The 226,736-nt window shown below is 68.3% G+C and carries 203 protein-coding genes, 2 rRNA genes and 3 pseudogenes (1 of these 208 running past the window's edge); 99 read left to right on the top strand and 109 right to left on the bottom strand.

Annotation, left to right across the window (positions count from 1 at the left end; translation table 11 throughout):
• Window positions 1-88 precede the first annotated feature (88 nt).
• Both LDO27_RS07590 and rrf read left to right on the top strand, forming a co-directional pair.
• A 23S ribosomal RNA gene (locus tag LDO27_RS07590) occupies window positions 89-2,968 on the top strand.
• 126 nt (window positions 2,969-3,094) lie between these two features.
• Window positions 3,095-3,208 (top strand): 5S ribosomal RNA (gene rrf, locus LDO27_RS07595).
• 87 nt (window positions 3,209-3,295) lie between these two features.
• Here rrf and LDO27_RS07600 read toward each other — a convergent pair.
• From LDO27_RS07600 to LDO27_RS07620, 5 genes are all read right to left on the bottom strand, one after another.
• Window positions 3,296-3,784, bottom strand: coding sequence for a VOC family protein (locus LDO27_RS07600; protein WP_222200915.1), 489 nt, complete (start codon window positions 3,782-3,784; stop codon window positions 3,296-3,298).
• A 40-nt stretch (window positions 3,785-3,824) separates the two neighbouring features.
• Window positions 3,825-4,268 carry a YybH family protein gene (locus tag LDO27_RS07605; protein ID WP_224040884.1) on the bottom strand — a complete coding sequence of 148 codons (444 nt, stop codon included), beginning with the start codon at window positions 4,266-4,268 and terminating at the stop codon, window positions 3,825-3,827.
• 113 nt (window positions 4,269-4,381) lie between these two features.
• The gene (locus LDO27_RS07610; protein WP_224040886.1) at window positions 4,382-4,786 is read right to left on the bottom strand and encodes a YciI family protein; all 405 of its coding nucleotides are present in this window, start codon (window positions 4,784-4,786) and stop codon (window positions 4,382-4,384) included.
• 102 nt (window positions 4,787-4,888) lie between these two features.
• The gene (locus tag LDO27_RS07615) at window positions 4,889-5,254 is read right to left on the bottom strand and encodes a YciI family protein (protein ID WP_224040888.1); all 366 of its coding nucleotides are present in this window, start codon (window positions 5,252-5,254) and stop codon (window positions 4,889-4,891) included.
• 134 nt (window positions 5,255-5,388) lie between these two features.
• Window positions 5,389-6,699, bottom strand: a complete 1,311-nt coding sequence (locus LDO27_RS07620) for an RNA polymerase sigma factor (RefSeq protein WP_224040889.1) — start codon at window positions 6,697-6,699, stop codon at window positions 5,389-5,391.
• Window positions 6,700-6,910: 211 nt separating this feature from the next.
• On the opposite strand from LDO27_RS07620, the gene LDO27_RS07625 reads away from it, so the two are divergent.
• Window positions 6,911-8,149, top strand: coding sequence for a TetR/AcrR family transcriptional regulator (locus tag LDO27_RS07625; protein ID WP_224040891.1), 1,239 nt, complete (start codon window positions 6,911-6,913; stop codon window positions 8,147-8,149).
• An 18-nt stretch (window positions 8,150-8,167) separates the two neighbouring features.
• On the opposite strand, the gene LDO27_RS07630 is transcribed toward LDO27_RS07625, so the two are convergent.
• The 7 genes from LDO27_RS07630 to LDO27_RS07660 form a co-directional block, all read right to left on the bottom strand.
• Window positions 8,168-9,238: an ABC transporter ATP-binding protein gene (locus LDO27_RS07630; protein ID WP_224040893.1), complete on the bottom strand. Its 1,071-nt coding sequence runs from the start codon at window positions 9,236-9,238 to the stop codon at window positions 8,168-8,170.
• A complete protein-coding gene (locus LDO27_RS07635; RefSeq protein ID WP_224040895.1) occupies window positions 9,225-10,226 on the bottom strand; it encodes an ABC transporter ATP-binding protein in 1,002 nt (333 codons plus the stop codon). The genes LDO27_RS07630 and LDO27_RS07635 overlap by 14 nt, the downstream gene beginning before the upstream one ends.
• Before the next feature lie 32 nt (window positions 10,227-10,258).
• The gene (locus tag LDO27_RS07640; protein WP_224040897.1) at window positions 10,259-11,971 is read right to left on the bottom strand and encodes an ABC transporter substrate-binding protein; all 1,713 of its coding nucleotides are present in this window, start codon (window positions 11,969-11,971) and stop codon (window positions 10,259-10,261) included.
• Window positions 11,972-12,071: 100 nt separating this feature from the next.
• A complete protein-coding gene (locus LDO27_RS07645; protein ID WP_224040899.1) occupies window positions 12,072-12,995 on the bottom strand; it encodes an ABC transporter permease in 924 nt (307 codons plus the stop codon).
• Window positions 12,995-13,951: an ABC transporter permease gene (locus LDO27_RS07650; RefSeq protein ID WP_224040901.1), complete on the bottom strand. Its 957-nt coding sequence runs from the start codon at window positions 13,949-13,951 to the stop codon at window positions 12,995-12,997. Before LDO27_RS07650 ends, LDO27_RS07645 begins: the two co-directional genes overlap by 1 nt.
• A 331-nt stretch (window positions 13,952-14,282) precedes the next feature.
• Window positions 14,283-15,452: an acyl-CoA dehydrogenase family protein gene (locus LDO27_RS07655; RefSeq protein WP_224040902.1), complete on the bottom strand. Its 1,170-nt coding sequence runs from the start codon at window positions 15,450-15,452 to the stop codon at window positions 14,283-14,285.
• Window positions 15,453-15,510: 58 nt separating this feature from the next.
• Entirely contained in the window at window positions 15,511-16,629 is a 1,119-nt protein-coding gene (locus LDO27_RS07660; RefSeq protein WP_377747781.1) for an acyl-CoA dehydrogenase family protein, read from the bottom strand.
• Window positions 16,630-17,186: 557 nt separating this feature from the next.
• Between LDO27_RS07660 and LDO27_RS07665 the strand changes: the two genes are divergently transcribed.
• The 5 genes from LDO27_RS07665 to LDO27_RS07685 all read left to right on the top strand — a co-directional run bounded on the left by LDO27_RS07665 (window position 17,187) and on the right by LDO27_RS07685 (window position 24,094).
• The gene (locus tag LDO27_RS07665; protein WP_224040906.1) at window positions 17,187-18,119 is read left to right on the top strand and encodes an alpha/beta fold hydrolase; all 933 of its coding nucleotides are present in this window, start codon (window positions 17,187-17,189) and stop codon (window positions 18,117-18,119) included.
• Entirely contained in the window at window positions 18,116-18,814 is a 699-nt protein-coding gene (locus LDO27_RS07670) for an alpha/beta hydrolase (protein WP_224040908.1), read from the top strand. Before LDO27_RS07665 ends, LDO27_RS07670 begins: the two co-directional genes overlap by 4 nt.
• Complete coding sequence (locus LDO27_RS07675) at window positions 18,811-20,136, top strand: MFS transporter (protein WP_224040910.1); 1,326 nt, start codon at window positions 18,811-18,813, stop codon at window positions 20,134-20,136. The genes LDO27_RS07670 and LDO27_RS07675 overlap by 4 nt, the downstream gene beginning before the upstream one ends.
• Window positions 20,137-20,202: 66 nt before the next feature.
• Window positions 20,203-21,966, top strand: a complete 1,764-nt coding sequence (locus tag LDO27_RS07680) for a long-chain-fatty-acid--CoA ligase (protein WP_224040912.1) — start codon at window positions 20,203-20,205, stop codon at window positions 21,964-21,966.
• Between the two features lie 46 nt (window positions 21,967-22,012).
• Window positions 22,013-24,094: a 3-hydroxyacyl-CoA dehydrogenase NAD-binding domain-containing protein gene (locus LDO27_RS07685; protein ID WP_224040913.1), complete on the top strand. Its 2,082-nt coding sequence runs from the start codon at window positions 22,013-22,015 to the stop codon at window positions 24,092-24,094.
• Between the two features lie 21 nt (window positions 24,095-24,115).
• On the opposite strand, the gene ctaD is transcribed toward LDO27_RS07685, so the two are convergent.
• Window positions 24,116-25,741, bottom strand: a complete 1,626-nt coding sequence (gene ctaD / locus LDO27_RS07690) for a cytochrome c oxidase subunit I (RefSeq protein ID WP_224040915.1) — start codon at window positions 25,739-25,741, stop codon at window positions 24,116-24,118.
• Window positions 25,742-25,933: 192 nt separating this feature from the next.
• On the opposite strand from ctaD, the gene LDO27_RS07695 reads away from it, so the two are divergent.
• Window positions 25,934-26,395 carry a DUF2244 domain-containing protein gene (locus LDO27_RS07695; protein ID WP_224040917.1) on the top strand — a complete coding sequence of 154 codons (462 nt, stop codon included), beginning with the start codon at window positions 25,934-25,936 and terminating at the stop codon, window positions 26,393-26,395.
• 103 nt (window positions 26,396-26,498) lie between these two features.
• On the opposite strand, the gene LDO27_RS07700 is transcribed toward LDO27_RS07695, so the two are convergent.
• On the bottom strand, window positions 26,499-27,797 hold the full coding sequence (locus tag LDO27_RS07700; protein ID WP_222202220.1) for an MATE family efflux transporter: 1,299 nt from the start codon (window positions 27,795-27,797) through the stop codon (window positions 26,499-26,501).
• A 215-nt stretch (window positions 27,798-28,012) separates the two neighbouring features.
• Window positions 28,013-28,591, bottom strand: coding sequence for a DUF2239 family protein (locus tag LDO27_RS07705; RefSeq protein WP_224040920.1), 579 nt, complete (start codon window positions 28,589-28,591; stop codon window positions 28,013-28,015).
• 167 nt (window positions 28,592-28,758) lie between these two features.
• Between LDO27_RS07705 and LDO27_RS07710 the strand changes: the two genes are divergently transcribed.
• On the top strand, window positions 28,759-29,754 hold the full coding sequence (locus LDO27_RS07710; protein WP_377747779.1) for a Bug family tripartite tricarboxylate transporter substrate binding protein: 996 nt from the start codon (window positions 28,759-28,761) through the stop codon (window positions 29,752-29,754).
• Between the two features lie 68 nt (window positions 29,755-29,822).
• On the opposite strand, the gene LDO27_RS07715 is transcribed toward LDO27_RS07710, so the two are convergent.
• Window positions 29,823-31,172, bottom strand: coding sequence for a dicarboxylate/amino acid:cation symporter (locus tag LDO27_RS07715; protein ID WP_222200934.1), 1,350 nt, complete (start codon window positions 31,170-31,172; stop codon window positions 29,823-29,825).
• 276 nt (window positions 31,173-31,448) lie between these two features.
• Between LDO27_RS07715 and LDO27_RS07720 the strand changes: the two genes are divergently transcribed.
• The 3 genes from LDO27_RS07720 (at window position 31,449) to LDO27_RS07730 (ending at window position 35,792) form a co-directional block, all read left to right on the top strand.
• Complete coding sequence (locus LDO27_RS07720) at window positions 31,449-33,335, top strand: sensor histidine kinase (RefSeq protein WP_224040922.1); 1,887 nt, start codon at window positions 31,449-31,451, stop codon at window positions 33,333-33,335.
• Window positions 33,332-34,747 (top strand): sigma-54-dependent transcriptional regulator, encoded by a 1,416-nt coding sequence (locus LDO27_RS07725; RefSeq protein WP_224040924.1) that lies wholly within the window; start codon window positions 33,332-33,334, stop codon window positions 34,745-34,747. Before LDO27_RS07720 ends, LDO27_RS07725 begins: the two co-directional genes overlap by 4 nt.
• A gap of 163 nt (window positions 34,748-34,910) precedes the next feature.
• Window positions 34,911-35,792 (top strand): NlpC/P60 family protein, encoded by an 882-nt coding sequence (locus LDO27_RS07730; protein ID WP_224040926.1) that lies wholly within the window; start codon window positions 34,911-34,913, stop codon window positions 35,790-35,792.
• A gap of 15 nt (window positions 35,793-35,807) precedes the next feature.
• On the opposite strand, the gene LDO27_RS07735 is transcribed toward LDO27_RS07730, so the two are convergent.
• The 12 genes from LDO27_RS07735 to LDO27_RS07790 form a co-directional block, all read right to left on the bottom strand.
• A complete protein-coding gene (locus tag LDO27_RS07735; RefSeq protein ID WP_222200938.1) occupies window positions 35,808-36,632 on the bottom strand; it encodes a class I SAM-dependent methyltransferase in 825 nt (274 codons plus the stop codon).
• Complete coding sequence (locus LDO27_RS07740; protein WP_224040928.1) at window positions 36,616-38,028, bottom strand: APC family permease; 1,413 nt, start codon at window positions 38,026-38,028, stop codon at window positions 36,616-36,618. Before LDO27_RS07740 ends, LDO27_RS07735 begins: the two co-directional genes overlap by 17 nt.
• Before the next feature lie 315 nt (window positions 38,029-38,343).
• Complete coding sequence (locus tag LDO27_RS07745; protein ID WP_224040930.1) at window positions 38,344-39,831, bottom strand: PepSY domain-containing protein; 1,488 nt, start codon at window positions 39,829-39,831, stop codon at window positions 38,344-38,346.
• Window positions 39,832-39,844: 13 nt separating this feature from the next.
• Entirely contained in the window at window positions 39,845-42,004 is a 2,160-nt protein-coding gene (locus LDO27_RS07750; RefSeq protein ID WP_224040932.1) for a TonB-dependent receptor, read from the bottom strand.
• Window positions 42,005-42,221: 217 nt separating this feature from the next.
• Window positions 42,222-42,659, bottom strand: a complete 438-nt coding sequence (locus LDO27_RS07755) for a DUF2946 family protein (protein WP_224040934.1) — start codon at window positions 42,657-42,659, stop codon at window positions 42,222-42,224.
• A gap of 311 nt (window positions 42,660-42,970) precedes the next feature.
• The gene (locus tag LDO27_RS07760; RefSeq protein WP_224040936.1) at window positions 42,971-43,255 is read right to left on the bottom strand and encodes a DUF3325 domain-containing protein; all 285 of its coding nucleotides are present in this window, start codon (window positions 43,253-43,255) and stop codon (window positions 42,971-42,973) included.
• The gene (locus LDO27_RS07765) at window positions 43,252-44,883 is read right to left on the bottom strand and encodes a PepSY-associated TM helix domain-containing protein (protein ID WP_224040938.1); all 1,632 of its coding nucleotides are present in this window, start codon (window positions 44,881-44,883) and stop codon (window positions 43,252-43,254) included. The genes LDO27_RS07760 and LDO27_RS07765 overlap by 4 nt, the downstream gene beginning before the upstream one ends.
• Window positions 44,880-45,179: a DUF3649 domain-containing protein gene (locus tag LDO27_RS07770; protein WP_224040940.1), complete on the bottom strand. Its 300-nt coding sequence runs from the start codon at window positions 45,177-45,179 to the stop codon at window positions 44,880-44,882. The genes LDO27_RS07765 and LDO27_RS07770 overlap by 4 nt, the downstream gene beginning before the upstream one ends.
• Window positions 45,180-45,944 (bottom strand): DUF4198 domain-containing protein, encoded by a 765-nt coding sequence (locus tag LDO27_RS07775; RefSeq protein WP_224040942.1) that lies wholly within the window; start codon window positions 45,942-45,944, stop codon window positions 45,180-45,182.
• 11 nt (window positions 45,945-45,955) lie between these two features.
• Window positions 45,956-48,301, bottom strand: a complete 2,346-nt coding sequence (locus tag LDO27_RS07780; protein WP_224040944.1) for a TonB-dependent receptor — start codon at window positions 48,299-48,301, stop codon at window positions 45,956-45,958.
• 196 nt (window positions 48,302-48,497) lie between these two features.
• Window positions 48,498-49,511 carry a FecR domain-containing protein gene (locus LDO27_RS07785; RefSeq protein WP_224040946.1) on the bottom strand — a complete coding sequence of 338 codons (1,014 nt, stop codon included), beginning with the start codon at window positions 49,509-49,511 and terminating at the stop codon, window positions 48,498-48,500.
• Between the two features lie 7 nt (window positions 49,512-49,518).
• Window positions 49,519-50,040 (bottom strand): sigma-70 family RNA polymerase sigma factor, encoded by a 522-nt coding sequence (locus LDO27_RS07790; protein ID WP_222200948.1) that lies wholly within the window; start codon window positions 50,038-50,040, stop codon window positions 49,519-49,521.
• Between the two features lie 263 nt (window positions 50,041-50,303).
• Here LDO27_RS07790 and LDO27_RS07795 point away from each other — a divergent pair, with 263 nt between their 5' ends.
• Entirely contained in the window at window positions 50,304-51,668 is a 1,365-nt protein-coding gene (locus tag LDO27_RS07795; protein WP_224040948.1) for a sensor histidine kinase, read from the top strand.
• 105 nt (window positions 51,669-51,773) lie between these two features.
• A complete protein-coding gene (locus LDO27_RS07800) occupies window positions 51,774-52,184 on the top strand; it encodes a DUF1801 domain-containing protein (RefSeq protein ID WP_224040950.1) in 411 nt (136 codons plus the stop codon).
• A 22-nt stretch (window positions 52,185-52,206) separates the two neighbouring features.
• Here the strand turns inward: LDO27_RS07800 and LDO27_RS07805 are convergent, their stop codons facing one another.
• The 9 genes from LDO27_RS07805 to LDO27_RS07845 form a co-directional block, all read right to left on the bottom strand.
• Window positions 52,207-53,010 (bottom strand): alpha/beta hydrolase, encoded by an 804-nt coding sequence (locus LDO27_RS07805; protein ID WP_224040952.1) that lies wholly within the window; start codon window positions 53,008-53,010, stop codon window positions 52,207-52,209.
• A gap of 71 nt (window positions 53,011-53,081) precedes the next feature.
• On the bottom strand, window positions 53,082-53,525 hold the full coding sequence (locus LDO27_RS07810; RefSeq protein ID WP_224040954.1) for a nuclear transport factor 2 family protein: 444 nt from the start codon (window positions 53,523-53,525) through the stop codon (window positions 53,082-53,084).
• Window positions 53,526-53,530: 5 nt separating this feature from the next.
• Window positions 53,531-54,337 carry an SDR family NAD(P)-dependent oxidoreductase gene (locus tag LDO27_RS07815; RefSeq protein ID WP_224040956.1) on the bottom strand — a complete coding sequence of 269 codons (807 nt, stop codon included), beginning with the start codon at window positions 54,335-54,337 and terminating at the stop codon, window positions 53,531-53,533.
• A complete protein-coding gene (locus LDO27_RS07820) occupies window positions 54,334-54,870 on the bottom strand; it encodes a DUF3833 domain-containing protein (protein ID WP_224040958.1) in 537 nt (178 codons plus the stop codon). The genes LDO27_RS07815 and LDO27_RS07820 overlap by 4 nt, the downstream gene beginning before the upstream one ends.
• On the bottom strand, window positions 54,867-56,156 hold the full coding sequence (locus LDO27_RS07825) for an MFS transporter (RefSeq protein ID WP_224040960.1): 1,290 nt from the start codon (window positions 56,154-56,156) through the stop codon (window positions 54,867-54,869). The genes LDO27_RS07820 and LDO27_RS07825 overlap by 4 nt, the downstream gene beginning before the upstream one ends.
• Window positions 56,153-56,683: a chalcone isomerase family protein gene (locus tag LDO27_RS07830; RefSeq protein WP_224040962.1), complete on the bottom strand. Its 531-nt coding sequence runs from the start codon at window positions 56,681-56,683 to the stop codon at window positions 56,153-56,155. Before LDO27_RS07830 ends, LDO27_RS07825 begins: the two co-directional genes overlap by 4 nt.
• 1 nt (window position 56,684) lies before the next feature.
• The gene (locus tag LDO27_RS07835) at window positions 56,685-57,914 is read right to left on the bottom strand and encodes an SAM-dependent methyltransferase (RefSeq protein ID WP_224040964.1); all 1,230 of its coding nucleotides are present in this window, start codon (window positions 57,912-57,914) and stop codon (window positions 56,685-56,687) included.
• Window positions 57,911-58,729, bottom strand: a complete 819-nt coding sequence (locus LDO27_RS07840; protein WP_224040966.1) for a DUF1365 domain-containing protein — start codon at window positions 58,727-58,729, stop codon at window positions 57,911-57,913. Before LDO27_RS07840 ends, LDO27_RS07835 begins: the two co-directional genes overlap by 4 nt.
• Window positions 58,714-60,006, bottom strand: a complete 1,293-nt coding sequence (locus LDO27_RS07845) for an NAD(P)/FAD-dependent oxidoreductase (protein ID WP_224040968.1) — start codon at window positions 60,004-60,006, stop codon at window positions 58,714-58,716. The genes LDO27_RS07840 and LDO27_RS07845 overlap by 16 nt, the downstream gene beginning before the upstream one ends.
• A 112-nt stretch (window positions 60,007-60,118) precedes the next feature.
• Between LDO27_RS07845 and LDO27_RS07850 the strand changes: the two genes are divergently transcribed.
• The 11 genes from LDO27_RS07850 (at window position 60,119) to LDO27_RS07900 (ending at window position 71,793) form a co-directional block, all read left to right on the top strand.
• Window positions 60,119-60,730 (top strand): TetR/AcrR family transcriptional regulator, encoded by a 612-nt coding sequence (locus LDO27_RS07850; protein WP_224040970.1) that lies wholly within the window; start codon window positions 60,119-60,121, stop codon window positions 60,728-60,730.
• A gap of 53 nt (window positions 60,731-60,783) precedes the next feature.
• Entirely contained in the window at window positions 60,784-61,380 is a 597-nt protein-coding gene (locus LDO27_RS07855) for an alpha-ketoglutarate-dependent dioxygenase AlkB (protein ID WP_224040972.1), read from the top strand.
• A 280-nt stretch (window positions 61,381-61,660) separates the two neighbouring features.
• Window positions 61,661-63,136, top strand: coding sequence for an amidase (locus tag LDO27_RS07860; protein WP_224040974.1), 1,476 nt, complete (start codon window positions 61,661-61,663; stop codon window positions 63,134-63,136).
• A 53-nt stretch (window positions 63,137-63,189) separates the two neighbouring features.
• Entirely contained in the window at window positions 63,190-64,815 is a 1,626-nt protein-coding gene (locus tag LDO27_RS07865; RefSeq protein ID WP_224040976.1) for an ABC transporter substrate-binding protein, read from the top strand.
• Between the two features lie 15 nt (window positions 64,816-64,830).
• Window positions 64,831-65,772, top strand: coding sequence for an ABC transporter permease (locus tag LDO27_RS07870; RefSeq protein WP_224040978.1), 942 nt, complete (start codon window positions 64,831-64,833; stop codon window positions 65,770-65,772).
• Window positions 65,773-65,800: 28 nt separating this feature from the next.
• A complete protein-coding gene (locus tag LDO27_RS07875) occupies window positions 65,801-66,667 on the top strand; it encodes an ABC transporter permease (RefSeq protein ID WP_224040980.1) in 867 nt (288 codons plus the stop codon).
• A gap of 2 nt (window positions 66,668-66,669) precedes the next feature.
• Window positions 66,670-68,382 (top strand): ABC transporter ATP-binding protein, encoded by a 1,713-nt coding sequence (locus LDO27_RS07880; RefSeq protein ID WP_224040982.1) that lies wholly within the window; start codon window positions 66,670-66,672, stop codon window positions 68,380-68,382.
• Window positions 68,379-69,326, top strand: a complete 948-nt coding sequence (locus LDO27_RS07885) for a 2-hydroxyacid dehydrogenase (RefSeq protein ID WP_224040984.1) — start codon at window positions 68,379-68,381, stop codon at window positions 69,324-69,326. The genes LDO27_RS07880 and LDO27_RS07885 overlap by 4 nt, the downstream gene beginning before the upstream one ends.
• A 28-nt stretch (window positions 69,327-69,354) precedes the next feature.
• Window positions 69,355-70,341, top strand: a complete 987-nt coding sequence (locus tag LDO27_RS07890) for an alpha/beta hydrolase fold domain-containing protein (RefSeq protein WP_224040986.1) — start codon at window positions 69,355-69,357, stop codon at window positions 70,339-70,341.
• A 10-nt stretch (window positions 70,342-70,351) separates the two neighbouring features.
• Entirely contained in the window at window positions 70,352-71,020 is a 669-nt protein-coding gene (locus LDO27_RS07895; protein WP_224040988.1) for an FMN-binding negative transcriptional regulator, read from the top strand.
• Complete coding sequence (locus tag LDO27_RS07900; RefSeq protein WP_222200960.1) at window positions 71,017-71,793, top strand: class II aldolase/adducin family protein; 777 nt, start codon at window positions 71,017-71,019, stop codon at window positions 71,791-71,793. The genes LDO27_RS07895 and LDO27_RS07900 overlap by 4 nt, the downstream gene beginning before the upstream one ends.
• Before the next feature lie 21 nt (window positions 71,794-71,814).
• On the opposite strand, the gene LDO27_RS07905 is transcribed toward LDO27_RS07900, so the two are convergent.
• The 3 genes from LDO27_RS07905 to LDO27_RS07915 all read right to left on the bottom strand — a co-directional run bounded on the left by LDO27_RS07905 (window position 71,815) and on the right by LDO27_RS07915 (window position 74,874).
• Window positions 71,815-72,591: an IclR family transcriptional regulator gene (locus LDO27_RS07905; RefSeq protein ID WP_222200961.1), complete on the bottom strand. Its 777-nt coding sequence runs from the start codon at window positions 72,589-72,591 to the stop codon at window positions 71,815-71,817.
• 122 nt (window positions 72,592-72,713) lie between these two features.
• Window positions 72,714-74,126 (bottom strand): MFS transporter, encoded by a 1,413-nt coding sequence (locus LDO27_RS07910; RefSeq protein WP_224040991.1) that lies wholly within the window; start codon window positions 74,124-74,126, stop codon window positions 72,714-72,716.
• Between the two features lies 1 nt (window position 74,127).
• On the bottom strand, window positions 74,128-74,874 hold the full coding sequence (locus LDO27_RS07915; protein WP_224042474.1) for a glucose 1-dehydrogenase: 747 nt from the start codon (window positions 74,872-74,874) through the stop codon (window positions 74,128-74,130).
• 134 nt (window positions 74,875-75,008) lie between these two features.
• On the opposite strand from LDO27_RS07915, the gene LDO27_RS07920 reads away from it, so the two are divergent.
• The 5 genes and pseudogenes from LDO27_RS07920 (at window position 75,009) to LDO27_RS07935 (ending at window position 78,594) form a co-directional block, all read left to right on the top strand.
• Window positions 75,009-75,869, top strand: a complete 861-nt coding sequence (locus LDO27_RS07920) for a LysR family transcriptional regulator (protein WP_224040993.1) — start codon at window positions 75,009-75,011, stop codon at window positions 75,867-75,869.
• Between the two features lie 128 nt (window positions 75,870-75,997).
• The gene (locus LDO27_RS07925) at window positions 75,998-76,969 is read left to right on the top strand and encodes a hypothetical protein (RefSeq protein WP_224040995.1); all 972 of its coding nucleotides are present in this window, start codon (window positions 75,998-76,000) and stop codon (window positions 76,967-76,969) included.
• Between the two features lie 234 nt (window positions 76,970-77,203).
• Window positions 77,204-77,380 (top strand): RNA 2'-phosphotransferase, encoded by a 177-nt coding sequence (locus LDO27_RS25670; protein WP_224042476.1) that lies wholly within the window; start codon window positions 77,204-77,206, stop codon window positions 77,378-77,380.
• A 94-nt stretch (window positions 77,381-77,474) separates the two neighbouring features.
• Window positions 77,475-77,654: pseudogene (locus LDO27_RS25675) on the top strand (hypothetical protein); the annotation flags it as partial.
• A 559-nt stretch (window positions 77,655-78,213) separates the two neighbouring features.
• The gene (locus tag LDO27_RS07935) at window positions 78,214-78,594 is read left to right on the top strand and encodes an immunity 8 family protein (RefSeq protein WP_224040997.1); all 381 of its coding nucleotides are present in this window, start codon (window positions 78,214-78,216) and stop codon (window positions 78,592-78,594) included.
• Window positions 78,595-78,732: 138 nt separating this feature from the next.
• Here LDO27_RS07935 and LDO27_RS07940 read toward each other — a convergent pair.
• Together LDO27_RS07940 and LDO27_RS07945 are read right to left on the bottom strand one after the other, a co-directional pair.
• Window positions 78,733-80,198 (bottom strand): annotated as a pseudogene (locus LDO27_RS07940) (ISNCY family transposase).
• Between the two features lie 246 nt (window positions 80,199-80,444).
• Window positions 80,445-81,830, bottom strand: a complete 1,386-nt coding sequence (locus LDO27_RS07945) for an ISNCY family transposase (protein ID WP_224040999.1) — start codon at window positions 81,828-81,830, stop codon at window positions 80,445-80,447.
• A 643-nt stretch (window positions 81,831-82,473) separates the two neighbouring features.
• Between LDO27_RS07945 and aspT (LDO27_RS07950) the strand changes: the two genes are divergently transcribed.
• The 3 genes from aspT (LDO27_RS07950) (at window position 82,474) to aspT (LDO27_RS07960) (ending at window position 87,873) form a co-directional block, all read left to right on the top strand.
• Window positions 82,474-84,177 carry an aspartate-alanine antiporter gene (gene aspT, locus LDO27_RS07950; protein WP_224041001.1) on the top strand — a complete coding sequence of 568 codons (1,704 nt, stop codon included), beginning with the start codon at window positions 82,474-82,476 and terminating at the stop codon, window positions 84,175-84,177.
• 255 nt (window positions 84,178-84,432) lie between these two features.
• The gene (locus LDO27_RS07955) at window positions 84,433-86,055 is read left to right on the top strand and encodes a bifunctional aspartate transaminase/aspartate 4-decarboxylase (protein WP_224041003.1); all 1,623 of its coding nucleotides are present in this window, start codon (window positions 84,433-84,435) and stop codon (window positions 86,053-86,055) included.
• Window positions 86,056-86,181: 126 nt separating this feature from the next.
• Complete coding sequence (gene aspT, locus LDO27_RS07960) at window positions 86,182-87,873, top strand: aspartate-alanine antiporter (protein WP_224041005.1); 1,692 nt, start codon at window positions 86,182-86,184, stop codon at window positions 87,871-87,873.
• A 35-nt stretch (window positions 87,874-87,908) separates the two neighbouring features.
• On the opposite strand, the gene LDO27_RS07965 is transcribed toward aspT (LDO27_RS07960), so the two are convergent.
• Window positions 87,909-88,811: a LysR family transcriptional regulator gene (locus LDO27_RS07965; RefSeq protein ID WP_224041007.1), complete on the bottom strand. Its 903-nt coding sequence runs from the start codon at window positions 88,809-88,811 to the stop codon at window positions 87,909-87,911.
• Between the two features lie 131 nt (window positions 88,812-88,942).
• On the opposite strand from LDO27_RS07965, the gene LDO27_RS07970 reads away from it, so the two are divergent.
• Window positions 88,943-90,163, top strand: coding sequence for a CaiB/BaiF CoA transferase family protein (locus LDO27_RS07970; RefSeq protein WP_224041009.1), 1,221 nt, complete (start codon window positions 88,943-88,945; stop codon window positions 90,161-90,163).
• 64 nt (window positions 90,164-90,227) lie between these two features.
• A complete protein-coding gene (locus LDO27_RS07975; protein WP_222200997.1) occupies window positions 90,228-91,226 on the top strand; it encodes a Bug family tripartite tricarboxylate transporter substrate binding protein in 999 nt (332 codons plus the stop codon).
• Between the two features lie 53 nt (window positions 91,227-91,279).
• Here LDO27_RS07975 and LDO27_RS07980 read toward each other — a convergent pair whose 3' ends face one another.
• On the bottom strand, window positions 91,280-92,962 hold the full coding sequence (locus LDO27_RS07980) for a GMC family oxidoreductase (protein ID WP_224041011.1): 1,683 nt from the start codon (window positions 92,960-92,962) through the stop codon (window positions 91,280-91,282).
• A gap of 19 nt (window positions 92,963-92,981) precedes the next feature.
• A complete protein-coding gene (locus LDO27_RS07985) occupies window positions 92,982-94,994 on the bottom strand; it encodes an alkyl/aryl-sulfatase (protein WP_224041013.1) in 2,013 nt (670 codons plus the stop codon).
• Window positions 94,995-95,106: 112 nt separating this feature from the next.
• On the opposite strand from LDO27_RS07985, the gene LDO27_RS07990 reads away from it, so the two are divergent.
• Window positions 95,107-96,012, top strand: coding sequence for a LysR family transcriptional regulator (locus LDO27_RS07990; protein WP_224041015.1), 906 nt, complete (start codon window positions 95,107-95,109; stop codon window positions 96,010-96,012).
• On the opposite strand, the gene LDO27_RS07995 is transcribed toward LDO27_RS07990, so the two are convergent.
• The 3 genes from LDO27_RS07995 to LDO27_RS08005 form a co-directional block, all read right to left on the bottom strand.
• On the bottom strand, window positions 96,007-97,068 hold the full coding sequence (locus LDO27_RS07995) for a LacI family DNA-binding transcriptional regulator (RefSeq protein ID WP_224041017.1): 1,062 nt from the start codon (window positions 97,066-97,068) through the stop codon (window positions 96,007-96,009). The genes LDO27_RS07990 and LDO27_RS07995 overlap by 6 nt on opposite strands.
• Before the next feature lie 111 nt (window positions 97,069-97,179).
• The gene (locus LDO27_RS08000) at window positions 97,180-97,953 is read right to left on the bottom strand and encodes an SDR family NAD(P)-dependent oxidoreductase (RefSeq protein ID WP_222201002.1); all 774 of its coding nucleotides are present in this window, start codon (window positions 97,951-97,953) and stop codon (window positions 97,180-97,182) included.
• Window positions 97,950-98,489, bottom strand: coding sequence for a VOC family protein (locus LDO27_RS08005; protein ID WP_224041019.1), 540 nt, complete (start codon window positions 98,487-98,489; stop codon window positions 97,950-97,952). The genes LDO27_RS08000 and LDO27_RS08005 overlap by 4 nt, the downstream gene beginning before the upstream one ends.
• A gap of 206 nt (window positions 98,490-98,695) precedes the next feature.
• On the opposite strand from LDO27_RS08005, the gene LDO27_RS08010 reads away from it, so the two are divergent.
• The 10 genes from LDO27_RS08010 (at window position 98,696) to LDO27_RS08055 (ending at window position 106,930) form a co-directional block, all read left to right on the top strand.
• The gene (locus LDO27_RS08010) at window positions 98,696-99,658 is read left to right on the top strand and encodes a Bug family tripartite tricarboxylate transporter substrate binding protein (protein WP_224041021.1); all 963 of its coding nucleotides are present in this window, start codon (window positions 98,696-98,698) and stop codon (window positions 99,656-99,658) included.
• 63 nt (window positions 99,659-99,721) lie between these two features.
• Window positions 99,722-100,156 (top strand): nuclear transport factor 2 family protein, encoded by a 435-nt coding sequence (locus LDO27_RS08015; RefSeq protein WP_224041023.1) that lies wholly within the window; start codon window positions 99,722-99,724, stop codon window positions 100,154-100,156.
• A gap of 42 nt (window positions 100,157-100,198) precedes the next feature.
• Window positions 100,199-100,729: a 2,4'-dihydroxyacetophenone dioxygenase family protein gene (locus LDO27_RS08020; protein WP_224041026.1), complete on the top strand. Its 531-nt coding sequence runs from the start codon at window positions 100,199-100,201 to the stop codon at window positions 100,727-100,729.
• Between the two features lie 340 nt (window positions 100,730-101,069).
• Window positions 101,070-101,441 (top strand): Zn-ribbon domain-containing OB-fold protein, encoded by a 372-nt coding sequence (locus tag LDO27_RS08025; protein WP_224041027.1) that lies wholly within the window; start codon window positions 101,070-101,072, stop codon window positions 101,439-101,441.
• A gap of 13 nt (window positions 101,442-101,454) precedes the next feature.
• Complete coding sequence (locus LDO27_RS08030; RefSeq protein WP_224041029.1) at window positions 101,455-102,600, top strand: thiolase family protein; 1,146 nt, start codon at window positions 101,455-101,457, stop codon at window positions 102,598-102,600.
• Window position 102,601: 1 nt separating this feature from the next.
• Entirely contained in the window at window positions 102,602-103,426 is an 825-nt protein-coding gene (locus tag LDO27_RS08035) for an SDR family NAD(P)-dependent oxidoreductase (protein ID WP_224041031.1), read from the top strand.
• Between the two features lie 9 nt (window positions 103,427-103,435).
• Window positions 103,436-104,239 carry an enoyl-CoA hydratase/isomerase family protein gene (locus LDO27_RS08040; RefSeq protein WP_224041033.1) on the top strand — a complete coding sequence of 268 codons (804 nt, stop codon included), beginning with the start codon at window positions 103,436-103,438 and terminating at the stop codon, window positions 104,237-104,239.
• A 44-nt stretch (window positions 104,240-104,283) separates the two neighbouring features.
• Entirely contained in the window at window positions 104,284-105,279 is a 996-nt protein-coding gene (locus tag LDO27_RS08045) for a tripartite tricarboxylate transporter substrate binding protein (protein WP_224041035.1), read from the top strand.
• Window positions 105,276-105,719, top strand: coding sequence for a PaaI family thioesterase (locus tag LDO27_RS08050; protein ID WP_224041038.1), 444 nt, complete (start codon window positions 105,276-105,278; stop codon window positions 105,717-105,719). The genes LDO27_RS08045 and LDO27_RS08050 overlap by 4 nt, the downstream gene beginning before the upstream one ends.
• Window positions 105,720-105,721: 2 nt before the next feature.
• Window positions 105,722-106,930: a CaiB/BaiF CoA transferase family protein gene (locus tag LDO27_RS08055; protein WP_224042478.1), complete on the top strand. Its 1,209-nt coding sequence runs from the start codon at window positions 105,722-105,724 to the stop codon at window positions 106,928-106,930.
• Between the two features lie 4 nt (window positions 106,931-106,934).
• Here LDO27_RS08055 and gcvA read toward each other — a convergent pair whose 3' ends face one another.
• Complete coding sequence (gene gcvA / locus LDO27_RS08060; RefSeq protein WP_224041040.1) at window positions 106,935-107,828, bottom strand: transcriptional regulator GcvA; 894 nt, start codon at window positions 107,826-107,828, stop codon at window positions 106,935-106,937.
• 251 nt (window positions 107,829-108,079) lie between these two features.
• Between gcvA and LDO27_RS08065 the strand changes: the two genes are divergently transcribed.
• The 6 genes from LDO27_RS08065 (at window position 108,080) to LDO27_RS08090 (ending at window position 115,675) form a co-directional block, all read left to right on the top strand.
• The gene (locus LDO27_RS08065; RefSeq protein ID WP_224041042.1) at window positions 108,080-108,757 is read left to right on the top strand and encodes a (2Fe-2S)-binding protein; all 678 of its coding nucleotides are present in this window, start codon (window positions 108,080-108,082) and stop codon (window positions 108,755-108,757) included.
• Window positions 108,757-109,740, top strand: a complete 984-nt coding sequence (locus LDO27_RS08070) for an FAD binding domain-containing protein (RefSeq protein WP_224041044.1) — start codon at window positions 108,757-108,759, stop codon at window positions 109,738-109,740. Before LDO27_RS08065 ends, LDO27_RS08070 begins: the two co-directional genes overlap by 1 nt.
• Window positions 109,741-109,811: 71 nt before the next feature.
• The gene (locus LDO27_RS08075) at window positions 109,812-112,043 is read left to right on the top strand and encodes a xanthine dehydrogenase family protein molybdopterin-binding subunit (RefSeq protein ID WP_224041046.1); all 2,232 of its coding nucleotides are present in this window, start codon (window positions 109,812-109,814) and stop codon (window positions 112,041-112,043) included.
• Between the two features lie 37 nt (window positions 112,044-112,080).
• On the top strand, window positions 112,081-113,787 hold the full coding sequence (locus tag LDO27_RS08080; protein WP_224041048.1) for an FAD-dependent oxidoreductase: 1,707 nt from the start codon (window positions 112,081-112,083) through the stop codon (window positions 113,785-113,787).
• An 86-nt stretch (window positions 113,788-113,873) separates the two neighbouring features.
• Complete coding sequence (locus LDO27_RS08085; RefSeq protein WP_322790811.1) at window positions 113,874-114,248, top strand: hypothetical protein; 375 nt, start codon at window positions 113,874-113,876, stop codon at window positions 114,246-114,248.
• Window positions 114,249-114,601: 353 nt separating this feature from the next.
• Window positions 114,602-115,675, top strand: coding sequence for an NAD(P)-dependent alcohol dehydrogenase (locus tag LDO27_RS08090; protein ID WP_222201017.1), 1,074 nt, complete (start codon window positions 114,602-114,604; stop codon window positions 115,673-115,675).
• A 183-nt stretch (window positions 115,676-115,858) separates the two neighbouring features.
• On the opposite strand, the gene LDO27_RS08095 is transcribed toward LDO27_RS08090, so the two are convergent.
• The 14 genes from LDO27_RS08095 to LDO27_RS08160 form a co-directional block, all read right to left on the bottom strand.
• Complete coding sequence (locus tag LDO27_RS08095; protein ID WP_224041049.1) at window positions 115,859-116,716, bottom strand: DUF2950 family protein; 858 nt, start codon at window positions 116,714-116,716, stop codon at window positions 115,859-115,861.
• Window positions 116,717-116,718: 2 nt separating this feature from the next.
• Entirely contained in the window at window positions 116,719-118,038 is a 1,320-nt protein-coding gene (locus tag LDO27_RS08100; RefSeq protein WP_377747204.1) for a DUF3300 domain-containing protein, read from the bottom strand.
• 256 nt (window positions 118,039-118,294) lie between these two features.
• Window positions 118,295-118,900 (bottom strand): hypothetical protein, encoded by a 606-nt coding sequence (locus LDO27_RS08105; protein ID WP_222201018.1) that lies wholly within the window; start codon window positions 118,898-118,900, stop codon window positions 118,295-118,297.
• A 149-nt stretch (window positions 118,901-119,049) separates the two neighbouring features.
• Window positions 119,050-119,199 carry a hypothetical protein gene (locus LDO27_RS08110; protein ID WP_224041050.1) on the bottom strand — a complete coding sequence of 50 codons (150 nt, stop codon included), beginning with the start codon at window positions 119,197-119,199 and terminating at the stop codon, window positions 119,050-119,052.
• Window positions 119,200-119,327: 128 nt separating this feature from the next.
• Window positions 119,328-120,806: an efflux transporter outer membrane subunit gene (locus LDO27_RS08115; protein WP_224041051.1), complete on the bottom strand. Its 1,479-nt coding sequence runs from the start codon at window positions 120,804-120,806 to the stop codon at window positions 119,328-119,330.
• 70 nt (window positions 120,807-120,876) lie between these two features.
• The gene (locus LDO27_RS08120; RefSeq protein ID WP_224041052.1) at window positions 120,877-122,535 is read right to left on the bottom strand and encodes a proton-conducting transporter transmembrane domain-containing protein; all 1,659 of its coding nucleotides are present in this window, start codon (window positions 122,533-122,535) and stop codon (window positions 120,877-120,879) included.
• On the bottom strand, window positions 122,532-124,079 hold the full coding sequence (locus LDO27_RS08125; protein WP_224041053.1) for a complex I subunit 5 family protein: 1,548 nt from the start codon (window positions 124,077-124,079) through the stop codon (window positions 122,532-122,534). Before LDO27_RS08125 ends, LDO27_RS08120 begins: the two co-directional genes overlap by 4 nt.
• Window positions 124,076-124,408, bottom strand: coding sequence for an NADH-quinone oxidoreductase subunit K (locus LDO27_RS08130; RefSeq protein WP_224041054.1), 333 nt, complete (start codon window positions 124,406-124,408; stop codon window positions 124,076-124,078). The genes LDO27_RS08125 and LDO27_RS08130 overlap by 4 nt, the downstream gene beginning before the upstream one ends.
• Complete coding sequence (locus LDO27_RS08135; protein ID WP_224041055.1) at window positions 124,405-125,346, bottom strand: hydrogenase subunit MbhD domain-containing protein; 942 nt, start codon at window positions 125,344-125,346, stop codon at window positions 124,405-124,407. Before LDO27_RS08135 ends, LDO27_RS08130 begins: the two co-directional genes overlap by 4 nt.
• Window positions 125,339-125,635 (bottom strand): monovalent cation/H(+) antiporter subunit G, encoded by a 297-nt coding sequence (locus tag LDO27_RS08140; RefSeq protein WP_224041056.1) that lies wholly within the window; start codon window positions 125,633-125,635, stop codon window positions 125,339-125,341. Before LDO27_RS08140 ends, LDO27_RS08135 begins: the two co-directional genes overlap by 8 nt.
• A complete protein-coding gene (locus LDO27_RS08145) occupies window positions 125,632-125,928 on the bottom strand; it encodes an MrpF/PhaF family protein (RefSeq protein ID WP_224041057.1) in 297 nt (98 codons plus the stop codon). The genes LDO27_RS08140 and LDO27_RS08145 overlap by 4 nt, the downstream gene beginning before the upstream one ends.
• A complete protein-coding gene (locus LDO27_RS08150; RefSeq protein WP_224041058.1) occupies window positions 125,925-128,867 on the bottom strand; it encodes an efflux RND transporter permease subunit in 2,943 nt (980 codons plus the stop codon). Before LDO27_RS08150 ends, LDO27_RS08145 begins: the two co-directional genes overlap by 4 nt.
• Window positions 128,864-129,937, bottom strand: a complete 1,074-nt coding sequence (locus LDO27_RS08155; protein ID WP_224041059.1) for an efflux RND transporter periplasmic adaptor subunit — start codon at window positions 129,935-129,937, stop codon at window positions 128,864-128,866. Before LDO27_RS08155 ends, LDO27_RS08150 begins: the two co-directional genes overlap by 4 nt.
• 337 nt (window positions 129,938-130,274) lie before the next feature.
• On the bottom strand, window positions 130,275-131,096 hold the full coding sequence (locus tag LDO27_RS08160; RefSeq protein ID WP_224041060.1) for a DUF2182 domain-containing protein: 822 nt from the start codon (window positions 131,094-131,096) through the stop codon (window positions 130,275-130,277).
• 227 nt (window positions 131,097-131,323) lie between these two features.
• Here LDO27_RS08160 and LDO27_RS08165 point away from each other — a divergent pair, with 227 nt between their 5' ends.
• The 7 genes from LDO27_RS08165 to LDO27_RS08195 all read left to right on the top strand — a co-directional run bounded on the left by LDO27_RS08165 (window position 131,324) and on the right by LDO27_RS08195 (window position 137,161).
• Entirely contained in the window at window positions 131,324-132,544 is a 1,221-nt protein-coding gene (locus LDO27_RS08165) for a helix-turn-helix domain-containing protein (protein WP_224042483.1), read from the top strand.
• Window positions 132,545-132,553: 9 nt separating this feature from the next.
• Window positions 132,554-133,201 carry a Vgb family protein gene (locus tag LDO27_RS08170; RefSeq protein ID WP_224041061.1) on the top strand — a complete coding sequence of 216 codons (648 nt, stop codon included), beginning with the start codon at window positions 132,554-132,556 and terminating at the stop codon, window positions 133,199-133,201.
• A 113-nt stretch (window positions 133,202-133,314) separates the two neighbouring features.
• Entirely contained in the window at window positions 133,315-134,172 is an 858-nt protein-coding gene (gene phnC, locus LDO27_RS08175; protein WP_222201030.1) for a phosphonate ABC transporter ATP-binding protein, read from the top strand.
• 95 nt (window positions 134,173-134,267) lie between these two features.
• Window positions 134,268-135,248: a phosphonate ABC transporter substrate-binding protein gene (gene phnD / locus LDO27_RS08180; RefSeq protein ID WP_224041062.1), complete on the top strand. Its 981-nt coding sequence runs from the start codon at window positions 134,268-134,270 to the stop codon at window positions 135,246-135,248.
• A gap of 89 nt (window positions 135,249-135,337) precedes the next feature.
• Complete coding sequence (gene phnE, locus LDO27_RS08185; protein ID WP_222201032.1) at window positions 135,338-136,147, top strand: phosphonate ABC transporter, permease protein PhnE; 810 nt, start codon at window positions 135,338-135,340, stop codon at window positions 136,145-136,147.
• Between the two features lie 25 nt (window positions 136,148-136,172).
• Window positions 136,173-136,709: a phosphonate degradation HD-domain oxygenase gene (locus LDO27_RS08190; protein WP_224041063.1), complete on the top strand. Its 537-nt coding sequence runs from the start codon at window positions 136,173-136,175 to the stop codon at window positions 136,707-136,709.
• Window positions 136,706-137,161, top strand: coding sequence for a GNAT family N-acetyltransferase (locus LDO27_RS08195; protein WP_222201034.1), 456 nt, complete (start codon window positions 136,706-136,708; stop codon window positions 137,159-137,161). Before LDO27_RS08190 ends, LDO27_RS08195 begins: the two co-directional genes overlap by 4 nt.
• A 157-nt stretch (window positions 137,162-137,318) precedes the next feature.
• Here the strand turns inward: LDO27_RS08195 and phnN are convergent, their stop codons facing one another.
• From phnN to phnF, 4 genes are all read right to left on the bottom strand, one after another.
• Window positions 137,319-137,888, bottom strand: coding sequence for a phosphonate metabolism protein/1,5-bisphosphokinase (PRPP-forming) PhnN (gene phnN, locus LDO27_RS08200; RefSeq protein ID WP_224041065.1), 570 nt, complete (start codon window positions 137,886-137,888; stop codon window positions 137,319-137,321).
• Complete coding sequence (locus LDO27_RS08205) at window positions 137,885-138,616, bottom strand: DUF1045 domain-containing protein (RefSeq protein WP_224041067.1); 732 nt, start codon at window positions 138,614-138,616, stop codon at window positions 137,885-137,887. The genes phnN and LDO27_RS08205 overlap by 4 nt, the downstream gene beginning before the upstream one ends.
• Window positions 138,613-139,830, bottom strand: coding sequence for an alpha-D-ribose 1-methylphosphonate 5-triphosphate diphosphatase (locus LDO27_RS08210; RefSeq protein ID WP_224041069.1), 1,218 nt, complete (start codon window positions 139,828-139,830; stop codon window positions 138,613-138,615). The genes LDO27_RS08205 and LDO27_RS08210 overlap by 4 nt, the downstream gene beginning before the upstream one ends.
• 64 nt (window positions 139,831-139,894) lie before the next feature.
• Window positions 139,895-140,629 carry a phosphonate metabolism transcriptional regulator PhnF gene (gene phnF / locus LDO27_RS08215; RefSeq protein ID WP_224041071.1) on the bottom strand — a complete coding sequence of 245 codons (735 nt, stop codon included), beginning with the start codon at window positions 140,627-140,629 and terminating at the stop codon, window positions 139,895-139,897.
• A gap of 181 nt (window positions 140,630-140,810) precedes the next feature.
• Here phnF and phnG point away from each other — a divergent pair, with 181 nt between their 5' ends.
• The 7 genes from phnG to LDO27_RS08250 are packed head-to-tail and all read left to right on the top strand — an operon-like array spanning window position 140,811 to window position 146,796.
• Entirely contained in the window at window positions 140,811-141,332 is a 522-nt protein-coding gene (gene phnG, locus LDO27_RS08220) for a phosphonate C-P lyase system protein PhnG (RefSeq protein WP_224041073.1), read from the top strand.
• Window position 141,333: 1 nt separating this feature from the next.
• Window positions 141,334-141,963 carry a phosphonate C-P lyase system protein PhnH gene (phnH, locus tag LDO27_RS08225; RefSeq protein WP_224041075.1) on the top strand — a complete coding sequence of 210 codons (630 nt, stop codon included), beginning with the start codon at window positions 141,334-141,336 and terminating at the stop codon, window positions 141,961-141,963.
• A gap of 1 nt (window position 141,964) precedes the next feature.
• The gene (locus LDO27_RS08230) at window positions 141,965-143,137 is read left to right on the top strand and encodes a carbon-phosphorus lyase complex subunit PhnI (RefSeq protein ID WP_224041076.1); all 1,173 of its coding nucleotides are present in this window, start codon (window positions 141,965-141,967) and stop codon (window positions 143,135-143,137) included.
• Entirely contained in the window at window positions 143,134-144,036 is a 903-nt protein-coding gene (locus LDO27_RS08235; protein WP_224041077.1) for an alpha-D-ribose 1-methylphosphonate 5-phosphate C-P-lyase PhnJ, read from the top strand. Before LDO27_RS08230 ends, LDO27_RS08235 begins: the two co-directional genes overlap by 4 nt.
• Window positions 144,033-144,809, top strand: a complete 777-nt coding sequence (gene phnK, locus LDO27_RS08240) for a phosphonate C-P lyase system protein PhnK (protein WP_224041078.1) — start codon at window positions 144,033-144,035, stop codon at window positions 144,807-144,809. Before LDO27_RS08235 ends, phnK begins: the two co-directional genes overlap by 4 nt.
• A 2-nt stretch (window positions 144,810-144,811) precedes the next feature.
• The gene (phnL, locus tag LDO27_RS08245) at window positions 144,812-145,540 is read left to right on the top strand and encodes a phosphonate C-P lyase system protein PhnL (protein WP_224041079.1); all 729 of its coding nucleotides are present in this window, start codon (window positions 144,812-144,814) and stop codon (window positions 145,538-145,540) included.
• Between the two features lie 41 nt (window positions 145,541-145,581).
• On the top strand, window positions 145,582-146,796 hold the full coding sequence (locus LDO27_RS08250; protein ID WP_224041080.1) for an alpha-D-ribose 1-methylphosphonate 5-triphosphate diphosphatase: 1,215 nt from the start codon (window positions 145,582-145,584) through the stop codon (window positions 146,794-146,796).
• Between the two features lie 17 nt (window positions 146,797-146,813).
• Here the strand turns inward: LDO27_RS08250 and LDO27_RS08255 are convergent, their stop codons facing one another.
• Complete coding sequence (locus tag LDO27_RS08255; protein WP_224041081.1) at window positions 146,814-147,728, bottom strand: LysR family transcriptional regulator; 915 nt, start codon at window positions 147,726-147,728, stop codon at window positions 146,814-146,816.
• Window positions 147,729-147,830: 102 nt separating this feature from the next.
• On the opposite strand from LDO27_RS08255, the gene LDO27_RS08260 reads away from it, so the two are divergent.
• The 3 genes from LDO27_RS08260 to LDO27_RS08270 all read left to right on the top strand — a co-directional run bounded on the left by LDO27_RS08260 (window position 147,831) and on the right by LDO27_RS08270 (window position 151,279).
• Entirely contained in the window at window positions 147,831-148,748 is a 918-nt protein-coding gene (locus LDO27_RS08260; protein WP_222201047.1) for a dihydrodipicolinate synthase family protein, read from the top strand.
• A 66-nt stretch (window positions 148,749-148,814) separates the two neighbouring features.
• Entirely contained in the window at window positions 148,815-149,774 is a 960-nt protein-coding gene (locus tag LDO27_RS08265; RefSeq protein ID WP_222201048.1) for a Bug family tripartite tricarboxylate transporter substrate binding protein, read from the top strand.
• 74 nt (window positions 149,775-149,848) lie between these two features.
• Window positions 149,849-151,279, top strand: coding sequence for an aldehyde dehydrogenase family protein (locus tag LDO27_RS08270; RefSeq protein ID WP_224041082.1), 1,431 nt, complete (start codon window positions 149,849-149,851; stop codon window positions 151,277-151,279).
• Between the two features lie 20 nt (window positions 151,280-151,299).
• Here the strand turns inward: LDO27_RS08270 and LDO27_RS08275 are convergent, their stop codons facing one another.
• Window positions 151,300-152,340: a DUF2235 domain-containing protein gene (locus LDO27_RS08275; RefSeq protein ID WP_224041084.1), complete on the bottom strand. Its 1,041-nt coding sequence runs from the start codon at window positions 152,338-152,340 to the stop codon at window positions 151,300-151,302.
• A gap of 222 nt (window positions 152,341-152,562) precedes the next feature.
• Between LDO27_RS08275 and LDO27_RS08280 the strand changes: the two genes are divergently transcribed.
• Both LDO27_RS08280 and LDO27_RS08285 read left to right on the top strand, forming a co-directional pair.
• Window positions 152,563-152,820 carry a hypothetical protein gene (locus LDO27_RS08280; RefSeq protein WP_224041086.1) on the top strand — a complete coding sequence of 86 codons (258 nt, stop codon included), beginning with the start codon at window positions 152,563-152,565 and terminating at the stop codon, window positions 152,818-152,820.
• The gene (locus LDO27_RS08285) at window positions 152,820-154,829 is read left to right on the top strand and encodes a tetratricopeptide repeat protein (RefSeq protein ID WP_224041088.1); all 2,010 of its coding nucleotides are present in this window, start codon (window positions 152,820-152,822) and stop codon (window positions 154,827-154,829) included. The genes LDO27_RS08280 and LDO27_RS08285 overlap by 1 nt, the downstream gene beginning before the upstream one ends.
• 21 nt (window positions 154,830-154,850) lie before the next feature.
• Here LDO27_RS08285 and LDO27_RS08290 read toward each other — a convergent pair whose 3' ends face one another.
• Window positions 154,851-155,729 carry a DMT family transporter gene (locus LDO27_RS08290; RefSeq protein ID WP_224041090.1) on the bottom strand — a complete coding sequence of 293 codons (879 nt, stop codon included), beginning with the start codon at window positions 155,727-155,729 and terminating at the stop codon, window positions 154,851-154,853.
• A gap of 411 nt (window positions 155,730-156,140) precedes the next feature.
• On the opposite strand from LDO27_RS08290, the gene LDO27_RS08295 reads away from it, so the two are divergent.
• The 4 genes from LDO27_RS08295 to LDO27_RS08310 all read left to right on the top strand — a co-directional run bounded on the left by LDO27_RS08295 (window position 156,141) and on the right by LDO27_RS08310 (window position 162,693).
• Complete coding sequence (locus LDO27_RS08295; protein ID WP_224042484.1) at window positions 156,141-156,416, top strand: YHYH domain-containing protein; 276 nt, start codon at window positions 156,141-156,143, stop codon at window positions 156,414-156,416.
• Between the two features lie 155 nt (window positions 156,417-156,571).
• Window positions 156,572-158,506, top strand: coding sequence for a hypothetical protein (locus LDO27_RS08300; RefSeq protein WP_224041091.1), 1,935 nt, complete (start codon window positions 156,572-156,574; stop codon window positions 158,504-158,506).
• A 235-nt stretch (window positions 158,507-158,741) separates the two neighbouring features.
• Window positions 158,742-160,943: a glycogen debranching protein GlgX gene (gene glgX, locus LDO27_RS08305; protein WP_224041092.1), complete on the top strand. Its 2,202-nt coding sequence runs from the start codon at window positions 158,742-158,744 to the stop codon at window positions 160,941-160,943.
• A 400-nt stretch (window positions 160,944-161,343) separates the two neighbouring features.
• Complete coding sequence (locus LDO27_RS08310; protein WP_222201062.1) at window positions 161,344-162,693, top strand: Nramp family divalent metal transporter; 1,350 nt, start codon at window positions 161,344-161,346, stop codon at window positions 162,691-162,693.
• Between the two features lie 213 nt (window positions 162,694-162,906).
• Here LDO27_RS08310 and LDO27_RS08315 read toward each other — a convergent pair whose 3' ends face one another.
• The 3 genes from LDO27_RS08315 to LDO27_RS08325 all read right to left on the bottom strand — a co-directional run bounded on the left by LDO27_RS08315 (window position 162,907) and on the right by LDO27_RS08325 (window position 166,138).
• Window positions 162,907-163,797, bottom strand: coding sequence for a manganese catalase family protein (locus LDO27_RS08315; protein ID WP_222201063.1), 891 nt, complete (start codon window positions 163,795-163,797; stop codon window positions 162,907-162,909).
• A gap of 237 nt (window positions 163,798-164,034) precedes the next feature.
• On the bottom strand, window positions 164,035-164,925 hold the full coding sequence (locus tag LDO27_RS08320) for an MBL fold metallo-hydrolase (RefSeq protein WP_224041093.1): 891 nt from the start codon (window positions 164,923-164,925) through the stop codon (window positions 164,035-164,037).
• A 43-nt stretch (window positions 164,926-164,968) separates the two neighbouring features.
• On the bottom strand, window positions 164,969-166,138 hold the full coding sequence (locus LDO27_RS08325; protein ID WP_222201065.1) for a zinc-dependent alcohol dehydrogenase: 1,170 nt from the start codon (window positions 166,136-166,138) through the stop codon (window positions 164,969-164,971).
• A 225-nt stretch (window positions 166,139-166,363) separates the two neighbouring features.
• Between LDO27_RS08325 and LDO27_RS08330 the strand changes: the two genes are divergently transcribed.
• Window positions 166,364-166,651 carry a hypothetical protein gene (locus LDO27_RS08330; protein WP_224041094.1) on the top strand — a complete coding sequence of 96 codons (288 nt, stop codon included), beginning with the start codon at window positions 166,364-166,366 and terminating at the stop codon, window positions 166,649-166,651.
• Window positions 166,652-166,714: 63 nt separating this feature from the next.
• Here the strand turns inward: LDO27_RS08330 and LDO27_RS08335 are convergent, their stop codons facing one another.
• The 3 genes from LDO27_RS08335 to LDO27_RS08345 form a co-directional block, all read right to left on the bottom strand.
• Window positions 166,715-168,559 (bottom strand): flavin monoamine oxidase family protein, encoded by a 1,845-nt coding sequence (locus tag LDO27_RS08335; protein WP_224041095.1) that lies wholly within the window; start codon window positions 168,557-168,559, stop codon window positions 166,715-166,717.
• 10 nt (window positions 168,560-168,569) lie between these two features.
• Window positions 168,570-169,877 carry a c-type cytochrome gene (locus tag LDO27_RS08340; protein ID WP_222202243.1) on the bottom strand — a complete coding sequence of 436 codons (1,308 nt, stop codon included), beginning with the start codon at window positions 169,875-169,877 and terminating at the stop codon, window positions 168,570-168,572.
• Between the two features lie 137 nt (window positions 169,878-170,014).
• A complete protein-coding gene (locus LDO27_RS08345) occupies window positions 170,015-170,200 on the bottom strand; it encodes a DUF2970 domain-containing protein (protein WP_222201068.1) in 186 nt (61 codons plus the stop codon).
• Between the two features lie 166 nt (window positions 170,201-170,366).
• Here LDO27_RS08345 and LDO27_RS08350 point away from each other — a divergent pair, with 166 nt between their 5' ends.
• Window positions 170,367-171,779: an aminotransferase-like domain-containing protein gene (locus LDO27_RS08350; protein WP_224041097.1), complete on the top strand. Its 1,413-nt coding sequence runs from the start codon at window positions 170,367-170,369 to the stop codon at window positions 171,777-171,779.
• Between the two features lie 135 nt (window positions 171,780-171,914).
• Here LDO27_RS08350 and LDO27_RS08355 read toward each other — a convergent pair whose 3' ends face one another.
• Window positions 171,915-173,456, bottom strand: a complete 1,542-nt coding sequence (locus tag LDO27_RS08355; protein WP_224042486.1) for an ABC transporter permease/substrate-binding protein — start codon at window positions 173,454-173,456, stop codon at window positions 171,915-171,917.
• Between the two features lie 246 nt (window positions 173,457-173,702).
• Between LDO27_RS08355 and LDO27_RS08360 the strand changes: the two genes are divergently transcribed.
• From LDO27_RS08360 to LDO27_RS08370, 3 genes are all read left to right on the top strand, one after another.
• Window positions 173,703-174,716, top strand: coding sequence for a LysR family transcriptional regulator (locus tag LDO27_RS08360; RefSeq protein ID WP_224042488.1), 1,014 nt, complete (start codon window positions 173,703-173,705; stop codon window positions 174,714-174,716).
• A complete protein-coding gene (locus LDO27_RS08365) occupies window positions 174,716-176,191 on the top strand; it encodes a SidA/IucD/PvdA family monooxygenase (RefSeq protein WP_224041098.1) in 1,476 nt (491 codons plus the stop codon). Before LDO27_RS08360 ends, LDO27_RS08365 begins: the two co-directional genes overlap by 1 nt.
• A 79-nt stretch (window positions 176,192-176,270) precedes the next feature.
• Window positions 176,271-177,437: a CMD domain protein gene (locus LDO27_RS08370; protein WP_224041099.1), complete on the top strand. Its 1,167-nt coding sequence runs from the start codon at window positions 176,271-176,273 to the stop codon at window positions 177,435-177,437.
• A gap of 197 nt (window positions 177,438-177,634) precedes the next feature.
• Here LDO27_RS08370 and LDO27_RS08375 read toward each other — a convergent pair whose 3' ends face one another.
• The 4 genes from LDO27_RS08375 to LDO27_RS08390 all read right to left on the bottom strand — a co-directional run bounded on the left by LDO27_RS08375 (window position 177,635) and on the right by LDO27_RS08390 (window position 182,921).
• Window positions 177,635-177,970, bottom strand: coding sequence for a cupin domain-containing protein (locus LDO27_RS08375; RefSeq protein WP_224041100.1), 336 nt, complete (start codon window positions 177,968-177,970; stop codon window positions 177,635-177,637).
• Window positions 177,971-177,980: 10 nt separating this feature from the next.
• Window positions 177,981-181,244 carry an FtsK/SpoIIIE family DNA translocase gene (locus LDO27_RS08380; RefSeq protein WP_224041101.1) on the bottom strand — a complete coding sequence of 1,088 codons (3,264 nt, stop codon included), beginning with the start codon at window positions 181,242-181,244 and terminating at the stop codon, window positions 177,981-177,983.
• Window positions 181,245-181,378: 134 nt separating this feature from the next.
• A complete protein-coding gene (locus LDO27_RS08385) occupies window positions 181,379-181,792 on the bottom strand; it encodes a DoxX family protein (RefSeq protein ID WP_224041102.1) in 414 nt (137 codons plus the stop codon).
• 178 nt (window positions 181,793-181,970) lie between these two features.
• A complete protein-coding gene (locus tag LDO27_RS08390) occupies window positions 181,971-182,921 on the bottom strand; it encodes a LysR substrate-binding domain-containing protein (RefSeq protein ID WP_224042489.1) in 951 nt (316 codons plus the stop codon).
• Between the two features lie 156 nt (window positions 182,922-183,077).
• Between LDO27_RS08390 and LDO27_RS08395 the strand changes: the two genes are divergently transcribed.
• Complete coding sequence (locus LDO27_RS08395; protein ID WP_222201076.1) at window positions 183,078-183,698, top strand: FMN-dependent NADH-azoreductase; 621 nt, start codon at window positions 183,078-183,080, stop codon at window positions 183,696-183,698.
• A 138-nt stretch (window positions 183,699-183,836) separates the two neighbouring features.
• Window positions 183,837-185,126 (top strand): ergothioneine biosynthesis protein EgtB, encoded by a 1,290-nt coding sequence (gene egtB / locus LDO27_RS08400; RefSeq protein ID WP_222201077.1) that lies wholly within the window; start codon window positions 183,837-183,839, stop codon window positions 185,124-185,126.
• A gap of 15 nt (window positions 185,127-185,141) precedes the next feature.
• On the opposite strand, the gene LDO27_RS08405 is transcribed toward egtB, so the two are convergent.
• The 7 genes from LDO27_RS08405 to mltG form a co-directional block, all read right to left on the bottom strand.
• Window positions 185,142-185,849, bottom strand: a complete 708-nt coding sequence (locus tag LDO27_RS08405) for an ankyrin repeat domain-containing protein (protein ID WP_224041103.1) — start codon at window positions 185,847-185,849, stop codon at window positions 185,142-185,144.
• A complete protein-coding gene (locus tag LDO27_RS08410; RefSeq protein WP_224041104.1) occupies window positions 185,842-186,636 on the bottom strand; it encodes a TatD family hydrolase in 795 nt (264 codons plus the stop codon). The genes LDO27_RS08405 and LDO27_RS08410 overlap by 8 nt, the downstream gene beginning before the upstream one ends.
• A 50-nt stretch (window positions 186,637-186,686) precedes the next feature.
• Window positions 186,687-187,196 (bottom strand): GNAT family N-acetyltransferase, encoded by a 510-nt coding sequence (locus tag LDO27_RS08415; RefSeq protein WP_224041105.1) that lies wholly within the window; start codon window positions 187,194-187,196, stop codon window positions 186,687-186,689.
• Between the two features lie 48 nt (window positions 187,197-187,244).
• The gene (locus LDO27_RS08420) at window positions 187,245-187,622 is read right to left on the bottom strand and encodes a PilZ domain-containing protein (RefSeq protein WP_224041106.1); all 378 of its coding nucleotides are present in this window, start codon (window positions 187,620-187,622) and stop codon (window positions 187,245-187,247) included.
• A 23-nt stretch (window positions 187,623-187,645) separates the two neighbouring features.
• Window positions 187,646-188,659 (bottom strand): DNA polymerase III subunit delta', encoded by a 1,014-nt coding sequence (locus tag LDO27_RS08425; protein ID WP_224041108.1) that lies wholly within the window; start codon window positions 188,657-188,659, stop codon window positions 187,646-187,648.
• Between the two features lie 118 nt (window positions 188,660-188,777).
• Entirely contained in the window at window positions 188,778-189,392 is a 615-nt protein-coding gene (tmk, locus tag LDO27_RS08430) for a dTMP kinase (RefSeq protein ID WP_224041109.1), read from the bottom strand.
• Window positions 189,393-189,396: 4 nt separating this feature from the next.
• On the bottom strand, window positions 189,397-190,392 hold the full coding sequence (gene mltG, locus LDO27_RS08435) for an endolytic transglycosylase MltG (RefSeq protein WP_222201084.1): 996 nt from the start codon (window positions 190,390-190,392) through the stop codon (window positions 189,397-189,399).
• Window positions 190,393-190,658: 266 nt separating this feature from the next.
• Here mltG and ygfZ point away from each other — a divergent pair, with 266 nt between their 5' ends.
• The 3 genes from ygfZ to LDO27_RS08450 all read left to right on the top strand — a co-directional run bounded on the left by ygfZ (window position 190,659) and on the right by LDO27_RS08450 (window position 192,855).
• A complete protein-coding gene (gene ygfZ / locus LDO27_RS08440; protein ID WP_224041111.1) occupies window positions 190,659-191,651 on the top strand; it encodes a CAF17-like 4Fe-4S cluster assembly/insertion protein YgfZ in 993 nt (330 codons plus the stop codon).
• 23 nt (window positions 191,652-191,674) lie between these two features.
• Window positions 191,675-191,965 (top strand): DUF4936 family protein, encoded by a 291-nt coding sequence (locus LDO27_RS08445; protein WP_224041113.1) that lies wholly within the window; start codon window positions 191,675-191,677, stop codon window positions 191,963-191,965.
• Window positions 191,966-192,027: 62 nt separating this feature from the next.
• On the top strand, window positions 192,028-192,855 hold the full coding sequence (locus tag LDO27_RS08450; protein WP_224041115.1) for an NRDE family protein: 828 nt from the start codon (window positions 192,028-192,030) through the stop codon (window positions 192,853-192,855).
• Window positions 192,856-192,877: 22 nt separating this feature from the next.
• On the opposite strand, the gene LDO27_RS08455 is transcribed toward LDO27_RS08450, so the two are convergent.
• A complete protein-coding gene (locus tag LDO27_RS08455; RefSeq protein ID WP_222201088.1) occupies window positions 192,878-193,306 on the bottom strand; it encodes a GNAT family N-acetyltransferase in 429 nt (142 codons plus the stop codon).
• Between the two features lie 137 nt (window positions 193,307-193,443).
• Between LDO27_RS08455 and otnI the strand changes: the two genes are divergently transcribed.
• Window positions 193,444-194,229 (top strand): 2-oxo-tetronate isomerase, encoded by a 786-nt coding sequence (otnI, locus tag LDO27_RS08460; RefSeq protein WP_224041117.1) that lies wholly within the window; start codon window positions 193,444-193,446, stop codon window positions 194,227-194,229.
• A gap of 6 nt (window positions 194,230-194,235) precedes the next feature.
• Here the strand turns inward: otnI and LDO27_RS08465 are convergent, their stop codons facing one another.
• The 3 genes from LDO27_RS08465 to LDO27_RS08475 form a co-directional block, all read right to left on the bottom strand.
• Window positions 194,236-194,673, bottom strand: a complete 438-nt coding sequence (locus LDO27_RS08465) for a YbgC/FadM family acyl-CoA thioesterase (RefSeq protein WP_222201090.1) — start codon at window positions 194,671-194,673, stop codon at window positions 194,236-194,238.
• Between the two features lie 101 nt (window positions 194,674-194,774).
• A complete protein-coding gene (locus LDO27_RS08470) occupies window positions 194,775-195,761 on the bottom strand; it encodes a tripartite tricarboxylate transporter substrate binding protein (RefSeq protein ID WP_222201091.1) in 987 nt (328 codons plus the stop codon).
• Window positions 195,762-195,850: 89 nt separating this feature from the next.
• On the bottom strand, window positions 195,851-196,873 hold the full coding sequence (locus tag LDO27_RS08475) for an alpha/beta hydrolase (RefSeq protein ID WP_224041119.1): 1,023 nt from the start codon (window positions 196,871-196,873) through the stop codon (window positions 195,851-195,853).
• 271 nt (window positions 196,874-197,144) lie between these two features.
• On the opposite strand from LDO27_RS08475, the gene LDO27_RS08480 reads away from it, so the two are divergent.
• Window positions 197,145-198,293, top strand: a complete 1,149-nt coding sequence (locus LDO27_RS08480) for an iron-containing alcohol dehydrogenase (RefSeq protein WP_224041121.1) — start codon at window positions 197,145-197,147, stop codon at window positions 198,291-198,293.
• Between the two features lie 92 nt (window positions 198,294-198,385).
• The gene (locus LDO27_RS08485) at window positions 198,386-198,913 is read left to right on the top strand and encodes an O-acetyl-ADP-ribose deacetylase (RefSeq protein ID WP_224041124.1); all 528 of its coding nucleotides are present in this window, start codon (window positions 198,386-198,388) and stop codon (window positions 198,911-198,913) included.
• 30 nt (window positions 198,914-198,943) lie between these two features.
• Here the strand turns inward: LDO27_RS08485 and LDO27_RS08490 are convergent, their stop codons facing one another.
• From LDO27_RS08490 to LDO27_RS08565, 16 genes are all read right to left on the bottom strand, one after another.
• Window positions 198,944-199,864, bottom strand: a complete 921-nt coding sequence (locus tag LDO27_RS08490; RefSeq protein WP_224042490.1) for an alpha/beta fold hydrolase — start codon at window positions 199,862-199,864, stop codon at window positions 198,944-198,946.
• A 150-nt stretch (window positions 199,865-200,014) separates the two neighbouring features.
• Complete coding sequence (locus tag LDO27_RS08495) at window positions 200,015-200,917, bottom strand: SDR family oxidoreductase (protein WP_224041126.1); 903 nt, start codon at window positions 200,915-200,917, stop codon at window positions 200,015-200,017.
• A 39-nt stretch (window positions 200,918-200,956) separates the two neighbouring features.
• Complete coding sequence (locus tag LDO27_RS08500; protein ID WP_224041128.1) at window positions 200,957-201,781, bottom strand: class II aldolase/adducin family protein; 825 nt, start codon at window positions 201,779-201,781, stop codon at window positions 200,957-200,959.
• A 23-nt stretch (window positions 201,782-201,804) separates the two neighbouring features.
• Window positions 201,805-202,815: an NADP-dependent oxidoreductase gene (locus LDO27_RS08505; protein ID WP_224041129.1), complete on the bottom strand. Its 1,011-nt coding sequence runs from the start codon at window positions 202,813-202,815 to the stop codon at window positions 201,805-201,807.
• A gap of 81 nt (window positions 202,816-202,896) precedes the next feature.
• Window positions 202,897-203,334: a PaaI family thioesterase gene (locus LDO27_RS08510; protein ID WP_222201098.1), complete on the bottom strand. Its 438-nt coding sequence runs from the start codon at window positions 203,332-203,334 to the stop codon at window positions 202,897-202,899.
• 79 nt (window positions 203,335-203,413) lie between these two features.
• Entirely contained in the window at window positions 203,414-204,196 is a 783-nt protein-coding gene (locus tag LDO27_RS08515) for an SDR family oxidoreductase (protein WP_224041131.1), read from the bottom strand.
• Between the two features lie 66 nt (window positions 204,197-204,262).
• Window positions 204,263-206,110: an acyl-CoA dehydrogenase gene (locus tag LDO27_RS08520; RefSeq protein ID WP_224041133.1), complete on the bottom strand. Its 1,848-nt coding sequence runs from the start codon at window positions 206,108-206,110 to the stop codon at window positions 204,263-204,265.
• A gap of 168 nt (window positions 206,111-206,278) precedes the next feature.
• Window positions 206,279-207,457 carry an acetyl-CoA C-acyltransferase gene (locus LDO27_RS08525; RefSeq protein ID WP_222201101.1) on the bottom strand — a complete coding sequence of 393 codons (1,179 nt, stop codon included), beginning with the start codon at window positions 207,455-207,457 and terminating at the stop codon, window positions 206,279-206,281.
• Window positions 207,458-207,530: 73 nt separating this feature from the next.
• On the bottom strand, window positions 207,531-208,199 hold the full coding sequence (gene pncA / locus LDO27_RS08530) for a bifunctional nicotinamidase/pyrazinamidase (protein ID WP_222201102.1): 669 nt from the start codon (window positions 208,197-208,199) through the stop codon (window positions 207,531-207,533).
• Between the two features lie 45 nt (window positions 208,200-208,244).
• Complete coding sequence (locus LDO27_RS08535; RefSeq protein ID WP_222201103.1) at window positions 208,245-210,326, bottom strand: 3-hydroxyacyl-CoA dehydrogenase NAD-binding domain-containing protein; 2,082 nt, start codon at window positions 210,324-210,326, stop codon at window positions 208,245-208,247.
• A gap of 351 nt (window positions 210,327-210,677) precedes the next feature.
• Entirely contained in the window at window positions 210,678-211,391 is a 714-nt protein-coding gene (locus LDO27_RS08540; RefSeq protein WP_224041135.1) for an ABC transporter ATP-binding protein, read from the bottom strand.
• Complete coding sequence (locus LDO27_RS08545; RefSeq protein ID WP_224041137.1) at window positions 211,391-212,176, bottom strand: ABC transporter ATP-binding protein; 786 nt, start codon at window positions 212,174-212,176, stop codon at window positions 211,391-211,393. Before LDO27_RS08545 ends, LDO27_RS08540 begins: the two co-directional genes overlap by 1 nt.
• Complete coding sequence (locus LDO27_RS08550; protein WP_224042492.1) at window positions 212,173-213,486, bottom strand: branched-chain amino acid ABC transporter permease; 1,314 nt, start codon at window positions 213,484-213,486, stop codon at window positions 212,173-212,175. The genes LDO27_RS08545 and LDO27_RS08550 overlap by 4 nt, the downstream gene beginning before the upstream one ends.
• Window positions 213,487-213,491: 5 nt before the next feature.
• Window positions 213,492-214,439, bottom strand: coding sequence for a branched-chain amino acid ABC transporter permease (locus LDO27_RS08555; protein ID WP_222201106.1), 948 nt, complete (start codon window positions 214,437-214,439; stop codon window positions 213,492-213,494).
• Between the two features lie 234 nt (window positions 214,440-214,673).
• The gene (locus LDO27_RS08560) at window positions 214,674-215,912 is read right to left on the bottom strand and encodes a branched-chain amino acid ABC transporter substrate-binding protein (protein WP_222201107.1); all 1,239 of its coding nucleotides are present in this window, start codon (window positions 215,910-215,912) and stop codon (window positions 214,674-214,676) included.
• Between the two features lie 149 nt (window positions 215,913-216,061).
• Complete coding sequence (locus tag LDO27_RS08565) at window positions 216,062-217,687, bottom strand: 3-(methylthio)propionyl-CoA ligase (RefSeq protein WP_224041138.1); 1,626 nt, start codon at window positions 217,685-217,687, stop codon at window positions 216,062-216,064.
• Between the two features lie 267 nt (window positions 217,688-217,954).
• Here LDO27_RS08565 and LDO27_RS08570 point away from each other — a divergent pair, with 267 nt between their 5' ends.
• From LDO27_RS08570 to LDO27_RS08590, 5 genes are all read left to right on the top strand, one after another.
• Entirely contained in the window at window positions 217,955-219,538 is a 1,584-nt protein-coding gene (locus LDO27_RS08570; RefSeq protein WP_224041139.1) for a protein adenylyltransferase SelO, read from the top strand.
• A 46-nt stretch (window positions 219,539-219,584) separates the two neighbouring features.
• The gene (gene msrB, locus LDO27_RS08575; protein ID WP_222201110.1) at window positions 219,585-219,998 is read left to right on the top strand and encodes a peptide-methionine (R)-S-oxide reductase MsrB; all 414 of its coding nucleotides are present in this window, start codon (window positions 219,585-219,587) and stop codon (window positions 219,996-219,998) included.
• A gap of 106 nt (window positions 219,999-220,104) precedes the next feature.
• Window positions 220,105-220,644, top strand: a complete 540-nt coding sequence (locus LDO27_RS08580; protein WP_224041140.1) for a septation protein A — start codon at window positions 220,105-220,107, stop codon at window positions 220,642-220,644.
• 57 nt (window positions 220,645-220,701) lie between these two features.
• A complete protein-coding gene (locus tag LDO27_RS08585; protein WP_224041142.1) occupies window positions 220,702-221,001 on the top strand; it encodes a BolA family protein in 300 nt (99 codons plus the stop codon).
• A gap of 4 nt (window positions 221,002-221,005) precedes the next feature.
• Window positions 221,006-221,800 carry a peptidylprolyl isomerase gene (locus tag LDO27_RS08590; RefSeq protein ID WP_222201113.1) on the top strand — a complete coding sequence of 265 codons (795 nt, stop codon included), beginning with the start codon at window positions 221,006-221,008 and terminating at the stop codon, window positions 221,798-221,800.
• Window positions 221,801-221,901: 101 nt separating this feature from the next.
• On the opposite strand, the gene LDO27_RS08595 is transcribed toward LDO27_RS08590, so the two are convergent.
• On the bottom strand, window positions 221,902-222,468 hold the full coding sequence (locus LDO27_RS08595; RefSeq protein ID WP_224041144.1) for a molybdopterin-dependent oxidoreductase: 567 nt from the start codon (window positions 222,466-222,468) through the stop codon (window positions 221,902-221,904).
• A 100-nt stretch (window positions 222,469-222,568) separates the two neighbouring features.
• Between LDO27_RS08595 and LDO27_RS08600 the strand changes: the two genes are divergently transcribed.
• The 5 genes and pseudogenes from LDO27_RS08600 to LDO27_RS08620 all read left to right on the top strand — a co-directional run.
• Window positions 222,569-222,775 carry a DUF6494 family protein gene (locus tag LDO27_RS08600; protein WP_224041146.1) on the top strand — a complete coding sequence of 69 codons (207 nt, stop codon included), beginning with the start codon at window positions 222,569-222,571 and terminating at the stop codon, window positions 222,773-222,775.
• Window positions 222,772-223,665, top strand: a complete 894-nt coding sequence (modA, locus tag LDO27_RS08605) for a molybdate ABC transporter substrate-binding protein (RefSeq protein WP_224041148.1) — start codon at window positions 222,772-222,774, stop codon at window positions 223,663-223,665. Before LDO27_RS08600 ends, modA begins: the two co-directional genes overlap by 4 nt.
• 24 nt (window positions 223,666-223,689) lie before the next feature.
• Window positions 223,690-223,998, top strand: a pseudogene (locus LDO27_RS08610) (peptidylprolyl isomerase); the annotation flags it as partial.
• A gap of 362 nt (window positions 223,999-224,360) precedes the next feature.
• Complete coding sequence (locus tag LDO27_RS08615; RefSeq protein ID WP_224041150.1) at window positions 224,361-225,779, top strand: protein kinase domain-containing protein; 1,419 nt, start codon at window positions 224,361-224,363, stop codon at window positions 225,777-225,779.
• Between the two features lie 18 nt (window positions 225,780-225,797).
• A protein-coding gene (locus tag LDO27_RS08620; protein WP_224041152.1) for a UvrD-helicase domain-containing protein crosses the window boundary here: on the top strand, window positions 225,798-226,736 show its 5' portion. It continues 222 nt past the right edge of the window; 939 of the gene's 1,161 nt are visible here — the first part of the coding sequence; the start codon lies at window positions 225,798-225,800; the stop codon falls past the right edge of the window.

Below are 226,736 nucleotides of genomic sequence, written 5' to 3' on the forward strand. Positions count from 1 at the left end.
AAGTGATCGAAAGATGACTTGGAATACGGCACAAATGCGAGAACTCACCTGTAGCGGGTGTCTCCGAGAGGAGACGCACTCGTTATAGGGTCAAGCGAACAAGTGCATGTGGTGGATGCCTTGGCGATCACAGGCGATGAAGGACGCGGTAGCCTGCGAAAAGCTTCGGGGAGCTGGCAAACAAGCTTTGATCCGAAGATGTCCGAATGGGGAAACCCGGCCCGTATGGGTCATCCCTGACTGAATACATAGGTCAGGGAAGCGAACGCGGCGAACTGAAACATCTAAGTAGCTGCAGGAACAGAAATCAACCGAGATTCCCAAAGTAGTGGCGAACGAAATGGGAAGAGCCTTGTACTTTTTAGCAGTGTGGTTAGCAGAACGGGATGGAAAGCCCGGCCGTAGCAGGTGATAGCCCTGTATGCGAAAACCGCGTTGTGGAACTAGGGGTACGACAAGTAGGGCGGGACACGTGAAATCCTGTCTGAAGATGGGGGGACCATCCTCCAAGGCTAAATACTCGTGATCGACCGATAGTGAACCAGTACCGTGAGGGAAAGGCGAAAAGAACCCCGGGAGGGGAGTGAAATAGATCCTGAAACCGCATGCATACAAACAGTCGGAGCCTGGAAACGGGTGACGGCGTACCTTTTGTATAATGGGTCAGCGACTTACATTCAGTGGCAAGCTTAACCGGTTAGGGAAGGCGTAGCGAAAGCGAGTCCGAATAGGGCGATTGAGTCGCTGGGTGTAGACCCGAAACCAGACGATCTATCCATGGCCAGGTTGAAGGTGCGGTAACACGTACTGGAGGACCGAACCCACTAACGTTGAAAAGTTAGGGGATGAGCTGTGGATAGGGGTGAAAGGCTAAACAAGTCTGGAAATAGCTGGTTCTCTCCGAAAACTATTTAGGTAGTGCCTCGTGTCTCACCTTCGGGGGTAGAGCACTGTCATGGTTGGGGGGTCTATTGCTGATTACCCCGCCATAGCAAACTCCGAATACCGAAGAGTGCAATCACGGGAGACAGACATCGGGTGCTAACGTCCGGTGTCAAGAGGGAAACAACCCAGACCGCCAGCTAAGGTCCCCAAGATTGGCTAAGTGGGAAACGAAGTGGGAAGGCTAAAACAGTCAGGAGGTTGGCTTAGAAGCAGCCACCCTTTAAAGAAAGCGTAATAGCTCACTGATCGAGTCGTCCTGCGCGGAAGATGTAACGGGGCTAAGCCAGTCACCGAAGCTGCGGACGCAAGTAATTGCGTGGTAGGAGAGCGTTCTGTAAGCCTGTGAAGGTGTCTTGTAAAGGATGCTGGAGGTATCAGAAGTGCGAATGCTGACATGAGTAGCGATAAAGGGGGTGAAAGGCCCCCTCGCCGTAAGCCCAAGGTTTCCTACGCAACGTTCATCGGCGTAGGGTGAGTCGGCCCCTAAGGCGAGGCAGAGATGCGTAGCTGATGGGAAGCAGGTTAATATTCCTGCACCGTCGTATGATGCGATGGGGGGACGGATCGCGGAAGGTTGTCCGGGTGTTGGAAGTCCCGGTCCCTGCATTGGAGAAGGCGCTTAGGCAAATCCGGGCGCGTAATTCAAGGATGTGGGGCGAGCGGCCTAGTGCTGCGAAGCAATTGGAAGTGGTTCCAAGAAAAGCCTCTAAGCTTCAGTCATACGAGACCGTACCGCAAACCGACACAGGTGGGCGAGATGAGTATTCTAAGGCGCTTGAGAGAACTCGGGAGAAGGAACTCGGCAAATTGGTACCGTAACTTCGGGATAAGGTACGCCCTGGTAGCTTGACTGGCCTGCGCCAGAAGGGTGAAGGGGTTGCAATAAAATGGTGGCTGCGACTGTTTAATAAAAACACAGCACTCTGCAAACACGAAAGTGGACGTATAGGGTGTGACGCCTGCCCGGTGCCGGAAGATTAAATGATGGGGTGCAAGCTCTTGATTGAAGTCCCGGTAAACGGCGGCCGTAACTATAACGGTCCTAAGGTAGCGAAATTCCTTGTCGGGTAAGTTCCGACCTGCACGAATGGCGTAACGATGGCCACACTGTCTCCTCCCGAGACTCAGCGAAGTTGAAGTGTTTGTGATGATGCAATCTCCCCGCGGCTAGACGGAAAGACCCCATGAACCTTTACTGCAGCTTTGCATTGGACTTTGAACCGATCTGTGTAGGATAGGTGGGAGGCTTTGAAGCGAGGACGCTAGTTCTCGTGGAGCCGTCCTTGAAATACCACCCTGGTTTGTTTGAGGTTCTAACCTTGGCCCGTGAATCCGGGTCGGGGACAGTGCATGGTAGGCAGTTTGACTGGGGCGGTCTCCTCCCAAAGTGTAACGGAGGAGTTCGAAGGTACGCTTGGTACGGTCGGACATCGTACCTAAAGTGCAATGGCAAAAGCGTGCTTAACTGCGAGACCGACAAGTCGAGCAGGTGCGAAAGCAGGACATAGTGATCCGGTGGTTCTGAATGGAAGGGCCATCGCTCAACGGATAAAAGGTACTCTGGGGATAACAGGCTGATACCGCCCAAGAGTTCATATCGACGGCGGTGTTTGGCACCTCGATGTCGGCTCATCTCATCCTGGGGCTGTAGCCGGTCCCAAGGGTATGGCTGTTCGCCATTTAAAGAGGTACGTGAGCTGGGTTTAAAACGTCGTGAGACAGTTTGGTCCCTATCTGCCGTGGGCGTTGGAATCTTGACGGGGGCTGCTCCTAGTACGAGAGGACCGGAGTGGACGTACCGCTGGTGTACCTGTTGTCTCGCCAGAGGCATCGCAGGGTAGCTATGTACGGAAGAGATAACCGCTGAAAGCATCTAAGCGGGAAACTCGCCTGAAGATGAGGATTCCCTGGAGGCTTGACCTCCTTGAAGGGTCGTTCGAGACCAGGACGTTGATAGGCTGGGTGTGGAAGCGCAGTAATGCGTTAAGCTAACCAGTACTAATTGCCCGTAAGGCTTGATCCTATAACCGGTGCGTCTTCACGCACGGTGTGAGAGCCCAGTTGTGCCACCGGCCAACACAATCACCCCCACACACTACATCCCTATCTGCCGCGACGGCTTAAACCCCGGCGCAGCAACCCCTCAATGCCTGGTGACCATAGCAAGTTGGAACCACCCCTTCCCATCCCGAACAGGACCGTGAAACGACTTCGCGCCGATGATAGTGCGGACTACCCGTGTGAAAGTAGGTCATCGCCAGGCTCTTATTCCCAGAACACCCCAGCTCCCAAAGCTGGGGTGTTTTGCTTTGGGCGGTCGGAATACCATGCCTTCCGACCGCTCTTCCCATCAGGCCTTCGATTCGCCGCAGCCGCCAGTAGCGCTTGCGGCCACCTTTTCCATTTCCTCCGGCGGTACATCGCGGATATGGGTGGCCAGCGACCACTGGTGGCCGAACGGATCCTCGACCTTGCCGTAGCGATCGCCCCAGAACATGTCGTCGACCGGCATCGTGATCCTGGCGCCGGCATCCACGGCGCGTTTGACCGCGGCGTCGACATCCTCGACGTACAGGTGCAGGGTCACTGGCGAGCCCTTCAGCGATTTGGGCCCGACAGCGCCCCAATCCGGAAATTCATCGACCAGCATCAGGTGCGAGTCGCCGATCTGCAGCATCGCGTGCAGCAGGGCGCCTTGCGGCGTGGTGAGCCGCCCGTGTTCCTGGGCGCCGAAGGCGGCCTTGTAGAACTCGATGGCTTCGGCGGCCTTGGCGCAGACCAGGTGCGGCGTCAGCGTGTGCATCCCTTCCGGAATCGGCTTGACTTGCGAATTGCTCATGGTTTTTCCTCCAGGCGTATTGAGTCGGTCGGACGCGCGATCACGGCTTGAGATCGAACAGCGCCTTGCCGCTTTCCATATCGAATGGCGCGGAAAAATGCTCGTGGGCGATGGCCCACTGCCCCCCGGTCCTGCGGAAGCCGACGCTGCACCGCATCCACGAGCTTTTCTCGGTGCCGTCGGCATCCTTGGCGCCGCAGCGCATCAGGTAGTGGCCGTAGCCGACGTCGCCGCTGGCGGCGATCGTCAGGTCGCGCGGTTCGAAGATCATTTCGCCACCGCACATTTCCATGCACATGGCCCAGTGCTTGCCGTAGGCGTCGGCGCCCTTGAACTGGAGCTGGATGATGGCGTCGAACGCGACGACGTCGTCCGTGTAGCACGACATGATGGCTTTCAGGTCGCGCGAGCGTGCGGCGACCATCCATTTCTCCATCAGGGCCTGTAGTTGCTGGGTGGTGGTATCTCCGACTTCTGCATTCATGGTGAGTCTCCTCGGGAGCAGGATGGCTTCAGGGATCGCCGCAAGAGCCGCCATCCGGGCCCTGTACGGCGTCGTTCGGCGTGCGCCTGGCTGGCGCCGCGCAGGCTTTCGTTCTAAGACGTGGCCCAGCGATGTTCCAGATCATCGCTACGGACGGTAGGGGAATGGGCGGCAAGATCGCACACGGGCCTGACCTCGATGCTGCCGACGCGGGCGGCCGGGATATTGGCCGCCAGATGCAGTGCTTCGTGCAGGCCATCGGCCTCGAGCAGTAAGAAGCCGATCAGTTGTTCGGCGGTTTCGGCGAACGGGCCGTCGCTGATTTCCAGCTTGCCGGCGCGCATCCGCAGGGTCGTCGCGGTCGCGGTGCATTGCAGGGCCTCGCTGGCCACGCAGAGGCCGCGCCTCGCCAGCACCTCGCCATACAGCCGGCTCTCGCTGGCAAGCCGCTGGCACGCCTTCTCGGGCAGCGATTCCAGTGTCTTCGGGTCGGCATACATCAGGCACACGAACTTCATGGCTAACGCTCCTCGTCCTGGGGCCGGTTTTTCGTCCCTCTGACCCTTGTCGATCGGCGACGCCGGGAATCGACATCGCCGTCGCCGCGATTCCAAAAAATCTCAGGAGGCGCCGGGACCGGTCAATTCGCGGATGGGGCGGACTTCGATGCTGCCGTGGCGCGCCGGCGGGATCTTGGCGGCGACCTGGATGGCCTCGTTCAGATCGGTGGCGTCGATCAGGTAGAAGCCCGCCAGCTGTTCCTTGGTTTCGGCGAACGGCCCGTCGGTCACCGAGACCTTGCCGTCGCGGACCCGGACCGTGGTCGCGGTGTCCACGGGCTGCAGTGCTTCGCCGGCGATGTGGCGGCCGCTGGCCTTGACCTTGTCGCCATAGGCGAGGCATTCACCGACGAGGGAATCCCATTCGTCGCGCGGCATGCTGTAGACCTGCTTTTCTTCGTAATAGACCAGGCAGAGGTATTTCATGATCGCCTCAAAGGTTGGGTGGAGCAGGGAAACGGGCGGCGCGGGAAGCCGCCTTCACTAGCTGGTCGTTCGGCCGCGGCCGGATTCGACATCGGCGGGCCATTCGATCGGAAAAATATTGCGGGACGCGCCCGTCACGCGGGCAGGCCGGCGAGCCGCTTCTCGATAAAGCGCCGTTCGGGTTCCTGCCGCGCCAGGCCGAGGACGGTGCGGTAGGCGGCGCGGGCTTCGTCGTGACGGCCAAGGCGCCGCAGCATGTCGGCGCGCGCGGCGTGGGCAAGGTGATAGTCGGCGAGCTGGCCGGCGTTCAGGATGCCATCGATCAGGGCCAGTCCGGCGGCCGGGCCGTCACGCATGGCGACGGCCACGGCGCGGTTCAGCGCAACCACGGGCGACGAGCCGAAACCCATCAGCACGTCGTACAGCGCCACGATCTGGGGCCAGTCCGTGGCTTCGGCGCTCGGCGCCTCGGCATGGACGGCGGAGATTGCCGCCTGCAGCGAGTAGGCGCCGAACCGCCGCGATCCAAGCGCGCGCTCGACCAGCGAGATGCCCTCGGCGATCAGCTCGCGGTTCCACAGCGAGCGGTCCTGCTCGTCGAGGACGATCAGGTCGCCCTCGGGCGTGGCGCGGGCCGCGCGGCGCGATTCGTGCAGCAGCATCAGGGCCAGCAGGCCCATGACTTCCGGCTCGGGCAGGAGTTCGAGCAGCAGCCGGGCCAGCCGGATGGCTTCCGCCGACAGGTCGTGCCGCGTGAGCTGGTCGCCGGAGCTGGCGGAATAGCCCTCGTTGAAGACGAGATACATCACGCGCAGCACGCTTTCCAGCCGCTGCGGCAGCTCGGCGTGGTCGGGCACCTGGTAGGGAATGCGGGCGTCGCGGATTTTCCCCTTGGCGCGGACGATGCGCTGCGCGAGCGTCGGCGCGCCGGTCAGGAAGGCGCGGGCGATGTCCTCGGTGGTCAGGCCGCATACCTCGCGCAGCGTCAGCGCGACCTGCGCGTCCGGCGCGAGGGCGGGGTGGCAGCACGTGAAGATCAGCCGGAGCCGGTCGTCCTCCAGGGTCTCGTCGTCCATGCCGAGCGCCGCGCTTTCGTCTTCGATGGCTTCGACCTGTTCGGCGACCTCGTCGAGCGCGCGGAAGCGCGCATGCCGGCGGATGCCGTCGATGGCCTTGAAACGCCCGGCCGAGACCAGCCACGCGCGCGGGTTCGCCGGAATGCCATCGCGCGGCCATTGCTCCAGCGCGGCCTTGAAAGCGTCGTGCAGCGCTTCCTCGGCGATATCGAAGTCGCCCAGCAGGCGGATCAGCGTGGCGAGCACGCGGCGAGACTCGGCCCGATAGACGGCCTCGACGGCCTGCCGCGCCTGCGCGGGCGAGGCCCCGGCGAGCGCTGCGCCGGGGGCGACCTGCAATGGCGACGACTCGGATTGCGGCTCTGGCATCGGCATTCCTTTCCATCAAAAGGCGCCGGCCAGGATCGCGCGAAACAGGGCGAGGCCGGCCGGGCTACAGATTCTGAGCGCGGATGCCGATGCATGCAAGACGGACGCGAGCGAAACGCGCCCGCTATAATTCGCGCAGGCCTTTCGGGGTTCTTCAACGCGCGCGATTCCCGCGCGATATCAAGCAACGCCTCGCCCCATATCTTCATCCATGCTCAAGGACCCGGCCGAAGCCCGCCTGACCCGTCGCTACGTCGAAAAGCGCGAGGCCATCCTGGACGCCGCGGCACGGCGCTTCAACCACAAGGGCGTGCGCGGCACCACGCTGTCCGACGTCGCGCAGGACGTGGGCCTGAGCACGAACAGCATCACCTACTACTACCGCAAGAAGGAAGACCTGGTCGTGGCGTGCCTGATGCGCACGATCGGGGAGATGGTGGATATCGCCAGCGCGGCATTGCAGCGCGAGACGCCGCAGGCGCGCGTCGAGGCCTTTATCACGCTGTTCTTCGAGCGGCTGGCGCGCACGGGCACCGGCGAGCGGGCCGAGCTGATGAGTTTTCGCGAGATCCGCGCGCTGCCGGACAGCCATGCCGACATCGCCTTCGATGCCTACACCGACATGTTCCGCCGCATCCGCCAGCTGCTGCGCGACGGCGTGCCCACCGATGCGGCGCAGCGCAACGCGCTGAGCGCGCGGGCGCATCTGCTGCTGTCGCTGGCGACCGGTGCGATGTCGTGGGTGGAGCGCTATGAGCCCGAGGATTATCCGAAGGTGGCGCAGACCGTGGTGGACGTGCTGCTGCACGGCATCGCCGCGCCGTCGTCGCGCTGGGCCGGGCAGTTGGACGTGGCCGCGCTGCTGCCGGCGCCCGACAAGCCCGAGACCACGCAGGACGCCTTCCTGCGCGCGGCCACCGAACTGCTCAACGAGCAGGGCTATCGCGGCGCCTCGGCGGACCGCATCTCGGCACGGCTGAACCTGACCAAGGGTTCGTTCTATCACCACAACGAGAACAAGGACGACCTGATCTCGGCCTGCATCGACCGCATGTTCACGGTGATCCGCGACACGCAGACGCGCGTGGAGAACGGTCCCGGCAGCGGCTGGGACAAGCTGTGCGCCGTCTCCCGCGCGCTGGTGCACTACCAGTTCTCGAGCCAGGGGCCGTTGCTGCGGCTGACCATCTACGGCGCGCTGCCCGAGGAGATGCGCAAGGAGAAGATGCTGACGATGAGCCGGCTGTCGGCCCGCATCGTGCGCTTCCTGGTGCAGGGCATGCAGGACGGCTCGATCCGCCCGCTGGATCAGGGCATCGCGGCGCTGCAGGTCAACAGCATGATCAATGCCGCGGTGGAACTGCACCGCTGGGTGCGCGATGCGCGCGCGGACAACGCCTCCGAACTGTTCGTCCGGCCGCTGCTGATGGGCATCCTGTCGCCGGCCTGAGCCGGCGGGCCGAGGCAGTCAGGGATACAGGTGGCAGGCCACCATCTGGCCATCCGGCTGCGCGCGCAGCGCGGGATCGTCGGTGCGGCAGCGGGCCATCGCCACCGGACAGCGGGTATGGAAGCGGCAGCCCGAAGGCGGGTTCATCGGGCTGGGCACTTCGCCCTTGAGCACGATGCGCTTGCGCGTGCGTTCCGCCTCGACGCTGGCAACGGGCACCGCCGACAGCAGCGCCTGGGTGTACGGGTGGCGCGGATTGGCATAGAGCGCGTCGCGGTCCGCGATCTCCACGATCCTGCCCAGATACATCACCGCGATGCGGTCGCTGATATGGCGCACCACGGCGAGGTCGTGCGCGATGAACAGATACGTCAGCCCGAGCCTGCGCTGCAGGTCCATGAAGACATTGACCACCTGCGCCTGGATCGAGACGTCCAGCGCCGACACCGGTTCGTCGCAGACGATCACGCTGGGTCCGAGGGCCAGCGCGCGCGCGATGCCGATGCGCTGGCGCTGGCCGCCGGAGAACTCGTGCGGGTAACGGTCCGCCATATAGGGCAGCAGGCCCACCATCTCCAGCAGCTCCGCCGCGCGCGCGCGCCGCGCGGCACGGCCGCCGGGGAAATCGTGGATCTCCAGCGGTTCGCCGACGATGTCGCTGACTTTCATGCGCGGATTCAGCGAGCCGAACGGGTCCTGGTAGACCATCTGCACGCTGCGGCGGAATTGGCGCTCCTGCGCGCGCGTGAAGCTGGCGAGGTCGTCGCCGCGAAAGGCGATGCGTCCGGCGGTGGCCGGCTGCATCTTCATCAGCGCCAGGCCCGTGGTGGACTTGCCGCATCCGCTTTCGCCGACCAGTCCCAGCGTTTCCCCGCGCCTCAGGGCGAACGAGACGCCATCGACGGCCTTGACCGAGCCGATCTGGTGCTTCAGCAGCACGCCCCTGGTCACAGGGAAATGCACCTTGAGGTCGTCCACGCGCAGGACCTCTTCGCCGGCCGGCGTCGTGGCCGGCGTCGTGGCCGGCGTAGTGGCCGGTGTAGTGGCCGGTCGCCGCGTGGGCGCGTCGATGGTGTCAGTGGAGTTCATGGAGGAAGCACGCCTTGAGATGGGGGTCGGGGACGGGAGCGGCGCCGGGCGCCATCACGTCGCGCAGCGCCGGGCGCGTGGCGCGGCACTGGTCCATGGCCTGTTTGCAGCGCGGCAGGAAGGCGCAGCCGGGACCGAGCGAGCTCAGGTCGGGCGGCTGGCCTTCGATGGGCACCAGCGGCTGGCGCGTGTCGCCGTCGAGACGCGGCACCGAGGCCATCAGGCCGCGCGTATAGGGATGGGCGGGGTGGCGGTACAGCGCCTCGGCGGTGGCGGTTTCCACCAGGCGGCCGCCATACATCACCGCGACGCGGTCGGCATAGCGCGCCACCACGCCGAGATCGTGCGTGATCAGGATCAGCGCGGTGCCCGTGCGCTGCGCCAGGTCCTTGAGCAAATCGAGGATCTGGGCCTGCACCGTGACGTCGAGCGCGGTGGTGGGCTCGTCGGCGATGATCAGCCGCGGCTCGCAGGCCAGCGCCATGGCGATCATCGCGCGCTGGCGCATGCCGCCGGAGAACTGGTGCGGATACGCGGACAGCCGGCTCTGGGGCTCGGGGATCTGCACCTTGCCGAGCAGTTCGCCGGCGATGCCGAGCGCGGTTTTCCACGGCAGCCCGCGATGCAGGCGGATGGGCTCGGCGATCTGCTTGCCCACCGTCAGCGCGGGATTCATCGACGACATCGGCTCCTGGAAGATCATCGCGATCCGGTTGCCGCGGATCGCGTGCATCCCCTTGGGCCCGAGCTTGAGCAGGTCCTGCCCCTCGAAGACGATCTCGCCGCCGTCGATGGAGCCGGGCGGCGACGGAATCAGTCCGAGGACGGACAGCGCCGTGACGCTCTTGCCCGAGCCGGATTCGCCGACGATGGCCAGCGTCTCGCCGGGCGCCACGTCGAACGACACCTGGTCCACCGCGGTGACGATGCCGCGGTCGGTGCGAAAGCGCGTGGTCAGGTTGCTGACCCGCAGGATGGGCTGCTTCATGCATGCCTCCATGTGCGATGGGGAGCGGGCGGTCAGAAGCCCATCTTCTTCTTCATCTCCTGGTCGATCCACATGCGCGCGTAGATGGGCCCCGGCCGCACCGCGCCGGCGCGCAGCTCGCCGCCGTAGTTCTTCACCCACGGCCACCATGCGGTGTAGACGTACTGCGTGGGCAGCCAGATATAGGGCGCCTCGGCCAGGATCTCGCGCGTGAGCGCGCGCAGCGCTTCCTGGCGCTTGCCGGTGTCGCGCAGCTCGAACGCGGCCTCGACACGCTTGGTGTATGCCTCGTTGCCCCATTGCGCGGCGTTCCACACCTGGCCCGGCACGAAGCTCTTGCGGATGGTGGTGGTCGGGTTGGTATGGCCGTTGCTCATCAGGTAGCCGGGCGCATTGGTCTTCGTGGTCATGGCCGACAGGAAGGCGCCGTACTCCATCGGCTGGATCTCGATGCGCACGTTGACCTGCTCGAGATAGGCGGCGATCAGCGGCAGCATCTCCATATGGTCCGGGCTGCAGGCGCATACCTGCACCTTGAACTTGAAGCCCTTGGGATAGCCGGCTTCCGCCAGCAGCTTCTTCGCCTTTTCGGGGTTGTACGTGAAGAGCTCCTTCACGTTGTCCGGCATCGCGCTGAGCGGCTCGTAGTAGCCCACGTAGTCGGGGTGCTGCGGATAGGCGAACAGCTCGGCGTTGCCGCCGTAGTACTGCTTGACGATCTCCTGCTTGTTGACCGCCATATTGAGCGCGCGCCGCACGCGGATATCGTTGAAGGGCTTGGTATCGACGCGCATCGCCAGATACTGGCCGTTGAACGAGAGCCAGCGCGACCACTGCAGCTGCGGCGCGCTCTTCTTCAGCTCCTCCACCGCGGTCCAGCGGATGCCCTCCATCACGTCGAGCTTGCCGGTGCGCAGCATGGTGTTGCGGGTGGCTTCGTCCTTGATCGTGCGCAGCACGACCTTGTCGACGAACGGCAGCTTGTAGTCCTTGCCGCCGAGCGTTTCGCTGTCCCAGTACAGCGGGTTCTTCGTGTACGTGGTGGCGTTGCCCTGCACGAAGTTCGTCAGCTGGAACGGGCCGCTGCCGTTGATGTTCTTCCAGTTGCCCGCGCCGGCGGTGGCGACCTCCTTCGGCATGATGCCGGAGTAGTAGCCCCAGCCGAAGCGGTAGTCCCATTCCGCGTTGAACTCCTTGAAGCGGAACATCACCGTGTGCTTGTCCTTGGCTTCGACCTTGGCGAGGTGGTCGAAGTACGTGGGAATCTTCTTGGGGCTCTCCGCCTGGCGCGTGTAGCTGAAGACCACGTCGTCGGCGACGAGCTCGCGCTCCTCCATCACTCCGGGCTTGGCGGGAAACTTCACGTTCTTGCGCAGCTTCACTTCGAGCGTCAGCGGGTCCAGCCATTTCCAGCTCTCGGCGAGCTCGCCGCGGATCGCGTCCTCGGGCAGCCAGGCATCGGCCTGGAAGCCGTACTTGCCGCCGTTGCGCTTCGCCTTCGACAGATCGGCGGCGAACAGATGCTCGTAGACCTGGCCCGTGTCGTAATTCTGCTTCCAGTTCCAGTCGGCCAGATCCCACGACAGGGCCGAGATGGTCGCGTAGACCGAGCCGACCTCCAGCGTGCCGCCGTACTTCGGCGCGGTATCCGGGCCGTTTGGCTGGGCGCCGCCTTGCGCGCCTGCCGTTGCCGCGCCCAGCGCGAGCGCCACGCCCACCAATATCGAGGATGCCTGTGTCGTCAAACCGCTGCCCTCCGTCGTCGACTACCGTTGGCCCGGATGCGTGCTCGCCGGGAAATTCGCGCGGCGCGCATCTCGCGCCGCCGTATGCAGGAACCTTGCGCTAGCGCGTGCCGCGCATGCGCGGGTCGAGCAGGTCGCGCAGCGCATCGCCATAGACATTGATTGCGTAGACCACGATGGTCAGGCAGATGCCGGGGGCGAGCGCGAGCCACGGTCCCTGGAACATGAAGGTGCGGCCGTCTCCGGACAGCATGCCGCCCCAGGTCGGCGCGGGAGGCGGCACGCCCAGCCCCAGAAACGACAGGCCGGATTCGGCGAGGATGGCGGTGCCGACGCGCGTGGTGAACAGCACGATCACCGGCGGCAGCACGTTGGGCAGGATATGGCGCCACAGGATGCGGCCGGTGGACGCCCCCATCGACTGAGCGGCGTGCACGTACATGTTCTCGCGCACCGAGACCACGGCGCTGCGCACGATGCGCGAGCCGCCAATGCCCAGCAGCAGCCCCAACGTGCCGACGATCTGCCAGCTGCCTGGGCCGAGCACCGATACCACCACGATCAGGATCACCAGATCGGGGAAGCTCATCCACGCATCGACCATGCGCTGCACGATCAGGTCGAACTTGCCGCCGAGATAGCCGGTCAGGATGCCGAGCACCACGGACACCACCGTTGCCAGCGTGGCCGCGCTCAGGCCGATCACGACCGACAGCTGCGCGCCGTACAGGCAGCGTGAGAGCATGTCCCGGCCGAGGTTGTCGGTACCGAACGGATGCGCCCACGAGGGCGGCTGCAGGCGGTGCAGCATGTTGATCTCGTTCATGCCGTACGGCGCCAGCACGTCGGCAAAGATGCCGCAGAACAGGAACAGCGCGCAGATGACCGCGCCGGCCGCGCCCAGCGGCTTGTCGCGGAACAGGCGCTTGAGAAAGCCGAAGCCCGGCAGGGGACGGCGGACCGGCTTGGCGCCCGCGCTGCGCGGCGCCGCGATGGTGGAGGGATGGACGACGGGATTGGCCATCAGCGGTGCCTCACTTTGGGATCGAACAGCCCGTAGCTCAGGTCGACGAGCAGGTTGATCAGCATCACCGCCACGCCGACCACCAGGAACACGCCGGTAACGACTGGATAGTCGCGCTGGTGCACGGCGTCGAGCAGCAGCAGCCCCATGCCCGGCAGCGCGAAGATCTGCTCGATGATGACCGCGCCGCCGATCAGCAGCGGCGCCTGCAGGCCGATCAGCGTTACCACCGGGATCAGCGCGTTGCGCAGCGCGTGGCGCATCACCACCAGCGGTTCGTTCAGGCCCTTGGCCCACGCCGTGCGGATGTAGTCCTGCCGCAGCACCTCCAGCATCATCGTGCGCGTCATGCGCATCGTGATGGCCGACAGGGCCATGCCGAGCACGATGGCGGGAATGAGCATGTTGCGCACGTGCTGGACCGGGTCTTCGAGGAACGGCACGTAGCGCGCTTCGGGCGACCAGCCCCACCACACGGAGGGAAACACCATCACCATGGTGCCGAGCCAGAAGCTGGGCACGGCCAGCATCAGGATGGAGAAGGAGCGCGCGACATAGTCGGCGGCGCTGTCCTGGCGGATGGCCGACAGCACGCCGATGGGAAGCGCGACCGTCAGCGCCACGATCAGCGCGAGCACGCCCAGCGAGACGGTGGCGGGAATGCGCGAGGCCACCATCGACAGCACCGGTTCGTTCTGCCACAGCGACTGGCCGAGGTCGCCCCGCAGCACGATGTCACCGACCCAGTGCAGGTACTGCTGCCACATCGGACGGTCCAGGCCGAGGGCGCGCACGAGGTCTTCGCGCGTCTTGGTGTCGGCGCTGATGTCGTTCTGGCTGAGCATCAGGTCGATCACGTCGCCGGGCACCATGCGCACGATGGTGAAGACGATCAGGCTGGCGAACAGCAGGGTGGGCACGAGCGCCAGCAGGCGGCGCAGGACGTAGGCGCTCATCGCGAGCCCGCCGTCAGCAAGGATACCGTCAACACGATTCTGCATGACCCGTGATACATGCTGTCTCCTGTCTCCGGCCCGTTGTGCGCCGCGATATTGGTCTTTTTATGCGGGGCGGGCCTGTCTTTTAACGCCTGCGGCTAACTGCGCCGCTTGTTGACGGCTGCCGCGCTCGGTGTCGATTCAGCATACTGGCGCTTCGAATCGATGACAACCCGATTGGCCCGCCATGGTCTAGTGGTTTTCCCATGGCCGGCGGCGAACGCCGCGCGCGAGTCGCCACGCGCATGCCGCGGACGGCTGCGCGTGCCGGCGGGCGCGGCGCCGCGGGCTAGTACCCGCCCAGCGTGGCCCAGCGGTGGGCGTGGGCGTTGGCGTCGCCGAGCAGTTCCTGCGCGGTGCGGGCGCGCTTCATGAAGAAGCCGATTTCGTACTCGTCGGTCATGCCGATGCCGCCGTGCATCTGCACGCCTTCCTGCACGGCAAGCGTCGCGGTGGTGCCGGCGCGGGCCTTGGCCACGCTCACCAGTCCCGCGCGCTCCGCATCGGCCTTCGCATCGGCCGGGGCGTCTGCCAACGGCTGGTCCAGCCGCTGCTGGCACAGCAGCACGGCGGCGCGCGTGATCTCGATCTCGGTGAACAGATGCGCGGCGCGATGCTGCAGCGCCTGGTACTCGCCGATGATGCGGCCGAACTGGCGCCGCTCCTTCAGATAAGCGAGCGTGCGGGCAAAGGCCTCGTCCGCGATGCCGAGCAACTCGGACGACAGCGCCGCGCGTCCGATGTCGAGCGCGCGCTCCAGCATGGCGGCGCCATCGCCGGGTGCGCCAAGCACCGCGTTCGCCGGCGCGTGGACGCCATCGAACGCGATGCGCGCGGCGTTGCTGGCATCGGCGAGCACCGTGCGCTCGATGCGGATGCCGGCGCTGTCGCGCGGCACCAGCAACAGCGTGACGCCGTCGCGGTCGTCCGGGCCGCCGCCAGTGCGTGCCGCGACGATCAGCGTATCGGCGACGTGGCCGTCGACCACGAAGACCTTGGCGCCATCGAGCCGGAAGCCGTCGCCCTGGGGCTCCGCCCGCAGCGTCTGGCGCTGCGGGCGGTGCTTGGCGACTTCGTCGACGGCCAGCGCGAGCAGATGCTCGCCCGCCGCCAGCGCGGGCAGCAGTGCCTGGCGCTGCGCCTCGCTGCCGTTGCGGGCGACGAGCGTCGCCCCCAGGACCGCGCTGGAAAGGAAGGGGGATGGCGCGAGCGTGCGGCCGATGGCTTCCATGATGACGCCGGCTTCCACCGCGCCCAGGCCGCTGCCGCCGTACTGCTCGGGCACCAGCACCCCGGCGAAGCCCAGCGCGGCGAACTCGCGCCACAGCGCACGCGAGAAGCCGGTTTCGTCATGGGTGTCGCGCAGCTTGCGCAGCGCGGCGATGGGCGCGCTCTCGCGCAGGAAGGACAGGGCGCTGTCGCGCAGCATGTCCTGCGTCTCGTTCAGTACGATGGGCATGGCGGCCTCGTGTCGGAGGGAAGTGGCCGGGACGCGGGCGCCCCGGACGGTGGGCGGCTCAGGCGCCGGGCAGGCCGAGCAGGCGCTTGGCGACGATATTGAGCTGGACCTCGCTGGTGCCGCCCTCGATCGAATTGGCCTTGCTGCGCAGCCATGCGCGGGCGATGGCGCCATCCTGGCTGCGCTCGCTTTCCCATTCGAGCGCGTCGCTGCCGCCGATGGCCATCAGCAGTTCGTAGCGGCGCTTGTTCAGTTCGGCGCCGTAGTACTTGAGCACCGACGAGAACGCGGCGATGCCTTCGCCCTGGCGCGCGAGGTCGCGCACGCGTTCGCCGGCGGCCGCGAAGGCCGCCTCGTCGATCTCGAACTGCGCGATCTGCGCGCGCAGCATGGGCTCGTCGAGCCGGCCCGCCGCATCCAGGCCGATGGCACGGGCGGCGTGCCTGCCCAGCGGCTGGCGAAAGCCGCGGCTGCCGATGGCGCTGATCATCTCGCGCTCATGCGTCAGCAGGTACTTGGCGATCTCCCAGCCGCCGTTGAGCTCGCCGACCAGCTGGTCGCGCGGCACGACGACGTCGTCGAAGAACGTCTCGCAGAATGGCGACTTGCCGGAGATCAGCAGGATGGGCCGCGTGGAGACGCCGGGCGTCTCCATGTCGAACAGCAGGAAGCTGATGCCCGTGTGCTTCTGCGCGGCGGTGTCGGTGCGCACCAGGCAGAAGATCCAGTCGGCCTTGTCGGCGTACGACGTCCATACCTTCTGGCCGTTGACGACGAAATGATCGCCGCGGTCCTCGGCGCGCGTCTGCAGCGCGGCGAGGTCGGAGCCGGCGTTCGGCTCCGAATAGCCCTGGCACCAGCGGATCTCGCCGCGCGCGATCCTGGGCAGGTGTTCGCGCTTCTGCGCCTCGGTGCCGTACTTGAGCAGGGCGGGGCCGAGCATGGAGATGCCGAAGCTTTGCAGCGGCACGCGGCAGCCGAGCCGCGTCATCTCCTCGCGCAGCACCTTGGCCTGCGCCCGCGTCAGGCCGCCGCCGCCGTATTCGGCGGGCCATTCGGGCACGGTCCAGCCCTTGTCGGCCATGCGCGGAAGCCATTGGCGCTGCGCCTCCGACTGGAAGCGGAACTTGCGGCCGCCCCAGCAGATATCGTCATCGCCGCGCACCGGCTCGCGCATCTCGGCGGGGCAGTTCTGTTCCAGCCAGGCACGGGTCTGCCGCCGGAACGATTCCAACTCGGTGTCCAACACGTCCACGCTTGTCTCCTATGTCGTGCCACGCCTTGCGCACGGTGCCTCCTTGTGTGGCGCAGGGCCCGGAGGTCGCCGGCACTTCGTCGCTGGTGCCCGAGGCAGGGCGCTGGCGGTCGAAGCGGCGTATCCCGTTATACAAGCGGCACCGGGCACCGTCAATACTCGATTACCTAAAACGGGTCCGAAGAGATGCGGGAGGAGGATCGTGAGCAGCGTGGTGCGAAGCCCGCCGGCCTCGGCCGGCCAGTCCGATTCCAAATGCCGCGGTGCGGAAAGGCGCACGGAATGCCGCCAATAGCCGGCGTCGCACGCATCCGTGAAACGGTACCCGCAATCAGGGCTGGTAGAAGCCCAAGCCTGTGGTAGCATCGCGCTGAAAACATACCGTACTTACTAAAACGCCAATTCGTCGCACCCGGCCGCGTGGCCCGCGCCGGATGCCGCGGCGGACAAGGTACGGAAACGCTCAGGGAGACACTGCCGTGCCCGTCGCCATGCCCGTTGCCGACGACCTGCCCGTTGCCTATCCCGGCGCCCGCGCGCCGGACCGGCAGCGGTGGGTCGAGTCGAGCGGAGTCCGGCTCGCCGTCCACGAATGGGGCGACGAGGACGCGCGCCCCGTGCTGCTGGTGCACGGCGCGCTGGACTTCGCCCGTACGTTCGACGTGTTCGCGCCGCTGATCGCCGATGCCGGCTTCCGCGTGGTCTCCTACGATCACCGTGGCCATGGCGACTCCGAGCACAGCGATCTCTACAGCTGGCTGGCGGACGCGCGCGACATGCTGGCGGTGGCGGACTCGGTCACGCGGCAGCCGTGCATCGCCATCGGCCACAGCAAGGGCGGTTCGCTGCTGGTGCATGCCATCCAGGCGCTGCCGCATCGCTTTACGCACTTCGTGGCCATCGACGGCCTGCCGTTCCGCAGCCCCCACGCCGACAGCGCCGTGCGCGAGCGCAAGTCGATGACCGCGCCGATCATCACGCAATGGCTGGACACGCGCCGGGAAGGGGCGCAGCGCGAGCGGCGACCCGGCACGCTCGACGAGATTGCGCAGCGCCGCGCCCGGATGAATCCCCGCTTGAGCCACGAATGGCTGCGCTACATCGCCAGCCACGGCGCGCGCCGCGATGCCGACGGCTGGCGCTGGAAGCTGGACCCGGTGATCGGCGTGTTCGGCTTCGGCCCCATGCGGGCCCGCGCGATGACGGACCGGCTGCCGGGCTTCCCGATCCCGATGCTCGCGCTGTTCGGCTCGGAGAAGGAACCGATGGGCTGGGACGCCACCGCCGAGGACCTGATGCCGTACTTCGCCGCCAGTACCGAGGTAACCGTGATGCAAGACGTCGGCCATTTCGTCCATATCGAGCGGCCGCACGACACCGCCGACCGCATCCTTCGCTTTCTGTGCCGATGACCGTCTATCTGCGCCACCACCGGCTGCGGCTCGCGCTGCATGCCCTGAGGACCGCCCCGGGCCCGACGTTGCTGTTGCTGCATGGCCTGGGCGAGCGGTCGCCGGCGACCCTGCCGCGCGAGTACGCGGCATGGCCGGGGTCCGTGCACGCGCTGGATTTCACCGGCCATGGCGGCTCGGACATTCCGCGCGGGGGCGGCTACAGCTGCGAGTTCCTGATGGCGGACGCCGATATCGCGCTGGCCCACCTCGGCCCCTGCACGGTGGCCGGCAGAGGGCTGGGCGGCTATGTCGCGCTGATGCTGGCCGGTGCCCGGCCCGCCGACGTGCGGGGCGCCATCGTCTGCGACGGTCCCGGGCTTGCCGGAGGCGGCACGGCCGTGCGCAGTCCCTACATTCCTTGCGTGGACACCACGCAGCCGGCGCCCCCCGATCCCTTCGCGATCGCCGAACTGGCCAACGACGTGCGGCCACCCAGCTACGCGGCAAACTTCGCCATGCTGGCGTCGCAGCATTCCGAGCTTGCCGCGCCGCTGTCGATCTGCGCGCGCGAGCGGCCGGAATGGCTGGCCGCCGTCATGGAGCTGCTGTCGCTGGCGCCGGTGGAACTGGGCCACGCATTGCGCGAGTACGCCGCGCCGGGCGCCGCGGCCGATCCGGCCGATGGCGACGCCGCAAGCGGACGGGCGGCATGACGACCGCCGAGCTGCCGGCCGACGAACAGGCGGAGCGGTGCTATCGCCGCCATGTCGACCTGCACCTGGCGCGGAATGCGAAGGCTTACCTGGTGCACGGCATGCTGGGCATGACGGGCTTCCGGCTGGTTACCGCGCCGACGTTCGTGCCGGCCTATCTGTACCTGCTGTCCGGCTCCAAGCTGATGGTGGGGCTGGTGCTCTCGGCACAGTACGCCGGCATGGCGGCGTCGTCGATCTGGGGCGCCACGCTGATCGAGCATCGTCCGCGCGTGATGCCGCTGATCTATGTGGTCGGCTGGCTGGTGCGCGCGCAGATCCTCGGGCTCGCGCTGTCGGCGCTGTGGCTCACCGGGCAGTCCGCGCTCGCCGCGGCGGCCGCCTTCCTGCTGCTGTTCGGCCTGCTCAACGGCGTGCAGAACGTCAGCTTCAACTACCTGACCTCCAAGATCATCCCGCTGTCGCGGCGCGGCCGGCTGGTGGCGCTGCGCAATTTCTGCGGCGGGCTGACCGCCGCGGGCGTGGCGTGGCTGGGCGGCCGCTACCTCGTCGGCCACGACGTGTTCGGCAACGGCTATGCCGCGACGTTCTTCGCGGCGTTCGTGCTGACCAGCATTGGCATCTCCGCGCTGAGCGCGATGCGCGAGCCGACGCTGCACGACGTGCGCACGCCCAGCGGCTTTCTGCGCCGGCTGTGCGAGGTGCCCGGGCTGCTGCGCGCCGATGCCGACTTCGTCCGCTTCTTCATCGCCCGCGCGCTGGTGGCGTTCGGCATGATGGCCATGCCCTTCTATGCCATCTACGCGGGCACGCATGTGCGCCTGTCCGGCGCGACGCTGGGCTACCTGAGCCTGGCCTATCTGCTGGCGCAGACCTCCAGCAGCCTCGCGTGGGGCCGCATCGCCGACCGCCACGGCTATCGGCGGGTGTTTCTCGCCAGCATCGCGCTGTGGATCGCGGCCACCGTGCTGCTGCTGGCGGGGACCGCGCTGCCGGGCTTCGTGCTGGCCTTCTGCGGGCTAGGCGCGGCCTTCGGCGGCTTCTTCGTGTCCGCGGACAACCTGGTGATGGAGTTCGGCACGCGCAGGGACAGGCCCATGCTGCTTGCTGTGTCCGACACCGCGACCTACACCATGATGGCCATCGGCCCCATCTGCGGCGGGCTGCTGGCGCAGGGCGTGCGCTTCTGGCTGGTGTTCGCGATCGCCATCGCGGTCAAGTGCGCGGCCTTCGCGCTGGCGCTGCGCATCGTCGATCCGCGCCAGCGCCGCGCGCAGCAGGAGCCTGTATTGCCTGCAATGCCGGGGGCGCCGGGCGACTGAAGCGCGGCGCCGCCAACGACAAGGATCACGCCGGAATCCACCGGCGGACCAGCATCAGGAGACAAGATGGAAGCGAGGACATACCCCGAGTTCAGCACCCACTATCCGCTGTTGCTGACCTCGATCATGAAGCGGCCCGTGCGGATGTATCCGGACCAGATCGGCGTGGTGTACCGCAACCACGTCAGCGGCGACTATTTCCGCTTCACCTGGATGCAGTGGTACCGGCGCGTATGCCAGCTCGCCGGCGCGCTGACCGGCAAGCTGGGCGTGGCGCCGGGCGCGCCGGGCGAGCCGGGCGACCGCATCGCCACGATGGCGCTGAACACGCACCGCCACCTGGAGCTGTATTACGGCGTGCCGGGCATCGGCGCGACGCTGCATCCGGTCAACGTGCGGCTCTCGCCCGAGCACATCGTCTACACGATCCGGCATGCCCGCGACCGCGTCCTGTTCTTCGACGACACGCTGCTGCCGCTGGTGGAAGGCATCTACGACCATATCAAGGACGTGGTCGAGGTCTTCGTTCATATGTCGGACAAGCCGGGTCTGCCTCACACCAAGATCGCCAACCTGGTCGACTACGAGAGCCTGATCGCGGGCCAGCCCGATCACTACGACTGGCCCGCGCTGCACGAGGACGTCAATGCGACCCTGTGCTACACCACCGGCACCACCGGGCAGCCCAAGGGCGCGACCTTCACGCATCGCCAGCTCTATCTGATGACCGTGCACATGATGGCCCAGCTGGCGATCGCCAATACGCCGACGGTGGACATTGCCGACGGCCTGGGCACGCGGCTGGGCGAAAACGCGGTGCCGCTGCTGAACACGCCGATGTTCCATATCCACGCCTGGGGCGCGCCCTTCGTCGCGGTGTACAGCGCGAACAAGATCGTGCTGCATGGCACGTTCACCGTGCAGGGCTTCTGCGAGCTGGTGGAGCGCGAGCGCGTGACGTCGGTGGGCATCGTCGCGACCATCGCGGCGATGCTGCTCGATTACCCCGACCTGTCGAAATACGACCTGAGCAGCCTGGTGCGCGTCAATGTGGGCGGCGGCGCGCTGCCGCTTGGGTTGAAGAAGAAGCTCGAGGCGCTGATTCCGTCGTTCCGCATGAGCTCGGGCTACGGCATGACCGAGACCGCGCCGACCATCGTCAGCTCGTTCATCAAGAAGGATCTGGTCGACCTGGACCGCGAGCAGACCGATGCCATCCTGGTGAAGTCGGGGCTGCCCATTCTCGGCGTGGAGGTCGAGGTGGTGGACGAGAGCGGCAAGCCCGTGCCGCACGACGACCACAGCGTTGGCGAGATCGTGGTGCGCGCGCCATGGACCACCGAGCGGTATTTCCGCGACCCGGACAAGAGCGCCGAATTGTGGCGCGACGGCTGGCTGCATACCGGCGATATCGCCAAGGTCGATGCGCACGGCTATATCACCATCGCCGACCGCATCAAGGACGTGATCCGCAGCGGCGCGGAGATGGTGCCGACGGTGCTGCTGGAGAACCTGATCGCGCTGGCCGACTTCGTCCACGAAGCCGTGGTGGTGGGCGTGCCCGACCCGGTATGGGGCGAGAAGCCCATGGCGCTGGTGACGATGCGGCCCGGCGCCGATGCCGACGAGCGGGCGGTGATCGAGTTCCTCAAGGCCAACGGCGTCGACAAGGGCCGCATCACGCGCTGGATGCTGCCCAAGCTGGTGGCGATCACCAGCGAGATTCCCAAGACCAGCGTCGGCAAGTACAACAAGAAGCAGATCCGGGACAACCTCGACCGCTTCCTCGCCATCGCCCGCGACGTCTCGCAGTGGCACGGCAACGCCTGATTTCCCCATCTTTCCATTTGATCGCCCGAACGAGGAGATACCCAGAATGACCACCATCAACGCCGTCACCGACCTCGCGGTCGATGCCGAGATCGCCGTCGTCACCATCGATTCGCCGCCGGTCAATGCGCTGTCCGCCGCCGTGCGCACGGGCATTCGCGATGGCGCGCAGCGCGCGCTGGACGATGACGCAGTCAAGGCCATCGTCCTGATCTGCGCCGGCAAGACGTTTGTCGCGGGCGCCGATATCACCGAGTTCGGCAAGCCGCCGAGCGGGCCGTCGCTGGCCGAGGTGCAGGCGCTGATCGAAAACGCCCCGAAGCCGGTGGTGGCGGCCATCCATGGCACGGCGCTCGGCGGCGGGCTGGAGCTGGCGCTGGTGTGCCATTACCGCGTAGCGTCGCGCTCGGCGAAGTGCGGCCTGCCGGAAGTCAATCTTGGCCTGCTGCCGGGCGCCGGCGGCACCCAGCGCCTGCCGCGCATCGTCGGGCCGCAGAAGGCGCTCGAGATGGTGACCTCGGGTGCGCATGTCCCCGCGCCCGAAGCGGCGGAGATGGGGCTCGTCGACCTGCTGACGGACGATGCCTCGCTGCGCGCCGATGCGGTGGCTTTCGCGCGCCAGGTGGTGGCGCAGAAGCGTCCGCTGCGCAAGGTGCGCGACCTGGACGACAAAGTCGCGGCGGCGCGCGGCAAGCCGGAACTGTTCGCCGACTTCCGCAAGGCCAACGCGCGCCGCTTCCGCGGCTTCGATGCGCCGGAGTACAACATCCGCTGCATCGAGGCGGCGGTGGAACTGCCGTTCGACGAAGGGCTCAAGCGCGAGCGCGAACTGTTCGTCGAACTGCTGGGCGGCACGCAGTCGGCGGCGCAGCGCCATTACTTCTTTGCCTCGCGGCAGGTGTGGAACGTGCCCGATGTTGGCGCCGATACGCCGACGATTCCGGTGCGGCGCGTGGGCATCGTCGGCGCGGGCACCATGGGCGGCGGCATCGCCATGAATTTCCTGAACGCCGGCTATCCGGTGACCATCGTGGAGACGACCCAGCAGGCGCTGGACCGCGGGCTGAAGACGATCCGCGCCAACTACGACAACACGGCGAAGAAGGGCCGCATCAGCGCCGCGGACGTCGAGGCGCGCATGGCGCTGCTGACGCCGACGCTGGAACTGGAGGCGCTGGCCGACGCGGACCTGATCATCGAGGCGGTGTTCGAGAACATGGAGGTCAAGCAGGAACTGTTCGGCCGGCTGGACCGGATCGCGAAGCCCGATGCCATCCTCGCCACCAATACCTCGGCGCTGGACGTCAACGCGATCGCCGCGTCCACCGCGCGGCCGGAATCGGTCATCGGCCTGCATTTCTTCTCGCCGGCCAACGTGATGAAGCTGCTCGAGGTCGTGCGCGGCGACAAGACCGCCAAACCCGTGATCCGCACGTCGATGGAACTGGCGCGCAGGATCGGCAAGATCGCGGCGCTGGTGGGCGTGTGCCCCGGCTTCGTCGGCAACCGCATGCTGGCGCAGCGGCAGCGCGAGGCGCAGAAGCTCGTGCTGGAAGGCGCCTTGCCGTGGGACGTGGACCGCGTGCTGTACGACTTCGGCTTTCCGATGGGGCCGTTCGCGATGAGCGACCTTGCCGGGCTGGACCTGGGCTGGAGCCGCGACAGGTCCAGCGGCTCGACGCTGCGCGAGATCCTGTGCGAAATGGACCGGCGCGGGCAGAAGACCGGCGCGGGTTACTACGACTACGACGAGCGGCGCAACGCGCGGCCGTCGCCCGTGGTGGAGCAGATCATCCGCGACTTTGCGGCGAAGCAGGGCCGGACCAGCCGCGTAGTCTCGGAGCAGGAAATCCTCGAGCGCTGCATCTATCCGATGATCAACGAGGGCGCGAAGATCCTGGAGGAGGGCAAGGCCATCCGCCCGTCCGATATCGACGTGATCTGGGTCAACGGCTACGGCTGGCCGGTGTACCGCGGCGGTCCGATGTTCCATGCCGATACCATCGGGCTCGACAAGGTGCTGGAGACGATGCGGCGCTACGAGCAGACCCACGGCGCCGACTTCAGGCCCGCCAGGCTGCTCGAGACGCTGGTGGCCGAAGGGCGCAAGTTCGCCGATCTCAAGTAGCGCGCCGTGCGCGGGGCCGCCTCAGCGGATGCTGGGCGGCGTCTCGAAGGTGTGGAACGGCGCCGGCGACGGCACCGTCCATTCCAGGCCCTGCGCCCCCTCCCACGGCGAGTTGGTGGCCGGCTCGCCGGTGCGGATGCACTTGATCACGACATACAGGAACAGCAGCTGGGCGATGCCGAACACGAAGGCGCCCACCGTCGACAGCGCGTGGAAGTCGGTGAACTGCGGCGCGTAGTCTGCGTAGCGCCGCGGCATGCCGGCCAGGCCCAGGAAGTGCATCGGGAAGAAGGCCACGTTGAAGGAGATCATCGAGAGCCAGAAGTGCCACTGGCCCAGCCGCTCGTCGTAGCGGTGGCCGGTCCACTTGGGCAGCCAGAAATACACCGCGGCGAACAGCGCGAACAGCGAGCCCGCCACCAGCACGTAATGGAAATGCGCCACCACATAGTAGGTGTCGTGGACCTGGATATCGATCGGCGTGACCGAGAGGATCAGGCCGGTGAAGCCGCCGATGGTGAAGACGAAGATGAAGCCGATGGCGAACAGCATCGGCGTCTCGAAGGTCAGCATGCCGCGCCACATGGTGGCGATCCAGTTGAAAATCTTCACCGCGGTGGGTACCGAGATGAGCATCGTCGCGTACATGAAAAACAGCTGGCCGACCACCGGCATGCCCGTGGTGAACATATGGTGGGCCCACACGATCGAGGACAGCGCCGCGATCGCCCCGGTGGCATAGACCATGGACGAGTAGCCGAACAGCGGCTTGCGCGAAAACGCCGGCACCACGTGCGAGATGATGCCGAACGCGGGCAGGATCATGATGTAGACCTCCGGGTGGCCGAAGAACCAGAAGATGTGCTGGAACATCACGGGGTCGCCGCCGCCGGCCGCGTTGAAGAACGTCGTGCCGAAATGCCGGTCGGTGAGCACCATGGTGACCGCGCCGGCGAGCACCGGCATCACCTCGATCAGCAGGAAGGCCGTGATCAGCCACGTCCAGCAGAACATCGGCATCTTCATGATGGTCATGCCGGGCGCGCGCATGTTGAGGATGGTCACGATGATGTTGATCGCACCCATGATCGACGAGGCGCCCATCAGGTGCAGCGCGAAGATGGCCATGTCCATCCCCGGCCCCATCTGCACCGACAGCGGCGCGTACAGCGTCCAGCCCGCCGCGGTGGCGCCGCCGCCGACGAAGAACGAACCCATCAGCAGCAGGCCGGCCGGCGGCAGCAGCCAGAAGCTGAAGTTGTTCATGCGGGCGAAGGCCATGTCCGAGGCGCCGATCATCATCGGGATCTGCCAGTTCGCCAGGCCGACGAAGGCCGGCATGATGGCGCCGAACACCATGATCAGGCCGTGCATGGTGACGAGCTGGTTGTACAGCTCGGGCCGCATGAACTGCAGGCCCGGCTCGAAGAGCTCCAGCCGCAGCAGCAGGGCGAGGATGCCGCCGGCGATCAGCATCGTGAAACTGAACCAGAGGTACAGCGTGCCGATGTCCTTGTGGTTCGTCGCGAGCAGCCAGCGGCGCCATCCGACCGGAACGTGATGGTCGTCATGTCGGTGATCCGCGACGTGCCCGTGCGGCGTTGGAACGGCATGGACGGGATGGGCGATGGCGTGGGGTTGGTCCATGGTGCGCTCCTTGGCGACGCAAACGGCGGGGGCGGGCCGGAAGGGCCGGCAGGCGGCACGCCGTTGGGAGGCTCAGGAAGCAAGCGATATGCCGGACCCCGCCACACCGTGCGCGTTCGCATGGCATGAGGCTTGCGCCGGCACGTCCGACCTTGTGCCGCGCATCGGGAGGCCGCCATGTCGGAGTGGATGATGAGGAAGAACTGTTCGCTCACGCCAATGCAGACGGTGCATGCCTATCTCGGCGCGTGTGTGCTGGTGCTGTCGATCGGCATTGCGTTCACGGTGATCGGCCACTGGCTGGTGCTGGCGTTCTCGCTGGCCGAACTGCTGGTGCTGGGCGCGCTGGTCCTGGCGTATTGCCGGCATGCGCGCGACTTCGAGCGCATCACGGTGGCCCACGACGTGCTGCATGTCGAGGTGCGCTGCGGCACGGATACGTGGGAGCGCGATCTGATGGCCTCGGTGGTCCGCTTCGAACCGCACGTTCCCTCCAGGCTGGTGGTGATCCGCTACGGCAACGAGAGGCTGATGCTGGGGCGGCATTTGCCATGGCCCGCGCGCCGCGCGTTCTCCGACCAGTTGCGCCGCTCGTGCGGTGGTGGCGAGGTCGGCGCGGGGCTCGCCGACCGTGTCGCTTTTGCACCGGAGTAGCGGTAAAGATTGCGCGGCGGCGGCGCGAACGTCCGGCGGCACGGCGATCCTCCACCCCGCCGCCCGGCTCCTCTCCCGCTGGCGGGAGAGGAGAGAGGGACGGTCATACGAGGCGTGCGAAGACCTTTCTGCGCCAGACGAACTGGTAGTACGCGGACTGCAGCGCGAGCATGGCGACGAAGGTGACGGGATAGGCAATCCAGATGCCGTTGATGCCGATGCGCTGGCTCAGGAACCACGCCACCGGCACTTCGACGAAGGCGATGCAGGCGATCGAGATGGCGGTGGGCACGAGCACCGAGCCGCTGGAGCGCATGATGCCGGACAGCACCGAGGCCATGCCGAACACCACGATGCCGCCCAGCACGATGTGCAGCAGCGTCAGCGCCAGTTCGATGACCGGTTCGCTCGTGATGAAGAAACCCGCGAGGTTGCGCGCGAACAGGAAGCCCAGCAGCACGAGCGCGCCGGTCAGCGCGAGGTTCATCAGCAGGCCGGTGCGGGCGATGCCGGCCAGCTTGTCGCTGCGGCCCGCGCCAATGGCCTGCGCGCCGAGCACCGAGGCGGTGATCGCGATCGAGATGGCGGGGAACTGCACATACGACACCACCTGGTTGACCGCGCCGTAGGCGGCGGTGGCGTCCGAGCCGTAGCTGTTGACCATCGCCAGCAGGGCCACCTCGGCGACCGAGATCACGATCATCTGGATGCCGGTGGGCACGCCGATCCGGAGCACCACCTTCAGGATCTTCGGGTCGATGCGCATGGCGCGCCCGAACGCGGCGTCCGGCGCCAGCGGGCTGCGGCGTACGTTCAGGCGCCAGCCTAGCCAGAGGGTTGCGATCACCAGCGAGACGACGGAGGCGATGGCGCCGCTGGCCACGCCCATCGCGGGCAGGCCGCCCCAGCCCAGGATCAGCGCGGGCGTGAGCAGCAGGCCGATCACCGTGGAGATCGCCAGCGTGTACAGCGGGGTCACCGTGTCGCTCACGCCGCGCAGCATGGCGGTGGACAGCAGGAACACGAACAGACCCGGCATCGCGATCAGCATGATGCGCGCATAGGTGATGGCGTCGTCGAGGATATCGGGCGGCGTGCCGAGCGCGCGCAGCAGCGGCGCGGTGAAGGTGCCGCCCAGCACGGCGACCACCAGGCCCAGCGCCAGGCCGACGCTCAGCGTGGTGCCCGCCACGGCCTTGACCTTGGCGGTATCGCGCGCGCCCCAGGCCTGGCCGATCAGCACCGATGCGCCGGCGCCCAGGCCGATGGTGAAGGCGATGAAGAAGAACATCACCGGGAAGAAGCTGGAGACAGCGGCGAGAGCGCCCACGCCGATCATCTGGCCGACGTAGACGTTGTTCAGCGTGCCGGACAGCGACTGCATGATGTTGCCCAGCAGCATGGGGCCGAGGAACAGCAGGAACGTTCTCCACAGCGCCGCCTCGCCGGTATCGGTACGGGCGGCCGCGGCACTGGCGGCCGCATGGGCCGGGAGCGGTGCCACCGCGGGTGGCGTGGGGTCTGCCGTAGCCACCGGTGGCGCCAGCAGTTCGGCCGGCAACTGCGGATCGGCTGGATCGAGCACGTCGGCTCGCAGGTCGATTTCCTTCCGGGTTTTCATGCGGTATTCCATGCAGAGGCCGCAAGCCGTGCCAGATAGCTGCGCACGTCTTGCGGCCAGGGTTCGGTGAGCGTGGCAAAGCGCTCGCGGTCGTCGGCGAACAGCGCGCGGCTCGCCTCCTCGAAGCCCGGCAGGTCCCCGGCCATCTCGCTCATGACGCGGTACGCGGCCTCGCGGGCGTGACGGCGGGCCTCGACGGCCTCGGTCGCGTGGCGCGCCTCGTCGACGAGACGGCGCAGCGCCACGGACGCGCCGCCGCGCTGCTGCGCCAGCCATTCCCAGTGGCGCGGCAGCAGGGTGACCTCGCGGGCCACCACGCCGAGCTTCGGGCGCCCGACGCCGCGGGGCGGGCAGGCTGGAGGCGGTTCGTCTGCGATGTCGGGGCCGGCGGCGGCAGCGTCGGGGGCTTCCGGGCGCAGGTCCAGGTCCACGCGTTGGCCGGTAGCGTCGTCGAAGACGCGCACGAGGACGTCGTCGGGCGGCGGGGTGCGACGCAGTTCGGCGATGACGTGGGCGCGGGGGCCGTGGGCGATGCGGTGGAAGTCCGCGAAGGCGGTGAGGGTGAGCGAAGGCATGGGCGGTATATTACCCGGGTAATATTGGTGGTGGCAAGCGTTGCGCACCGGCGCTTCGTTTTGGCCGTAAGGGCGTCCCCGACACCGTCCAAACCGCCACCAACCCCGTCCAACGCGCCTCACTAGGCTAAGATGGCGCCCGCAGCCCAAAAAAAGGAGAACCCGCAGTGCAAGCAGTACCCGCAATCAAGAAGGTCTTGCTGGCGGGGGCCGCGCTGGCGTTTGCCACGCTGACCGCCCCAGTTCACGCCGAGACGGCGAATGCCTGGCCCACGAAGCCGATCCGGCTGGTGGTGCCATTCCCGCCGGGCGGCGGCACCGACATCCTGTCGCGGCTGGTCGCGAACCAGCTGTCGCAGACGACCAAATGGACCCTGGTCCCGGACAACCGCCCCGGCGCCGGCGGCACCATCGGGATTGCGGAGATCGTCCGGGCCGCGCCCACCGGCTACGACCTGGTGATGGGGCAGAAGGACAACCTCGTGGTGGCCCCGTGGCTGTACAAGTCGGTCAGCTACGAGCCCTCGCGGGACCTCGTCGCCGTGGCCCACGTCGCCTTCACGCCCGTGGTGATCGTCACCCCGACGAATTCGCGCTTCCGCAATCTCGCCGACCTGATCGCCGCCGCGCGCAAGGCGCCCGACACGATCACCTACGGCTCGCCGGGCAACGGCACCACCATCCATCTCGCGGCGGAAATCCTGAGCAAGGCGGCCAATATCAAGCTGCGCCACGTGCCCTACAAGGGCTCGAACGCCGCGATGATGGATGCGCTTGCCGGCAACGTCGACCTGATGGTGGCGTCGGTGCCTTCGGCGCTGGCCCAGATCAAGGCCGGCAAGCTGCGCGCGCTGGCGGTGACCTCCGCCGCGCGCAGCAGCTCGCTGCCGGACGTGCCCACGGCCGCGGAGTCGGGCTACAAGGAAGTGGACGTGAGCACGTGGTATGGCCTGTTCGCGCCGGCGAAGACGCCCAAGGAGGTCGTCACGCGCGTTAACACGGAGGTCAACAAGCTGTTGGCGACCCCCAGCGTGGTGAGCGCCATCCACGAGCAGGGCGCCGAACCCAAGGCCATGTCGCCGGAGCAGTTCGGCGCGCAGGTGCAGGCCGAATACCGCAAGTGGAAGGACATCGTCCACCAGTCGGGCGCCAGCGTCGAATAAGCGAAGCGACCCGTGCGCGCCACGGCGCGTACAAAAGAATCGGGGGCCGTTCAGGCCCCCGATGTCGTTTACGCCGGCTCCGCCTCGCGTACCGCGGGCTGGACCGCTGGCACCGGCTCCGGCTCGCCGGGCGTGCCGGACAGCGCGCGCTTCAGCTGCGCCTTGTCCAGCTCGCCTTCCCAGCGCGCCACCACGATGGCGGCCGTGGCATTGCCGACCAGATTGGTCAGCGCGCGGCATTCGGACATGAAGCGGTCCACGCCGAGGATCAGCGCCATGCCGGCCACCGGCACCGACGGCACCACCGCCAGCGTGGCGGCCAGCGTGATGAAGCCCGCGCCGGTCACGCCGGCTGCGCCCTTGGAACTGAGCATCGCCACCAGCAGCAGCAGGATCTGGTCGCCGAAGGACAGCGGGATGTCGCACGCCTGCGCGATGAACAGCGCCGCCATCGTCATGTAGATATTGGTGCCGTCCAGGTTGAACGAATAGCCGGTGGGCACCACCAGCCCGACCACGGACTTGGCGCAGCCGGCGCGCTCCATCTTCTGCATCAGCGTCGGCAGCGCCGCCTCCGAGGAGCTGGTGCCGAGCACCAGCAGCAACTCTTCCTTGATGTAGCGGATCAGCCGGACGATGGAGAAGCCGTTGTAGCGGGCCACCGCGCCGAGCACGATCAGCACGAACAGCAGCGAGGTCAGGTAGAACGTGCCGACCAGCATGGCGAGGTTGGCCACCGACTGGATGCCGTACTTGCCGATGGTAAAGGCCATCGCGCCGAACGCGCCGACCGGCGCCGCCTTCATCAGGATCGACACCAGCTTGAACACCGGCACGGTCACCGATTGCAGGAACTCCGTCACCGGCCGGCCGCGTTCGCCGACCAGCGCCAGCGCGATGCCGAACAGCACCGCGACGAACAGCACCTGCAGGATGTCGCCGTTGACGAAGGGGCTGAAGATGGTCGTCGGGATGACGTTCATCAGGAAGCCCGTGATGGTCGAATCGTGCGCCTTGCTCACGTAGCCGGAGACGGACTTGGAGTCCAGCGTGGCGGGATCGATATGCAGGCCGTGGCCCGGCTGCACCACGTTGCCCACCACCATGCCGACGGCCAGGGCGAGCGTCGAGAACGTCAGGAAATAGATCATGGCCTTGCCGGCGACGCGGCCGACCTTCTTCAGGTCGGTCATGCCCGCGATGCCGGTGGCGACGGTCAGGAAGATCACCGGGGCGATGATCATCTTGACCAGCTTGATGAAACCGTCGCCCAGGGGCTTCATGCTGGCGCCGATGTCGGGCCAGTAGTGGCCCAGCGCGATGCCCACCACGATGGCGAACAGCACCTGCACATAGAGAACGCGATAGAACGGAAGGCGCGCGACGGACGGCGCCGCCACGTGAGTGGTGTCGAGCATGTGGGTGTCCCCTGCCGTGGCCCGGCAAGCTCCGGTGAAGCTTGCGGTGCCGGTTATATGAAAAGGCAGGCCATATGGGATGGCCGGTGGCGCGATATCGCAATGGCTGTGCCAGAGCCACAGAACGCCGTAACCCGTTGATTCCAAAGGGACATCGTTGCGCCCGCCCGGCTGGTTCCCTGGTGGGTGGGCGGAAAATCGCCTATCATTCCGGCCTCTGTGTGGATTTCCGCACAACCGATGCGGCACACCGGCTCGCCCGGCCACGCCTTCTCCATGGATTCCGACTCCCGCTCCGACCCGCGTTCCGACTTCGCCGTCCCGGCGGTCCCCCCGTTGCCCACCGGGCGGCGCCTGCTCGCCGTGCTCGTCGCGGCGGGCCTGCTGCTGGCCCTCACGCTGGCGATCCTGTCCGGCGTCGGCCATCTGGCGGCCCGGCAGGCGTTCGACGAGGTGGCCGAACGGGCGCGGGTCGCCGCACAGTTCAACGTGGCCATGCTGCGCCGCGACCTCGACAAGCACCGCGCGCTGCCTTTCGTGCTGTCCCGCGATCCGGACCTCGCACGGGCGCTGGACGGCCCGGGGACGGTAGCCGCCGCGGCGCTGGGCCCCAAGCTGGAGGCGCTGGCCAGCGGCACGGGCGCCTCCGTGCTGTACGTGCTCGACGCCCAGGGCAGAGCCGTTGCGTCAAGCAACTGGCGCGCCCCGGACAGCTTCGTCGGTCAGGACTACCGCTTCCGGCCCTATTACCGCCTTGCCATGGAGGGCGGCACGGCCGAGCACTTCGCGCTCGGCACCATGAGCCGCCGGCCGGGCCTGTACCTGTCGCACCGCATCGACGATGCGGGCGGCCGGGCGCTCGGGGTGGTGGTGGTCAAGGTCGAATTCGACGGACTGGAGCGCGACTGGTCGGGACTGCCCGACGCCGTCTTCGTCGCCGACCGGGACGGCGTGGTGCTGCTGACCAGCGTGCCGGCGTGGCGCTTCTCCGCCATCGCCCCGGTCGACGAACCGACCGCGAGGCGCCTGCGCGACGGCTTGCAGTTCGGCGAGGCGGCCTTCGCACCGCTGCCGGTGCGGCCGGCGCTGGCGGCCGCACCGGACCCGGCGGGCCCGGTCAGCGCCGACACGCGCGTGCATCCGCGCAGCGAGCGCTTCGTGCCGGTGGCGCTCGCGGTGCCATCGACCACGTGGACCTTCCACCTGCTGGCGCCGCTCGCGCAGCAGGCGCGCGATACCGCCACGCGCATGCAGTCGCAGGCGCTGGTCGCGCTGCTGCTGGCCTACGGCGCGCTGGCGCTGACGTGGTACCGCTGGCGCCGGCGGCGCCGGCAGCAGGCCGGGCAGGCCGCCATCCGCGCGGAACTGGAGGCGCGCGTGCGCACGCGTACCGCGCAATTGCAGCGCACCAACGACCAGTTGCGGGCCGAGATGGCGGAGCGCCAGCAGGCGGAGGCGCGGCTGCACGCGGCGCAGGAGGAACTGCTGCAGGCGAGCCGGCTCAGTTTTCTCGGTCAGATCTCGGCCGGTGTGGCGCACGAGATCAACCAGCCGGTGGCCGCCATCCGGGGCTACGCCGACAATGCCGGTACCTGGCTCGAACGGGGCGGGGCGGAGGGCGTGCGCGCCAACCTGTCGCGCATCTGCGCGCTGACCGAGCGCATCGGCGCGATCACCGCCGAGCTGCGCGCCTTTGCGCGCAAGGGCTCGGGCGCCGTACTGCCGACCGCGGTGGACGAGGCCATCGACGGTGCCTTGCTGCTGCTCGGGCCGCGGCTGCGCAAGCAGGCGGTCGAGCTGTCCCGCAACGGCCCCGCCGGCGTGCGTGCCATGGCGGACCGCCTGCGGCTGGAGCAGGTGCTGATCAATCTGCTGCAGAACGCGCTGGACGCCATCGAGACGCAGGCGGCGCAGCGCATCGCAATCGACGTGCGGGCCGAAGCGGACCAGGTGCACATCGACATTGCCGACAACGGCCCGGGCATCGCGCCGGCCGTGGCGCAGCGCCTGTTTACGCCGTTCATCACCTCCAAGCCGGAAGGACTGGGCCTGGGGCTGGTGATCTCGCGCGATATCGTCGCCGACTTCGGCGGCGCCCTCGATACCCGACCGGGCCCCGATGGCGGCACGGTCTTCACCATCACCCTGCAGCCCGCCCCATGAACTCCGCAACCGACGCCCGGCCGCGCCGCGTGGCCCTGGTCGACGACGACGACGATGTCCGCGCCGCCGCGACCGAAAGCCTGGTGCTCGCCGGCTATCTGGTCGACGCGTATCCGAACGCGCAAGCCTTTCTGCAGGGCCTGCCCGATGGCTATCCCGATGTGCTGGTGACCGACATGCGCATGCCCGGGCTGGACGGCATGCAGTTGTTCGACCGCGTCCGCGAGCGCGATGCCGGCCTGCCGGTGATCTTCATCACCGGGCACGGCGAGATCGCGCAGGCGGTCGAAGCGATGCGCCGCGGCGCGTACGACTTCCTGGAAAAGCCGTATGCCGCCCACCGCCTGCTGACGGCGGTCGGGCATGCGTGGGAGAAGCGCCAGCTGGTGATGGAGAACCGGCGCCTGCAACAGGCGGCGAACCAGGCCGGCAGCATGGCGCCGCTGATCGGCATGACGCCGGCGATGGAGCAGCTGCGCCAGACCATCCGCCATATCGCCGACGCCGATGTCGATGTGCTGCTGATCGGCGAGACCGGCAGCGGCAAGGAGATGGCGGCCACGGCGCTGCACCAGTGGAGCCGCCGCGCGGCGGGGCCGATGGTCGCGCTCAATTGCGCCGCCTTGCCCGAGAGCGTGATCGACAGCGAGCTGTTCGGCCACGAGGCGGGGGCTTTTACGGGAGCGCAGCGCCGGCGCGTCGGCCGTATCGAGCATGCCAGCGGCGGCACGCTGTTCCTGGACGAGATCGAAGGCATGCCGCCGGCGGTGCAGCTCAAGCTGCTGCGCGTGCTGGAGACGCGCTCGGTGGATCCGCTGGGCACCAACGACATGCGGCCGGTGGACCTGCGCGTGGTCGCGGCCAGCAAGGTCGATCTGGGCGATCCCGCGCAACGCGGCGCCTTCCGCGAGGACCTGTACTACCGCCTGAACGTGGTGACCCTGCATCTGCCGCCCCTGCGCGAGCGCCGCGACGATATCCCGCTGCTGTTCGAGGTATTCACCGCGCGCGCCGCAGAGCGGTTCCGGCGCGAGGTGCCGCCGGTGAGCGCGGACGTGCGCCGCCACCTGATGGGGCACGCCTGGCCCGGCAATGTCCGCGAGCTGCTGCATTTCGCGGAGCGCTTCGTGCTCGGCGTGCATGCGCTGCCGGCCGCTCAGGCGGTGGCGGCGCCGGAGCCGGCGCCGTCCGGCACGCTGGCCGAGCGCATGGACCGCTACGAGGAGAGCGTATTGCGCAAGACGCTGGCCGAGCATGGCGGCAGCGTGCGCGACACGCTGCAGGCGCTGGGGCTCGCGCGCAAGACGTTCTACGACAAGCTGCATCGCCACGGCATCGACCGGCGCGCCTATGTGCGCGACAACGGCGGGCAGGCCGGCGTCGATGGGCACGCGGCCAACGGCGAAGGGTAAGACGGCTGCGGCGCGAACGCGCCGACGCCCCGGTCCGATCGCAAGGTCCGCGGCACGGGATTTTTGCCGGGCGGCTCTGGTGTCCTATCGTAGAGGATGGTGCAAAGGGCCCGGCGCGCGGATGCCGGCGATGCGGCGGATCGAGTCAGAGGAGGGCGGCGCCATGCCCACCATTTCCCGTCTGGACAACCCGGACAGAAGCGAGCTGGCGGACGACGACGGCCACTGGCTCGCGACCTTCACCGACGGCGCCTACACGGTCACGCTGGCCGGCGCCGAACGGACCTTCGCCGACGCGGGCGACGACACGCTGTTTGCCTCCGTGACGCACGGCGTCTGGGTGAGAACGCTGCCGCAGCCGTTCGACGGCAACGTGGACGAAGCCTGGCTCACCGACGCGCTGGCGGCCAACCAGACCGGCACGCCGGACGTGCTGGCCATCGCCATGCAGTACGTCCGGCACGCGCCCCTGCTCGCGCAGGAGTCGCTGGTGATCGCCGGGGCCGCGCGCTACGGCCCGCCCGGGCGCGACGACGACGACCATGTCCGCCCGCAGGAGGGCGCGGATTTCAACGACTACCTGGGCATTCCGTGGACCTATCCGGACGAGGTCGACAAGCCGGAGGCGGCCCAATTCCGCTGCCTCGACTGCTCGGGCTATATGCGGATGGTATGGGGCTACCGGCAGGGGCTGCCGCTGTGCCTCGCGCCGTTGCCGGATGGCAGCGCCATCCCTCGCCGCGCCACGCAGATGTGCGCGTCGGCCCCCGGCGTGATGGTCATCGCGAACGAGGGCGCCCAGGCGACCGAACTCGCGGCGTTGCGCGTGGGCGATCTGGTGTTCTTCGACGGCGACCAGCGCGACGGTCCGGCCATCGACCATGTCGGCATGTACCTTGGCCTGGACGATGCGGGCCACCATCGCTTTATTTCGAGCCGCAAGACGGCCGACGGCCCGACACAGGGCGACCTGGGCGGCAAGTCGATTCTCGACGGCACGACGGCGCACTACGCGAAGCGGTTCCGCGCGGCGCGCCGGCTCTGACGCCCGGCCGCGCCGCTAGCGGCTGACCAGCGTGGCGCTCCAGCGCTTGCCGCCCTCGGTGGTGCCCTCCATGGCCTTGCCGTTGACCTCGCCGGTGTAGTTCTCGTTGCCGGCGCTCAGCACGATCCGGGTGCCGTCCAGGCGTCCCGTCACCGGCACGGTCCTGCCTTCCTCACGCATCGTGCCCTGCACCTTCTGGTAGGTCTGCGTCAGCGCGAATTCCCTGTCGGCCAGCTTCCAGGTGCCGGCGACCTTGGCCGGCACGATCCACTTGTAGGCGGTGCAGTGGCCCGCGCAGTTGTCCGCGCCCTGCAGCGATTCGTCGGGCTCCCAGTCGCCCATGTCGAAGGTGTTGGACACCACGCGCGTGCCGGGCTTCATGTCGAGCAGCTTGGGGCGCAGGCGCAGGTTCAGGTCGGGCAGCAGGAACAGCGTTACCACGGTGGCGTTGGAAAAGTCGGACTGGAAGATGTCGGCCTTCTCGAAGGTGGCGCGGTTGGCCACGCCCTCCGCCTGCGCGAAGCGCTTGGACAGCGCCACCATGTCGGGATTGAACTCGATGCCGCGCGCCGTGGCGCCGCGCTTGGCCGCGGTGATCACCAGCCGGCCGTCGCCCGAACCCAGGTCGACGAGGCGGTCCTGCGGCGTGAGCTTGACCATGTCCAGCATGCGGTCGACCAGCGACTGCGACGTCGGCACCCACACCACGTCCTTGCCGGACTGGCCGACCGACGGGGTGTAGGTCGAGGTGGCCGTCGCCCCGGGCTGCGCCCACGCGCCGGTGCTCAGGGCAGCGGCCGCGATCGCCGCGCCGAGAAAGGTTCTACGCATGATCGTCATCGAACTTCTCCTGTATGGGTAGCAGGGTTCCCGGCAGGGCATCCTGGAGCGGCGCGTCGTCGCTCCTGCGCTGAAACAGCAGCACCGGCGCGCCGGCCGCCAGCACCGCCACGCCGATCCATGCCGCCGAGCCGGTGTACATCAGGCTGGCGTACAGCATGTAGAGGCAGGTCAGGCAGAAGATGATCGGCGTCACCGGGTACAGCGGCACGCGGAAGGGAAGCTGGCGGTGCGGATGGCGCCGGCGCAGCACGAACACGGAGAGGCCGACCAGCAGCAGGAAGCCCCAGAACACCGGGGCCGTGTAGTCGACCATTGCCTTGAAGCCATCGCGCGTGACCGCGCCCAGCCCGATCAGCGCGAGCGCGACCAGGCCCTGCGCGATCTGGCCGTTGGCGGGCGCCTTGCCGCGTCCGTCCCATACGCCGATCCATTGCATCACGGTCATGTCGCGCGCCATGGCGTAGAAGCCGCGCGCGCCGGTAAACATGGTGGCATTGAGTGTCGAGACCGCGGCGACCACGATGGCCACCGTGACCACGATCTCGCCCGTGGGCCCGGCCACCACGCGCATCATGTCCGCCGCCACCGCGCTGGACTGGCGCAGGCCGTCCAGCCCCAGCACCGACAGCAGCGCGACATTGGCCAGCGTGTACAGCACGACGAGGATGGCGGTGCCGATGGCCAGCACCTTCGCGATATTGCGCGGCGCATCGCGCAGCTCGCCGGTCAGGTACGCGGCCTCGTTCCAGCCGCCATAGGTCAGCAGCACGAAGATCATCGCCATGCCGAGCGCGGCGGATTCGGGTGGCGGCGCCACGGCGGCGCGTTCGCCGGTGCCGCCCGCGTCGCCCGCGCCGAACAGGCCGAACAGGCCGAACAGGATGATGGCCACCACCGCGGCCACCTCGATGAAGGTCACCAGCAATTGCAGGTTCTTGCCCGCGATGGTCCCGGCGACATTGACCGCCGTGAGCACGATGACGGAGAGCGCGGCGTAGATCGCCGGACCGTACGGCCCGATGGGCGCGAGCTGCGCCACGTAGTCGCCCAGCATGAACGCCACCCCGGCGATGGCACCGGTCTGGATCACCGTGCATCTGGCCCAGCCGAACATCATCGCGGCCGGCTTGCCATAGGCGCGCGAAAGAAAGTGATATTCGCCGCCCGCGTTGGGGTGGGCCGCCGACAGCTCCGCGTAGCACAGCGCGCCGATCAGCGTGACCACGCCGCCGAGCACCCACACGAGAACGAACATCGTCTCGGACCCCACGTTCGCCGCGACGATGGACGGCGTGCGGAAGATGCCGACGCCGAGCACCAGCCCGACCATGATCGTGATGGCATCGAACACCGACAGGATGCCTTGCGGTTCCGGTTGCTTGCGATCGGTCATCCGTATCCCTCGGGTTGGGGCGCGCCGCCGTGGCGCCGGCAAAGGCGCTGGGGCGGAACGGCGATGCGGGCGCTTGCCGCGGGCAGCAGATGGATGGCCCCCATGAACCGCCGGAGTGAAGCGACTGGCAGCGCCGGAAGAGGGCGCCGGAAGTGCCGCCATGCAAGCTTCATTCCGGAGCGGGCAAATATGAAGCCGGCGTCATAGGCACCACGAAAGCGACGCTTTCTACAATAGGAAAGAGAAGCGCACGAGGCTAGAACGTAATGCGGCGGACCGGGCCGGCTGCCGCCGCGGCGTGCAATTCCAACACGCTCAGGACAAAGTGGCGCGCGCCCATTGCCGCAGGCGCGCGATGCCGATGACGATACCGGTCCCCGACAGCGCGAAGCCGCCGAGGCTCAGCAGGATCAGCACGATGTCGCGCCACGTGCCGCCGGCCAGCAGCCAGGGCGTATCCCAGCTGTGCAGGAAGGAAAAGAGCCAGCGCCCGGTGCGCTGCGCGCGGTCCATGGAGAGCACGACGTCGCCGGTGCGCAGGTCGATATAGACGCGGGTGCGCCCGGGATCGCCGAAGTCCACCCGCAGCGCGGGCAGGCCGCGCACGGCGGCGCCGTTCATCGCCTCGGGATGGCGGCCGTAGTAGTAGGCGTCATAGTGCGCAATGCGCTGGTGCTCCGCCACGCGCGCCGGCAACAGGCGCGCCGCCGCGGCCAGTGCGTCGGCCTCGCCCCAGTCCGTGCCGACGTGCGGCGTGCCGCCCGCGCCGGTGAGCAGCCGCGTGCGGCCGGCGCCGTCGTAGGCCAGCAGATAGCCCTGTCCGTTCAGCCGCTTCCAGCCGATTTCCACGGGCCGGAAGCCCGCCGCGTGCAAGGTCCGCAGCGCGGCCGACACATCGGGCGCCGCGGCGGACACCGTTCCGTCGCCGCCCCGATAGGCGGCCAGGTCCGGCTTCGCCCCGCGCGCGTCGAAGATGCCCAGCGGATTCATCGACATCAGGCCGCTGAAGATCCACGTGCACACGATGCCGGCGAACAGCAGGCCGACGATGTGGTGCCAGCGCATCCAGGGCTTGCGATAGGGCGAGCGCGAGCCCGACTTGTAGCCGCGGCCGAAACGCCAGCGCCAGACGCCCACCAGCGCGCCGGTCAGCGCGGTGACGGTGCAGGCGGCGGACAGCACGATGACGGTCCAGCTCCAGACCGGGTCCGCCGAGCGGTCGCGGAATACGTAGAGCCAGTGCAGCCAGGCGCCGACGTAGTTCCAGCGCTGCTGGGCCAGCGGCGCATCGAGCACGACCTGGCCGGTGGCCGAGGAAACGTACAGCGTGGCGGGGCGCTCGCCGAGCATCCTGACGGCATGCAGCGGACGGTGCGCGTCCAGCCCGCGCGAGTGGGTCCAGCGGTCTTCCACGATCTGGCCCGCGTAGCGCGCCGTGGCGCCGGGCAGGAAGGCGCGCGCGCTGGCGAGGGCGGCGTTGGCATCGACCGGGGGCGCGGGCTGTCCGGTCACGGCGTCGACCACGCGCAACCGATGGTCCGCGCCGTGCAGCACGTAGTGCGGGCGCGCGGCGATGGAGGTCAGCGTCGCCGCGGCGGCGTTGGCATCGGGCGGCACGCAGCACCCGGAGGCCGGCAGCGGCGGCAGGGCCGCCAGCCGCTCCGCCGGCGTCAGCTTGGGATAGCCGACGAACAGCATCACCACGCCGCTGAAGAACCACAGCGCCATCAGCGCGCAGCCGGCCACGCCGGTCCAGCGGTGGACCAGGTAGGTCAGGCGTTTGGCGGCGGATCGCAAGGGCATGGCCGACTCCCGCTCAGAACCGGTGGTTCAGCGTCAGCTCGAAGCGCCGCCCCGGCCCATAGAACCATTGCGTGGCGGTGTAGTACGCCGTCGTGAAATACGCCTTGTCGAACACGTTGAAGCAGCGCGCGGTCAGCGTGGTGGCCTTGTCGACCTGCCAGCGCAGCGCCACGTCGGTGGTGGTGTACGAGGGCAGCACCAGCGTGTTGGCATTGTCGGCATAGCGCTTGCCGACATAGCGCACGCCGCCCATGGCCGTCCAGCCGGGCGTGAAACTCCAGCTCAGCCAGGCGTTGGCGAGCCGCTGCGCGACATTGGGCGGCACGTTGCCGTTGCGGGAGACCGGCACCGCCGGCGTGCCGCTGCTCTCGGTGAAGTCGTCGAAGCGCGCGCGCAGCACCGTGGCATTGGCCTCGATGCGCCAGTCGCGGGCGAAGTCCATCGCCAGCGAGCCTTCGATGCCGCGCGAGGACTGCTCGCCCACCTGCACGCGCAGGGCGGGGTTGGCCGCGTCGCGCGTAAGCAGGTCGCTCTTGCGGATCTGGTAGGCGGCCAGCGTCCATTCGCCCTTGCCCTCCCAGAACGCCTGCTTCACGCCGAGTTCGATCTGCTTGCCGCGCGCCATGCCGAACGCGCTGTTGGCGGGGCTGAGCATCAGCAGCCCGCTGACGGGATCGGCCGCCTCGGCATACTGCCCGTAGAAGGCCAGGCCGGGATGCCACTGGTACACCGTGCCCAGGCGCCAGCCCACGTCGGAGAACGTCTTGTCGAACGCCGGCGTGCCGTTGACCAGGTCCTGGCGCTGCACGCGCGCGTGGTCGTAGCGCAGGCCGGCGATCACCGACCAGGCGGGCGTCAGTTCCAGCCGGTCCTCGACGAAGACGGCGTACTGGTCGGCCTCGTTGCGGTAGCGCGGAATGGTGGGAATCTCGCTCTGGAAGAGCCCCGGCACGGGGTCGAACGGATCGACCGGTCCCGACGAACCGGTATAGGTGTTGTTGCTGTGCCGGAACGAACTGGTGTTGACGTCGAAGCCAACCGAGACGCGGTTCTTCATGCCGAACAGGGTGCCGCCGAACGCCGCATCGCCCGTAAAGCCGGTCTGTTTCTGGTCGTGGTGGATCTCGGTGTTGTCGGCGCGGTCGATCAGGCCGCTGGCGCCGTTGTACTGGTAGCGCTCGGCGTTCTTCCAGTCCCGCTTGCTGCCGATGTGATAGAGCCGGCCGCGCACCGTGGTGTCGGCGTTGGGCGTCCACACGGCGTTCAGTTCGGTCCATTGGTCGCGATAGCGGATCACGCTGTCGGCCACGTTGTAGTTCTTCTCGCGCAGGGCCTCGAGCTGTTCGCCGTTGACGAGCGGCGTGCCGAAATAGCGCATGGGCTTCTGGTGGCCGTAGGCATGGGAGAGGCGAATGCTCAGGTCGGACGTCGCTTCCCACTGCAGCGCGCCGGAGAAGGTCCCGTCGCGGAACTCTCCCCGGTCCACCCAGCCGTCCGAGCGGTTGCCGCTCACGTCGAGCCGGTACGAGAGTCGCTCGCCGATGGCGCCGCCGCTGCCCAGGCCCAGCCGATAGGTGTCGTCCGTGCCGATGGTGGCCTGCACCTCGTTCTGGATCGGGCCGCGCGTGGGCTTTTTCGGGATGACGTTGACCACGCCGCCGATGGCGCCGTCGCCATGGATCACCGAGGCCGGGCCGCGCAGCACCTCGATGCGGTCCACCGACCAGGTATCGAACGGAAAGGTCACCCCCACGCCGCCGTACTGGCGCATGCCGTCGTAGAGCCGCATGACGGAGGTGCTGTCGGTAAAGCCGCGCGCGGAGAGCGAACTGCCCCCATTGCCGGGATGGCCCATGGCGCTGATGCCGCCGGCGCGCGTGATGGCGTCGATCACGCTGCTGTCGCCGCGCTCGTCCAGTTGCTCGCGGGTGATGACGTCGATGCTGGCGGGGGTCTCCAGCGGCGTGAGGCCGAGGTTGGAACCGGTGGCAGCCGGCGACTCCAGCGGCGAGGCGGCTTCGGCCTTGACCACCACCGTGGGCAGCGCGGTGGCTTCGGACTGCGCATGGGCGGGCACGGCCGGCAGGATCGAAAGGAGCAGGCTCAGCGAGCCGGTGGCGGTGCGTACGCCCGCAAGCGGGCGCACGGCGGAATCTGGGATATGGGCAGGCATGGCACGTTGTTCTTCTTCGTTGCCGGCGCGGCGTCGCGCGATGCCGGCGCACCGCCTCGAACAAGGCGGTGCGCGCTGGCACCGAACGACGGCATGGCCGCGGAGCACGCGCGCGGGCGCGGCGCTCGATGGCGGCGTTCTGCTACCGGTTGGAAATGCCGCGATCCGCCGGAACGGCCCCGGGGGCACGGTCGCGGCTGGCGGGCTCGAAGGCGACTCAGGCCGCCTGCGGAGGGGCGCGCGGCTGCGACGTGGCCCAGGTGAACAGGGTCCGCGGCGCGCGCAGGAAGAGGTAGGGAAGAGTGGTGGCCGTGGCCGGCGCGAGGCCGGCTTCGGTGGAGACGTCGCGCGGGGGCGCGCCGGTGAGGAAACACAGCAGGCAATGGCCGCCGTTGGCCTCGTGGCCTTCGTGGGCATCGCCGCCGGCCTGGCCGTCGTCACCGGCATGAGCTGCATGGTCGGCATGCTCGCCGTGCATCGCGTGGTCCGCGCCCGTCAGCTCGATCATGCGGGGACCGTCGGCGCTGCACAGATGCACCCAGATCGCGGGCAGGCGCCTGGCCTCGAACGCATGGGCGACCGACGGCGCGAGCGTCGCGAAGACGAACGCGGCCAGTGCGATCCAGGCTGTGAAACAGCGCGCTATGCGGTTCATGTCGACGGGGCTCGTCGCGGCTTCCGATTTTAGGTTTCTGTCCGATTCTATCATCGGCGAACGCAAGCGATGCCTGATCGAGGGCGGATTCAGGGTTGCGCATTGATTGGGCGTTCACCCTCACCCCCGGCCCCTCTCCCGCTGGCGGGAGAGGGGAGCAAACCGCGGGCCATTTGAAGTACCGCCGGTGTTCTCCCTCTCCCGCTCGCGGAAGAGGGCCGCGGTGAGGGTGACCGCCTGCAACAGCGCCGGCGTCGCAAGCCCAAGAAAGCCAACCCAACCTTCCACATGCCCCAGCGCCAAGCCGGGCGCTACCGCCGTTCCCCGCGCCGCTCGCGCACGATCAGCGCCGCATGGACGAGGCCCGCGGCGACGCTGGTCTGGCCGCTGTAGTGCACCAGCCCCAGCGCCCAGCCCTGGTGCGCGACGGCGATCCACAGGGCCAGCAGCAGGCCGGCCCAGCCTGCCGCGCGCAGCGCGCGGATCAGCGCCGGGGACACCGGGCCGGCGAAGAAGACCGTCCGGTGGCGCTCGGTGGCGGCGGCCAGCGCGCCGAAGGCGAAGACGCAGACCAGCAAAGCCGTAACGTTGTTCATGCCCGGTCCCCCCCAAGCCCGGGCGCCGTGGCCGTGCGCGCAGCCGGTGCCCTGCGTGCGGGCGCGACCTGCGGCCGGTGGCGCGCCACCCGTATCGCCAGCACGGCGTGCAGGGCGGCGAAGGCCCACATCATCAGGTCGAAGCCGACATAGACCCAGTCGCCTTCCGACAGGCTGCGCCACAGCGGGCGCTGCGTCGTGAAGGCGTTGAGCACCGGCAGCAGGGCCAGCAGGCCGGCGCCCAGCCACAGCAGCTCCATCCACGCCCGCTTCGCCGGCCGGGAAAGCGCGTACAGCAGGGTGGCGGCCCACACGATGAAGAAGAGGTGGATCTCCCAGTTGCCGCGCCCGGCGAGGCCCGCGGGCAGCAGCCGGTTGGCCCACAGCATCGCGGCCATGGCGACCGACAGGCCGGCGATGCTGGCGATGTTCAGCCGCTCGACGATACGAAAGCCCACGTGCGGCCGCTGCGGGTCCGGCAGCTTCGTGCGCCGCTTGACGGTCCACATCACCAGCCCGGTGCCGACCATCGCGGTGCCGGCAAGGCTGACGATGAAGTAGAGCCAGCGCAGTTGCAGATCGCTGAAGCGGCCCAGGTGCAGGGCATACATGACGCCGCGCACCTCGGCGGCGGCGCCGACCGAATCGCGCACCTCGAGCAGTTCGCCGGTGGTGCCGCTGAACAGCAGGTATTGCGGGCTCATCGACACGCGCGCCAGCTCGCCACGCAGCACCACCACGCGGGCCGCGGCGTCGCCCGGCTGGGTGATGGTCACGCGGGCGATATTGTCCTGGCCCCAGCGCGCCTGCGCCTGGCGCACCATCGCGTCGACCGGGGCCAGCGCCACCTTGTCGCCGGTGGGCTTGCCCGGCGGCAGGAAGGCATTGAGCTGCGCCGTCATCTGCTGGCGCTCGGCCGGCGTGCGGAAGGCCGCCTGTTCGCCCCAGGGCATGTACATGGCCATCAGCGTGACCAGCCCGGTGTAGGTGATCATCAGGTGAAAGGGCAGCCCGAACACGGAGAGCGCGTTATGCGCGTCGAGCCATGAGCGCTGCCCCTTGCCCCAGCGGAAGGTAAAGAAGTCCGTGAAGATCTTCTTGTGCGTGATGACGCCGCTGACGATGGCCACGAGCATGAACATGGCGCACAGGCCGGCCAGCCAGCGTCCCCACAGCGCGGGCAGGTAGTGGAACTGGAAATGGAAGCGGTAGAAGAAGTCGCCGCCCTGCGTCTCGCGCGCGGTGACCTCGCGGCCGGTGGCCGGATCGAAGGTGCCTTCCCTGAACGCGCGCGCGCCGGGCTTGGGCCCCGGGACGCGCCAGAAGGCGCTGACCACGTTGCTGCGCTCGGTGGGCAGCTGCATGCTCCACTGCGGGCTGCCGGCGGCCAGCGTGCCCAGCGTGGCGGTGACGCGCTGCGCCACCGCGGCGGGATCGGGCACCGCCTTCTGATGCGCCAGCTCCGGGCGCATCCACTGCGACATCTCGTCCTTGAAGTAGCTGACCGTGCCGGTCAGGAACATCGCATACAGCAGCCAGCCTGTCAGCAGGCCGGCCCACGTGTGCAGGTCCGACATGGTCTGGCGGATGCCGCGCGCCTTGTCGACGGTATCGGCGGCGGCCTTCATGCGGCCCTCCCGAGCGCCCCGGCGTACCACGCGGCCAGCACCAGCGGGGCGGCCGCGATCGCGAGACCCGCCCACGCACGCCGCGCACTGCGCACCGCAAAGACCCACACCACCGCGCCGGCATAGACCGCAAAGCTGGCCAGCATGCCGGTCAGCACGGCCTGCGGCCGGCTGATCGGCAGCGCGAGCGCCGCCAGGCTTGCCAGCGCGGCCAGCGCATAGCCGCCTAGGACGGCGGCCACGATGCGCGAGAGCAGGGCGCCGACCTTCGCGATCGGCGCCAGGGCCAGCGCCATTTACTTCTTCGCCATGTCGCCCGACTCGGGCGCCGCCGCCGGGATCGGCTCGACGCCGTCCGCCTTGACGTACGACAGCGTGGTCACGTAGGCCACGGCCTGGTAGCGTTCGGCGCCGTTGGCGCCCCGGCGCTCGCCCGGGGTGCTGTCGTTGTGGCTGGCTTCCGCCACGTAGGGGCCTTTCCACGGCATGTCGAACGACACCTTGCCTTCGGCGTCGGTCTGCTTTTCCTTGGCCCAGCCCGACTGCGTGACCAGCGCGACCTTGGTCTTGGGCAGCGGCTTGCCGCGGAAGAACAGCTGGAACTCGCCGGGCTTGCCGGCCGGCACCAGGTCCAGCGCGAGCTTGGGGGCCTGCGGCGCGAAGTCCGTGACCATGCGGGCGGTCGGGTAGTACCAGTGCATCTGCTCCTCGCCGGCCTTCTTGACCTTGTAGAGGGGGTACTTGCCGGCCTCGGCCACCACGGCCTCGCCCTGCGCGGGCTTGAACGGCAGCGTGAAACCGTTGGCGGTCTTGACACCGTCGGCCGCCTTCTCGCCCTTGGCCGAGATCAGCGTGGCGGTGGTCGCGCCGAGCTTGTCCAGCGTGCCGGGCGACGCCTCGCGCAGGTTCTCGCCGAACTCGCCGAAGCGGATCGTGGCGTTCTGGCCGGCCGGCTGTTCCAGCCAGATCTGATGCGCCTGCGCGGCGGACGCGAAGGCGAGCAGGGCGAAGGCGATGGGGGTGGACTTGGTCATGTTCTTCATGTTCTTCATGTTGTTCATTGGTTCGGGCCTCAGAAGTCGATTTGCGCCGACAGCAGCAGCGTGCGGGGGGCCGCGACGGTGACATAGGTTCCGCTGACCAGCCAGTAGTCCTTGTTGAACAGGTTCAGGACATTCGCTCGGAACACCACCGACTTGCCGCCGATCTCGGTGCGGTAACGGGCGCCGACATCATAGCGGGTGTAGCTCGGCACGCTCAGCGTGTTGGCGGCGTTGAAGGGCATCGACGATGTGTTCAGCACACGGCCGGACAGGCTCAGGCCGGGCACCCACGGCATGTCCCAGTCCACGCCGAGGTTGAAGGCGTGCCTTGGCACCCCGTTCGCGTCCTTGCCGTTGTTGACGCCGCCGGCGGTATTGGTGAGCGTGGCGTCGTAGAACGTCGCGCTGGCCATCAGGCGCAGGCCGCGCATGACTTCGCCATAGGCCGACAGTTCCAGCCCGCGGTTGCGCTGCTCGCCGTCGAAGCTGTAGATGTTGGAGATGGGGTCCGTCACCGCGCTCGGGCGCTCGATCTGGAACACCGAGATGCCGGTGGTGATGCGGCTCCAGTCCACCTTGACGCCTGCCTCGTACTGCTTGGACTTGTACGGCGCGAACACCGTGCCTGCGTTGGCGGTGCCGACCGGCGCGACGCCACCGCGGGTCAGGCCCGAGGTGAAATTGCCGTACACCGACACATTGGACACCGGCTTGATCACGATGCCAGCCAGCGGCGAGACCGCGCTCTCGTCATAGCTGTCCAGGCGCGCGCCCGTGGTGGTCGAGAAGTTCTCCAGCGCCACGCGCTGATGGCGCAGGCCGCCTGTGAGCAGGATGCGATCGTCGAGGAACGACAGCGTATCGGTGACCGCGAAGCTGGTCAGTTCCGTGTCGGACGCCTTCTTCGCGTCGGTGCGCGGCGCGGTGATCGGCGGCAGCGGCGCGGGGTTGTAGATGCTGGAGGGCACCGATCCGGCCCCCGGGATATAGGCGTTGCCCGCCTCCTGTTCCAGCCGGGTGGCGGTCATGGTCAGCGTGTGGCCGACCGGGCCGGTGGAGAAGCGCGCGCGTGCGCCGACTTCGGCGGTCTTGGTCTCGCTGTACGAGTCGTACCACGAGTTGGTCAGCGTGAAGTTGCCCAGTGCGTCCGCGCGGCCGCCGGGGAAGGTCTGGTAGGCCGAGCCGTCGCGATAGCCGGCGGCGCCCCAGACCGTCAGGTTGGGCGTGAAGTCGTACTCCAGTCGCGACATCACGGCCGTGTCGTGCAGGTTCAGCTCGGTGCCGGGGAAGAAATTGCGATGGCCGGACGGCGGCTCGGGCAGCGAGCGCACGTTGGCCAGGAAGCCGATCTGCGGGCGGAAGTTGTCGATATCCTCGTGCTGCGTATACGCATCGAGCGACCAGCGCAGCTTGCTGCCGCGATAGTCCAGGCCGAGGGCGCCCACGCCCTGCTGCACCTTGCCGTCGTCGATGGTGGTGTCGCCGCTCTTGTACGCGCCGTTGACGCGCACGCCCCATTCCTTGTTCTCGCCGAAGCGGCGGCCGACGTCGGCCTGCATGCCGAGGACCGACTTGCTCTCGTAGGTGCCGGTCAGGCGAGTCAGCGGCTCGTCGCCCGCGCGCTTGGTCACGACGTTGATGGCGCCGCCGATGCTGCCGTTGGGGCCGATGCCGTACATCAGCGTGCCCGGACCCTTCAGAACTTCGACGCGCTCCATCATGATCGCGGGCATCCGGCTGGACGAAGCCATGCCGTACAGGCCGTTCAGGCCGACGTCCCCGCTCGCCACGGTAAAGCCGCGAATCTGGAAGTCCTCGCCGAAGCCCCCGGTCGACGTCAGCGTGCGCACCGACGCTTCGTTGATCACCACGTCGGCCAGCGTGCGGGCCTGGGTGTCCTCCAGCATGGCCGCGGTGTAGTTGGTGGTGCTGAACGGCACGTCCATCACGTTCGCCGAACCCAGGATGCCCAGGCCGCCGCCGCGGGCCACCTGGCCGCCGGCGTAAGGCGCGGGCAGGCCGTCGCTGGCCGAGGCGGTGACCGTGGCGACGGGCAGCGTCGTCACGTCGCCGGCCACCGGCACCGGCGCGGCGTTGACCAGATAGGTACCGTTGGACTGCTGGACGGCCACCAGGCCGCTGTTGCCCAGCAGCGCATCGAGTCCGCCGCGGGGCGTGTAGTTGCCCTTCAGGCCGGCGCTGCTGCGGCCGGCGGTCACTTCCGGCTTGAACGACAGCATGATGCCGGCCTCGCGGCCGAACCGGCTCAGCGCGTCTTCGAGCGTGCCGGCGGGAATGTCGTAGGCGCGCACGGTCTGGGCCTGCGCATGCGCCGCGGCCGGCACGAGCACCGGGGCGAGGGCCACGGCCCCCATGGCGATATGCCGCGCCGCGCTGGCAAGCAGTTTCCGTCGAAAAATGGTGTTTGGCTGGCGCTGGCGCGCCGGGACGTGACCCATGATCTGCCTTTGATTGGAAATGAAATAGGAACGCTCACACTCCATGACCCGCGAGAATCGAAAACGGATCAGCGTTCGGCAGATTTTTTTGAAGGGGAAGTCATGCGGGGGCTCAGCGCGCGGCAGTGATGCGGATTTCCCGGGCTCCCCACAGCCGCGTCACCGTTTCGGTGCGCACGTCCAGCGTGGTGGAGAGCGCGTCCAGCACCTTGCCGATGTCGTCCAGCGGGAAGGAGCCCGACACGCGCAGGCCGGCCAGCGCCGGATCGCAGGACAGGGTGTCCCGGCTGTAGCGGCTCAGCTCGGCGATGAAGTCGTCCAGGCGCATGCTGCGTGCGACGATAAAGCCTTCGGCCCAACTGATGCCCGACGCGTGAGCCTCGGCGCGGTCGGTGATGGTCTCCGACGTATAGCTGGCGCGATGGCCGGCCGGCAGCACGAGCGGCGGGCCATCGCGGCCGCCGGGGCGGATTTCGACGGCGCCCTCGAACACGCTGACCTCGGTATCGCCGCCGCGCTGGCGCACCGCATAGCGGGTGCCCAGCGCCTGCACGGTGCCGTGCGCGGTCTCCACCAGGAACGGCCGGGCGGGCTCGCGTTCGTCGTGCCCGGTGGTGACCAGGATTTCCCCGGCCACCAGCACGAGCCGCCGTTCGCGCGCGCCGAAGCGGTCGTCGACCGCGGTGGCGGTGTTGAGCCAGAGGTGCGTGCCGTCTGCCAGCACCAGCGAGCGACGCTCACCCACCGCGGTGCGATAGTCGGCCGACAGCTCGCGCCACGGCGAGTAGTCCCGCGCGGACCAGGCCGCGCCCAGCGCGACGGCAGACACGGCCAGCGTCTTGATGACCCGGCGCCGGTACGGCGAGCCGGATGGCGCGAGGGCAGCGCGAGCGATGTCGGAGGTTAGCGGCGACGACAGCGGTTCGAGCCGGCCCTTGACCGACTCGATGCGCTGCCATGCCCGTTCGTGGTCCGGATGCTCGGCGCGCCAGCGCCGCCACGCCTCCAGGGTTTCGGGCGACACGGCGGCGTCCTGCAGCGCCATCAGCCATTCCACGGCGCGCTCGGCGACGTGGCCCGGAATGGTGGCCGCCTCGGCGGTGGATTGGTACCAGCTGGACGCCATGGCGCGGCTACCCCACGAAGGACAGGTCAGCGAAAAAGCACTGCTGCAGCGCCTTGGCGATATAGCGCTTGACGGTGGGGATGGAAATGCCCAGCGCGTCTGCCACCTGGGCATGGGTTCGCCCGTCGAGCTGCGACAGCAGGAAGGCCTGCCTGACCACGCCGGGCAGCCCGTCGAGCAGGCTGTCCAGTTCGATCAGCGTTTCGAGCACGATGGCGCGGTGCTCGGGCGACCATTCGACCTCGAAGGGCACCTGGGCGAGGGCGTCCAGATAGGCGCGCTCGAGCTTTTCGCGGCGCCAGTGGTTGGACACCAGCCGCTGCGCCACGGTGGTCAGGAAGGCCCGCGGCTCGTCGAGCACGATGGGCACGCGATCGCTGTTGAGCAGGCGGACGAAGGTGTCGTGGGCGAGGTCCCCCGCCTGGTCGGCGCTGCCGAGCCGCCGGTGGAGCCAGCCCTTGAGCCATGAATGATGGTCGCAGTAGAGCGACTCGATGGTCGAGGGGAGAAGACAACCCTGCGTACTCATGATCTACCTGTGGTTCCGTCCATGACCTGCGCCTAAGCGGGCTGCAAGCCCTCCCCGAGACGTGACAAATGATAATTATTATCGTTTATTAATATCAGTTGTCGAAGCAGACTGTCAAGCACACGGCGGGGTGGACTGTTGCATTTCAGGGCCTCGCCGGATGGACTTGCGGTGCCGAACACCGTAAAGGCGTGCCTGTCGTCAATTGGCATGGCCGCGACGATCGCCCACACTGCGGTGGTGAACCGGGAGGGGAGTCGGACATGGTCAAAACGCCTGCCATCGCTTCATTGCACCGCCGCCTGAGCCTGTCGTTGGGCGGCCTGGCGCTGCTCGTGGGATTTCTCGGCGCGCTCGGTGCCTGGATGGTGGTGCACCAGCTCGCCAGCGAATTCAACGAGGACTTGCGGCAGGCGGCAGCCGCCATCCGCACCGCGCCGCCCCTCATGCCGGTCCAGCCCGCGGGCCGGGCGCCGCCGCCGCCGCCGGTGCTGGTGCAGACCTGGGGACCGGAGGACGGCGTGCTGCCCGGCCATACCAGCGCGCCATGGGTATTGCTTCCCCGGGCGGAACCTGGGTTCTCCGACGTGGTGGTGGACGGCGAAGTCTGGGACGTGTTTGCGCTGCGGGCCGGCGACGCCTATATGCAGATCGCCCAGCAGAAGTCGGTGCGGCGGGACAACGCCTGGCGGGTCGCGACCTGGGCGGCGATTCCGGTGATCGTGCTGCTGCCGGTGCTGGTGTGGGCGATCCGCGCCAGCGTCCGGGTGTCGCTGCGGCCCCTGAACGAGATCGGCGAGCGCGTGGCGCAGGCCGACCTCAATCATCTGGAACCGGTGGACACCAGCACCGCGCCGGAGGAACTGCGCCCGTTCCTGGCGTCGGTCAACCGCATGATGGTCAGGCTGTCGGGGCTGATCGATGCCGAGCGCACCTTTATCGCCAATGCCGCGCACGAACTGCGCTCGCCCATCACCGCGCTGCAATTGCAGGTGGAGAACCTGGTTCACGCGCCCCGGGACAATCTGGAGGAACAGCTGGAGGAACTGCGGCGCGGCATCCGCCGCACCGGCACGCTGCTGACCCAGCTGCTGGGCCTGGCCCGCGCGGAAATCGGCGCCCCCGCCGGCGCGGTGCACGACGTGTCGGTGCCCGACGTGGTGGCCGACGTGGTCGCCGACCTGCTCCCCCTCGCGGTGGACCGGGGCGTGGACCTGGGCGTGGAGCGGCTCGACGACGTGCGCATCGCCGCGACCGAGACCGACCTGCGCATGCTGATCAAGAACCTCGCGGACAACGCCATCCGCTACGGGGGAGCGGGCGGGTGCGTGGACCTGAGCGCGCGGCGCGAAGGCGCCGACGTCGTGATCGAGGTGGCCGACACCGGCCCGGGCATTCCCGAGGCGGCCCGCAGGCGCGTGTTCGAGCGCTTCTACCGCGGCGCGGCCACGGACGAGGAGGGCAGCGGCCTGGGCCTGGCCATCGTGCAGACGATCGCCGCGAACCTGGGCGGCCGCGTGGTGCTGGCGGATCGCCCCGATGGACGCAGCGGGCTGGTGGCCAGCGTGATACTGCCCGCGCGGAACGTCGGCACGGCGGCGGACGAGGCGGCCGCGGCGCCGGCCTGACCCTGACGGGTCCACGGCGGGAGGGTTGGCTGCAGGCCGTTGCCTTCGGCACAATGCCAGCCTCGCGGCGCCGGCTTGAGCGCGCGAGTCAACGGAGACTGCGCGATGGACGAGAACGAAAGCGACGCGGGCAAGGCCGCATCCCAACGGATCGACGCCAGAATCGCCGAGCTGGGCGACTGGCGCGGCGAGATGCTGGCCCGGCTCCGTGCCCTGGTCAGGGAAGCGGAGCCGGAGATCGTGGAGGAATGGAAATGGAGGGGCGTCCCCGTCTGGTCGCACGGCGGCATCGTGTGCACGGGTGAGACCTACAGGCACGCGGTCAAGATGACCTTTGCCAAGGGCGCCATGCTGGAGGACCCGGCGCATCTGTTCAACGCCAGCCTGGATGGCAACACCAGGCGCGCCATCGACTTCCATCAGGGCGACGACATCGACGCGCCGGCGCTCAAGGCGCTGATTCGCGCCGCCGTGTCGCTCAACTTGTCGGCGAAGCCCCGCAGGAAGGCGAGTTAGGCCCCGCGCGTCGTGCGCCCGCTCATGACGCGCAGCCGGCCCGCGCGAGCACGAAGTCGGCAACGTCCTGGCTGACCGTCGACAGCCAGCGCAGCGGCGAGGCGAAGGCGCCGATCAGCAGGGTGTGGGACAGATTGCCGTATTCCCGGTACTGCACCGCTACCCCGGCGGTGCGCAAGCGGTTTCCCAGGCGGGCGGAGTTGCGCTGCGGGTCGACCAGCCGGTCGTCGCTGTCGACGCCCAGGAAGACCGGCGGCGCACCCGCGGAGACGTGGTCGATGGGCAGCGAGCCGGGCGGGTAGTGCGGATGGTGGAACACCGGCCGGGCCGCGGGATTCTCGATGGGAAAGAAGTCGTAGGGGCCGGCCAGGCCGATCCAGCCGCGCAATTGGGCGCGGCTTGCGCCCGCCTCGTCGAGCCAGCGCGGGTCCAGCGCGAGCATCGCGGCGTTGTAGCCGCCGGCGCTGTGGCCCATCACGAAGACCCGCGACGGGTCGCCCTGGTAGCCGGCGATATCGCGCAGCGTCCACGCCACGGCCAGCGCGCTGTCCCGCAGGAAAGCCGGGTAGGTGACCTCGGGATACAAGCGGTAGTCCGGAATGACTGTGAGGATGCCGCGGCGCGCCAGTGCGGCCGCCACGAAGGCATAGTCCGCCCGTTCGCCGCTGTGCCAGGTGCCGCCGTAGAAGAACACCACCACGGGCGCCTTGCCAGCGCAGGCCGGCTCGCGCGGCGCGTAGATGTCCAGCCGGGCGCGATGGCCCTGGCCATAGGGAACGTCCGCATGCCGCGTGTAGGCCGCGTCGGGCGTGAGCGCGTTCAGCATGTCGGTTGTGGAACAGGCGCCCACCGCAAGCAGCGGCAACAGCGCGAGCGCCCGCCCCAGCCGCGCCGCCATCATCGCGGCGCCGGCGCGGCGAAGCGCCGTTGCAGCCAGCCCACCGGGCCGCCGATCAGCGGCAGCTTTCGCCACAGCGCGGCCGCGTCCCAGAAATCCTGGTGATGGGTCACGCGGCCGTCGTCGCCGAAGCGCAGATGCGAGCTGCCTGGAACGGAGAAGGTGCGGCCGCGCACCGCGCCCATGAAGACCCAGGTGGCGAATCCCTCGTTGCCGCCCTGGACCTGCGAGCCGAAGATGAAGCCCGGCTGCTTGACCGTCTCGAACATGTGCTCGAAGACCGCGCGGATGCAAGCGTGGCCCCGCACATCGTTGAAGGGATCGCAGAAGCGGGCGTCGGGCGCGTAGTAGCGATGCAGGTCGGCCAGCGATTCGGGCGTCAGCGTGGCGTACCACAGCAGCAGGGACGGCAGCGCGTCGGAATCTTGGTGCATCTGGGTCATGGCGGTCAGCCCGGTTTCATCAGACGCTGCAGCAGGGCGAGCCGCAGCCGGTAGGGGAGCATGCTGGCCAGGCCGACCAGCCTCGTGAAGCGAGAGGGGAAGGCGATCTCGAACCGGCCCCGCGCCAGGCCGGTCAGGATGGATTCGGCGGCGGCCTCGGTGCTGAGCAGGCCCGGCATGAAGAAGTCGTTGCGGGCCGTCAGGCGCGTGCGGACGAAGCCGGGGTTGACCAGGTAGACGCCCAGCCCGCGGCCGTGAAGCTCGGCGTAGAGCAGTTCCGCGAGGTTGATCAGCGCGGCCTTCGTCGGTCCGTACACCGTCGCGTTTGGCAGCCCCATGTAGCCGGCCACGCTGGCCAGCAGGACCAGGCTGCCGGCCTTGCGGTCGAGCATCGCGGGCAGGGCCGCGGCGAGACCATAGTAGACGCTGCCCAGGTTCGTCTCGATGGTGCGGCGCGCCTCTTGCGCGCTGACTTCCCAGGGGCGCAGCGGCCGGTATTCGGCCGCGCAGAAGATCACCATGTCCACGCCTTGCCACGTATCGGTCAGCGTCCGGTGGGCATCGACCCACTCGTGCGGGCAGGTGGCGTCCATGGGCAGCGGCAGGCCCTGCGGATGGCCGGCCACCACCGATGCCAGCGCGGCGACACGCCTGCCCGATACCGCCACGCGAGCGCCGCGCGCCAGCAGCGCGCGGGCCAGCGCGGCCCCGATGCCGCTGGAGGCGCCGACGACCCAGACGCGCTTTCCGTGCCAGTCGGTCCAGCGGGGGTTAAGGGCCAGGCCCCGCGTGGCGGATTCCCGGCGGGTCATGGCGCGGGCCGGCGGAAGAACAGCGTCACCTGGCCCACCTCGACGCCGAACTTGGTGACGCTGGCGCGATTGATCATGGTGCGCTCGTCGATCAGCACCATCCAGTCGTCGAAGCGCACATCGTAGGTCCTGCCGTCCACCGGCAGCTGCAGCGTATAGCGCCAGCGCAGCACGTTGCCCGCTGTCTCGCCGGTGGCCTCGCCGACCACGTCGGGCGCCGTACCCCGCCAGCCGCCACCGGGCGCGCGCGTCAGCGTCCACGTGCGCCGCTGCGTGGTGCCGTCGCTGAAGCGGAAATCCTCCTCCAGCACGAAGGCGCCATCCTGTTCGCGTCCCAGCAGGTCCACGTGAAAGCGCTTGACGATCTCGCCGCCGCGCTTCTGGAACATGCCCCACGCTTCGGTCTTGCCACGGAAGAACGCGGGCACGTCCAGCGGCGGCTGCTGGTCCGCGTAGTGCGCCACGTCCGGCGCCGTGCAGGCGGTGCACAGTACGACCGCGCAGGCGGCGCTCCATCTGGCCAACGGGTTCATCGCAGTGGCTCCGGTGAGAGGTAGGGGTGGCTCCGCAGGGTCAGCATGGCCGCGAGTTTCAGGCCGCAGGGAACGCCGGCATACAGCCACGCGAGCGCCTGGGCCGGCATGCCGGTCGCCAGCGTTCCCGGCTGGTAGCCGAGCGCGGCCAGCAGTGGCAGCGCCAGGCCGGAAAGCGCGAGGCACAGCTTGCCGAGCAGCGTCCATACGCCGAAATACGCGGCCGGCCCGTCCGCTGCGGGAATGCGCGCGGCGAGCAGCACCGGCGGCAGCGCCAGGTCGGCGCCCAGCGCGAGGCCCGACAGCCCGCACACGACCAGGAAGGGCACGATGTCGCCAGGGCCGAGCGCGATGGTCCAGACGAACGCCAGCACCGCGACGCCCATCGCCACCCGCCAGGCCGGCACCGGACCGATGCGCGAGGACAGGCGAACCCACAGCGCAAGCCCGGCGGCGCCGGCGAGGAAGTACAGCGTCAGGCACGGCGCCACCCATTGCGGCGCGCCGAGCCGGTCCTCGATGAAGAAGATCGCCAGCGTGGCGGGGATGGCCACGGCGAGCCCGTTCAGGAAATAGGGCAGCAGCAGGGCGCGGAAGGCGTGGTTGCCCCGCAGCGTCCGCCATGGCGGCATGGCAACGGGGCGCGCAGCCGCCGCGGGCGGCGGCCCCATCGCGGGCCAGCGCGGGCCGCGGCGCAGCAGCAGCCACAGCGCGCCAAGCAGCAGCGGCGCGAAGAGGCCGGCGAAGATGCCCATCGCCGCGCGCGGCGGCAGCTCGGGCAACGACAGCAGCCAGGCCGGCAGCGCGCTCGCCAGCAGCACGCCCACCAGCCCCGCGCCCTCGCGCCACGCCGCCGCGCGGGTACGGATGGCCTCATCGTCGGACAGGCGCGCGCCCCAGGCCAGATACGCCACGTTGAGCAGGCTGTGGGCCGTGTAGACGGCGATCAGCATGACCGCCAGCCACGCCGCGAGCCATGGGCCGCCCGATACCGGCGGCAGCCACAGCCCGGCGAACGCGGCCGCCAGCAGCGCGGCGCCGGACCACAGCAGCCGATGCAGGCGCCGGCACGACGACAGCCGGTCGACCCACCAGCCCAGCAACGGGTCCTGCAGGGTATCCACCAGCCTCGCCGCGAACATGACGATGCCCGCGACCGACAGCGCCATGCCCAGCCGCGTCGTGTAGTACGCGGGCGCCTGTACGTAGACCGGCAGCGCGGCCATCGCCAGCGGCATGCCGAGCAAGCCGTAGGCAGCCAGGCGGGACGCGCGGATGGCGGTCATCGCGCCTGCCCCAGCAAACGTGCCCGCAGCCCCGGTGCGCGGGTGCCCGGGTCCAGCCAGATGGCGAAGAACGCGCGCGCCAGGATGGGGTCCGCGATCTGGCCGGTCGGCCTGTCGTTGGCGTAGAAGCGGGCGCCCTGCCCGGGGAGATACACGCCGCTGAGGCGGTCTCCCGCCCGCACGTCCACCAGCACCCGTTGCAGCTCGGCGCGCCAGGCCTCCAGCGTCGCGTCCGAGGACGCGGCGCCCATGCGGCGCATCTCGTCCACGCTGGTGTCCGCCAGTTGCCGCGCGCTGATCTCGCGGGCATAGGTCAGTTGCAGCGCGAACGGCGAGTCCATCGTCACCGGCTGCCGCTCCGACCACAACGACGCGTCGTAGATGCGCACCCCGAACAGACGGTATTCGCCGGCACCCGTCATCGTCGCCTGCGGCAGGTCGGCGCGCCATGGCTGCGCGGCGGCGCAGGCCAGCGAGGCGAAGGCGAGCGCGCACGCGGCCGATAGCTGAAGGGTGCGGTGTGGCATGTCACGGCTCGCGCGAAAGAAGGAACTGCATCACGTCGGTACGGCCCTCGTCGAAGCCGGCCTCGCAGTAGCACAGGTACAGGTGCCACAGGCGCACGAACGCCTCGTCGAATCCCAGCGCCAGCACGGCGTCGCGTTGTGCGGTGAAGGCGCTGCGCCACCGGCGCAGCGTCTCCGCGTAGTCGCGGCCGAAGGCCAGCACCGGCCGGGCATCGAAGCCGCCTTCGCGCGCCGCGCGCACGAAGCGATCGGGGCTGGGCAGCATGCCGCCCGGAAAAATGAACTCGCGGATAAAGTCGCTGCCGGCGCGGTAGGCGGCGAAGCGATCGTCGGCGATGGTGATCGTCTGCACCAACGCGCGGCCACCGGGGCGCAGCCGCTGGCGCAGCGTCTCGAAATACTTGTTCCAGTACGCCTGCCCGACGGCCTCGAACATCTCGATGGAAACGATCGCGTCGTAGCTGCCCTCCAGATGGCGGTAGTCGCGCAATTCGAGCGTGACCCGCCGCTGCATGCCGGCTTCGGCGACCAGTTCGCGGGCGCGCGCGAGCTGCGCCTCCGAGATCGTGACGCCACGCACCTCGATGCCGCGCCGGGCGGCGTGCAGCGCGAAGCCGCCCCAGCCGCAGCCGATTTCGAGCACCTTCATGCCGGGGCGCAGCTGCAGCGTGTCGACGATGCGGGCGTACTTGGCCTCCTGCGCCGCCTCTAGCGACCCTCCGGCCTCGCCGTCGAACAGCGCGGCGGAATAGCTCCACGTGGCGTCCAGCCACAGCCCGTAGAACGCGTTGCCCAGATCGTAGTGCGCGTGGATATTGCGGCGGCTGCCGGCGGGCGTGTTCTTGCGCAGCAGATGCCGCAGCCCGTACCAGCGCTGGGCGATCCACGTACCGGTGACCATGCGCGGAAAGGCGTGCTCGTTGCGCACGGCCAGCCGCAGCAGTGCCGTCATGTCGGGGCTGTCGATCCAGTGGTCCCGCCATGCTTCCGCCAGCCCGATATCGCCGGCGCGCAGGATGCGCGTGCAGGCCCGCCAGTCCCGCAGCGCGAGCCTGGCGCCGGGCGTCGCGTGAGGATCGCCGAAAATTGCCTCGGTGCCGTCGGGTAGCGTCAGCACCAGATGGCCGACGCAGATGCGCGCCAGCGCGGCGAGGAAGATCCGCCCCGCCAGCGGCATTTCGGCGGAGGCGGCACGGGACAGGGCGCGGGGGACCAGGGGCGATGGGATCATGAGCGAAGGTCGTCCAGGGGCGAGACAGCGGTAGGGGCGTGGGTGGATGCGGCAGGCATGCCCGACGGAGGGCGCCTGCCGTGGAACGGCAGGCCCTGCAGCCACAGCCGCAGGGCCTGCCAGTGGATGCGCAGCGTGACGGACAGCGTTACCCAGGGCTGGCGCAACAGCGCAGCCGCCGCCGCGGTCCCGCTGAGTGGCGCCTTGCGGCCGCCGATCGCCGTGTGCAGCAGCACACCGCTGTCGTCGAAATAGTCGATACCGACGAAGGCCGTCTCCGCGCTCTCGCGCACGCGGAATGCGTAATGTCCCTGCACGTCGTTGAACGGCGAGACATGCAGGCGCTTGCGCGTGGCCAGCACCGTGTCCGCATCGATGGCGCCGCGGTCCGGCGCCGACAGCAGATAGGCATGGCGGCCGCCGAAGGTATTGGTGACCTCGGCCAGCAACGCGCGCAGCCGTCCATCGCGATCGTGGCAGTACCAGAAGCTGACGGGATTGAACGCGTAGCCGAACACCCGCGGAAAAGTCTGGAGCCAGATCGGGCCATCGTCGGGGAGCCCGGCCGCGCGCAGCTCGGCGCGCATCCACGCGGCCAGGTCGCCGCCGTCGCGCGGGCCGTAGTCTCGCCGCCGCAGGCTCAGCACGCCGGCGCGGTCGATGCCGAACCACCAGCGGTCCAGCCGCGCCAGGTTGTCCAGGTCCACCCGCACGCAGAACACCGGATAGACGAAGCGGTTGCGCGTGGGGCGCACCCGTTCGTGCATCACCCGGCATCGCAGCAGCCAGGCGTCGGGGATCACAGCGCGGCCCATGCTGGCAGGTCTCCGAAATCGTTCGCCACGCGCAGCGCGGACTTCAGGCCGTCCTCGTGGAAGCCATAACCGGTCCACGCGCCCGCGTACCAGGTGCGGCGCTGGCCCTGCAGCCGGGGCAGCGCCTCCTGCGCGGCGAGGGCGCGCAGGTCGAACAGCGGATGGTCGTAGGTGAAGCGGCGCAGTTCGGTGCCGGGCGCGGGCGGCCGGAAGGCGTTCAGCGTGACCACGACCGGGGTGTGGAACGGCAGCGGCTGGAGCTGGTTGACCAGGTAGCTGACGCACACCGCGCGCGACGTGTCCGCACGCTCGCCGCCCAGGTAGTTCCACGCGGACCAGACGCGAGAGCGGCGGGGCAGCAGCGTGCGGTCGGTATGCAGGATTGCCACGTTGGGCCCATAGCGCACGGCGCCAAGGACATCGCGTTCCGCGTCGCTGGCGTCCGCGAGCATGCGCAGGGTGTCGGGCGCATGGGTGGCGAGCACGATGGCGTCGTAGCGGGACTGGCCCTCGTCCGTCGTCACCGTGACGCCCTGCGCATCCCGCCGCACGGCGCGCACCGGCGTGCGGGTGCGCACGTCGTCCAGCCGGGCCGCGATACGGCGCACGTATTCGCGCCCGCCGCCCGCCACGGTGCGCCACTGCGGGCGGTTGCGGATCTGCAGCAGGGCGTGGTTCAGGCAGAAGCGCAGGAAGGTGGCGGCGGGAAAGCGCAGCACGTCGCTGGTCGCGCAAGACCAGATCGCCGCCGCCATCGGCAGCAGATAGTGCTGGCGAAACGGCTGACCGTAGTTGCCGGCTGTCAGCAACTCGCCCAGCGAACAGCGGGACGCCTCCGCCCGCGCAAGGTTGTGGCGGGCTGCGCCGTTGAAACGCACGATGTCGCGCAGCATGCCGAGGAAGCTGGGCGAGAACGCATTGCGCCGCTGCGCGAATACCGTGTTCAGGCTGGTGCCCGCCCACTCCATGCGGCCCTGGTCCATCGAGACCGAGAACGACATGTCTGTCGGATGCGAAACCACGCCGAGCTCGCGGAACATGGCGACGAGGTTGGGGTAGGTGCGATCGTTGAAGACCAGGAAGCCGGTGTCCACCGGCGCCGTATGGCCGTCCAGCGTCACGTCCACGGTGTTGGTGTGGCCACCGAGGTAGTCGCCGGCCTCGAAGAGCGTGACGCGATGCCGTCGGCAAAGCAGCCATGCGCTGGCCAGGCCCGAGATGCCGGCGCCGACGACGGCGATCCGCAAGCCTGCGTTTGTGACTGACAATGCTCCCACGACGCGCTTCCTCTGTTGTTTTACCGGTGGTCAGGTTCGTTGTCCGGTGTCGGTGCTAAGATGAAGATACCGATTCGAAAAGAATCCTACTACATAGTAGCGAGATTTACTAATGAGTATTTTCGGCAGGCTGAGCTTCAAGGACCAGGCCTTCCAGCTCCGCGAGGACGCGATCCTCGACGCCGCCACGCGTACGCTGGCGACCAAGGGCTTCGACCTGATGACGATGGACGACGTGGCCGGCGAGGTGGGCATTTCCAAGCCCAGCCTGTACAAGCACTTCAAGTCCAAGGACGACCTGGTGGGTGCCGCGATGATCCGGCTGATCGACGGGGCGCTGTCCTATGTGGAGGCGCTGCCGGAGGGCATGGGCGCGCTGGAGCGGCTGCGCTCCTTGCTGGAATGGGCGCTGCGGGTACGGCTCGGCGGCGGGCTGCCGTTCCTGCCCTCGACCAGCGCGCACGTGCGAGACATGCTGATGCGCAACCTGCGCTATGTCACGCGCGTGCTCAAGCTGAACCGCATCCTGGAGGGGCTGGTGGCGCAGGCGAAGAAGGCCGGCGAGCTCGACGCGAGCCTTCCCGACGAAGTGATTCTCTTCAGCTACTACTCGCGTACGTGCGATCCGGCGGTCGAGTACCTGCGCATCTACGCCAAGCTCGACGACGACGCGATCGTCGAACACATGCTGGCGGTCTGCTTCCGCGGCATCGGCGGGAAATAGAAAGGCCGCCAGACACACGGAACGCCACCGGAGACGCCACGGCGAAGAACGCGATGGACCAATCCAGCCTGTTCGGCGACGGCCCGGTCGAAGCCTCGATCGCGGGCCTGATCTATCAGCCGGAATTCCTCTCGCCCGACGAGGAAGCGGCTCTGATCGACATCGTTCGCTCGCTGCCGCTGCAGGCCGCGCGGTACAAGGGCTATCTCGCGCTGCGCCGCGTGGTGAGCTTCGGCGGCAGCTACGACTTCGACACCAACGAACTGCTGCCTGCGCAGCCGCTGGATGCGCGGCTGTTTCCGCTACGCGAGCGCGTGGCGCAATGGGCCGGTATCGAGGCGGGGCGGCTGGTCCACGCGCTGGTGGCCGAGTACGCGCCCGGCACGCCGCTGGGCTGGCACCGCGACGTGCCGGACTTCGAGCGCATCGTCGGCGTTTCGCTGGGCGGGGCCGCGCGGCTGCGCTTCCGGCCCTATCCCTACAGCCCGTCGATGCGGCGCCAGGTCGTGGCGCTCGACGCGCAACCCAGATCGATCTACCGGATGGAAGGCGACGCGCGCTGGCAGTGGCAGCACAGCGTCGAGCCGACCCGCGAACTGCGCTGGTCCATCACGTTCCGCGAACGGCGGGAGCCGGGACGCGGACGCTGAACGGCTCACTCCCAGCCCTCCCCGTGTCGTAGTCACCGCCACGCAGGCCGGCCGCCGACGCCCATGCCTCGCGATCGTGCAAGGCGCGCGGCGCGGTGTCCCACATTCGCGCATTCGCGCACCAAAAGGCTCCCGCCACGCCGTTGCCCGCTTCGTTACGAGGGCAAACCCCAATGTTTCTGCTGGCACAGTGTGTGCAAGATGATTGCTAACCAATACGGGATGATTGCATTGCAATACCTCGATCACGGAACGGCAGCACCTCAACCACTGGGCACGCATGAACCTCGACGACTACTCCGGCCTCGACGGCCTCGCCATGGCCGCGTTGCTGGCGCACGGCGAAACCACCTCCAGCGAGCTGATGACCTGCGCGATTGCGCAGGCCGAAGCGTGGAATCCGCCGCTGAACGCGATCACCTATCCGCGCCACGAGGAATCGCTGGCCCTGGCCGCCGACTGGCAGCCGCGCGGCTCCTTCCGGGGTATTCCGTTCCTGCTGAAGGACTCGGGATTCGCCCACCGGCGCTTCCCGTCGAGCATCGGCTCGCGGCTGTTCGATGACACGACGTACCCTTTCGACGCCACGGTGGCCGGCCGCTTCGAAGGCGCGGGGCTGATCCCGTTCGCCCGCTCGACCGTTTCCGAGCTCTGCATGGGCCCGTCGACGGAGGCGCTGCGCAACGGCGGCCCGACGCGCAATCCCTGGGATCTCGGCCGCTCTGTCGGCGGCTCCAGCGGCGGGGCGGCGGCAGCCGTGGCCGCGCGCATCGTCCCCGTGGCGCACGGCAGCGACGGCGGCGGCTCCATCCGCATTCCGGCCGCCTGCTGCGGCATCTATGGCCTGAAGCCGTCGCGCGGCCGCGTGCCGATGGGGCCGGCGCGCGGGGAAGGGTGGGGCGGCATGGCATCCGACGGCGTGCTCAGCGTGACCGTGCGCGATACCGCCGCGGCAATGGACGCCATCAGCGGCTACGAGGCCGGCGCGCCCTACGCCGCGCCGCCGCAGTCGGCGCCCTATCTGGACGTGGTGAATCGCGCCGGCGACCTCGGGCCGCTGCGCATCGGCATCCTGCGCGAGGGCTGGAACGGCATCGGCATCGCGCCCGAGTGCGATGCCGCGGTAACGCACGCCGCCGAACTGCTGGCATCGCTGGGCCACGTGCTATCCGACGCGCGCCTGCCGGAGCTGGACTATGCCGGTTTCGTCGTCGCGCACGGGAACATACTTGCGACCAACGTCGCGCTGGCCGTCGACACGCGCCTGCGCGCCGAGAACCGCCTGCTGCGCGACGACGACATCGAACCGGTGCTGGCCGACGCGTATACGGTCGGCAAGAGCCTGGACGCCGCCAGCTATGTCGATTCGATCCAGCGCCTGCACGCGATCGGCCGCGCGTTCGCCGCCGCGATGCGCGACTACGACATCCTGCTCACTCCCACGCTGACGCAGTTGCCCGCCGAGCTCGGCTATCTCGCGCTGGACGTGGGCCTGCCGTTCCGCCAGTTCCGCGAGCGCGTGTCGCGCTACGCGACCTTTCTGGCCGTGATCAACGCGGCCGGGCTGCCCGCCGCCAGCCTGCCCCTCGCGTGGACCGACGCCGGCCTGCCGGTGGCCACGCAGCTGATCGGCCATTTCGGCCGCGAGGACACGGTGCTGGCGCTCTCGGCCCAGCTCGAGTCGCTGGCGCCGTGGGCGCACCGCAAGCCGGCGCTGCCGGCGCTGCCGGCGCGCGAGGCGCGGCCCTTGCTTTGATGTCGTCATCGCTTTCCCCGATTGCCCTCAACGCTGTCTCAAGGAATTCCGGCATGAACACGACCATCCCCGCCCTCCAGAGCCTCGCGTCCTTCGCCGCCGTTCGCGCGCTCGCGCGCACCGCCGCGGCCGCATGCGTCGCCGCCTCGGCCATCGTCACGGCGCCGGCCGCCCACGCGCAGCAGCCGAACACGGCCCGCATCGTTCTGCATGCGCCGCTGCGCGTGCTGGACCCGGTGCTGACCAACGCCTATATCACGCGCAACCACGGCTATCTCGTCTACGACACGCTGTTCGCGATGGACGCGGGGGGCAAGCCCCAGCCGCAGATGGTGGAAAGCTGGAAGGTGTCGCCGGACCAGCTGGCCTATACGCTGACGCTGCGCAGCGGCCTGCGTTTCCATGACGGCACGCCGGTCACGGCCGACGACGTCATCGCCTCGCTCAGGCGCTGGGGCGAGCGCGATCCGATGGGGCAGCGGCTGATGGCCTCCCTCGACAAGATGAGCGCACCCGACGCCGCCACCGTGCAGATCCAGCTGAAGCGGCCGTTTGGGCTGATGCTCGAGGCGCTGGCCAAGCCGGGCTCGCCGGTGCCGTTCATCATGCCGAAACGGATCGCGGCCACGCCGGCTTCGCAGGCGATCACCGAGGTGGTGGGCTCGGGGCCGTACAAGTTCGTCGCCGCGGACTTCAGGCCCGGGGTCAAGGCCACCTACGTGAAATACGCGGAATACGCGCCGCGCAAGGAGCCGGCGTCGGGATTCGCCGGCGGCAAGGTCGCGCTGGTGGACCGCATCGAGCTGGTCAACATCTCCGACGCGCAGACGGCCGTCAACGCGCTGCGCAGTGGCGAAGTCGACTTCGTCGAGGACGTGCCGCCGGACCTGATGCCGCAGCTCGACGGCGTGAAAACCGTGGCGCTGAAGCCCTACGGCAAGAACAGCAATGCCTTCACGCTGCGGATGAACTGGCACCAGCCGCCGTTCAACAACGTCAAGGTGCGCCGCGCCGCGCTGGCCGCGCTGTACGAGACCGACTACCTCGACGCCCAGATCGGCGACCCCAAGGTCTACCAGATCTGCGGCGCGGTGCTGACCTGTGTCTCGCCCTATGCCTCCGAAGAGGGCGCCACGCAGACGAAGAAGCCCGACCTCGCGCGCGCCAAGGCGCTGCTCAAGGAAAGCGGCTACGACGGCAGCAAGGTGGTGGTGCTGCATCCGACCGACCTGCCGATCCTGTCGAGCTTCGCCTCGGTCACGGCGCAGGCGCTCAAGGAGATCGGCATGAACGTGGAGATCCAGTCGATGGACTGGGCCACGCTGCTGGCACGCCGTACCAAGAAGGAGCCGGCGGCGCAGGGCGGCTGGGGCATCTTCCACTCCAGCTTCAGCAGCCTGGACCTGATGAGCCCGGTCATCAATCCCAACCTGGACGGGCGCGGCGAGGCCGGCTACGTGGGCTGGTCGCGCAACGACGACATGGAGAAGCTGCGCGACGAGTTCGCGCAGGAGAGCGATGCCGGCAAGCGCAAGCAGCTCGCCACGTCGATCCAGAAGCTGAGCTACGACCAGGTCTTCTTCGTGCCGCTGGGCGGCTATTCCAAGTACAAGGGCTACAGCAAGCGGATGGCCGGCATGGTGGACGCGCCGCTGCCGCTGTTCTGGTCCGCGAAGTAACGGCGGGAGACGGCCATGCTGGAAATCGTCATCAAGCGGCTGGTGGCCGCGATCCCGGTCATGCTGATCGTGGCCACCGTGGTGTTCCTGCTGCTGCGGCTCGCGCCAGGCGACCCCGCGCAGGTGATCGCCGGCGACATGGCGAGCGAGGAGGCCATCGCGGCAATCCGCACCGAGATGGGACTGGACCAGTCGGTCGCCACGCAGTACGTGCGCTGGATATTCGCGCTGGCGCAGGGCGACCTCGGGCATTCGGTGCTGTCCGGGCAGCCCGTCACGACGCTGATCGCCGCGCGGCTCGGTCCCACGTTCTCGCTGGCCGGCGGCGCCATCCTGCTGACCGTGGGACTGGCGATTCCGCTGGGCGTGCTCGCGGCCTGGCGCCACCGCCGCGCGGTGGACCGGGGGATCATGGCCGGCGCCGTGCTGGCCTTCTCGGTGCCGGCCTTCGTGGTGGGCTACCTGCTGATCCTCGTGTTCTCGGTCGAGCTGAACTGGCTGCCGGTGCAGGGCTACGTGCCGCCCGACGAGGGCGTGGGCGACTGGATCGCGCATCTCGTGCTGCCCACCGTCACGTTGGCCACCATCTTCGTGGCGCTGATCACGCGCATCACGCGCGCCAGCCTGCTCGATGTGCTGGGCGAGGATTTCGTGCGCACCGCGCGTGCCAAGGGCGCCACCGAGCGCGTGGTGCTGTTCCGGCATGCGTTGCGCAACGCCGCCATCCCGATCGTCACGGTAGTGGGCGTGGCGCTGACCACGCTGATCAGCGGCGTGGTGGTCACCGAGACCATCTTCAACATCTCGGGGGTGGGCCGGCTCATCGTCGACTCGGTGCTCGCGCGCGACTACCCGGTGGTGCAGGGAACGATCCTGTTCTTCTCGTTCCTCTACGTGTTCATCAACCTGCTGATCGACATGGCCTACGTCGTGCTCGATCCGCGCATCCGCTACTGATGCCGATGCCTGGCTACGGAGTCGCACCATGAATCTCACCGCAACCTTCGGCACCGCGCGCGGCGCCACGCGCACCGTGTTCAGGGACCGCGCGATGCTGCTGGCGCTGGCACTGCTGCTATTGCTCGTGCTGGCTTCGGTTTGCGCGCCGTACCTCGTGCAGCACGATCCCGCCGCGCTGTCGCCGCGCGCCCGCCTCAAGCCCGCGTCGGAGCTGTACTGGCTCGGCACCGACTCGCTCGGCCGCGACCTGCTGGCGCGCGTGCTCTACGGCGGGCGCCTGTCCATCACGCTGGCCGCGCTGGTCAGCGCGCTGTCGGTCGCCGCGGGCCTGGTGATCGGGCTGGCGGCCGGCTTCGTGCGCAGGCTCGACGCGCCCGTCATGCGGCTGATGGACGGGATCATGGCGATTCCCGGCCTGCTGCTGGCCGTGGCGATGGTCGCGCTCGGCGGCGCCAACCTCGTCACGATGGTGCTGGCGATCTCGATCCCGGAGATCCCGCGCATCGCGCGGCTGGTGCGAAGCGTGGTGCTGTCCGTGCGCGAGGAGCCTTACGTCGAGGCGTCGGTCGGCGCGGGCACGCCGCCATTGACGGTGCTGTGGCGCCACATCATGCCGAGCACGATCAATCCGCTGGTGGTGCAGGCCACCTTCGTCTGCGCGGCGGCGATCCTGACCGAGGCCGTGCTCGGCTTCCTGGGCCTTGGCTTTCCGCCCGAGATTCCCAGCCTGGGCACCATCATCGCCGAGGGCCGCCCGTACTTCCAGCGCGCGCCGTGGATCGTGCTCTATCCGGGCATCTTTCTCGCGCTGCTGATCCTGTCCGTGAACATGTTTGGCGACGCGCTGCGCGATCGCCTCGATGTGCGCCTGTCGCGCACCAGGAAGGGCTGACCATGGAACGCCTCGTGCCACATCCCGCCGCCGTCCAGGCCCCCGTGCTGGAAATCCGCAACCTCACCGTGAAACTGCCCGACGGCGGCGACCGCCGCCACGCGGTGGAGGACGTCTCGCTGGCCGTGCGTCCGCGCGAAACGGTCTGCATCGTCGGCGAATCGGGCTCCGGCAAGTCCGTCACGTCCAGCGCCGTGATGGGACTGCTGCCGCCGCGCGTGCTCACCGTCGAATGCGGTCAGATCCTGCTGGGCGGGCGCGACATCACCCGGGCCAGCCTGGCCGAGCTGCAGGCCCTGCGCGGCAACCGCATGGCGATGATCTTCCAGGAGCCGATGACGGCGCTGAACCCGCTGATGCGCATCGGCGACCAGATCGCCGAGGTCTTCGCCTTTCACGCGGCCGGCATCGACCGCGCCGAGACGCAGCGGCGCGTGCTCGCGCTGCTGACGGACGTGCGCCTGCCGCACCCGGAGACGATCCGCCACGCCTATCCGCACCAGCTCTCCGGTGGTCAGCGCCAGCGCGTGATGATCGCCATGGCGCTGGCGATGGAGCCAGCGCTGATCATTGCCGACGAGCCGACCACCGCGCTCGACGTCACCTCGCAGGCGCAGGTGCTGCGGCTGCTCAAGGAGCTCTCCGGCCGCCATGACAACGGCGTGCTGTTCATCTCGCACGATTTCGACGTGGTCGCCGAGATCGCCGACCGCGTCGTGGTGATGCAGGCCGGCCGCATCGTGGAGCAGGGCAGCGCCGCCGCCGTGCTGGAGGACCCGCAGCATCCGTACACGCGCAAGCTGCTGGCCGCGCGCCCGCGCGGGGACTTCCGCGCGCCGCCGCTGCCGCCCGCACCGGCGCCCGCGCTGGCGGTGCGCGACCTCACGATGCGCTTCGAGACCGGTTCGATGTTCCGCTCCCGCCGGCGCTGCGTGGTGGCGCTCGACAACGTGTCGCTGTCCGTGGCGCGCGGGGAGACGCTGGGCATCGTGGGCGAATCCGGCTCCGGCAAGACCACGCTGGGCCGTTGCCTCGCGCGCTTTGCCACGCCCACCTCGGGCGAAATCGAACTCGCGGGCCAATCGCTGTCGTCGATGGACCGTGCGGCGTCGCGTGCCTGGCGCAAGCGGGTGCAGATGGTGTTCCAGGACCCGTTCCGCTCGTTCAACCCGCGCCTGACCATCGGCCGCACGCTGGCCGAAGGCCCGATGAACTTCGGCGCCAGCCTGCCGCAGGTCCAGGCGCGCATGCGCGAGATGATGGCGCTGGTCAGCATGGACCCCGCCGCGCTGGAGCGCTATCCGCACGAGTTCTCGGGCGGGCAGCGCCAGCGACTGTCGATCGCCCGCGCGCTGATGATGGACCCCGAGATCCTGATCGCCGACGAGGCCGTGTCGGCGCTCGACGTCTCGGTGCAGGCGCAGATCCTGGACCTGCTCGAGTCGATCCGCGAGCGGCTGGGCTTGTCCATCGTCTTCATCACGCACGACCTGCGCGTGGCGGCGCGGCTGTGCCACCGCATCGTCGTGATGCAGCGCGGCCGGATCGTCGAGACCAACAGCGCGCGCGAGGTGTTTCTGCGCCCGGCGAGCGACTACACGCGCGAGCTGATCGCGGCCATCCCGGGGCAGGCGGTGGGCGAGGGCGCCGGTGCCGGCGATGCCGGCCACACTGCCACGCCGGCGGGCGCGATCGCGGAGGCCCGTTTCGCATGAGCCGCCAATCCCCAGGTGCACCGCATATCGCCTTCCTGAGCCGCAGCGCATCGCTCGCGTACTTCCGGCCGCTGATGGCCGAGGCGATGCCGCACGCCGAGATATCGGTCTGGCCAGAGCCCCGCTGCCTGGAAGCCGAAATCGCCGTCTGCTGGAACCCGCCGCCCGACGTCTATGCGCGCATGCCGCGGCTGCGCCTGATCCACAGCATCGCGGCCGGCGTGGACAATCTGCTGGAGGGCCGGCGCGATCCCGGCGTGCCGGTCTGCCGCGTCGTCGATCCCGGCCTGGCGCGGGGCATGATCGAGTACGTGCGCTGGTCGGTGCTGTATTTCCACCGGCATTTCGACCGCATGGCCGCGCAGCAGCGCGAACGCGCGTGGCAGCGGCTGCCGCTCGCCGCCGCTTCCGCCTGCCGTGTCGGCGTGATGGGGCTGGGCGAACTCGGCGGCGTCGTCGCGCGCGCGCTGCGCGACGACGGCTACGACGTGGGCGGCTGGTCGCGCTCGGCGCGGCAGATCGACGGCATCCGGACGTGGCACGGGGAGGGCGGACTCGCGCCGTTTCTCGCCCGCACCGACGTGCTGGTCTGCCTGCTGCCGCTGACCGACGCCACGCGCGGCATTCTCGGCGCCCGCACGCTGGCCGGGCTGCCGGAGGGCGCGGCGCTGGTGCACTGCGGCCGGGGCGAACATCTCGTTTCCGCGGACCTGATCGCCGCGCTCTCGGGCGGGCGCCTGCGCGGCGCCGTGCTCGACGTGTTCCCGACCGAGCCGCTGCCGGCGGACGATCCGCTGTGGACCTGCCCGGGCGTGGTCGTCACCCCCCACATGGCCTCGATGGCCGCCTCGGCGGAAGTCGTGCGCCAGGTGGCCGGCAACATCCAACGCCTGCGCGATGGCCTGCCACTGCGCAACACCGTCGATCTCGCGCGCGGCTATTGAGCCGGCGCCAAATCTCCCTGGAGCCTGCATGCATCCCGAAGATCCGGCCTTCACCTTGCCCACCGGCGCCCCGGCCCCGGTGGATCCCCAGATCCGCGAATTCCTCAGCCGCATGGCGGCGGACGCCGCCAAATATCCCCGCCGCGACACCGTGTCGATCGCCGAGGGCCGGCGCATCGCCGAAGCGGTGCGCGCCCCGTGGGCGCAGGGCGGTCCCGCGATGGCAAGCACAGACGAACGCTACGTGCCCACGCGCCACGGCCCGGTGCGCGTGCGCATCCATACGCCAGCAAAGCGCGTGATGCCGGGCGCCTTCGTCTACATCCACGGTGGCGGCTTCGTGCTGTTCAGCATCGACACGCATGACCGCGTGATGCGCGAATACGCCGAACGCGCCGGCATCGTCGTGATCGGTATCGACTACACGCGTGCCCCGGAGGCCAAGTTTCCGCAGCCGCTGCAGGAGTGCGTCGACGTGGTGCGCTGGGTGCATGCGCAGGCCGCGGAGCTCGGCATCGACCCGCGGCAACTGTTCGTCGGCGGCGACTCCGCCGGCGGCAATCTGTCGATCGGCACCTGCATGACGCTGCGAGACGAAGGCGAGCCGGACCTGCTGCGCGGCGCCGTGCTCAACTACGGCGCGTACAGCAACAACCTGTTCCGCAACTCGGTGGTGCGCTATGGCGCCGGCGACTACGGCCTGTCGCTGCACATGATGATCTGGTTCCGCGGCCTGCATATCGGGCGCGGGCAGGACTTCTACGACAGGCGCTACAACATCCTGGGCGACACGCTGGAAGGGCTGCCCCCCATGTTCCTGGTGATCACCGAGTGCGATCCGCTGTACGACGACAACCTCGAGCTGGAACGCCGGCTGCGCGCGGTCGGCGCCGACGTCGAGGCCAAGGTCTATCCGGGCACCGTGCACAGCTTTCTGGAGGCGGTGTCCATCGCCGACGTGGCCGGCGAGGCGTTCGACGACACCGCGCGCTGGCTCCAGCGCAAGGCCGGGTAAGGGGCAGGCCATGTACACGCCGCCCGCCTACGCGGAAACCGATCCCGCCGCGCTGCACGCCTTCATGCGCGCGCACAGCTTCGCCTCGCTGGTGACGTGCCGCGGCGCACGCTGCAACGTCACCCATCTGCCGTTCCTGCTCGATACGTCGGGCGAGCCAACGCTCTGCACCCATCTCGCGCGCGCCAATCCGCAGCTCGAAGACCTGCGCGCGGGGAGCGAGGCGCTCGTCGTGTTCCAGGGTCCGCATGCCTTCATCTCGCCGAGCTGGTACGAGAACCAGCGTACATTTCCGACGTGGAACTACACGGCCGTCCACGCGCGCGGCATGCCGTCGGTCTTCGACGATGCCGGCGAGGTGCTGGCGCTGCTGGAACGCACGGTCGGGCAGTTCGATACGCCGCTGGGCGGGGCCTGGACGCTGCCCGGCATGCCGGCGGACATCACGCGCGCCCGCATGGGCGCCATTGCCGGCGTGCGCATTCCCATCGCCTCGCTCGAAGGGAAGATGAAGCTGAACCAGGACAAGTCGGTGGCCGACCGCGTGGGCGTGATCGCCGCGCTGGAGCGGGGCGGCGATCCGCAAGGGCTTGCCGTGGCCGCGCTGATCCGCGCGCAGGCCGACGTGCGGGCCGCCGCCCAGGAAGCCGAACACGAACCGGATAGGAGCACGACATGAATCCCGATACGCTGCTGGCGGCCGCCACGCAGGCCCCGGCCACCGCCGATCCCAACCCGGAGCCGCAGACGGAGGCGACGGTGCGCCGCGATCTCGCGCTGCTGTACCGGCTGATCGCGCATTTCCGCATGACGGACATAATCGACACGCATATCAGCGCGCGCGTGCCGGGGCGCGACGATCATTTCCTGATCAACCGCTATGGGGTGCTGTTCCATGAGATGCGGCCGGACACGCTCGTGAAGATCGACACCGACGGCCGGCCGGTCGACGAGGGCGACGAGGACGCGCTGCGCGTCAACGCGGCGGGCTTCACGATCCATTCGGCCGTGCACATGGCCCGCCACGATCTGGCCTGCGTCATTCACACCCATACGGCGGACGGCATCGCGGTATCGGCGCAGCGCCAGGGCCTGCTGCCGATCTCGCAGCACGCGCTGCGCTTCCACGACCGGCTCGGATACCACGACTATGAAGGCATCGCGCTCGAACTGGCCGAACGGGAAAGGCTCGTGGCGGACCTGGGCCCGCACAAGGCGATGATCCTGCGCAACCACGGCCTGCTGGCGGCGGGCACCACCATCCAGGAGGCGTTCGTCAACATCTACTATCTCGAGCGCGCGTGCCAGGCGCAGACGCGCGCCATGTCGGGCGGCGCGGAGCTGGTGTTTCCGTCGCCGGAAGTGCGCGAGCGCACCGCGCGCCAGTACGAGCGGCCCACGGCCGCCGCGTACTGCCAGCGCGTGTGGAACGCGGCGATACGGCTGCTGTAGCGCTGCGCGGCGGGCGACGAGTCAGGACAGGCCGGGCTTGCCGCTGAGCGCCTTGGTGCCGCTCATCAGCAGCGGGGCGAAGCGCCGGGCGAATTCGTCGATGGTCCAGTCGGCCAGCGATCCCGAGATGTCGATCGCCGCGATGGGGCGGTTCTCGTGGTCGACGATCGCGGCCGCGAGATTGATCTCGCCCAGCATGCTTTCCTCGGCCGCCACCGCATAGCCGTCCTCGCGGCACTGCCGCACCAGCGCGCGGATGCGGTCCGGGTCGGTAACGGTCTTCTGGGTCAGCGGCTTCGAGTGCGAGCGGGCGATGATGTCGTCCACCTGCTCGTCGGTCATCTGCGCCATCACCGCGCGTCCGCTGGCGGTATGGATCGTCGCCAGCCGCCGGCCGATCAGCGTCGTGGTGTAGGTCTGGCGCTTGGTCTGGCGGCGCAGCGCGAAGATGATCGTCAGGTCGTCGAACAGGCTCAACTCCACGCGCTCGCCGGATTCCTGCTGCAGGTCCACGATCAGCGGGGTGGCGCGCTCCAGCAGCGGCACGCTGCGCATATAGTCGAAGGTGCGCTCCAGGATCTTCTTGCCGGGCAGGTATGCCTTGCCGTTGGCACCGCGTTCCAGGTAGCCCAGCGACACCAGGGTATGGGCCATCCGCTGGACCGCGCTGCGATCCATCTCGCAGATGGCGGCCAGCTCGTTCAGCGTCAGCGGCCCGGGGCGGTCCGCGAACGCCTCCATCAGGCTCAGGCCCTTGGCCAGCGACTGGACAAAGAGGGTGTTGGTCCGCTCGGTCATGCGTGGGTACCGACAGCGTCGGTATTGGATATCGAAGGTTCGGTATCTTATATCAATACCCGAAGACGTTACCGAGGCGGACGCTTCCGCGATGGCAAGTCGCGCCGACCGATTCGGCGCTTTCACTTTTCAATAGGGCTCCAGCTCAGTCCGGCCGCCAGCGCCAGTGCCGCGCCGATAGCCGATGAGGCCACGGCGAATGCCAGCCACACATCCCGCGCGGCTGCGCCGTCGGGCGCGATGGCGATGAATAGCCCGCCTATCAAGGCGACGGATACCGCGGCGCTGATCTGCAACGTGGCGTTGACCAGCCCGGAGGCCAGCCCCGCCCAGCGCGCGTCGACCTGGTCCACGTTCAATCGCACCAGCGCGGGCAGCGCGATGCCTTGTCCCAACCCAATCAGGAACAGCGGCGGCGGCAGCCACGCGGAAGCGCCCGACACGGCCAGCACCGCTGCGGCGGCCAGACCGGACGCTTCCAGGATCATGCCGAACGCGGCGGTTCGTGTGCCCAGATACCGCGCGACAGGCGGCCCGCATAGCGGCCCCAGGAAGAAGCCGATGCCTAGCGGCAGGACCGCCAGGCCAGCGCTCAGGGCGTCGTGCCCCAGGCCCGCCTGTTCGTACACCGCGAACACAAGGAAGAACGCCGCCAGTGCATAGAACAGGAATGTCGCCGCCAGGCTGCGCCGCAGTCCGGGGCTGCGCAGCAGCGAGGGCAGGACCAAGGGCGTCTGGCCGGCAAGCTCCCGTCTTGTTTCATAGCGCCAGAAGGCATACAGCAGCGGCAAACTCAGGGCAAGCAAGGCGATGCACCACCACGGCCAGTGGTGCTCCCGTCCTTCGATCAGCGGTACCACCAGGGCAAGCAAGCCTGACGCCAGCAGCAGCGCCCCGGGGACGTCCAGGCGAGCCGCACGTTCGGTGGCGTTTTCACGAAGCAGGGCCAATGCGGCCGGGACGGCGGCCATGATGACGGGAAGGTTGATCAGGAACACGGCGCGCCAGCCAAGTCCCCAAGGATTGGCCGATATCAGCAGACCCCCAAGCAATTGGCCGCCCACGGAGGCCAGGCCGATGGCCGCGCCATAGAGGCTGAGCGCGCGACCCTTCTCGCTGGGCGGGAAGAGGGCGTGTATGGACGCCAGGGTCTGTGGTGCCATGATGGCCGCCGATATGCCTTGCAGCAGCCGCCCCACGACAAGCACGCCGGGTGACGGCGCCAGGCCGCAGAGCGCGGAGGCGAGGCCAAAGCCCAGCATGCCGCCCACGAACACCCGCTTGCGTCCATAGAGATCGCCAAGGCGGCCGCCCAGGATCAGAGTCACGGCATAGGCCGCGGCATAGACCGAGATCACCAGTTGCGAGACGTCCGACGAGGCTTGCAGGTCGGCGCGGATGGAGGGCAGCGCCACGTTGACGATGAAGAAGTCCAGGGGCGGCAGAAAGGTGCCCGTCAACAGGACAGCCAGGGCCAGCCAGCGGCGCGGATCAGGAACCGCGGGCTCCAGTGGTTGTATCAGCATGGCCGGCATGTCAGCGCATGCCGCCCGACGCCAGGACGATTTCGCCCGTTACCCACGCCGCGTCATCGGACGCCAGGAACGCGACGATGGGCGCGATGTCCTGCACCTGCCCGATGCGGCCCAGCGGTGTCTGGCTCTCGTTCCAGGCCTGGAAGTCCGAGCCGATGGCGCCGGTGGCATGGGTGCCTTCGGTCTCGATCAGGCCGGGGTTGACAGCGTTGACGCGGATGCCGCGCGTCCCGAGTTCGCGCGACAGTACGCCGGTGATGGTGTCGATTGCACCTTTCGAGCCGCTGTAGATGGCGCTTTCGGCCGGCGGCACGCGGGTGACGACCGAACCGATGTTGATGATGCTGGCGCCGTTGCCCAGATGCGGTGCGGCGGCGCCGCTGACCAGCAAGGGGCCCAGCACATTCAGATCGAACTGCTTGCGGTAGAGCTCTTCGGTCGTATCTTCGATCTTGGCGAACTGGTAGACGCCAGCGTTGTTCACCACGATATCCAGGCGGCCGAAGGTGCCGATGGCCGCCTTGATCAGCGCGTCGACCTCCGCCTTCCTGGTAACGTCCGCGCCCACTGCCACGGCGCTTCCGCCGGCGGCTTCGATGTCGGCGACCACCTGGTCCGCGCCGCTCCTGCTCGAGGCGTAATTGACGACGACTTTGGCGCCGTCGGCCGCGAGTCGGCGAGCGATGCCCGCGCCGATGCCTTTCGAGGCGCCGGTAACGAGGGCGACCTTGTTCTGCAACTTGCTCATGTCGTGAAACTCCGGATCCCGCCGGCCCCGAATGGGCCGGTTCAGTGGTAGGCGCCATGGTGCTGCGTACACGATTGTTTGCGAACTGCCGTTCATGTACATTTGCCGTGCATTTTTGAAAGGGCATCCACGACATGGAATGGAGCGACGTCCGTATCTTTCTGGCGGTAGTGCGGGGCGGGTCTTTCGGCGCGGCAGCCCGCACGCTGGGGGTCAGCCATCCCACGGTCGGGCGCCGGGTGAAGGCGCTGGAAGACGAAGCAGGGCAGCCGCTATTCCGCAGGACCAGCGATGGGCTGGTGCTGACGGATGTCGGCGACACCGTGCTGGCGCTGGCGGAGTCCATGGAGAACTCCGCGCTCGCCATGGAAAGGCGCCTGGCCGGCAATCACGAACGGCTCGAGGGCATCTTGCGGATATCCGCGGCGGAATGGTTTGCAGGCTATGTCCTGGCGCCTGTACTGGCCGAATTGACGCGCCGCCATCCGGCCGTGGTGCCAGAGATAATCGCGAGCTATCGCCTGCTGAATCTCTCGCGCCGCGATGCCGACGTAGCGTTTCGCATCGTGCCTTTCACCGAACCGGATATCGTTCAACGGCGCCTGATGACGATGCCATATGGTCTCTATGGCTCGGCCGACACCGCGCGCGCCATGCGCAACGATGCGGGGTCGGTGGGCCTGATCCTGATGAATACGGCGCAATCCCATTTTCCCGACGTTGCGTGGCTGCTCGACAAGTTTCCCCTGTCACGTCGCGTCTTCACCAGCACGAGCCGCACCGTTCAGGCGCAGATGTGCCTGCGCGGCCTGGGCATTGCCGTGCTGCCTCGGCCCCTGGGCGATGCCGTGCCTGGATTGCAGCGCATCGAAACGCCCGACCAGCCTCCCACGAGGGATATATGGGTGGGCTACCACCACGACCTGCGGCATATGGATCGCTTGCGGGCGATGCTGGATATCGCGGATACGATGCTGACGGGTTCCGCGTCCTAGTCCGCCTGTTACTGCGAGGGCGCCAACCCTCGTCGGCCAGATCGATACCCTGCGCGATGTTCTCGGCTTGGTCGCCATCGGATATGTGCAGCTGCAGCGGGGCATGGCCGATCAAAGATATTGCAGGCGTGGCCGACTTCGGCCGATGTATCGTTCTCGCGACGATTCGAAACGTCGCATATCGCTCCGCCGGGCAATTGCTTGGTGCGAATGCCACGGCTGCGGTCTTGGCAGCGCAGAATGAGGCCCTGAACAACTCGATCTCCGACAAGGTTACAAAGTGGGTTAAGGAGACCTATCAGGATCCTCTCGGCGATTTGGCCCGTTGGGGAAAACAGTTCCTCGGCATGCTACCGGGGCAGACGCCGCTGGCTGAAGCGTATCCTCTGGTTGAGGCAACGAAAGGTGGCAATCCGCCTGCTACGGGCGGGGCGGTCGTAACGCCTCCGACAATGTCCTGTAGTCCGAATGGGCAGTGTGTGGTGGCGCCTCCGATTGCTTCACCGGGAACGCCTGGCAATGCGATCCTATCAAGTGACAACAGCAACAATGAATCGAACAGTGGTTCGATGGGATCTAGTGGGGACGCTGGAAACAAGATCGGTATCGACGAGTCTCGGGCACAGCATATCTTTCGCAATTCGGAGGGGCACATTAGGGATACGCCGGCGAATCGAAAAATTCTTGAAACTGTTGCAAATGATCCGTCGGCTATATTGGGCACTGATGAATATGGAACTACTTGGGCGGCAAGGTTGAACCCAGATGGAACGCAGACATGGGTGGCTCCGAGATGGCAAAGTGAGTTATGGGGGAATCAACGAGACGCCAAAGCCTTTCAATCCACAAACCGGGTTAGCTTCCTACAAGGCCAGGTAAATGAAATGAATGAGACGTTGACAGTAAATGAAGCCTATCGGGCGATGTTTATCTTCTTGGAGCAGTATTACGAGAGGGACGGTGGCCGAAGTGACGACATCGCAGCAATGTTGAGCGGGATGGCGCCAACGATTTGGGCTGACTGCAGTACAAACGATCCCGCTCAATTGGGGGATTGGCTAAAGGCTGTCCACGCGGCCAAAAATGAAGCCTCGACATAGATTTGCAGAACGCGGCTTTGGCCGGTTCGTTCGATGGTTTGACAAAGCAGCAGTTCGTAATAGTGGTCTGTCCTTACCGAGTCGGACAGATATTCCGACTGGAAGGAAGTAATGAAATCAGGTCGTTGGAGCGAAGTGCTGTGCCCATATGATTGGTTGCCACGTTACGGCGAAAACGCTGTATCGCTTTTCAATTGGGCGGCTCGATCTGGTCGATCGGCATCTCGCCGAATGATGCCGGATGTTGAGGGGCTTTTGCGGCAGATGAATGCTCGCGGGAAACGAATCGACCGTGCGACACTCGAGCGCATCGTAGCGACGTGCGAGAAAAGACGGTTCATACTCAGCGACGACGGGATATTGATCCGTGCAAACCAAGGACATTCAGTGCAGGTGAATCTTGGTCTCTAAGCCCTAAGGCCGCCTGCCCGTCTTTTTCACGGCACGACAGTCAGGTTCTCACAATTTATTTGGGCCCAAGGCTTGACGCCACAAAGCAGACAGGCAATACGTTCACCTATCTTCGGACATAGGTACAGCACTCGCTGTCGGGCACCGGCATGGCGCCCCTACTGTGTTGAAAGTCGACTCCGGGAAGATGTATGAGGCAGGTTGTGAATTCTCCAAGCACAAAACGGCGCTTGGCATACCACAACTGTACCGACTCGGTTCATTCAGCCGATGAAATTGGCCACTTGACGTTTCCGTGCTGCCGCTTTGGCGTGGCAATTAATGGTGGGCAGCAGGCGGACGGCGCTGAGGGCTCGATTCATTTCGAATAGCTTAAGTGGTAAAACACCATAGCAGCACGACTCCCGTACGCGTGCTCCGCCCCAATCCCGTCTATGGCCCGCCCGAGCTATGGTTCGCGCAGATGCCAATCGATTCGCGCTTGCCACTCCTTCGGAATGCGACGCACGCCGCGAGCGGCCACGCTGCCGCGACCTCGGCTCCGCGCGCTGCATGGCTTCACCTCGGGACTGACGAACGCGTTGACGACGTGGCATGGAACAGGAAATCCGAATTTCTCCACTGGTTTCGGTACTGCCGCTGACGCTGACCGACTTGGGACGACTTGGGTGGGAGACGGCTCAACTAGTACCAGCGATGGACTCGGTTGGATCAGTGCTGACGGCACAGGCCTCCAACGGCGAAGTCTTCGCCGTTCGCCTCCACGGGAGTTCAGGCGAATTTTGAAGCGTATAACGCTAATCCTATAACAGGCCAACGCACTAAAATAAGCAATGGCATTTGAACGTAACGAAATAGGAGCCCCCGTGTTTGCCGTTGTGAAGGGAATAACCTGCGATCAGTCTGATTTGGCGTCCTATTCTCCGCCTGATCCGACGTGCTTTACGTTGACACTACGGGTCCACATCGGGCTCGCCGACACCGCTGGTGCAGACGATTTCGAATGTCACGTTTGCACCCCAACGTGGCTGATACAGACCGTATCGGGGCCGACGTGGGTGCGTCACCTCATGATTGTTCCCGAGTACGACTTAGGGAAGATTGAGGGCGCCATACATGGTTATGTTGCATCGTGCGCGGGCGAAAACTGGCCGAACATTGCGTCGAAGCTGGCCAGGGTTTTTGCTTGGGAGTTTGAGGATTATGCCCCTTAAGCCACCTCGAAGCGCTAGTCTGAGCGCGTAGGGCGCTTCCGCACACACGCGACGGCATGCCTCGCTCGTCAACGTCGCCACATCGTTGTTCTGGCCAATTTCAAATGTCCGCCTGCTGGCTAGTTCAGAATGTCCGCTTCAGTGCAGCGTTGGTGTTCTGGTTTTTCGTCTTTTCCCGGGCTTCCGTGGGACAGTCGTGCTGGCCGTAGGCGATGCGGCATCAACGGGGTGGGGTGGTGGGGCCAACTCCTTGATCACGCGCCGCAGATCCTCTTCGTTGAGTTGGCGCTGTGATTTGGTGCCCGGTAAGGGTCTCCCCGGCCTATGCTTCGGCGGTTGGCCAAGCAGCGTGCGCGACGGTGTCGTTTCGATGCGGCGGTTGTCGCGCATCTCCTGCACGCGCTGCGCGATGCGAAGCGCATGACCGAGGCGTTTGTTTTCCACGATCGCGCCCTGATCGACGTCGGATAGCCGGCCGTAGAGGACGTAGGGCAGGGAAGCGCCATCAGCCCACAGCTGGATCCGGCCGTCCGGATATTCGGCGACCTCGATGTACTTGTCGATCAGCATGCGCCGGTCTCGATCGTCCGCAATGAGATAGAGCAGGCGGTCGTACTGCAGCGTTAGGTTCTGCGACACCTTGCGCCATTCGCGCCAGGTAAAGATCCGCGTCAGATCCTCATCGCCACGCACCGGCCGGTGCGCATCAAAGTCGCTGCGCGGCACCTTGGCAAAGCGCGCGTTAAAGTCGGCGATGAAGGCCGGCGCATAGGCATTGGCGGCCGCCGGCGAGTCGATCCCGCGCAGCCGCAGTTCCTTGACCAGCCGGTCCTGCAGCGTGCCATTCATTCGCTCCACGCGCCCCTTGGCCTGACTCGAATTGGCGCACAGGATGTCGATGTTCAACTCGAACAGCGCCCGCCCAAACTGCGTGTAACCGCGTCCATCCGGCCCATCCTTGGCATTGACCCGGAACACGCTCGCCTTGTCGCTGTAGAAGGCCACCGGCTTGCCGTGCCGCTCCAGATAGGCCCGCGTGGCCGCAAAGTACGAGAACGTCGATTCGGTCGGCACAAACAGCAGTTGCATCAGCTGCCCGGTCGCATCGTCGACGTAGACCAGCAGCGTGCAGGCCGGCCCCGGTCCTCGAACCAGCGGTGGTCGCTGCCATCGATCTGGATCAGCTCGCCCAGGCAGGCGCGCCGGTGCCGCGGCTGGTGGACCTTGGCCGGGCGCAGCTTCCTCGGGACCCAAAAGCCGGCGTCGATCATGATCCGGCGCACGCAGGCCTTGGATAGCTCGACGCCATGGCGCTCCCGTAGCTTCTCGCAAGCGAGCGTGGGACCAAAGTCGGCATAGGCGTCCCGAATCAGCCCGCGGACGCGGGCTTCCAGGCCTGGAGGCAACTGTCGGTTCCCGGCGCGCCCGCGCTTGCGCGAGATCAGCCCGCTAGCGCCGTGCTCCTGCCAACGCAACACCAGCCGTCGTATCTGTCGAGCCGTGATGCCCAGCCGCTCAGCAGCTCGCCATTGAGCCAAGTGACCATCTGCGACAGCCTGAATGACCTTCATCCGATCGAGTTCGCGCATGCTCATCGTCACCATCTGAGGCTCGTCCACGGCTGGCTCCCGGGCGGCCGGGCGAGAAGTTGAACGTGAGCGTCATTGGGCTACGACAGGACATTTCTAATCATCCAGAAGAGGACATTTCTATTAGTCCTCAACAAACTTTGTCTAGGCGGTTTTCAAAGGTCTGCGCCCTGGCTACATTCAAATGTCAGTCCGATCGTGCTTTTTTTGTCGTTGGGCGTGATACGTAAGGCAGTCCAACTGGCCGGTCTCGGTGCCGTCTCAACAGGGTGGGGCGGTTGAGTTCGCGATGGCTCTTTCCAGGTCCAGCCGATTGATCTGCCGCTTGCGCTTGGCGCCCGGGGTTGGCTTCATGGCCATCGCCGCGCCACCGCTGAGCGTGCGTGCCGGGCCCGCCGTTTGTCGGTCCTCGCGCAACGCCTGCACCCGCGCCGCGATCTCCAGCACGTGCCCCAGCCGCTTGTGCTCCACGATGTCCGCCTGCCGGATCGTCTCGCGCGGATCGAACACGCTGTAGGGCAGGGCAGCGCCATCGGCCCATAACTCGATCCGCCCATCCGGGTATTCGGCCACCTCGATGGTCCGGCGGATCAGCTTGCGGTGTGCCACGCAGTCCTGCAGCAGGTACACGACCTTGTCGTACTGCAAGGTCAGGTTCTGCGACACCTTGCGCCATTCGCGCCAGGTAAAAATCCGGCGCAGATCCTCGTCCGCACGCACCGGCCGGTGCGCATCGAAGTCGCTGCGCGGCACCTTGGCAAAGCGGGCGTTAAAGTCGGCGATAAAGGCCGGCGCATAGGCATTGGCGGCCGCCGGCGAGTCGATCCCGCGCAGCCGCAGTTCCTTGACCAGCCGGTCCTGCAGCGTGCCATTCATTCGCTCCACGCGCCCCTTGGCCTGACTCGAATTGGCGCACAGGATGTCGATGTTCAACTCGAACAGCGCCCGCCCAAACTGCGTGTAACCGCGCCCATCCGGCCCATCCTTGGCATTGACCCGGAACACGCCCGCCTTGTCGCTGTAGAAGGCCACCGGCTTGCCGTGCCGCTCCAGATAGGCCCGCGTGGCCGCAAAGTACGAGAACGTCGATTCGGTCGGCACAAACAGCAGTTGCATCAGCTGCCCGGTCGCATCGTCGACGTACACCAGCAGCGTGCTGGCCGGCCCTCGGTCCTCGAACCAGCGGTGGTCGCTGCCATCGATCTGGATCAGCTCGCCCAGGCAGGCGCGCCGGTGCCGCGGCTGGTGGACTTTGGGTGGGCGCAGCTTGCGTGGCACCCAGAAGCCGGCGTCGATCATGATCCGGCGGACACAGGCAGGCGAAATCTCGACACCATGACGCTCGCGCAGCTTCTCGCAAGCCAGCGTCGGGCCGAAGTCCGCATAGCTGTCGCGTATCAGCCCACGCACGCGCGACTCCAGACCCGGCGGCAACTGCCGATGGCCAGGCTGACCCCATTTGCGGGAGACCAGGCCTTGCGGGCCGTCCCGTCGATATCGCAGCACCAGTCGCTCGACGTGGCGCCTGGAGACGCCAAGCTTCTCCGCGGCACGCCAGACCATCAAGCCGTCGTCTACAACGGCCTGAATGACCTTGCACCGGTCCAGCTCACGCATGCTCATGGTGATGGTGTCGGCTCGTCCCATGATCGCGCTCCTGGCTTGGCGGCAAGGCGGCCAGCTTGGCATCATTCGGGTAGAGCACTACGACATTTGAATTGATCTCAAGTACGACATTAGAAAAAACGGCCGACATCGCTGCTGCCGATAATGGTTGTTATGTTAAATGGTAAACAACATAGCAACACGCCTCCCATAACGCAGTGCTCCGCCCCAATCCCATCTATGCCCGCCCGAACCATGGCTCCGAATGAATGCATTCGGCGCCATGGCTAACGAACTCCGGCATGATCCGGCTCGCGCAGAGGCCAATCGCTTCGCGCTTGCCACTCCTTCGGAATGCGACGCATGCCGAGAGCGGCCACGCTACCACGGCTTCGGCTCCGCGCTGCATGCCTTCCCCTCGGGGCCGACGAACGCGTTGACGATGCGGCAACCACCCGGCAGGGACATCACCCCATGGCCCGTGAGGCGCGACGCCTTCCGCGCTTGTAAAGCGCATCTTCCGATATAACATGCGGCGTGGCGCTGAGGCGCGATGCAGCGACGGGCGCCATGCATGGCGCTGCCGGGCAACGGGCATGCGTGTCCCGGCGGCCTGGCGTCGCACGATCGGTATGCCGCCGAATGCTGGATCGATGATTGGATCGATTGCCCGGGAGATATACCCATGCAATGCTCGGTCGGGATTTTCGATGACGTGCCCATCACGGTATTGTTCCTGACCGCCGGGCTTGGCTACGCGATTGGAAAGCTCAAGGCTGGCCCGATTGCGCTCGGCGGGGTATGCGGGACACTGATCGTCGCATTGCTGGTGGGTCAGACGGGCTGCCAGCTCCATGGCGATCTCAAGGAAGTCGCCTTCGCCCTCTTCATCTTCGCCATGGGCTATTCGGGCGGGCCTCAATTCTTCGCGAACCTGAACCGCTCCAGCCTCCGCTTTCTCGTTCTGCCTTTGATCGAAGCGGTGACGGTCACGTCAATCGTGCTGGTGGCGACCCGCTTGCTGGCGCTGGACGCTGGCACGGCGGCTGGACTTGCCGCCGGCGCCGCGACGGAGTCGGCCGTGGTGGGCACCGCGGCGGAAGCGCTTCATCGCCTTGGAGCCGATGCCGGCGAGGTGGCGCGGATGGAGTCGAATATCGCCACGGCCTATACGCTGACCTATCTCGTCGGTCTGGTCAGCATCGTGTTTTTTACCAGCCAGGTGGCACCTGCCCTCCTCCGCATCAACCTGCAAGCGTCGTCGCAGGAGCTGGCGAGGCGGCTGCAGGCGGCATCGGAGAGCGATGTCGCCACGCAGCCTGCGCTGCCTCGCGTCGTGGGGCGCTGCTATCGCGCCGAAGCCGCTGCCGGCATGACCGTCCACGCGCTGGAACGCGCGCTTGGCGGCCGCACGCTGGTCTTCAGTCTCGTTCGTGGCGACCTGTCGATCGAACCGGTGCCGGACCTTGTCATCGAGGCTGGCGACCGGCTCGCCCTGCTCGGCGTGCGCGAACGGCTCGTCGCGGCGAGCCGGCTGGTGGGTATCGAGGTGCCGCCCCCACCGGCGCAGCTCGACGTGCTGGACCTGGACCACCGCGAAGTCGTCCTCAGCAAGCGGCAGCTGAACGGCCGGACGCTGAAGGAGCTCGGCGGAACCGCAAGGCGGCGGCAACTGCGTTTCGTCTGGATACAGCGGATTTCGCGAGCGGGATTGAGCCTGCCCATCACGCCGGCCACGCGCCTGCAGCACGGCGACAGGCTGATGCTCGTAGGCACCGACGTCGCGTTGAACGCAGCGGCGCGGGAAATCGGGACCGTCGTCCGGCAGACCGAGGCCACCGATCTCGTCTTTCTGTGCGTGGGCATACTGCTGGGGCTGCTGATCGGCATGCTGTCCGTTACCGTCGCCGGCATTCCGATATCGCTCGGGAGCGGCGGCGGCGCGCTGCTGAGCGGGCTGATCTTCGGCTGGATCGCGATGAAACGCCCCGGCCTGGCCGACATGCCGCCGGCGGCTGTCCAACTGCTCAAGGATCTGGGCCTTGCTGTCTTCGTTGCCTGTGTGGGGCTGTCGGCCGGCCCCGATGCCATCGCACTGGTGCGCGAGCACGGCGCGGTGCTGCCCCTGGTCGGCCTGGCCGTGTCGCTGGTGCCCGCCTGCCTGTCGCTGTGGATCGGCCACGCGGTGCTCAGGATCGAAGGGCCCCTGCTCGTGGGCGCCATCGCGGGGCAGCACGTCAGTACGCCCGCCATCAGCGCCATCGTTGCGGCGAGCCGCAGTTCGGTGCCCCTCCTGGGCTATACGGTGACGTATGCCATCGCCAACGTCATGCTGCCGGTGCTCGGGCCGATCATCGTGGTGCTGGCGCACCGGATAGGCCAAGGCTGACGCGCCCTTCCGCCAAAGCGCGCGACTCGCCATCCGGGGTCTCGATCGGAATCATGCAGATCACCTCAAAAAAATCTAACTTGCTCTGCTGCCGGCTCATGTCTTGAATCTCCGGTACGGCACATCGTTCGGCCGGAAAGTGCCGACTTGCCTGCCCCGCGCCACGGGGCCAGTGGCGATTGACTCGCGGCATCGGGCAAGGACCCACGTCCTGCATCGACATCCGTGCCCTGTGCGCACCGTTGGAGATCCGGCATGAGCGGCATCGACTTCCACAACTACGAAGCACTGAGCCCCTTCGAAATCAAGGACGAACTGATCCGGCTCGCAAGGGCCAGCTCCGAGAAGACGGCCGCGGCCTTTCTCAACGCCGGTCGCGGCAATCCGAACTGGATCGCCACCACGCCACGCGAGGCGTTCTTCCTGCTGGGCCAGTTCGCGCTGACCGAATCCACGCGGGTGATGTCCGAACCCGGCCTGGGCGGCATGCCGGAGAAGCACGGCATCGCGGACCGATATCGCACGTGGATGACCGCACACGCCGCGATGCCTGGCGCGGCAACGCTGCAGCGCATCCTCGCATATGCCGTCGACACCCTGGAGTTCGATGCCGACGCCTTCGTCCACGAACTGGTGGACTCGATCATCGGCGACAACTACCCGGTGCCCGACCGGATGCTGCCCCATGCGGAGGTGGTCGTGCGCCGCTACCTCGACTGGGCGATGTGTTCGGACCAGCCGCCTGCCGGCAAATTCGAGCTCTATGCCGTCGAGGGCGGCACCGCGGCAATGTGCTACATCTTCAAGTCCCTTCAGGCGAACCGCCTGCTGAGCAAGGGCGACACCATCGCCATCGCCACGCCGATCTTCACGCCCTATATCGAGATCGCGCAGCTGGAGGACTACCAGCTCGACGCCGTCTACATCAATACCGAGCAGGAGGACCAGTACCAGTTCACCGACGCCGACATCGCCCAGCTCGAGGACCCCAAAATCAAGGCATTCTTCCTCGTCAATCCTGGCAATCCGACATCGATGGCGCTGTCCCCGGAGTCCAATGCCAAGCTGGTGCAGCTGGTCAAGACCAAGCGCCCGGACCTGATCGTCCTGACCGACGACGTCTACGGCACGTTCGTGAAGGGCTTCCGCTCCCTGATGGCGGACCTGCCGCAGAACACCATCGGCGTGTATTCCTTCTCCAAGTACTTTGGCTGCACTGGCTGGCGCCTTGGCGTCATCGCCATCCACGAGAACAACATTCTCGACGACATGCTGGCCAGGCTGCCGGCGGACAAGCTGGCCGCGCTGGATCGGCGCTACGGCACATTGACGCTGGAGCCGCGCAAGCTGCGGATGATCGACCGCATCGTGGCTGACAGCCGGGACGTGGCGTTGAACCACACCGCCGGCTTGTCGCTGCCGCAGCAGGTCATGATGACGCTGTTCTCGCTGGTGGAGCTGCTGGACACGGCCAAGGATTACCAGGCCCGCTGCATGAACATCGTGATGCGGCGCGCCCGGGCGTGCCGGGAAGGGCTCGGCATCGAGGTCCAAAGCACCCCGCTGTTCGCCCGCTACTACGGCGAGATCGACTTCGAATTCTGGCTGCGCAAATACATCGGCGAGGATGTGGTCACCTGGATGAAGGCAAATATCCACCCGCTGGACATCGTATTCCGGCTGGCCGAGGACCACGGAATCGTGCTGCTCAATGGCAGCGGCTTCAAGGGACCGGACTGGAGTTGCCGCGTGTCCTTCGCCAACCTGAACGACGACGCGTACGAGAACATCGGCCGCGCGGTCCGGTCGGTCGCACGCAGCTATGTGCAGACGTTCCGTGCCAGCCAGGGCCTTTCGCCGCAGCCAAAGCCGGACTGAGCCGGAATCCGGCGGCATGTCCGCCAGCGGCCGATGAGCAAAAAGGGCCGCGCCCGCGGCTGAACAGCAGCGGCCGGGACACCGGCGACGCGAGGTCGACGCAGCGAGAAAAACACGGAGAACGCCATGTGGGGCTGGTTCGAATCGACCTTGCGCACATATCCCGAGATCGCGATCTTTCTTTCCCTGGCGGTGGGCTATTACGTCGGCGGCAAGAGCTTCAAGGGGTTCAGCCTGGGCGCGGTCACCGCCACGCTGCTTACCGCGGTACTGATCGGCCAGCTCGGCATCACGGTCTCGGCCAACGTGAAGTCGGTCTTCTTCCTGATGTTCCTGTTTGCCGTCGGCTATGGTGTGGGACCGCAATTCGTGCGGGGCATCGCCAAGGACGGGATTCCCCAGGCGATCTTTGCCCTGATCGTCAGCGCGCTGTGTATCGTGGTGCCGGTGGTGTGCGCCAGGATCGCTGGCTACGACCTCGGCTATGCGGCGGGCCTGTATGCGGGCTCGCAGACGATCTCGGCTTCCATGGGGCTGGCTACGGATGCGATCAACCGGCTGGGGCTGCCGCCGGAGCAAGCCAAGGCGATGCTCGACGCCATGCCGGTCGCCTATGCCGTCACCTATATCTACGGCACCATCGGCTCGGCCATCGTACTCGCCACGATCGGACCGAAGCTGATGGGCATCGACCTGGCCGCGGCCTGCAAGGAGTACGAGGCAACCATGGGCGCGCACACGTCGCTGGGCGGGCCCGACAGCGCGTGGCATGGATTCGAACTGCGCGCCTACCGGATCCGGGAAGGTGCCAAGGTCAGCGGGATGACGGCGGCGCAGGCGGAGGCGCTGGTGTCCGATGCGCGCCTGTTCATCGAAAGGCTGCGGCGCGGCAGCGAGATCATGGATGTGACCGGCGACGCCGTGCTTCAGGCGGGCGACGTGGTGGCGATCGCGGGCCGGCGCGAGGTACTGGTGGACCTGCTCGGCCACCGCTCCGAGGAAGTCGACGATCCCGAACTGCTCAGCGTGAAGGCTGAAGGCGTCGACGTCTACGTGACAAACAAGGAAGCGAGCGGCAAGACCCTCGCAGAGCTGGCAAAACTGCCCGCCGCGCGCGGCGTGTTCGTGCGCAGGATCAAGCGGGGCGCAACCGGCACCGAGATTCCGGTGCTGGCGCAGACCACCCTTCATCGTGGAGACATCCTGACGCTGGTGGGGCGCGTGTCGGATACCACGGCGGCCGCCAAGGCGCTGGGCTACATCGACCGTCCCAGCAATGTCGCGGATGTCGCATTCATCGGCGGCGCGATCGCGCTGGGCGCGCTGGTCGGTGCGCTGGTCATCCAGGTCGGCGGCGCGCCCATCACCCTGTCCACCGCCGGGGGCACCTTGATTGCCGGCTTGCTGTTCGGCTGGCTGCGCTCGATCCATCCCACCTTCGGGCGCATCCCGGATTCGACCGTGTGGTTCATGAATTCGGTCGGGCTGAATGTCTTTATCGCGGTGGTCGGCATCAGCGCTGGCCCCGGCTTCGTCGCCGGCCTGCAGCAGCTCGGCCTGAGCCTGTTCCTGTGGGGCGTCGCGTCGACCACCATTCCGCTGTTCCTGGCCATGTACCTGGGCAAGTACGTCTTCAAGTTCCACCCCGCGCTGCTGTTCGGCTGTGTCGCGGGAGCGCGCACGACCACCGCCGCGCTGGGCATGATCTGCGATGCGGCCAAAAGCCAGACGCCGGGGCTGGGCTATACGGTGACCTATGCGGTCGGCAATACCGTGCTGACCATCGGCGGCATGATCGTCATCATGCTGCTGTCGTAGCCGCCCGGGCTGCTGGCGTCGATTCCGCCCTTGGGCTAAACCTCCATCGGCGCAGCCGCCTTGTCTCGCAGGAACGCAATCAATGTCGTGACGGCGCGGGTCTGATAGCGGGCCGGCATGTACAGCAGGTACATGGTGGTCCGCAGAAACGCCAGGTCGCGCGGCGGCAACGGCAGGCGGATCAACGTTCCGGCCGCGAGGTCCTCCGCAACCATGTATTGCGGCACCAGACCCACACCGAGCCCTTGCAGGATGGCGTCGCGCAGGAAGAAGAAATTGGCGGACATCAGCCGCGGACGGATCTGCCGCTGCCCGCTCGCGCCCCCTGCCCGGCCTGCCGATTTGAGCTTCTGACCGGTGAGGTCCGACGTGATCAGGGGCAGGTCCATCAAGTCTTCGAGCGTTTGCGGCCTGTCATGGTCCCGCATCAACTGTGGCGTGGCGCACGCGACGTACTCGACGTCTCCCAGGCTGCAGGCGACCGCATTGGCGGGGGTGTCGCCCATGACGCGGACCGAGAAGTCCACGGCGCCCTTGATCAGGTCCTCGATGTCGTTATCGAAGATGACATTGAGGGTAATGGCCGGATACAGGGTCATGAACTCGATGAACCAGGCCGACATGGTGTGCTGCCCGAACCCGCTCGGCACGCTCAGCCGCACCGTGCCGCTGAGCCGCTTGCCGAGGCTTTGCACCGATTCGTTTGCGGCCATCAGCTCCTGGCGGATCGCGCGCCCGTGCGCATAGAGCTGGCGTCCAAGCTCGGTCGGCTCGATCTGGCGCGTGCTGCGCTTCAGCAGCTCGGAGCCCAGCTGCCGCTCGAAATGGTTGAGCCGTTTGCTGACGTTGGCGCGGCTCATGCCCAGTTGCCGCGCCGCCCGGCTCAGGTTGCCAGCCTCGATGATATCTACCAGCAGGCCCAATGCATTGAGGTCCAATGTCAACTCCGAGTTGTCATATCTGTCGATTAAAGGTTGTAATTGTCAAACATTGGGAACATATAGACAATCTGCGCTGATCCAATTCACGCCGTCTGCCCGCCTGTTGGCCCGGGCCATGGCGCTTCAACATGCATCAGCAACAGACTGCCCTGCCGCCGCCATTGCCGCTGACCGGCGTACGGGTGCTCGATCTCTCCCGTGTGCTCGCCGGCCCCATGTGCGCCATGGCGCTGGCGGACCTGGGCGCCGACGTCATCAAGGTCGAGCATCCCGCCCGGGGCGACGACACGCGCGACTGGGGCGTGCGCATCGGCACGCGCAACACGTCCTACTTCAACAGCGCCAACCGCAACAAGCGCTCGATCTCGCTGGATCTGCAAAGCGAGGACGGCGCGAAGCTGGCCCGGGCGCTCGCGGCGCAGTCGGACGTGGTGATCCAGAACTTCAAGGTAGGTGGCGCGGAAAAGCTTGGCCTTGGCTACGAGCAGCTGCGCGCGGACAACCCGCGCCTGGTGTACTGCTCGATCTCGGGATACGCGCGGTTTTCGCCGGAAGCGGAACGCCCCGGCTATGACCTGGTCGTGCAGGGCGAATCCGGCGTGATGGCGACCAATGGGGAAGCCGGCCAGGGGCCGCTGAAATTCGGCGTGGCCGCGGTGGACATGTTCACCGGCATGTATTCCGCCCAGGCCATCCTCGCCGCGCTGTTCGCGCGCCAGTCCACGGGACAAGGGCGCCACGTGCAAATGGCGCTCTACGATTGCGGGCTGATGATTGCCTCGTACTACGGCATGGAAGCGCTGCTCAAGGGCGAGGATCCGCCGAAGTTCGGCAACGCGCATCCGTCCATCGTGCCCTATGGCGTGTTCGACGCCGCCGATGGCCCGCTGGTCATCACCGTGGGCAACAACGGACAGTTCCAGCGATTCTGTCGCGACGTGATCGACCGGCCCGAGTGGCCGGAAGATGAGCGGTTCGCCACCAACACGGCACGCTCGGCCAACCGCGACATCCTGCTGCCGGCGCTGCGCGAGGTGCTGCGCGGCTTCTCCCGCGCGGACCTGCTGCGGCGCCTGACCGCGGCGCAGATTCCCTGCGGCGAAGTGCTGGGCATGTTCGACGCCCTGCAATCCACGCGCACCGCGCAGGCGGGCCTGCTCCATCGCTACGAAGACAGCGAGGCGGGCGCGCAATCGGTGCTCGCGCCGCCCTACGCCATGGACGGACAGCGCATGCCGGTGCGCAGGCCGCCGCCCCATATGGGCGAGCACACGCGGGAAGTGCTGACGGAACTGCTTGCGCTGGATGACGGCCAGATCGCGGCGCTGCAATCGAGAGGCGTCATCTGACGAGCGATCGAAGAGATCGACGAGATCGGATATTGAGAAACTTTTTCCAGAGGGGAGACATGCAATGAGCGACATCAAATTCACGCGGCGCCAGGTTCTGAAGGCGGGTGCCGCCGCGTCTTTCGCGGCCATGATGCCGGCCGCGCTGGCCAGGAATGGATGGCCGGACAAGTACATCAAGATGGTGGTGGCGTTTCCCGCGGGCGGCCCGACCGACACCGCGGCTCGCATCGTGGCGCAGAAGCTGGCGGAGCGCCTGGGGCAGCAGGTGGTGATCGAGAACAAGCCCGGCGCGTCGGGTTCGATCGGCACCGCCGCCTTCATCAAGAGCGCGCCGGATGGCTACAACCTGTCGATGTTCGGCATGCCTGCACTGCTGGCGCCACTGATGTACAACAACAGTGCGTATGACGTGAAGAAGGACTTCGCGTCCGTCGCCACCGTCTACGTGCTGCCGATGGCCATCGTCGTCAACCCCACTGTGGTGCCGGGCGTCGAGACGCTGCCGGACCTGATCCGCTTTGCCAAGGCCAGCAAGACGCCGCTGAACTACACCAGTTCGGGCACCGGCAGCTTCGGCCATCTGGCGATGGAGCAGCTCAAGGACCTGGGCGGCTTCGACATGATGCATGTGCCTTACCGCGGCAGCGCGCCGGCCGTGGCAGATCTGCTGGGCGGACAGGTGGGCATCATGTTCGCCGATGTGGTGGCCGCGTTGCCGCATATCCGCGCCGGCAAGCTCAAGGCCATCGCGCTGAGCTCGCCCAATGCCAAGGTGCTGCTCCCCGGCGTGAAGACGGTCTCCGAACAGGGCTTCAAAGGCTTCGATTTCGACTCGTGGGGCGGCCTGATCGCGCCGCTGAACACGCCGCAATCGATCCTGGACCGGATCGCCACAGAAACCCGCGACATCGTCGGCAACGACAAGGATCTGCAGCAGAAGCTCGTCGCCGCCGGCGCCATCGCCTCGTTCCAGGATGGCAAGCAGATGCAGGCGCGCCTGAACAAGGACTACGACCGCTGGAGCGCCATCGTCAAGGCGAAGGGCATCAGCGCGACGTAAGGAGAGCGGCAAGGCGGATGCGCCATGCGCGGCCGCCTGCGACGCTCAGGCACTTAGTCGCGGCGACCGCTCCTGACGATTGCCTCCGCGCCTTTTTCCGCGATCATGAACGTCGGCGCATTGGTATTGCCCGCCACCAGCGTGGGCATCACCGAGGCGTCGATCACACGCAGTCCCTCAATGCCGCGCACGCGCAGTTGCGGATCGACGACCGCCAGCTCGTCCGTGCCCATGCGGCAGGTGCCCACCGGGTGGTAGATGCTGTCCGCGTTGGCGCGGATGAAGTCGCGGATGGCGGCCTCGTTGCCGTCGCCGGGTCCGAACAGCGCGGTGAGGCCGTCATCGCCGCCGGCGCTGGCCAGCGCGGGTTGCGCGAAGATCCGGCGCATCAGCCGCACGCCGGCGACCATGCCTTCCATATCGGATTCTTCGGACAAGAAGCGCGGGTCGATGGACGGCGCCTCCCGCGTATCGGCCGAGCGCAGCCGCACATGGCCGCGGCTGCGCGGGCGCAGCACGCAGGCGTGACAGGAATAGCCATGCCCCGGCCGGCCGCTCGCGCTGTGCTGGCTGCCGAGCAGCGCCGGCGCGAAATGCAGTTGCAGGTCCGGCGCGTCGAGCCCCGGGCTTGACCGGACGAAGGCGCCGGCCTCGGCCACGTTGGACGACAGCATGCCCAGGCGCGAGCGGCGATAGCGCACCACTTCCCCCGCCATGCGCAGCACGCCCGTCATCGAATAGCCGAACAGCTGGGTCGAGCGCACCGGCTTGCCGATGATGATGTCCAGATGGTCCTGCAGGTTTTCGCCGACGCCGGGCAGGTCGTGGACGACCGGGATGCCAAGCGCGCGCAGCTGCTGCGCCGGGCCGACGCCCGAGGCGAGCAGCAGTTGCGGGGAGTTGAAGGCCCCGCCGCTGACGATGATCTCGCGGCGCGCGCGCAGCGTCTGCTCGATGCCGTCGCGAACGATGCGCACGCCGGTGGCGCGCCGGCCGTCGAACAGCAGCCGCAGGACCTGCGTGTCGGTCATCACCGCCAGGCACGCCCGCCCGCCGCGGTGGGTGCTGTCGCGCCGGTCGCCGCCGTGCAGGTAGGCGCGCGCGGCGTTCCAGCGCTCGCCGTTGTGCTGGGTGACCTGGAACATGCCGACGCCCTCCTGCTCGGCGCCGTTGAAGTCGTCGTTGGCCGGAATGCCGGCCTGTTGCGCGGCCTCGATGAAGCGGCGCGAGAACGGATTGGGCGAGCGCAGGTCGCAGACGTGCACGGGCCCTTCCCCGCCATGCAGCGGATCCGCGCCCAGCCGCGCGTTGCGCTCGCTGCGGCGGAAGTACGGCAGCACGTCGTCGAACCCCCAACCGTCGCATCCGGCCCTTGCCCAGTCGTCGTAGTCGCGCCGGTGCCCGCGGATATAGATCATCGCGTTGATCGACGAGCTGCCGCCAAGGCCCCGGCCGCGCGGCTGGTACGAGGGGCGCCCACCCAGTCCTTCCTGCGGCTCCGAGAAGTAGCCGTAGTTGCGCGGGCCTGGCCGGCGCACCGTGCGCGCCAGGCCCAGCGGCGTGGATACCGTGCCGTGGTGGTCGTGCGGGCCGGCCTCAAGCAGCGCGACGGTGGCATCGCCCGCCTCGGCCAGCCGCGCGGCCACGGTGCAGCCGGCCGTGCCGGCGCCGATCACGATGTAGTCGAACTCCTGCGCGGGCGGCGTCGAGCGCGCCGCTTTGGCATGGGTTGTCATGGTCTCTCTCCTTTGCGCGTCAGCGGGCCGCGGCCGTCGCGCTCCTGTCCGTCGCCGGCGTCACGATGTCGAAGGCCGGGTCGAACGTATCCATCATCCGGAACAGCCCGGCTACCGCCTGCCGGTCGCCCTCGATGCGCATGCGGCCGTCTCGCTGGGCGTCGGGAATCGTCAGCTTGCGCAGGTTGATGGCGTCCAGCGTGGCCTTGTCGACGGTGATGGTCGCGGTGGGCTGGGGGAACGCGCTGTCAGCCAGATAGGTCAGCGCGCCATTGCGCAGCGTCATGGCGTAGCGCCCCTTCTGGTCGGGGATCGACCAGTTCAGGGTCATGGTCTGCCCCGCCGCCTTGTCCGCGTTCAGGCGCACGGCCAGCAGGTCGAAATAGTTCTGCACGCTGAGCGCCGACACCATGTCAGCCGAGCCCAGCCCGCCGGCGTTGCGGCGGTCCACACCGTTGCGCAGCTCCTGCGCGCCGGACAGATAGACGTTGCGCCATGTCGCGTTCTCGCTCTGGTAGCCCAGCTGCTCCAGCGCATCGGCCTGCAATGCGCGCGCGGCGGCGTTCCGCGGGTCGGCGAACACCAGCTGGTTGCCGATCTGGGCGACCCAGCGGTACTCGCCCCTGGCATAGGCATCGCGCAACCGCGCGAGCACGGCATCGGCGCCGCCCATCCATTCGATCGTCCTGCGCGCCGACTCCACCGGCGGCAGGGGGTTCAGGTTGGCCGGGTTGCCATCGTAGAAGCCCATGAACCGCTGGTAGATCGCCCTGACGTTATGGCTGACCGAGCCGTAGTAGTCGCGCGCATACCACCTCGACGCCAGCGGCTGCGGCAGCGTCTTGAGCTTGTCGGCGATGTCCAGCGGCGTCATGCCCTGGTTGATCAGCCGCAGCGTTTGGTCGTTGAGGTACGCGTACATGTCGCGCTGGTCGGACAGGAACTCGACGATGCGCGCCTTGCCCCAGGTGGGCCAGTGGTGCTGGGCGATCAGGACATCGCTGCGCTCGCCGTAGCGCTGCAACGACTGCCCGAGGTAGTAGGCCCACGCCTTGGGGTCGCGCACGTGAGCCCCGCGCAGCGTCAGGATGTTGTGCTGCGTGCGGACCGCGTTCTCGGCGATGCACAGCACGCGCGACGCCGGGAAGTACAGGTTCATCTCCGCGGGCGCCTCGGTGCCCGGCGTGAGTTGGAATTCGATCTCGACGCCCGCAATGCGCCGCGTCTCGATCTCGCGCGAGATCAGGTCCGTGGGCGGCAGCAGCGAGACCGTGCCGCGCGCGGTGGCCTTGCCCAGGCCGGTGTCGACCTGGCCGCTGGCATTGCGCGGCAGACGCGCGCCGTACATGTAGGCGGCGCGCCGGCTCATGGCGTTGCCGGCCAGCACGTTCTCGCTGACGGCCTCCTCCATGAAGCCCGCCGGCGCGAGGATCGCGACCTTGCCCGCGCGCACGTCGGCCTCGTCGATCACGCCCTTGACGCCGCCGAAATGGTCCACGTGGCTGTGGGTATAGACCACGGCGGCCACCGGCTTGCGCGGGCGGTTGGCGTAGTACAGCGCCATCGAGGCACGCGCGGTTTCCACGGTCATCAGCGGATCGATGACGATCAGGCCCTGCTCGCCTTCGACGATGGTCATGTTGGCCAGGTCGGCGCCGCGGATCTGGTAGATGCCGTCCTTCACCTGGAACAGGCCGGCCTCGTTGTTCAGTTGCGCGAGGCGCCACAGGCTGGGATTGACCGTGGCGGGCGCCGCCTGCTCGCGCTCGAAGGCATAGGCCTCGAAGCTCCATGCCACGCGGCCGTCGGCCGCGCGGATCGCCGGCTCGGAAAAGCGCGCGACGAGGCCCCGGCGTGCGTCCTCGAAGTCCTGCCGGTCGGCGAACGGCAGCTTGTCCAGCCACGCCGCGTTGGCACGGCTGGTGATCTCGGTGGCCGGCCTGGGCGCCGTGTTCGCAGCGGTATCGTCGGCAATCGCGGCGTGGAGCGGCACGCACAGGAGCGCGCAGGCAAGAACGGGACGCAGGGGCATGGCGGAGCTGCCTCGAAACGAAAGCGTCCATTGAACGCCATGCCCACCTATAATTCAATTGCAAGTACCTGATCCATTCGATGCAATTCACGCATACCCGTTTCCGCGCCCCATGAACCTGAGACGTCTCGCGCATTTCCTCGCCGTGGTGGAAGACGGCTCGCTGGCTGCCGCCGCGCGGCGCGTCCATCTGAGCCAGCCCGCTCTGACCCGCAGCATCCATGCGCTGGAGGCGGACGCCGGCATGCCGCTGCTGGACCGCGGCGCGCGCGGGGTCACGCTGACCACCGCGGGCCACATGGTGGCCGAGCGGGCGCGCCGCATCCTGTTCGAGACACGCTGCCTGGAGCGCGACCTCACGCTGTTCCGCCAGAACGAGATCGGCAGCGTCAGGATCGGCCTCGGGCCCTTCCCCGCCGCGATCCTGCTGCCGCAGCTGCTGTGCGCGCTGCAGACCGAGGCGCCGGGCGTGCAGGTCGCCGCCGACGTCAATCACGGCGCGGCGCTGCTGCAGGCCCTGCATGCGGAAACGCTGGATCTGCTGGTGGCGGACCACCGCCATATCCCCGAATCGACCGAGCTGGAGACGCTGCGGCTGCCGCCCGAGGCGGTGGGCTTCTTCGCGCGGGCCGGTCACCCGCTGCACGGCGGGCCGCTGACGCTTGCCTCGCTGCGCCAGCAGCGGCTGATCTCGGTGCAGTTTCCCGCGGACGCGGTGGCGCAGCTGCGCAAGGTATTCCGCTGCCGGCCGGGCGAGGACGTGCCCATCCAGGTGCAGAGCAACGATTTCCGTGCGCTGTGCGCGGTGGCGGCCGGCTCGGACGCGATCCTGCTCGCGCCCGTGCGCGCGCTGGCGCAGGAAGTGGCCGGGGGTCTGCTGAAACAACTCGAATTGCCGCAGGCGCCGCCGATGACGGTGCGCTTCATGCTGGTCTACCTGGCGCGGCGCAGCCTGTCGCCCGCCGCCGGCAGGGTCGTCAGCATCGTACGGATGCTGTCCGAGGCGGACGCGCTATAGCGCGGGCGGCGACGCGCACGATTCGCGCAAGACCACCTGGGTCGACAGCCGGATTGCCCCGGCGCCCGCTTCGGCATCGGGCTGGGCCGAGGTGCCGCCGATGGCCTGCAGCAGCATTTCCGCCGTGGCGGTGCCGACCGCCTCCAGGTCCCAGCTCAGCGCCGTGATCGCCGGCGAATACAGTTGCGGCAGGTCGCCATCGCCCACGCAGATCAGGCTGACGTCGCGCGGCACGCGGTAGTCGGTCTGCTTCATGGCTTGCAGGACGCCGGACAGGATGCGCGTGCCCAGGCAGATGAACGCGGTGGGACGGTCCTTCGCGGACAGCATCGCCAGGGCGTCGCTGAAGGACAGGTCCATCGCGGAACGGCTCGCGCGGATCAGGCCGGTGTCCACGGCGAGGCCGCGCTCCTCGAGCGCGGCGCGATAGCCGCCGATACGCTCGCGGCCCGGCCGCAGCGCGCTGTCGGAGGTCATCAGCGCGATGCGCGTGTGGCCGAGGTCGAGCAGATACCGTGTCGCGTCGTAGGAGCCGTGGAAGTGGTCGACATGCACGCCCGCGCCGCCGGCGCCCACATCGCGATCCATCGCCACCACCGGAACCTCGCGGGCAATCTGCGCCAGATAGTCCGGGCGTTCCGCCTCGCACGGCCCCAGGATCAGTCCATCCACGCGCCGGCGGCGGAACAGGTCCACCATCAGCTCTTCCTGCGCCTTGCTGTTGTGCGTGTTGCCGACCACCATCGCATAGCCCTCGCGCTGCAGGCGCTTCTCGATGGCGGTGATGATGCGTGCGTAGAGCGGGTTGGACAGCTCGGAGACCAGCACGCCCACCACACCCGAGGTGCCGGTGCGCATGCTCTGCGCGATGGGGTCCGGCGCATAGGCCAGCGTTTTGGCGGCGCGTTCCACCGCCTGCAGCGCGGCCTCGCTGACCGGCCCGCTGCGGTTCAGCGCGCGCGAGGCCGTGCCCAGCGACACGCCGGCGGCGCGCGCCACATCGCGGATCGTGACGCGTGGCGGCGTCTCGGTGGAAGGAGGGCGCGTTCGGCTCATGGAAGATAGTGGATGATATGTCGAGGCGCGCGCCGGGAAAGGCGGGTCGCTCGCGGGCAATTATCGCCCAAACCCGCTTTCGCCCTCCCCGCCACGCTGGTGGATGCCGCGCTAGTACACGGCGCGTCCGCCGCTGATGTCGAAGACCGCGCCGGTGCTGAAGCTGCAGCGTGCGGAGCACAGCCATGCGGCCATCTCGGCCACCTCCTCCACCTCCACGAAGCGCTTCATCGGCACCCGTTCGAGCAGCCGGGCGCGCAGCGCCGCGCGCTCGCTGTCGTCGTGCACGCCGAAGATATCGGTGTCCGCCGCGCTCGGCGTGATGCAGTTGACCAGTACGCCCGTGGCGGCCAACTCCTTGCCCAGGCTCTTGGTCATCGATATCAAGGCGGCCTTGGACGCGGCATAGGCACCCGCGAACGGATTGCCTTCCTTGCCGGCGATCGACGCCACGTTGACCACGCGTCCCCATCCGGCCTCCACCATCGCCGGCACGACCACCTGCGCACAGTGGAGCGCGCCGAACACGTTGACGTCGAACAGCCGCTTCCACTCGTCGACCGGCGCCTCCAGGGTCGGGCCCTTGCGGCCTAGGATGGCGGCGTTGTTGACCAGCGCCGTCGGCGCGCCGAGCGCCTGCACTGCCTGCGCAAGCGCCCTTTCCACCTGCGCGCGGTCGGTAACGTCCACGGCGGTCGCATGGACCGTTGCGCCCTTTTCGCGCAACGCCATTGCAGCGGGCTCCAGCAGCGCCGCGTCGCGGTCCCACAGCGCGACCGCATGGCCGTCGGCCGCGAGCCGCCCGGCAATGGCCAGTCCGATGCCGCGCGCCCCGCCCGTCACGACGGCAACGCGCGCCTGGGGCTGCGATGGCGCGGCCGTCATCGGGGCACCCCGATGCGCCGGATCGGATCGCGGCCGTCCCACGCCTTCGCGGCCTCGGCAATGCTGGCGAAGTATTCGCCCTTGCCGCCCGCCATCTCGGAGATCTCGACGATATTGCCGGGCAGGTCGGAATGCACGTAGTAGGCGAAGCGCCCGCGCGCGCCCATGCGCCCGCCGTGCCCCTCGACATAGCCGCGCTCGCGCAGCTGGGCGCCGATGCTGTCGAACTGGTCGTCGGTCCAGTAGGCGATGTGCTGCATGCCCTCGCCGGAGCGCCGCAGCGAATCCAGGTAGAGCGACGGCGCATCGTTGCGCTGCTGGATCAGCTCGATCTGCACGCCGCCCGAATTGGCCAGGGCGATGGACAGGTCGGGCAGCGCCGACGGCTTCCCGTAGTAACGGAATTCCGTGGTGCCGACCGCCTCCTTGTAGAACCAGGGGCCCACGCCGAGCACCTCGCTCCAGTGCCGCATCGCCTGCTCGATGTCGCGCACGACATAGCCCACCTGCCGCACGCCGCCAAACAGCACACTCATCCTGCCTCCTCGTCGTGATGTGGAAACGTTTCCACCACGCGAGTGTACTCGTCGTAATGGCCGGGTTCGGCATAGCGTTAACCATGATTGCCGGTGCAGGCACGCGTGACGACACTTCTGTGGAAACGTTTCCACACAAGACGGAAATTACGTAACAGCCAGACGCCCGCGCCCCAGAACGGGCGGCCAACCCCAAGGAGACCACCATGAAGACGATTCTCGCCGCGACGCTGCTCGCCGTGGCCGCCAGCGCCGCCGGCGCGGCCGATGCCGGGGGCTATCCCGACCGCCCCATCCGCATGCTGCTGCCCTTCTCGGCCGGCGGCGGCGGCGACATCCTCGGCCGCTTCCTGGCCGAACGGTTCGCCGCGCACCTGAAGCAGCCCGTGGTGGTCGAGAACAAGCCGGGCGCGGCCGGCACCATTGGCACGCAGGCCGGCGCGGCCGCGCCGCCCGACGGGTACACGATCATGATCGGCGGCATGTCCACCCACCAGCTGGCTCCCGCGACCTACGCGCGGCTGCCCTACGACCCCGTGCGCGACTTCCAGAGCCTGGGCGCGATCGGCAGTTCGTCCATCGTGATGGTGGCATCCAGTCAGTATGCGGCGAACAACCTGAAGGACCTGATCGCGATGGCGGGCAAGCAGTCGGCGCCGATCCAGTACGCCAGCTGGGGCGCGGGCTCGACCGGCCATTTCTGCGGCGAGGTGCTGAGCCAGAAGACCGGCATCCCGCTGCAGCACGTGCCGTACAAGGGCACCTCGCAGATCATCACCGACCTGCTGGGCAACCACATCTCCGTGGGCTTCGTCGACATGGTCACCGCCACGCCGTTCGTCAAGGACGGCAAGGTCAAGGCGCTGGCCGTCTGCACGCGGCGCTCGCCGAGCCTGCCGCAGGTGCCCAGCTACAAGGAGCAAGGCGTGGACTTCGACCGCGAGCTGAACTGGGCGATGTACGTCCCGGCCAGGACGCCCAAGCCCATCGTCGACAAGCTCTCCGCCGTGCTGGAGACCACGCTGAAGGAGCCCGAGGTCGTCAGCAAGCTGCTGTCCCTGGGCATCACCGCCAAGTACATCCCCGGCGCCGAGCAGCAGGCCACGACCGCGCGCGACATCCCGATGTGGAAGGAGATCGCGCGGCAGGCCAACATGAAGCTGGACTGACGCGCCGTCTCTCCCGGTCCCCGCCAACCCATACCGACAACCCACCACAGGAGCCCTCCCCTCATGCCCACACCGCTCGACGAAGCCCGCATCCGCACCGTGCGCGACCACATGGCGCTCGAATGCGTTCACGACTGGGACGCCGTCATCGCCACGTTTGCCCATCCGCGCTACGAGATGCATGGCAGCGGCGCCGTGTTCGACGGCGAAGCCGAAGTGCGCGGGTATTTCGATTCCTCGCGCAAACCGTTTCCCGACCTGAAGAACGACATCATCGCCATCGCGGCCGCCGACGACACGGTGCTGGTCGAGTTCTGGCTCCAGGGCACCCACCTCGGACCGCTCAAGGCGAACGGCCTCGTCTACGAGCCGACGGGCCGCACCTTCCGCGTGCGCATGGCCGCCACGTTCGAGTTCGCGCCAGGCTCCGACAAGATCATCTGCGAGCGCCCCTATTCCGCGCCCGACGCCAAGCTGCGCGCCCTCGGTCTGCTGTAAGGCGCGCCCCCGTCCGTTCACATCCAACCGGCAACACACGACATGGCACTGCCCAAGGCAATCACGCATCAGGACCGGCTGCTGTCGGTCAATATCCACGACGCCGCGGCGTTTCCCGGCTCGGAAGCGGGCTCCACCATCATCCCGCTGTTTCTCGACCGCGAGAACGGCGTGTGGGTGCTGTACGGCCGGTTCGAGCCCGGCACCCGGCTGCCGCCGCATTTCCATACCGGCACGGTCCACTTCTTCACGACCAGGGGAGAATGGAACTACGTCGAGTATCCCGAGGACCGGCAGAGCGCCGGCAGCTATCTGTACGAGCCCGGCGGATCGATCCACACGTTCTCCGTTCCCGCGGATGCGAAGGAAGCGGCCGAGGGCTTCATGGTGGTGCACGGCGCCAACGTGATCTTCGAGGACGGGCAATACCGCGGCGTGCGCGACGCGGGCGCGATCGAGGACGGCATCCTGGCGGCCGCGCGCGCAATGGGGCTGCCGGCGCCGCGCTATATCCGCCCGCAGGGCGGGGCCGGGTTTTCCACCGAGGGGGCCGACCGGCCAGCCGCCGGGTAAGCGCGACGCTGCCGCGCCTGCGCGGCGCCCCGTTGCTTCCGCCGCGGCGGGCCGGGGCGCTTCCCGGCCCGCTTGCCCACGCCCTTCTCTCCGCCCCTCGCTCCGTCCCTCTCTCCCCTTCCCGCCCCTCCCCACGCTGACGCCATGACGCGATCCCGGGTTTGCCCACCCGGAGCGATGGCCGTCCCGCGCCTCCCGCCCGCGGCCGCCGCCGTTCCCGTTTCCCTCTCGCTTGAGTAAATCTCAATCGAACCGGCACGAAATCTCGTTTGTCGCCGGCCGATTCGCGCACCACTATCCAGTCACCGATTCGACCGCATCCATCGACAAGGAGACGACCATGCCCCCCGACCGCACCGAAGCCCCCGAGGCGATCCGCCTGTGGAATGCCGACGGCCCAACTACCCTGCTCGCCTCGCGCGACCGGGACACCGGCGAATGGGTGTTCCCGCCCGTGCCTGCGCATTCGCCGCTGTCGCCGCGCCATGCCACGGTGCCGGTGGCCGGGGACGGCACCGTGTACAGCTTTACCGTGATCCACCCGGCGCCGAAGACCGGCCAGCCCCCCTATGCGCTGGGCTACGTCGACTTTGCCGGCCCCGTCCGCATCTTCGGCCGCCTGCTCGGGCGGGAGCGCCCCGCCATCGGCGACCGCTATGCGGCCGAGCCCGACCCGACATACGGCTACGTGTTTCGTGCCGTCGACCGCTAACCGAGGGAACACCATGTCAGAGATCTACATCCACGGCGGCGCGATGACCGCCTTCGGCCGCCATCCCGGCGTGCTCGCGCCCGAGCTGGCGCAACAGGCCATCCTGAAGGCGGTCGAGGACGCCGGCGTGACGCTGGCGGACATCCAGGCCGTCTACTGCGCCAACGTGCTGGGCGGCATGATCCTGGGCCAGCTGATCGTGCGCGACCTGGGGCTGCGCGGCATCCCCGTCTACAACGTGGAGAACGCCTGCGCCAGCGGCGCCACCGGCGTGCATCTCGCCCGGCATGCGCTGCTGGCGCAGCAGTACGACACGGTGCTGGTGTTCGGCATCGAGCAACTGACCGCACTGGGCGGCGGCACCATTGCGCTGCAGCGCAACGACCACAAGACGGATCTCTACGCCACGACCGGCATGGTGCTGCCCGCGGTCTATGCCATGCGCGGCACGCGCTTTCTGCACGAGCGCGACGCGACCCCGCGCGACCTGGCCGCCGTCGCGGTGAAGAACCGCTACCACGGCACCCTGAACGAGTTCGCCCAGCAGCGCAGCGAGGTCGGCATCGACGAGGTGCTGGGGTCGCGCATGATCGCCGATCCGCTGACGCTGCTGCAATGCTGCCCGTCGCAGGTGGACGGCGCGGCCGCGGTGGTGCTGGGCACGCGGCGGCCGGCGGCGGCGCGGCCCGTCAAGGTGCTGTCCTCGGTAGTCGTCTCGGGGCTGCGCGAGGCGGCAGACGACGACATCCTCGACGCGGAGATCACGGCGCGCGCCGCGCGGCAAGCCTACGAACAGGCCGGTCTTGGTCCCGGCGACGTCGACGTGGTGGAGCTGCACGATGCCTTCACGATCGCCGAGCTGCTCTATTACGAAGCGCTCGGCCTCGCGGCGCCCGGAGAAGCGGTGCCGCTGCTGCGCTCCGGCGCGACGCAGTTGGGCGGCCGCGTGCCGGTGAATCCCTCCGGCGGCCTGCTCGCCAAGGGCCACCCGCTCGGCGCCACGGGCATCGCACAGATGGTCGAGGTCATGTGGCACCTGCAGGACCGCGCGGGCCGCCGCCAGGTGGCCGGCGCGCGCATCGGCCTGACGCAATGCACGGGCGGCGGCATTGCGGGCGTGGATCACGCCGCCTCCTCCGTTCATCTGCTGGGAGTCTGACATGGCCACCCCATACACCAACGCTGACGACGCGCCCGGCCGCGCGCCGGAAGACGCACCGGAGCTCACCAGCGACGGACAGCGGCGGCAAGTCGCCGTGATCACCGGGGCCGCGCGCGGCATCGGCCTCGGCATTGCCGGGCGCCTGGCCGCACAGGGCATGACCGTAGCGCTGCTGGACCGCGATGCCGGCGCGCTGACCGATGCCGTCGGCGGTCTCGTACACGCCGGGCACCGCGCCATGGGCGTCACCGTGGACCTGACCGATTCGGCCGCGGTCAACGGCGCCTTCGAGCACCTGCACCGGAAGCTCGGCCGCATCGACTGCCTTGTCAACAACGCCGGCGCCGTGCGCGACATGCGCTTCCTGAACATGACCGACGACGACTGGGACATCGTGGTCAACACCAACCTGCGCTCGCAGTTCCTGTGCTGCCGCGCCGTGTTGCCTGGCATGGTCGAGCGCCGCTACGGGCGCATCGTCAATATCTCGTCGCGCGCCTGGCTGGGCGGCTTCGGCCAGGCGAACTACTCGGCGGCCAAGGGCGGCGTGGTCAGCCTGACCCGTTCGCTGGCGATCGAGTTCGCGGCCAAGGGCATTACCGTCAATGCGGTGGCGCCGGGCATCGTCGATACGCCGCTGTTCCGCAATTTCGCGCCCGAGGTGCGCGAGCGGCTGCAGAAATCGGTGCCGGCCCAGCGCATCGGCACGGCCGCGGACATCGCCAATGCGGTGGCCTTCTTCCTTGCCCCCGAGGCGTCCTATGTCACCGGCCAGACGCTCTATGTCTGCGGCGGCCGCAGCCTGTCGTCGCCCAGCGTGTAGGAGGCCGCCATGACCGTGCACTTTGAAACCGACGGACCGGTGGCGGTGCTGACCATCGACCGGCCCGACGCGCTGAACGCGCTGGATGTGGCGACCCTGCGCGAACTGCGCGAGCACCTGGTGGCGATCCGCGACCGCGACGACCTGCGCGCGGCCGTACTGACTGGCGCCGGCACGCGGGCGTTCTGCGCCGGCGCGGACCTGAAGGGTACGCGAACGTCGGCGGCCAGCTATCCGCAGGCGCTGTTCCGCGCGGACGAGCCCGCGGCGGACCTGGGCCTCTATATCCGGCTGATGGATCTGTCCGGCCTGTCGCTGTGGAAGCCGCTGATCGCAGCCATCAACGGCCACTGCCTCGGCGCGGGGCTGGAGCTGGCGCTGCAGTGCGATGTGCGGGTGGCGGCGGACAACGCCACCTTCGGGCTGCCCGAGGCCGCGGTGGGGTCGATTCCGGCCGTCTCCGGCCTGCACCGGCTGCTCAGGGCCGTGCCCTCTGCCCACGCGATGCAGATGGTGCTGACGGCCGAGCGCATCGACGCGGCGCGGGCCGAGCGCATCGGCCTGATTACCGCGGCCGTCGCGCAGCCCGACCTGCTGGATCACGCCCGCGCCCTCGCCCACCGGATCGCGCGCAACGCGCCCCTCGCCGTGCAGGCCACCAAGAAGCTCGCGCGGCAGACGGCGCATTTGAGCGACGCCGACGCGCAGGACCTCACCGAGCTCTACTGGGGGGTGCTGCGGGACACGGAGGACCGTGTCGAAGGGCGGCAGGCGTTCGCGGAGAAACGGCCGCCCCGCTTCGCCGGGCGCTGACCGCGCGGCCTCGCTATGCCAACAACTATCCAAAGGAGACCAACATGACCCGACCACTCGACCCCGCGCGTTCCCTGCTCGGCTGCGCCTTCGCGGCAATGGCGTTCGCCACGGCCCCCGCTCCCGCCACCGCCCAGGCGGCCTATCCGAACAAGCCCATCACCCTGGTCGTGCCGTTCGCGCCGGGCGGCGGCAACGATATCCTGGCGCGCCTGATCGCCCCGAGGATGAGCCAGCAGCTCGGGCAGTCCGTCGTGATCGAGAACAAGCCCGGCGCGGGAGGCAACCTGGGCACGGAATTCGTGGCCCGCGCCGCGCCGGATGGCTACACGCTGGTGATCGCCTCCAGCCAGGTCACCATGAACCCGCACCTCGGCATGAAGGTGCCGTTCCGTATCGACAAGGACTTCGAGCCGGTGGGACTGATGGGATCCGTGCCGCTGATGCTGGTGGCCAACATGGACCAGCCGTACCGGAATCTCAAGGAGTTCATGGACTACGCGCGCGCGAACCCGGGCAAGATCAGCTACAGCAGCCCGGGCCCCGGCACCCCGCAGCACCTCGCGGGCGAGGTCTTCGCCAAGCTCAGCCGCACCGAACTGCTGCACGTTCCCTATCGCGGCACCGGCCCGTCCATCACCGACCTGATGGGTGGACAGGTACAGGTGTCGTTCGCCACGTTCGCCTCGGCGATCCAGTACGTGCGCGCCGGCAAGCTGCGCGCGATCGGCATCGCCGGACAGCGCCGCACGCCGCTGATGCCCGACCTGCCTACGTTCGGGGACGCGGGCCTGAAGGGCTACGACGCGGAGCTCTGGTACAGCCTGCTGGCGCCAGCCAGGACGCCGCGCCCCGTGATCGACAAGCTGAACGCCGCGCTGCTGGCGGCGCTCAGGGCTCCGGACGTGGTCGATCAGCTGGCCAAGCAGGGCTTCGAAGCCAAGACCTCGACCCCGGACGAACTGCGCGCCTATATCGGCCGCGAGCTGGCGCGCTGGCAGCGCGTCATCGCCGACAACGACATCAGGGTGGGACTGTGAACACCGCCGCCGACCACGCCTGCGCCGACAATCCGCTGCTCGACGCGCTGGGCATCCGGCTTGCCCGCGTCGGCCCGGGCCACAGCACTTTCGAGCTGGACATCGAGCCGCGGCACCTGAACCGCCAGGGCACGCTGCAGGGCGGCGTCAGCGCGACGCTGCTCGACGCCGCGTGCGGCTATGCCGGCCTGCAGACCGAGGAAGGCGGCGCGCTCGGCAACGCTGTCACGCTGATGCTGGCGATCAGCTACCTGGGCCGGGTCAGCACGGGCACCGTGCGGGCCGTGGCAACCGTTACGCGCGCCGGCCGCAGCATCTACTTCTCCAGCGCCGAACTGGTTTCGGCCGATGGCGAGCGGATCGCGACGGCGCAAGGCACCTTCAAACGCTCCCCCGCCGCTCCGGCAACGCGCGCGGCCGCCGACACCAGCGAGGCATGACCATGTTGCGCAATGCACTGGAAGGATTGACCGTCATCGACTTCACGCAGATCGGGGCGGGACCGACCGCCACCATGCTGCTCGCCGACATGGGCGCGCGCGTCATCAAGGTGGAGCCGCCCGGCGGCGAACTCGGGCGCGGCCTCGGCCCGGGCTGGCTCGGCGACGACAGTGCGTTGTTCCACGCCTTCAACCGCAACAAGCTCGGCGTCTGCCTCGACCTGAAGTCGGCGCGGGGCGTCGCGGTGGCGCGCCGGCTCGTCGCCGAAGCCGACATCGTGGTCGAAAGCATGCGTCCCGGCGTGATGGCACGGCTGGGGCTGGGCCATGCCGAATTGTTGCAGGCGCACCCCGCGCTGATCTATTGCTCGATCTCCGCCTACGGCCAGAGCGGGCCCTACGCGCAGCGCGCGGGCGTCGACGGCATCATGCAGGCGGACGCCGGACTGATGAGCCTGATCGGCGTGGAAGGCAGCGAGCCGTGCAAGGTGCAGGCCCCGGTGGTCGATGTGATGACCGGCTATGTCGCGGTGGTCGGCATCCTGGCCAGGCTCGCAGCGCGCGGACGCGACGGCCGCGGCGGCCATCTGGACGCGAGCCTGTTCAACGCGGCGCTGGCACTGCAGCAGTCGTCGCTCGCCAGCTATCTGGCCGATGGCCAGATGCCCGTGCGCGTGGGCAGCGCCGCGCCCTACGCGGCGCCGAACCAGGCGTTCGAGACCGCCGACGGCTGGATCATGGTGGCGGCCTACATGCCCGACCGCTGGCAGCGCCTGTGCGACACGCTCGGCGTGCCGCAACTGATCGACGATCCGCGCTTTGCCACCTCGCCGCTGCGCGTTGCCAACCGTGCGCAGATGGTGCAGGCACTGACGGCGGTCTTTGTCACGCGCACCACGGACGCGTGGCTGGCGGCGCTGACCGCGGCCGACATCCTGTGTGCCCGGGTGGCGACCTATGCCGACGTGGCCGCGCATCCGCAGGTGGCGGCGAACCGCATGCTGGCCGAGGTCGCGCATCCGACGCTGGGCACGATCCGAATGCCGGGGTTTCCGCTGGACAGCGCGGCGACCAACGCCGCGCCCATGCGCCCCGCGCCGGCCTGCGGGCAGGATACCGAGGCGGTGCTGCGCGGGCTCGGCTATGCCGCCGAGGAGATCGACTCGCTGCGCGAATGCGGGGCCGTTCGTTGCGCGCAGCCTGCGGCATGACACGCTAGCGCCCCGCGCCGTTCTCGAACTGCGCGAGCAGCCACTTGCGGAACGTCGCCATGCTCGGGCTTTCCTTGCGCATCGATGGCGTCAGCAGGTAGTAGGTGTAGTCGCCCATGTCCAGCGCCTGGCGAAATGGCGCGACCAGTTTGCCGCCGGCCAGATCGTCATCGACCAGGAAGCGCTGCGCGATGGCGAACCCCTGGCCTTCCAGCGCCGCCGCATAGGCCATCGCCGAGCTCTGGTAAGTCATGCCGCTGTGCGCGTCGACCTGCTTGTCGGCCCTGGCGTAGGCAAGCCAGGCGGCCCAGTCGTCGGGCCGCGCGATGGAATGCAGCAGCACGTGGCGGTTCAGGTCGGCGGGCTTGCGGACTTTCCTTGCCAGCGCCGGGCTGCACACCGGTACCAGGATGTTGGAGACGAGCCGGTAGGTGTTGGCGCCGTTCCACTTGCCGTCGCCGAGCCGGATCGCGCCGTCGATGTCCTCGCGGCGAAAATCGACCGGATCGAGCGACGCCGTGAGCAGTACCTCGATCCCCGCATTGGCCGCGTGAAAGCTGGACAGCCGGGGAATCAGCCAGCGCATCGCGAAGGTGGTGTACGCGCGCACTTTGAGCTGGGTGCGGCGCGTGCGCCGGGTCAGGCGGCTGGTCGCCTCGCGCAGTCCATCCATCGACTTCGATACCGCGCGGTAGTAGTCCTCCCCCGCGCGGGTGAGCGAGACCTCGCGATGCCCGCGTACCAGCAACGGTACGCCCAGCGCTTCCTCCAGCGTGCGTACCTGCCGGCTCACCGCGCCGGGCGTAACGTGCAGGTCGGCCGCGGCAACGGTGATGCTGAGACGGCGCGCGACCGCTTCGAAAGCCCGTAGCGCATTCAGTGGTGGCAGGCGGTCCATGGCGGCGTGTTTGTCGATTGAGAATTTCTCAATCTTACGACGGGACGCGGTTCGCACCAAAAGGCGGCATGCGTCCGTGCGTGGCGCAGGCCCGCAAATTCGTCCTTGAAAAACGCGTTGCCTCGCTAATACTGTGATGGTCCAGGCGCGGGGCGCGGCGATACGGCGAGTGGGGCAACCCACCGGCCCGGGCGGCGCTCAACCATGCCCCTCTCGCATTCCCCACCGCTCCCGCTAAGGAGAAGACATTCATGCAACATTCCGCGAAGCACGCGAAGCACGAACACGTCCATGCGGACGGCCACGAGTGTCCCGGATCCTGCGGCAGGATCTCGCGCCGGCGTTTCCTGCAGTCCGTCGGTGTCGGCGTGTCCGGCCTGGGCGTGGTGGCCAACGATGCGTCGGCCGCGGCGGCGTCCGCGGCGGAGTCAGTCACTGCGCGCGGCGGCACCGGCCACGCGATCACCCTCAAGGTCAACGGCACCGCGCACAAGGTCACGGTTCCCGCCAACGCCATCCTGCTCGATACGCTGCGCGAGCAACTGCATCTGACTGGAACCAAGAAGGGTTGCGATCACGGTCAGTGCGGCGCCTGCACGCTGCTGGTGAACGGCGTGTCGGTCAACGCGTGCCTGTCGCTGGCGGTGATGCACGACGGCGACGAGATCACGACGATCGAGGGCCTGGCGCGCGACGGCGCGCTGCATCCGGTGCAGGAAGCCTTCTGGTCCCACGATGCCTACCAGTGCGGCTACTGCACGGCGGGCCAGATGATGACCGCGGTCGGCATCCTCCAGGACCGCCGCATCCCGGCCGACGACGCCGCGGTGCGCGAAGCCATGAGCGGCAATATCTGCCGCTGCGGCGCCTACAAGAACATCGTGGCGGCGATCCAGGACGCCCGCGGCAAGATGAAAGGAGCGGCGTGATGCGTACCTTCGACTACCAGCGCGCGACGAGCGTGGACGAGGCCATCGCGCTGCATGGCCGCACCGCCGGCAGCGTCTTTCTCGCCGGCGGCACCACGCTGCTGGACCTGATGAAGCTGGACATCGAGCGGCCGGCGCACGTAGTGGACATCCACAGGCTTGGCCTTGACCGGATCGAGACGGTGGAAGGCGGCCGCGTGCGCATCGGCGCCATGGTCAGCAACACCGACCTGGCGCGGCATCCGCACATCGTGGAGCAGTATCCCGCGCTGTCGCAGGCCCTGCTCTCCGGCGCCAGCACCCAGCTGCGCAACAAGGCCACCACCGCCGGCAATGTCATGCAGCGGGTGCGCTGCGGCTACTTCCGCGACGGCGTCTCCCCGTGCAACAAGCGCGCGCCGGGCTCGGGCTGCCCGGCCGTCGATGGCCTGAACCGCAACGTCCACGCGGTGCTGGGCGGTACCACGCATTGCATCGCGGCCCATCCCTCCGACATGTGCGTGGCGATGGTCGCCATCGGCGCCACCATCCATGTACAAGGGCCGCGGGGCAGGCGCGACATCCCCTTCGCCGACTTCCATCTGCTGCCCGGCGACACGCCGTGGAAGGAACATGCGCTCGAAGCGGGAGAAATGATCACGCATATCACGCTGGAGCCGCCGATGCCCGGCAGCCGCGCCGCCTACCTGAAACTGCGCGACCGCGGCTCGTACCAGTTCGCGCTCGCCTCGAGCGCCGTGATCGTCGCCATGGACGGCGGCACCATCCGCGATATCCGCATCGCGCTCGGGGGCGTCACCACCAAGCCCTGGCGCGCGGCGAACGCCGAGGCGGTGCTGCGCGGCAAGCCTGCGTCGGAGGCGCTGATCCGCGAGGCGGCGGCCGTCGCGATGACCGGCGCGCAGTCGTATGGGCAGAACGGTTTCAAGATCCTGCTGGGACAGCAGGCGGTCGCGCGCAATCTGTCGCGCCTGGTGGCCTGACCCGCGACTGCCTTCGCCGTCTCACCCCTTCCTTTTCCTATTGGCCGTTTCCTCCGATTCGGGAGTCCAGCGTGAACAACCAAGCCATCGGCGCGTCCGCGCGCCGCATCGACGGTCGACTGAAGGTCACCGGCGCCGCGCCCTATACCGCGGATCGCCACCTCTCCGGCATGCTGCACGCGTATGGGGTGTTCAGCACCGTAGCCAGCGGCCGCATCACGGCGATCGACACCGACGAGGCGCGGCGCGTGCCCGGCGTGGTCGACGTCTTCCACCATGAGCGCTTCCTGCCGCTGTACCGCGCGCAGAAGAGCCCGATCTCGGCCACCACCATCCTGACCGCCGCCATCACCGACGAACACCGCCTGCCGTTCGAGGACGCGAACGTGTACTACTTCGGCCAGTTCGTCGCGCTGGTCGTGGCCGACACGTTCGAGCATGCGCGCGAGGCGGCCTATCGCGTCAAGGTCTCGTATGCGCCTGGCAAGGTGGTGGCCAACCTCGAGCAGGGACTGGCGGCCGGCAAGCTGCGCGACGGCGGCCGCGGCCATTCGCGCGGTGCACCCGCCCCGGCCTTCGACGCCGCGCCGGTCAAGGTCGATGCCGTGTACCACACGCCCGTGGAAACCCATACTCCCATGGAAATGCATGCCTCCGTCGCATGGTGGAGCGGCGGCGACCTGCATCTGTTCGAGGCGTCCCAGGGCGTGGTCGTGCATCGCAATACGCTGGCGCAGATCTTCGGCCTCACGCCGGAGCGCGTCACCGTCGAAGCGCCCTATATCGGCTCGGGCTTTGGCAGCAAGCTCTTCCTGTGGCCGCACTCGGTCGCCGCCTGCGCCGCGGCCCGGCTCTCCGGCCGGCCGGTCAAGCTGGTCGTGCCGCGCGCGCAGATGTTCACCACCACCGGACAGCGCCCGGAAACGAAGCAGCGCCTGCGGGTGTCCGCGAACGCCGACGGCCGCATCACGTCGATCCGCCATGAGTCCGTCAACACGACCTCGTTCATCGAACAGTACGTGGAGAACTGCGGCGGCATGACGTCCAGCGTCTACGCGTGCCCCAACGTGCTGGTGAGCCACCACACCATCGAGGTCCATCGCGGCGCGCCCACGTCGATGCGCGCGCCCGGCGCGGCGCCCGGCCTGTTCGCGCTGGAATCGGCCATCGACGAAGTGGCGCTGGCCTGCCGCATGGACCCGGTGCAGTTTCGTCTGGCCAATATCTCGACGCGGGACGAAAGCACCAACCTGCCCTGGTCCAGCAACCACATGCGCGAGGCCATCGAGCAAGGCGCGCAGCGCTTCGGATGGCACAAGCGCGACCCGCGCATCGGTTCGATGGTGGTCGGCAGCGAGATCGCCGGCTACGGCGTGGCGGTGTGCAACTGGGATGCCTGGAAGACGCCGGCGGAGGCGCGGGTCCAGCTCAGGAGCGACGGAACGGCGACGGTGGTCTGCGCCATCCAGGACATCGGCACCGGCACCTACACCATCGCGGCGCAGACCGTCAGCGAACTGACGGGCCTGCCGCTGGACCGCATCGACGTGCGCCTCGGCGATTCGTCCTTCCCCGCCGCGCCGGTATCCGGCGGCTCGTGGGCAACGGCGAGCGTGCTGCCGGCGATTGCCCAGGCCACGCGCAACGCCATCGACCAGTTGCGCACGCTGGCCACGCAGGAAGGCGGCGCCTTCGCGGGCGCGAAGCCGGACGACCTGCGCCTGCAGCAGGGGCGGCTGACCGACGGCAAGCGCACGGTGGACTACCAGTCCGTCCTCTCGGCGCAGCGCCTGGCCAGCGCGGACGGCCATGCGCGCACCGATGGCGCCGCCTCCGACAAGGTGTCGTTCATGTCGTTTGGCGCCCATTTCGTCGAAGTGCGCTGGGACCCCGGCATCTCGCGGCTGCGCGTCGCGCGGGTGGTCAGCGCCATCGACGTGGGACGCGTGATCAATCCATTGACGGCACGCAACCAGGTGGAAGGCGCCATCGTGATGGGCGTCGGCATGGCGCTGTTCGAGGCCACCGAGTACGACCCGCGCAACGGCATTCCTGGCAACAACAACTGCGCGGAATACGTGATGCCGGTGCATGCGGATCAGCCGGATATCGACGTGATCCTGCTGGACTACCCCGACCTGCAGTTCAACGAGTTCGGCGCGCGGGGCATCGGCGAGATCGGCATCACCGGGCTGGCGGCCGCGGTGGCCAATGGCGTGTATCACGCCACGGGCAGGCGCATCCGCGACCTGCCCATCACCATGGAAAAGCTGATGGAGCAGCCGGGCCGCGTCGCGGCCTAGCCGGGCCCGGCTGCGATGTGGTCGGGGAGATCGGATCATGGAGAGCGGTTCGATGGCAGGCGGCGACGGAGACGACGACGAGGCGGTCCGCTCGCACCCGCGCCACGCGCAGATGTTTCCGGTGCTCGGCGAGGCGGAAGTGGCCCGCGTCCGCCGCTTCGGCAAGCTGTCGCACTATGCGCGGGGCGACTTCCTCTACCGCGCGGGGAGCCTGTGCCCGGGCGTGTTCGTGCTGCTCAAGGGCAAGGTGCGCATCGTCGGGCGCGACGGGCTGGGCCATGAGCGCACCATCCATACCTACAGCCAGCGCGGCGAATTCACGTCCGACGTGACCCAGCTCTCGAACAAGCCCGCGGTGGTGGATGCCCATGTCGTCGAGGACGTCGAGGCGGTGCTGCTGCGGCCGGACGAGCTCAGCGCCCTGATGGTCACCGAGGCGGATCTGGGCGAAACCATCATGCGCGCACTGATCCTGCGGCGCGTGCTGGTGATCGAGCGCGGACACGGGGTCGTGCTCGTGGGCCCGCCGGGCAACGGCAGGCTGCTTGCGCTGCAGAACTTCCTGCGCCGCAATGCCTTTCCCAACATCACGCTGGACGCCGAGCAGGACGCCGACGCCGTCGCGCTGCTCGAGCGGCTCACGCCGCAGCCCGACGACTTTCCGCTGGTGGTATGTCCGGACGGCACGGTGCTGCGCAACCCCGACGAAGGACAACTGGCCACCTGCCTGGGCCTGATTCCCGAGTTCGATCCGGCTTTTGTCTACGACGTGGCCGTGGTGGGCGCGGGCCCCGCGGGACTGGCCACCGCGGTCTATGCCGCATCCGAGGGCCTGTCCGTCGCGGTGCTGGATTGCCGCGCGCCCGGCGGCCAGGCCGGCACCAGCGCCCGCATCGAGAACTATCTCGGCTTTCCCACCGGCATCACGGGGCAGGCGCTGGCCGGGCGCGCGTTCGCGCAGGCGCAGAAGTTCGGCGCGCACATCGGCATTCCGTGCGAAGTCACGGCCTTGCATTGCGGGCGCTTTCCGCTTTTCGTGCAGCTCGCCGACGGCCGGCGCATCGCCGCGCGGACCGTGGTGATCGCCAGCGGCGCCGAATACCGGCGGCCGGCGGTCGATGACCTGGCCCGCTTCGAAGGCAGCGGCGTCTATTTCTGGGCGACCCCGCTCGAAGGCCGGCTATGCCGCAAGGAACCGGTGGTGCTGGTCGGCGGCGGCAATTCCGCGGGGCAGGCGGTGGTGTTCCTCGCCTCCCAGGCCGAGCACGTGCACCTGTTCATTCGCGGCGCAAGCCTGGAGCACAGCATGTCGCGCTATCTCGTGGACCGCATCGGCGCGCTGCCCAACGTCACGGTGCATACGCGGGTCGAGCTGCGCGCGCTGGAGGGCGGCGCGCGGCTCGAACGCATCCACTATCGCGGCGCGGGCGGCATCGAGGGCTCCATGACCGCCCACCACCTGTTCGTCTTCATTGGCGCGCAGCCCAATACCGGCTGGCTGCGTGCCTGCGGCGTCGCCCTCGACGACAAGGGTTTCGTGCTGACGGGCCCGGATCTGGCCGAAGGCTCGCTGCAGGCGGTGCCCTTGCAGACCAGCGTGGGCGGCGTGTTCGCGATCGGCGATGTCCGCTCCGGCTCCACCAAGCGCGTGGCGTCGGCGGTCGGCGAAGGGGCGGCGGTGGTCGCCCAGATCCATCGGTATCTGGCGGCCACGAGGCAGGTCCCGTCGCTCGCGGGCGCATGAGCCGCGCGCACCGTCTTTCGAGGTGGAACGGCTTGTCGTTCCACGCGCTGTTGCGCCAGTTCGCTGGCGCCCAACCTGTGAGGTAGATGATGCTGAGACGAAACCGGATTGTCCTGACCCTCGCCGCGCTCGGCGCCCTGAGCATGGTGCAGATGTCCCACGCACAGAGCGGCGCACAGACCGGCTCCCAGGGCGGCGCGCGCGCCGCGGGCAAGGCCGACCCCTACACCGATGGCGCCCGGGGCGGCAAGTTCGACCCCTATACCCAGGGCGCGAATGCCAGCACGCGCTCCGACCTCGCCCCCGCGGGCAAGTCCCGTGACCCCTACACGGACGGGGCGAGGACCGGGGCACGCGACGCCTATACCGACGGCGCCAGGACAGGAGAGCGCAACCCATACACCGACGGCGCCAGAAGCGGCGACACCAGTCCGTACTCGCACGGCGGCAAATCGAAGTAGGCGCGCCGCGGGCGCCCGCGTGGGCACGGTCGGAGGCACCGCCGCGCGCCTCCGCGCCGTCCTGCGCGCCTCCCATTGATCCCGCCTGCCTCGTCATTGCGGTGCATGGGATCCGCACGAGCACCAGCCCTGGGGCGCGCGGGTGCCGGCAGGTCGCAGGCCCTCGCGAAAAGCGAAGCGGCGACGCCGCGCGCCGCGTGCAAACCGCGCTCGACAGGCAACTGGGCGCCGGCGCCACGCGCCAGCCGCCGTTGCAGCGAAAACATTCACAACGCGCACCACGAGATTTCCTTCACATCGGCGGCCGGCCCACACATGATGGCGTTAGCCCGTTCCAACGATGGGAGTACGCCATGCCTACCATGCAAGCCGCGGTCTTTCTCGGCCCTGGCCAGATCGCCCTGCGCGAGAAGCCGATTCCCGATATCGGCGACACCGATGCGCTGATCCGCATCACCACCACGACCATCTGCGGCACCGATGTCCATATCCTCAAGGGCGAGTATCCGGTCGCCACGGGCCTGACCATCGGCCACGAGCCCGTGGGCGTGATCGAGAAGCTGGGCCGCAGCGTGACGGGCTACCGCGAGGGCCAGCGCGTGGTGGCCGGAGCGATCTGCCCGAGCTTTCATTCCTACGCCTGCCAGGACGGCTGCGCCTCGCAGGATGGTCCCGGCCATGCGCACGGCTACAAGCCGATGGGCGGTTGGCGCTTCGGCAATACCATCGACGGCACGCAGGCGGAGTTCGTGCTGGTGCCCGATGCGCAGGCCAATCTCGCGCCGATACCGGACGGGCTCACCGACGAGCAGGTGCTGATGTGTCCCGACATCATGTCCACCGGCTTTGCCGGCGCGGAACACGCGAACATCAAGATCGGCGACATGGTGGCCGTATTCGCGCAAGGACCGATCGGACTGTGCGCGACCGCCGGCGCGCGCATGCGCGGCGCGGGCCTGATCATCGTGGTCGATGGCATCGAGGAGCGGCTGGAGATCGCGCGGCGCATGGGCGCCGACGCGACGGTCAATTTCCGTGAGGTCGACGTGGTGGACGAGATCCTGCGCCTCACCGGCGGTCGCGGCGTGGACGCGGCCATCGAGGCGCTGGGCACGCAGGCCACGTTCGAGGCCGCGCTGCGGGTGCTCAAACCCGGCGGAACGCTGTCGAGCCTCGGCGTCTATTCGAGCGACCTGCGGATTCCGCTGGACGCCTTCCACGCGGGCCTGGGCGACCACCGCATCGTCTCCTCGCTGTGCCCGGGCGGCAAGGAGCGCATGCGGCGGTTGATGCAGGTGATCGAAACCGACCGGCTGGACCTCGGGCCGCTGGTGACCCACCGGTTCGACCTCGCGCGCATCGAAGAGGCCTACGATCTGTTCGCCAACCAGCGCGACGGCGTGCTCAAGGTCGCCATCAAGCCATGAGCCCACGCCGCACGAAATGGGTGGCCCGGCAGACGCCCATCATCAGCGCCATGCACTTTCCGCCGGGATATCGGCGGCGCCCTGCCCGCGGCTGTGTGCGGCGCCTGCACCGGTGGACATCACCGGCCTGCGCGCGGCCATTCCGCGCGCGGCGCCGCCGCCCCTGACCCTCAGGCCCACGGCCTACGGCGCATCGACACGCCGCCATTGTTCCCCGGGCCTGAAGTGCTTCATCGCCTTGGCGTGCGATGCCGTGCCGGGTCCGAGGTCGGCTTCGAGCAGCACGCGATCGCTGCTCATCAGGAAGCTGTGCACGCCGCTGCGTCCGTATTGCGCCGGCCAGGCGATGAAGGCATAGCGGGCCCCGCTGTCGCCGGGCGGAATCACGCGGAAATGGTAGCCATAGAAGGCGTCGGCGGCTGGCGTATCGGGCCCCATGACCAGCGCGTCGGGCCCGAGCGGGCTGGGTTCGTCGCCGGCTACCGTGGGCCAGTAGAGGCCATCGGTGCTGCCGGCCGCGCTGACCAGCCGCGTCGCATAACGTCCGTCTCCCATCTCTTCGGCATAGCGCTCCTGCGCGAACGTCAGCCGCCGCAGGATTTCCATCGCGGCGAGTTCGTTGCGGCCAAGCCGCCGCGTCTGCATTTCGGCGCGGCCCTCGCGCAGGTCGAACTGCCAGCCGCCGCCGCTCCTGACGATGGGAACCGGAAACGTCCAGCGGCTTTCGCCCACGGCCAGCAGTGCACGGTTCTCGCCGTCCGGCAGGATCCGGTGTTCCCTGGCCCAGGCACCGAGGAAGTCGTAGACATCGTCGCGGGTGACCGAGCCCTCGGGGATCAGCGTGCGGAACTGCCGTCCGAGCACGCGGCCCAGGCCGTCTTCGTCGTTGGTGGCCACCGCGGTGACCAGCGCCTGCGCCGCGGCCTCTGGACTTGGGAAACGCTGCTGCGCCAGCGCCGGGAAGCCCGACAGGACCGCCACCGCGACGATGCATGCGCGCCATGCACGCACGCCTTTGCCATCAAGCACCCCGGCTTCCATCGTCACCTCCTCCCATGGCCGAAGTGTCCGCCGCCCGCGCCGCCGCGGAAGCCACCCGCCGGCCGCTCGAACGAACGCGCCGGCGTGTTCAGGCGCTGCGCGGCCAGGCTGCCGCGTTCGCGCTGCTGGCTGGCGCTGAAGCCGCTGCCGGCATGGCTCAGTGCACTGCCGCGGTTGATCTCGCGCGAGCGGTTCAGGGCATCGGCATGATCGGCGCGCTGTTGCTGATGCATGGCATTGCGCTGCGCCGGTCCGGCGTTGCCATCCCGCGCAGGGCGCTGCCCTGCTCCGGCGGCCCCCGCCGCCCTGTCGGCGCGCGACGCATGGCCGGGAATCGCCTGGCCGGTGCGGCCCTCGAACGACTGCGCGGCGCGCTCGCGCGCGGCGTCGCGCGACGAGCCGGGGCCGGCGGCGAGCCGGTTGGCGGCGGCGGGAGCAGTGCGCACCTGTGCGCGGTTCGAAAGCCCCGCCTGCCTCTGCGCGTCGAAGCGGCTGCGCACGGCGGCATTGTTGTACGGCACATTGCCCCGGTTGGCCGGGTTGTGCTGCCAGTCCACGCGCGTGCGGTTCGCGTCGATGCGGTTGTTGACGTTGATATTGTTGAACCGGTTCACGTTGATATCGACGTCGTGGGTATGCCAGTTGCAGTCGCCCCATAGCGCATCGATGGCGGCCACGCCGATGCCGAAGCCGATGCCCGCGACCACCGCGGAGGCGAACACCGATCCCGGCGGCGGCGGGTAGTAGGCCGGCGGATAGGCCGGATAGGGCCACACGCCGTAGACGACGGCGGGGTTGTACGTCGGCACGTAGACCACTTGCGGATTGGCGGGCTGGATCTGCACGATGGTCGTGGGACCGGAGCCCTCCGTGGTCACCTTCTGCTGCTCGGTCGTCTTCAGCGAGCCGGCTGCCTGTGCCTGCCGCCGCAGCCGCTGCACGGCATCCATGACCTCGTCGGGCTGGGCCAGGAAGGCATCGCCCACCGATTGGACCCATTGCGGCTGCCGTCCCATCATGTCGAGCACGGACGGGAATGCCGCCAGCGACTTGACACTCGGGTCCCACGCCTCGCTGTCGACCGCCCGGGCCCCGGCGTCGCCGGACAGCTCCGGATGGCTTTTCGACCATTGCGCGGCCGCCGCGACATCGGCGGGATAGGTCGCGGCCATCAGCACCTGCGACAGCAACGCATCGGGGTAAAGGGCAATCGGCGCCATGATCTGGTCCAGTTGCGCCTTGTCGAGATGCGCCTGGGCCCGTGCATGCGGCGCCAGCACGGCCGACAACGCCAGCAGGCAGTACAGCAATAGTCGATGGATGTTCGCCACAGTTCCCCCGATCCCGTTCGCCACGGCCTTTTCGCCCGGCGGCGCTTCCGTCCCCGCAGGGCGACTGTTGGCGCGGACGACATGCTGGGCCCGCTCTCACGTTAGGACACGCCGGCGTGCGCCGGAAGTCAAAAAAATGCGGATCGGGCCGCGGTGCTGGATGTCGGCCGCGGAAATCGGGACGAATGCGGCCGGCGATCCGGATGCCGGCCGGATCGCGGCAGCGAGAACGTGTGGGGCCGCGGGACTATGGTTTGGCCGGTTGCGGGCCCGTCGCTGGCGTGACGGCGATCGCCACGGCTTCGGTCATCACCGCCACCACCTGGTCGCCCTTGTTCACGTCCTTGAGCAGTTCGGGATCGCGCACGCGTACCTGTACCGAATTGCCCTCGGGACCGGTGAGCGTGACCGTCCGGTTCTTGCGGTCGACGGCATCGACGTTGGACACGATGGTCGTGCGCCGCAGGTCCGAGATGCCGGGGCGCTGGTCGCCCGGGATCTGCGCCGCCGAGGCTTCCTTCTCGACGCGCTCGCGGATGCCGGTGCCGCCCTTGCGCAGCGCGAGGGCGAAGGAGGTCCTGAACTCGAGATTGACGCGGTCGCCAACCTTCATGTTCTCGAAGTTGGCCACCGACGGATCGACGTAGTAGGTGTTCTCGCCGGTGCGCGGGCCCTTCACGGTGACCCTGCGCTTTTCCTTGTCGATTCCGGTGATCTCGCCGACCAGGCGGATCGTCTCGCCCACGGCGGCGGCATCGGGCACGGAGCGCGATGGCGGCGAGCGGTCCTGGGCTTGGCCGGCCAGCGGCGAGAGTGCAAGGAAAACGGCTGCGAAACAGGCGACACGTTTCATGTTGGTATCTCCGATAGGTACGAGTGCGGATCCACTGACGTCGGGCAAGCCCGGCACTCACGGACTGCCCGTGCAACGCTGATGAACGCGCCGCCAGGATCGCGGACCCGTGCCGCGGTATCGGAGACCGCCGGCGACCAGGCGCCGGCTTAGCGCAGGTCGGCCATTTCGCCGGCTGCCAACACTCCGCCGGCGCTGAGCTGGCCGCTACCGGCCAGGCTGTCGGCGAGGGCGAGGGTCACGCTGATACCCGAGAACACGAGCGCGCTGGCGAGCGCAAAAAGGGTGGCGACTTCCATGACAGACTCCAAAGCTACGGTTAGGAGTTGCCATTATATGATGCGCCGCACCATAAGTAAATATTTTGTATGTGATATATCAGAAGAACGTTGCTCCTATTAATGTGCTTTAAATGGCGCTTTTGGTCCTACCGCACGGCCCCGCCTTCCTTCCCACCGTCTTCCATTCCCGCCGCGCCCTGCGCCCGGACCGTACTCCTGTCCGCCACGTCGACCCAGCCGCCGCCCATGGCCCGATACACGTTGACGATCTGCGTGTAGCGGTTTGCCTGCAGATTGACCAGTGCCAGCCGCGCGGCGAACAGTTCGTTGTCGGCGATCAGCACCTCGACATAGCCCACGAGGCCGCCTTCGAACTTGAGCCGCGACAGCCGCGCGAACTCGCGCAGCGCGTCGACCCGCGCCCGCTGCAGCTCGACGCCCTCGCGCGTCTTCTGCGTGCCGATCAACGCGTCGTTGGTATCGCGCAGCGCGTTGAGGATGGTCTGACGGTAGGCGAGTTCGGCCTGCTCGCGCAGCGCCTCGGCCGACCGGACCTGTCCACCGATGGCGCCGAAGGTGAAGATCGGTCCGGACACGGCGGCGGCCAGCGACCATGCCGTGGCGGGACCGCTGAGGAAATTGCCGAAGGCGGTGCTGACCGACCCCAGCGCGCCGGTCAGCGACAGGCTCGGGTAGTACAGCGCGCGCACCGCGCCGACATTGGCGTTGGCGGCCACGAGGTTCTGCTCGGCCTGCATGATGTCGGGCCGGCGTGCGAGCAGTTCGGCAGGCAGTCCCGCGGGAATGGCCGGCGCCACCAGTTCGTCGATGGTCCTGCCGCGCGGGATGGGCGCGCTCGCCTGCCCCAGCAGGATGGAAATCAGGTTCTCCAGCGTGGCGATCTGCTGCTCGAACGCCGGGATCGCGGCGAGCGCCTGCTGGTATTGCGAGCGCACCTGTTCGACCTCGGTCTGCGACACCACGCCCGAGCGAAAGCGCAGGTCGAAGATGCGCGCCGTCTCGCCGAAGTTCGCCGCGGTCATCGCCGCGATCTCGCGCTGCTGGTCCAGTGCGCGCAGCGCGATATAGCTGTTGGCCACGCTGGTCACCAGCGTCAGCACCACGCCGCGCCGGCCCTGCTCGCTGGCGTAGACCTGGGCCTGCGCCGCCTCGCTCTGCCGGCGCACGCGGCCGAACAGGTCGATCTGCCACGTGGCCGCGAGATTGGCCTGGTACAGCGTGACGTACGGATTGGCCCCCGGCGGCAGCGGCGGCGCCCCTTCCCGGCTCGCCCGGTTGCGGCTCACGTCCGCCCCGTAGCCCGCCTGCGGAAAGGCCTGCGCACTGACCGCCTGCAGCGTGCCGAGAAACTGGTCGACGCGGGCCGCGGCGATGCGCACGTCCAGGTTCTCGCGCAGGGCGATGTCGATCAGCCCGTTCAGCGCGGGATCGTCGAATTGCTCCCACCACCGGGTATCGGCGACATCGGCCGCGCGCTCGTAGCCGATGCGCCAGTCGGCGGGAATCTGCACGGCGGGCCTGGCATAGTCCGGCCCGACCGTGCAGGCGCCCAGGCCCAGCATGGCGGTCAGCGCGAGCAGCGCTGCGGCTGGCGAAGTGGTCACGACAGGCTCCTTGTGCGTGAACGCCGGCCGAGGCGAGCCGCGCCGGCGGCGACGTGGGTTCGCGCGGCGCTCATCCGCTCGGCACCAGGGCGGCCGCGAGGACCAGCGTGACCAGCACGAAGGCGAGCGCCGCCACCGTCCAGCGCCGCGCGAACAGATCGACGCCGCCACAGCCCGCGCCCAGCGCATCGACCAGCGCCCTTCCCTTCGCGCCCGCCAGCGCGATGGCGATATCGCCGGGCGGAATGCGCGGGAGCCGGCGCGCGAACAGATACAACGCCGCGGCGACCACGACGCCCAGCAGCACGGGCCACAACGCCCCGGCCAGCGCCGCGGCCGTCAGCGCAGACGGCATCGCGCCGCGGGGAATCGCCAGGTACAGCGCCCACGGCGCGGCCAGCGATGCCGCCGCCATCGCCAGCCATGCGGCCGTGAGCACCAGCGGCGCGCGCGCATCCGGATCCGCCGCGGTCTCGCCGCGCAGCCGCCACAGGAAATGCACCATCAGCACGGTGCTGGCCACCGAAGACAGCGTTGCCATCGTGCCCACCAGGCCACCGCCGAGCAGGTCCTTCGCCGCGTGCTTGGCGAGCGCGCCCCCGGTCAGCGGCAGCCCGCCCAGCCCGAGCGCGACGATGGCCACGGGCAGCAGGGTCCAGCGCAGATGGCGCGCACCGGTGTGCGCGACCACGCCGACCGCCAGGAACAGGGCGCCCTTCACCAGCAGATGGTGGGTGGCATAGAAAGCCGCTGCGAGTCCCGTCGCGCCATCGCCGCTGGCGAGCCCCATGCCGAGGATGGCGGCGAGCAAGCCCATCTGGCTGACGCTGGAGTACGCGAGGATATGGCCGCAGCGCGTCTGCGCGATGCCCACCGCCACGCCATAGAACGCCCCGGCAAGGCCGAGCGCCGCCAGCGGCATGCCGATCTGCGGCAGCGGCGTGCCCAGCGGCAGGAAGCGGATCAGCGCCAGCACCGCCGCCTTGACGATCGCACCGCTCATCACGGCGGCGGCGGCGAAAGGGGCTGCGCCATACGCCAGCGGCATCCAGAAGTGCGAGGGCACGACGCCGGCCTTCATGGCCAGACCCGCCGCCAGCAGCACGACGATGGCATCGCGCAAAGGATGGGCGTCCCGTGCCCCCAATGCTTTCAGTGCGGCCATGCCATCGGTTATCCGCAGACTGTCCGGCGCGAGCAGCGCAAGCAGGATCAGGCCGGGCAGCAGCACCGCTTCGGCCACCAGCGCCACGCCCAGATAGGTGGCGGCGGCCCGGGCCGCCTCCCTGCCCTCGCCCTGCAGCACCAGCCCGGTGCCGCCGACGCTCGAGACCGCGAGCAGGAAATAGAAGCCCACCACGTCCGCGGCGAGGAACACGCCGACGCAGCCCGTCAGCGCCATCAGCCAGCAGACCACGAAAGCGCCGCCACGGCGCCCGGTCCTTGCCTGCCAGGCAGCCACCGCACCCGACCCGATCCACAGCAACGCGGCCGCGCCGAGTAGCATGGCCCCGGGCGCATCGAGTCCGAAGCGCAGCGCGAAGCGGGCATTGCCAACCGCCAGCACGGCGCCGTCCCCACCGGCCATCGCCGCGAACAGCGCCGGCAGCGGTGCGATGGGCAACCATGGCGGCATCCGTGCGCGCAGCCGCGGCGAGACCGCGGCGGCCAGCAGCAGGGCCAGCGGCACGCCGATGGCCAGCGCGATCAGCAGCGCCGGCGTGCTCATGGCGCGGCCACCGGTGCGGACACAGCGGCGGACACCGGCGGGGACACGCCGCGGCCGATCCGCAGCCACTCCGCCGGCAGCAGCGCGGCCGCGCCCAGCAGGAACGAACACAGGGCGAGCGCCATCACCGCGCCCTCCTGCAGGCGCGGCACCGGGCGCGCGGCGACGAAGGCCGGCGCGGCCGGAGCCAGCGCCCGCAGCAGCACCATCGCCACGTAGACGCTGGTGAGCGCGCCGCCCGCCAGCATCGCCAGCGCCCACCACCACTGCGCGCTCGCCAGCGCCGCCGTCAGCAGCAGCCACTTGGCCAGGAAGCCGCCGCTCGGCGGCAGGCCGATCAGCGACGCGCCGGCCAGCGCGAACGCCGTCATGGTCATGGGCAACAGCGCCGCGCAGCCGCGCAGGTCCGCGACGCGGTCATGGCCGAGCACGGTGTAGACGAGTCCCGCGGCGAGGAACATCGCGGCCTTGGCGGTGGCATGCGAAATGGCCTGCAGCATGCCGCCGGCCACCGCCGCGGCGCTGCCGGCCGGATCGTCCTGCAGCGCCGCCGCCAGCGGAAATACCAGGAACAGGTAGCCGATCTGCGCGACGGTCGAATAGGCGATCAGCAGCTTGAGCCGCGCCTGCCGGATGGCGACGACATTGCCTACCACGATGGCCAGCACGCCGAGCGCGGCAAGGCACTGCGCGGCGCCGATGGTCACGACCGTGGCGAACACGTCCAGCCATAGCCTGATCGCAAGGAACCACGAGCCCTTGACCACCAGCGCGGACAGCACCGCGCTTGCCGCCGCGGGCGCGCCCGCGTGCGCGGGCGGCAGCCACAGATGGAGCGGGAACAGCGCGGTCTTGGCCAGCAGCCCCGCGGTCATCAGCGCGGCGGCCAGCCACGTCGCCGGCCCGGCTCGCACCGCGGCGCCGAGCTGCCCGATGTCCAGCGTGCCGTAGACCCCGTACAGCAGGAAGGTGCCCAGCAGATAGAACATCGAGCCCAGCAAGGCGAACAGCAGGTAGCGCAGCGCCGCCTTGAGCGTTGCCGCGCTGCCGTCGAGGCTGACCAGCGGCACGCCCGCGAAGGTCAGCAGTTCGAGGCCGACATAGAGCGTGAACACGTCCTGCGCGAGAAAGATCAGGTTCAGCGCGCCCCAGACCGACAGCAGCAACAGCCAGAACGACAGCGGGCCGCGCGACTCGGCCGCGCCCCTTGCGGTGCCGAAGTTGCCGCCGGCATAGACGCCCACCATGCCGACCACCACCGCGACCGCCACCATCATCGACACCGCCAGCCCATCGGCGCGCAGCGCGATGCCGAGCGGCGGCGCCCAGCCCGCGAGCGTGTAGACCAGCGCGCCGCCGGCGCGCAGCAGCGTCGCGGCGATGGCGAAGGCGATGCCGATGCCGAGCACGATGGCCGCCTGCGCCACGCGCCACGCGCCGCGTCCGCCCACGACCAGCGCGAGGAGCACGCCGGCGAATGGCACCATGATGGCCGACACCAGCCACAGGCCGCCCGGCGAGACCATCGGCATGGCGCCCGTCATGCTGGCTCCCGCGCCCCGCCGCCACCCTCGTCGGACAGCGACGCCGCGCCGCCTTCCTCGTGCAGCCCCAGCGTCAGCGCAATGCCGAGCGCGGTGGCGGCGAAGGCCACCACGATCGCAGTGATCAGCAGCGCCTGCGGCACGGGATCGCCGCCCATGCCCGCCGCCGCGCCGCGGCGGGCGATGATCGCGCAGGCAAGGAAGATCCCGTTGCCCAGCACGTTCAGCGCGACGATCTTGCGCAGCGGATGCGGGCTCGCGATCAGGCCATAGACGCCGATGCCCGCCAGCACGGCCGCGCACAGGCCGAACAGCGCGGTCGCGTTCATGGCCGGCCCTGCCGTTGCGCGGGGCCGGCGAACACCAGCGCCAGCGTGATGGCCAGCGAGGGCAGCAGCGCGAACTCGATTGCCACGATCCACACCTTGGCCCATCCCGGCGGATAGTCCAGGAACGCACCCGCCAGCGCCGCGCCGGCCGCCCCGAGCAGCAGGAAGACCGCGGGGCCGACGACCACGCCGATGCGCAGCCACCTGCCGCCGATGGCCGGGGCGTCCGCCAGCCCCGACATCATCACCAGCAGCCACATCGCCGCCAGCACCGTCGCCGCCTGGAACTTGCCGCCCGGATGATCGGCGCCGGCCCACAGCAGGTACAGCGCCACCAGCACGCCGACCGGCACCAGCACGCGCGCGAGCCACGCCAGCATGCCCTCCGGGTCGGGCGCCGCGGCGAGGCCCGGCCTGCCGCCCCAGAACCGGTCGGGACCCAGCGACCAGACCCCGATCAGCGCAATCAGCAGCACGATCGCCTCGAGCAGGGTATCGGCCGAGCGAAAGCCGAGCAGCACGGCGGTGATGGGGTTGCCCACCTCCAGTGCTGGCATCGCTTGCGCAACCTGCGGTGCCAGCGTGGGGGCCGGCTCGGGCAGCAGCAGGAGGCACGCGGCGAGCGGCAGCGCGATCGCGGCCGCCGCGAGCGCCGCCAGTGCGCGTCTCGTGCGTGCGGTACGCGTCGTTCCGGCCGGTTCCGCGCCGCCACCGAGCCGTGCCGCGGCGCCGATCAGCAGCGCGCCGGTCAGACCCGCGCCGATGGCTGCCTCGGTCATCGCCACGTCCACCGCCTGCACGCGCAGCCATACGAAGGCCAGCAGCAGGCCATACGACACGAAGCACGCCACGGCGGTGGACAGGCCGCCCGTCACGACGCTGCCCAGCGCGAGGGCCAGCACGATCAGCACCAGCAGGCCGTCCAGCAGCTCATGCATCGGCGGCTCCCCGCGCGTGAATGGCGCGCGCCAGCAATTGCGACACCACCGCCGAGGCCAGCAGCACCAGCAGCCAGACCAGCACCAGCTTGAGGCCATCGACCGGCCGGTCCATCTGCGGCAGCACGCCGAGCGCCACCAGCCCGACCCCTAGATTGTCGGCCTTGGTCAGCGCATGCAGGCGCGTCAGCGTGTCGGGAAAACGCAGCAGGCCGACCGTGCCGGCGAGGAAGAAGAAGGCGCCCGCGATCACGCAGGCCACGGTGAAGGCATGGGCAAGTACCGTCATGGTCGGCCTCCGGACCCCGGCGCCGCGCCGGCCTCGTGCGCGCGCTTCATGGCCGCCCTGACGAAGGCGATCGCCATGAAGGCCGCCAGCACCGCGAGAATCAGCGCCACGTCGAGCACCGCGGGCATGCGCGTGGCGGCTCCGAGCAGCAGCATCGCGCCGATGCCACCGGTACCCAGCAGCTGCACCGCCATCATCAGGTCGAACACCTCGCGCCGGCGCAGGATCGCCACCAGCCCGAAGCCGACCACGACCAGCACGGCGATGGTGGCGCCCAGCAGGAAGTCAGTCATGGCGCGCTCCGGGCAGCAGCACGCCGGCGAGGCGCGCCTCCTCCGCCGCCATCTGCCGGGCGATCGGCCGCGTGGTGTCCAGGCAGTGGAACGCGATGGAGCCGCGCCCCTCGTCCACCGGCACCGAGCCCGGCATCAGGCTGACGATGCAGCGGAACTCGTTGCGCGAGGTTCTTCGCGATCATGCCGATCAGCGCAAGAATGCCGAGGATGGCGACGAAGCCGAGCGGCCGGTTGAAGACCAGCAGCGTCAGCACCACGCCGATCATGCCCAGCGGCATCACGCAGACCACCATCGCCAGCCGCCGGAAGCTCACCAGCAGCACCATCATGCTCAGCAGCATCAGCACGATCATCAGGGGCACCACGGCGAATACCGAGGCGCTGGAGGTGGCGCTTTCCTCCGACATGCCGCCCGTCTCGATGCGGTAGCCGCGCGGCAGCTTCGCGGCGTACTCGTCGATCTTCGGGGCCAGGGCCTCCACCACGGTATCGGGCAGCACGCCGTGAGCCACGTCGGCCCGCACGGTGAGCGTCGGCACGCGGTCGCGCCGCCAGACCAGCGGCGACTCCTGTTCCTCGGCGAAAGAGGCGAACTGGCTCAGCGGGACCATGCGGCCGCTGGCCGTGGGCACCTGCAGCGTGCTCAGCGTCTGGATGGACAGGCGGTCGCGCGCGCCGGCGCGGGCCACGACGTTGACCAGGTAGATGTCGTCGCGCACCTGGGTCACGGTGGTGCCCGTCACGGTGGCGTTCATGATGGCGGCGAGCGCCGCGCTGCTGATGCCGAGGTTGCGCGCCTCCTGCTGGTTCACGCGGATCTGGATCTGGCGGGCGGGCTCCATCCAGTCGAAATTGACATGCCTGGCGCGGGCGTCGCCGCCGATCACGCCGGCCAGTTCCAGCGCGATGGCGCGCACCTGGGCCGGGTCCGCGCCGGAGACGCGGTATTGCAGCGGCCAGCCTACCGGCGGTCCGAGCTCCAGCGGCGACACGCGCGCCACCACATCGGGAAAGTCCTCCGCCAGCGCCTTCTCCAGCTTGCGCTGCAGCCGGTCGCGCGCGTCCAGGTCCCTGGCCACCACCACGAGCTGCGAATAGAACGGGTTCGCGAGCTGCGCATTGAGCGTCAGGATGAAGCGGATGGCGCCACGGCCGACGTAGGTGCTGTAGTGGGCCACGTCGGGGTCGCCGTGGAGCAGCTGCTCGACCCGCCTCGCCTCGGCCTCCGTCGCGTAGATCGAGGCGTTCTGCCGCAGCGTCAGGTCAACGGTCAGCTCGACCCGGTCGGACGGCGGAAAGAACTGCTGCGGCACGAAGCGGATCAGGAACATCGAGACGACGAAGGCCGCCAGCGTGAGCCCGATGGTCAGCCATTTCGCGCGAATGGCGCCGTTGAGGAAGCGGCCATAGGCCGCGAGCAGCCGCCCGGGCTTGCCCGACGCGCCGGCCTTGGGCGCCTTGAGCAATGCCTTGCCGATCAGTGGCGCGAAGATGACCGCGCCCAGCCAGGAAACGATCAGCGCAATCGCCACCACCGCGAAGATGGAGAACGTGTATTCCCCCGCGGAACTGCGGGCAAAGCCGATCGGCACGAAGCTGGAGATCGACACCAGCGTGCCGATCAGCATCGGCGCGGCCAGCGTGCGGTAGGCATAGGTGGCGGCCTGGTCCTTGGTATCGCCGGCGGCGAGCCGGTTGATCATGGCGTCGACGGTCGTCATCGCATCGTCGACCAGCAGGGTCAGCGCGATGATCAGCGCACCGAGCGAGACGCGATGCAGATCGATGTCGGCGAAGTCCATGATCGCGAAGACGATCGCCAGCGTCAGCGGAATCGACAGCGCGACGACCGCCCCGGGACGCACGCCGAGGCTGACGAAGCTGCAGACCAGGATGATGATGATGGCCTGCCACAGCGAGGCGAGGAAATCGTTGATGGCCACGTCGACGGTCACCGCCTGGTCTGCAACCAGCGTGGGCTCGATGCCATGCGGCAGCCCACGCCGGATGTCGTCCATCTCGTCGCGGACGTTGCGGCCCAGCGCCAGAATGTCGCCGGCGTCGCGCATCGCGATGGCCAGCCCGATGGCGGGCTGGCCGTTGACCCGGAACATCGGCTGCGGCGGGTCGGCGAAGCCGCGCCGCACTGTGGCGAAGTCGCCCAGCCGCAGGTTGCGGCCTGCGATGACAAGATTCAGTTCCTCGATATCGCGCTCGGAATCGAAGGCGCCGCTCACGCGCAGGAACACGCGCTCGCGCTCCGTGTGCAGCGTCCCGGCCGGCCTGACGACGTTCTGCGCCTGCAACGCGCCCAAAATGGCAGGAAAGTCCAGGCGCAGGCCGGCGAGCTCGCGCGCCGAGAACTCGATGAAGATCTGCTCGTCCTGCGCGCCGAGCACCTCGATCTCGGCGACGTCGGGCACCCGCAGCAACCGCGAGCGCGCGGCCTCGACATGGTCGCGCAGTTCGCGGAAGGTGTAGCCGTCCGCGGTGAAGGCATAGATGATGCCGAAGGTGCTGCCGAAGTCGTCGTTGAAGACCGGCCCCACCACGCCCTGCGGCAGCGTGTGGCGGATGTCGCCGATATTGCGCCTGACTTCGTACCAGACGTTGGGCACGTCCTCGGGGCGCGTCGATTGCTTCAGATCGACGAAGATCGTCGTCTGCCCGGCCGTGGTGTAGCTGCGCACGCGGTCCAGGTGGTTGGTCTCCTGCAGCGCGCGCTCCAGGCGCTCGGTGACCTGCGACAGCGTCTCGTCCACGGTGGCGCCGGGCCAGGCCGCGCCGACCACCATCGAGCGGAAGGTGAACACCGGGTCCTCGCCGCGGCCCAGGCGCGTGAACGACAGCGTTCCCGCCGCAATCGCGATCAGCATCACGAAGACCACCAGCGAGCGTTTGGACAGCGCCCACTCCGACAGATTCGGGCCGATCACTTGCCGACCTCGCCCCAGCGCACCTTCTGCCCGGGCCGCAGCGCCTGCGCGCCCGCGACCACGATCACATCGCCGGCGGCCAGGCCCTGCGAGATCAGCACGCGGTCGGCGGTATAGGCGGTCACGGCCACCTCTCGCGCCGCCACGGTCCCGGCGTTGCGGTCGATGACCCAGACCGCGGGCTGCTGCGCCGAGCGGATCAGCGCCGTGGCCGGAATATCGATGGCGGCGGTGCCCTCCAGCGTCATGCGCCCCGTCACGATGCTGCCCAGCCGCATCGCCGGTGGCGGGTCGATGAGCCGCACCCGGACCTGGAAGGTGCCGGTCACCGGATCGGCGCGCGGCGACACCTCGCGCACCGTGCCGCTTGCCTTGACGGCCGGGTCGCTGGTCAGCGCGACCTCGATGCGGGGCTGGCGCGGCGCGCTGTCCTTGACCTGGGCGGGTACGTCGAACACCGCGTCGACGGCGCCGTCGCGCGCGATCTGCACGATCATCCGGCCCGCGCCCACGATTTCGCCCGGCTCCGGACCGCGCGCGGTCACCACGCCGGCCACGTCTGACAGCAGGCGCGTATAGCCCACGCGGTTCTGCGCGATGCTGACCATGGCCTGCGACGACTCGATCTGGGACTGGGTGATCTTGAGCAGCGCCTCCGACTGCTCGAAGGAGGCGCGCGAGATGGCGTTCTCCTTGAGCAGGTCGCGCATGCGGATGTAGTTGCTGCGCGCCTCGACACCCTGTGCCTGGGCCGCGGCGAGCTGCGCCCGCGCCGATTGCAGGCTGCTCTCCTCGTTCATCGCATCCAGCCGCGCCAGCAGCTGCCCGGGCTTGACGCGGTCCCCCACTTCCACGTTGCGCGCGATCAGCCTGCCGTCGATGCGGAAGGCGGCGTTGATCTCCGCCTCGGCCTGCACGCGTCCGGTCAGCGTCATGGTGTCGCCGCTGGTGCGCGCGGTGATCTCGATCGCGCGCACGGGGCGCACCTCGGGCGCGGGCGGCTCCTCGGCGCGGCGGCAGGCGCAGAGCGCCAGCAACGGCACCAGCACGTACAACAGCGACTGCCGCATCCCCGCCATGGCCGTATGGGAGCGAAGGCCGGCGACACGGCGCAAACGATGGCTGGCGGGTAGCGCCGTCACGACTGTCCTCACCTGTCGATGTTGCGTTCGGTCCGGTGCGGCGGGGCCGCCCGTCGGCTTTCGCTATCTGTCGCAGTCGAGCTTATGGTTGGGGATGTCGCCAGGCAAGAAAATTTCTTCTTCGGCGATATTAAGTTTCTTCGATAAATCGGGGCCGGAGGCACTTGCCCGCGCGCGCGGGCGACCAAGGCGCGGTCGCACGAAAGATTTCATATCCCGTGTAAAGAAATGGCGATGCCGCGCGGCGCCCGGGGCGTTGCGCGGCCTACCTGGCGTACAGCGCGGACACGACCAGGCACGCGCCGATGCCGCCCAGCACCACGCCGATGCCTCTTGCGCAAGCTTCCGCTGCGCAAGACAGGCGCTCCACGGCGACGGCCACGGTGACGGCCGCCATCGCGCCCGCATCCATCACGCCGAGCGCCAGCAGGCTCGCGGTCAGGCCCGCGCACGACAGCGTGCAATGGGCGCCGAGGCGCACGCCGTATCGCCACGCACCGGCGCCGTGGGATGACGGCACGCCGGCCGGCGCCGCCGCGCGGCAGTGGCGCAGATGGCGCGCCTTCCATCCCGTGCACTGCAGCGCGCCCGCGGCGAGCACCATCGCACCGGCAAGCAGCGGGACCGCGCGGGCCATCGCGGGCCAGTGCAGCAGCAGCGCGGCCGTGGACGCGCCAAGCGGAAACACCAGCAGTCCCAGGGCCGACCAGACCGCGACATAGCCCGTGCCGGCAAGCGCCGTCAGCGCTGCACGCCGCGGCGCGTCGGCGGCCACGGTCGCGTGGTACCGCCACAGCGCCGGCAACGCCGCGGGCAGCATCATCGCGGTCATCATGGCCGTCCACATGCCGAAGAACGATGCCGCCGCCCGGGGCCACGTTCCGCCGCACATCGGGGTCCACAGCGGCGACAGCAGCCAGCCGCCCGGCATCGGCACCCCGCCCATCGCGGACATCGCCGCCACATGCGAGACCATCGCCGTCGCCGCCATGGCCAGCGCCAGCGCCGACACGCCGGCGAAGGCCGACAGCGACGGGCGCTTGTCATCGCATGCGCCTGTCGCGCGGGCGTCCACGGCTGTCGTCACGATGGTCTTTCTCCCTGGATTCCTCGCTGCCGGTGCGGCGGCGCGCGGGCCGCGGCATGCGGGGCCTGCGTGATAGATTAGCCAGCGGCTGTCCAACGAAGGGAGTGACATGTGTGGCGCGATACCGGCGGCAGTGCGGGGCCCGTGCATCCGGACCGACCGGCGATCGGAGCATCAGGCGATGAGGCAAAAGCGAAGCGATGACGCGATCCACTGAGACGCCCGGCATGGACGCCGCCATTTCGCACGCCGCGCGCGCGCTCTCCGCCGGCGATGCGCTGGCAGCGCTCAACTTCGTGGCCCTGCGCGACGACGCGCCAGCGCTGGCCCTGCGCGGCATCGCCATGGCGCAACTCGGGGATCTGCCGCGCGCCAGCGCGCTGCTCGATGGTGCGGTGCGCGCTTTCGACCCCACGGCGGCCGTCCCCCGCGCGCGCTGTGTCGTCGCCCAGGCCGAGATCGCCCTGGCCCTGCGCGACCTGCGCTGGCCCACCCGTGCGCTGGAGGCCGCGCGGGCCGTGCTGGAAGCCCACGGCGACCGCGTCAATGCCGCCCACGCGCGCTATCTCGACATCCGCCGGCTGCTGCTGCTCGGCCAGCTGGACGAGGCCGAACACCGCCTGCTCCAGCTCGATCCCCGCTCCCTGCCCCCCGCCTACCAGGCCGCCCACGAACTGGCCATCGCCGGCATCGCCATGCGCCGCGTGCGGGCGCGGCAGGCGCGCGAGGCGCTCGCGCGCGCCGCGGCGGCCTCGCGGCGCGCGGGCATTCCGGGGCTGCTTGCGGAAGTGGAAAGCGCGGGCCGCATGCTGGCCGTGCCAGCCGCTCGCCTCGTCGCGGGGGAACAGGAGCGACCGTTGCTGCTGGACGACGTCGAGGCGCTGCTCGCCTCGCGCGCCGTGGTGATCGACGGCTGCCGCCATGCGGTGCGCCACGTGCGCGTGGTGGTGCCTCTGGCCCGGCGGCCGGTGCTGTTCGCGCTGGCGCGCGCCCTGGGGCAGGCTTGGCCGGGCGATGTGCCGCGCGACGCGCTGATCGCGCAGGCCTTTCGCACCAGGCATCGCGATGCCTCGCTGCGCGCGCGCCTGCGCGTGGAAATCGGCCGGCTGCGCGCCCTGCTCGCGCCGCTGGCGGACGTGCGCGCCACCCCGCATGGCTACGCGCTTTCGCCGCGCGACGGACGCGACGTCGTGGTGATCGCGCGTCCCATCGACGAGCCGCATGCGGCGGTGCTGGCGCTGCTCGCCGACGGGCAGTCGTGGGCCAGCTCGGCGCTGGCACTGGCGCTGGGCGCCAGCCAGCGCACCGTGCAGCGCGCGCTCGACGCCCTGGCCCGCGCGGGCAAGGTCGAATCGATCGGCAGCGGCCGCGCGCGGCTGTGGACGATGCCCGCGCTGCCCGGCTTCGCGACGTCGTTGTTACTCCCCGCACCGCTCACGCTGGACTAGCATGCAGGCATGAAAACATCCAAAGCACAGATCGTCCGCGAATACGGCCCCTTCCCGGACGTCAAGGCAGTACACGGGCTCACCTATGACGGCCAGTACGTGTGGTTCGGCACCGGCGACAAGCTCAGGGCCGTGGACCCGGCGACCGGTGGCACGCCGCGCACGCTCGATGTGCCGGCCGATGCGGGCACGGCGTTCGACGGCCGGCACCTGTACCAGATGTCGGACGGTGTGATCCGCAAGATCGATCCCGCCACCGGCGCGGTGGTGGCCACCATTCCCGCGCCCGGCGCGGGCGAGGACTCCGGGCTCGCATGGGCCGAAGGCTCGCTGTGGGTCGGGCAGTACAAGCATTGCAAGATCCACCAGATCGATCCGGACAGCGGCGAGATCCTGCGCACCATCGAGACCAACCGCTTCGTCACCGGCGTCGCCTGGGCCGACGGCCAGCTCTGGCATGGCACATGGGAAGGCGAGAGCAGCGCGCTGCAGCGCATCGATCCTGCCACCGGCGACGTGCTGGAAACCCTTGAGATGCCAGCCGGCATGCCGGTGTCGGGCATCGAGTCCGACGGCGGCGGCCAGTTTTTCTGCGGCGGCGGTCCCGGCGGCACCATCCGGCTCGTGCGCAGGCCCAAGCCCGAGCGCGCGGCATAGCACTTCGCGGCAGATTGCTCCGGGAGCGGGCCCCGCACTGCACTGCCCGCCCGTCATCGTTCTGTCATGGCGTCCCCCCAGAATGCGCAGGTCATTCAAGCAAGGGAGTCGACATGACCCATGCAATCGAGGTACGGGGCCTGAGCAAGTCGTTTCGCGCGGACCGCAAGGCGCTCGACAATGTCACGTTGCAGGTAGCACCGGGAGAGATGGTGGCCTTGCTTGGCGCCTCCGGCTCCGGCAAGTCCACGCTGCTGCGCCATATCGCCGGCTTCGTCACCGGTGACGCCGGCGCGGGCGAGATTCTCGTCAACGGCAAGACCGTGCAGCGCAACGGCCGGCTGGCACGCGACGTGCGCCGCGTGCGCACCGAAATCGGCTTCGTGTTCCAGCAGTTCAATCTCGTGGGCCGCCTGCCCGTCATCACCAACGTGATGGTCGGCATGCTGAGCCGCATCCCGAAATGGCGCGGCCTGCTGCGCTTGTTCAAGTCCGCCGAACTGCGCGCCGGGCTCGATGCGCTTTCCCAGGTTGGTATAGACGACTATGCCTTTCAGCGGGCCTCGACCCTCTCCGGCGGACAGCAGCAGCGCGCCGCCATCGCCCGCACGCTGGTGCAGAACGCCCGCGTGATCCTGGCCGACGAACCCATCGCCTCGCTGGACCCGGAGTCGTGCCGCCGGGTGATGTCCCTGCTTACGCAGATCAATCGCACGCACAAGGTCGCCGTGGTGGTCTCGCTGCACCAGGTCGATGTCGCCATGCGCTATTGCCCGCGCGTGGTGGCGCTGCGCCACGGCAAGGTCGTCTACGACGGCCCCTCGCGCGCGCTGACGCAGACCATGCTGCGCGACCTGTATGGCACCGAGGCCGACGAGCTGCTGCACGACCTGGTGCCCGACCGGGTCGCCGGCCCGGCCGACGGCACGCTGGCGCCGGCCACCGTCACGATGGACCTGGCGGCCGCCTGAGCGGGCCCCGCCGGCATTCCCGCATTCCCGCATTCCCGCATTCCCGCATTTCCCTGCCGCTTTCGCCCAACCCCGCTATCGAACCGGAGTTTTCCATGCTGCGCAGAACCTTTCTTGCCCTGATCGCCTCGGGGATCGTCGCCACGCCCGCCTTCGCGCAGGACGCCAAGGCCCTGAGCATCGGCTTCATCTCCACCGAATCGTCGTCCAACCTGAAGTCCGCCTGGCAGCCGCTGATCGACGACCTGAGCAAGACGCTCGGCGTACCCATCAAGCCGTTCTTCGCCTCCGACTACGCCGGCATCATCGAAGGCATGCGCTTCAACAAGGTGCAGATCGCCTGGTTCGGCAACAAGTCGGCGATGGAAGCGGTCGACCGCGCCAACGGCGAAGTGTTCGCCTCGGTGATCGACAAAGACGGCAATCCCGGCTACTGGTCGCTGCTGATCGTGGCCAAGGACAGCGAGCTGAAATCCGTCGAGGACGTGATCAAGCGCGGCAAGGAACTCAGCTACGGCGCCGGCGATCCCAATTCGACCTCGGGCACCTCGGTCCCGGGCTACTACCTGTGGGCCGCCAACAAGGTCGAGCCGAAGACGCTGTTCAAGGCCGTGCGCATCGGCAACCACGAAGCCAACCTGCTGTCGGTGCTGAACAAGCAGGTGGACGTCGCCGTGAACAACACGGAGAACCTGGAGCGCTATCGCATCAACACGGGCAAGAATCCCTATGACCAGGTGCGCGTGCTGTGGAAGTCCCCGCTGATCCCGGCGGACCCCATGGTCTACCGCAAGGACCTGTCGCCCGAGCTGAAGACGAAGATCCAGACGTTCTTCGTCAACTACGGCAAGGGCGCGGACGCCGCGCGCGAGAAGCAGATCCTGGCCACGTTGACCTACCAGGGCTTCCGCGCGTCCAGCGATGCGCAGCTGGTGCCCATCCGCCAGATCGAGCTGGCCAAGGAAAAGGCCCGCATCGAATCGGACGGCACGCTGGCCGCCGCGGACAAGGACAAGCGTCTGGCCGACGTGAGCCGCCGCCTGGCCGAGCTCGACAAGGCCGTCAGCACGCAGTAAGCCGCATTCGCGGCCGGCGTGCTCCGTGCCGCCGGCCCGCGCCCCGCGCATTCTCTTCGCGCCCGTTCGCCTCTTACCGGATTGCCCCCATGACCGCCACCGCCAAGCCCGGCCTGCCCGCGCCGCAAGCCCCCGTTCGGCCGCCGCGCGCCTCCCTTTCCGTCATGCTCGTGTGGGCTGTCGTGCTCGCCCTGCTCGCCATGTCGTGGCAGGGCGCCGACATGCGCCCGATGGACCTGCTGCGCGACTCGGGCAACATGGCGCAGTTCGCCGCCGATTTTTTCCCGCCCGACTTCCGCGACTGGCGCCATTACCTCGAGGAGATGTTCGTCACGGTGCAGATCGCCGTGTGGGGCACGGCGCTGGCCGTGGCCATGGCGGTGCCGCTCGGCCTGCTGTGCTCCGCCAATATCGTGCCGGCGTGGGTCTACCAGCCCGCGCGCCGCCTGATGGATGCCAGCCGCGCCATCAACGAAATGGTGTTCGCGATGCTGTTCATCGTGGCCGTGGGTCTCGGACCGTTCGCCGGCGTGCTGGCGATCTGGATCCATACTACCGGCGTGCTGGCCAAGCTGTTCGCCGAAGCGGTCGAAGCCATCGATCCTCGCCCGGTCGAGGGCGTGCGTGCCACCGGCGCGGGGCGGCTGGAGGAGATCGTCTACGGCGTGATTCCCCAGGTGCTGCCGCTGTGGCTGTCGTTCGCGCTGTACCGCTTCGAATCGAACGTGCGCTCGGCCTCGGTGGTCGGCATCGTCGGCGCGGGCGGCATCGGCACCGTGCTGTGGGAAATCATCCGCAGCTTCCAGTATGCGCAGACGTGTGCGGTCATGATCCTGATCATCGTCTTCGTCACCGTCATCGATATCGTCTCCGCGCAGATCCGCAAGGTGCTGGTCTGAGCCCCTCACACGGAAGGCTTCCAACATGCTGACGCTGTCCCGCATCGAAGACCTGTTCGCCGGCCACGGCACCGCGCTGTATGGCGGCGAGGCCGTCAGCCAGACCGCGCACGCGCTGCAATGCGCGCAACTCGCCGAGCAGGCCGGCGAACCGGATGCGCTGGTGGTGGCCGCGCTACTGCACGATCTCGGCCATCTGATGCTGGCCGAGGACCAGACGACCGACATGCGCCACCAGGACGCCGCTGCCGCCGCGCTGGCCCCGCTGTTCGGCGAGGCGGTCACCGAGCCGGTGCGGCTGCACGTGGCCGCCAAGCGCTATCTGTGCGCGGTCGATCCGGCATACTTCGCTACGCTGTCGCCGGCTTCGGTGCACAGCCTGTCGCTGCAGGGCGGCCCGTTCGACGCGGCGCGGGCCGCGGCCTTCGGCAACGGCCCGCACGCCGACGCGGCCGTGCGGCTGCGTCGCTATGACGACCTGGCCAAGGTCGTGGGCCTGCCCACGCCGCCGCTGTCCCACTATCTCGATATCGCCGCGCGCTGCGCGCGGCCCCAGCCATGAAAGAACGACAACTGCACCTGCGCGAAGTACGGGACTGCGACGCGGACCTGCTGCGGCTTGCCGCCCTGCTCGCCACGATGGACGACGAAGCGCCGCTGCCGCTGGCTACCATGCGCGAGCGCTATGCGCAGATGCGGCGTTATCCGGACTATCGCTGCTGGTTCATGGTGGACGAGCACGACGTGCCGTTGGGCACGTTCTGCCTGCTGGTGTTTCCGGTGATGGTCCACGACGGCCGGCCCGAGGCCATCGTCGAGTCGGTGGTGGTGTCGCCCGACGCGCGGGGCACGGGCATCGGCAAGGCGATGATGATGGAGGCGATGCGGCTAGCGCGCGAAGCCGGGGCGGCAAAGCTGGCGCTGTCTTCCAATGCGCGCCGCCTGCGGGCGCATGACTTTTATCGGGGGTTGGGGTTTACCGAGCACGGGCTGAGCTTTAGTACCAGCGTCTGAGGGATGGCGGGCGGTCACCCTCACCCCGGCCCTCTCCCGCTAGCGGGAGAGGGAACACACCTCGACCGGTAGCGCGCCCTTCTCCCCTCTCCCGCCAGCGGGAGAGGGGCCGGGGGCGAGGGTGACCGCATCCAAGAGCCAAGCCCCAGCCAACCTCTCAGACCTTCGCCCCAACCACCTCCACAAACGCCTCCACGGAGTCCTCCAGCGCCCCACTATTGTCGATCTCCACCAGACGGCACCCCGCGGGCACTTCAAAAGCCCGCGCCGCGCGCTCCAGCCGCCGGGCGATCGCGTCCTCTTCCTCGCGCCCACGCCGACGCAGCCGCTCGCCCAGGATCTGCGGCGACACCCGCACGTGCACCGCGCATAGCCTCGGATAGCGCGCCAGCGCCTCGGGCAGGTATTCGCGCGAGCCGTTGACGATCACCTTCAGTCCCCGGGCCAGCCATTGCTCGATTTCCACGCCGATGCCGTAGTGCAGCCCGTGGCTGTGCCAATGCAGCGCCAGGCAGCCCAGCGCGACACGGCGCCGGAATTCCTCCACCGACAGCGCCACCGACGCCTCGTTCGCATCCGCGGCACGCGTGATATAGCGGTGCGCCACCACGATGCGGTGGTCCGTGCCCAGCCGCTGGCGCAACGCCTGCAGCAGCGAATCCTTGCCGCTGCCGGACGGCCCCATCAGGTAGAACAGGCCGCTGCCATCGATCGGGACGGCGCTCATGGCAGGAACGCCGCGCCCGCGCCGTCGCGCGTGCGGCCATCGAAGCCATAGTGCCGGGCCGCGACAAAGCCGGCGCCCGGTTCGGGCTGGACGAATACGCTGATTGCGTCCACCGCGAGCGGCGTGGCGAGCAACGCGCCCGTGTCGGCACGCAGGCTGGCGACCGCCGCCTCCTGTTCCGCGGGCGCCAGCATGCCGGTCAGCGTGATGTGAAAGGTGAAGGTGTCGAACACGTACGGATACCCCCATTCGCGCAGCATGTGCTGCTGGCGCGGGGACAGGCGCCCGGGGTCCCGCCTTGCCACTTCCGCCGCCGTGGCCGGCGCGCGAAAGCGCTCGAAATCGCGTACGCAGGCATCCGCCAGCGCGTGCATGGCGCGTGCACCGCCGCTGTCCTCGTCCGCGAGGCACCACGCCACGAAGCCGCGCAGCGCGCGCAGGTCCAGCGTTGCGTCGAAGGGCTGGCGGCCCGCCGCGAAGGCGCGCGCGGCGGCGTCCAGCATGGCCGCATCGGTCCCTTCGGCCAGGCGGAAAGGCGGTTTCAACGTTGCGTGCAATCCGTAGCGGGCGGGCGCCTCGACCCAGTGCGACGGCCGCGCCTCCACCGTGGCGGGCGGCGCCAGCGGCCGGCCGCTGTCCGCATCGCGGCCGAGCCATTGGCTGCCGAACGTGTGGAAAGGCCCGGCGGGCGCCAGGTAAATGGCGTAGCGGTGCGCCTGCATGGTCATGCCGCCATGGGCGGCATGCCGCTGCCGCCGTCCAGCGCCATGTCGACGGTGTGCAGCGCCATCGTGGCGTAGCGCAGATGGCCGCCGACAATCACGCCGACCACGCGCGGCAGCGAGGGCACGCGGTCGTCGACGAGAATGGCATCGGCGCGCAGGCCCGGCGCCAGCGCGCCGCGGTCGGACAGTCCCGCCGCGCGCGCGGGATTGCGCGACACCAATTGCCAGGCACCCGCGAGATCGGTCACGCCGAGCAACGCCAGCCGGAAGGCCGCCTGCAACGGCGCGGGATAGTAGTAGTCGGAGGCGAGCACCGTGCACAGGCCGGCGGCCACCATTTCGGTGGCGCTGGGCGCGCCGGTATGGCTGGAGCCGCGCACCACGTTGGGCGCGCCGAACACGATCTCGTTGCCGAGCTGGCGGGCGGTGCGCGCGGCATCCACCGTCAGCGGAAATTCGGCGATGGCGCTGCCCTGGCGGTGGTAGCGCTGCCGCGTGGCGGTATCGGGATCGTCATGCGAAGCAACCGGCAGGCCCGCGGCGCGGGCGGCGGCGGTGAGCCGCGCCATCGCTTCGGGCACCCTGGGCGTGTTGCCCTGCGCCGCGCGCAGCCGCTCGCGGAAGGTCTCCAGATGGCACTCCGCGCGGGAGGCGTACTCCATCATCTTGCGCTCGTCGGCCATGCGGCGGGCCATCGTCGGCAGATGATCGTTGATCGCCAGCAGGCTCACGCGTCCGTCCGCGATCCACGACAGCGCGCTTTCCACGCCTTCGACGTGGTGCGCCTCGAACCGCAGGTGTACGCGGTGGCAGGCGCCGAGCAGCGGCTTGAGCTGCGCGAGCGCGTCGAACATGCGCACCGCATAGGGCTCGCCGCGCAGCCCGCCTTCCCAGGACAGGGTCAGGCCGTGGAACTCGGTGGTGATGCCGTGCGCCAGCAGCTGCCGGTCGACGTCGGCAAGCGCCGCGCCGTAGGGAAAGGACACGCCCGGCCGCGGCATGACCGCGCGTTCGAAGGCGTCGCCGTGCAGGTCGACGATGCCGGGCAGCACCAGGAGCTCGCCAGCATCGATGCAGCGGCCGAAGCCCCTGGGGTTGGCCGCGATGCGCCCATCGCGGAATGCCAGCGTGGCGGGGACGAGGCCGGCGGGACCAAGCACGCGCTTGCCCGTGATGCCGGCGAGCGGCGTGGTATTGGGATGGTCGTTCGAGAGCATGGTCGCAGAGTAGTGCCGGTACATGACAGACAGATGTCTAGACCATTCGCCGGACAAAGTCGACTCAATCCGCGTCCGACACCGTCAGTTGCACCCAGTCCCCCGCGAAGCGCGTGATGCTGTACTGCACGGGCGCGCCATCGATATCCACGTTCAGCGCCTCGACCTGCAGCACCGGCCGCGTCTTGGGCTGGTTCAGCAGGCGCGCCACGGGCGCCGTGGGCAGTGCCGCCGTGATGCGCGACCATTTGCGCGTGTAGTCCACCACGCCGCAGCTGGACAGCGCGCGCGAGATCGAGCGCTCCTCGCGCAGCAGCCGTTCCATGTCGGGAAAGCGCCTGGCCTCGAAGTAATGCTCCGCGACGTCGATGGGCCGGTTGTCGGCCTTGCCGACCATCTGCACATGGACGATCTCGGCGGTGCGCGCCAGGCCCAGATGGCGGGCCACCTCCGGCAGCCGCCCCACCTGGCTGCCGACGACTTCCGTATGGCCGCGCATGCCCTGCGCGGCCAGGTTCTCCGAGAAGCGCGTGCGGCGCGCGATCGCATAGTCGATCGCATGCTCCTGCACGAAGGTGCCGCGGCCCTGTTCGATCCGCACGAGGCCGCTCTGCTCCAGCTCGCTCATCGCCCGCCGCACGGTATGGCGGTTCACCGCGAAGCGCGTCGCCAGCTCCGGTTCGGGGGGCAGCTGCTCGCCCGGCGCGTACAGCTTCTTGCGGATGTCCTCGGCCAGCGCCTCGCCGATCTGGCGCCACACGGCCACCCCGGACCCCCGTTCCAATTCTCGTTCCGACATCTCGCCTTTCCTCTTGTCATCGGGCTTTCATCAGCAACGTGCGATTGTGCCCCAGTGCCGCGCCTCGCAGGCGGTAGCCGATCAGCGCGCGGGTCCGTCATCAAAGGGTCATGCGGGCGTGGTCTAGTAGCGCCGTGCTGCTGCACTCTACATCTAAACGTATAGACGTATAGGGGTGACGATGACAGGCGAAACCGCCAACCCGGGCTCCACCGCCCACCCGAACGATCCGGCCCACGCCACCCGTGCCGCGTGGCTGCGGCTGCTGGCGCTGGCTGAGCCGGACGCGCTCGCCGGCGCCTATGCCCGCCTCGCGGGGCTAGCTCCCCTGCCCGCCTACCGCCTGCTGCGCAAGCCGGAGTCCGGCATGGCGATGGTGCGCGGCCGCGCCGGCGGCACCGGCGCGCGCTTCAATCTCGGCGAGATCACCGTCTCGCGCTGCGCGGTGGTGCTCGAGGCCGCGCCGGGCACGCAGGACGGCGCCACGGCCGGCGTCGCCTACGTGCAAGGTCGCGACTGCCGCCATGTCGAGCACGCGGCCGTGCTGGATGCGCTGCTGCAGCGCCCGGAATGGCACCAGCGCGTGCAGGAGATCGTGCTGGCCCCGATCGCCCGCCGGCTGGCCGACCGTGCCGCGCAGGAGGCGGCAATCGCCGCGCAGACGCGCGTCGAGTTTTTCACGATGGCGCGCGGAGACGACTGAGATGACGCCGACCCAAACCATGACCGCAGCGCTGGCCACCCGCTCCGCCACCTCGCTGCTGCCGGGCTTCGGCGATCCCGTCGATGACGCGCAGCAGGTGTTCGCCGCCGCCCTGCAGGCGTTCGCCAACCCGGGCCGAACTGCCACGCTCGCCATCGGCTGCGGCTGTCCCGCCGGCCTGTCGCCCGCGATGGCGGCGCTGCTGCTGACGCTGGCCGATCCCGACACGCCCGTCTGGCTGCCCGCGGACATCGGCGACGCGGCGCGGGCCTTCCTGCGCTTCCACTGCGGCTGCCCGCTGGTGGACGACCTCGCGGCCGCCACCTTCGTGTGCGTGCCGGCCGGACACGCGATGCCGGCGCTGTCCCGATGCGCCCAGGGCGACCCCGCCTACCCCGACCGCTCCGCCACGCTCATCGCCGAAATGGCATCGCTGGACGAGGGCGAGGCGCTGACGCTGCGCGGCCCCGGCATCGAGACGACGCGGACGCTGCACGCGGACGGCCTGCCGCCGGGCTTCCGCGCGCAATGGCGCGCCAACAATGCCGGCTTTCCGCTCGGCGTGGACCTGCTGCTGACCGCGGGGAACCGCATTTGTGCGCTCGCGCGCACCACCATCGTGGAGGACTGACATGTACGTAGCAGTCAAAGGCGGCGAACGCGCCATCCTGAACTCCTACCGGCTGGTCGACGCCTATCGCCGCGGCGACCCTTCGGTGCCCGAGCTGACGCTGGCGCAGATCCGCGAGCAGATGCCGCTGGCCGTCTCGCGCGTGATGGCCGAGGGCTCGCTGTACGACCCGCACCTGGCCGCGCTCGTCCTCAAGCAGGCGGCCGGCGACCAGATCGAGGCCATCTTCCTGCTGCGCGCCTACCGCACCACGCTGTCGCGCTTTGGCTACACGGAACCGGTGGACACCGGCGACATGCGCCTGCGCCGCCGTATCTCGTCGACCTTCAAGGACGTGCCGGGCGGGCAGGTGCTCGGCCCCACCTGGGACTACACACAGCGCCTGCTCGACTTCTCCCTCGAGGCCGAACGCGCGCACGAGCCCATGCCCGTCGGCCGCCCCGCCGACGACGCCGGCATGGCGCGCGTCACCGACCTGCTGGAGAGGGAAGAGCTGGTGGAAGCGGACGCCATCCCGCCCGGCGACCCCGTGCCGCCCGACCTGACGCGAGAACCGCTGACCCTGCCCGCCGGCCGCGCCGCGCGGCTGCAGAACCTGGCCCGCGCCGACGAGGGCTTCCTGCTGGCCATGGGCTATTCCACGCAGCGCGGCTATGGCAACACCCATCCGTTCGCGGCCGAGATCCGCTACGGCACCGCCGAGGTGGAGTTGTTCGTCGAGGAGCTGGGCTTTGCCGTGACCATCGGCGAGATCGAACTGACCGAGTGCCAGATGATCAGCCAGTTCGCCGGCAGCGCCGAGGAAGCGCCCCGCTTCACGCGGGGCTATGGGCTGGTGTTCGGCTACAACGAGCGCAAGGCGATGTCCATGGCGCTCGTCGACCGCTCGATGCGCGCGGCGGAATTGGGCGAAGCCGCCGACGCCCCTGCCAACGATATCGAGTTCATGCTGTACCACAGCGATAACGTCGAGGCCTCGGGCTTCGTGCAGCACTTGAAGCTGCCGCACTACGTCGACTTCCAGACCAATCTCGAACTGCTGCGCCGCCTGCGCGCGCAGTCCGGCGCGGGCGCCGGCGGCAACGAGGCCGCCAACGACGCGGCCGCCGTCGGCATCGACACCGACGCCGCCCATCCCGACCTGCAGCAGCCCGTGGAGGAGACCCTCGCATGACCGCCGCCAACGCCACGGTGCGCGACGACAGCGTCGCGCGCGACCCGCACTACAACTTCGGCTACCTCGACGAATCGACCAAGCGCATGCTGCGCCGGGCCCTGCTCAAGGCCGTCGCCATCCCCGGCTACCAGGTGCCGTTCGGCAGCCGCGAAATGCCGCTCCCCTATGGCTGGGGCACGGGCGGCATCCAGGTGACCGCGGCCATCATCGGCCGCCAGGACGTGCTCAAGGTCATCGACCAGGGCTCGGACGACACCACCAACGCCATCAATATCCGCCGCTTCTTCGGCCGCGTCACCGGCGTCAAGACCACCGAGCGCACGCCGGAGGCGACCATCGTCCAGACCCGCCACCGCATCCCCGAAACGCCGCTGCGCGAAGGCCAGACCCTGGTCTTCCAGGTGCCGATTCCCGAGCCGCTGCGGTGGCTCGAACCCAGCGAGACCGAGACCCGCACCATGCATGCGCTGGCCGAATACGGCGCCATGCACGTCAAGCTCTACGAGGACATCGCGCGCCACGGCCATATCGCCACCACCTACGACTATCCGGTGATCGTCAACGAGCGCTACATGATGCGTCCCTCGCCCATTCCCAAGTTCGACAACCCCAAGCTGGACCGCAGCCCCGCGCTGATGCTGTTCGGCGCGGGCCGCGAAAAGCGCGTCTACGCGGTGCCGCCCTACACCCGCGTCAAGAGCCTGGACTTCGTCGATCATCCGTTCTCCGTCGAGACGTGGTCCACCTGCTGCGCGCAGTGCGGCGCCACCGACAGCTACCTGGACGAGATCATCACCGACGATGCCGGCACGCGCATGTTCGTGTGCTCGGACACCGAATACTGCGCGGACCGCCAAGCCGCGCAAACCATGCAGGCCGCGGGGAACGCACGATGAGCGCGACACCCCTGCTGTCGGTGCGCCAGCTCACGCGCACCTGGGACGGTGTGCACGGCTGCCACGATGTCAGCTTCGATCTCTATCCCGGCGAGGTGCTGTGCGTGGTCGGCGAGTCCGGCTCCGGCAAGAGCACCCTGCTGCAGGCGCTCTCGATGCAGGCGCCGGCGCAGCGCGGCTCGGTCAGCTACGACATGCGCGAAAACGGCCTGACCGATCTGGCCACCCTGTCCAGCGCGCGCATGCGGCTGCTGGCGCGCACCGACTGGGGCTTCGTCCACCAGCACGCGCGCGACGGCCTGCGCATGCAGGTCAGCGCCGGCGCCAATATCGCCGAGCGACTGATGGCCGTGGGCCAGCGCCACTACGGCGAGCTGCGCGACGTGGCCGGGGCATGGCTGGAAAAGATGGAGATCGACCTGGCGCGGCTGGACGACACCCCGCGCGCCTTCTCCGGCGGCATGCAGCAGCGGCTGCAGATCGCCCGCAACCTGGTGACGCACCCGCGCCTGGTGTTCATGGACGAGCCGACCGCCTCGCTCGACGTGTCGGTGCAAGCGCGGCTGCTGGACCTGCTGCGCCGGCTGGTGACCGATCTGGGCCTTGCCGCCATCCTCGTCACTCACGATCTCGCCGTGGCGCGCCTGCTCGCCCATCGCACGCTGGTGATGCAGGGCGGCCGCGTGGTGGAACAGGGCCTGACCGACCAGATCCTGGACGATCCGCAGCATCCCTACACCCAGTTGCTCGTCTCTTCCATCCTGCAGGGCTGACCATGACGCAAGCCAACCCCAACAATGCGCTGATCGCCGTGCGCGGCCTCGGCAAGATGTTCACGTTGCACAACCAGGGCGGGATTCGTTTGCCGGTGCTTCAGGCCGTCGATTTCGAGGCGGGCGCTGGCGAATGCCTAGTGCTGTCCGGGCGCTCCGGCACTGGCAAGAGCACCCTGTTGCGCTGCCTGTACGGCAACTACCTCGCCACCGAGGGCACGATCCAGCTGCGCGATACCAGCGCCGAAGGCGCGCCGTGGGTGGAGCTGACCAACGCCCCGGAGCAGCGCGTGCTCGCGCTGCGGCGGCATGTGATCGGCTATGTCAGCCAGTTCCTGCGCGCCATTCCGCGCGTCGGCACGCTGGACGTGGTGGCCGATCCCCTGCAGCAGCGCGGCGCGGACCGCGACGAGGCGCGGGAGCGCGCGGCCATCCTGCTCGAACGCCTGAACCTGCCGCGCCGGCTGTGGGATCTGCCGCCGGCCACCTTCTCGGGCGGCGAGCAGCAGCGCGTCAATATCGCGCGCGGCCTGATCGGCGGCCATCCGATCCTGCTGCTGGACGAGCCCACCGCCTCGCTCGACGCCGACAACCGCGCGGTGGTGATCGAACTGATCCGCGAGGCGCTGGCCGACGGCCGCTGCCTGATCGGCATCTTCCACGACGAAGCGGTGCGCGATGCCGTGGCCACGCGGCTGCTGCCGCTGCAACCGGCCGCGGCCCTCGCCTGAACCCGCGGCAAGCCTTCCACGAACCCGACACGGAACCGGACATGTCCGCCACCTACCTGACCCATATCACCCTCGTCCTGCCCGACCGCGTGCTGCCCGACAGCGCGCTGCTGATCGAGGACGGACGCATCGCCGCGATCGAACCGGAACCGGCCGCGGTGCCGCCCCATGCCAACGTGCTCGCGCTGCCGGGCCACACCGTCATGCCCGGCCTGATCGACGTGCACTGCGACGCCATCGAGAAGGAGGCCGAGCCGCGCGCCAGCGTGCTGTTTCCGCTGGACTTCGCGGTCGCGCAGGTCGACCGCCGCAACGCGGCCGCCGGCATCACCACCCCTTACCATGCGCTGTCGTTCGCCAGCCGCGAATGGGGCGTGCGCAACAACGAGACCGCCGCCACGCTGGTGCGCACCGTCGCCGCCTGGCGCGCCCACGGCCTCGTCGACAACCGCATCCACTGCCGCTACGAGGTGACCGACGCCGCGGCGGTGCCGGTACTGGAAGCGCTGATGGATGACGGCGTGGTCGATCTGCTGTCGGTGATGGACCATTCGCCCGGCCAGGGCCAGTTCAAGACGCTGGACGCCTATCTGGCCTACATGATGGGCAACCACGGCATGACGCGCGAAGAGGCGGCCGCAGCCGCGGCAAAAAAGAGCGCCGACCTCGATGGCGCCCACGAGCGCGTCGAACGGCTGCTGTCGCGGGCGCAGCGGGCCGGCATTCCTACCGCCAGCCACGACGACGATTCGGCGCAGCGCATTGCCACGATGCATGGCCTGGGCGTGCGCATGAGCGAATTCCCCATCAACCTCGAGACCGCGCAAGCCGCTGCCAGCCACGCGCTGCCCACCATCCTGGGCGCGCCCAACGTGCTGCGCGGCCGCAGCCAGAGCGGTTCGATGCGCGCCATCGACGCCATCCGCGCCGGCGTGGGCAATATCCTGTGCTCCGACTACCAGCCCTCGACGCTGATCGCGGCCGCGTTCGCGGCGGCGCGGCTCTCGGAACTGCCGCTGAACGAGGCGCTCGCGCTGGTCACGGCGAATCCGGCCGACGCGTGCCTGCTGCACGACCGCGGACGGCTCGCGCCGGGCGCGCGCGCCGACGTGATCGCGGTCGCCCACGTCGCCGGCCAGCCGATGGTCACGCATACGTGGTCCGCGGGCAGGCTCGTTTTCGCGGCCGGCTATCCCGCGCTGGCGGCGGGCGCCGCCCATCGCCCCTCGCCGGAAACGGTGCGCGAGGCGGCCTGAGCCGCCGCGGCAGCGGCTCAGCCGCTGCCCTCCTTCCTTGCGCCCGCCGGCAACGCCTGCTGCAGCAGCCCCCGCACGTTAGCCGCCACCTGGTGCGGATTGCCCCGCCGCCAGACCAGGTGCAGTTCGACGTCAAGTCCCACCGGTTCGTCCAGCGGGCGAAAGCCCACGCCGGCGTAGCCGAGCCGCCAGGCCGACTGCGGCACCAGCGCGACGCCCATGCCGGCATCCACCAGCGACAGGATCGAATGGGTGTGGCTGAGCGTCTGCACGGTGTCGGGCGCCACGCCCTCGGCGCGCAGGCGTCCGGCGACGATCTCGTACAGATAGCGCGATTCGGACGGGCAGAACTCGATGAAAGGCTGCGCCTCGAGCGAGGCGAGCGTCAGGCGTTCGGCCTGCAGCAGCGGATGGCCGACCGGCGCGGCCAGCACGAACGGCTCGCGCAGCAGCGGCGCTGACTCCGCGAAGCTGCGCGGCGAGAACGGCCGGACCACGCCCAGCTCGATGCGGTCCGCGCCGATGGCTTCGAGCTGCGCGTCGGTCTGCATTTCCCGCAGCGCGATATGGACCTCGGGCAGGCTGGCCCGGATCGTGGACAGCAGTTGGGGCAGCAGCGTGAAGCTGGCCGCCGGAATGAATCCCATCGTGACGCAACCGGCATCAGCCCGCATGGCGCGGCGCGCCGCCAGCTTCGCGGCCTGGCTGCGGCGCAGGATGTCCTCGGCTTCGCGCAGGAAGGTTGCGCCCGCGGGCGTGAGCCGCACCGCGCCGCCCGAGCGCTCCAGCAGCTGCACCCCCACCTCATGTTCGAGCAGCTGGATATGCCGCGTCAGCGGCGGCTGGGTCATGTTCAGCAGCGCCGCGGCGCGGCCGAAATGCAGCTCGGTCGCGACCGCCACGAAGCTGCGGAGATGGGATAGCTGAAGCACGATTCAAAAATTGAATTGGCGGATCGCCAGTTTGAATTGGACGGCGGAACCGGGGCCTTCTTAAAGTAGCGCCTCCAATGTCCTACCCGTTCAGGAGATCAAGTGGCGACTTTCCAAGGTTCCGCGCTGCGCGAGGCGCTCAATGGCATTTCCGGCATCCTGGTCACGCCATTCGACGCGAATGATACCGTCTCGCCGGGCCCGCTCGCGGCCGTGGTGGACCGCGCCGTCGGCGCCGGCGTGCATGTGCTGGTCGCCAACGGCAATACCAGCGAGTTCTATGGCCTGCGCGAGCAGGAAGCCGCGCGCATGGTCCATGTGGCCGCCGAGTACGTGGCCGGCCGCGTACCGCTGCTGGCCGGCGTCGGCCGCAGCGTCCACGAGGCTTGCGCGCTGGCCGCCACCTCCCGCGAGGCCGGCGCCGACGCGCTGATGGTGCACCAGCCGCCCGATCCCTTCGTGTCGCCGCGCGGCGTGGTCTCCTACGTGCGCAGCATCGCCGAGGCGGGCCAGGGCCTGCCGCTGGTGCTCTACCTGCGCAACGAGAATATCGGCCTGGCCGCCATCGAGGCGCTGTGCCGCATCCCCGAGGTGGTCGGCGTCAAGTGGGCCTCCCCCACGCCGCTGGTGCTGGCCGAGGCCATCCGCCGCACCGCCGACCGCGGGCTGGCCTGGGTCGGCGGCCTCGCCGAGGTGTGGGCGCCCTCCTTCTATGCGGTCGGCGCGCGCGGCTTTACCTCCGGCCTGATCAACGTGATGCCCGAGCGCTCGGTGGCGATCCATCGCGCGCTGGAAGCCGGCGACTACGCGCTGTCCATGCGCCTGATCGGCGAAATGCTGCCCTTCGAGGAACTGCGGGCCCAGGAGAACAACGGCACCAATGTCACCGTGGTCAAGTCGGCGCTCGCGCTGATGGGAAACGACTGCGGTGCGACCCGGGCGCCCTCGGCGTGGCCGCTGACAGACGCGCAGCAGCAGCGCCTGCGCGAGCTGATGAGCGGCTGGGGCCTGGCGCGCTGATCCCCGCGGCGCATGGCGCACGCCATGCGCCCCCACACAACAACAAATCGTCACTGGAGACCATCGATGCAATTCCGTCGTACCCTGCTCGCGCTTTGCGCCTTCGCCTCGCTGACCGGCACCGCCGCGGCGCAGAACTATCCCTCGCGTCCCATCACCGTCGTGGTCGGCTCCAGCGCCGGCAGCGCGACCGATGGGCTGGCCCGCGCGGTCGGCAATGAAATCACCCGGCTCACCGGCCAGGCGGTGGTGGTGGAAAACCGCGCCGGCGCCATGGGCGGCATCGCGGCCCAGACCGTGGCGCGCGCCAAGCCGGACGGCTACACGCTGTTCATCACCACCAACACCACGCAGGCCGCCAACCCGCACCTGCTCAAGACGCTGCCCTACGATCCGATCAAGGACTTCACGCCCGTCACGCTGATGACCAAGGGCTACCAGCTGCTGGTGGTCAATCCCAACGTGAAGGCCAACAACATCCCCGAGATGATCGCGCTGGCCAAGAAGGACCCTGGCAAGCTCGCCTACGGGTCGGGCAGCTCGTCGGCGCGCGTCGCTGCCGAACTCTTCCAGCAGATGACCGGCACGGAGATGAACTACGTCCCGTACAAGGCCAACCCGCCGGCGGTGATCGATCTGGTCGCCGGCCAGACCGACCTGATGATCGTCGACCTGCCAGCCAGCCTGCCGCACGTGCGTTCGGGCAAGCTGCGCGCGCTGGGCATCAGCGGCCCGAAGCGCTCGCCGCTGGTGCCGAACGTGCCCCCGATCGCCGAGACGCTGCCGGGCTATGAGGCCGGGTACTGGAACGCGCTCTATGCGCCCGCCAACACGCCGCAACCGGTGGTGCAGCGCGTGACCGAGCTGTTCCACCGCGCGCTGGCCGCGCCGAGCGTGCGCCAGGTGGTGGAGCAGTCCGGCCAGGAGATCGCGACCTCCAGCCCCGACGAACTGGGCCGCTTCCAGCTCGCCGAGCTGGATCGCTGGGGCCGCATCATCCGCACGGCGGGGATCGAGAAGGAATAACGGCGTATCACCGCTACTGTCTGTCTCCCCTCTCCCGCCAGCGGGAGAGGGGAGCAAACAAAAGGAATCCGACCATGAAATCCCACTACATCGCCGGCGAATGGACGGCCGGCACGGCCAGCAGCGCCAACGTCAATCCGTCCGACCTGTCCGACATCATCGACCATTACGCGCAGGGCGATGCCGCCGTCGTGGACCACGCGGTGCAGGCGGCGCGGCAGGCGTTCGGCAAGTGGTCGCTGTCCACGCCGCAGCAGCGCTTCGACGTGCTGGACTTCGTCGGCAACGAGCTGTTGCAGCGGCGCGCCGAACTCGGCGACCTGCTGGCCCGCGAGGAAGGCAAGACGCTGCCCGAGGCCACCGGCGAAGTCATGCGCGCCGCGCAGATCTTCAAGTTCTTCGCCGGCGAGGCCCTGCGCACCGCGGGCGAACTGCTGCCGTCGGTGCGCCCGGGCATCGGTGTGGAGGTCACGCGCGAGGCCGTTGGCGTGGTGGCCATGATCGCGCCGTGGAATTTCCCCATCGCGATTCCGGCGTGGAAGATCGCGCCCGCGTTGGCGTATGGCAATTGCGTGGTGTTCAAGCCGGCCGAACTCGTTCCCGGCTCGAGCTGGGCGCTGGCGGAAATCCTCAGCCGCTCCGGCCTGCCGGCCGGCGTGTTCAACCTCGTGCTGGGCCGCGGCCGCGATGTCGGCCAGCGCATGGTCGAGCATCCCCAGGTCGATGCCATCAGCTTCACCGGTTCGGTGGCCACGGGCCGCAGCATCGCCACCCAGGCGGTGCAGCGCCTGGCGAAGTTCCAGCTCGAGATGGGCGGCAAGAACCCGCTGGTGGTGACCGACGACGCCGACCTCGAACAGGCGGTGGAAGTCGCGCTGCAAGGATCGTTCTACTCGACGGGGCAACGCTGCACCGCGTCGAGCCGCATCATCGTCACGCAGGGCATCCACGACCGCTTCGTCGCACGCCTGGCCGAACGGACGGCCGCGCTGGTGGTGGGCGACGCGCGCGACGCCGCCACGCAGATCGGCCCAGTGGTGGACGCCCGCCAGCTGGAGCAGGACGAGCGCTATATCGCCATCGGCAAGGAGGACGGCGCGCGGCTGCTGTGCGGCGGCGAACGGCTGGCGCGGGACAAGGACGGCTTCTACTTCTCCCCTGCCCTGTTCGTGGACTGCAGCAACGACATGCGCATCGCGCGCGAGGAAGTGTTCGGGCCGGTGGCGGCGGTGATCGCGGCGCGCGACTACGACGAAGCGCTGGCGCTGGCCAACGACACCGAGTTCGGCCTGTCCGCGGGCATCTGCACCACGTCGCTCAAGCTCGCCACCCATTTCAAGCGGCACGCGCAGGCCGGCATGGTGATGGTCAACGCGCCGACCGCGGGCGTGGACTTCCACGTGCCGTTCGGGGGCCGCAAGGGGTCGAGCTACGGCCCGCGGGAACAGGGCCGCTACGCGCAGGAGTTCTACACGACGGTGAAGACCGCCTACACGGCGGCGTAGCGGGCGGACGGGCGCCGGGCTCAGTCCGGGCCCGCCGGCAGCGAAAGCAGGTTCTCGCGCAGCGCGGTGTACTCGCCGAGACAGGCCGGATTGGCCAGCAGGCGCTGGCGCAGGCGCCTATCGATGGTCAGGTTCAGCGCCACGCCGGGCGTCCAGCTGCGCGGCTCCTTGTCGATCGGGATCGGCACCTTGCGGGTGAACTCCTCATACGAAGGGTGCGGTTCGCAGGCGTCGTAGTCCTCGCCGATGGCCAGCTGCGGATCGAACAGCATGCCCGCGTCCTGCGCGCGCTGCTGCAGCCACCGCGCGGGCAGCGTGTGCAGGCAGCCGTCCGCGTAGCCGCCGCCAATGTCGGCGTGGGCGCCGATGAACCAGCGCTGCTCCACCGGCCGGTCGGCCGGGCGCTGGACCGAGGCATCGGCGCGCGTCCACAGGGTCGGCGCGTAGGGCGCGCGATACTCGTTGGCGGCAATCGCGTGGTAGGCGCGCAGCACGTGATTGCTCAGCTCGGTATCGTGGAACTGGTAGAAGCCGGAGAAGCCCGGAAAACGGATGCCGCCGACCGGAACGCCAAGGCGGCCCACCGTGTCCCACACCCCCACGAAATCGATGTCCACGGCATGCGAGAAACGGTCCCGGAACGCGCTGGCCTCCGGCGACTTCGGCGCGCACTCGTCGCGGTACAGCGCATAGGCCTCGCCCACGCCGTCGTCCGTCGGCTCCCGCAGCAGCCCGCATTTGCGGATCATGCCGGCGAGGCTGCGCGCCGAATAGGCGCCCCGGCTGAAGCCGAACAGGAACAGCCTGTCGCCGGCGGCGTAGCGCTGCGACAGCCAGCGGTAGCCGTCCCGGATATTGGCCGACAGCCCGGCGCCGAAGGCCCCGCCCGCGAACTTGTCGATGGCGGCCCACAAGCCCCGGCCCTTGGTGCCCACCCCTTCGACGTAGAACGTCTCCTGCCCATCCGTCTCCAGCGCGCTGCGGTACAGCGTGTAGGCGTTGGTGCGATCGTTCGGCTCGTTCCAGGTGCCGTCGAAGAAAACCGCCAGATTCCTGCCCATGCCTGCCTCCCTGCCCCGCGCGCTCCCTTTGGCATCATAGGCGGCGATCTGCGGCCTCACCAGCACGGTGCCGCGCCCGCGCGGCCATGGCTTTCCTTTCCGCACGGCGTTTTCTATGCTGGCCGAAGAAGGACGCCGCGCGCGTGCGCGAGGCGGCCGGCGCGTGCCTCCTCCGCGCGGCGGAGGCGCGGTGTAGCGCCGTGTCCGGCGCGAGGGGGGCGTATGAAACTCTGGACGTGGCTGAAAGACCCGGCGAACAGAGCGGTGCTCGGCTTCCTCGGTGCGGGCGTGGCCGCAGCGGCCGCCTTGCTGGTCCAGGCGGGATTCGGCCCCCGCACCGACTCCGCGCCGCCGCTGCCGAAGCCCGAGATCCGCGCGCAGCCGGGCCAGCCGGGCCAGCAGGCGCAGGCCGATGCGCAGGGCGTCGCCACCAACATCCGCGGGGACGGCAACCAGGTCCATATCCAGACGAGCGACTGATGTCCGCCGGGGCACAACGGGCCGTGGCCGTCGGCGCCTGCCTGGCGGCCCTGCAGGCACTCGCCGCCGAGCGTCCGGCCCCGCCATCGGACCAGGTAGAGCGGCAGTCCGCCTATGCCGCCGCGGGCGGCGTCGCGATCAATATCGACGGGGACTGGAATTCGGTCACGGTCACCACCGTGGACCGCGAGACGCGCGGCATCATCAATACGCTGCTGGCGGACACGCGCCGGTTGAGGCGCGCCCAGCAGCGCCAGGCCGCGGCGACCAGCGCGCAACGCCGTGAGCTGTCGAACATGGCGCAGATGGCGCTGCGGGTCGCGGACCTGGAAAGCGCGGTCAGCCGCCTGCTCGCCGCGGCCCGCGCGCCCGCGGCGGACGACGGCACCCGGCAGGCCGTGGTGGCGCTGAAGGCCGGCGACACCGAACCACTGGCCGTGCTGCTCGGCCGGCAGGAACAGCAAGCGGCACAGCGACTGCGCCAGCTGGCGGTGGGGAATGGTGCGGGCACCGGCAATGCCGGCACCGATTCGACCACCATTATCGCCGCCGCGTCGCGGCGCGCCACCGACGCCGATCTCCGCACGCCGAGCACCGCCGGCACCACGGGTCCCCCAAGCACCTCCGGCACCACCGGCAGCGACACCAGCGCCACCGACACTGCCAGCACTGCCAGCACTGCCAGCACTGCCAGCACCAGCGGCGCCGCCAGCGGACCGACCGCATACTTGCACCTGGTGGCGGAACTGGCGCGCGAGCAAGGCGCTGTCGCCTCCCTGACCGACAGCGCCGCCGCGCTGCAAGCGTACCAGCGTGCGGTGGACTACACGCCGCGCGATCCGCTGGCGCTGATCAACCTGGGCGCCGCACAGCTCGACGCGGGCAGCCTCGACGCCGCCAGCGAGAAGTTCACGCAAGCCCGGACGCTGGCGCAGGACCGTCTCGCCGCGAATCCCGCCGACGCGGACGCCGCGCACATCATGGTGATGCTCGCCATCCGCCGCGGCGGCGTGTTCGCCGCCCGGGGGAACCGCACAGCAGCGTTGGCGGCATACGAGGAAGGGCTCGCGTCCGCCGCCGCGCAGGGGCAGCCGCCCGCGGGAAGAAACACGCGGCGTGCCAGTGACATTGCCACCCTGCACTACCGGATCGGCGACGTGCGCCTCGAGCGCGGCCAGTTCGACCAGGCGCTCGCCAGCTATACGGAGGCCCTGCGCATCAATGAACCGCTCGCCGACCAGACCCGCAATACGGCCTGGATCCTGCAAAAGATCGGCTATGTCCGCAGCCTCCAGGGCCATCACCGGGAAGCGCAGGACATGCTTGGCCGCGCGCAGCGGATACGGACCGCGCTGGCCGGCGCGGATCCGGGCAACGCCGAACTGCAACGCGAGCTGTCGATCAGCCACCAGATGACGGGCGATGGCCTCGCCGCGCTGGGCGATCGGAACGGCGCGCTAAAGGCGTACGAGGAAGCCGGGCGCATCACGCAGCGCCTAATCGACCGCGGCGACCCGCCCTCCCGGTGGCGCCGCGACATGGCGCGGATCCATTCCAGCATCGGCGATCTGCTCGTGAGCGAGCGCGCGCACGTTCGTGAAGCCACGGGACACTACCGCAGGGCGCTGCAGATACGCGGCGATCTGGTCCGGCTGGACCGCGGCAATGCCGACTGGCAGCGCGACCTTGGCATTTCGCACCGCAAGCTGGGCAACGCGCTGCTTGCCTCCGCCGACGCCGCCGGCGCGCTGCGCGAATTCCGCCAGGCCATCGTCGTGCAGGAGTCGCTCGTGCGCCTGGACCCGGAGAATACGCGGTGGAAGGCCGACCTGGGTTTCACCTGCTGGCGCATGTCGCGGGTGCGCCATCTCCAATCGCGGAACGAACGCCGGGCCCTGCTGGACCGAAGCATCGCGATGCTCGCGCCGTTGTCCGCGGACGGCATGCTGTCGGACTACCAGAACAGTCTGCTGCGCGCGGTGCAGAACGAGCGCCAGCAACTGAACTAACGCAGCGCGCCCCGCGTCTGCCTACTCCCGCCTCATCCGCCGTGCCGCCGCGTCCATGGACGTGCCGCCCGGGCGCATCGATATCAGCGCGATGCCTCCCAGCACGACGAGGCCCGTCACCAGCAGGGTGGCAGTCAGCCGCTCGCCCAGCATGACCGCGCCGCCAGCGGCCGCAATGACCGGCACGCTCAGCTGGGCCGCCGCCGCCGTGGCCGGACGCAGCTGCCGTACCGCGGCGTACCACACGACGTAGCCGGCACCAGAGGTCACCGCGCCCGACAGGATGGCGTACACCATGCCGGCGCGGGACGCGCCACCATCCACCCCCAGGATCAGCGCCGCGGTCACGGCCAGCGGCAAGGCAAGCACGAAATTCCCCGCGGTGGCGGCCACCGGGTCCGCCGCGCGCTTGCCGCGCAGCGAGTACGCGCCCCAGGCCACGCCGGCGAGCACCATCAGCACGGCCGAGTGTGGCGCCGGCGCGCCGATGCCCGGCAGCAGCAGCACGAGCAGCCCGGCCAGCGCGATCGCGAGGCCTGCCCACTGGCGCGCCAAAAGCGCATCGCCGCGCCACAGGCCCCACCCGATCATGGTCACCTGCACCGCGCCGAACAGCAGCAGCGCGCCGGTGCCAGCCGGCAGCCGCACATAGGCCAGCGAGAAGGCGAGCGCGTAGGCGAACAGCGCGATGGCCGAGCGCAGGTCGGCGCGCACGGGCCACAGCCTGCCCCGGGCGCCCTGCCACAGCGCCAGCACCGCCGCCGCGGCGCCGATGCGCACCAGCGTGAACAGGACCGGGTCCATGGCGGCGTCGCGCATGGCGAGCCGGCACAGCAGAGAATTGCCGGCGAAGGCGAGCATCGCGACGGCGGTCAGCGCGGCGACGCGGGGAGCGGTCATGGCGGCGGTCGGCATGGCATGGTGCGGCGCCGGTGCTCCCGGATTTCAGCGCCGGTCCGGCGATGGCATCGATGCATCCAGTCTAGGCCATGGCCGGCCGCGCCCGCCCCCAAAGCAACTGTCGCCGGTGCTGCAGCGGGGCGGCCTGCACGATGGGGATGAGGTCCGGCATCGGCGTGCGTGCAGGCGCTGCCCGGCCAAGACCCGTGGTTGACCGGCACCTTGCTGGAACTGGGCAAGGCGTTCCCCGCGTATCCGCACGCGGGTCCGGCCCGCGACATACCGCGACCGTAGGGTTCTGCGTCCGACGCTGGCGTGACACCATGTCGGGACATCGCGATGACATGGGCCAGACTTCGGGAGACAGCAGCCATGCGAACACGGATCGGCGCGGGCGCATTGGCCCTATTGATGGTGAGCCCCGCATTCGGCCACGGTGGAGGACTGAACGCCGAGGGCTGCCACACCAACCGAAAGACCGGGGACTATCACTGTCATCGCGGCGGCGGCGGCGGCGGCGGATCTCCGGCGCGCGCGGCGAATCTCGTAGGGACGACGCTCGAACCCAAAGCAACGACACGGCAGGCGGCAAGACCCGCGGCCGGTGGTCCGACCTGCTACACGGGGCCGCGGGGCGGGACTTATACCATCACGGCCAGTGGGCGCAAGAACTACGGGGGTTGTTGACCCGCGCGCCACCGACGAATGGAAACGCCCGGAGTGCCTGCCGGCGGCAGCCCAGCCCTAAAACTATCGCCCGCAATGCCGATAACAAGACCGGCGCAATGCGCCCGCTCGCGATGCGGACGCCGCCGACAGACCAATTCGACGGGAAACGGGCAATGAAACAACGATGGATAGCGCTGGCCGCGGCCGGCTTGGTGGCGGCGTGCGGAGGGGATGGCGACCGGGCGGAGACGCCGGCCGCGCCGCCGGCGCAGGCGGAGGAATACAGCCTGGCTGTGCGGCCTCACCTTGGCACCGTGCGTGCTGGCGCAACGCTGGCCATGCAGCCGCTGCTGGACGATGCGCCGCCGCTGATGGCGACGATGCCCGCGAGCGGCGATCCGGTCTTCAAGGTGCCTCGCGATCGTTGCGGCCCCGGGCTGGTGGCGCTGGTGGGTTCGGATTCGACGGTGTACTTCGACGAGGGGACGAACCAGGACGAGGTGCTGGGCAAGGGCCAGAACCTTCGCGTGCTGGTGCCGGACATCTGCGGCGCCGACGCGACCCGGCCCGTGTCGCTGAGCCTGCTCGACGAGATCGGCCTGCATATCGGCAGCGACCACGCGGCAGATCTGGAGACGAAGATCCAGCAGGTCCGCGATGCCCGCAACGGTGACATCGCCAGCCTGGCGAGCGCCCGTCAGGCCGCCATCGAAGCCGCGCAGCGGATGATCGATGACGTCTATCGCATGATCCGCGATCTGCTTGGCCTGCCGGAGGGCTATCCCGGCGTGCTGCCGACGCCGATCGACAACCCGTACTCCGTGATCCCGCCCACCGACGCCGGGCATGTCGCCGCGACGCTGCGCGCGCTGCAAGTGGCCGCTGCCACCATCCGCGCCACGTCCATGAGCACGCAGTTGTCGCATGTCGAGGCGCAGGCCGCCCTGGTTGCCCAACAGGCCGAACTGTTGCGCGCGCAGAATGCCGCCCAGAAAAAACCGGTCGCGGTGATCGACAACACGCTCGGAGCCAGTACCGATCTGTCCATGCGCTTCGGCCTGCTGACCAACGGGCAAGCCGACAATGCCGCCAAGTTGCTCGGGGCGTCGGCCACCAACACGGCGAGGGACGTGCCAAGCCTCATCGACCGCATCATCGCGGCGATGCCGAATTCCCCCACCGCGTCCACGTCGCTGGAAAAGGCCCGCACGAAGGCCAAGGCGCAGGCCCCGGTCGCGAACGCCGACATGACGCTGGCCCTGCGCACCGCGCTGGCCCCCACGCTGCTGCGGGTCGAGCCGCTGGAGCGGCTGCAGAAGGCAGCAACGAGCGGCCCCGGCAAGTTCGCCTGCACGGTGGGCACCGCCTCCCGCGGCTCGGTGACGGTGACGTTCGTCGATCTGGACACCAGCGGTGGCCTGAGCGATGGCGATCGTTTCGACATGGTCTACCAGAACTGCCTCGTCGCGGAGCCCATCTCGGGCGTGACCATGGCCAAGTCCGGCACGATGAGCGTGAAGTACGACGCGCGCGATCCCGTTGCGCCGAAGCCGGATATCGCCGGGCACGTGACCTTCGACATGCGCCTGCATGCGGACTCGGGCGCGCCCTCCACCAAGCCCGCGACGTTGTTCAGGGTGACGGGCCAATGGATGGACCGCGCGGCCTTCGGCGCTCCCGGCAACGTGGCGGCGTCGATGTACGTCGGCGCGCGTCCTGCCGTGCTGCTGGACGACGCCACCCTCACCATCCATCAGGACGGTGCCGCGTACACGACGCAGATCGACGAGGCGCGTTTCGACATGGAGCCGAAGCTGGAAGACCCGCAGTACCAGGGGCTGACTGCCGGTGTGCTGCGGATGGACGGCACGGTCGGCGGACTGCGCTACAGCACTGGGCACGGGATGCTGTTTGCCCGCAACGGCGAGGCCCTCACGCTATGGCAGGGCGAGTTCAGCTATCAGCGGGAGACCGGAGGAACGGGTAGCGGCCGCATCGATGCTTCCGCCAACAGCCTCTTCACCACCCGGCTGACCGATGACGCCGGCAAGACGGCCGAGCGCGCCCTGCGCTGGGACACGCTGGTGGCCGCCTACCTGGCCAAGTAGGCGCGCCAGCGGCCGGGCCGGCCCGCATTCCTGGGGCGGCCCGCGTCCTTGTAGTTTTGCGTCCGGCGCCGCAGACCGGCGCGAAAAAACTACAACACGGGCATTGCCGCCACGGCCCGCGGCCCATTGCCTGCGCGACCTCGTCGCTCGCCCGCGGTAGGCACGCTGCATGCTCCACTGCTCAGTCGGCGCGAATTCCTCGCGCCTAGCAGAGCCGCCCGGAGCATCCAGCAACATGTCATCGCACAAAATCAGTGAAGGACTCCCCTTTCCGCTCGGCGCCACCTGGGATGGCAATGGCGTCAACTTCGCCATCTTTTCGGCGAACGCCACCAAGGTGGAGCTGTGCCTGTTCGACGATAACGGCACGCGTGAAGTCGAGCGCATTACGTTGCCCGAATACACCGACGAGGTATGGCACGTGCGCGTCGACGGCCTTCAGCCCGGCGCCGTGTACGGCTATCGCGTGCATGGGCCGTACGAGCCCGAAGCGGGGCATCGCTTCAATCCGAACAAGCTATTGCTTGATCCCTACGCCAAGGCCTACGTCGGCGAGCTGAAGTGGGACCCGGCGGTCTTCGGCTACACCATCGGCGCCGACGACGGCGACCTGAGCTTCGACGAGCGCGACAGCGCGCCCTTCATGCCCAAGTGCCAGGTCGTGGACCAGACCTTCACCTGGGAGCACCCTACCCGCCTGCTGGTGCCGTGGCAGCAGACTATCTTCTACGAGACCCATGTGCGCGGCTACACCAAACGCCATCCCGCCGTGCCCGAGCATCTGCGCGGCACGTTTGAGGGGCTCGGGCAGAAGGCGGTGATCGACCATATCAAGAGCCTGGGCGTGACGTCGGTCGAACTTCTGCCCATCCACGCCTTCCTGAATGACAGCCATCTGCTGGACAAGGGCCTGACCAACTTCTGGGGCTACAACACCATCGGCTTTTTCGCGCCCGATCCGCGCTATTTCGCGCGGGGGCCGGGCGCGGTCAGCGAGCTCAAGCAGATGATCGACCGCTTCCACGACGCGGGGCTGGAGATCATTCTGGACGTGGTCTACAACCACACGGCCGAGGGCAGCGAGCTGGGCGCGACCCTGTCGTTCCGCGGCATCGACAATCTTTCCTACTACCGGCTGCTGCCCGACCAGAAGCGCTACTACATCAACGACACCGGCACCGGCAATACGCTGAACCTGTCGCATCCGCGCGTGCTGCAGATGGTCACCGACAGCCTGCGCTACTGGGTGACCGAGATGAACGTGGACGGCTTCCGCTTCGACCTGGCCACCATCCTCGCGCGCGAGCCGGGCGGCTACGACTACGAAAGCGGCTTCCTGAAGGCCTGCCGGCAGGACCCCATCCTGTCCGGCGTCAAGCTGATCGCCGAACCGTGGGACTGCGGCCCCGGCGGCTACCAGGTGGGCAACTTCCCGCCGGGCTGGGCCGAGTGGAACGACAAGTACCGCGACACCGTGCGGGACTTCTGGCGCGGCGAGGAAGGACTCGCGCCCGACCTCGCGGCGCGCATCACGGCATCGGGCGACATGTTCAATCACCGCGGCCGCCGGCCGTGGGCCAGCGTCAATTTCATCGCGGCGCACGATGGCTTCACGCTGCACGACCTGGTGTCGTACAACGAGAAGCACAACGAGGCCAACGGCGAGGACAACCAGGACGGCAGCTCGGACAACCGCTCGTGGAATTGCGGCGCGGAAGGACCGACCGACGACGAGGAGGTGTGCGCGCTGCGAGAGCGCCAGAAGCGCAATATGCTGGCCACGCTGCTGCTGTCGCAAGGCACGCCGATGCTGCTCGCGGGCGACGAGTTCGGTCGCACGCAGAACGGCAACAACAATGCCTATTGCCAGGACACCGATATCAGTTGGGTCAACTGGGACATCGGCGAAAGCGGCACCGCGCTGATCGAGTTCGTGCGCAAGCTGACGACCCTGCGACGCACGCTGCCGGTACTGCGGCGCGGCCGCTTCCTGACCGGCGAGCGCGATCCCGAACTCGATGTGGCCGATGTCAAATGGATCAGCGCGGCGGGCGACGAGCTGACGCCCGAGCACTGGGGCGACGCCTCGATGCGCTGCTTCGGGCTGGTGATCGATGGCCGTGCGCGCGTCAGCGGCATCCGGCGCCTCGGCTCCGACGCCACCCTGCTGCTGGTGTTCAACGCCTACCACGACGTGGTGGAGTTCACTCTGCCGGACGTTGCGGGCAGCGATCAATGGACCTGCCTGATCGACACCAACGCGCCCGTACGGGAGGAGCTGGCGAGCTTCGTGACTGGGGACACCTACCAGGTCACGGGCCGCTCGCTGCTGCTGTTCGCGCTGGAGGCGCGCGGCGCAACACGGAGAGTGTTCCAGCGGCTCGAAAACCTCCTGACCGAAGAGGTGCCGGAGAATCCTGGCCCGCAGCTCGCCTGAGGCGGGCATTCCGGGGGCCGGTGAGAGCGCAGACGGCGCCCCTGCCCGCTCTGCAGCTCTCTCAGGCACGCCCCATGCTTTGGCATTGACGAATCGTGAGCCCCGCATCCATCATGGGGCCGCACCGTCGGAGAGGCATCATGAAGCATTGGCGACAAGACTGGCGTGCCCATCCGTTACGCATGGCGCTGGGCTTGACTATCAACGGCGTTGGCGGCTTTATTCTGGTAGCCAAGGCCTTTGGCCTCGGCATCTGAGCCGCCCGCCGCGATCCGGGCGGCGATCCGAACGCCCGCCCCCTTCCGTAAGCCGGCCGCCCGCACGGGCCGGCCGCCGGCGCAACGCGCCCAACCCCTAATCCTTCAGCGCGCCCCTGACCGCAGGGGTGCGTAGATTTTTCATGCCACCTCCGGACATCGCGTCTTCCGCTGCAGCCGGTACCGCCGGCGATACCGCGCCCGAGGCGACCGGCTTCGGTCCGCCGCGCCGGCCGCGTCGCGGCCCGCTGCACTGGCGGCGGCTGCTCGCCTTCCTCGGTCCCGGCTATCTGGTGGCGGTGGGCTACATGGACCCGGGCAACTGGGCCACCGATCTTGCCGCCGGCTCCGGCTACGGCTATTCGCTGCTGTGGATCGTGCTGATGTCCAGCCTGATCGCGATGCTGCTGCAGACGCTGGCGGCGCGGCTGGGGGTGGTGTCCGGCATGGATCTCGCGCAGGCCTGCCGCCGCCATTCGGGCCGCAAGTCGGCGCTGGCGCAATGGCTGCTGTGCGAGATCGCGATCTGCGCGACGGACCTGGCCGAGGTAATCGGCACCGCCATCGCGCTGAACCTGCTGTTCGGCATTCCGCTGACCTGGGGCGTCGCGGCCACCGTGCTCGACGTGCTGCTCATTCTCGCGTTGCAGCAGCGTGGATACCGCCAGCTGGAGGCAGTGGTGATCTCGCTGTTCGCCGTGGTGTTCATCTGCTTCGCGATCAACCTCGTGCTGGTGCAGCCGCACTGGCCGTCGGTGATGCAGGGCTTCGTGCCGGGGCCGCGCATCATGACCGACGTCAACATGCTCTATATCGCGATCGGCATCATCGGGGCCACCGTGATGCCGCACAACCTGTATCTGCATTCGTCGATGGTCGGGCCGCAGCGCATCTCCAGCGGCAACGAGTCCAAGGCCACGACGATGGCGTACTACACCATCGACATCATGGTGGCGCTGGTGATCGCCTTCTTCATCAACGCGGCAATTCTCGTCACCGCGGGCGCGGTGTTCCATACGGGCGGCATGCACGAGGTCAACGACTTGCGCGCCGCCTATCACCTGCTCGGGCCGCTGACTGGCACCACCGTCGCCAGCGTGCTGTTCGGCGTGGCGCTGCTGGCCTCGGGGCAAAGCTCGGCGGTCACGGCGACGCTGGCCGGGCAGATCGTGATGGAAGGCTTCGTGCAACTGCGGCTGCCGCCGTGGGCGCGGCGCCTGGTCACGCGCGGCATCGCCATCATTCCAGCGATGTTCGTGGCGGTGGCCTACGGGGATTCCGGCATCGGCAGCCTTCTCGTGCTGAGCCAGGTCATTCTCAGCCTGCAATTGCCGTTCGCCGTGGTGCCGCTGATCTGGCTTACCAGCCGGCGCTCGGTGATGGGCGAATATGCGAACCGCCCGCTGGTGATCGTGCTCGCGAGCATCGCTGTGACGCTGATCATTGCGATGAATGTCGCGATGATCGGAATGGCGATTCGGGAGTGGGGTTGAGAGTTGCGGGTCTGGTGAGCGGCTGACGGCCGGCAGGCATACCGCTGCGTGCGCTTCTGGCTCCTGCTAGCCCTCACCCTCACCCCCGCCCTCTTCCGCCCGCGGGAGAGGGAGCACACCAGCGGCATCGATATGTCGGCGGTTTGCTCCCCTCTCCCGCGCGCGGGAGAGGGGCCGGCGGTGAGGGTGAGCGCTAAATCGTAGCGACAATCCTTACTTCGCCTTCTCCGGCAGATCGGTGTCGTCACCCCGTCCCAGATCCGCGCCGGTCACCGGGTCGCTGTTCACGTCCGACTCCGTGCGCATGGCAGCCGCTTCCAGCGTGCTGGCCTGATCCGGGTCCAGTTGCACCTGGGCCAGACCGTCGCCGCCATCCACCGCGGGTTCGGGACGTTCGACGAACTCGAAGTTGCTGTCGGCGTTCCACGGTCCGCGCAGCGCTTCGCCCTGCGACATCTTGTAGTAGACGCTGGCGAATTCCGGCATCGGCGGGGCCTTGCCCGGAGGGAAGCTGGGCTGCATCGAATACAGCGCCTTCTCGAACGACTTCTGGTGCGACACCTCGCGCGTCATCAGGAAGCCCAGCGCCTCCTTGATGCCCGGATCGTCGGTGACATTGATCAGCCGCTCGTAGATGATCTTGGCGCGCGCCTCGGCCGCGATATTGGAGCGCAGGTCGGCGGTAGGCTCGCCGATGGTATCGATATACGCCGCGGTCCACGGCACGCCGGCCGAGTTCACCAGCGGGGGGCCGCCGCCGTACAGCAGCTGCGTGACGTGGCTGTCGTTGCCGGGGCCGGACAGCGAGCGATACAGCTCGGCCTCCTGTTCGATACCTTCCGCAAGTTCGCCCTTGGCGCCCTTGTTCAGCATCGCCACGATCGAGCCGATCACTTCCAGGTGGCTCAGCTCCTCGGTGGCGATATCCAGCAGCATGTCCTTGCGGCCCGGATCATCCTCGCCCAGCGCCTGCGTGAAATAGCGGCACGCGGCGGCGAGTTCGCCCTGCGGACCACCGAATTGCTCCAGCAGCAGATTGGCGAGGCCCGGATCGGGGCGTGCTACACGAACGGTGTACTGCAATCGCTTGTTGTGAATGAACATGGTGATCCTCCGTGGGGTCGGTGTGGACATGGCGCCTCAGTGGCCCAACACGAGTTGCAATGGCCGTGCCCGCACGCCGATGTGCGATGGCTCGTGTGCGTCCCGGTGCGCCGCGGTCGCCGCTACGCAACCCCGCACGGGCGCGGGAAGACTTCGAGGGCGGGCGTTCCAGTTTGGATGGCGTTCCTCCTGCAACCGCGATGCGACATGTAAATCTTTCGCGATGGTGTCAATCCGTTACCGCACGGCGGAATGGCCAGCGGACGACGCCAGCGCTCCCGCGGGCAGGCCCGCATGCCGTCCCGCCAATGCCTCGAACTCGACGATATCGTGCCCGCAGCACACGGTGACGTGGCCGCCGTGCTCCGCATGCAGCTGGCGCAGCCGCCGCTGCGCGAGCAACCGCGCCGCGCGGTCCTTCTCCATCATCCACTGGTAGAAGCGCAGTCCCGGCGTGCAGTACGGCGACACGGGGTCCATTTCGTCGCGGAAGAAGTAGGCGTCGCCGGCCTGCAGCAGCCAGCCCTCCCCGCGCCGCACCGCAATGCCGGCATGGCCATGCGTATGGCCCGGCAAGGGCACCATCACGATCTCGGGCGGCAGGCCGTCGAGCACGCGCACGCGCTGGAAGCCGTACCAGTCTTCCCCGGCGTCGGGCGCGTAGCTGCGCCATGCGCCCTGCGTGGACCACTGCTGCGGCCGGAAGCGCTGCCGGTCCAGCCACGTGAGCTGGCGCAGCGCATAGTCCTTCTCCACACCCATCAGGTGCACCGTCGCCCACGGAAAATCGTCGAGACCGCCCGCATGGTCGAAGTCCAGATGCGTCAGCACGATATGGCGTACGTCGCGCGGATCGAAGCCCAGCGCCTGCACCTGCCGGTAGGCAGTCATCTCGTCGCGGAACTCGGGCTTTACCAGCCCGAGAAAAAACGCGCTCAGGCGCGAGCGCGGGTCCGCCACGTCGCGGCGCCCGAGGCCCGTGTCGACCAGCACGAGCGTGTCGGCCAGTTCCACGAGAAGGCAATGGCAGGCGAGCTCGCCGCGTTCGAACATGCTGCGGCTGCGGCCGTCCATCAGCCTGCCGCCAAGCGGACAAGTGGAGATGCAGTTCAGGTGATGGATCTTCATGGGGCCTCGCATCCGTCCCGCTCGCGCGGCCGGGGAACATCGTTCAAGGCTTCAACACCACCTTGATGCAGCCATCGTGCTTCTGCCGGAAGGTCTCATACAGCCCGGGGCCGTCCTCCAGCGTGGCCTGGTGCGTGATCACGAACGTTGGGTCGATCTGCCCTTCCTGGATGCGCCGCAGCAGATCGTCGGTCCAGCGGTTTACGTGCGTCTGTCCGGCGCGCAAAGTCAGGCCCTTGTTCATCAGGGGCCCCATGGGGATCTTGTCCACCAGTCCGCCATACACGCCCGGCACCGACAGGATGCCGGCCGGGCGGCACACATAGATCATTTCGCGCAGCACGTGCGGGCGATCGGACTCGAGCATCACGGCCTGCTTGACGCGGTCGTACATCGAATCCAGGGAGCCGGCTGCATGCGCCTCCAGTCCCACCGCGTCGATGCACTTGTCAGGCCCCTTGCCCAAGGTCAGCTCGTTGAGCATCTCCACCACGCTGTGGTGTTCGAAGTCGATCGTGGTCGCGCCCAGTCGCTGCGCCATGATCAGTCGCTCGGGCACGCGGTCGATTACGATCACCTGGCGCGCGCCCATCAGCAGCGCGCTGAGCGCGCAGAACTGGCCGACCGGTCCCGCGCCCCAGATCGCGACGACGTCCTCGGGCTGGATCTCGCACTGGGCGGCGGCCTGCCAGCCGGTTGGCAGGATGTCGCCCAGAAACAGCACCTGCTCGTCGGTCAGTCCGTCCGGGATCTTGACCGGAGCGACGTCCGCATAGGGCACGCGCACATACTCGGCCTGGCCGCCCGCGTAACCGCCGGTCAGATGGCTGTAGCCGAACAGGCCGGCGCCCGTATGCCCGAACGCCTTGTCCGCCGTTGCCTTGTTGCGGTTGGTCCGCTCGCACACCGAGAAATTGCCGCGCCGGCACTGGTCGCATTCGCCGCAGATGATCGTGAACGGCACCACCACGCGGTCGCCCACCTTCAGCCGGCGGTTCTCCGGTCCGACCTCGACCACCTCGCCCATGAATTCGTGGCCGAGCACGTCGCCGCTTTCCATGCCGGGAATGAAGTGGTTGTACAGGTGCAGATCCGAGCCGCAGATCGCGCAGCTGCTGACCCTGATGATGGCGTCGCGCGGATGCTCGATCACCGGATCGGGCACCGTGTCGCAACGTACATCGTGCTTGCCGTGCCAACAAAGTGCTTTCATGCGGGCCTCCTCGCTGCCGGCGGCACACCGGCGGCGCCGCGCCCCACAGTGGGACGCAAGCATCGTTCCAACGCGCTCGCTTCGGCACGGCTGTTGCAACCGCAACCGGAAATGGCGCGCAAAGCGCAGGCGCGCGGGTCTGCCGGGGCCACGTACCGCCTCGCTTTGTCGCTTTGTAGATACTCCGGGAAGTTTTTACCGGACCGTCCGACTGGAACGAACGCTATGGATTGGATCGACGTACTGCAATGGCCGGCGATGGCCGTGACGGTGGCCGCCACCTGGCTGGTGGGCTCGCGCCACGCGGGCCGGCGCAAGGCCGGCTTCTGGGTCTTCCTGCTCAGCAACGCCCTGTGGATCGTCTGGGGGCTGTACAGCAGCGCCTACGCGCTCGTGGTATTGCAGTTCGCGCTAGTGGCGCTGAACTATCGCGGCATGGAAAAGGCGCGGCGCGCGGATGCGGCGAACGAGAGCCGTGCGGCCGGCACAGGACGCAGTGGAGAGGCGGCATAAGGCTCTGCTTTTTCCCCTCTCCCGCGAACAGGAGAGGGAAGCAGACCGCCGCAATTCGAGAGTCTAAGCCCGCAATTCCTCGATCGCTCGCCACGCCTGGCTCACCGCCGCCGTGACCGACGGGCTGCCCGCGCTGTCCGCGCCGGCGATGGTGACCAGGCCATAGGGCGCGCGCGAACGCGCCAGGGCTGCCTGGGCGGCCGCCGGGTCGTCGAACAGCGTGTTGGGCCGGTAGCTGTAGCCGTGCGCCCAGCGGTTGACCGTGATGCCGCGCACCACGTCGCCGGACGCAAACCCGCCCTGCCCCAGCATGCGGTCGAGCTGAGCGCGGATGCCCCGCTCGAGCTGCTCGAACGGTGTGCCCAGCAGCAGCGCCCGCCCCGCGCGAAAGCGGTCGCGCGCCTTCATGCCGCTGTCCGGCACGGTGGGCACGTACAGCATGTGCAGCACCACGGGGGCGTCGGGACCGGCGGCCGCGGGCGTTTCCAGCCACAGGTCCGAGTACGCCATGGTGGGCGCGTGGATGCGGCGGGCCTTGAGCGCGTCGAAAGCGCGCCAGTTGTCCAGCGCGACCTTGGCATAGACCAGCGGCGCCTTGACCTCGTCGCGCAGCGCCCGCTTCTGCGCGTCGGGCAGCGCCGGCGCCATGTACGGCACCATCATGTTGTAGCCGGCGAGGACCACGTGCGCCGCTTCCACGCGGTGCAGGTTGCCCTGCCAGCCGTAGGTCACGCGCACCAGCCGCGTATCCGGCTCGATGGCGATGGCGGTGCTGTTCAGCCGGACCCTTACCGTCGATGCGTCCGTATCGAGCTTGCCGTAGTCGAAGCGCGCGGCGGCGATACGCTCGGCCGTGGCCCCGGGCGCCACCCCCGGAATCATCCGCTGCACCAGCAGGCGTGCGAGCGACGCATGGCCATCGGGAAACCACAGGCGCGAGGCGGGCGACTTGCCGAGTTCGCGCGCCTGCTCGCCCGGCTGCGGCATATTGGCGCCGGCCGGCAGGCCGATTGCGCAGGCATCGAAGACCGACACGCCTTCCGCGTCGAGCGCGAAGGCATCGTGGGTGCGGCCACGCAGGAAGCGCTGGCCCGCGAGGCCGAGACCTGCCCGTTCGCGCAGGAACGCCGTATAGCTGGTGCGCTGGAGGTGGGCCATGCGCTCGGCCTGCGGCATGCCGGCCAGGTAGTCGATACCGCCTTCCATCAGCCGCGCCAGCGCTTCGCGGTCGGCCGCGGGCAGCGGTGCCGCGTCGAGGAATCGGCGGACGGCGTCGGCCTTGGCGGTCACGCCGTCCATCCGCTCGCCAAACGGATCGCCTGGCACCAACTGGTCCCGCCCGAAATGCTCGCGGTCGAAGAACACCGCGCGGCCCATACCGCGGCCGGCGTAGGGGTCGAGCGGGGCGGCGGCGCCAAGGCGGCGCGCATCGACGCCAAGCCCGTCCAGCAGCGTGGCCATGGCGCTGTCGTCCAGCGCGGACGGCGGCATCTCGGCACTGCCGCCGTAGGTCACCAGCCGTTGCCCCCTGACGGTGAATTCGTTGCGCTTGGCATGGCCGCCGAAGTCGTCGTGGTTGTCCAGGATCAGGATGCGCTTGTTGCCGCCGTGCCGGCGCTGGTAGAACCACGCCGCGGCCAGGCCGCTGATGCCGGCCCCGACCACGACGAGGTCGTACGCCTCGCGCGCCAGCACGCCCGGATAGCGCGCGCCCTCGCGCGCCAGGCTGTGGGCCAGCGTGAAGGTACCGGGGTGGTTGCCCCGCATGCCGGTCAGCGCCGGCGGGTAGTAGGCGCCCGAGGGCGCGGCACCGCCGCCGCCCTGCGCATGCAGCCATTGCACCGGCGCCATGCCACCGGCGATGGCCAGCGCGGCGCCGTTCAGGAAATCTCTGCGCGTAATCGTCATGGTGGTCTCGTCAGCGCTCGGCCGGCGCCGTCAGCGCGCTGCCCAGTTCGGCGCGGCGGCGTGCCACCGCGGCGGCATCGACCGGCGTCGCGCCATTGCCCCAGCTGGTGCGGATAAACGTCAGCACGTTGGCCAGTTCCTGGTCGTCCAGGGTCCAGCCGTAGCCGGGCATGTGGTAGTCGGTGGGCGCCGTCTCCACGCGTGCGGTCACCGCGCCGTCGAGCAGCAGATTGATCAGCGACGCGGGGCTGGGGTCCAGCACGGTGGCATTGCCGGCCAGCGGCGGGAACACGCGGGCGAAGCCCTTGCCGTTGGCGCCGTGGCAGGGCATGCAGTACTGCGCGTACTGGCGCGCGCCCGCGGCGTCGAAGCGGCCCTCGGCGAGCTGCGCGGCGGTGGAGGCGTCGTAGCGGAAGGGCTGCGTCTCGCCGCGCCGGCCCGGCAGCGACTTCAGGTAGACCGCGATGGCCTGCAGGTCGGGATCGCTCAGGTACTGCGTCGACGACGAGATGACCTCGGACATCGGCCCGAACGAGGTCGCATGGACGTTGCGACCGGTGCGCAGGTATTCGGCGATCTCCGGGGCGGACCAGCTGCCGAGTCCGGTGAGCTGGTCTCCGGTCAGGTTGCTGGCCGACCAGCCGGACACCTGCGCGCCGGAGAGGAAATCGCGGCTGCGCTCGTCCAGCGCCTTCTCGGCGAACAGCACCCCGCGCGGCGTGTGGCAGGCCCCGCAGTGGCCGACCGCCTGTACCAGATAGGCCCCGCGATTCCACGCCTCTCCTTTGGCGGCATCCGCCTGGATCGGCGCGCTGTCCAGGAACAGCCAGTTCCACACCCGCAGCAGCCAGCGCATGCTGAACGGCCAGCGCATGTCCGCATCGGGATTGTCCTGGCGCACCGGCTTGACCTCGGCCTGCAGAAAGGCGAACAGCGCCTCCACGTCGCGGTCGTCCATCCGCGCATAGGAGGGGTACGGCATGGCCGGATAGAGCCGCTCGCCATGGCGCGCGATGCCGCGCCGCACCGCGCGGTCGAAGTCGGCGAACGTATAGGCGCCGATGCCGGTCTCGGGGTCGGGCGTGATATTGGTCGAGTAGACGCGGCCCACGGGCGTGTCCAGCGGCAGGCCGCCGGCGAACGGTGCGCCGTTGGCGCTGGTATGGCAGGCCATGCAGTTGGCGGCGCGGGCCAGGTAGCGGCCGCGTTCGATTTGCGCGCTGGCATGGGCCGCCGGCGTGGCGGCCGTGGCGATGGCGGGGGCAGCGGTGCTGGCCTGCGCGAACACCGCCGGACTCGCGGCCAGCGCAGGCAGCATGGCCAGCAACGCGCGCGCCCGGCGCAAGCGGGCCGCGATGGCGCGCGCCATGCGCGGGCGCCGTAGGAAAGTAAGAGTCATGACGAAATGGCGGCGGCCGCATCGGCCGCCCGTGGCGGAACAGGCATGCCCGGCGGTCAGGCGTGGGACACGGCCCAGTTTGCCAGCATGACGAGGCCGCCGACCAGCGCGGCGGTCAGCATCACGCCGGTGACGATCAGCGGAATGGGCCGCACGTTCTGCAGGTCGCGCCGGTGCTGTTCTCCGCCGCGCAAGCCCAGAAAGCCCCACAGCACGGTCACAATCAGTCGAATCGGATTCATGATGGTTTTCCTGGCCGGCGGGCGCGAACGAGCGCCTGCCCAATATCACAGACCGCATTATCGGGCGCTTCTCGCCACCGTAACAGCATCAGTTCTGTGATAGTTTTCCGTATCAGTTCGGATTCCGGCCGCCCTCGCACGCCGGCAACGCTGCATCGCCCCGCCCATGAAACGCTACGAAGAACTCGCCGAGACGCTGGCGCGCGACATCCGCAACGGCAGCCTGCCGCCCGGGGCTCGCATGCCGTCGATCCGCAAGACCGTGGCGCACTACGGCGTGAGCCCGGCCACGGCCTTCCAGGCCTACTACCGGCTGGAGGAACGCGGCCTGGTGCGCGCGCGCGAGCGCTCCGGCTACTACGTCGCCGGCCTTCCGGCGCGCCAGCTGCCGCAGCCGGCGGTGCGGCCCTCGCCCGAGGTATCCACGGACGTCGATATCTCGCGCCTGGTGTTCTCCGTGCTCGACGCCGCGCGCGACCGCGAACTGGTGCAGCTGGGCTCGGCCTTTCCGTCGCCGGAGCTGTTTCCCTGGGAACGCCTGGGCAAGTCGTTGTCCCGCGCCGGCAGGACGCTGGACCCGTGGTACTCCGTCAACGACCTGCCGCCGGGCAACCAGACGCTGCGCCAGCAGATCGGGCTGCGCTACCTGGGCGCGGGGGTGCCGCAGCCGGCCGACGACATCATCGTCACCAACGGCGCGCTGGAAGCGCTGAACCTGTGTCTGATGGCGGTGGCCCAGCCCGGCGACGTGGTCGCCATCGAATCGCCCGGCTTCTATGGCGCGCTCCAGGCGCTGGAGCGGCTGCGCATGAAAGCCGTCGAGATCCCCGTGCATCCGCGCGGCGGCATCGATCTGGATGCGCTGGCCCATGCGCTGAAGCGGCACCCGGTCAAGGCCTGCTGGTTCATGACGCAGTTCCAGAACCCCATGGGCGCCAGCATGGCCGAGACCGCCAAGGCCGACCTCGTGGCGCTGCTGGCGCGCCATCAGGTGCCGCTGATCGAGGACGACGTCTATGGGGAGCTGTATTTCGGCAACCGCTGCCCGCTGCCGGCCAAGGCCTTCGACACCGAAGGGCTGGTGATGCATTGCGGCTCGTTCTCCAAGTCGCTCGCGCCGGGCTTTCGCATCGGCTGGGTCGCGCCGGGCCGCTATGGCGGGACGATCCAGCGGCTCAAGCTGATGACCACGCTGTCGGCCGGCGTGCCCACTCAGCTCGCACTGGCGGAATATCTTCAGCACGGCGGCTACGACAAGCACCTGCGCCGGCTGCGCCATGCGCTGGAGACGCAGCAAGGCAAGCTGATCGAGGCCATCGGCCAGCATTTTCCCGACAACGTGCGCGTGACCCATCCCGATGGCGGGTATTTCCTGTGGGTCGAATTCGCGCCGGGCTTCGATGCCCTCGCGCTGCACCGCGTGGCGCTGGAGCACGGCATCGGCATCGCGCCGGGGCCGCTGTTCTCCGCGCGGCGGGGCTTTCGCAACTGCATCCGGCTCAACTATGGGCATCCCTGGAATGCGGCGATGGAGGCGGCGGTGGCGAAGCTCGGGCAACTGGCGCGCAAGCTCGCGTGAAGCACCGCTTTGCTCCCCTCTCCCGCCAGCGGGAGAGGCCCGGGGGTGAGGGTGACGGCCGGATAGATGCGATGGGTGTCTTTCACGTATCCGTCATGCCCGGCCGCATGAGCGCGAATCGCCCAAGCCCTTCGCTCACCCCCGCCCCGCTCCCGCTGGCGGAAGAGGGGAGAAAATCCCGCCTTTGGCCAACGCCAGCCGTTCCCGCCGCGCCAGGCGCCATTCCATCGCCTCGAACACGCCCTGCACCACCAGCGCCAGCAGCGCCGACGGAATTGCGCCCGCCAGCAGCAACGTGTGGTCGTTCAGCGCCAGCCCCGTGGCGATGCGCTCGCCATAGCCGCCCGCCCCGACGAACGCCGCGATGGTCGCGGTGCCCACGCTGATGATCGCGGCGGTCTTGATGCCGGCGAGCATGACGGGCATGGCCAGTGGCAGCGCCACATGCCGCAGGTTCTGCGCACCGGAGAACCCCAGCGCCCGTCCCGCGTCCAGCAGGCCCACGGGCACCTGCTGCAGTCCCGTGCAGGTATTGCGGACAATGGGCAGCAGCGCATACAGGAACAGCGCCGCCAGCGCGGGCCACAAACCGATCTGGCCCAGCACCGGAATCAGGATGGCCAGCATGGCGAGCGACGGCACGGTCTGCAGCACGCCAGCCACGGCCAGCACCAGCTGCCCCAGGCGCCGCCGGCGCGCGGCGACGATGCCAAGCGGTACGCCCACCAACGTCGCGGCGCCGACCGCGCCCGCCACCAGTCCCACGTGCTGCCGCGTCAGCCGCCACGTATCCGGTCCCAGCACGGTGGCCCACAGGCCGCCGCGGCGGTCCGCGGCACCGTTCCCGCCCGCGCTGCCCGAACCAGCCAGAAAACCGCGCGCGATGGCGGGAAACGACTCGCCGTCCAGTTCCGCGCGGGCGTTCATGGCGATCATCGCGTCGGCATCGATGCGCCCTTGCAGAGCCGAGATGGCCTGCCACGCCTGCGGGAAGCGGGCCGGCACATCGCGCCGGTACAGCACGATGGCGTCGTAGCGCGGAAAGACATGGCGGTCGTCGCGCAGCACGCGCAGCCGGTATTTGCGGATCTTGGCGTCCGTCGAATAGATGTCGATGGCATCGACCTGCCGGTTCGCCAGCGCCTCGTAGGCGATGCCATGGTCAAGGCCGCGCGGCTGCTGCGGCAGGCCATAACGCCGCGCCAGCATGGGCCAGCCGTCGGCGCGGCCGAGGAATTCGTGGGACAGGCCCAGGCGCAGTCGCGGTTGTCCCGCCAGGTCGGACAGCGTGGCGAGCGCGCCGGCATCGTCGCGCACGGCCAGCGCATAGGTGTTCTCGAACCCCAGCGGCACGCCCGCGGCCAGGCCCAGCGGGGCCAGCGCCTCGTTCATGCGCTCCAGCGTGGCGTCGGGCGGCAGCTTCAGGATCTCGGCGGCCACCGTGCCGGTGTAGTCCGGATAGAGATCGATGCTGCCGGCCTTGAGCGCCTCGAACACGATGGCGGTATTGCCGAGCCCCGCCCGATGCTGCGCGGCGCCGGACGCGGCGACGGTCTGGGTCAGGATCTCCGCGAGGATGTAGGACTCGGTAAAGCGCTTGGAGCCCACGCGCAGCGCGTCGCCCTCGCCCGCCGCGGCCCGTGCAGTCTCGAATGGCGACAGCAGCCCCGCGATCATGGCGAGCAGCGCAAGCGCGCGCAGCAGTCCGAACGGGCGTCCTAGGCAAGACAGCAAGCGGTTCTCCGGGAGGTGGGGACTGGGCGAGGCTGGCCCATCAAGTGGCTCATGATAGCCCGCGAGCGGCGCGCGACTGCGCGGACAGGGCAGATGCTTAAGCCAATAAAGTATTTGCCATGCGCATGGTCAATGGATAAGAATCCGGATATCGAATACTCGCCGCGCGACACCGCCAGCCTGCAAGCCATGGAAATCCGCCAGCTCGAAGCCTTCGCGGCGGTCATGTCCACCGGCAGCGTGACCGCCGCCGGCCGGCTGCTGGGCCGCTCGCAGCCGGCCATCACGCGCCTGATCCAGGAACTGGAGACCGAGCTGGGCTTCGACCTGTTCGCCCGCAGCGGTCCGCGCGTGAGCCCCACCGAGCGCGGTTTCCTGCTGTACGAGGAAGTCGAGCCCGTGCTGCTGGGCATGCAGCAGATCCGCGCCAGCGCCGACGTGATCGCCCGCGAAGGCAGCCGCTCGCTGAACGTGGTGGCCACGCCCTCGCTCGCGGCGGGCCTCGTGCCCTCGGCGCTGGCCGCGCTGCCCGCCACGCCCGCGCAGATCCATCTGCACAGCGCCGCCCCGGAAAAGGTCGTGCATGCCGTGCTGACCGGTGCCGCGGAAGTCGGCGTGACCAGCCTGCCGCTGGAGCATCGCGGCGTCGCGCTGCACTGGATCGGCGAAGCGGCGTGCGTGGGCGCGCTGCGCGTCGACGACCCGCTGGCCAATGCGCGCACGCTGGCGCTGGCCGCCTGCCGCGAACGCGCGCTGGTGACCATGCAGAACCCCTATCGCCTGCGGCACCGCATCGACCGCGCGCTGGACGAAGCCGGCGTGGTGCCGCGCACCCGCGTCGATACCAATACCTCGCTGAACGCGCTGGCGCTGGTGCGCGCGGGACTGGGCATGGCGGTGCTGGAGCCGGTGACCGCCTACGGCATGCCGATCGAGGGCATCGCCGTGCGTCCGCTGGACGTGGCGATTCCCTTCTACTTCTGCGTGATCACGCCGCAGGGCAAGCCCGCCACGCCGGCGGTGCAGGCGCTCACCGAGGCGCTGGCCACGGCGGCGAGCGCGCTGCTGCCCGGCTTTATCCGGCACGATGCCCAGCATCACGGCCGCATCGTGCAAACCGCGTGGGGCGACGCCGAGCCGGCCCCGGCCCTGCGCGAAAACGGCCATCCGCACGGACTGCGCGAACCGAAACAGAGCGATTGATGACACACCCCTCCTCTTCTTCCGCCACCTTGCCTGCCGTCGACGGTCTTGCCGCGCTGGAAGCGCGCCTGCGCCAGGACCTCGCCTGGCTGGACCTGCCCGCCAAGCCCTGGGTGCCGCAGCGTCTGCACGAGGGCGAGCCCGTTCTCGACGTGGCCGTGATCGGCGGCGGCATGGCGGGCCTGGCCGCGTGCGCCATGCTGACGCAGCTGGGCATCGCCGCCCGCATCTACGACCGCGCGCCGGCCGGCTACGAAGGCCCGTGGGCCACCACCGCACGCATGGAGACGCTGCGCTCGCCCAAGCAGCTGACCGGCCCGGCGCTGGGCCTGCCCGCGCTGACCTTCCGCGCGTGGTTCGAGGCCCAGTTCGGGCGCGACGCCTGGGACGCGCTGGACAAGATCCCGCGCCTGCAATGGATGGACTATCTGCGCTGGTATCGCCGCGTGCTGGCGCTGGACGTGCGCAACGACCACCGCGTCGATCTGGTGCTGCCGCGCGCCGACGGACTGGTGGAACTGCGCATGACCGCGCCGCAGGGGCCCCTTCGCGTGCTGGCGCGCCGCGTGGTGCTCGCCACCGGCCGCGACGGCCTGGGCGGCGCCTACCTGCCGCCGTTCGCGCAGACGCTCACGCGTTGCGTGCGCGCGCATTCGTCGGACGAGCTCGACTACGGCACGCTGCGCGGCAAGCGCGTCGGCGTGGTGGGCGCGGGGGCGTCGGCGATGGACAGCGCGGCCACCGCGCTCGAGGCGGGCGCCGCCAGCGTGGACCTGCTGATCCGCCGCGCCGAGATGCCGCGCATCAACAAGAGCAAGGGCTCGAACAATCCCGGACTGACGCACGGCCACTACGACCTGCCCGACGAGTGGAAATGGCGGCTGCGCCATTACATCAACGCCCAGCAGGTGCCGCCCCCGCGCGGCAGCACGCTGCGCGTGTCGCGCCATCCGAATGCGCGCTTCCATCTGGGCTGCCCCATCGAGTCGGTGGAGCAGCGCGGCAAGACGCTGCACGTGGCCACCCCCAGGGGCGTGTTCGAACTGGACTTCCTGCTGCTGTCCACCGGCTTTCGCGTGGACTTCGCCGCGCGGCCCGAATTCGCCGCCATCGCGCCGCACATCCGGCTATGGAGCCAGCGCTTGCGCCCGCAGCCGGGACAGGAAGACCAGGAACTGTCGGACTCGCCCGACCTCGGTCCCGTGTTCGAATTCCAGGAGAAGACGCCGGGAGACTGCCCCGGCCTGTCGCGCGTGCATTGCTTCTGCTATCCGGCGGCGCTCAGCCACGGCACCATCTCGGGCGATATCCCGGCCATCAGCGACGGCGCGCGCCGGCTCGCGCAGGGCATCGCCAGCCTGCTGTACCGCGAGGACGTGGCGTCGCATTTCGCCGCGCTGGAGCGCTACGCGGAGCCCGAGCTGTTCGGCGACGAATGGACGCCCGCGCCGCCGCTCCCGGGCGGACCCGCGTAGCCACGGCGCGCGGGAGCGCGCAAGCGCCTGCCATCCGGATTCGCCGTCCACCACCGATTTCGTTATTCGCCTCGATACCATGACCCAGTCGACCACCACCGCATCCGCCGCCACGCCGCCCCTGGACCTGACCGACCGCCTCGCCGGCCTCGCGGCGGGCAGCGCGACGCATGCCCTGCGCCACCAGCGCGAGAAGGTCGCCACGGCGACCGAGGGAAGCTACCGGGCGCTCTTCGACCCCGCGCTGCCCGGGCTGTCGCTGGCCGAGCGTTTCGCCGTCGCCTTGCATGCGGCGCGGCGGACGCCCTCGGCCGCGCTGGCGGCCCACTACCTGGCGCGCCTGCGCGAGACCGGCCTCGATCACGCCGCGATCGCGGCCATCGAAGCCGGCAACGTCGAAACCGTGGCCGATGCGCGTCTGCGCGCGATGCTGGTCTTCACGCGCAAGCTGATCGAGAAGCCCGTGGAGGGCGACCGCGATGCGCTGCACGCGCTGCCGGCCGCGGGACTATCCACGCCGGAGGTCGTCACGCTCGCCCAACTGATCGCGTTTCTTTCGTATCAGGTGCGTCTGGTGGCGGGGCTGCGAGCCCTGGACGGTGCCGTCGAAGGCGATGCGCTCGAACCCGGCGCGCCGCAGGCCGGCATCGACCGCGCGGGCGAGACGCTGCGCATCAACGGCTTTACCAGCGAGGTGCTGGACTGGAAGGCGTGGCTGGACGTCGTGCCGGTGGAGCGCGCCACGCCGGAACAGATCGCGGTGCTGGAGGAAAGCCATCCCAAGGCCAAGGTCTCGGACTACTACCTGTTCCTCGTGCACCAGCCGGAAATCCTGCGCCAGCGCTCGGCCGCGTTCAACGCCATCATGTACGCGCCCGGCGGCATGGCGCGCGCCGAGCGCGAACTGGCCAGTACGGTCGTGTCGTGCATCAACGGCTGCGTGTATTGCGCGTCGGTCCACGCGCAGCGCTTCGAGCAGCTGGCCAAGCGCAACGACGTGATTGCCCAGGTGTTCGGCAACCCGCGCGAGGCCGGCACCACCGCACGCGAAGTCGCCATCGCGCGCTTCTCGGTGGCGCTGACCGAGCATCCGGACCGCATCGGCGCGGCGTCGCTGGCCGCCCTGCGGCAGGCCGGGCTGAGCGACGCGGAGATTCTCGATGGCATCCATGCGATCGCGATCTTCGCGTGGGCCAACCGGTTGATGCTGAATCTGGGGGAGCCGGTGTTTGGGGCTGGGGCCTGAGTTGATTGCGGAAGCATCGCTTCGTGGATGCGGTCACCCTCACCCCCGGCCCCTCTCCCGCGCGCGGGAGAGGGAGCAAACCGCGGGTGTTCAAACGCTGATTGTTTTCTCCCCTCTCCCGCCAGCGGGAGAGGGACGGGGTGAGGGTGACCGCCCGCAAAAGCGCCGCCGCTCGCCGTCCCGCCGCTTACCCGCCCTCACCCATGCACAGCCAGCCAGACCGTAGGCTGCGCCGCATCCGTCCACTCCACCCGATGCCGGCATCGCGCCGGCAGGTGTATCCAGTCTCCGGGCCGCAGCACCCGCTGTTCCGTCTCCGCCTCCAGCCGCAAACCCGCGCTACCTGACAGCAGCACCACCCACTCGTCGCGCTCGCTGTCGTACCAGAAGCCCGGCGGGCTCGCCTGCCCGTTGGAGACGATGCGCTCGATGGTCAGGCCCGCGCGTTCCAGCAGCGGGGTGAAGACTTCCGCCGGCGCGCCCACGGGTACGTCGGCGAACAGATTGCCGGCATTCACGCGGCTGCCCTCCATGGACATCGCCTCAGTCTGCGCCGCCGGGCGCGATCACGTCGCGCGCCCCGTTGCGGCCCATCGGCGAGACCAGTCCCGCCACCTCCATCTGCTCGATCAGGCGGGCCGCGCGGTTATAGCCGATGCGCAGGTGGCGCTGCACCGCCGAGATCGATGCACGGCGCGAGGTCAGCACGAAGGACGCCGCCTCGTCGTAGAGCGGATCGGCCTCGGCATCGGCCTGCCCCTCGCCGAACAGATCGCCGGTGCCGGCCTCGGCCGGGTCGCCGGCCAGGATGGCTTCTTCATAGTCCGGTTCGCCGAACTGCTTCCAGTGCTCGACCACGCGGTGCACTTCCTCGTCGGCGACGAAGGCCCCGTGCACCCGCTGCGGATAGCCGGTGCCCGGCGGCAGGAACAGCATGTCGCCCTGGCCCAGCAGGCTTTCTGCGCCCATCTGGTCGAGGATGGTGCGCGAATCGATCTTGGACGAGACCTGGAACGCCACGCGCGTGGGGATGTTGGCCTTGATCAGGCCGGTGATCACATCGACCGAGGGCCGCTGCGTGGCCAGGATCAGGTGGATGCCAGCGGCGCGCGCCTTCTGCGCGAGCCGCGCGATCAGTTCCTCGATCTTCTTGCCGGCCACCATCATCAGGTCGGCCAGCTCGTCGATCACCACCACGATCAGCGGCAGCGTGCCCAGCGGCTCCGGCGCGTCGGGCGTCAGCGAGAACGGGTTGGGCACCTTGTGGCCCGCGGCCTGCGCCGCGCGGATCTTCTGGTTGTAGCCGGCCAGGTTGCGCACGCCCAGCGCCGACATCAGCCGGTAGCGCTTCTCCATTTCGCCGACGCACCAGTTCAGCGAGTGCGCGGCCTGCTTCATGTCCGTCACCACCGGCGCGAGCAGGTGCGGAATGCCCTCGTAGACCGACAGCTCCAGCATCTTGGGGTCGATCATGATGAGCCGCACGTCCTCCGGCGTCGCCTTGTACAGCAGCGAGAGGATCATGGCGTTGATCGCGACCGACTTGCCGGAACCCGTCGTGCCGGCCACCAGCAGGTGAGGCGCGCGCGCCAGATCGGTCACCACCGGATTGCCGGTGATGTCCTTGCCCATCGCCAGCACCAGGTGCGACGCGTGGCCCTGGAACGGCGCGGCCTCGACGATCTCGGACAGCCGGATCATCTGCCGCTTTGCGTTGGGCAGCTCCAGACCCATGCACGTCTTGCCGGGAATGGTCTCGACCACGCGGATCGAGGTCACGCCCAGCGCGCGCGCCAGATCCTTCATCAGGCCCACCACCTGGGCGCCGCGCACGCCCATCGCCGGGTCCACCTCGAAACGGGTGATGACGGGGCCGGCCGAGGCGCCCACCACCGACACCGGCACCTTGAATTCGGCCAGGCGCTGCGCGATCAGGTTGCCGGTTTCCTCCAGCCGCTCCTCGGGAACGTGCTCCATGTCGGCGGCGGCCGCTTCCAGCAGGTCCACGCCAGGCAGGCGGTAGTCCACCACGCGCGGCGGCGGCGGTGGCGATGCGGGCGGCGCGGCGGCGGCCGGCTGCGATGCCAGCGGCACGGCCTTGCCGACCACGGCGGGCAGCACGATGCGGGGCTTGGGTGTCGGTGCGGTCGGCGCGACCGGGGCTTCGATTTGCGGCGCCGCCTCGGGATCGCCGTCCACGGAAGCGGTGGCCGTGCCGGACGGTTCCTCCTGCCCGGGATGCCCAATGGCCTCAGTAGCCGGCTCTGTATCTGCAACCGGCTCCCGAAGCGGCGGCTCGATCGGCTCCCGAACCTGTTCGCTCGTCTGCGCGGGGAGTTCCGCGGGAAGCTGCTCGGCGATCGGCTCGGCGATCAATTCCGGAATCTGCTCGTGAAGCGGGTCGGGAACGTGCTGCCCTGCCGGCGCCTGCACGGGCTCGGCCACGAACGCGGCCCCGGCAGGTTCGGCCTGCGCGCCGGCTGGCGCTTCCCTGCCGGCCTCACCTTCCCAACGGCCTGCCATTGCAGGCTCGCCGTGCCCTTCGATGACAGTCGCCATGGCGCCGCCCGACGAAACGGCGGCCAGCGCGCGCAGTTCCGCCAACAGTGCCTCGGCTTCCGCGCGCAGGCTGGCCAGCGTCACCACGCCGGCATCCGCCGCCGCCTGCCCAGTGGGCGCACCGCCTGCGACAGGCTCGACGGCGTCGATCACGTGAATGGGCGTCTCGCCGGCTTCGGGGGCCAGTGCGCCTGGCGCCGGTACGCTCGTCGGCACGGCGGCCGAGTCAGTCGCGGGAGCCTGCGCCGCGATGGCCGGCGCCTGCGCTCGCTGGGTCGTCGATTCGCTTCCTGCGGCGCTGGCAGGCTCGGGGGCTGCATCCCTCGCCGGTTCTCCCGAGGCTGCCGCAGCCGCTGCGACGGGCTCCCGTTGCGGCACCGTGGCCGGGGTCGCGGCCGAAGTCGTGGCCGCGCGCGCCGCAGGCGCGTTGGCCTCCGGCAGGGTCGTGATGGCCGAGCGCAAACCCAGTTGCGGCTGACGGAAGGGACTGCTGACGATGGTTGCCTGAAGCGGCCTCGTCCCCGTCGCCGGCGCGGTGCCGGCGGGCGTGGCGGGCGGGCGCGCGGGCGAAGGCCGGGCGGCGGCGCCGGTGGCGCTGGTAGCCTGCCGCGCGTGCGGCGCCGCCGCGGCGGGCGGTACGGCTTGCGGGGAAGCTTGCGGTTGCGACCAGATCTCGCCGGGCTGTGGCGGCGAATTGCGTGTGCGCGGCGGCGGCTGCCAGGCCGGCTGGCGGCGCGCCGACACGGGTTCGATCCCCTTCCTCCGCGCCGTCGGCTCCGTCAGTCCCGGCGTCCAGGCCGTCGCGACGGATTCCCATGACTGGGGCTCGCGGCCGCCGCGCGCAGCCCGCGCGCCGCTATCCGGCGCGCTGCCACGCACATCGCCATGCTCGGCGGCGGCCTGCGCGGGCTTGCGGAGGAACAGCGAGCGCCAGGTCTCGCCGAATACCATCGGGGCCGCCAGCGCGAGCGCGCCGAGCATGACCAGCAGCGCGCCGCTCCAGCCGAACAGGTTCGCGGCAAGATGCGCGAACGCGCGGCCGCCCGAGCCACCGGCAATGCCATTGGCGTCCGCCGCGGCGGTCAGCGCCTCCAGCGAGGCACTGGCCAGCAGCACCACGGCGCTGCCCAGCCAGACGCGCAGCGTGCCGGGACCGAACACGCGCTGCCCGGCCAGCGGGCGCAGCGCGAGCCGCCACGCGAGCGGCAGCAGCCAGAAGGTCGAATATCCGAACCAGCCTAAACCCATTATCGAATGCCATCATCTGAAACCACGGGCAGCGATTGTAGCGGGTCAGGCTGTCGCGCCGTTCCGGCACGGCGCAAAAAGCGGCGAAAGACGGGGAACCGTTGGGCAGCGGTAACGCCGCCCGCCCCGCTGCGCTAGTTCAGCTTGCCATTGATGCCGCCGACGCTGAAGCGGCCGGCGCCCAGGAACATCACCGCGACGGCCGCGCCGATGAACATGCCTTGCAATTCCAGCTCCCAGCCGCCCATCTTGTTGAGCATGCCGATCTGGTGCATGTGAACCAGGCCCACGGCCACCAGCATGTTGCCGAGTACGATCAGCGCGGCAAGCCGCGTCCACAGCCCGACGATCAGCAGGATGGGTGCCAGCACCTCCCCGACATAGACGAGGTAGCCCAGCGCGCCAGGCAGGCCCGCGCCCTCGACCATGCCCACGATATGGCCCGGCCCGCTGATGATCTTGGCGATGCCGTGCAGCAGGATCAGCACGCCGAGCACGATACGAAGCACTGCCTTGCCCAGATCCTGGGAACCATGGGTTGCACTCATTGCTATCACTCCTTCTACGGGTCGGGATGGTGTCGGACGGGTGCGTGGATCGTCCCTGCAGGCACGGGCAGACCGGTACGTCATGGGACGTCAACCGCACGCGGACGCCACTGTACCTTAGTGCCACCCGGCGTGTAGGTAAAGCCGCAAATGCCGCGCGGGCTTGTCGGCGCGTGCGCTAGCGCGGCGGCTGGTGCATGCCGGGACGGCTGATCGCCTGCATGCCGACCTTGGACGCGGTCTCGGGCAGGATCTCGGCGAGGAAATCCAGGAACCGCCGCAATGCCGGCGGCATGCCCTTGCGCGAAGGAAACACGGCGTGCAGCGTGCCGACCGGCATGCGCCACTGCGGCAGCAGCAGCTCCAGTTCGCCACGCTCCAGCGCCTCCCGCGTATACATGCGCGGCAGCATCGCCACGCCCACGCCATCGATGGCCGCCTCCACCAGCAAGGCGAATTCGTCGCTGATCAGGCGCGGGTCGTAGGGAATCTGGATCGCCGGCTCGTCGTTCAGGCACAGCTGCCAGACGTGCTTGCCGTCGTGAGGCTTCTGCGCCAACCCCGGCGCGCCGGACAGCGCCTCGGGCGTGCGGGGCCTGCCGATGCTGTCCAGCAGCCGGGGGCTCGCGACCATCATCAGCGGGCTTTCGCCGAAGGTGCGCACCGCCAGCGAGGAATCGTCGATCACGTCGCGCACCCGCAGCGCCAGGTCATAGCCTTCGCCGATGACATCGACCCGGCGGTTGGTGGCATCGATCTCCAGGCGGATGCCGGGGTTGGCCTGCATGAAGCGCCCGATATACGGCGCCAGCATCCGCTGCGCCACGGCCACCGGGCAGCTGATGCGCAGCGAGCCGCCCGGCACGGCGCGCGACTGCTCGATGATCTCCCGCGCCGCCTGGGCCTCGGCGAGCATGGCGCGGCACCGTTCGTAGAACGCCTCGCCCAGCGGCGTGACGCGTACCTGGCGCGTGGTACGGCGCAGCAACTGCACGCCCAGATCCTTCTCCAGCTGGGCGATGCGCCGGCTCAGGCGCGACTTGGGCACGCCGGTGGCGCGGCTGGCGGCGGAAAAGCTGCCGTGCTGCACCACCTGGGCGAAGAGAAACAGATCGTTGAGGTCCTGCATGCGGGCGCTCTCGGTAGTGGAAATGGCGGCCAGTACACGCGGCGCCGTTCGTCGTTCCATGGACAGAACAATAATTTCCATTCTGCCTCACTACCGGCATCAATGGCCAGACTCTATCTTTGCCACATCGACACTTACTTTGATGTGGAGCCCAACATGAACATCCTGCAGATCGATTCCAGCGTCCTCGGCGACCATTCCGTTTCCCGCACCCTGACCGCCAAGGTCGTGGCGGACCTGGTGGCGCAGCATCCCGATGCCACCGTGACGGTGCGCGACCTGGACCAGGACAGCCCCGCCCACCTGTCCGGTGCGCTGCTGCCGGTGCTGGGCGGCCCGAAGGACGGCCTGAACGACGTCCAGCAGGCCGAGCTCGAGCGCACCGAAACGTGGCTGAAGGAGTTCCTGGACGCGGATGTGCTGGTGGTGGGCGTGCCGCAGTACAACTTCAGCATCCCGAGCCAGCTCAAGGCGTGGATCGACCGTATCGCCCAGGCCGGCCGCACCTTCCGCTATACCGAGTCCGGTCCCGTAGGCCTGGCCGGCGGCAAGCGCGTGATCGTGGTGTCTTCCCGCGGCGGCCTGCGCCAGGACGCCAGCGCGCTGGACCTGCATGAAGTGACGGTGGACACGGTGTTCCGCTTCCTGGGCATCACCGATATCACTTATGTGCGGGCGCACGGCCTGGCCATGGGTCCCGAGAGCCGCGAAGCCGGCCTGACCGCCGCCAACCGTGCCGTGGCCGCGCTCAACGACGGCGCCGCGCTGGCCGCCTGAGCGCAAGAGAGAAGCGGGTCGCGCAGGCCGATCCGGGCCGGTGGCACGGGTTCACGTGCCCCGGCCCCGCCGCCGCCCGCGCTCGCCCCGGGCAGCGAAGGGGTCTATCATGAAGCGGATCGCAACCCGGGAGCCCGCATGCCCTCTGCCCTGTTACCCGCCAGCGCTGTCCATCCGCCCCACGAACCCACGCTGCTGACGCAGTATCGCCACGTCCGCGCCGCCACCGAATCGCTGGTGGCCGACCTGAGCGATGCCGACGCCACCGTGCAGTCGATGGACGATGCCAGCCCGGCCAAATGGCACCTGGCGCATACCACCTGGTTCTTCGAGGAATTCGTCCTCGGCCCCCGCGTGCCGGACTACGAGCCGGTCGACCCCCGCTACCGCTACCTGTTCAACTCCTACTACGAGGCCATCGGCCCGCGCCATCCTCGCCCGCGCCGTGGCCTGCTCACCCGCCCCTCGCTGGACGAGATCCTGGCCTACCGCGAAAGCGTGGACGAGGCCATGATCGCGCTGCTGCAGACCGCGCAGACCGATGCCGAAGCCGCGCTGATCGAGCTGGGACTGAACCACGAGCAGCAGCACCAGGAACTGCTGCTCACCGACATCCTCCACCTGTTCGCGCAGAACCCGCTCAAGCCGGCCTATGCGCCGGAGCTGCTGGCGCCGGTGATCGCCGATCCGCGCCCCGCGCCGGAGTGGCTGCGCTTTGCCGGCGGCACCGTGGCGATCGGCCACGACGGCGAGGACTTCGCCTTCGACTGCGAACGGCCGCGCCACCATGTCCTGCTGCAACCGTACCTGCTGTGTTCGCACCCGGTGACCAACCACCAGTGGTTCGAATTCATCGAGGACGGGGGCTATCGCACCGCGGGCCTGTGGCTCTCGGACGGCTGGCGCTGGGTGTCCGAGCAGGGCATCGAGGCTCCGCTGTACTGGGAAGAGCGCGACGGCACGTGGTGGCAGATGAGCCTGCGCGGCATGCATCCGGTGGATCCCGATAGCCCCGTGACCCATGTGAGCTTTTTCGAGGCCGACGCGTTCGCGCGCTGGGCCGAGCGGCGCCTGCCGACCGAAGCGGAATGGGAGCACGCTGCCCGCAACCTGCCGGCCACGGGCAATTTCGCCGAGGGCCAGGCGCTGCGGCCGCTGCCGGACCGGCAGAACACCTCCGGCGTGCTGCGCCAGATGTATGGCGATGTGTGGGAATGGACTGCCAGCGCCTTCCTGCCCTACCCGGGCTTCCGGCCCAGCGCCGGCGCGGTGGGCGAGTACAACGGCAAGTTCATGAGCAGCCAGATGGTGCTGCGCGGCGGGTCGTGCGTCACGCCCGAATCCCATATCCGCGCCACCTACCGCAACTTCTTCTACCCGCACCAGCGCTGGCAGTTCACCGGCGTCAGGCTCGCGGACGACGTCTGAGCGCCCCCGGGCCGCTCACCCCTTGCCCGGCGTCACGGGCCGGGGCGTGCGCGGCTCGGGCGGCTGCTGCCCATACACCTTCTGCCAGCGCGACTTCAGGCCCGCGGCGATCTCGGGCTGGTTGTACTGCTCGGCGAAATCGATCGCGGTCATGCCCTGCTGGTTGCGCATGCGCAGGTCCGCGCCCCCTTCCTCCAGCAACACCTTGACGATCTCCGCATAGCCGCCGCGCGCGGCCATCATCAGCGGCGTGGTGCCGTTGGGGCTTTCGGGATCGACATAGGCCGAACGCTCCAGCAGGAACTGGACGATTTCCAGGTGCCCGTTGGTGGCCGCGTAGTGCAGCGGCGTCCAGCCGGTCTTGTTGATCTCCACTTCCTTGTCGTCGACCATCAGCTTGACCATCTCCAGCTCGCCCTGGAGGCTGGCCATCATCAGCGCGGTCTCGCCGGCGGCATTGGGCTGGTCGAAATCGATGTCCTTCGCGTTGATCAGCGCGCGCGCCGCCTTCAGCGACTTCTCGCGCAGCGCCTGCACCAGCAGCGGATCGCCCTTGCGGTCCTTCAGGTTCGGATTCACGCCGCGCGCCACCAGCTTCTGCACGGTATTGCCGTCGTCGAACTCCACCGCCTTGCGCAGATCGTCCGCCGGGGCGGCAACGGCATGGCCCGCCGCCAGCGCGGCGGCGAGCGCCAGGGCCCGCAACATCTTGACATCAAACATGAGCGGTCCTCTGTATGTGGCTGAAAAGATTGAAGAAGTTTTCCGTCGTCTGCTCGGCCAGCCGCTCCACCGGAATGCCGCGAAGCTCGGCGATGAACTCCCCGACATGCCGCACCCAGGCGGGCTGGTTGGTCTTGCCGCGATACGGCACGGGAGCCAGGTAGGGCGAATCGGTCTCGATCAGCATCCGCTCCAGCGGCACCTTGCGCGCGGTCTCCTGCAGTTCCGCCGCGTTCTTGAAGGTGACGATGCCGGAGAACGAGATGTGGAAATTCTCGTCCAGCGCCTGCCGGGCCACGTCCCACGTCTCCGTGAAGCAGTGCATGACGCCGCCGACCGAGCGCGCCTCTTCCTCGCGCATCAGGCGGAGCGTGTCGTCCGCCGACGAGCGGGTATGGATGATCAGCGGCTTGCCGGTCTGCTTCGCGGCGCGGATATGGGTGCGAAAGCGCTCCCGCTGCCATTCCATGTCGGCGACGTCGCGGCCGTTGAGCCGGTAGTAGTCGAGCCCGGTCTCGCCGGTGCCCACCACGCGGGGATGGTCGGACAGGGCCAGCAGGCGCTCCAGCGTCGGCTCTTCGCCCTCCTCGTGGTCGGGATGCACGCCGACCGACGCGTACAAGTGGGGATGCTGCTCGGCGAGAGCCAGCACGCGCGGGAAGTCCTCCAGCGTGACGGAGATGCACAGCGCATGCGTGACCTGGTTGGCGCGCATATTGTCCAGCAGCTCGGGCAGCCGAGCGGCGAGGTCCGGGAAATCGAGATGGCAGTGGGAATCGACGAACATGGTGGCGGGAAGGAAGCGGTTCGGCCGGTGGCGCTGGATGCAGGTGCGGGTCAGTCGACGCGACGACCGACGATGATCAGGTCGCGCTCGACGCCGTCGAGCACGGCCACCCGGGGCAGCTCGCCCCAGCGGGCGAAGCCCAGCGAGGCGAACAGGCGCAGGCTGGGGTCGTTGTGGCCGAAGATGAAGCCGAGCAGCGTGTCGATGCCCAGCTGCGGCGCATGGGCGATGGCCCGCTCCAGCAGGAAGCGCCCAAGCCCCCGGCCGCGCTGCGCGGCGTCCAGGTAGATCGAAACCTCCACCGTGCGGCCATATGCCGGCCGGCCGTAGAAGTCCGAATAGCTGAGCCAGCCGGCCATGCGGCCCTCGGCGTCCTCGGCCACCCACAGCGGCCGCCGCTCGGGGCCGTGGGCGTCGAACCATGCCTGGCGCGAGCCTACGTCCACCGGCTCGGTATCCGCGGTGACCATGCGCGAGGGCACGGTGCTGTTATAGATGGCGACGATGCCGGCCAGGTCTTCCTGGCGGGCGTCGCGCAGCGTCAGGCCCGATGCTTCCATACTCGAAAATCCAATCCGATCAATGGCTTGCGCCATCAAGTTAAGGTATTACATCGTCTGTGTCGGGCGGCCCGACTCCAGCGCCTTGCCCAGAATCTCCTCGACGGCGCGCTTCAGGTTGCGCCCGTTGTCGTCGTCGGGGAAATGCACGCCGACACCCGGCGTCTTGTTTGGCGTGCCCACCGGCGTGATCCACGCCACCTGCCCCGCGATCTGGTACTTCTGCGGCCGGTCCAGCAACGACAGCACCAGGAACACCTGCTCCCCAAGCCGGAACGGCCGGTTGCTCGGGACGAAGATGCCGCCGCGCTCGAGGAAGGGCATATAGGCCGCGTAGACGCCGGCCTGGTCCTTGAGCGAGAGCGACAACACATTGGGACGTGAAGGCGCGCCCGGCGCGCCGGGACCGGCAACCGCTGTGTTCATGACTGACCCTTGTTGTTTCTGTTCTATTGGAAAAGCTGGCGGTATTCGAGGAACACCGCTTCCATCACCAGCCGCGGCGCCAGCGGATGCGCCTCGCTGCGGCGGTGCTGCACCAGCCGCTGCGCGAAGCCCTGCACCCGATGGACGTCGGTGGCACCCGCGCAGCGCGCCAGCGCGGCGGCCTCGCGGGGGAAATACCGTGGCGGCCGGCCCGCGTCGGCGCTCGCCTGCGACGCCAGCAGATCGTAAGTCCAGCGCTGCACGATGCCAAGCACGGACGGCACCGGCAGCTTCTGCAACTGCTCGGCCGCGGCCAGCGCGTCGAACGCGGGGCCGCTGCCCAGTTGCGACACGAGCCAGCGCTGCATCGGCTGCTCCTCGGCCTCGGCCGCGACCAGGGCCGTCAGCGGCGAGCCGCCCGCCTGCGCGAGCTGGCCCTCGGCATCGGCCACGCCCTGGCCGCGCAGCCAGTCCAGCGCCTCGGCCGGGCCCGGCCGCTGCACCGAGAACTGGCGGCAGCGCGACAGGATCGTCGGCAGCACGCGGTCCAGCCGGTCGGTGACCAGCAGGAAGACCGTGGCGGGCGGCGGTTCCTCCAGCGTCTTGAGCAGCGCGTTGGCGCCTTCGGTCTGCAATGCGTCGAGCGGGTAGACCACCACCACCCGGTGGCCGGCGCGATGCGTGCCGACGCCCACGGCGTCGATCAGCCCGCGCACCTGCTCCATGCGGATGACCTTGCTGGGCGCCTTCTTCTTGCCGCCCTCGTCGGCCTCGCCGTCGGCGGCGCCCTCCATGGCCTCGGGCCGCACCACATTGAAGTCGGGATGGTTGCCCTGGCCGAACCAGTGGCAGGCCGAACAGGTGCCGCACGGCTGCCCGTCCGGCAGTGGCGTATCGCACAGCAGACCCTGGGCGAAATGCATCGCCAGGTCGCGCTTGCCGATGCCCTGCTGGCCATGGATCAGCAGGGCATGGGGCAGCCGCTCGCGCAGCGTCTGCAGTCTCTGCCAGTCATGGGTTTGCCAGGGATATAGCATGAAAGATCAATGAGTTAGCGGGCAGTGTTGAAGCGGATTATCCGCTTTGGCCATCTTTTCGTTTCGCGCAATTCACATCGACCGCCCATCATCACGAAGTCGATATAGTCCTTGTTCTTCAAAGGCTTGCGATTATCTCTTGCAGTTCCACCTGAATATCCGCGATCGGCCGCGTCGAGTCCAGGATGCGGAAGCGCCCGGGCGCCTCGGCGGCCCGCCGCAGGTATTCCTGACGGGTCCGGGCGAAGAAGGCCGACGATTCGGACTCGAACTTGTCCGGCGCCCGGGCCCCGGCCAGCCGCTCGGCCGCGACCTCCAGCGGCACGTCGAACAGCAGGGTCAAGTCCGGTTGCAGGTCGCCCTGCACCCACTGCTCCAGCGCTTCGAGGCGCTCGCGGGCCAGTCCCCTGCCCCCGCCCTGGTAGGCGAAGCTCGCATCGGTGAAGCGGTCCGAGATGACCCAGTCGCCGCGCGCCAGCGCCGGTTCGATGACCTCGGCCAGATGCTCGCGCCGGGCGGCGAACATCAGCAGCGCTTCGGTTTCCAGATGCATCTTGCGGTGCAGTAGGATCTGCCGCAGGTCTTCCCCGAGCGTCGTGCCGCCCGGCTCGCGGGTCGTGACCACGCGCCGCGCGTCGCCAAGCCGGGTTTGCAGCTGCTCGGCGACCCAGGCGATATGGGTGCTCTTGCCGGCGCCGTCGATACCTTCGAAGGTGATGAATTTTCCGCGCATGTCGTTATTTGCGGCGCTGGTACTGGTCGACCGCGCGATTATGTTCGGGAAGCGAATTGGAGAAATGGCTGCTGCCATCGCCACGCGCGACGAAATATAGCGCGTCGGAGGCCGCCGGCAGCGTCGCGGCCGACAGCGAGGCCAGGCCCGGCAGCGAAATTGGTGTCGGTGGCAGGCCCGCGCGGGTATAGGTGTTGTAGGGCGTGTCGGCCAGCAGGTCGCGCTTGCGCAGGTCGCCGTCGAAAGTCTTGCCCAGGCCGTAGATCACCGTCGGGTCGGTCTGCAGCATCATGTTCTTGCGCAGCCGGTTGACGAACACCGACGCGATCATGGGCCGCTCGGCCGCCTGGCCCGTCTCCTTCTCGATGATCGAGGCCATGATCAGCGCCTCGTAGGGCGTCTTGTACGGCAGGTCGGGGCCGCGCGCGTTCCACGCCTCGGTCAGACGGCGCTGCATGCGCCGGTACGCGTGCTTGTACAGGTCGATATCGCTGCTGCCGCGCGCGAACAGATAGGTGTCGGGGAAGAACAGGCCTTCGGGCGCGCTCTCGGCCGCGCCGATGGCCTTCATCAGCTCGGCCTCGGACATGTCCTTGGTGTCGTGGCGCAGCGCCGCATGGGCGTCGATGGCCTCGCGCATGCGCTTGAATTCCCAGCCCTCGATGATGGTCAGCACGTGGTGGTTGACCTCGCCGCGCGCGATCTTGCCGACCACGGTCATGGGCGTGGCACCCGTCTCGAACTGATAGCCGCCTGCCTTCAGGTCGCCGCCGTGGCCGGTCAGTCGGACCAGCAGCACGAACAGCCGGGGATCGATCGCGATGCCGCCGCGCTGGAGCTGGCGGCCGACGCTGGCCACGCCGGAATTAGGCTTGATGATGACTTCGATGGGCGATGCGGGCAGCGTCAGCGGGCGCTGGGCCCACCAGGCCAGGGCGCCCGCCGCGGCGACCGTAAAGATCACGGCGGCCAGCACCAGGCGGTAAAAAAGACGTTTCATGGATGACGTTCGTGGGACGCCCCGGCTCGCGGCCGCCCGAACGAGGCGCCGGCCGAATTGGCGACAGCCCCATATAATACCGGCAGCCTTGCGCGGCACGGCCCGCGCGCGATGCGAGCGGCGCCGCACATCATGGCGGCGCCTTGTTTTTGCCGGGTCTGGCGCGCCCTTGCCGGACCACCGGCATGCCCGCCGGTATCCGGTCCGCACGGCGCACGACCACGCAGCCGCCCCTATTGTTCGCCTCAGTTCCTTCACGACCGCCCATGCACGCCCCCAATCCCGCCCTAGCCTCCCAGTTCGCCGCCGCCCGCCAGGACGGCATCGTCTGCTGGCCGGCCGAACTCGGCCTGATCCGGGTGAGCGGCGACGATGCCGCCAGCTTCCTGCACACCCAACTGACCAACGCGGTGGACGACCTGTCCGCCGGCACCGCGCGCCTCGCGGGATACTGCTCGCCCAAGGGCCGCCTGCTCGCCAGCTTCGTGATGTGGCGCGACGCGCAGGGCATCGTGCTGCAACTGTCGGCCGACCTGCAGCCCGCCATCCAGAAGCGGCTGTCGATGTTCGTGCTGCGCGCCAAGGCGAAGCTCTCCGACATGTCTGCGGATCACGCCGTGGTCGGCGTCGCCGGCGAGAAGGCCGCGACCGCCCTGTCCGCCGCCGGGCTGCCGGTGCCGGTGGCGCCATGGGCCGTGGAAAGCGCGGACGGCACCACCGTGATCCGCCTGCCGGACAGCGCCGGCGTGCCGCGCTGGCAGATCGTGGCCCCGGCCGCGCGCGCCGACGAACTGCGCGGCACGCTGGGCACCGCGCTGCTGGCCGCGAGCCCAGAGGTGTGGGACTGGCTGGAGATCCAGGCCGGCCTGCCGCGCATCACCGTGCCGACGCAGGAACAGTTCGTGCCGCAGATGATCAACCTGGAGCTGATCGGCGGCGTGAGCTTCCGCAAGGGCTGCTACCCCGGGCAGGAGATCGTCGCCCGCAGCCAGTACCGCGGCACGCTCAAGCGCCGCATGTGGATGGTCAGCGGCGAAGGCGAGGTGCCCGCCGCGGGCACCGAGGTCTTCCGCACCGACGACCCCGGCCAGCCCTGTGGCATGGTGGTCAACGCGGCCCCGGCCCCGGACGGCTGGATCGCGCTGGCCGAACTGAAGATCGATGCCGCCGATGCCGCGCTGCACCTGGGCCACGCCGAAGGGCCGGCCATCGCGCGCGGCGACCTGCCCTATGCCGTGCCGTTGACGGCGGCGGACTGACCGAACCGGACGACAAGGCCAGCATGAGCGACCATCTCTTCGTGTACTTCCGCATCCCCGACGAGCGGGCCGTCGAGGCCCTGCCGCACTGGCACCGCTGGATGGAGACGGTCGCCGAGGCGACCGGGATTGGTGGTACGCTGATGCGCAGGCCCGAGACCCGCGCCGGCATGCAGACCTGGATGGAAAGCTATGCCGACGTGCCGCCGGCCTTCGATGCCACCCTCGAAGGACTGTGGCGCCAGAGCGGTCTGGCCCCATGGATCGAGGGCGGACGCATGGTCGAGCGGTTCGTCGACCTGGACGTGCTCTAGCCCGGGGAGCTGGAGCGAGTAGCAGAATCAATGCAGCAACGAGGCAGCAACAAGGAAGCGCTATGTGTTTGATCCTGGTCGCCTGGCAAGCCCATCCGGACTATGCGCTGGTAGTGGCGGCCAATCGCGATGAGTTCTACGCCAGGCCCGCCCAGGCGGTGCACTGGTGGACCGACGCCCCGCAGGTGCTGGCGGGCCGCGACATGGCGGAGGTCATCGGCGAGCCCGGCACGTGGATGGGCGTCACGGCCGATGGCCGCTTCGCCGGCCTGACGAACTACCGCGCGCCCTCGGAAAAGCGCACCGACGCGCGTTCGCGCGGCGAGCTGGTCGACCGCTACCTGCGCGGCGACATCGATCCCGAAACCTATCTGCGCGGCCTGGCCCGCAACTGCGGCGCCTATAACGGCTTCAACCTGCTGGCGAGCGATTTGCGCGAGTTGTGGTGGTTCAGCAATCGCGCGCCCTCGGGCCAGCCCGAGCGGCTCAGCCCCGGACTCTACGGGCTGTCCAACGCCCTGCTGGACACGCCGTGGCCCAAGGTGCGCAGCCGCGTGGGGGCGCTCGCGGAGACGCTGGCGGCCGACACGGGCGCGCCGGGCGCGAGCGCCGAACCCTATCTGGACCTGCTCGCCGACGAACGCCAGGCGGCCGGCTTCGAGCTGCCGCAGACCGGCGTCAGCCCCGAGTGGGAGAGGCTGTTGTCGTCGGCCTTTATCCGTTCGCCGAGCTATGGCACGCGCGCCAGCACGCTGCTGCGCGTGCGCCACGACGGGCGCTTCGATCTGAGCGAGCGCAGCTTCGATGCCGACGGGCGCATCGGCGAGGTGTCGTACCAGGGCCAGTTCGATGTCGCGCGCCATCCCGGCACGGTGCCGGCGCCGCGCTGAGGCGGCGCCCCATCCGCCCGCCTCAGGGCCGCAGGCGCTTGCGCATTTCCACGTGGGGGATCCCCGCTTCCTCGAACGGTTCGCCGCTGACGGCAAAGCCGGCTCGCTCGTAGAACGGTGCGGCATGCGTCTGCGCGTTGAGCACCAGTTCGGCATAGCCCAGTTCCACTGCCTTGCCCATCAGCGCCTGCAGCACCGTGGCGCCCACGCCCGTGCCCCGGGCGCTCGCCAGCACCGCCATGCGGCCGATATGGCCGTCCGGCAGCAGGCGTCCCGTGGCGACCGGCGTGCCGTCGTCGGCGAGCGCCACGGCGTGCCAGCTCGGCTCGTCCTGGTCGTCCCACTCCAGCTCGACGGGCACGCCCTGCTCTTCGACGAACACGGCATAGCGGATGGCGCGGGCGGTGTCGCGGGCTTCGGACCAAGGGAGGATCTGTACGGTAACGGGCATGGTGATGCGCAAAGGCAGGACAACATCGAAGGAAAGAAACGGAACGCCGCGGCGCGTGCGCCCCGCACGTATCGCGGGATGATACTGTGCCCGGCCGCCGGCCGTCTCGTCCGCCACCCCAACCGCAAGGAGACCGCATGCCCCGCTTTGCCGCCAATCTCTCGCTGATGTACGGCGAGCACCCGTTTCTGGACCGATTCGCCGCCGCGGCCGCGGATGGCTTTGGCGCGGTCGAATTCCTGTTTCCCTACGAGCATCCGGCCACGGAGATCCGCGCGCGGCTCGACGAGCATGGCCTCGCGCTGGCGCTCTTCAACGCGCCGCCGGGCGACTGGGGCGCCGGCGAGCGCGGCATGGCGGGCATACCGGGGCGCGAGGCGGAATTCCGCGACAGCATCGCGCGCGCGCTCGGCTATGCGGGCGCGCTGGGCAACGACAAGCTGCATGTGATGGCCGGTATGGTGCCGGCCGGCGCGGACCCGGCCCGCCATCGTGCCGTCTACCTGGAAAACCTGGCCTATGCCGCGCGTGCCGCCGCGGCGCAGGGGGTGACGATATTGATCGAACCGCTGAACCCGCGCGACATGCCCGGCTATCTGCTGCGGCGGCAGGACGAGGCGCAGGCAATCCGGAACGAAGTCGGCGCCGCCAACCTGAAAGTGCAGTTCGACTGCTACCACTGCCAGATCGTGGAAGGCGATGTCGCGACCAAGCTGCGCCGCGATATCGACGGCATCGGCCATATCCAGATCGCGGGCGTGCCGGGGCGCCATGAGCCTGACGTGGGCGAGCTGCACTATCCGTATCTGTTCGACCTGATGGACGAACTGGGCTACGGCGGCTGGGTGGGTTGCGAGTACCGCCCGCGCGCCGGCACGTCGGCCGGGCTCGGCTGGCTCAAGGCGTACGCGTCGCGCGCCTAGCCGCCGTCATGCCGCGGGCTTGACCGTCTCGTACTGCTCGATGGTTTCGCGCACCGGCCCCGGGATGGGCGCGGACTTTTGCGTGGCCGGGTCCGCGCACACGTAGACGATCTCGCCCGTGATCAGGTGCTCGTCGCCGCGGTACATCTCGACGCGGAACAGCATGCTGGATCGCCCCATGCGGGCGATGCGGCCGCGGATGTCGAGCATGTCGTCGAAGCGTGCCGACGCGTGGTACTCCAGCGTGGATTTGACGACGTAGATATCCACGCCGTGCGCGTGCAGCACGTCGTCGGGATAGCGGATGCCCACCGCGCGCCAATACTCGGTGACGCAGATATCGCAGTAGGTCAGGTAATGCGCGTTGAAGACGATCGACTGCGGATCGACCTCTGCCCAGCGCACGCGCAGCGGCATGCTGTGGCGAAATTCTTCCTTGGCCATTGGAACGCTCCCTCGGCAGGCTGGAAAGGAAAACGGCGTCGCGCCGGCGGGCGACCCTCTCGGGATATCGCACGCCGGCGCAACGCCGCGCGGCACAGCGCTTACTGCGGCTTGGCCAGGCCCAGCTTCTCGATGATGGCCTTTTCCTTCTTGACCGTCTCGGCCGCGAACTGAGCGTACTGCTCGGTGCCCATGTAGAACGGCTCCATGTCGAACTTGGCCAGCGACTCGCGGTAATTCGGCATCTCCATGGCCTTCTTGAAGGCGTCATGCAGCTTCTTGACGATGCGCGGGTCGGTGCCCTTGGGCGCGACCAGGCCGAACGGCGAGGTCTGCACGATGCCCATGCCCAGTTCCTTCAGCGTGGGCGTGTTGGGGAAGCGCGCCGAACGCTTGTCGCCCCAGGTGGACAGCAGGCGCAGCTTGCCCTGCTCCACATACGGCGCCCATGCCGGCGTATCGGCCACCGACATCACGTGGCCGCCGAGCAGCGCCTGCATCGACTCCGAATTGCCCTTGAACGGGATGTGCGAGAACTGGACGTTCTGCTTCATCGCCAGCTCTTCCATGGTCAGGTGCAGCGTGGTCATGGGGCCGGGCGTGCCGTAGGTCAGCTTGCCGGGATTGGCCTTGGCGTAGGCGATGTACTCCTGCATCGTCTTGATCGGCGAATCGGCGGGCACCACCAGGCCGAACGAGTAGCCGGCGAGGTTGATCACGTACGACAAATCCTTGACCGGGTCCCAGTTGATCTTGGTGGTGTACGGCAGGCGGTAGACCGGCATCGCGACCTGCGCGAGCGTATAGCCGTCCGGCTGCGTGGCCTGCATCATCTGCGCGGGCAGCACGCCGCCCGCGCCGGGCTTGTTCTCCACGATGACCGGCTGCCCGAGGATCTTCGAGGCGTTATCGGCCAGCACGCGGAACGGAATGTCGGTGGAGCCGCCCGCGGTGTAGCCGATCACCAGACGGATCGGGCGCTCCGGAAACTTGTCGGCCTGCGCTTGCGCCGGCGCTGCGACGAAAACCGTCGCGGTGGCAGCAGCGGCGAGCATGCCCGCGCGGGCGAGGAAATGGCGGCGTTGCATAAGTCTAGGTCTCCTGTTTGCAGCAAATCACTACTTGTGAAAATCCGGGGTTCTGTGACCGCCTTGGCTTTCGGTGCGCTGCCGGCCGGTCAACCGGCTGGCAGGGTGCCGAACGCCTGGCACAAGGCGCCGATCGCATCGTCGTGCGCTTTGGCCACGGCGGGAACAAACCGTCCCAGCTTGAAAAAATCGTGAATCATGCCCGGGTAGGACGCGAGCGCGGCGGCCACGCCCGCGCGCTGCAGCTTCCCGGCATAGGCCACGCCCTCGTCGTGCAGCGGGTCGTAGCCCGCCACCGCGATCCAGGCGGGGCAGCAGCCTTGTACATCGGCGCCGACGCCCGCGCCGTCCAGCGGCGCGAAGCGCCAGTCGTCGCGGTCGGCGTCACCGCGCAGGTATTGCGCGAAGAACCACTGGATCATCTGCGCGGTCAGCAGATAGCCGTCGGCCAGCGCGCGGTGCGACGGCGTGTCCTGGCGCGCGCAGGTGCCGGGATAGATCAGCATCTGCAGCACCGGAGACAGCCCCGTGTCGCGCGCCTCGATGGCACAGGCCGCGGCCAGCGTACCGCCCGCGCTGTCGCCGCCGATCGCGATGCGGGCCGGATCGGCCCCCAGGCCCGCCGCTTCGGCGAACAGCCAGTGCAGCACGTCGAACGCGTCGTTGACCGCCGTCGGAAATTTCCACTCGGGCCCCAGCCGGTAGTCCACCGACAGCACCATGGCCTGCGCGCGGTCGCACAGCAGGCGGCACAGCGCATCGTGCGAATCCACGCTGCCCACCGTAAAGCCGCCGCCGTGGAAATACAGCAGCGCCGGCAGCGGCTCGGCCCAGCTCGCGGCGCGCGGCGCGTACTGGCGCACCCGGATGGCGTGGCCATCGCGCGCGGTCACGCGCAGGTCCTCGACATGGTGCACCGGGCGCGGCGCGATATCGAGAATGGGTGCGCTCTTCTCGTAGGCGATCTTGGCGTCGGCCGGGTCCAGTTGATGAATCGACGGCCGCTTGGCGCGCGCGATCATGTCCAGCAGCTGCGCGATCTGCGGATCGAGCGGCGCGGACGCGGCGACGGGCGGCGTGGGCAACGTGGACGAGGACGGCACAGCGGACATGGACGGCGACGGGAATTTCGGCAGGCGCAGGGATACGGGTTCTGTCCTGTTCGATCAGCAACAGTTCGAATTGTGAACGAGCGTTCGATTTTAGTATGATGCCAGTGGTTTGTGGGCGTCCACCCCACGAAAATATGGCGGCGTATCCCGCTGTTCCGCGTTTTGCGCCATCATCGACCAGCGCGCGGCGCGGCGCATGCGCCGGTCCTCGCCACGCGCCATACCAAAAGCCGCAGAGAATCAGCAGGTTCCAGCCCGGAGACAAGCCATCATGGCCTTTATCTATTACCTGACCCATATTCATATGGATTTCGGCGCCGTGCGCCTGCTCAAGTCGGAATGCGAGCGCATCGGCATCCGCCGCCCGCTGCTGGTGACCGACAAGGGCGTGGTGGCGGCCGGCGTGGCGCAGCACGCGCTCGATGCGCTGGCCGGCCTGCCGGTGGCGGTGTTCGACGAGACGCCCTCCAACCCCACCGAGGCCATGGTCAAGAAGGCCTCAGACCTGTACCGGTCGCAGAGCTGCGACGGACTGATCGCCGTAGGCGGCGGCTCCTCCATCGACCTGGCCAAGGGCATCGCCATCCTGGCCACCCACCCGGGCGAGCTGCCGACCTACGCAACCATCGAGGGCGGCAGCGGCAGGATCACCGACCAGGCCGCGCCGCTGATCGCGGTGCCCACCACGTCGGGCACCGGCAGCGAAGTCGCGCGCGGCGCCATCATCATCCTCGAAGACGGCCGCAAGCTTGGTTTCCACTCGTGGCACCTGCTGCCCAAGTCCGCCATCTGCGATCCGGAACTCACACTCGGCCTGCCCCCGGGACTGACGGCCGCCACCGGCATGGACGCCGTGGCCCATTGCATCGAAACCTTTCTGGCGCCCGCCTTCAACCCGCCCGCCGACGGCATTGCGCTGGACGGCCTGGAACGCGCATGGACCCATATCGAGCGCGCCACCCGCGACGGCCAGGACCGCGACGCGCGCCTGAACATGATGAGCGCGTCGATGCAGGGCGCAATGGCGTTCCAGAAGGGCCTGGGCTGCGTGCATTCGCTGTCGCACCCGCTCGGGGGCCTCAAGGTGGAAGGCAAGACCGGGCTGCACCACGGCACGCTGAACGCCGTCGTGCTGCCCGCGGTGCTGCGCTTCAACGCGGACGCGCCCACGGTGGTGCGCGACCAGCGCTATGCGCGCATGCGCCGCGCCATGCATCTGCCGGACGATGCCGATCTGGCGCAGGCGCTGCACGACATGACGGCACGGCTGGGCCTGCCCACGCGGCTGGGCAGCATGGGCGTGACCGAGGACATGTTCGACAAGGTGATCGCCGGCGCGATGGTGGACCACTGCCACAAGACCAACCCGAAGGAGGCCAGCGCCGAGGACTACCGGCGTATGCTGATGGAATCGATGTAGCAGCGGCACCGTCGCCCGCGGGCTGCGCGGCTCGTTCCGGGTCCGTGCCCCCGGGCTTCACCATGGCAATTCCCACCGCAAGGAGGCAGTTCATGGCTGGCGAACACCTGCAGGTCGTCCACGGAGACATTACCCGGATGGAAGTCGACGCCATCGTCAATGCCGCCAACAGCGGCCTGATGGGCGGCGGCGGCGTCGATGGCGCCATTCATGGCGCGGGAGGGCCGGCCATCATGGAGGCGTGCCGCGAGATCCGCGAGTCGCAGGGCGGCTGCCCGACCGGCCAGGCGGTGATCACCACGGGCGGCCGGCTGCCAGCGCCGTATGTGATCCATGCCGTTGGCCCGGTATGGCATGGCGGCGGCCAGGACGAGGACGCGCTGCTCGCCAGCGCCTACCGCAACAGCGTCGCGCTCGCCGCCAGCAAGGGCCTGCGCACGCTGGCCTTTCCCAATATCAGCACCGGCATCTACGGCTTTCCGCGCGAGCGCGCCGCCGACATCGCCATCGCCGCGGTGCGCGAGGCGCTGGCCGCCGCGCCCGGCATCGAGCAGGTGACCTTCGTCTGCTTCGACGAGGAAAACTACCGCCTGTATCGCGAGCGGCTCGCCGGCACCTGAACCGGCACCCGAGCCGGCGATCTGTCGCGCCTATCGCACCGCGCTGCGGATCAGCAGGTTGATCCGCTCCGGCTGCTCATGCACGACCCAGTGCGTCGCGCCGGGGATGCGCTCCAGGCGCAGGTCCGGCACGAAGCGGTCCAGTCCATCGACCAGCGAGGCCGGCAGCGCCTTGTCGTTCTCCGCCCAGATCACCAGCATGGGCACGCGCACCACGAACTGCGCGGGGTCCAGCCGCGAGATGTCCGGCGGCGGCTCGCCCGGCCCCGGCGGATGCATCGGCGAGGCGCGGTAGTAGTTCACCCCGCCGGTCAGGGAATGGCTGCCCTCCTCCCCCGGCTGGGACCATGCCGCCCGGTATTTGTCGCGTGTCTCGCCGCTGAACCAGGGCGCGGGCTGCTCGCCGGAGGCCGTCAGCAGGGCCTCCAGCCGCGCGAAGTTGTCCGCCGCCAGCACCTGCTCGGAGCCGGGCTTGCGCAGCCAGTTCATATAGGCGGAGGCGGCCTGCTGCTTCGGATCCGTCGCCAGCGCCTGCGCGAACAGATAGGGATGCGGCGCGTTGATGATGATCAGCCGCTCCAGCAGCTGCGGATGCTGGATCGCCAGGTTCCAGCAGATTGCCCCGCCCCAGTCGTGCGCCACCACCACGCAACGGTCATAGCCCAGCGCACCGATGAGCTGCACCAGGTCTTCGACGATATGTTTGGGCCGGTAGGCGTCCACGGCGGCGGGCTTGCTGGACAGGTTGAAGCCGCGCAGATCGGGCGCCACCGCGAAATGGGTCTTGCCGAACTCGGCAAGCTGCGCCTCCCACTCGTACCAGAACTCCGGGAAGCCATGCACGAACAGCATCAGCGGCTTGCCGCGCTCGCCGGCGCTGGCGTAATGCAGCCGCGTGCCGTTGGGCAGCGTGGCGAACTGCAGATGCTGAATCACCGCCGGTGCGCCCATGGTCGTCTCCGTCGCGCTGCCTGTCATGTCTGCCTCCGATGCATGGTTCGTGCCTGAGATTTCTTTGCTCCCGCCAAGGGCGAAGACGCATCAAGCCCTGCCGGTATGCTTCCCTCTCCCGCCAGCGGGAGAGGGGAGAAAAATCGGTGGTCACCCCCGCAATGCCGCCACCAGCCCCGCCCTCACGTCCGGCTTGCCGGTGAACGGATCGCCCGGATTGCGCTGCCCCACCACATCCTCGAAGCGCTGCTGCACGGGCCCCAGCGCATGCGGATGCGAGTAGATGTAGAACTGCTCCTCGCGGATCGCCTCGAACGTGAGCCGCGCCACGTCGGCGGCGCTGACCTTCCCCGATGTCACCGCCTTGTCCGACATCGCCTGCGAGACGAGCTGCGAGCGCGTCGGCGGCGCCTCGTTGGCGAGGTCGGCGGGCCGGTTGCGGTGCGACTGGTGAATGCCCGTAGGCACGAAATAAGGGCATAGCACCGAGCAGCGAATCTGCTCGCTCACCAGGCTCAGGTCCTGGTAGAGCGATTCGGACAACGCCACCACGCCGTGCTTGGACACGTTGTACACGCCCATGGCCGGCGCATTGAGCAGCCCCGCCATCGACGCCGTGTTGACGATATGGCCCTCGTAGCCGGGATCCCTGGCGGCGGCCTCCAGCATCAGCGGCGTGAAGATGCGCACACCGTGGATCACGCCGTACAGATTGACGCCGAGCACCCAGTCCCAGTCCTTCAGCGAGTTTTCCCATACGAGGCCGCCCGCGCCGACCCCCGCATTGTTGAACAGCAGGTTCACCGTGCCGAACTCCGCCATCGCGGCATCGGCCAGCGCCTGTACCTGCTCCGCGCGCGACACATCGGTCCGCACGCCGATGGCCGGCGTGCCCTGCGCCCTGAACTCCGCGACGGTGGCATCCAGCGCGTCCTGCTGTACGTCGGCCAGCACCAGTTTCATGCCCAGGCCCGCGCCCAGCTTCGCGAACTCCTTGCCGAACCCCGATGCGCCGCCGGTAATGACGGCCACCCTGCCCTCGAACTGTTTCATGCGTCTTGTCTCCTCCGGAATCGTTTGCCGCAACGCCGCTCAGTCGAGCAGGTCCGGCTGTTCCTTGACGATGCGCGCATACAGCGGCTGGAACTGGAACCAGCCGGCCTGCGCGGTCCCCACGATGGAATAGGATTGGCGCGCCGCGGCATCCGAGATGGTGCGGGGCGCGGTGCCGGTGCGCGCGGCGGCCGCCTCGGCAAGCAACTGCACCTGGCACGAACGCTCCATCGTGATGAACCACCACGCGGCCTCGTCGACGGTGCGACCCACGGTCAGCAGGCCATGGTTGAGCAGGATCGCGGCCTTGTGCGGCCCCAACGCATTGGCAATGCGCTGGCCCTCGTCCAGCTCCACCACCACGCCGCCGAATTCGTCGTACAGCGCGTGGTCGTTGTAGAACGCGCACACGTCCTGCGTCAGCGGATCGAGCTTGCGCCCGAGCGTGGACCACGCGCGCCCGTACGTGCTGTGCGAGTGCGCGGCGGCCACCGCATCCGGGCGCGTCTGGTGCACGCGCGAGTGGATCGCGAAGGCGGCGGCATTGACCGGGTAGTCGCCCTCGACCACATTGCCGTGGTGGTCGCAGCGGATCAGGTTCGAGACGTTGACCTGGCTGAAATGCACGCCGAACGGATTGACCCAGAACGTATCGGTGTGCTCGGGGTCGCGCGCAGTGATATGGCCCGCCACCCCTTCGTCGAAACCAAACTTCGAGAACAGGCGGAAGGCCGCCGCAAGCCGCTGCTTGCGGTGCAGGCGTTCCTCCGCCACGGTGGCGAACTGCGGCGGGCGCGGCAGCACCCGGTATTTGGCCTTGACCTCTTCGGGCAGGCCGGCGGCCATGTCGTCCGGAGCGTTCATGATGGTCTCCTCCTGTACCTGGGTCAGACCAGCTTGACCAACTGCTTGCCGAAGTTCTTGCCCTTGAGCAGGCCCATGAACGCTTCGGGCGCGCTCGCCAGCCCCTGGGCCACCGACTCGCGGAACTTGATCTTGCCCTGCGCCACGCCGTTGCCCAGTTCAGACAGCGCCTGCGGCCACACGTCCATATGCTCGGAGACGATGAAGCCCTCGATCTTCAGGCGCGACACCAGGATCATGCGCGGGTTCTTCATCGGCAGCGGCTGCCCGTCATAGCCGGCGATCATGCCGCACACGGCGATGCGCCCGAAGGCGTTCATGCGCGAGAGCACCACGTCCAGGATCTCGCCGCCCACGTTCTCGAAATAGCCGTCCACGCCGTCGGGCGTGGCTTCCTTCAGCATCATGTACAGCGCCTTGGAATCGGCGGCGGCCTTGTAGTCGATGCAGGCGTCGAAGCCCAGCTCGTTGACCACGTAGTCGCACTTCTCCTTGCCGCCCGCGATGCCCACCGCGCGGCAGCCCTTGAGCTTGGCGAGCTGGCCCACGACGCTTCCCACCGCGCCCGAGGCGGCGCTGACCACTACGGTCTCGCCGGACTTCGGCTCGATGATCTTGTTCAGCCCGTACCACGCGGTCACGCCAGGCATGCCGACCGAGCCGAGATAGGCCGACAGCGGAATGTGCGTGGTGTCGACCTTTTGCAGGCCGCTGCCGTCCGACACGCCGATCTCCTGCCAGCCGAACATGCCGACGACCTTGTCGCCGACCTGGAACTTCGGATTCTTCGAGGCTTCCACCTCGCCCACGGTGCCGCCGATCATCACCTCGCCCAGCGGCTGCGGCGAGGCATACGACTTGCCCTCGTCCATGCGGCCGCGCATATAGGGATCGAGCGACAGGTAGTGGTTGCGCACCAGCACCTGGCCGTCCGCAAGCTCCGGCACGGGCGCCTCTTCCAGGCGGAAATTGTCCGGCGACACGGCGCCGCTGGGACGGGAGGCGAGAACGATGCGCTGATAGGTGTTGGGCATGGCGAAATCCTTGTAGTGGGTCAGGCGTGGGTCGTCGTGTCTGGATGGTGCTGCGTCGTTGCGTCTTCGTTGCCGGCGTGCTCAGCCGTCGGCGCCGGTATCCGGCTCGCGCTGCGGCGGCGCGCGCTTGATGTACTTGAAGGTGCCGGAGGCGCGGGCCACCAGCTTGCCGTCGTCGTCCACCACCTCGGCCTCGCAGAAGGCCATGGTGGTGGTGCGATGCACGCAGTCGCCGCGCGCGGTCAGCGTGCCGCGGCCCGGGGCCATGAAGGTGGTCTTCATCTCGATGGTGACCACGCCGCGGCCGTCGCCCTCGGCGTCGGCCGAGCGGCTGGCCATGGCCATCGCCACGTCGAGCAGCGTCATCAGCACGCCGCCGTGCGCCATCGACCAGCCGTTCTGGTGGCGTGGCTCGATGGGCAGCACGATCTCGCTGAGGCCGCCGCCGAAATGGCGGCAATGCACGCCCATGTCGGCGAGGAAGGGAATGGGAATGGGAAAGCCATTGTCTTGCGTCATGATTCCACGTCCTGCGGCGCAATGAAGTCGGGAGATGCGCGGCACGACCCTGCGGTCGCGCCGCGCCGCCTGCGGAGGATCAGACGGCGCTGACGCCGCCGTCCACCGCGAGAATCTGGCCGGTGATGTGCTTGCCGGCCTCGCTGGCGAACAGCAGGGCCGCGCCCTTGAGGTCCTCGTCGTCGCCCAGCCGGCGCAGCGGCACGCCCTCGCACATGCGGTCCACGCCAAGGCGGTCCAGCGAGCCCTGCGTCATCTTCGACGGAAAGAAGCCCGGTGCCAGCGCATTGACGGTGATATTGTGCTCGCCCCATTCGCCCGCCAGCGTGCGCGTGAAGTTGACCACGGCGCCCTTCGAGGTGTTGTAGGCGATGGTCTCCATGGTGCCCGGCGGGTTGCCCGCGAGGCCGGCGATGGAGGCGACGTTGATGATGCGGCCGTAGCGGCGCGGAATCATCGAACGCGCGCCGATGCGCTGGGTCAGCAGGAACAGGCCGCGGATATTCAGGTTCATCACCTTGTCCCACGCCTGCACCGGATGCTCCTCGGCGGGCGCGCCCCAGGTTGCGCCGGCATTGTTGACGAGGATATCGACGTGGCCGAGCTGGGCCAGCGTTTCGTCCGCGAGCCGCGCGATATCGTCATCGCGGGCGCCATCCGCGGCGATCCAGTCGGCCTCGATGCCGCGCGATTTCAGGTGCGCCTGGGCGGCCTGCAGTTCGTCGGCCTTGCGCGCGGACAGCACCAGGCGCGCGCCCTGCTCGCCCAGTGCCTCGGCAATCTGCAGCCCCAGCCCGCGCGAGCCGCCGGTGATCAGCGCCGTGCGGCCCTTGAGGTCGAACAGTTGCTGGATGGTCTTCATGTTGTCGTCTCCTGTGTCTTGTCGTTGTTGTCGTTGTTGTTGTCGTCGTCGTTTTCGTTGCCGCCGTCAGAACCACGCGTCCTGCATGTCCAGCGTGGTGCGGTCCAGCGACGCCAGCAGGTCCAGTTGCGGCTCGACCTTGGGCAGCTCCCAGCGGAAGAAGTACGCCGCCGCGGCCAGCTTGCCGCGATAGAAGTCCGCCGTCGCGGCGTCGGCCCCGGCCAGCGCGGCGTGCGCGACGAGCGCCTGCTCCAGCCACATCCAGGCGACGACCACGTGGCCGAACGCCTCAAGATAGACCGATGCGTTGGCCAGCGTCACCGCGGGATCGCCCGCCGCCCACAGCGTGGCCGTCACCTCGCCCAGCCGCTTGACCGCGGCGGCCAGCTCGCGCGCATGCGCGCCCAGCGCCGCGTCGCCGCTGCCAGTCGCGCGCCCGATAGTTGCCTGCACCCGCTCGCCGAGCAGGCGGAAGGCGGCGCCATCCTTCATCACCACCTTGCGGCCCAGCAGGTCCAGGCCCTGGATGCCGTGCGTGCCTTCGTGGATGGGATTGAGCCGGTTGTCGCGATAGAACTGCTCGACGTTGTACTCGCGCGTATAACCGTAGCCGCCATGCACCTGGATCGCCAGGTTGTTGGCCTCCAGGCACCACTGCGACGGCCAGCTCTTGGCGATCGGCGTCAGGATATCGAGCAGCAGCGCGAGCCGTTCGCGCGCCTCGCCCTGCGCCGCATGCTCCTCGTCGACCAGCCGCGCGCAATACAGGTTCAGCGCCAGCCCGCCCTCGACATAGCTCTTCTGCGCGAGCAGCATGCGGCGGATATCCGCATGCTCGACGAGCCTGACCTGCGGGCTCGACGGGTCCTTGCCGCCCGGGCCAACGGGCCGGCCCTGCGGCCGGTTGCGCGCATAGTCCAGCGCGTGCAGATAGCCGGTGTAGCCCAGCATCACCGCGCCGAGGCCTACGCCGATGCGGGCCTCGTTCATCATGTGGAACATGCAGGCCAGGCCCTTGTGCGGCTCGCCCACCAGGTAGCCGATGGCGCCCGCCTTGCCGCCGGGGCGGTACTTCGTGCCCTCGCCAAAGTTCAGCAGGCAGTTGGTGGTGCCGCGATAGCCCATCTTGTGATTGAGCCCGGCCAGCACCACGTCGTTGCGCTCGCCGAGCGAGCCGTCCTCGTTGACGAGGAACTTGGGCACGATGAAGAGAGAAATGCCCTTGACCCCCGGAATGGTCTTGCCATCGGGACCGGGAATCTTGGCCAGCACCAGATGCACGATGTTGTCGGACAGCTCGTGCTCGCCGGCCGAGATCCACATCTTGTTGCCGCGCAGGCGGTACTGTGCGCCCAGTGGCGATTCGCCCTCGTAGTCCGCTCGCGTGGTGATGTCCGACAGCGACGAGCCGGCCTGCGGCTCGGACAGGCACATGGTGCCGAAGAACCGCCCCTCCAGCTCGGGCTTCACGAACGTCTCGATCTGTGCCGGCGTACCGTGCGCGAGCAGCAGGTTGGCGTTGCCGATGGTGAGGAACGGATAGGAGCTGGTGCCGACGTTGGCACCCTTGAAATACGCGAGTCCCGCCTTCTCGACCACCACGGGCAGCTGCATGCCGCCCAGCTCGTAGTCCTGGCCGGCCGCCATCAGGCCCGATGCGCAGAAGGCATCGAGCGCGGTCTTGACCTCGGGAATGATGGTGACGGTCTCGCCGTCGAAGTGCGGCTCCTGCTGGTCGCTCTTCTTGTTGTGCGGGGCGAACAGATCGGTGGCGATCTTCTCGCAGGTATCGAGCGCGGCGTCGAAGGTCTCGCGCGAATGGTCCGCGTAGCGCGGGATTTCCGTCAGCTGCTGGACATGCAGCCATTCGTACAGCAGGAATTCGAGGTCCCGGCGGGACATGATCATCGACATGGCGGCAGAGGCTCCGGGAACGGTATCAACGGGAACGTTGCATCGACAGGCGGGCAAAAAAAAGCGCCGGCGTTCGCACGCGGCGCTTGACTGGTTCAGCCGGCATCGCCGAGGTCGCTGCCATGCGCGATCAGGTCCATCCACATGGCGGCGCCCCGGCGACGCGGCTTACAGCACTTCGAACAGGCCGGCCGCGCCCTGGCCGCCGCCGATGCACATGGTTACCACCACGTACTTGACGCCGCGGCGCTTGCCCTCGATCAGCGCATGGCCGACCAGGCGCGCGCCCGACACGCCGTAGGGGTGGCCCACCGCGATCGCGCCGCCGTTGACGTTCAGGCGGTCCATCGGAATGCCCAGCTTGTCGGCGCAGTACAGCACCTGCACCGCAAACGCCTCGTTCAGCTCCCACAGGCCGATGTCCTCGACCTTCATGCCGGTCTTCTTCAGCAGCTTTGGCACGGCGAACACCGGACCGATGCCCATTTCATCGGGCTCGCAGCCGGCCACCGCGAAGCCGCGGAACGCGCCCAGCGGCTGCAGGCCACGGGCTTCCGCCACCTTGGCGTTCATCACCACGGCGGCCGAGGCGCCATCGGAGAACTGCGACGCATTGCCCGCCGAAATCACGCCGCCCGGCATGGCGGTACGGATCTTCGACACGCCTTCCAGCGTAGTATCGGCGCGGATGCCTTCGTCGGCGGAGACCGTCACTTCCTTGGTCATCAGCTGGCCGGTCGCCTTGTCGGCCACGCCGGCGAGCACCGTCAGCGGCACGATCTCGTCCTTGAACTTGCCGGCTTCCTGCGCCGCGGCGGCCAGTTGCTGGCTGCGCACGCCGTACTCGTCCTGGCGCTCGCGCGAGATGTTGTAGCGCTTTGCCACGTTCTCGGCGGTCTGCAGCATGCTCCAGTAGATCTCGGGCTTGTTCTTGGTCAGCCAGCCTTCGTTGATCATGTGGCGGTTCATTTCCTGCTGCACGCAGGAGATGCTCTCCACGCCGCCGGCCACGAAGATGTCGCCCTCGTCGGCGATCACCCGCTGCGCGGCCATGGCGATGGTCTGCAGACCGGACGAGCAGAAGCGGTTGACGGTGGCGCCCGGCACGGTCACGGGGCAACCGGCGCGCAGGGCGATCTGGCGGGCGATATTGGCGCCGGTGGCGCCTTCGGGATTCGCGCAGCCCATCAGCACGTCCTCGACTTCGCCGGCCTCGATCTTCGCGCGCTCGATGGCGTGCTGGACCACATGGCCGCCCAGGGTCGCGCCGTGGGTCATGTTGAAGCCGCCCTTCCAGCTCTTGGCCAGACCGGTGCGTGCGGTGGATACGATGACTGCCTCGTTCATGTCTTGCTCCTCGGAATCTCGGTTGTCTTGCGACTGTGTTCGTTCGGTATGTTCGGCTTGGCGTTGCTTCGGCTCAGGCAGCGGCGGTTGCAGGGTTCAGCAGGTCGGCGGCGCGCAGGCGCTGCACGCCCGCCGCCTCCAGGCTGCGCCACGCGGCGGCGAGCGATCCGTCCAGGTCGATCGCGCGGCAGGCATCCTCGACCACCGCGGCCTCGAAACCGGCCGCGCGTGCATCGAGCGCGCTCCAGGCGACGCAATAGTCCGTCGCCAGGCCCACGCAGAAGACCCGCCGCACGCCGTGCTCGCGCAGATAGCCTGCGAGCCCGGTGCGTGTGGTGCGGTCCGCCTCCATGAAGGCGGAATAGCTGTCCACCTCGCGGTGATGGCCCTTGCGGATCAGCAGCGTGGCGTGCGGCACATCCAGCGCCGCATGCAGCGCGGCGCCCTCGGTGTCCTGCACGCAGTGGCTGGGCCACAGCACCTGCTCGCCATACGGCAATGCCCGGGTCTGGAACGGCTCGGCGCCCGCGTGATTCGCGGCGAAGGAAACGTGGTCGGCGGGATGCCAGTCCTGCGTCAGCACGACGCGGTCAAAGGCCCGGGCGAGCCGGTTGATGACGGGCACGACCTCGTCGCCGCGCGGCACGGCAAGCGCCCCGCCCGGCATGAAGTCGTTCTGCACGTCGATCACCAGCAGGCAGTCTTCCTGCCCGTAACGCCGGTCCTCCAGCTCCCGCGCCATCGCGCCTCCCTCGCTTCGCCCTGTGCCGTGCCTTCAGCCAATCAATCAGCCGTTGAAGCCCTTGCCTTCGGCCGCCAGCTTGGTCAGCAGCGGTGCCGGCTGCCAGGCTTCGCCGTGATAGCCCTTGGCGTAGCGCGACATCGCCAGCGCCACGTTGTACAGGCCGACCTGGTCGGCGTAGAGCATCGGGCCGCCGCGGAAGATCGGGAAGCCGTAGCCGGTCAGGTACACCATGTCGATGTCCGACGCCTTGGAGGCGATGCCTTCTTCCAGGATCTTGGCACCCTCGTTGACCAGCGCGTACACCAGCCGTTCGACGATCTCCTCGTCCGAGATCTTGCGGCGCGTGATGCCCAGGTCCTTGGAGTGCTGCACGATCATGTCGTTGACCTGCTGGTTCGGGTACGGCTTGCGGTCGCCCGGCTTGTAGTCGTACCAGCCGGCGCCCGTCTTCTGGCCGAAGCGGCCCAGCTCGCACAGCAGATCGGCGGTCTTCGAATACTGGATGTCCGGCTTGTCCACGGCGCGGCGCTTGCGGATGGCCCAGCCGATATCGTTGCCGGCCAGGTCGCCCATGCGGAACGGACCCATGGCGAAGCCGAACTTCTCGATGGCCTTGTCGACCTGCTCGGGCAGCGCGCCTTCGTCCAGCAGATAGCCCGCCTGGCGGCTGTACTGCTCGATCATGCGGTTGCCGATGAAGCCGTCGCACACGCCGGAGACCACGGCCGTCTTCTTGATCTTCTTGGCCACCTGCATGACCGTGGCCAGCACGTCCTTGCCGGTCTTCTCGCCGCGCACCACTTCCAGCAGCTTCATCACGTTGGCCGGGCTGAAGAAGTGCATGCCCACCACGTCCTGAGGACGCTTGGTGAACGAGGCGATCTTGTTGACGTCCAGCGTGGAGGTGTTCGAGGCCAGGATGGCACCAGGCTTCATCACCTCGTCCAGCTTCTTGAACACCGTTTCCTTGACGCCCATCTCCTCGAACACGGCCTCGATCACCAGGTCCGCGTCCTTGATCTCGTCATAGGACAGCGTGGTGGAAAGCAGGCCCATGCGCTGCTCGACCTTCTCCGCCGTCAGCTTGCCCTTCTTGGCGCTGTTCTCGTAGTTGCGGCGGATGGTGGCCACGCCGCGGTCCAGCGCTTCCTGCTTGGTTTCCAGCACGATCACCGGAATGCCGGCGTTCAGGAAGTTCATCGAGATGCCGCCGCCCATGGTGCCGGCGCCGATCACGGCCACCTTTTCGATCTTGCGCACCGGGGTGTCCGACGGCACGTCGGGAATCTTGCTGGCGGCGCGCTCGCCGAAGAAGGCATGGCGCAGCGCGCGCGATTCCGGCGTGGTCACCAGCTCCATGAAGCCGGCGCGCTCGATCTTCAGGCCCTCGTCGAAGGACTTGAGCGACGCGGCGACCGCCTCCACGCACTTGAGCGGCGCGGGGAAGTTCTTGGCCACGGCCGAGACGGTATTGCGGGCGAAGGCCAGGAAACCGTCGGCATTCTCGTGGCGCACCTTCAGGTCGCGCACCTTCGGATGCGGGCCGGCGGCATTGCCGGCGTTCTTCGCGAACTGGATCGCGGCGGGCAGCACGTCGCCTTCCACGACCTCGTCGAACAGCTTGGTGCCGGCAAGCTTCTCCGACGGCACGGCCGTGCCCGAGACGATCATGTTGAGCGCCGCCTCCAGGCCGATCACGCGCGGCAGGCGCTGCGTGCCGCCGGCGCCCGGCAGGATGCCCAGCTTCACTTCGGGCAGCGCGATCTGCGCGCCCTTGGCCGCCACGCGGTAGTTGCAGCCCAGCGCCAGTTCGAGGCCACCGCCCATCGCGACGGTATGGATCGCCGCCACCACGGGCTTGGTCGAGCCTTCCACCACCTTGATCACCGAATGCAGCGTGGGCTCCTGCGTCGCCTTCGGCGTATTGAATTCGCGGATGTCAGCGCCGCCCGAGAACGCCTTGCCGGCACCGGTGATGACGATGGCCTTGACGGCCTCGTCATCCAGCGCACGGGTCATGCCTTCGACGATGCCCAGCCGGGTGCTGTGGCCTAGACCGTTGACCGGGGGATTGTCGAGCGTGATGACGGCCACGCCGTCCTGAACCTGATACTGCGCTGTCATGCTGGTTCCTTTGGTGTCTTGAAGTTGTCTCGGGATTCGAATTCTCGAATAGTTATGTTGGCGTCGGCGTACCGCGAGGTCCGCTCTGCCGGGCGCGCGTCCCGTCGGGAAAACCCTTGTGTCGGGCGGCATGCCGGTGCGCGAGCCAAACAAGCATACACAAAATAGAACGGTCGTTCAATTTGGATTTTCGAAGGACTGCGATGCAACCGGCAGGACCTATAAGGGCCGTGCATGGGAGCATTCAGCCTAGTGCATTCCGACCCGGAAAACCGCATGCGGGCGGCAAGGCCGCGCGTAAAAAAGTCCTGCCGGGGCAGGACCGAGGATCGCCTCTAGAGCGGGCTTGCCCTACACCTCCAGCCACTCCTTGCGCACCTTCGGATCGGCCTTCAATGCCTGCGGCGTCCCCTCGAAGACGATATGCCCGTGCCCCATCACATAGACCCGCTGGGAGATGTCGAGCGCGATGGCAAGCTTCTGCTCGATCAGCAGCACGGACACGCCGCGCTCCTTCAACGTCTTCAGATAGTCGCCCACCAGCGCGACGATCATCGGCGCCAGCCCTTCGGTGGGCTCGTCGATCAGGATCAGGTCGGGGTCGCCCATCAGCGTGCGGCACAGGGTCAGCATCTGCTGCTCGCCGCCCGACAGCACGCCGGCCACGGTGTTCTCGCGGTCCTTCAGCCGCGGGAACATGCGGAACATGTCGTCGACCGACCAGCGCGGCTTGCTCTGCCGTGGATTGGGCTTTTCGCCCAGCAGCAGGTTCTGCCGCACGGTCAGCGTGGGGAAGATGTCGCGGTTCTCCGGCACGTAGCCCACGCCCAGGTGCGCGATCTCGAACGTGCGGCGCCCCAGGATCTCCTCGTCGCGAAAGCGCACGGAGCCCTCGGCCTTGACCATGCCGAGGATGGCCTTGGCCATGGTGGAGCGCCCCACGCCGTTGCGGCCCAGCAGCGCGACGATTTCGCCCTCGTCGATATGCAGGTCGACGCCGTGCAGGATATGGCTCTTGCCGTAGTAGGCGTGCAGGCCCTGCACGTCCAGCATGCGCTTGCCCATCAGTGCCCTCCTTCCATCGCGCCGGCGGCCGCGGGCTCGTCCAGCGTGGTACCGAGATAGGCTTCCTTGACCTTGCGGTTGGCGCGGATCGCCTCCGGGGTATCGGTGGCGATCACCTCGCCATAGACCAGCACCGAGATGCGGTCCGCGAGCCCGAACACCACGCTCATGTCGTGCTCCACCATGATCAGCGTCTTGCCCACCGTGACGCGGCGGATCAGCTCCACCGCATGGTCCGACTCCGAGCGGCTCATGCCCGCGGTGGGCTCGTCCAGCAGGATCACGTCGGCGCCGCCCGCGATGGTGATGCCGATTTCCAGCGCCCGCTGTTCGGCATAGGTCAGCAGGCCGGACTGCGTTTCGCGGCGATGCTGCAGGCCGATCAGCTCCAGCACCTCGTCGGCCCGCTCGCGCGCATCGCGCAGCTCCGACAGCCGGTGCCAGAACGAATACTTGTAGCCCAGCGACCAGAGCACCGCGCAGCGCAGGTTCTCGAACACCGACAGCCGGTGAAAGATGTTGGTGATCTGGAAGCTTCGCGACAGCCCCTTGCGGTTGATCACGAACGGCTGCAATCCGCCGATCTCCTCGCCGTTGAGCCGCACCGAACCCGACGTCGGCGCAAAGCGGCCGGAGATCAGGTTGAAGGTGGTCGACTTGCCGGCCCCATTGGGCCCGATCAGCGCGTGCCGCTCGCCGCGGCCGATGCTCAGGTTCACGCCGCGGATGATTTCGGTCTGGCCGAACTTCTTGCGCACATCGATCAGTTCCACCGCCGCCGTCATGCCGCGCCTCCGTTCATTTCCGCCTGCACCCTGTCCCAGACCACGCGCGCCTGCCGCGTGGTGATGCGCCACGCGAACAGCCCCACGGCCCACAGCGCAGCCGCGACGAGCCACGGCGTCAGCGTCGCCGCGTCGAAGGCGATGCCGAACATGGTCATCGCCGTGCCGTTGGCGGCATCGACCTGCACCTTGTAGACCAGTTCCACCGTCAGAATCACGGCCGCCAGCAGCACGATCCCGGCCGCGCCGGACTTGAGGTAGGCGGGCACCATGGCGCCGAATTTGCGGCGGGCGATCAGCGGCAGCTGCATCATCAGCAGGCTTGCCAGGCCGCCCGGCACGAACATCACCGTGGCGACGAAGAACAGGCCCAGGTACAGCAGCCACGCCTTGGTCAGGTCGGACAGCGCTACGGCGAAGAGGATAAAGACGATCGCGCCGATGATGGGCCCGAAGAAGAAGCCAGCGCCGCCGATGAAGGCCGCCAGCAGCACGCCGCCCGAGCGCACGGCGCTGACGTTCTCGGCCGAGACGATCTCGAAGTTGATGCAGGCCAGCGCTCCGGAAATGCCTGCGAAGAACGCCGACAGGATCAGCACGAGGAAGCGCACCCGCTGCGTGTTGTAGCCGATGAACTCGACGCGCTCCGGGTTGTCCCGCACGGCGTTCGCGATGCGGCCCAGCGGCGTCTGCGTCCAGGCGAACATTGCCGCCATCGACAGCAGGCACCAGACCGCGATCAGGTAGTACACCTGCCGGCCCGGGCCGAAGGTGATGCCCAGGAAGGGCTCGCCGACCACGCGATTGGTCGAGATGCCGCCCTCGCCGCCGAAGAACTCCGGGAACATCAGCGAGCTGGCGAACACCATCTCCCCGATGCCCAGCGTGATCATCGCGAACGTGGTGCCGGACTTCTTGGTGGTCACGTAGCCGAAGATGATGCCGAAGAAGGCGCCGGCGATGCCGCCCACCAGCGGCAGCAGGGATACCGGCAGCCACGCGGAGCCCGCGCCCACCATATTGAGCACGTGCACCGAGATGAACGCGCCCATGCCCGAATAGACCGCATGCCCGAAGGACAGCATGCCGGTCTGGCCCAGCAGCATGTTGTACGACAGCGCGAATATGATCATGATGCCCATCTGCGACATCAGCGTGATGGCAAACCCGCCGGAGAAGATCAGCGGCGCCACCAGCATCGCCAGCGCGGTCAGGCCCCAGATCAGCCAGCGCCCCAGGTTCAGTGGCCGGTAGCGCATGGTCCGGCCGCTATGCACGGCATCGCGCCGCTGTTGCATCGTCGTTTCCATGGTCATCAGCTCTCCCGGGTGCCCATCAGGCCGCGCGGCCGGAATATCAGCATCACCACCAGCAGCAGATAGGGCAGCACCGGCGCCACCTGGGCCACCGTCAGCTTCCACAGCGAGTAGAACGGCGTCTCCGCGGTCACGGTCAGGCCGATCGAAGTGAACAGGCCCGCCAGCGAGGCGTCGATGGTCACCGCGAAGGTCTGCAGCAGCCCGATCAGGATGGACGCGATAAACGCCCCCACCAACGAGCCCATGCCGCCGACCACCGCGACCACGAACACGATGGAACCCACCGCGGCCGCCATCGACGGCTCGGTGATGAAGGCGTTGCCGCCAATCACGCCCGCCAGCCCCGCCAGCGCCGCGCCGCCGCCGAACACCAGCATGAACACGCGCGGCACGTTATGGCCGAGCGCCTCCACCATTTCCGGATGGGTCAGCGCGGCCTGGATCACCAGGCCGATGCGCGTGCGCGTGAGCACCAGGTAGATGGCCACCAGCATCGCCAGCGACACCAGCATCATGAACGCGCGGTACTTGGGGAACGACGAGGTGAACACCGAGAACAGCGGCCCGTCCAGCTCGGCGGGGATGCGGTACGGCACCGCGGCCAGGCCCCAGACCAGCTTCACGCCCTCTTCGATCAGATAGGCCAGCCCGAAGGTGAACAGCAGCTCGGCGACATGGCCGTACTTGTGCACCGTGCGCAGGCCGAAGCGCTCGACCAGCGCACCCGCCACGGCCACCAGCAGCGGCGCGAGGATCAGGGCCGGCCAGAAGCCGATCTTGGTGGCAATGGAGTAGGCGAAATACGCGCCCAGCATGTAGAAGCTGGCGTGCGCGAAATTGAGCACGCCCATCATGCTGAAAATCAGCGTAAGCCCGGAGGACAGCATGAACAGCAGCAGCCCGTAGCTGACGCCGTTCAGCAGGGAGATGATGAAGAATTCCAAGGCAAGTCCTTCATTCTGACGCCGGCGCGCATCGCCATGCGCCGGCCCGACGGAGAAGGTGAGCGACACCCACCGGGGCGGTGAGAATACCACCGGCCCCTGCCCCGCGGCCTCATGGCAAGGCCGGGTCTATGGGGATCGCAGCGCTCGCAGGCGGATGGCCGCGGACGGCGGCCGATCCAGCGGGCGCGGCGACGTGCCCAAGGGCCGGCCCGCCGCGCCCGCGGCCCGCGTTCAGGACGGCCGCTTCATCTGGCAGGACGTGGGCTGCGCGCCGACCGAGGCATCCATGACCGCCTCCGTCTTCCAGCCGTAGCCAGTGTTTTCCTGGTCGTACTTCACTTCCTTGCCATCGACCTTGGTCCACGTGGCGATATTGAGCGGCTGCTGCGCCTGGTGGTCGCTCGCGCGCATCTCCACGGTGCCGTTCAGGCTTTCGACCTTGATGCCCTCGAGCGCCTTGGCCACCTTGACCGGATCGGTCGACTTGGTGTCCTTCATCGCCTTGCCCAGCATGGCCACGCCCGTGTAGGCGGCCATCACGTAGAAGTCGTCGTTGTACTTCTTCTTGTAGCCTTCGATGATCTCGGAGCCGCGGAAGCCCTTGTTGTTCGGGTTGTAGTAGCCCACGTACTTGACGTGGTCCGCACCCGCCGCGCCCATCGCGGTCGGCACGCCGGTGGTCGCCCCGTAGTAGGTGTAGTAGTTGGCGTTCAGCCCGCCATCCTTGCCCGCCTTGATCAGCAGCGCCAGATCGCTGCCCCAGTTGCCGGTGATCACCGTATCGGCCCCGGCCGCCTTGATCTTGGCGATATACGGCGCGAAGTCCTTGACCTGCGCCAGCGGGTGCAGGTCCTCGCCCACGATCTGCACGTCCGGGCGCTTGCGCTTGAGGTAGTCCTTGGCCGCGCGCGCCACCTGATGGCCGAACGAGTAGTTCTGGTTGATCAGGTAGACCTTCTTGACGTTCGGATCCTTGGCCAGGAAGGAGGTCAGCGCCTCCATCTTCATGTCCGAATTGGCATCGAGCCGGAAATGCCAGTAGTTGCACTTGCTGTTGGTCATGTCCGGATCGACCGCGGCATAGTTCAGGTACACGATTTCCTTGCCGGGATTGCGCTCGTTGTGCTTGGCCACCGCGTCCTGCAGCGCCAGTCCGACCGACGAGCCATTGCCCTGCACCACGTAGCGGATGCCCTGGTCCACCGCCTGCTTCAGGATGGTCAGGCTTTCCTGCGGCGAGAGCTTGTTGTCGAAGCCCACGATCTCGAACTTGTGTCCGCCGGCCCAGTCCTTCTGGTTGGCGATCTCCGCGACGTACTGCCAGCTCTTGAGCTGGTTCTGCCCCACGGGCGCCATCAGGCCGGAAAGCGGGTCGATAAAGGCAATCTTTACCGTCTCCGCCGCGGCGGCGCCCGAGCCGAGCGCGGCAACGAGGGCCACGCCGGCGACGAGCGGACGCAATGTGATCATGGTTGTCTCCTTCACTCTCTTGATCGTTGGCTTTCGCTTCGATTGGCGGGAGACGCCTGTGCCGGCCCCTTTCCCGTCCGGTCCCGGCGCCGCGCGCCCCGCCTGTGCGGGGGCGCGCCGCGCCGTGGATGCCGCTCGCGCCGCCGGGGTCAGGCCCCGGGCAGCCGATAGTCCTTGAACTGCTCGCGCAGCTTGAGCTTCTGCATCTTGCCCGTGGCCGTCAGCGGAATCTCGGTGACGAAGGCCACGTCGTCCGGAATCCACCACTTGGCGACCTTGCCCTCGAAGAACTTGAGCAGTTCCTCGCGGCTGACCTCGGCGCCGGCCTTCTTCATTACCACCAGCAGCGGGCGCTCGTCCCATTTCGGGTGATGCACGGAGATGCAGGCCGCCATATGCACCGCCGGATGGGCGGCGGCCACGTTCTCGATATCGATGGAGGAAATCCACTCGCCGCCGGACTTGATCACGTCCTTGCTGCGGTCGGTGATCTGCATGTAGCCATCGGGGTCGATGGTGGCCACGTCGCCTGTCGGGAACCAGCCGTCGACCAGCGGCGACGCATCGTTGCGGTAGTACTGCGTGATGACCCACGGCCCGCGCACCATCAGGTCGCCGAAGGCCTTGCCGTCCCACGGCAGTTCCTTGCCTTCGCCGTCGACGATCTTCATGTCCACGCCGTAGATCACGCGGCCCTGCTTCTCCAGGATCTTCTGCTGCTCGTCCTCGGGCAGCACCAGATGCTTGGCCAGCAGCTTGCACGAGGTGCCCAGCGGCGACATCTCGGTCATGCCCCAGGCGTGGATCACTTCCACGCCGAGCGCGTTGAGCGTACGGATCATCGCGGGCGGCGCGGCCGAGCCGCCGATCACCGTCCGCTTGAACGAGGAGAACTTCAGGTCGTTGGCCTGCACATGCTGCAGCAGCCCGAGCCACACCGTCGGCACGCCGGCGGAGAAGCTGACCTTCTCCTGCTCGAACAGCTCGTACAGCGAGGCCCCGTCGAGCTTGGCGCCCGGAAAGACCAGCTTGGCGCCGACCAGCGGCACCGCATACGGCAGGCCCCAGGCGTTGACGTGGAACATCGGCACCACGGGCAGGATCACGTCCTTGGCCGAGCAGCCGAGCGCATCGGGCAGCGCCGCGGCATACGAATGCAGCACGGTCGAGCGATGCGAATACAGCGCGCCCTTCGGGTTGCCGGTGGTGCCGGACGTGTAGCACAGGCTCGAGGCGCTGTTCTCGTCCAGTTGCGGCCATTCGTAGTTGCCGTCCTGCGCCTCGACCAGTTCCTCGTAGCACAGCAGCGGCACCTTCGGCTCCGCGGGCATATGGGCGCGGTCGGTCATCGCCACCCAGCCCTTGACCTGCGGGCAGTGCGGGGCCAGGCCCTCGACCAGCGGCAGGAAGGTCAGGTCGAAAAAGACGTAGCGATCGTCGGCGTGATTGACGATATAGGCGATCTGCTCGGGGAACAGCCGGGGATTGATGGTGTGGCACACGGCGCCGCTGCCCGAGACCGCGTAGTAGATCTCCAGATGGCGATAGCCGTTCCAGGCCAGCGTGCCGATGCGCTCGCCGGGCTGCACGCCCAGGGTCTGCAGGGCCTGCGCCAGCTTGCGGGCGCGCAGCTCGCAGTCGCGGTAGGTATAGCGGTGCAGGTCGCCTTCGGTGCGGCGGGACACGATCTCCGTGGTCCCATAGTGGCGCGCGGCGTGCTTGATGATGGAGGAAATGAGCAAGGGCTCGCCCATCATTTGTCCCATCAATGCCATGGACTGGTCTCCTGTACTTTGCTGTACTTTTGTCAGCGCCGGCTCCGAAAGCGAACAGGCGTTCTATTTTTGGTCCCGTCGACGCATGGAACGCCGCGGCCAGCGCAGCGGTCAGACCAGGTGAAGCGCGGCGTGCAAGTACAATACTGCCAGCCATGTTGCGCCTCAACATGTCGTTTTCCCTAGCCTGCAAGCGCACTTACAGGCGACCGGACCATCCCGCCCTGCTGCACCGCCGCCCCGCTCCGGCCCCTACCGTCTACCGCGATGCCCACTGAACCCACCCCAGCTTCCAGCCTGACGCCCCCGGCGGCTAACACCAAGCCGGCCAGCGAGCCGCAAATTCCATTCGAGGTGGCGGCGGGCTTCGGCGATCTGGGCGAGCGGTTCTTTACCCGCCTGCGCCCCACGCCGCTGCCCTCGCCCTATCTGGTCGGGGTCGCGCCGGCCGCGGCGCAGCTGCTGGGCCTGCGGCCCGAACAACTGGGCGAGCGGGCCTTTGTCGAGACATTGGCCGGCAGCCACGTGCCCGACTGGGCCGACCCGCTCGCCACCGTCTATTCCGGCCACCAGTTCGGCGTATGGGCCGGCCAGCTCGGCGATGGCCGCGCCATCCGGCTCGCGGAAGCGAAGACCGCGTCCGGGCCCATCGAGATCCAGCTCAAGGGCGCCGGCATGACGCCCTACTCGCGCATGGCCGACGGCCGCGCCGTGCTGCGCTCCTCGATCCGCGAATTCCTGTGCTCGGAGGCCATGGCGGCCCTGGGCATCCCCACCACGCGGGCGCTGGCCATCATGGGCTCGGATGCCCCGGTACGGCGCGAAACCATCGAGACCGCCGCCGTGGTGACGCGGCTTTCGCCCACCTTCATCCGCTTCGGCCATTTCGAGCATTTCGCCGCCCGCGACCAGGTGGACGAACTGCGCCAGCTCGCCGATTTCGTGATCGACCGCTTCCTGCCCCAGTGCCGCGAGTCGGGCCAGCCCTACCTCGCCCTGCTGCGCGAAGCCTCGGTGCGCACCGCCGACCTGATGGCGCAGTGGCAGGCGGTAGGCTTCTGCCACGGCGTGATGAACACCGACAACATGTCGATCCTCGGGCTGACCATCGACTACGGCCCCTTCGGCTTCCTCGACGCCTTCGACGCCAACCACATCTGCAACCACTCCGATACGCAGGGGCGCTACGCCTACAGCCAACAGCCGCAGGTCGCCTTCTGGAACCTGCACTGCCTGGCCCAGGCGCTGCTGCCGCTGTGGCTGGAGCGCGGGGACGACGGGAGCGCGACCGAAGCCGCGAAGGAAGCCGCCGTCGATGCCGCGCACGAAGCGTTGGAGCCCTTCCGCACCCGCTATGCCGAGGCCTTTTTCGCCCAGTACCGCAACAAGCTCGGGCTGCGCAAGCTGGGCGCCGACGACAAGGACGACGAGCCGCTGCTGACGGACCTGTTCAAGCTGCTGCATACCCAGCGCGCGGACTACACCTTGTTCTGGCGCAACCTCGCCCGCATATCCAGTGCGGACGGATCGCGCGACGCGCCGGTGCGCGACCTGTTCATGGACCGCGCCGCCTGGGACGCCTGGGCCGACCAGTACCGCGCCCGGCTGCGCGCCGAGCAGTCGGACGACGCCGCCCGCGCCACCGCCATGCTGGCCGTCAATCCGAAATACGTGCTGCGCAACCACCTCGCCGAAACCGCCATCCGCCAGGCGCGGGACAAGGACTTCAGCGAGGTCGAGCGCCTGCTGGCCGTGCTGTCCCGCCCGTTCGACGAGCAGCCCGACGCCGAGCACTACGCCGCGTTGCCGCCGGACTGGGCATCGGGGCTGGAAGTCAGCTGCTCGTCCTGACGGCGCCATCGTCCGGCATCAACGACCGAAAAAGGGAACCCGCATCATGACCGTCAAGAAGACCGAAGCCGAGTGGCGCGAGCAACTCTCCGACATGGAATACCGCGTGGCCCGCGAGGCCGCCACCGAGCGCGCCTTCACCGGCCGCTACTGGGACCACTGGGACGCCGGCATCTACCGCTGCGTCGGCTGCGGCACGCCGCTGTTCGAATCGCTGACCAAGTTCGACGCCGGCTGCGGCTGGCCCAGCTACTACCGGCCCATCAACGGCGAGGTGATCGAGGAAGTCACCGACCGCAGCCACGGCATGATCCGCGTGGAAGTCCGCTGCAAGGAATGCGGCAGCCACCTGGGCCACGTGTTCGAGGACGGCCCCGCCCCCACCGGCCTGCGCTATTGCATCAACTCGGCTGCGCTAAAATTCGACGATCGCGAGCCGGAGGCTGGCGAGAACAGTTGAAAGAGCGGAACGCCCCGCCTTTGGCCGTGCGTTCCCACAAACCTGTCCGCCCCGCCCGCGCGGGGACGGATGCCCGATCCACGGAACGGCACACCGCCCCCCACGCATGAAATTCCTGTTCGACCTCTTCCCGGTCATCCTCTTTTTCGTCGCCTTCAAGCTGTTCGGCATCTTTACCGCCACCGCGGTCGCCATCGTCGCCACCATTCTCCAGATCAGCTGGGTGTGGTTCCGCCACCGCAAGGTCGAACCCATGCAGTGGATCAGCCTCGTCATCATCGTGGTATTCGGCGGCGCCACCCTGCTGCTGCACAACGAAACGTTCATCAAGTGGAAGCCGACGGTGCTGTACTGGCTGTTCTCGGGCGCCCTGCTGGTTTCCGTCGCCGTCTGGCGCAAGAACCTCATTCGCGCCATGATGGAAAAGAGCGTCAAGCTGCCGGACCCGGTCTGGGGCAAGCTCAATCTCGCCTGGGCCGCATTTTTCGGCGTAATGGGCGTACTTAACCTGTGGGTGGCCTATACCTTCAGTACCGACGCCTGGGTCAATTTCAAGCTGTTCGGCAGCATGGGCGCAATGCTCGTCTTTATCCTGGCGCAAAGCCTCTGGCTGTCGCGCCACATGCAGGAATCGTCGCAGGATTGACCGCGCGGCATTATCCGAGCCGTATTCATCGCTTTATCAGGACACGACGTACATTCCATGGCAGCCGAACCCGCCACCATTGAAGCGCTGCTGCGCAGCGCCCTTTCCCCGTCCCATATTGCCGTTCGCGACGACAGCGCCTTGCACGCCGGCCACGCCGGCGCGGCCTCCGGCGGCGGGCATTATCACGTCACCATCGTCAGCGAACGCTTCGCCGGCGCGGCCCGGGTTGCCCGACATCGCATGGTGTATGATGCGCTGCGCACGCTGTTCCCCACGCAGATCCATGCGCTGGCAGTGTCGGCATTCACCGCCCAAGAATTTCAATCAAGCAATTCTCCGACTTCTCAGAACTGATTCCATGAAGACCACCGTCCTCTCGTTCAGCCTGGCGGCTGTGCTTGCCGCTGGCAGCTTGCCCGCATTTGCCCAGAATGCCGCCGTCGTCAACGGCAAGGGCATCCCCTCGGCCAAGCTCGACAAGCTGATCGCCGGCACGGGACAGCCCGACACCCCCGAACTGCGCAACCGCGGCCGCGACATGCTGATCGACCGCGAACTGCTGATCCAGGAAGCCAACAAGCGCGGCGTCACCCAGCGCGACGACGTCCAGGAACAACTCGAACAAGCCCGCCTGAACGTACTGGCCGGCGCCGTGTTCGAAGACTACGTCCGCACCAACGGCGCCAACGACGACGAACTGCGCAAGCAATACGAGAAGATCAAGTCCCAGTTCGGCAACGGCAAGGAATACCGCGTCAGCCACATCCTGGTCGAGAAGGAAGACGAAGCCAAGGCCATCATCGCCAAGATCAAGGGCGGCGCCAAGTTCGAAGACATGGCCAAGGCCTCGTCCAAGGACCCCGGCTCGGCGGCCAATGGCGGCGATCTGGACTGGGCCAACAGCGGCAGCTATGTGCCCGAGTTCTCGGCGGCCATGACATCGCTGAAGAAGGGCCAGATGACCGAGACCCCGGTCAAGTCGCAATTCGGCTGGCACATCATCAAGCTGGTGGACGAGCGCGAGACCAAGATTCCTTCGTTCGAAGAGGTCAAGCCGCAGCTGCAGCAGATGCTGATGGGCGATCAGAATTGGCAGCGGGAGCAGTTCCAGGCGATGATGAAGTCGCTTAGGGATAAGGCGAAGATTAAGTAAGCCTTGGCTGCTTGCTCTTGCGGGAGAATGGAAAATCGGCGCTTTGGCGCCGGTTTTTTTATGGGCTTCCCATGTTCGTGCGCGTATGCCGCGGACGCGCCCTATTGGCTGATGGCAAGCACCTCGATCCGGGTCAGCAAGCGGACATGCCTGGGCCCGGGCCGCGTATCGGAAAGCGCTCGCAAGGCAAACTGTCCTTCCGTTGGCGGAAGCGGCTGTCCATTCATGGATGTCACCACCAGCACGCTATCGCCCACCTTGGAATTGAACAGCTCTCCCCAGCTGAATACCGCAAGGTAGCCGTCCGAGGCGCGCGCAACGACGACGGTGCGCACTGCATCGCGCCGCCCTTGGTCCGGGAATCGAGCGGAGAGCAGAATGTCCCGCAACAACACCCGGCCCCACTTCACTTGCGTGGTTTCCGGCTGCGGTCCGGCTCCGATCGAGCGGGTTTCGACGATTTCCGTTTGTGGCAACTGGCCGAGGTCATCCAGCGTCAGGGACCGCGCCATCAGCAGCGCCCCCTTCACCTCGAGCGTATCGGCGCCTTGCGCCATCACGGGCATACCGGCCAGACAAGCCGCCGACAGCAATGCGTCCCCGACAAGACGCCGGACGGGACGAGTATTAGCCAGGCCGACTCTCGTGATCAGGTTATTCAGTCGCATCGTGTCCCCGTATTGTCGTGAGGCGCAGGCCCTATGCCTTCCGCACCGACCTGACGTAAAGTAAATACCCAAATCGAGCCAACTCCGGAGGGCATGCACCATGAACGAAGAGACTTTCAATCTCAGCTTGCGCAAGTTCCTGAAGATGGTCGGCGTCAGCTCCCAAGGCGAAATCGAAAAGGCAGTGGCACGAGCGCTGGCCGAGAAAACCATCCAGGGAAATGAAACATTCCCTGCCACCATGACGCTCAATATCGCGGACATACAACTGGACGTCAAATTCGAGGGAACGATCAAGCTCGAATGATCGCGATGGCCGCCCGCACACCGCATCAAGCGATGAGGCAAAAAGCCTCGACCGCCGCGATCGCATATGGACGCATCCCACGTCGTCTCCTCCGTACCGTCGCCATCCTCGCCACGGTACTGGCGGCGGCCATTTCCCCACGTGTTCAAGCGCAACCCGCCATGGGCGAAAAACTCACCGTATTGGCCGCCGGCAGCTTGCGCGATGTCATGAACGAGTTAGGCGCCTCGTTCCACCGTCAGACGGGCACAGAAATCTCCCCATCTTTCGGCCTATCGGGAAAGCTTCGCGCCGAGATCGAGGCCGGCAGACCGATCGACGTCTTTGCGTCGGCATCGGTCGAACACACCAGTGTACTGGCCGGCAAACAGCTGCTTGCCCGCTCGATCGTCTTTGCTTACAACGACCTGTGCGTCGTGACGTGCCCCAAGCTTGGCGTGACAGAAGCGAACATGCTTGAGGTACTGTCGAAACCGGAAGTCAGAGTCGCGACCTCCACGCCCGTCTCAGACCCGGTGGGCGATTACACATGGCAGTTCTTCCGCAACGCGGATAAGCAGCGGCCCGGCTTCTATGAGGCGATGAACACCAAGGCCCTCAAACTATCGGGCGCTACCGTCCCTTCGCCATCCGAAAGATCACCCTATATCGCTGCGTTCCAAGACGACCGGGCCGACGTCTATCTCATGTACTGCACGAATGCGGCTACCGCCAAGGCGGCTTTGCCACCGCTGGCGGTCCTCCGGATTCCGGAGGCGCTCAATGTGCGGAGCGCTTATGGCATTGGAGAGCAGGCTACGTCTGCCTCAGGAAGCAAGTTCGTGGAGTTCGTGTTAAGCCCTGCTGGGATGGAAATACCGCGGCGGCATGGGTTTAATCCGGCGAAGTAGGCCAATATTGTCAATGGGCAGCTCCTGAACGTACTGGCCGGCATCGGGTTTCGACAAGTACGGCCACACCAAGGGCGCCAGCGACGACGAACTGCGCAAGCAATACGAGGAAATCAAGTCCCAGTTCAGCAACGGCAAGGAATACCGCGTCAGCCACATCCTGTCGAGAAGGAGGACGAAGCCAAGGCCATCATCGCCAAGATCAAGGGCGGCGCGAAGTTCGAAGACATGGCGAAAGCCTCGTCCAAGGACTCGGGCTCGGCAGCCAATGGCGGCGATCAGGATTGGGCCAATAGCGGCAGCTATGTGCCGGAATTCTCGGCTGCCATGACTGGGAAGTCGCTGCGGGATAAGCTAGGCCTCATCAGGCTGCCACATGACCGCGCGAAATGCAGGCGTTGAAAGGCCGTCCTGGCGGAAAGTCGCGTTGATGGCGGGCAGAATAAATGACCGCCCCCGGCCACACACAGTCACCCATTTGTCGAGCCAGGGACGACCTGATTGGCAATGGACGGACCGTGGTTTGAACAGCTGCCAGGTGCTCTGGCGACTATGTGGTTCGAGACCTCCTCCCATGAGAAAGCATCTGGTAAAGTGCCGCATCAGACTCATCGCAAGCAACTTCCCGAAAAGCAAGGTTCAGCCACACGGGCTCGAAAGGTATTTGGCATAGATTTCCGCACGAGAGAGGGCAAATGCCTGCATTGGAAGAGAAGGTCATCAAGGACATTGAGCAGCGCCTGATAAGGCATCTGGCGCATCTCACCGGATACGGGCAGCCGGAGTACATAACCTCTGGAGGGTCTGCGGCCATCTTCAAGGTGGAAAGCAAAGACGGCCCGCGCGCGTTCAAGGCGTTCAATCCCGCCTTCTTCGAAGGGGAGAGTGCGGCAGCCGACAGAAAGCGCCTCGACGTTCAGCGCTCCACGATGGGTCATCTGTGCCCTTCGTTGGTACAAACGTACCGGGTCGAAGAAGCTGAAGGTACGGCAATCATGGAAATGGAGTACCTAGCGTGGCCACCACTGGACAAGTGTCTAGCTGATGTACCGGACGACAAGGTAATCCCATTAATTACTCAGCTCGTCGACGCGGTCCGGTTTCTGGAGGCACAGAATATCGTACACCGCGACATCAAACCTGAGAACATTCATGTCTCTCCAGATTTCGCGCAACTCAAGCTTCTCGATTTGGGCGTGGCGCGCCTTATGGAAACTGACGAAGCGCCGGATGCTGCCGGGACTGACCATGGTAAGGCGCGACCTTTCCTAGCAACAGCTCAATACAGTTCGCCCGAATACCTTTTCCGCCTGGATGAGCCCTCCCCAAGACTCTGGCGAGGCCTCAACTTCTATCAGGTAGGGGCAGTGCTTCATGACTTGATCATGAAGAAACCCATCTTCCATCATGAGATGCAACTCAAGAATCGATGGTTGGTTGCCAAGGCGGTTCTGACGAAGCGGCCGTCTTTCGCCGATGACAGGCCGAATCGTCTGCTTCCTTTGAAAGCTCTTGCTGGCCGATGCTTGGTGAAAGACTTGGACAGCCGATTGAATTTGGTCGGCTGGGACGACTTCCGCCTGGAGGGGGCGTCTGACCCGCTAACGGCGCTCGCCGGCCGCATTGCAAAGCGCACCCCAACGGCTGGCGACAATGCGCGTCAGGCGGCCGCAACCCGCCTCGACTTCGATAGAAGCGAATACGTAAAGCGCCTGTCTGCAGCGATACGCAACGAGCTCATTCCTATCTGTCGGACGGACCTCCCGATCACTCTTCATCAGTCCGAGCCAGGACAACCGCCGAGCGTCGTCTTCAACTTCGCGGCACAGGGGAACTACCAAATCGAGTGCCTACTCGAGATTCATTGGCTGGAAGAACTTCACGAGCGATCAGCCAACATCTCTCTTCAGGGGCGTCTGGTCTATGGCGATCAAGCACCGGATTTCCGTAACGATGCGCGCAAGCTGGTGCAGCAGGTCTCCATTAATGAAGGGGAGCCAGAAATGGCTGTCGCGTTGTCTGAAGACATTGCAAAGATAATAGGCTCAGCTCTAGACCTCATTGATGTACAGGATGGGGCGCCGCTCGTCGGCGGCAAAACTGTTCAGATCTAGTCATAACGGGAAATGCTTATGCAAGGCAGTTGGTTTCGCTCTTTCAAACAAATGGATGAAGATCAAAAGAGCTTCATCAGATTGCCTGCCAAAGGTCGGTACTCGTTGGTCGGCCCGCCGGGGTCGGGCAAGACCAATTTGCTCCTCGTAAGGGCAGAAGTCTTTGCTGGCTCAGGGGAAAAGAATGTCTTGATTATCACGTACACCCGAACTCTCGCAGAATTTATACGAAGTGGCATCAAGATGCCGGAGCACTTTCAGCAGTCTCAGATAAAGACTTTTCATTCCTGGGCCTTGGCGCACATTCGGGACACCCTCGGCTACTCCCCAATCGACAAGGAGGATGATTTTGATGAGAATAATCGCCTGAAGATTTTGGAGGCCCTTGTCGAGGCCAATGAGCGGCTCGGAACAAAGAAGATTTACAGTGGCATATTCGTCGACGAAGCACAGGACTTAACTGCGGGGGAACTTGAGGCGCTGCTATCCCTGAGTGATAACGTGTGCATTTGCGGTGACGAAAGGCAGGGAATTTATCAGCGCGACGGCCTTTCGGTGGCCGACAAGCTGGGCTTGAATCAGCATCGGCTTGACAGACATTTCCGCATAGGCCATAAGATCGCGCGCGTCGCTGACCGGCTGCAGCCTCCGGACGACGGAACGAAGTCGCTCGAAAATTCCTCTAACTATGACATGAAGCTGTATGGCGAGTCGAGCGCGAAATTGCATCCAAAAGAGAGTCGGGACGCTCAATTCACGCGTATGGTGGAATTGCTGCGAATACAATTGGACGCTTATACAGGGGACAGCATTGGCATCTTTTGCGGCAGGACCGAAACGCTTCATGAGCTTCGCGCTCGATTTAACGAAACAGACCTGTCCGATACAGTGAGCGTGTACGGCGTCGACTCGGATGCACGGTTCACAAACGGAAAGCGTATTCACGTGATGACTCTC

Source organism: Cupriavidus respiraculi (assembly GCF_914271545.1).
GTDB lineage: Bacteria > Pseudomonadota > Gammaproteobacteria > Burkholderiales > Burkholderiaceae > Cupriavidus > Cupriavidus respiraculi.

Bases quoted from the DNA above. Each gene is read 5' to 3' on its own strand.
- LDO27_RS07600 (WP_222200915.1), bottom strand. From the start codon at position 3,784: ATGAGCAATTCGCAAGTCAAGCCGATTCCGGAAGGGATGCACACGCTG.
- egtB (WP_222201077.1), top strand. From the start codon at position 183,837: ATGCCCTCTGCCCTGTTACCCGCCAGCGCTGTCCATCCGCCCCACGAA.
- LDO27_RS07825 (WP_224040960.1), bottom strand. From the start codon at position 56,156: ATGACCGCCATCCGCGCGTCCCGCCTGGCTGCCTACGGCTTGCTCGGC.
- LDO27_RS08565 (WP_224041138.1), bottom strand. From the start codon at position 217,687: ATGGCATTGATGGGACAAATGATGGGCGAGCCCTTGCTCATTTCCTCC.
- LDO27_RS07970 (WP_224041009.1), top strand. From the start codon at position 88,943: ATGCATCAGCAACAGACTGCCCTGCCGCCGCCATTGCCGCTGACCGGC.
- LDO27_RS07765 (WP_224040938.1), bottom strand. From the start codon at position 44,883: ATGAAGGCCGCCGCCGATACCGTCGACAAGGCGCGCGGCATCCGCCAG.
- LDO27_RS08420 (WP_224041106.1), bottom strand. From the start codon at position 187,622: ATGAACACAGCGGTTGCCGGTCCCGGCGCGCCGGGCGCGCCTTCACGT.
- LDO27_RS08560 (WP_222201107.1), bottom strand. From the start codon at position 215,912: ATGATCACATTGCGTCCGCTCGTCGCCGGCGTGGCCCTCGTTGCCGCG.
- LDO27_RS08230 (WP_224041076.1), top strand. From the start codon at position 141,965: ATGTACGTAGCAGTCAAAGGCGGCGAACGCGCCATCCTGAACTCCTAC.
- LDO27_RS07945 (WP_224040999.1), bottom strand. From the start codon at position 81,830: ATGGGACGAGCCGACACCATCACCATGAGCATGCGTGAGCTGGACCGG.
- LDO27_RS08395 (WP_222201076.1), top strand. From the start codon at position 183,078: ATGAACATCCTGCAGATCGATTCCAGCGTCCTCGGCGACCATTCCGTT.
- LDO27_RS08600 (WP_224041146.1), top strand. From the start codon at position 222,569: ATGAACGAAGAGACTTTCAATCTCAGCTTGCGCAAGTTCCTGAAGATG.
- LDO27_RS07700 (WP_222202220.1), bottom strand. From the start codon at position 27,797: ATGCTGCTGGGCAACATCATGCAGTCGCTGTCCGGCACGCTGAACAAC.
- LDO27_RS07785 (WP_224040946.1), bottom strand. From the start codon at position 49,511: ATGGCGTCCAGCTGGTACCAATCCACCGCCGAGGCGGCCACCATTCCG.
- LDO27_RS08345 (WP_222201068.1), bottom strand. From the start codon at position 170,200: ATGAATCCGATTCGACTGATTGTGACCGTGCTGTGGGGCTTTCTGGGC.
- LDO27_RS08300 (WP_224041091.1), top strand. From the start codon at position 156,572: ATGAAACAACGATGGATAGCGCTGGCCGCGGCCGGCTTGGTGGCGGCG.
- LDO27_RS08465 (WP_222201090.1), bottom strand. From the start codon at position 194,673: ATGGCCAAGGAAGAATTTCGCCACAGCATGCCGCTGCGCGTGCGCTGG.
- LDO27_RS08480 (WP_224041121.1), top strand. From the start codon at position 197,145: ATGGCCTTTATCTATTACCTGACCCATATTCATATGGATTTCGGCGCC.
- otnI (WP_224041117.1), top strand. From the start codon at position 193,444: ATGCCCCGCTTTGCCGCCAATCTCTCGCTGATGTACGGCGAGCACCCG.
- LDO27_RS07835 (WP_224040964.1), bottom strand. From the start codon at position 57,914: ATGATCCCATCGCCCCTGGTCCCCCGCGCCCTGTCCCGTGCCGCCTCC.
- LDO27_RS08210 (WP_224041069.1), bottom strand. From the start codon at position 139,830: ATGCTCTCGAACGACCATCCCAATACCACGCCGCTCGCCGGCATCACG.
- LDO27_RS07955 (WP_224041003.1), top strand. From the start codon at position 84,433: ATGAGCGGCATCGACTTCCACAACTACGAAGCACTGAGCCCCTTCGAA.
- LDO27_RS07980 (WP_224041011.1), bottom strand. From the start codon at position 92,962: ATGACAACCCATGCCAAAGCGGCGCGCTCGACGCCGCCCGCGCAGGAG.
- LDO27_RS08335 (WP_224041095.1), bottom strand. From the start codon at position 168,559: ATGACGATTACGCGCAGAGATTTCCTGAACGGCGCCGCGCTGGCCATC.
- LDO27_RS07830 (WP_224040962.1), bottom strand. From the start codon at position 56,683: ATGCCACACCGCACCCTTCAGCTATCGGCCGCGTGCGCGCTCGCCTTC.
- LDO27_RS08380 (WP_224041101.1), bottom strand. From the start codon at position 181,244: ATGGGTTTAGGCTGGTTCGGATATTCGACCTTCTGGCTGCTGCCGCTC.
- LDO27_RS08410 (WP_224041104.1), bottom strand. From the start codon at position 186,636: ATGTTCGTCGATTCCCACTGCCATCTCGATTTCCCGGACCTCGCCGCT.
- LDO27_RS08470 (WP_222201091.1), bottom strand. From the start codon at position 195,761: ATGCAACGCCGCCATTTCCTCGCCCGCGCGGGCATGCTCGCCGCTGCT.
- LDO27_RS08055 (WP_224042478.1), top strand. From the start codon at position 105,722: ATGTTGCGCAATGCACTGGAAGGATTGACCGTCATCGACTTCACGCAG.
- LDO27_RS07915 (WP_224042474.1), bottom strand. From the start codon at position 74,874: ATGAGCAAGTTGCAGAACAAGGTCGCCCTCGTTACCGGCGCCTCGAAA.
- LDO27_RS08155 (WP_224041059.1), bottom strand. From the start codon at position 129,937: ATGCGGCAGTCGCTGTTGTACGTGCTGGTGCCGTTGCTGGCGCTCTGC.
- LDO27_RS08275 (WP_224041084.1), bottom strand. From the start codon at position 152,340: ATGGGCAGGAATCTGGCGGTTTTCTTCGACGGCACCTGGAACGAGCCG.
- LDO27_RS08170 (WP_224041061.1), top strand. From the start codon at position 132,554: ATGAAAACATCCAAAGCACAGATCGTCCGCGAATACGGCCCCTTCCCG.
- LDO27_RS08000 (WP_222201002.1), bottom strand. From the start codon at position 97,953: ATGACGGCCGCGCCATCGCAGCCCCAGGCGCGCGTTGCCGTCGTGACG.
- LDO27_RS08330 (WP_224041094.1), top strand. From the start codon at position 166,364: ATGGATTGGATCGACGTACTGCAATGGCCGGCGATGGCCGTGACGGTG.
- LDO27_RS08095 (WP_224041049.1), bottom strand. From the start codon at position 116,716: ATGGAAGCCGGGGTGCTTGATGGCAAAGGCGTGCGTGCATGGCGCGCA.
- LDO27_RS08325 (WP_222201065.1), bottom strand. From the start codon at position 166,138: ATGAAAGCACTTTGTTGGCACGGCAAGCACGATGTACGTTGCGACACG.
- phnN (WP_224041065.1), bottom strand. From the start codon at position 137,888: ATGAGCGCCGTCCCGATCGATGGCAGCGGCCTGTTCTACCTGATGGGG.
- LDO27_RS08515 (WP_224041131.1), bottom strand. From the start codon at position 204,196: ATGAAGACCATCCAGCAACTGTTCGACCTCAAGGGCCGCACGGCGCTG.
- LDO27_RS08015 (WP_224041023.1), top strand. From the start codon at position 99,722: ATGCCCACACCGCTCGACGAAGCCCGCATCCGCACCGTGCGCGACCAC.
- LDO27_RS07720 (WP_224040922.1), top strand. From the start codon at position 31,449: ATGGATTCCGACTCCCGCTCCGACCCGCGTTCCGACTTCGCCGTCCCG.
- LDO27_RS07760 (WP_224040936.1), bottom strand. From the start codon at position 43,255: ATGAACAACGTTACGGCTTTGCTGGTCTGCGTCTTCGCCTTCGGCGCG.
- LDO27_RS08205 (WP_224041067.1), bottom strand. From the start codon at position 138,616: ATGACCATGCAGGCGCACCGCTACGCCATTTACCTGGCGCCCGCCGGG.
- phnH (WP_224041075.1), top strand. From the start codon at position 141,334: ATGACGCCGACCCAAACCATGACCGCAGCGCTGGCCACCCGCTCCGCC.
- LDO27_RS07740 (WP_224040928.1), bottom strand. From the start codon at position 38,028: ATGACCGATCGCAAGCAACCGGAACCGCAAGGCATCCTGTCGGTGTTC.
- LDO27_RS07660 (WP_377747781.1), bottom strand. From the start codon at position 16,629: ATGCGCGAGCCGGTGCGCGGCGATGACGATATCTGCTGGGGCGGCCGC.
- LDO27_RS08355 (WP_224042486.1), bottom strand. From the start codon at position 173,456: ATGATCGCGGGGCTGCTGTCGCCATTCGAGACTGCACGGGCCGCGGCG.
- LDO27_RS07605 (WP_224040884.1), bottom strand. From the start codon at position 4,268: ATGAATGCAGAAGTCGGAGATACCACCACCCAGCAACTACAGGCCCTG.
- LDO27_RS08140 (WP_224041056.1), bottom strand. From the start codon at position 125,635: ATGACGGTACTTGCCCATGCCTTCACCGTGGCCTGCGTGATCGCGGGC.
- LDO27_RS07780 (WP_224040944.1), bottom strand. From the start codon at position 48,301: ATGGGGGCCGTGGCCCTCGCCCCGGTGCTCGTGCCGGCCGCGGCGCAT.
- LDO27_RS07635 (WP_224040895.1), bottom strand. From the start codon at position 10,226: ATGAAGCAGCCCATCCTGCGGGTCAGCAACCTGACCACGCGCTTTCGC.
- LDO27_RS07625 (WP_224040891.1), top strand. From the start codon at position 6,911: ATGCTCAAGGACCCGGCCGAAGCCCGCCTGACCCGTCGCTACGTCGAA.
- LDO27_RS08505 (WP_224041129.1), bottom strand. From the start codon at position 202,815: ATGCCCAACACCTATCAGCGCATCGTTCTCGCCTCCCGTCCCAGCGGC.
- LDO27_RS07630 (WP_224040893.1), bottom strand. From the start codon at position 9,238: ATGAACTCCACTGACACCATCGACGCGCCCACGCGGCGACCGGCCACT.
- LDO27_RS08020 (WP_224041026.1), top strand. From the start codon at position 100,199: ATGGCACTGCCCAAGGCAATCACGCATCAGGACCGGCTGCTGTCGGTC.
- LDO27_RS07795 (WP_224040948.1), top strand. From the start codon at position 50,304: ATGGTCAAAACGCCTGCCATCGCTTCATTGCACCGCCGCCTGAGCCTG.
- glgX (WP_224041092.1), top strand. From the start codon at position 158,742: ATGTCATCGCACAAAATCAGTGAAGGACTCCCCTTTCCGCTCGGCGCC.
- ctaD (WP_224040915.1), bottom strand. From the start codon at position 25,741: ATGGACCAACCCCACGCCATCGCCCATCCCGTCCATGCCGTTCCAACG.
- tmk (WP_224041109.1), bottom strand. From the start codon at position 189,392: ATGCGCGGAAAATTCATCACCTTCGAAGGTATCGACGGCGCCGGCAAG.
- LDO27_RS08580 (WP_224041140.1), top strand. From the start codon at position 220,105: ATGAAATTCCTGTTCGACCTCTTCCCGGTCATCCTCTTTTTCGTCGCC.
- LDO27_RS07810 (WP_224040954.1), bottom strand. From the start codon at position 53,525: ATGACCCAGATGCACCAAGATTCCGACGCGCTGCCGTCCCTGCTGCTG.
- LDO27_RS08520 (WP_224041133.1), bottom strand. From the start codon at position 206,110: ATGTCGATGATCATGTCCCGCCGGGACCTCGAATTCCTGCTGTACGAA.
- LDO27_RS08090 (WP_222201017.1), top strand. From the start codon at position 114,602: ATGCCTACCATGCAAGCCGCGGTCTTTCTCGGCCCTGGCCAGATCGCC.
- phnE (WP_222201032.1), top strand. From the start codon at position 135,338: ATGACCGCCACCGCCAAGCCCGGCCTGCCCGCGCCGCAAGCCCCCGTT.
- LDO27_RS07975 (WP_222200997.1), top strand. From the start codon at position 90,228: ATGAGCGACATCAAATTCACGCGGCGCCAGGTTCTGAAGGCGGGTGCC.
- LDO27_RS08280 (WP_224041086.1), top strand. From the start codon at position 152,563: ATGAAACTCTGGACGTGGCTGAAAGACCCGGCGAACAGAGCGGTGCTC.
- LDO27_RS08135 (WP_224041055.1), bottom strand. From the start codon at position 125,346: ATGCATGAGCTGCTGGACGGCCTGCTGGTGCTGATCGTGCTGGCCCTC.
- LDO27_RS25670 (WP_224042476.1), top strand. From the start codon at position 77,204: ATGCCGGATGTTGAGGGGCTTTTGCGGCAGATGAATGCTCGCGGGAAA.
- LDO27_RS08495 (WP_224041126.1), bottom strand. From the start codon at position 200,917: ATGAAACAGTTCGAGGGCAGGGTGGCCGTCATTACCGGCGGCGCATCG.
- LDO27_RS08315 (WP_222201063.1), bottom strand. From the start codon at position 163,797: ATGTTCATTCACAACAAGCGATTGCAGTACACCGTTCGTGTAGCACGC.
- LDO27_RS07860 (WP_224040974.1), top strand. From the start codon at position 61,661: ATGAACCTCGACGACTACTCCGGCCTCGACGGCCTCGCCATGGCCGCG.
- LDO27_RS08010 (WP_224041021.1), top strand. From the start codon at position 98,696: ATGAAGACGATTCTCGCCGCGACGCTGCTCGCCGTGGCCGCCAGCGCC.
- LDO27_RS07840 (WP_224040966.1), bottom strand. From the start codon at position 58,729: ATGGGCCGCGCTGTGATCCCCGACGCCTGGCTGCTGCGATGCCGGGTG.
- LDO27_RS07895 (WP_224040988.1), top strand. From the start codon at position 70,352: ATGTACACGCCGCCCGCCTACGCGGAAACCGATCCCGCCGCGCTGCAC.
- aspT (WP_224041001.1), top strand. From the start codon at position 82,474: ATGCAATGCTCGGTCGGGATTTTCGATGACGTGCCCATCACGGTATTG.
- LDO27_RS08190 (WP_224041063.1), top strand. From the start codon at position 136,173: ATGCTGACGCTGTCCCGCATCGAAGACCTGTTCGCCGGCCACGGCACC.
- phnG (WP_224041073.1), top strand. From the start codon at position 140,811: ATGACAGGCGAAACCGCCAACCCGGGCTCCACCGCCCACCCGAACGAT.
- LDO27_RS07770 (WP_224040940.1), bottom strand. From the start codon at position 45,179: ATGGCGCTGGCCCTGGCGCCGATCGCGAAGGTCGGCGCCCTGCTCTCG.
- LDO27_RS07790 (WP_222200948.1), bottom strand. From the start codon at position 50,040: ATGAGTACGCAGGGTTGTCTTCTCCCCTCGACCATCGAGTCGCTCTAC.
- LDO27_RS08310 (WP_222201062.1), top strand. From the start codon at position 161,344: ATGCCACCTCCGGACATCGCGTCTTCCGCTGCAGCCGGTACCGCCGGC.
- LDO27_RS08535 (WP_222201103.1), bottom strand. From the start codon at position 210,326: ATGACAGCGCAGTATCAGGTTCAGGACGGCGTGGCCGTCATCACGCTC.
- LDO27_RS08365 (WP_224041098.1), top strand. From the start codon at position 174,716: ATGACACACCCCTCCTCTTCTTCCGCCACCTTGCCTGCCGTCGACGGT.
- LDO27_RS08445 (WP_224041113.1), top strand. From the start codon at position 191,675: ATGAGCGACCATCTCTTCGTGTACTTCCGCATCCCCGACGAGCGGGCC.
- LDO27_RS07685 (WP_224040913.1), top strand. From the start codon at position 22,013: ATGACCACCATCAACGCCGTCACCGACCTCGCGGTCGATGCCGAGATC.
- LDO27_RS07805 (WP_224040952.1), bottom strand. From the start codon at position 53,010: ATGCTGAACGCGCTCACGCCCGACGCGGCCTACACGCGGCATGCGGAC.
- LDO27_RS08030 (WP_224041029.1), top strand. From the start codon at position 101,455: ATGTCAGAGATCTACATCCACGGCGGCGCGATGACCGCCTTCGGCCGC.
- LDO27_RS07870 (WP_224040978.1), top strand. From the start codon at position 64,831: ATGCTGGAAATCGTCATCAAGCGGCTGGTGGCCGCGATCCCGGTCATG.
- LDO27_RS08040 (WP_224041033.1), top strand. From the start codon at position 103,436: ATGACCGTGCACTTTGAAACCGACGGACCGGTGGCGGTGCTGACCATC.
- phnF (WP_224041071.1), bottom strand. From the start codon at position 140,629: ATGTCGGAACGAGAATTGGAACGGGGGTCCGGGGTGGCCGTGTGGCGC.
- phnD (WP_224041062.1), top strand. From the start codon at position 134,268: ATGCTGCGCAGAACCTTTCTTGCCCTGATCGCCTCGGGGATCGTCGCC.
- LDO27_RS07855 (WP_224040972.1), top strand. From the start codon at position 60,784: ATGGACCAATCCAGCCTGTTCGGCGACGGCCCGGTCGAAGCCTCGATC.
- LDO27_RS08235 (WP_224041077.1), top strand. From the start codon at position 143,134: ATGACCGCCGCCAACGCCACGGTGCGCGACGACAGCGTCGCGCGCGAC.
- LDO27_RS08385 (WP_224041102.1), bottom strand. From the start codon at position 181,792: ATGAGTGCAACCCATGGTTCCCAGGATCTGGGCAAGGCAGTGCTTCGT.
- ygfZ (WP_224041111.1), top strand. From the start codon at position 190,659: ATGCACGCCCCCAATCCCGCCCTAGCCTCCCAGTTCGCCGCCGCCCGC.
- LDO27_RS08035 (WP_224041031.1), top strand. From the start codon at position 102,602: ATGGCCACCCCATACACCAACGCTGACGACGCGCCCGGCCGCGCGCCG.
- LDO27_RS07920 (WP_224040993.1), top strand. From the start codon at position 75,009: ATGGAATGGAGCGACGTCCGTATCTTTCTGGCGGTAGTGCGGGGCGGG.
- LDO27_RS08120 (WP_224041052.1), bottom strand. From the start codon at position 122,535: ATGAGCACGCCGGCGCTGCTGATCGCGCTGGCCATCGGCGTGCCGCTG.
- LDO27_RS07680 (WP_224040912.1), top strand. From the start codon at position 20,203: ATGGAAGCGAGGACATACCCCGAGTTCAGCACCCACTATCCGCTGTTG.
- LDO27_RS08545 (WP_224041137.1), bottom strand. From the start codon at position 212,176: ATGACGGCGGCGGTGGAACTGATCGATGTGCGCAAGAAGTTCGGCCAG.
- LDO27_RS08570 (WP_224041139.1), top strand. From the start codon at position 217,955: ATGCCCACTGAACCCACCCCAGCTTCCAGCCTGACGCCCCCGGCGGCT.
- LDO27_RS07645 (WP_224040899.1), bottom strand. From the start codon at position 12,995: ATGGCCAATCCCGTCGTCCATCCCTCCACCATCGCGGCGCCGCGCAGC.
- LDO27_RS07865 (WP_224040976.1), top strand. From the start codon at position 63,190: ATGAACACGACCATCCCCGCCCTCCAGAGCCTCGCGTCCTTCGCCGCC.
- LDO27_RS08295 (WP_224042484.1), top strand. From the start codon at position 156,141: ATGGTGAGCCCCGCATTCGGCCACGGTGGAGGACTGAACGCCGAGGGC.
- LDO27_RS07775 (WP_224040942.1), bottom strand. From the start codon at position 45,944: ATGAACAACATGAAGAACATGAAGAACATGACCAAGTCCACCCCCATC.
- LDO27_RS08270 (WP_224041082.1), top strand. From the start codon at position 149,849: ATGAAATCCCACTACATCGCCGGCGAATGGACGGCCGGCACGGCCAGC.
- LDO27_RS08145 (WP_224041057.1), bottom strand. From the start codon at position 125,928: ATGACTGACTTCCTGCTGGGCGCCACCATCGCCGTGCTGGTCGTGGTC.
- LDO27_RS07905 (WP_222200961.1), bottom strand. From the start codon at position 72,591: ATGACCGAGCGGACCAACACCCTCTTTGTCCAGTCGCTGGCCAAGGGC.
- LDO27_RS08320 (WP_224041093.1), bottom strand. From the start codon at position 164,925: ATGAAGATCCATCACCTGAACTGCATCTCCACTTGTCCGCTTGGCGGC.
- modA (WP_224041148.1), top strand. From the start codon at position 222,772: ATGATCGCGATGGCCGCCCGCACACCGCATCAAGCGATGAGGCAAAAA.
- LDO27_RS07655 (WP_224040902.1), bottom strand. From the start codon at position 15,452: ATGCCCATCGTACTGAACGAGACGCAGGACATGCTGCGCGACAGCGCC.
- LDO27_RS07755 (WP_224040934.1), bottom strand. From the start codon at position 42,659: ATGAACCGCATAGCGCGCTGTTTCACAGCCTGGATCGCACTGGCCGCG.
- LDO27_RS08165 (WP_224042483.1), top strand. From the start codon at position 131,324: ATGGACGCCGCCATTTCGCACGCCGCGCGCGCGCTCTCCGCCGGCGAT.
- LDO27_RS07850 (WP_224040970.1), top strand. From the start codon at position 60,119: ATGAGTATTTTCGGCAGGCTGAGCTTCAAGGACCAGGCCTTCCAGCTC.
- LDO27_RS07610 (WP_224040886.1), bottom strand. From the start codon at position 4,786: ATGAAGTTCGTGTGCCTGATGTATGCCGACCCGAAGACACTGGAATCG.
- aspT (WP_224041005.1), top strand. From the start codon at position 86,182: ATGTGGGGCTGGTTCGAATCGACCTTGCGCACATATCCCGAGATCGCG.
- LDO27_RS08070 (WP_224041044.1), top strand. From the start codon at position 108,757: ATGCGTACCTTCGACTACCAGCGCGCGACGAGCGTGGACGAGGCCATC.
- LDO27_RS08105 (WP_222201018.1), bottom strand. From the start codon at position 118,900: ATGAAACGTGTCGCCTGTTTCGCAGCCGTTTTCCTTGCACTCTCGCCG.
- LDO27_RS07705 (WP_224040920.1), bottom strand. From the start codon at position 28,591: ATGCCTTCGCTCACCCTCACCGCCTTCGCGGACTTCCACCGCATCGCC.
- LDO27_RS08425 (WP_224041108.1), bottom strand. From the start codon at position 188,659: ATGCTATATCCCTGGCAAACCCATGACTGGCAGAGACTGCAGACGCTG.
- LDO27_RS08065 (WP_224041042.1), top strand. From the start codon at position 108,080: ATGCAACATTCCGCGAAGCACGCGAAGCACGAACACGTCCATGCGGAC.
- LDO27_RS08360 (WP_224042488.1), top strand. From the start codon at position 173,703: ATGGAAATCCGCCAGCTCGAAGCCTTCGCGGCGGTCATGTCCACCGGC.
- LDO27_RS08485 (WP_224041124.1), top strand. From the start codon at position 198,386: ATGGCTGGCGAACACCTGCAGGTCGTCCACGGAGACATTACCCGGATG.
- LDO27_RS07990 (WP_224041015.1), top strand. From the start codon at position 95,107: ATGAACCTGAGACGTCTCGCGCATTTCCTCGCCGTGGTGGAAGACGGC.
- LDO27_RS07880 (WP_224040982.1), top strand. From the start codon at position 66,670: ATGGAACGCCTCGTGCCACATCCCGCCGCCGTCCAGGCCCCCGTGCTG.
- LDO27_RS07885 (WP_224040984.1), top strand. From the start codon at position 68,379: ATGAGCCGCCAATCCCCAGGTGCACCGCATATCGCCTTCCTGAGCCGC.
- LDO27_RS08290 (WP_224041090.1), bottom strand. From the start codon at position 155,729: ATGACCGCTCCCCGCGTCGCCGCGCTGACCGCCGTCGCGATGCTCGCC.
- LDO27_RS08405 (WP_224041103.1), bottom strand. From the start codon at position 185,849: ATGTTTGATGTCAAGATGTTGCGGGCCCTGGCGCTCGCCGCCGCGCTG.
- LDO27_RS08125 (WP_224041053.1), bottom strand. From the start codon at position 124,079: ATGACGGGCGCCATGCCGATGGTCTCGCCGGGCGGCCTGTGGCTGGTG.
- LDO27_RS07730 (WP_224040926.1), top strand. From the start codon at position 34,911: ATGCCCACCATTTCCCGTCTGGACAACCCGGACAGAAGCGAGCTGGCG.
- phnL (WP_224041079.1), top strand. From the start codon at position 144,812: ATGACGCAAGCCAACCCCAACAATGCGCTGATCGCCGTGCGCGGCCTC.
- LDO27_RS07620 (WP_224040889.1), bottom strand. From the start codon at position 6,699: ATGCCAGAGCCGCAATCCGAGTCGTCGCCATTGCAGGTCGCCCCCGGC.
- LDO27_RS07670 (WP_224040908.1), top strand. From the start codon at position 18,116: ATGACCGTCTATCTGCGCCACCACCGGCTGCGGCTCGCGCTGCATGCC.
- LDO27_RS07910 (WP_224040991.1), bottom strand. From the start codon at position 74,126: ATGCCGGCCATGCTGATACAACCACTGGAGCCCGCGGTTCCTGATCCG.
- LDO27_RS07875 (WP_224040980.1), top strand. From the start codon at position 65,801: ATGAATCTCACCGCAACCTTCGGCACCGCGCGCGGCGCCACGCGCACC.
- LDO27_RS07900 (WP_222200960.1), top strand. From the start codon at position 71,017: ATGAATCCCGATACGCTGCTGGCGGCCGCCACGCAGGCCCCGGCCACC.
- LDO27_RS08250 (WP_224041080.1), top strand. From the start codon at position 145,582: ATGTCCGCCACCTACCTGACCCATATCACCCTCGTCCTGCCCGACCGC.
- LDO27_RS07650 (WP_224040901.1), bottom strand. From the start codon at position 13,951: ATGAGCGCCTACGTCCTGCGCCGCCTGCTGGCGCTCGTGCCCACCCTG.
- phnK (WP_224041078.1), top strand. From the start codon at position 144,033: ATGAGCGCGACACCCCTGCTGTCGGTGCGCCAGCTCACGCGCACCTGG.
- LDO27_RS07715 (WP_222200934.1), bottom strand. From the start codon at position 31,172: ATGCTCGACACCACTCACGTGGCGGCGCCGTCCGTCGCGCGCCTTCCG.
- LDO27_RS08475 (WP_224041119.1), bottom strand. From the start codon at position 196,873: ATGTCCGCTGTGCCGTCCTCGTCCACGTTGCCCACGCCGCCCGTCGCC.
- LDO27_RS07820 (WP_224040958.1), bottom strand. From the start codon at position 54,870: ATGAACCCGTTGGCCAGATGGAGCGCCGCCTGCGCGGTCGTACTGTGC.
- mltG (WP_222201084.1), bottom strand. From the start codon at position 190,392: ATGAAACGTCTTTTTTACCGCCTGGTGCTGGCCGCCGTGATCTTTACG.
- LDO27_RS07800 (WP_224040950.1), top strand. From the start codon at position 51,774: ATGGACGAGAACGAAAGCGACGCGGGCAAGGCCGCATCCCAACGGATC.
- LDO27_RS08450 (WP_224041115.1), top strand. From the start codon at position 192,028: ATGTGTTTGATCCTGGTCGCCTGGCAAGCCCATCCGGACTATGCGCTG.
- LDO27_RS08590 (WP_222201113.1), top strand. From the start codon at position 221,006: ATGAAGACCACCGTCCTCTCGTTCAGCCTGGCGGCTGTGCTTGCCGCT.
- LDO27_RS08195 (WP_222201034.1), top strand. From the start codon at position 136,706: ATGAAAGAACGACAACTGCACCTGCGCGAAGTACGGGACTGCGACGCG.
- LDO27_RS08455 (WP_222201088.1), bottom strand. From the start codon at position 193,306: ATGCCCGTTACCGTACAGATCCTCCCTTGGTCCGAAGCCCGCGACACC.
- LDO27_RS08550 (WP_224042492.1), bottom strand. From the start codon at position 213,486: ATGGAAACGACGATGCAACAGCGGCGCGATGCCGTGCATAGCGGCCGG.
- LDO27_RS08110 (WP_224041050.1), bottom strand. From the start codon at position 119,199: ATGGAAGTCGCCACCCTTTTTGCGCTCGCCAGCGCGCTCGTGTTCTCG.
- LDO27_RS07815 (WP_224040956.1), bottom strand. From the start codon at position 54,337: ATGACCCGCCGGGAATCCGCCACGCGGGGCCTGGCCCTTAACCCCCGC.
- LDO27_RS08490 (WP_224042490.1), bottom strand. From the start codon at position 199,864: ATGGGCGCACCGGCGGTGATTCAGCATCTGCAGTTCGCCACGCTGCCC.
- LDO27_RS08510 (WP_222201098.1), bottom strand. From the start codon at position 203,334: ATGACGCAAGACAATGGCTTTCCCATTCCCATTCCCTTCCTCGCCGAC.
- LDO27_RS07750 (WP_224040932.1), bottom strand. From the start codon at position 42,004: ATGCCTGCCCATATCCCAGATTCCGCCGTGCGCCCGCTTGCGGGCGTA.
- LDO27_RS08500 (WP_224041128.1), bottom strand. From the start codon at position 201,781: ATGAACGCTCCGGACGACATGGCCGCCGGCCTGCCCGAAGAGGTCAAG.
- LDO27_RS07675 (WP_224040910.1), top strand. From the start codon at position 18,811: ATGACGACCGCCGAGCTGCCGGCCGACGAACAGGCGGAGCGGTGCTAT.
- LDO27_RS08080 (WP_224041048.1), top strand. From the start codon at position 112,081: ATGGAGAGCGGTTCGATGGCAGGCGGCGACGGAGACGACGACGAGGCG.
- LDO27_RS08265 (WP_222201048.1), top strand. From the start codon at position 148,815: ATGCAATTCCGTCGTACCCTGCTCGCGCTTTGCGCCTTCGCCTCGCTG.
- pncA (WP_222201102.1), bottom strand. From the start codon at position 208,199: ATGGCGCGGGAGCTGGAGGACCGGCGTTACGGGCAGGAAGACTGCCTG.
- LDO27_RS07695 (WP_224040917.1), top strand. From the start codon at position 25,934: ATGAGGAAGAACTGTTCGCTCACGCCAATGCAGACGGTGCATGCCTAT.
- LDO27_RS08005 (WP_224041019.1), bottom strand. From the start codon at position 98,489: ATGAGTGTGCTGTTTGGCGGCGTGCGGCAGGTGGGCTATGTCGTGCGC.
- LDO27_RS08525 (WP_222201101.1), bottom strand. From the start codon at position 207,457: ATGAACGAGGCAGTCATCGTATCCACCGCACGCACCGGTCTGGCCAAG.
- LDO27_RS08350 (WP_224041097.1), top strand. From the start codon at position 170,367: ATGAAACGCTACGAAGAACTCGCCGAGACGCTGGCGCGCGACATCCGC.
- LDO27_RS08285 (WP_224041088.1), top strand. From the start codon at position 152,820: ATGTCCGCCGGGGCACAACGGGCCGTGGCCGTCGGCGCCTGCCTGGCG.
- LDO27_RS08415 (WP_224041105.1), bottom strand. From the start codon at position 187,196: ATGGAAGCATCGGGCCTGACGCTGCGCGACGCCCGCCAGGAAGACCTG.
- LDO27_RS08045 (WP_224041035.1), top strand. From the start codon at position 104,284: ATGACCCGACCACTCGACCCCGCGCGTTCCCTGCTCGGCTGCGCCTTC.
- LDO27_RS08615 (WP_224041150.1), top strand. From the start codon at position 224,361: ATGCCTGCATTGGAAGAGAAGGTCATCAAGGACATTGAGCAGCGCCTG.
- gcvA (WP_224041040.1), bottom strand. From the start codon at position 107,828: ATGGACCGCCTGCCACCACTGAATGCGCTACGGGCTTTCGAAGCGGTC.
- LDO27_RS07615 (WP_224040888.1), bottom strand. From the start codon at position 5,254: ATGAAATACCTCTGCCTGGTCTATTACGAAGAAAAGCAGGTCTACAGC.
- LDO27_RS07890 (WP_224040986.1), top strand. From the start codon at position 69,355: ATGCATCCCGAAGATCCGGCCTTCACCTTGCCCACCGGCGCCCCGGCC.
- LDO27_RS08595 (WP_224041144.1), bottom strand. From the start codon at position 222,468: ATGCGACTGAATAACCTGATCACGAGAGTCGGCCTGGCTAATACTCGT.
- LDO27_RS08085 (WP_322790811.1), top strand. From the start codon at position 113,874: ATGATGCTGAGACGAAACCGGATTGTCCTGACCCTCGCCGCGCTCGGC.
- LDO27_RS07745 (WP_224040930.1), bottom strand. From the start codon at position 39,831: ATGCCCTTGCGATCCGCCGCCAAACGCCTGACCTACCTGGTCCACCGC.
- LDO27_RS07995 (WP_224041017.1), bottom strand. From the start codon at position 97,068: ATGAGCCGAACGCGCCCTCCTTCCACCGAGACGCCGCCACGCGTCACG.
- LDO27_RS07935 (WP_224040997.1), top strand. From the start codon at position 78,214: ATGGCATTTGAACGTAACGAAATAGGAGCCCCCGTGTTTGCCGTTGTG.
- LDO27_RS08370 (WP_224041099.1), top strand. From the start codon at position 176,271: ATGACCCAGTCGACCACCACCGCATCCGCCGCCACGCCGCCCCTGGAC.
- LDO27_RS08540 (WP_224041135.1), bottom strand. From the start codon at position 211,391: ATGGGCAAGCGCATGCTGGACGTGCAGGGCCTGCACGCCTACTACGGC.
- LDO27_RS08375 (WP_224041100.1), bottom strand. From the start codon at position 177,970: ATGGAGGGCAGCCGCGTGAATGCCGGCAATCTGTTCGCCGACGTACCC.
- phnC (WP_222201030.1), top strand. From the start codon at position 133,315: ATGACCCATGCAATCGAGGTACGGGGCCTGAGCAAGTCGTTTCGCGCG.
- LDO27_RS08025 (WP_224041027.1), top strand. From the start codon at position 101,070: ATGCCCCCCGACCGCACCGAAGCCCCCGAGGCGATCCGCCTGTGGAAT.
- LDO27_RS07735 (WP_222200938.1), bottom strand. From the start codon at position 36,632: ATGACGATCATGCGTAGAACCTTTCTCGGCGCGGCGATCGCGGCCGCT.
- msrB (WP_222201110.1), top strand. From the start codon at position 219,585: ATGACCGTCAAGAAGACCGAAGCCGAGTGGCGCGAGCAACTCTCCGAC.
- LDO27_RS08585 (WP_224041142.1), top strand. From the start codon at position 220,702: ATGGCAGCCGAACCCGCCACCATTGAAGCGCTGCTGCGCAGCGCCCTT.
- LDO27_RS07725 (WP_224040924.1), top strand. From the start codon at position 33,332: ATGAACTCCGCAACCGACGCCCGGCCGCGCCGCGTGGCCCTGGTCGAC.
- LDO27_RS08390 (WP_224042489.1), bottom strand. From the start codon at position 182,921: ATGCAGGACCTCAACGATCTGTTTCTCTTCGCCCAGGTGGTGCAGCAC.
- LDO27_RS08130 (WP_224041054.1), bottom strand. From the start codon at position 124,408: ATGAACGCGACCGCGCTGTTCGGCCTGTGCGCGGCCGTGCTGGCGGGC.
- LDO27_RS07985 (WP_224041013.1), bottom strand. From the start codon at position 94,994: ATGCCCCTGCGTCCCGTTCTTGCCTGCGCGCTCCTGTGCGTGCCGCTC.
- LDO27_RS08340 (WP_222202243.1), bottom strand. From the start codon at position 169,877: ATGCTGCCTGCGCTGGCCGCGAGTCCGGCGGTGTTCGCGCAGGCCAGC.